Source organism: Leisingera caerulea DSM 24564, assembly GCF_000473325.1.
GTDB classification, from domain to species: domain Bacteria; phylum Pseudomonadota; class Alphaproteobacteria; order Rhodobacterales; family Rhodobacteraceae; genus Leisingera; species Leisingera caerulea.
On record NZ_KI421513.1, the window covers coordinates 363,217 to 586,124 of the forward strand.

General features: G+C 64.5%; 226 protein-coding genes (2 of these 226 only partly in view). 102 read left to right on the forward strand and 124 right to left on the reverse strand.

Going from position 1 to position 222,908, the window contains the following annotated elements:
* The 4 genes in view from CAER_RS27840 to CAER_RS0108925 are tightly spaced (at most 6 nt apart) and all read right to left on the reverse strand, a layout consistent with a single transcriptional unit that may run on beyond the window.
* Nucleotides 1–251, reverse strand: partial view of a glutathione S-transferase gene (locus tag CAER_RS27840; protein ID WP_036797188.1) — the beginning only. The gene continues 454 nt to the left of window position 1, outside the view; 251 of the gene's 705 nt are visible here — the first part of the coding sequence; its start codon is at nt 249–251; its stop codon lies beyond the left edge, outside the window.
* Between the two features lie 4 nt (nt 252–255).
* Nucleotides 256–1,710, reverse strand: coding sequence for an aldehyde dehydrogenase family protein (locus tag CAER_RS0108915; RefSeq protein WP_027235022.1), 1,455 nt, complete (start codon nt 1,708–1,710; stop codon nt 256–258).
* Nucleotides 1,711–1,716: 6 nt separating this feature from the next.
* Nucleotides 1,717–2,820: an aromatic ring-hydroxylating oxygenase subunit alpha gene (locus CAER_RS0108920; protein WP_027235023.1), complete on the reverse strand. Its 1,104-nt coding sequence runs from the start codon at nt 2,818–2,820 to the stop codon at nt 1,717–1,719.
* Nucleotides 2,817–3,704 (reverse strand): MurR/RpiR family transcriptional regulator, encoded by an 888-nt coding sequence (locus CAER_RS0108925; RefSeq protein ID WP_027235024.1) that lies wholly within the window; start codon nt 3,702–3,704, stop codon nt 2,817–2,819. Before CAER_RS0108925 ends, CAER_RS0108920 begins: the two co-directional genes overlap by 4 nt.
* A 70-nt stretch (nt 3,705–3,774) precedes the next feature.
* Between CAER_RS0108925 and CAER_RS0108930 the strand changes: the two genes are divergently transcribed.
* The 5 genes from CAER_RS0108930 to CAER_RS0108955 all read left to right on the forward strand — a co-directional run bounded on the left by CAER_RS0108930 (nt 3,775) and on the right by CAER_RS0108955 (nt 10,267).
* Entirely contained in the window at nt 3,775–6,234 is a 2,460-nt protein-coding gene (locus CAER_RS0108930; RefSeq protein ID WP_027235025.1) for an FAD-dependent oxidoreductase, read from the forward strand.
* Nucleotides 6,235–6,335: 101 nt separating this feature from the next.
* Nucleotides 6,336–7,226: an alcohol dehydrogenase catalytic domain-containing protein gene (locus CAER_RS30840; protein ID WP_245597345.1), complete on the forward strand. Its 891-nt coding sequence runs from the start codon at nt 6,336–6,338 to the stop codon at nt 7,224–7,226.
* The gene (locus CAER_RS0108945; RefSeq protein ID WP_027235028.1) at nt 7,223–7,828 is read left to right on the forward strand and encodes a dimethylsulfonioproprionate lyase family protein; all 606 of its coding nucleotides are present in this window, start codon (nt 7,223–7,225) and stop codon (nt 7,826–7,828) included. Before CAER_RS30840 ends, CAER_RS0108945 begins: the two co-directional genes overlap by 4 nt.
* The gene (locus CAER_RS0108950) at nt 7,825–8,928 is read left to right on the forward strand and encodes a mandelate racemase/muconate lactonizing enzyme family protein (RefSeq protein ID WP_027235029.1); all 1,104 of its coding nucleotides are present in this window, start codon (nt 7,825–7,827) and stop codon (nt 8,926–8,928) included. The genes CAER_RS0108945 and CAER_RS0108950 overlap by 4 nt, the downstream gene beginning before the upstream one ends.
* Before the next feature lie 64 nt (nt 8,929–8,992).
* The gene (locus tag CAER_RS0108955; RefSeq protein WP_027235030.1) at nt 8,993–10,267 is read left to right on the forward strand and encodes an aspartate aminotransferase family protein; all 1,275 of its coding nucleotides are present in this window, start codon (nt 8,993–8,995) and stop codon (nt 10,265–10,267) included.
* A 130-nt stretch (nt 10,268–10,397) separates the two neighbouring features.
* On the opposite strand, the gene CAER_RS0108960 is transcribed toward CAER_RS0108955, so the two are convergent.
* From CAER_RS0108960 to CAER_RS0108970, 3 genes are all read right to left on the reverse strand, one after another.
* Nucleotides 10,398–10,748: a RidA family protein gene (locus CAER_RS0108960; protein WP_027235031.1), complete on the reverse strand. Its 351-nt coding sequence runs from the start codon at nt 10,746–10,748 to the stop codon at nt 10,398–10,400.
* An 87-nt stretch (nt 10,749–10,835) separates the two neighbouring features.
* Nucleotides 10,836–11,180 carry a hypothetical protein gene (locus CAER_RS0108965; protein ID WP_027235032.1) on the reverse strand — a complete coding sequence of 115 codons (345 nt, stop codon included), beginning with the start codon at nt 11,178–11,180 and terminating at the stop codon, nt 10,836–10,838.
* A 95-nt stretch (nt 11,181–11,275) separates the two neighbouring features.
* The gene (locus CAER_RS0108970; RefSeq protein WP_027235033.1) at nt 11,276–12,148 is read right to left on the reverse strand and encodes a MurR/RpiR family transcriptional regulator; all 873 of its coding nucleotides are present in this window, start codon (nt 12,146–12,148) and stop codon (nt 11,276–11,278) included.
* Between the two features lie 153 nt (nt 12,149–12,301).
* Here CAER_RS0108970 and CAER_RS0108975 point away from each other — a divergent pair, with 153 nt between their 5' ends.
* The 8 genes from CAER_RS0108975 (at nt 12,302) to CAER_RS0109010 (ending at nt 21,119) form a co-directional block, all read left to right on the forward strand.
* Complete coding sequence (locus CAER_RS0108975; RefSeq protein WP_027235034.1) at nt 12,302–13,087, forward strand: N-formylglutamate amidohydrolase; 786 nt, start codon at nt 12,302–12,304, stop codon at nt 13,085–13,087.
* Nucleotides 13,080–13,676, forward strand: a complete 597-nt coding sequence (locus tag CAER_RS0108980; protein WP_027235035.1) for a TRAP transporter small permease subunit — start codon at nt 13,080–13,082, stop codon at nt 13,674–13,676. The genes CAER_RS0108975 and CAER_RS0108980 overlap by 8 nt, the downstream gene beginning before the upstream one ends.
* Nucleotides 13,676–15,178, forward strand: coding sequence for a TRAP transporter large permease (locus CAER_RS0108985; protein ID WP_027235036.1), 1,503 nt, complete (start codon nt 13,676–13,678; stop codon nt 15,176–15,178). The genes CAER_RS0108980 and CAER_RS0108985 overlap by 1 nt, the downstream gene beginning before the upstream one ends.
* Nucleotides 15,168–15,902 (forward strand): DUF4336 domain-containing protein, encoded by a 735-nt coding sequence (locus CAER_RS0108990; protein ID WP_036797192.1) that lies wholly within the window; start codon nt 15,168–15,170, stop codon nt 15,900–15,902. The genes CAER_RS0108985 and CAER_RS0108990 overlap by 11 nt, the downstream gene beginning before the upstream one ends.
* 27 nt (nt 15,903–15,929) lie before the next feature.
* Nucleotides 15,930–16,964 carry a TRAP transporter substrate-binding protein gene (locus tag CAER_RS0108995; protein ID WP_027235038.1) on the forward strand — a complete coding sequence of 345 codons (1,035 nt, stop codon included), beginning with the start codon at nt 15,930–15,932 and terminating at the stop codon, nt 16,962–16,964.
* Nucleotides 16,965–17,080: 116 nt separating this feature from the next.
* A complete protein-coding gene (locus CAER_RS0109000; RefSeq protein WP_027235039.1) occupies nt 17,081–18,433 on the forward strand; it encodes a glutamine synthetase family protein in 1,353 nt (450 codons plus the stop codon).
* Between the two features lie 92 nt (nt 18,434–18,525).
* On the forward strand, nt 18,526–19,908 hold the full coding sequence (locus tag CAER_RS0109005; protein WP_027235040.1) for an aldehyde dehydrogenase family protein: 1,383 nt from the start codon (nt 18,526–18,528) through the stop codon (nt 19,906–19,908).
* A gap of 65 nt (nt 19,909–19,973) precedes the next feature.
* Complete coding sequence (locus CAER_RS0109010) at nt 19,974–21,119, forward strand: iron-containing alcohol dehydrogenase (protein ID WP_027235041.1); 1,146 nt, start codon at nt 19,974–19,976, stop codon at nt 21,117–21,119.
* A 69-nt stretch (nt 21,120–21,188) separates the two neighbouring features.
* Here CAER_RS0109010 and CAER_RS0109015 read toward each other — a convergent pair whose 3' ends face one another.
* Both CAER_RS0109015 and CAER_RS0109020 read right to left on the reverse strand, forming a co-directional pair.
* Nucleotides 21,189–21,404: a hypothetical protein gene (locus tag CAER_RS0109015; protein WP_027235042.1), complete on the reverse strand. Its 216-nt coding sequence runs from the start codon at nt 21,402–21,404 to the stop codon at nt 21,189–21,191.
* Between the two features lie 147 nt (nt 21,405–21,551).
* Entirely contained in the window at nt 21,552–22,556 is a 1,005-nt protein-coding gene (locus CAER_RS0109020; protein ID WP_027235043.1) for a LacI family DNA-binding transcriptional regulator, read from the reverse strand.
* Nucleotides 22,557–22,699: 143 nt separating this feature from the next.
* Between CAER_RS0109020 and gap the strand changes: the two genes are divergently transcribed.
* On the forward strand, nt 22,700–23,728 hold the full coding sequence (gene gap, locus CAER_RS0109025) for a type I glyceraldehyde-3-phosphate dehydrogenase (RefSeq protein WP_027235044.1): 1,029 nt from the start codon (nt 22,700–22,702) through the stop codon (nt 23,726–23,728).
* A 238-nt stretch (nt 23,729–23,966) separates the two neighbouring features.
* The gene (locus tag CAER_RS0109030) at nt 23,967–25,037 is read left to right on the forward strand and encodes an Mrp/NBP35 family ATP-binding protein (RefSeq protein WP_027235045.1); all 1,071 of its coding nucleotides are present in this window, start codon (nt 23,967–23,969) and stop codon (nt 25,035–25,037) included.
* A gap of 282 nt (nt 25,038–25,319) precedes the next feature.
* On the opposite strand, the gene CAER_RS0109035 is transcribed toward CAER_RS0109030, so the two are convergent.
* The 5 genes from CAER_RS0109035 to phnC form a co-directional block, all read right to left on the reverse strand.
* Nucleotides 25,320–25,934, reverse strand: a complete 615-nt coding sequence (locus CAER_RS0109035; RefSeq protein WP_027235046.1) for an LbetaH domain-containing protein — start codon at nt 25,932–25,934, stop codon at nt 25,320–25,322.
* Nucleotides 25,935–25,966: 32 nt separating this feature from the next.
* Complete coding sequence (gene phnE, locus CAER_RS0109040) at nt 25,967–27,331, reverse strand: phosphonate ABC transporter, permease protein PhnE (RefSeq protein WP_027235047.1); 1,365 nt, start codon at nt 27,329–27,331, stop codon at nt 25,967–25,969.
* Complete coding sequence (gene phnE, locus CAER_RS0109045) at nt 27,328–28,197, reverse strand: phosphonate ABC transporter, permease protein PhnE (protein WP_027235048.1); 870 nt, start codon at nt 28,195–28,197, stop codon at nt 27,328–27,330. Before phnE (CAER_RS0109045) ends, phnE (CAER_RS0109040) begins: the two co-directional genes overlap by 4 nt.
* Nucleotides 28,198–28,296: 99 nt before the next feature.
* Nucleotides 28,297–29,199, reverse strand: a complete 903-nt coding sequence (gene phnD, locus CAER_RS0109050; RefSeq protein WP_027235049.1) for a phosphonate ABC transporter substrate-binding protein — start codon at nt 29,197–29,199, stop codon at nt 28,297–28,299.
* 65 nt (nt 29,200–29,264) lie between these two features.
* Complete coding sequence (gene phnC, locus CAER_RS0109055; RefSeq protein ID WP_027235050.1) at nt 29,265–30,083, reverse strand: phosphonate ABC transporter ATP-binding protein; 819 nt, start codon at nt 30,081–30,083, stop codon at nt 29,265–29,267.
* A 216-nt stretch (nt 30,084–30,299) separates the two neighbouring features.
* Between phnC and rpe the strand changes: the two genes are divergently transcribed.
* The gene (gene rpe, locus CAER_RS0109060; protein ID WP_027235051.1) at nt 30,300–30,989 is read left to right on the forward strand and encodes a ribulose-phosphate 3-epimerase; all 690 of its coding nucleotides are present in this window, start codon (nt 30,300–30,302) and stop codon (nt 30,987–30,989) included.
* A 183-nt stretch (nt 30,990–31,172) separates the two neighbouring features.
* On the opposite strand, the gene CAER_RS0109065 is transcribed toward rpe, so the two are convergent.
* The 6 genes from CAER_RS0109065 to CAER_RS0109090 form a co-directional block, all read right to left on the reverse strand.
* Nucleotides 31,173–33,263 (reverse strand): 3-hydroxyacyl-CoA dehydrogenase NAD-binding domain-containing protein, encoded by a 2,091-nt coding sequence (locus CAER_RS0109065; protein ID WP_027235052.1) that lies wholly within the window; start codon nt 33,261–33,263, stop codon nt 31,173–31,175.
* 238 nt (nt 33,264–33,501) lie between these two features.
* On the reverse strand, nt 33,502–34,734 hold the full coding sequence (locus CAER_RS0109070; protein WP_027235053.1) for a Tm-1-like ATP-binding domain-containing protein: 1,233 nt from the start codon (nt 34,732–34,734) through the stop codon (nt 33,502–33,504).
* Between the two features lie 104 nt (nt 34,735–34,838).
* The gene (locus CAER_RS27850) at nt 34,839–36,281 is read right to left on the reverse strand and encodes an aldehyde dehydrogenase family protein (RefSeq protein ID WP_051357763.1); all 1,443 of its coding nucleotides are present in this window, start codon (nt 36,279–36,281) and stop codon (nt 34,839–34,841) included.
* Nucleotides 36,188–37,807 carry a tripartite tricarboxylate transporter permease gene (locus CAER_RS0109080; RefSeq protein ID WP_027235054.1) on the reverse strand — a complete coding sequence of 540 codons (1,620 nt, stop codon included), beginning with the start codon at nt 37,805–37,807 and terminating at the stop codon, nt 36,188–36,190. The genes CAER_RS27850 and CAER_RS0109080 overlap by 94 nt, the downstream gene beginning before the upstream one ends.
* A 9-nt stretch (nt 37,808–37,816) precedes the next feature.
* Nucleotides 37,817–38,347, reverse strand: a complete 531-nt coding sequence (locus tag CAER_RS0109085; RefSeq protein WP_027235055.1) for a tripartite tricarboxylate transporter TctB family protein — start codon at nt 38,345–38,347, stop codon at nt 37,817–37,819.
* Between the two features lie 72 nt (nt 38,348–38,419).
* On the reverse strand, nt 38,420–39,367 hold the full coding sequence (locus tag CAER_RS0109090; RefSeq protein ID WP_027235056.1) for a tripartite tricarboxylate transporter substrate binding protein: 948 nt from the start codon (nt 39,365–39,367) through the stop codon (nt 38,420–38,422).
* Nucleotides 39,368–39,539: 172 nt separating this feature from the next.
* On the opposite strand from CAER_RS0109090, the gene CAER_RS0109095 reads away from it, so the two are divergent.
* Nucleotides 39,540–40,319 (forward strand): IclR family transcriptional regulator, encoded by a 780-nt coding sequence (locus tag CAER_RS0109095; protein ID WP_027235057.1) that lies wholly within the window; start codon nt 39,540–39,542, stop codon nt 40,317–40,319.
* 44 nt (nt 40,320–40,363) lie between these two features.
* Entirely contained in the window at nt 40,364–41,719 is a 1,356-nt protein-coding gene (locus CAER_RS0109100) for an aspartate aminotransferase family protein (RefSeq protein ID WP_027235058.1), read from the forward strand.
* A gap of 279 nt (nt 41,720–41,998) precedes the next feature.
* Here CAER_RS0109100 and CAER_RS0109105 read toward each other — a convergent pair whose 3' ends face one another.
* Nucleotides 41,999–43,288, reverse strand: coding sequence for a type I glutamate--ammonia ligase (locus CAER_RS0109105; RefSeq protein WP_027235059.1), 1,290 nt, complete (start codon nt 43,286–43,288; stop codon nt 41,999–42,001).
* 109 nt (nt 43,289–43,397) lie between these two features.
* On the reverse strand, nt 43,398–44,657 hold the full coding sequence (locus CAER_RS0109110; RefSeq protein ID WP_027235060.1) for a cytochrome P450: 1,260 nt from the start codon (nt 44,655–44,657) through the stop codon (nt 43,398–43,400).
* 81 nt (nt 44,658–44,738) lie between these two features.
* Here CAER_RS0109110 and CAER_RS0109115 point away from each other — a divergent pair, with 81 nt between their 5' ends.
* The gene (locus tag CAER_RS0109115) at nt 44,739–45,470 is read left to right on the forward strand and encodes a type 1 glutamine amidotransferase (protein WP_027235061.1); all 732 of its coding nucleotides are present in this window, start codon (nt 44,739–44,741) and stop codon (nt 45,468–45,470) included.
* Nucleotides 45,471–45,509: 39 nt separating this feature from the next.
* Here the strand turns inward: CAER_RS0109115 and CAER_RS0109120 are convergent, their stop codons facing one another.
* Together CAER_RS0109120 and CAER_RS0109125 are read right to left on the reverse strand one after the other, a co-directional pair.
* Entirely contained in the window at nt 45,510–46,160 is a 651-nt protein-coding gene (locus CAER_RS0109120; RefSeq protein WP_027235062.1) for a GntR family transcriptional regulator, read from the reverse strand.
* 130 nt (nt 46,161–46,290) lie between these two features.
* On the reverse strand, nt 46,291–47,916 hold the full coding sequence (locus tag CAER_RS0109125; protein ID WP_027235063.1) for a sulfatase-like hydrolase/transferase: 1,626 nt from the start codon (nt 47,914–47,916) through the stop codon (nt 46,291–46,293).
* Nucleotides 47,917–48,048: 132 nt separating this feature from the next.
* Between CAER_RS0109125 and CAER_RS0109130 the strand changes: the two genes are divergently transcribed.
* Nucleotides 48,049–48,597, forward strand: a complete 549-nt coding sequence (locus CAER_RS0109130) for a GNAT family N-acetyltransferase (protein WP_027235064.1) — start codon at nt 48,049–48,051, stop codon at nt 48,595–48,597.
* 131 nt (nt 48,598–48,728) lie between these two features.
* Here the strand turns inward: CAER_RS0109130 and CAER_RS0109135 are convergent, their stop codons facing one another.
* From CAER_RS0109135 to CAER_RS0109145, 3 genes are read right to left on the reverse strand one after another with little or no spacing between them, the layout of a single operon-like run.
* Complete coding sequence (locus CAER_RS0109135) at nt 48,729–50,705, reverse strand: acetyl-CoA carboxylase biotin carboxylase subunit (protein WP_027235065.1); 1,977 nt, start codon at nt 50,703–50,705, stop codon at nt 48,729–48,731.
* 10 nt (nt 50,706–50,715) lie between these two features.
* Nucleotides 50,716–52,332: an acyl-CoA carboxylase subunit beta gene (locus CAER_RS0109140; RefSeq protein WP_027235066.1), complete on the reverse strand. Its 1,617-nt coding sequence runs from the start codon at nt 52,330–52,332 to the stop codon at nt 50,716–50,718.
* Nucleotides 52,333–52,369: 37 nt separating this feature from the next.
* Nucleotides 52,370–54,154, reverse strand: a complete 1,785-nt coding sequence (locus CAER_RS0109145; protein WP_027235067.1) for an acyclic terpene utilization AtuA family protein — start codon at nt 54,152–54,154, stop codon at nt 52,370–52,372.
* 276 nt (nt 54,155–54,430) lie between these two features.
* Between CAER_RS0109145 and pcaF the strand changes: the two genes are divergently transcribed.
* The 21 genes from pcaF to CAER_RS0109255 all read left to right on the forward strand — a co-directional run bounded on the left by pcaF (nt 54,431) and on the right by CAER_RS0109255 (nt 72,343).
* Nucleotides 54,431–55,633 carry a 3-oxoadipyl-CoA thiolase gene (gene pcaF, locus CAER_RS0109150; RefSeq protein ID WP_027235068.1) on the forward strand — a complete coding sequence of 401 codons (1,203 nt, stop codon included), beginning with the start codon at nt 54,431–54,433 and terminating at the stop codon, nt 55,631–55,633.
* Nucleotides 55,634–55,655: 22 nt separating this feature from the next.
* Complete coding sequence (paaA, locus tag CAER_RS0109155) at nt 55,656–56,633, forward strand: 1,2-phenylacetyl-CoA epoxidase subunit PaaA (RefSeq protein WP_027235069.1); 978 nt, start codon at nt 55,656–55,658, stop codon at nt 56,631–56,633.
* A 63-nt stretch (nt 56,634–56,696) separates the two neighbouring features.
* Nucleotides 56,697–56,981, forward strand: a complete 285-nt coding sequence (gene paaB, locus CAER_RS0109160) for a 1,2-phenylacetyl-CoA epoxidase subunit PaaB (protein WP_008562338.1) — start codon at nt 56,697–56,699, stop codon at nt 56,979–56,981.
* On the forward strand, nt 56,981–57,742 hold the full coding sequence (gene paaC / locus CAER_RS0109165) for a 1,2-phenylacetyl-CoA epoxidase subunit PaaC (protein WP_027235070.1): 762 nt from the start codon (nt 56,981–56,983) through the stop codon (nt 57,740–57,742). The genes paaB and paaC overlap by 1 nt, the downstream gene beginning before the upstream one ends.
* Before the next feature lie 127 nt (nt 57,743–57,869).
* Nucleotides 57,870–58,343, forward strand: coding sequence for a 1,2-phenylacetyl-CoA epoxidase subunit PaaD (gene paaD / locus CAER_RS0109170; protein WP_027235071.1), 474 nt, complete (start codon nt 57,870–57,872; stop codon nt 58,341–58,343).
* Between the two features lie 10 nt (nt 58,344–58,353).
* Nucleotides 58,354–59,427: a 1,2-phenylacetyl-CoA epoxidase subunit PaaE gene (gene paaE / locus CAER_RS0109175; protein ID WP_027235072.1), complete on the forward strand. Its 1,074-nt coding sequence runs from the start codon at nt 58,354–58,356 to the stop codon at nt 59,425–59,427.
* A 49-nt stretch (nt 59,428–59,476) separates the two neighbouring features.
* Complete coding sequence (locus tag CAER_RS0109180; protein WP_027235073.1) at nt 59,477–60,238, forward strand: Phenylacetic acid catabolic protein; 762 nt, start codon at nt 59,477–59,479, stop codon at nt 60,236–60,238.
* Nucleotides 60,239–60,427: 189 nt separating this feature from the next.
* A complete protein-coding gene (locus tag CAER_RS0109185) occupies nt 60,428–60,922 on the forward strand; it encodes a VOC family protein (RefSeq protein WP_027235074.1) in 495 nt (164 codons plus the stop codon).
* Between the two features lie 222 nt (nt 60,923–61,144).
* Nucleotides 61,145–62,008, forward strand: coding sequence for a branched-chain amino acid aminotransferase (locus CAER_RS0109190; protein ID WP_027235075.1), 864 nt, complete (start codon nt 61,145–61,147; stop codon nt 62,006–62,008).
* 296 nt (nt 62,009–62,304) lie between these two features.
* Nucleotides 62,305–62,760, forward strand: a complete 456-nt coding sequence (locus CAER_RS0109195; protein WP_027235076.1) for a universal stress protein — start codon at nt 62,305–62,307, stop codon at nt 62,758–62,760.
* 21 nt (nt 62,761–62,781) lie between these two features.
* Nucleotides 62,782–63,381 carry a 2-hydroxychromene-2-carboxylate isomerase gene (locus CAER_RS0109200; RefSeq protein ID WP_084299633.1) on the forward strand — a complete coding sequence of 200 codons (600 nt, stop codon included), beginning with the start codon at nt 62,782–62,784 and terminating at the stop codon, nt 63,379–63,381.
* A gap of 69 nt (nt 63,382–63,450) precedes the next feature.
* Nucleotides 63,451–64,017: a NifU family protein gene (locus CAER_RS0109205; protein WP_027235078.1), complete on the forward strand. Its 567-nt coding sequence runs from the start codon at nt 63,451–63,453 to the stop codon at nt 64,015–64,017.
* Between the two features lie 21 nt (nt 64,018–64,038).
* The gene (gene tsaB / locus CAER_RS0109210) at nt 64,039–64,635 is read left to right on the forward strand and encodes a tRNA (adenosine(37)-N6)-threonylcarbamoyltransferase complex dimerization subunit type 1 TsaB (RefSeq protein ID WP_027235079.1); all 597 of its coding nucleotides are present in this window, start codon (nt 64,039–64,041) and stop codon (nt 64,633–64,635) included.
* On the forward strand, nt 64,628–65,053 hold the full coding sequence (locus CAER_RS0109215) for a GNAT family N-acetyltransferase (RefSeq protein WP_027235080.1): 426 nt from the start codon (nt 64,628–64,630) through the stop codon (nt 65,051–65,053). The genes tsaB and CAER_RS0109215 overlap by 8 nt, the downstream gene beginning before the upstream one ends.
* Before the next feature lie 155 nt (nt 65,054–65,208).
* Nucleotides 65,209–66,204, forward strand: coding sequence for a BMP family lipoprotein (locus tag CAER_RS0109220; protein ID WP_027235081.1), 996 nt, complete (start codon nt 65,209–65,211; stop codon nt 66,202–66,204).
* A gap of 17 nt (nt 66,205–66,221) precedes the next feature.
* Entirely contained in the window at nt 66,222–66,575 is a 354-nt protein-coding gene (locus CAER_RS0109225; RefSeq protein ID WP_027235082.1) for a nuclear transport factor 2 family protein, read from the forward strand.
* Nucleotides 66,572–68,101 carry an ABC transporter ATP-binding protein gene (locus CAER_RS0109230; protein ID WP_027235083.1) on the forward strand — a complete coding sequence of 510 codons (1,530 nt, stop codon included), beginning with the start codon at nt 66,572–66,574 and terminating at the stop codon, nt 68,099–68,101. The genes CAER_RS0109225 and CAER_RS0109230 overlap by 4 nt, the downstream gene beginning before the upstream one ends.
* Before the next feature lie 137 nt (nt 68,102–68,238).
* A complete protein-coding gene (locus tag CAER_RS0109240; protein ID WP_027235084.1) occupies nt 68,239–69,333 on the forward strand; it encodes an ABC transporter permease in 1,095 nt (364 codons plus the stop codon).
* Complete coding sequence (locus CAER_RS0109245; protein WP_027235085.1) at nt 69,333–70,298, forward strand: ABC transporter permease; 966 nt, start codon at nt 69,333–69,335, stop codon at nt 70,296–70,298. Before CAER_RS0109240 ends, CAER_RS0109245 begins: the two co-directional genes overlap by 1 nt.
* Nucleotides 70,299–70,631: 333 nt before the next feature.
* Nucleotides 70,632–71,555, forward strand: coding sequence for a sulfite exporter TauE/SafE family protein (locus CAER_RS0109250; protein WP_027235086.1), 924 nt, complete (start codon nt 70,632–70,634; stop codon nt 71,553–71,555).
* Nucleotides 71,556–71,557: 2 nt separating this feature from the next.
* Entirely contained in the window at nt 71,558–72,343 is a 786-nt protein-coding gene (locus tag CAER_RS0109255) for a TIGR02186 family protein (RefSeq protein ID WP_027235087.1), read from the forward strand.
* A 178-nt stretch (nt 72,344–72,521) separates the two neighbouring features.
* Here the strand turns inward: CAER_RS0109255 and CAER_RS0109260 are convergent, their stop codons facing one another.
* The 7 genes from CAER_RS0109260 to CAER_RS0109290 all read right to left on the reverse strand — a co-directional run bounded on the left by CAER_RS0109260 (nt 72,522) and on the right by CAER_RS0109290 (nt 80,652).
* Nucleotides 72,522–73,259, reverse strand: a complete 738-nt coding sequence (locus CAER_RS0109260; protein WP_027235088.1) for an SDR family oxidoreductase — start codon at nt 73,257–73,259, stop codon at nt 72,522–72,524.
* Entirely contained in the window at nt 73,256–74,794 is a 1,539-nt protein-coding gene (locus CAER_RS0109265) for an ATP-dependent DNA helicase (RefSeq protein WP_027235089.1), read from the reverse strand. Before CAER_RS0109265 ends, CAER_RS0109260 begins: the two co-directional genes overlap by 4 nt.
* A 63-nt stretch (nt 74,795–74,857) precedes the next feature.
* Nucleotides 74,858–75,499 carry an acyl-homoserine-lactone synthase gene (locus tag CAER_RS0109270; protein WP_027235090.1) on the reverse strand — a complete coding sequence of 214 codons (642 nt, stop codon included), beginning with the start codon at nt 75,497–75,499 and terminating at the stop codon, nt 74,858–74,860.
* Between the two features lie 94 nt (nt 75,500–75,593).
* Nucleotides 75,594–76,313 (reverse strand): helix-turn-helix transcriptional regulator, encoded by a 720-nt coding sequence (locus CAER_RS0109275; protein ID WP_027235091.1) that lies wholly within the window; start codon nt 76,311–76,313, stop codon nt 75,594–75,596.
* 371 nt (nt 76,314–76,684) lie between these two features.
* Complete coding sequence (gene ccrA, locus CAER_RS0109280; RefSeq protein WP_027235092.1) at nt 76,685–77,965, reverse strand: crotonyl-CoA carboxylase/reductase; 1,281 nt, start codon at nt 77,963–77,965, stop codon at nt 76,685–76,687.
* A 113-nt stretch (nt 77,966–78,078) separates the two neighbouring features.
* Nucleotides 78,079–79,509 carry a 1-acyl-sn-glycerol-3-phosphate acyltransferase gene (locus tag CAER_RS0109285; protein ID WP_027235093.1) on the reverse strand — a complete coding sequence of 477 codons (1,431 nt, stop codon included), beginning with the start codon at nt 79,507–79,509 and terminating at the stop codon, nt 78,079–78,081.
* 30 nt (nt 79,510–79,539) lie between these two features.
* Complete coding sequence (locus tag CAER_RS0109290; protein WP_027235094.1) at nt 79,540–80,652, reverse strand: acyltransferase family protein; 1,113 nt, start codon at nt 80,650–80,652, stop codon at nt 79,540–79,542.
* A 210-nt stretch (nt 80,653–80,862) separates the two neighbouring features.
* On the opposite strand from CAER_RS0109290, the gene CAER_RS0109295 reads away from it, so the two are divergent.
* The 3 genes from CAER_RS0109295 to deoD all read left to right on the forward strand — a co-directional run bounded on the left by CAER_RS0109295 (nt 80,863) and on the right by deoD (nt 83,991).
* Nucleotides 80,863–82,830 carry a protein meaA gene (locus CAER_RS0109295; RefSeq protein WP_027235095.1) on the forward strand — a complete coding sequence of 656 codons (1,968 nt, stop codon included), beginning with the start codon at nt 80,863–80,865 and terminating at the stop codon, nt 82,828–82,830.
* 120 nt (nt 82,831–82,950) lie between these two features.
* A complete protein-coding gene (locus tag CAER_RS0109300) occupies nt 82,951–83,268 on the forward strand; it encodes an H-NS histone family protein (RefSeq protein ID WP_027235096.1) in 318 nt (105 codons plus the stop codon).
* 18 nt (nt 83,269–83,286) lie between these two features.
* A complete protein-coding gene (gene deoD, locus CAER_RS0109305) occupies nt 83,287–83,991 on the forward strand; it encodes a purine-nucleoside phosphorylase (protein WP_027235097.1) in 705 nt (234 codons plus the stop codon).
* Between the two features lie 206 nt (nt 83,992–84,197).
* Here deoD and CAER_RS0109310 read toward each other — a convergent pair whose 3' ends face one another.
* The 15 genes from CAER_RS0109310 to CAER_RS0109380 all read right to left on the reverse strand — a co-directional run bounded on the left by CAER_RS0109310 (nt 84,198) and on the right by CAER_RS0109380 (nt 95,455).
* Nucleotides 84,198–85,055: an urea carboxylase-associated family protein gene (locus CAER_RS0109310; protein WP_027235098.1), complete on the reverse strand. Its 858-nt coding sequence runs from the start codon at nt 85,053–85,055 to the stop codon at nt 84,198–84,200.
* Between the two features lie 102 nt (nt 85,056–85,157).
* Nucleotides 85,158–86,327: a type III PLP-dependent enzyme gene (locus tag CAER_RS0109315; protein WP_409359724.1), complete on the reverse strand. Its 1,170-nt coding sequence runs from the start codon at nt 86,325–86,327 to the stop codon at nt 85,158–85,160.
* A 323-nt stretch (nt 86,328–86,650) separates the two neighbouring features.
* On the reverse strand, nt 86,651–86,845 hold the full coding sequence (locus CAER_RS0109320; protein WP_027235100.1) for a hypothetical protein: 195 nt from the start codon (nt 86,843–86,845) through the stop codon (nt 86,651–86,653).
* A 72-nt stretch (nt 86,846–86,917) separates the two neighbouring features.
* Entirely contained in the window at nt 86,918–87,103 is a 186-nt protein-coding gene (locus CAER_RS30135; protein WP_154667759.1) for a hypothetical protein, read from the reverse strand.
* Nucleotides 87,104–87,209: 106 nt separating this feature from the next.
* Nucleotides 87,210–87,920: a ZIP family metal transporter gene (locus CAER_RS0109330; RefSeq protein WP_027235101.1), complete on the reverse strand. Its 711-nt coding sequence runs from the start codon at nt 87,918–87,920 to the stop codon at nt 87,210–87,212.
* A gap of 45 nt (nt 87,921–87,965) precedes the next feature.
* Complete coding sequence (locus tag CAER_RS0109335) at nt 87,966–88,235, reverse strand: hypothetical protein (RefSeq protein ID WP_027235102.1); 270 nt, start codon at nt 88,233–88,235, stop codon at nt 87,966–87,968.
* Nucleotides 88,236–88,348: 113 nt separating this feature from the next.
* On the reverse strand, nt 88,349–89,128 hold the full coding sequence (locus CAER_RS0109340) for a succinate dehydrogenase iron-sulfur subunit (RefSeq protein ID WP_027235103.1): 780 nt from the start codon (nt 89,126–89,128) through the stop codon (nt 88,349–88,351).
* An 11-nt stretch (nt 89,129–89,139) separates the two neighbouring features.
* Nucleotides 89,140–90,945: a succinate dehydrogenase flavoprotein subunit gene (gene sdhA, locus CAER_RS0109345; RefSeq protein ID WP_027235104.1), complete on the reverse strand. Its 1,806-nt coding sequence runs from the start codon at nt 90,943–90,945 to the stop codon at nt 89,140–89,142.
* Nucleotides 90,946–90,964: 19 nt separating this feature from the next.
* The gene (sdhD, locus tag CAER_RS0109350) at nt 90,965–91,336 is read right to left on the reverse strand and encodes a succinate dehydrogenase, hydrophobic membrane anchor protein (protein ID WP_008554201.1); all 372 of its coding nucleotides are present in this window, start codon (nt 91,334–91,336) and stop codon (nt 90,965–90,967) included.
* A gap of 18 nt (nt 91,337–91,354) precedes the next feature.
* A complete protein-coding gene (sdhC, locus tag CAER_RS0109355; RefSeq protein WP_027235105.1) occupies nt 91,355–91,738 on the reverse strand; it encodes a succinate dehydrogenase, cytochrome b556 subunit in 384 nt (127 codons plus the stop codon).
* A 194-nt stretch (nt 91,739–91,932) separates the two neighbouring features.
* Nucleotides 91,933–92,634, reverse strand: coding sequence for a DUF1194 domain-containing protein (locus CAER_RS0109360; protein ID WP_027235106.1), 702 nt, complete (start codon nt 92,632–92,634; stop codon nt 91,933–91,935).
* Nucleotides 92,635–92,760: 126 nt separating this feature from the next.
* On the reverse strand, nt 92,761–93,792 hold the full coding sequence (locus CAER_RS0109365) for a MaoC family dehydratase (protein ID WP_027235107.1): 1,032 nt from the start codon (nt 93,790–93,792) through the stop codon (nt 92,761–92,763).
* Complete coding sequence (locus tag CAER_RS0109370) at nt 93,792–93,995, reverse strand: DUF1737 domain-containing protein (protein WP_027235108.1); 204 nt, start codon at nt 93,993–93,995, stop codon at nt 93,792–93,794. Before CAER_RS0109370 ends, CAER_RS0109365 begins: the two co-directional genes overlap by 1 nt.
* A 22-nt stretch (nt 93,996–94,017) precedes the next feature.
* The gene (locus CAER_RS0109375) at nt 94,018–94,566 is read right to left on the reverse strand and encodes an NnrU family protein (protein WP_027235109.1); all 549 of its coding nucleotides are present in this window, start codon (nt 94,564–94,566) and stop codon (nt 94,018–94,020) included.
* A gap of 34 nt (nt 94,567–94,600) precedes the next feature.
* A complete protein-coding gene (locus CAER_RS0109380) occupies nt 94,601–95,455 on the reverse strand; it encodes an HpcH/HpaI aldolase/citrate lyase family protein (protein ID WP_027235110.1) in 855 nt (284 codons plus the stop codon).
* Between the two features lie 349 nt (nt 95,456–95,804).
* On the opposite strand from CAER_RS0109380, the gene CAER_RS0109385 reads away from it, so the two are divergent.
* Entirely contained in the window at nt 95,805–96,119 is a 315-nt protein-coding gene (locus tag CAER_RS0109385) for a hypothetical protein (RefSeq protein WP_027235111.1), read from the forward strand.
* Between the two features lie 77 nt (nt 96,120–96,196).
* Here CAER_RS0109385 and CAER_RS0109390 read toward each other — a convergent pair whose 3' ends face one another.
* Complete coding sequence (locus CAER_RS0109390) at nt 96,197–96,952, reverse strand: sulfite exporter TauE/SafE family protein (RefSeq protein ID WP_027235112.1); 756 nt, start codon at nt 96,950–96,952, stop codon at nt 96,197–96,199.
* 158 nt (nt 96,953–97,110) lie between these two features.
* On the opposite strand from CAER_RS0109390, the gene mdh reads away from it, so the two are divergent.
* The 12 genes from mdh (at nt 97,111) to CAER_RS0109445 (ending at nt 109,815) form a co-directional block, all read left to right on the forward strand.
* Nucleotides 97,111–98,073, forward strand: coding sequence for a malate dehydrogenase (gene mdh, locus CAER_RS0109395; protein WP_027235113.1), 963 nt, complete (start codon nt 97,111–97,113; stop codon nt 98,071–98,073).
* A gap of 302 nt (nt 98,074–98,375) precedes the next feature.
* A complete protein-coding gene (gene sucC, locus CAER_RS0109400; RefSeq protein WP_027235114.1) occupies nt 98,376–99,569 on the forward strand; it encodes an ADP-forming succinate--CoA ligase subunit beta in 1,194 nt (397 codons plus the stop codon).
* A gap of 12 nt (nt 99,570–99,581) precedes the next feature.
* Nucleotides 99,582–100,409: a glycosyltransferase family 25 protein gene (locus CAER_RS27855; RefSeq protein WP_084299510.1), complete on the forward strand. Its 828-nt coding sequence runs from the start codon at nt 99,582–99,584 to the stop codon at nt 100,407–100,409.
* Nucleotides 100,410–100,422: 13 nt separating this feature from the next.
* The gene (gene sucD / locus CAER_RS0109410; protein ID WP_027235115.1) at nt 100,423–101,307 is read left to right on the forward strand and encodes a succinate--CoA ligase subunit alpha; all 885 of its coding nucleotides are present in this window, start codon (nt 100,423–100,425) and stop codon (nt 101,305–101,307) included.
* Between the two features lie 238 nt (nt 101,308–101,545).
* Nucleotides 101,546–104,497, forward strand: a complete 2,952-nt coding sequence (locus CAER_RS0109415; RefSeq protein WP_027235116.1) for a 2-oxoglutarate dehydrogenase E1 component — start codon at nt 101,546–101,548, stop codon at nt 104,495–104,497.
* Between the two features lie 12 nt (nt 104,498–104,509).
* Nucleotides 104,510–106,042, forward strand: a complete 1,533-nt coding sequence (gene odhB / locus CAER_RS0109420) for a 2-oxoglutarate dehydrogenase complex dihydrolipoyllysine-residue succinyltransferase (protein ID WP_027235117.1) — start codon at nt 104,510–104,512, stop codon at nt 106,040–106,042.
* A 157-nt stretch (nt 106,043–106,199) separates the two neighbouring features.
* A complete protein-coding gene (locus CAER_RS29710; RefSeq protein WP_129369869.1) occupies nt 106,200–106,499 on the forward strand; it encodes a hypothetical protein in 300 nt (99 codons plus the stop codon).
* Nucleotides 106,496–106,888: an MAPEG family protein gene (locus tag CAER_RS0109425; RefSeq protein WP_027235118.1), complete on the forward strand. Its 393-nt coding sequence runs from the start codon at nt 106,496–106,498 to the stop codon at nt 106,886–106,888. Before CAER_RS29710 ends, CAER_RS0109425 begins: the two co-directional genes overlap by 4 nt.
* Nucleotides 106,889–107,114: 226 nt before the next feature.
* Complete coding sequence (locus CAER_RS0109430; protein ID WP_027235119.1) at nt 107,115–107,384, forward strand: hypothetical protein; 270 nt, start codon at nt 107,115–107,117, stop codon at nt 107,382–107,384.
* Between the two features lie 68 nt (nt 107,385–107,452).
* On the forward strand, nt 107,453–108,844 hold the full coding sequence (lpdA, locus tag CAER_RS0109435; protein WP_027235120.1) for a dihydrolipoyl dehydrogenase: 1,392 nt from the start codon (nt 107,453–107,455) through the stop codon (nt 108,842–108,844).
* 53 nt (nt 108,845–108,897) lie between these two features.
* Entirely contained in the window at nt 108,898–109,428 is a 531-nt protein-coding gene (locus tag CAER_RS0109440; protein WP_036797201.1) for a hypothetical protein, read from the forward strand.
* A gap of 78 nt (nt 109,429–109,506) precedes the next feature.
* Nucleotides 109,507–109,815, forward strand: coding sequence for an EthD family reductase (locus CAER_RS0109445; protein WP_027235122.1), 309 nt, complete (start codon nt 109,507–109,509; stop codon nt 109,813–109,815).
* A 118-nt stretch (nt 109,816–109,933) separates the two neighbouring features.
* On the opposite strand, the gene CAER_RS0109450 is transcribed toward CAER_RS0109445, so the two are convergent.
* Genes CAER_RS0109450 through CAER_RS0109465 form a run of 4 tightly spaced genes read right to left on the reverse strand, consistent with a single transcriptional unit; the run spans nt 109,934 to nt 112,836 of the window.
* Nucleotides 109,934–110,539, reverse strand: coding sequence for a pyridoxamine 5'-phosphate oxidase family protein (locus CAER_RS0109450; RefSeq protein WP_027235123.1), 606 nt, complete (start codon nt 110,537–110,539; stop codon nt 109,934–109,936).
* Nucleotides 110,517–111,266: a lysophospholipid acyltransferase family protein gene (locus tag CAER_RS0109455; RefSeq protein WP_027235124.1), complete on the reverse strand. Its 750-nt coding sequence runs from the start codon at nt 111,264–111,266 to the stop codon at nt 110,517–110,519. Before CAER_RS0109455 ends, CAER_RS0109450 begins: the two co-directional genes overlap by 23 nt.
* A complete protein-coding gene (locus tag CAER_RS0109460; protein ID WP_027235125.1) occupies nt 111,263–112,162 on the reverse strand; it encodes a cell division protein FtsX in 900 nt (299 codons plus the stop codon). Before CAER_RS0109460 ends, CAER_RS0109455 begins: the two co-directional genes overlap by 4 nt.
* Nucleotides 112,159–112,836 carry a cell division ATP-binding protein FtsE gene (locus CAER_RS0109465; protein ID WP_027235126.1) on the reverse strand — a complete coding sequence of 226 codons (678 nt, stop codon included), beginning with the start codon at nt 112,834–112,836 and terminating at the stop codon, nt 112,159–112,161. Before CAER_RS0109465 ends, CAER_RS0109460 begins: the two co-directional genes overlap by 4 nt.
* A gap of 220 nt (nt 112,837–113,056) precedes the next feature.
* On the opposite strand from CAER_RS0109465, the gene CAER_RS0109470 reads away from it, so the two are divergent.
* Nucleotides 113,057–113,980 (forward strand): zinc-ribbon domain-containing protein, encoded by a 924-nt coding sequence (locus CAER_RS0109470; RefSeq protein ID WP_027235127.1) that lies wholly within the window; start codon nt 113,057–113,059, stop codon nt 113,978–113,980.
* 64 nt (nt 113,981–114,044) lie between these two features.
* On the opposite strand, the gene CAER_RS0109475 is transcribed toward CAER_RS0109470, so the two are convergent.
* From CAER_RS0109475 to argH, 5 genes are all read right to left on the reverse strand, one after another.
* Nucleotides 114,045–116,657, reverse strand: coding sequence for a TIGR02302 family protein (locus tag CAER_RS0109475; RefSeq protein ID WP_027235128.1), 2,613 nt, complete (start codon nt 116,655–116,657; stop codon nt 114,045–114,047).
* 48 nt (nt 116,658–116,705) lie between these two features.
* A complete protein-coding gene (gene lysA, locus CAER_RS0109480; RefSeq protein WP_027235129.1) occupies nt 116,706–117,971 on the reverse strand; it encodes a diaminopimelate decarboxylase in 1,266 nt (421 codons plus the stop codon).
* Nucleotides 117,972–118,586: 615 nt separating this feature from the next.
* A complete protein-coding gene (locus CAER_RS30140; protein ID WP_167332320.1) occupies nt 118,587–118,739 on the reverse strand; it encodes a hypothetical protein in 153 nt (50 codons plus the stop codon).
* 92 nt (nt 118,740–118,831) lie between these two features.
* Nucleotides 118,832–119,008 (reverse strand): hypothetical protein, encoded by a 177-nt coding sequence (locus tag CAER_RS30145; RefSeq protein WP_008558101.1) that lies wholly within the window; start codon nt 119,006–119,008, stop codon nt 118,832–118,834.
* Between the two features lie 36 nt (nt 119,009–119,044).
* On the reverse strand, nt 119,045–120,439 hold the full coding sequence (gene argH / locus CAER_RS0109495; RefSeq protein ID WP_027235130.1) for an argininosuccinate lyase: 1,395 nt from the start codon (nt 120,437–120,439) through the stop codon (nt 119,045–119,047).
* A 22-nt stretch (nt 120,440–120,461) separates the two neighbouring features.
* Between argH and CAER_RS0109500 the strand changes: the two genes are divergently transcribed.
* From CAER_RS0109500 to phbB, 8 genes are all read left to right on the forward strand, one after another.
* Nucleotides 120,462–121,049, forward strand: coding sequence for a TlpA disulfide reductase family protein (locus CAER_RS0109500; RefSeq protein WP_245597347.1), 588 nt, complete (start codon nt 120,462–120,464; stop codon nt 121,047–121,049).
* Nucleotides 121,050–121,114: 65 nt separating this feature from the next.
* On the forward strand, nt 121,115–121,471 hold the full coding sequence (locus CAER_RS0109505) for a hypothetical protein (RefSeq protein ID WP_027235132.1): 357 nt from the start codon (nt 121,115–121,117) through the stop codon (nt 121,469–121,471).
* A 94-nt stretch (nt 121,472–121,565) separates the two neighbouring features.
* Nucleotides 121,566–121,907, forward strand: a complete 342-nt coding sequence (locus CAER_RS0109510) for a hypothetical protein (protein ID WP_027235133.1) — start codon at nt 121,566–121,568, stop codon at nt 121,905–121,907.
* A gap of 123 nt (nt 121,908–122,030) precedes the next feature.
* On the forward strand, nt 122,031–122,429 hold the full coding sequence (locus CAER_RS0109515) for a hypothetical protein (RefSeq protein WP_027235134.1): 399 nt from the start codon (nt 122,031–122,033) through the stop codon (nt 122,427–122,429).
* Nucleotides 122,426–123,358: a sterol desaturase family protein gene (locus tag CAER_RS0109520; protein ID WP_027235135.1), complete on the forward strand. Its 933-nt coding sequence runs from the start codon at nt 122,426–122,428 to the stop codon at nt 123,356–123,358. Before CAER_RS0109515 ends, CAER_RS0109520 begins: the two co-directional genes overlap by 4 nt.
* 123 nt (nt 123,359–123,481) lie before the next feature.
* Nucleotides 123,482–124,321 (forward strand): EAL domain-containing protein, encoded by an 840-nt coding sequence (locus CAER_RS0109525; RefSeq protein ID WP_027235136.1) that lies wholly within the window; start codon nt 123,482–123,484, stop codon nt 124,319–124,321.
* 408 nt (nt 124,322–124,729) lie between these two features.
* Nucleotides 124,730–125,905, forward strand: coding sequence for an acetyl-CoA C-acetyltransferase (locus CAER_RS0109530; protein ID WP_027235137.1), 1,176 nt, complete (start codon nt 124,730–124,732; stop codon nt 125,903–125,905).
* A 212-nt stretch (nt 125,906–126,117) separates the two neighbouring features.
* Nucleotides 126,118–126,840, forward strand: a complete 723-nt coding sequence (phbB, locus tag CAER_RS0109535; protein ID WP_027235138.1) for an acetoacetyl-CoA reductase — start codon at nt 126,118–126,120, stop codon at nt 126,838–126,840.
* Between the two features lie 91 nt (nt 126,841–126,931).
* Here phbB and CAER_RS30150 read toward each other — a convergent pair whose 3' ends face one another.
* Nucleotides 126,932–127,081 (reverse strand): hypothetical protein, encoded by a 150-nt coding sequence (locus CAER_RS30150; protein WP_167332321.1) that lies wholly within the window; start codon nt 127,079–127,081, stop codon nt 126,932–126,934.
* Nucleotides 127,082–127,193: 112 nt separating this feature from the next.
* Between CAER_RS30150 and CAER_RS0109545 the strand changes: the two genes are divergently transcribed.
* Both CAER_RS0109545 and yddG read left to right on the forward strand, forming a co-directional pair.
* Nucleotides 127,194–128,132 carry a transcriptional regulator GcvA gene (locus CAER_RS0109545; protein WP_027235139.1) on the forward strand — a complete coding sequence of 313 codons (939 nt, stop codon included), beginning with the start codon at nt 127,194–127,196 and terminating at the stop codon, nt 128,130–128,132.
* A gap of 5 nt (nt 128,133–128,137) precedes the next feature.
* Nucleotides 128,138–129,004, forward strand: a complete 867-nt coding sequence (gene yddG / locus CAER_RS0109550) for an aromatic amino acid exporter YddG (protein WP_027235140.1) — start codon at nt 128,138–128,140, stop codon at nt 129,002–129,004.
* Nucleotides 129,005–129,102: 98 nt separating this feature from the next.
* Here the strand turns inward: yddG and CAER_RS29225 are convergent, their stop codons facing one another.
* The 3 genes from CAER_RS29225 to CAER_RS0109565 form a co-directional block, all read right to left on the reverse strand.
* On the reverse strand, nt 129,103–129,276 hold the full coding sequence (locus CAER_RS29225; RefSeq protein ID WP_008557220.1) for a YdcH family protein: 174 nt from the start codon (nt 129,274–129,276) through the stop codon (nt 129,103–129,105).
* A gap of 235 nt (nt 129,277–129,511) precedes the next feature.
* The gene (locus CAER_RS0109560; protein ID WP_027235141.1) at nt 129,512–130,279 is read right to left on the reverse strand and encodes a tRNA1(Val) (adenine(37)-N6)-methyltransferase; all 768 of its coding nucleotides are present in this window, start codon (nt 130,277–130,279) and stop codon (nt 129,512–129,514) included.
* On the reverse strand, nt 130,276–130,491 hold the full coding sequence (locus tag CAER_RS0109565) for a putative signal transducing protein (protein ID WP_027235142.1): 216 nt from the start codon (nt 130,489–130,491) through the stop codon (nt 130,276–130,278). The genes CAER_RS0109560 and CAER_RS0109565 overlap by 4 nt, the downstream gene beginning before the upstream one ends.
* A 57-nt stretch (nt 130,492–130,548) precedes the next feature.
* Between CAER_RS0109565 and CAER_RS0109570 the strand changes: the two genes are divergently transcribed.
* Nucleotides 130,549–131,547, forward strand: coding sequence for a polyprenyl synthetase family protein (locus CAER_RS0109570; RefSeq protein WP_027235143.1), 999 nt, complete (start codon nt 130,549–130,551; stop codon nt 131,545–131,547).
* Nucleotides 131,548–131,721: 174 nt separating this feature from the next.
* Here CAER_RS0109570 and CAER_RS0109575 read toward each other — a convergent pair whose 3' ends face one another.
* From CAER_RS0109575 to soxR, 4 genes are all read right to left on the reverse strand, one after another.
* Entirely contained in the window at nt 131,722–132,543 is an 822-nt protein-coding gene (locus tag CAER_RS0109575; protein WP_027235144.1) for a 4-(cytidine 5'-diphospho)-2-C-methyl-D-erythritol kinase, read from the reverse strand.
* Nucleotides 132,533–134,245, reverse strand: a complete 1,713-nt coding sequence (locus CAER_RS0109580) for a tetratricopeptide repeat protein (protein WP_027235145.1) — start codon at nt 134,243–134,245, stop codon at nt 132,533–132,535. The genes CAER_RS0109575 and CAER_RS0109580 overlap by 11 nt, the downstream gene beginning before the upstream one ends.
* A gap of 136 nt (nt 134,246–134,381) precedes the next feature.
* The gene (locus tag CAER_RS0109585) at nt 134,382–136,031 is read right to left on the reverse strand and encodes an electron transfer flavoprotein-ubiquinone oxidoreductase (RefSeq protein ID WP_027235146.1); all 1,650 of its coding nucleotides are present in this window, start codon (nt 136,029–136,031) and stop codon (nt 134,382–134,384) included.
* 160 nt (nt 136,032–136,191) lie between these two features.
* A complete protein-coding gene (gene soxR, locus CAER_RS0109590) occupies nt 136,192–136,671 on the reverse strand; it encodes a redox-sensitive transcriptional activator SoxR (protein ID WP_027235147.1) in 480 nt (159 codons plus the stop codon).
* A gap of 97 nt (nt 136,672–136,768) precedes the next feature.
* Here soxR and CAER_RS0109595 point away from each other — a divergent pair, with 97 nt between their 5' ends.
* From CAER_RS0109595 to CAER_RS0109610, 3 genes are all read left to right on the forward strand, one after another.
* Nucleotides 136,769–137,149: a VOC family protein gene (locus tag CAER_RS0109595; RefSeq protein ID WP_027235148.1), complete on the forward strand. Its 381-nt coding sequence runs from the start codon at nt 136,769–136,771 to the stop codon at nt 137,147–137,149.
* 250 nt (nt 137,150–137,399) lie between these two features.
* Nucleotides 137,400–137,870: a transcription elongation factor GreA gene (gene greA, locus CAER_RS0109605; protein ID WP_027235149.1), complete on the forward strand. Its 471-nt coding sequence runs from the start codon at nt 137,400–137,402 to the stop codon at nt 137,868–137,870.
* Nucleotides 137,871–137,891: 21 nt separating this feature from the next.
* A complete protein-coding gene (locus CAER_RS0109610; RefSeq protein ID WP_027235150.1) occupies nt 137,892–138,926 on the forward strand; it encodes a hypothetical protein in 1,035 nt (344 codons plus the stop codon).
* 154 nt (nt 138,927–139,080) lie between these two features.
* Here the strand turns inward: CAER_RS0109610 and CAER_RS0109615 are convergent, their stop codons facing one another.
* The 4 genes from CAER_RS0109615 to CAER_RS0109630 all read right to left on the reverse strand — a co-directional run bounded on the left by CAER_RS0109615 (nt 139,081) and on the right by CAER_RS0109630 (nt 143,338).
* Nucleotides 139,081–141,213 carry a molybdopterin-binding protein gene (locus CAER_RS0109615; protein WP_027235151.1) on the reverse strand — a complete coding sequence of 711 codons (2,133 nt, stop codon included), beginning with the start codon at nt 141,211–141,213 and terminating at the stop codon, nt 139,081–139,083.
* Nucleotides 141,210–141,701 carry a molybdopterin-guanine dinucleotide biosynthesis protein B gene (gene mobB, locus CAER_RS0109620; protein ID WP_027235152.1) on the reverse strand — a complete coding sequence of 164 codons (492 nt, stop codon included), beginning with the start codon at nt 141,699–141,701 and terminating at the stop codon, nt 141,210–141,212. The genes CAER_RS0109615 and mobB overlap by 4 nt, the downstream gene beginning before the upstream one ends.
* Nucleotides 141,698–142,339 carry a molybdenum cofactor guanylyltransferase MobA gene (mobA, locus tag CAER_RS0109625; protein WP_036797206.1) on the reverse strand — a complete coding sequence of 214 codons (642 nt, stop codon included), beginning with the start codon at nt 142,337–142,339 and terminating at the stop codon, nt 141,698–141,700. The genes mobB and mobA overlap by 4 nt, the downstream gene beginning before the upstream one ends.
* 126 nt (nt 142,340–142,465) lie before the next feature.
* On the reverse strand, nt 142,466–143,338 hold the full coding sequence (locus CAER_RS0109630; protein WP_036797208.1) for a formate dehydrogenase accessory sulfurtransferase FdhD: 873 nt from the start codon (nt 143,336–143,338) through the stop codon (nt 142,466–142,468).
* 64 nt (nt 143,339–143,402) lie between these two features.
* Here CAER_RS0109630 and CAER_RS0109635 point away from each other — a divergent pair, with 64 nt between their 5' ends.
* Nucleotides 143,403–144,131, forward strand: coding sequence for an AzlC family ABC transporter permease (locus tag CAER_RS0109635; protein WP_027235155.1), 729 nt, complete (start codon nt 143,403–143,405; stop codon nt 144,129–144,131).
* Entirely contained in the window at nt 144,128–144,457 is a 330-nt protein-coding gene (locus CAER_RS0109640; protein ID WP_027235156.1) for an AzlD domain-containing protein, read from the forward strand. Before CAER_RS0109635 ends, CAER_RS0109640 begins: the two co-directional genes overlap by 4 nt.
* Before the next feature lie 22 nt (nt 144,458–144,479).
* Here the strand turns inward: CAER_RS0109640 and CAER_RS0109645 are convergent, their stop codons facing one another.
* From CAER_RS0109645 to CAER_RS0109665, 5 genes are all read right to left on the reverse strand, one after another.
* Complete coding sequence (locus tag CAER_RS0109645) at nt 144,480–145,100, reverse strand: hypothetical protein (RefSeq protein WP_027235157.1); 621 nt, start codon at nt 145,098–145,100, stop codon at nt 144,480–144,482.
* A gap of 23 nt (nt 145,101–145,123) precedes the next feature.
* Complete coding sequence (locus tag CAER_RS0109650; RefSeq protein WP_027235158.1) at nt 145,124–145,258, reverse strand: aa3-type cytochrome c oxidase subunit IV; 135 nt, start codon at nt 145,256–145,258, stop codon at nt 145,124–145,126.
* 183 nt (nt 145,259–145,441) lie between these two features.
* On the reverse strand, nt 145,442–145,894 hold the full coding sequence (locus CAER_RS0109655) for a DUF6173 family protein (protein ID WP_027235159.1): 453 nt from the start codon (nt 145,892–145,894) through the stop codon (nt 145,442–145,444).
* A gap of 23 nt (nt 145,895–145,917) precedes the next feature.
* Entirely contained in the window at nt 145,918–146,985 is a 1,068-nt protein-coding gene (locus CAER_RS0109660; protein ID WP_051357765.1) for an MBL fold metallo-hydrolase, read from the reverse strand.
* The gene (locus CAER_RS0109665) at nt 146,969–148,672 is read right to left on the reverse strand and encodes an acyl-CoA dehydrogenase (RefSeq protein ID WP_027235161.1); all 1,704 of its coding nucleotides are present in this window, start codon (nt 148,670–148,672) and stop codon (nt 146,969–146,971) included. The genes CAER_RS0109660 and CAER_RS0109665 overlap by 17 nt, the downstream gene beginning before the upstream one ends.
* Before the next feature lie 141 nt (nt 148,673–148,813).
* Here CAER_RS0109665 and CAER_RS0109670 point away from each other — a divergent pair, with 141 nt between their 5' ends.
* Complete coding sequence (locus CAER_RS0109670; protein ID WP_027235162.1) at nt 148,814–149,764, forward strand: L-threonylcarbamoyladenylate synthase; 951 nt, start codon at nt 148,814–148,816, stop codon at nt 149,762–149,764.
* A gap of 133 nt (nt 149,765–149,897) precedes the next feature.
* Here the strand turns inward: CAER_RS0109670 and CAER_RS0109675 are convergent, their stop codons facing one another.
* The gene (locus CAER_RS0109675; protein ID WP_027235163.1) at nt 149,898–150,455 is read right to left on the reverse strand and encodes a YqgE/AlgH family protein; all 558 of its coding nucleotides are present in this window, start codon (nt 150,453–150,455) and stop codon (nt 149,898–149,900) included.
* 179 nt (nt 150,456–150,634) lie between these two features.
* On the opposite strand from CAER_RS0109675, the gene CAER_RS0109680 reads away from it, so the two are divergent.
* Together CAER_RS0109680 and CAER_RS0109685 are read left to right on the forward strand one after the other, a co-directional pair.
* Nucleotides 150,635–151,456 (forward strand): protein-disulfide reductase DsbD domain-containing protein, encoded by an 822-nt coding sequence (locus CAER_RS0109680; RefSeq protein WP_036797632.1) that lies wholly within the window; start codon nt 150,635–150,637, stop codon nt 151,454–151,456.
* Nucleotides 151,453–151,914 (forward strand): NUDIX hydrolase, encoded by a 462-nt coding sequence (locus CAER_RS0109685; RefSeq protein ID WP_027235165.1) that lies wholly within the window; start codon nt 151,453–151,455, stop codon nt 151,912–151,914. Before CAER_RS0109680 ends, CAER_RS0109685 begins: the two co-directional genes overlap by 4 nt.
* Here CAER_RS0109685 and CAER_RS0109690 read toward each other — a convergent pair.
* The 5 genes from CAER_RS0109690 to CAER_RS0109710 all read right to left on the reverse strand — a co-directional run bounded on the left by CAER_RS0109690 (nt 151,884) and on the right by CAER_RS0109710 (nt 158,917).
* Nucleotides 151,884–155,279 carry an efflux RND transporter permease subunit gene (locus tag CAER_RS0109690; protein ID WP_027235166.1) on the reverse strand — a complete coding sequence of 1,132 codons (3,396 nt, stop codon included), beginning with the start codon at nt 155,277–155,279 and terminating at the stop codon, nt 151,884–151,886. The two genes, CAER_RS0109685 and CAER_RS0109690, sit on opposite strands and share 31 nt — an antisense overlap.
* A 5-nt stretch (nt 155,280–155,284) precedes the next feature.
* Nucleotides 155,285–156,739, reverse strand: a complete 1,455-nt coding sequence (locus CAER_RS0109695) for an efflux RND transporter periplasmic adaptor subunit (protein WP_027235167.1) — start codon at nt 156,737–156,739, stop codon at nt 155,285–155,287.
* Between the two features lie 129 nt (nt 156,740–156,868).
* Nucleotides 156,869–157,411, reverse strand: coding sequence for a molybdenum cofactor biosynthesis protein B (gene moaB, locus CAER_RS0109700; protein ID WP_027235168.1), 543 nt, complete (start codon nt 157,409–157,411; stop codon nt 156,869–156,871).
* Between the two features lie 132 nt (nt 157,412–157,543).
* A complete protein-coding gene (locus CAER_RS0109705) occupies nt 157,544–158,143 on the reverse strand; it encodes a metallophosphoesterase family protein (RefSeq protein WP_027235169.1) in 600 nt (199 codons plus the stop codon).
* Between the two features lie 9 nt (nt 158,144–158,152).
* A complete protein-coding gene (locus CAER_RS0109710; RefSeq protein ID WP_027235170.1) occupies nt 158,153–158,917 on the reverse strand; it encodes a uracil-DNA glycosylase in 765 nt (254 codons plus the stop codon).
* Between the two features lie 187 nt (nt 158,918–159,104).
* On the opposite strand from CAER_RS0109710, the gene CAER_RS0109715 reads away from it, so the two are divergent.
* Genes CAER_RS0109715 through CAER_RS0109740 form a run of 6 tightly spaced genes read left to right on the forward strand, consistent with a single transcriptional unit; the run spans nt 159,105 to nt 163,158 of the window.
* Nucleotides 159,105–160,055 carry an aspartate carbamoyltransferase catalytic subunit gene (locus CAER_RS0109715; RefSeq protein WP_027235171.1) on the forward strand — a complete coding sequence of 317 codons (951 nt, stop codon included), beginning with the start codon at nt 159,105–159,107 and terminating at the stop codon, nt 160,053–160,055.
* 5 nt (nt 160,056–160,060) lie between these two features.
* Nucleotides 160,061–160,594, forward strand: coding sequence for a hypothetical protein (locus tag CAER_RS0109720; RefSeq protein ID WP_027235172.1), 534 nt, complete (start codon nt 160,061–160,063; stop codon nt 160,592–160,594).
* A complete protein-coding gene (locus tag CAER_RS0109725) occupies nt 160,594–160,977 on the forward strand; it encodes a hypothetical protein (protein WP_027235173.1) in 384 nt (127 codons plus the stop codon). The genes CAER_RS0109720 and CAER_RS0109725 overlap by 1 nt, the downstream gene beginning before the upstream one ends.
* Nucleotides 160,974–162,284: a dihydroorotase gene (pyrC, locus tag CAER_RS0109730; RefSeq protein ID WP_027235174.1), complete on the forward strand. Its 1,311-nt coding sequence runs from the start codon at nt 160,974–160,976 to the stop codon at nt 162,282–162,284. Before CAER_RS0109725 ends, pyrC begins: the two co-directional genes overlap by 4 nt.
* The gene (gene plsY, locus CAER_RS0109735; protein ID WP_027235175.1) at nt 162,284–162,889 is read left to right on the forward strand and encodes a glycerol-3-phosphate 1-O-acyltransferase PlsY; all 606 of its coding nucleotides are present in this window, start codon (nt 162,284–162,286) and stop codon (nt 162,887–162,889) included. Before pyrC ends, plsY begins: the two co-directional genes overlap by 1 nt.
* Nucleotides 162,886–163,158 carry a hypothetical protein gene (locus tag CAER_RS0109740; protein ID WP_027235176.1) on the forward strand — a complete coding sequence of 91 codons (273 nt, stop codon included), beginning with the start codon at nt 162,886–162,888 and terminating at the stop codon, nt 163,156–163,158. Before plsY ends, CAER_RS0109740 begins: the two co-directional genes overlap by 4 nt.
* Here the strand turns inward: CAER_RS0109740 and lfb1 are convergent.
* Nucleotides 163,148–163,501: an LIC10280 family protein gene (gene lfb1, locus CAER_RS0109745; protein WP_027235177.1), complete on the reverse strand. Its 354-nt coding sequence runs from the start codon at nt 163,499–163,501 to the stop codon at nt 163,148–163,150. The two genes, CAER_RS0109740 and lfb1, sit on opposite strands and share 11 nt — an antisense overlap.
* Nucleotides 163,502–163,741: 240 nt before the next feature.
* On the opposite strand from lfb1, the gene CAER_RS0109750 reads away from it, so the two are divergent.
* Together CAER_RS0109750 and CAER_RS28895 are read left to right on the forward strand one after the other, a co-directional pair.
* Nucleotides 163,742–164,218: a YHS domain-containing (seleno)protein gene (locus CAER_RS0109750; RefSeq protein ID WP_027235178.1), complete on the forward strand. Its 477-nt coding sequence runs from the start codon at nt 163,742–163,744 to the stop codon at nt 164,216–164,218.
* Between the two features lie 164 nt (nt 164,219–164,382).
* Nucleotides 164,383–165,255 carry a DUF805 domain-containing protein gene (locus tag CAER_RS28895; protein ID WP_051357767.1) on the forward strand — a complete coding sequence of 291 codons (873 nt, stop codon included), beginning with the start codon at nt 164,383–164,385 and terminating at the stop codon, nt 165,253–165,255.
* Between the two features lie 51 nt (nt 165,256–165,306).
* On the opposite strand, the gene CAER_RS0109760 is transcribed toward CAER_RS28895, so the two are convergent.
* From CAER_RS0109760 to CAER_RS0109775, 4 genes are all read right to left on the reverse strand, one after another.
* Nucleotides 165,307–166,677, reverse strand: a complete 1,371-nt coding sequence (locus CAER_RS0109760; protein ID WP_027235179.1) for a glutamate--cysteine ligase — start codon at nt 166,675–166,677, stop codon at nt 165,307–165,309.
* A gap of 65 nt (nt 166,678–166,742) precedes the next feature.
* Nucleotides 166,743–167,270, reverse strand: a complete 528-nt coding sequence (locus tag CAER_RS0109765) for a hypothetical protein (RefSeq protein WP_027235180.1) — start codon at nt 167,268–167,270, stop codon at nt 166,743–166,745.
* Complete coding sequence (locus tag CAER_RS0109770; protein ID WP_154667761.1) at nt 167,267–168,100, reverse strand: hypothetical protein; 834 nt, start codon at nt 168,098–168,100, stop codon at nt 167,267–167,269. The genes CAER_RS0109765 and CAER_RS0109770 overlap by 4 nt, the downstream gene beginning before the upstream one ends.
* Nucleotides 168,101–168,247: 147 nt before the next feature.
* Nucleotides 168,248–168,973 carry a 16S rRNA (uracil(1498)-N(3))-methyltransferase gene (locus CAER_RS0109775; protein WP_027235182.1) on the reverse strand — a complete coding sequence of 242 codons (726 nt, stop codon included), beginning with the start codon at nt 168,971–168,973 and terminating at the stop codon, nt 168,248–168,250.
* A gap of 12 nt (nt 168,974–168,985) precedes the next feature.
* Between CAER_RS0109775 and ubiA the strand changes: the two genes are divergently transcribed.
* From ubiA to CAER_RS0109790, 3 genes are read left to right on the forward strand one after another with little or no spacing between them, the layout of a single operon-like run.
* Entirely contained in the window at nt 168,986–169,948 is a 963-nt protein-coding gene (gene ubiA, locus CAER_RS0109780) for a 4-hydroxybenzoate octaprenyltransferase (protein ID WP_027235183.1), read from the forward strand.
* A 60-nt stretch (nt 169,949–170,008) separates the two neighbouring features.
* Nucleotides 170,009–171,916, forward strand: coding sequence for an OmpA family protein (locus CAER_RS0109785; RefSeq protein ID WP_027235184.1), 1,908 nt, complete (start codon nt 170,009–170,011; stop codon nt 171,914–171,916).
* Entirely contained in the window at nt 171,913–172,227 is a 315-nt protein-coding gene (locus CAER_RS0109790) for a hypothetical protein (protein ID WP_027235185.1), read from the forward strand. Before CAER_RS0109785 ends, CAER_RS0109790 begins: the two co-directional genes overlap by 4 nt.
* Nucleotides 172,228–172,534: 307 nt before the next feature.
* On the opposite strand, the gene CAER_RS0109795 is transcribed toward CAER_RS0109790, so the two are convergent.
* The 11 genes from CAER_RS0109795 to CAER_RS0109845 form a co-directional block, all read right to left on the reverse strand.
* Complete coding sequence (locus tag CAER_RS0109795; RefSeq protein ID WP_027235186.1) at nt 172,535–172,981, reverse strand: molybdenum cofactor biosynthesis protein MoaE; 447 nt, start codon at nt 172,979–172,981, stop codon at nt 172,535–172,537.
* Nucleotides 172,982–172,985: 4 nt separating this feature from the next.
* Nucleotides 172,986–173,231 (reverse strand): molybdopterin converting factor subunit 1, encoded by a 246-nt coding sequence (gene moaD, locus CAER_RS0109800; protein ID WP_027235187.1) that lies wholly within the window; start codon nt 173,229–173,231, stop codon nt 172,986–172,988.
* A complete protein-coding gene (pgsA, locus tag CAER_RS0109805; protein ID WP_027235188.1) occupies nt 173,231–173,902 on the reverse strand; it encodes a CDP-diacylglycerol--glycerol-3-phosphate 3-phosphatidyltransferase in 672 nt (223 codons plus the stop codon). Before pgsA ends, moaD begins: the two co-directional genes overlap by 1 nt.
* Before the next feature lie 137 nt (nt 173,903–174,039).
* Nucleotides 174,040–175,929, reverse strand: a complete 1,890-nt coding sequence (gene uvrC / locus CAER_RS0109810) for an excinuclease ABC subunit UvrC (RefSeq protein WP_036797638.1) — start codon at nt 175,927–175,929, stop codon at nt 174,040–174,042.
* Between the two features lie 311 nt (nt 175,930–176,240).
* Nucleotides 176,241–177,044, reverse strand: a complete 804-nt coding sequence (locus CAER_RS0109815; RefSeq protein ID WP_084299512.1) for an SDR family oxidoreductase — start codon at nt 177,042–177,044, stop codon at nt 176,241–176,243.
* 4 nt (nt 177,045–177,048) lie between these two features.
* Nucleotides 177,049–178,011: a calcium/sodium antiporter gene (locus CAER_RS0109820; protein ID WP_027235191.1), complete on the reverse strand. Its 963-nt coding sequence runs from the start codon at nt 178,009–178,011 to the stop codon at nt 177,049–177,051.
* On the reverse strand, nt 178,008–178,181 hold the full coding sequence (locus tag CAER_RS30155; protein ID WP_027235192.1) for a hypothetical protein: 174 nt from the start codon (nt 178,179–178,181) through the stop codon (nt 178,008–178,010). Before CAER_RS30155 ends, CAER_RS0109820 begins: the two co-directional genes overlap by 4 nt.
* 1 nt (nt 178,182) lies before the next feature.
* A complete protein-coding gene (locus CAER_RS0109830) occupies nt 178,183–178,980 on the reverse strand; it encodes a S49 family peptidase (protein WP_027235193.1) in 798 nt (265 codons plus the stop codon).
* Between the two features lie 331 nt (nt 178,981–179,311).
* On the reverse strand, nt 179,312–180,073 hold the full coding sequence (locus CAER_RS0109835) for an ABC transporter permease (protein ID WP_027235194.1): 762 nt from the start codon (nt 180,071–180,073) through the stop codon (nt 179,312–179,314).
* The gene (locus CAER_RS0109840) at nt 180,070–181,029 is read right to left on the reverse strand and encodes an ABC transporter ATP-binding protein (protein WP_027235195.1); all 960 of its coding nucleotides are present in this window, start codon (nt 181,027–181,029) and stop codon (nt 180,070–180,072) included. Before CAER_RS0109840 ends, CAER_RS0109835 begins: the two co-directional genes overlap by 4 nt.
* A 123-nt stretch (nt 181,030–181,152) precedes the next feature.
* Entirely contained in the window at nt 181,153–181,674 is a 522-nt protein-coding gene (locus CAER_RS0109845) for a CoxG family protein (RefSeq protein WP_027235196.1), read from the reverse strand.
* 190 nt (nt 181,675–181,864) lie between these two features.
* Here CAER_RS0109845 and CAER_RS0109850 point away from each other — a divergent pair, with 190 nt between their 5' ends.
* Nucleotides 181,865–182,539, forward strand: a complete 675-nt coding sequence (locus CAER_RS0109850; RefSeq protein WP_027235197.1) for an NAD(P)-dependent oxidoreductase — start codon at nt 181,865–181,867, stop codon at nt 182,537–182,539.
* 219 nt (nt 182,540–182,758) lie between these two features.
* On the opposite strand, the gene CAER_RS0109855 is transcribed toward CAER_RS0109850, so the two are convergent.
* Nucleotides 182,759–183,619, reverse strand: coding sequence for a crotonase/enoyl-CoA hydratase family protein (locus tag CAER_RS0109855; protein WP_027235198.1), 861 nt, complete (start codon nt 183,617–183,619; stop codon nt 182,759–182,761).
* A 91-nt stretch (nt 183,620–183,710) separates the two neighbouring features.
* The gene (gene pobA / locus CAER_RS0109860; RefSeq protein ID WP_027235199.1) at nt 183,711–184,892 is read right to left on the reverse strand and encodes a 4-hydroxybenzoate 3-monooxygenase; all 1,182 of its coding nucleotides are present in this window, start codon (nt 184,890–184,892) and stop codon (nt 183,711–183,713) included.
* Nucleotides 184,893–184,996: 104 nt separating this feature from the next.
* Here pobA and CAER_RS0109865 point away from each other — a divergent pair, with 104 nt between their 5' ends.
* Both CAER_RS0109865 and CAER_RS0109870 read left to right on the forward strand, forming a co-directional pair.
* Nucleotides 184,997–185,857: a helix-turn-helix domain-containing protein gene (locus tag CAER_RS0109865; RefSeq protein WP_036797640.1), complete on the forward strand. Its 861-nt coding sequence runs from the start codon at nt 184,997–184,999 to the stop codon at nt 185,855–185,857.
* A 46-nt stretch (nt 185,858–185,903) separates the two neighbouring features.
* Entirely contained in the window at nt 185,904–186,989 is a 1,086-nt protein-coding gene (locus tag CAER_RS0109870) for a CaiB/BaiF CoA transferase family protein (protein ID WP_027235201.1), read from the forward strand.
* A gap of 2 nt (nt 186,990–186,991) precedes the next feature.
* Here the strand turns inward: CAER_RS0109870 and CAER_RS30160 are convergent, their stop codons facing one another.
* Nucleotides 186,992–187,129, reverse strand: coding sequence for a hypothetical protein (locus tag CAER_RS30160; RefSeq protein WP_209320222.1), 138 nt, complete (start codon nt 187,127–187,129; stop codon nt 186,992–186,994).
* 114 nt (nt 187,130–187,243) lie between these two features.
* A complete protein-coding gene (gene hemE, locus CAER_RS0109880) occupies nt 187,244–188,278 on the reverse strand; it encodes a uroporphyrinogen decarboxylase (RefSeq protein ID WP_027235203.1) in 1,035 nt (344 codons plus the stop codon).
* Nucleotides 188,279–188,476: 198 nt separating this feature from the next.
* Here hemE and hemC point away from each other — a divergent pair, with 198 nt between their 5' ends.
* The gene (gene hemC / locus CAER_RS0109885) at nt 188,477–189,436 is read left to right on the forward strand and encodes a hydroxymethylbilane synthase (RefSeq protein ID WP_027235204.1); all 960 of its coding nucleotides are present in this window, start codon (nt 188,477–188,479) and stop codon (nt 189,434–189,436) included.
* A gap of 132 nt (nt 189,437–189,568) precedes the next feature.
* Here the strand turns inward: hemC and CAER_RS0109890 are convergent, their stop codons facing one another.
* The 5 genes from CAER_RS0109890 to clpS all read right to left on the reverse strand — a co-directional run bounded on the left by CAER_RS0109890 (nt 189,569) and on the right by clpS (nt 193,730).
* Nucleotides 189,569–190,390 carry a glycoside hydrolase family 25 protein gene (locus CAER_RS0109890; RefSeq protein WP_027235205.1) on the reverse strand — a complete coding sequence of 274 codons (822 nt, stop codon included), beginning with the start codon at nt 190,388–190,390 and terminating at the stop codon, nt 189,569–189,571.
* Nucleotides 190,391–190,566: 176 nt separating this feature from the next.
* Nucleotides 190,567–191,460 carry an oxygen-dependent coproporphyrinogen oxidase gene (hemF, locus tag CAER_RS0109895; protein WP_027235206.1) on the reverse strand — a complete coding sequence of 298 codons (894 nt, stop codon included), beginning with the start codon at nt 191,458–191,460 and terminating at the stop codon, nt 190,567–190,569.
* 15 nt (nt 191,461–191,475) lie between these two features.
* Nucleotides 191,476–192,279: an SDR family NAD(P)-dependent oxidoreductase gene (locus tag CAER_RS0109900; protein ID WP_027235207.1), complete on the reverse strand. Its 804-nt coding sequence runs from the start codon at nt 192,277–192,279 to the stop codon at nt 191,476–191,478.
* 83 nt (nt 192,280–192,362) lie between these two features.
* A complete protein-coding gene (locus CAER_RS0109905; protein ID WP_027235208.1) occupies nt 192,363–193,352 on the reverse strand; it encodes a class I SAM-dependent methyltransferase in 990 nt (329 codons plus the stop codon).
* Nucleotides 193,353–193,364: 12 nt separating this feature from the next.
* Entirely contained in the window at nt 193,365–193,730 is a 366-nt protein-coding gene (clpS, locus tag CAER_RS0109910) for an ATP-dependent Clp protease adapter ClpS (protein ID WP_245597348.1), read from the reverse strand.
* 64 nt (nt 193,731–193,794) lie between these two features.
* Here clpS and CAER_RS0109915 point away from each other — a divergent pair, with 64 nt between their 5' ends.
* From CAER_RS0109915 to CAER_RS0109925, 3 genes are all read left to right on the forward strand, one after another.
* Nucleotides 193,795–194,508 (forward strand): HAD family hydrolase, encoded by a 714-nt coding sequence (locus CAER_RS0109915; protein WP_027235210.1) that lies wholly within the window; start codon nt 193,795–193,797, stop codon nt 194,506–194,508.
* Between the two features lie 79 nt (nt 194,509–194,587).
* On the forward strand, nt 194,588–194,944 hold the full coding sequence (locus CAER_RS27870; protein WP_036797215.1) for a hypothetical protein: 357 nt from the start codon (nt 194,588–194,590) through the stop codon (nt 194,942–194,944).
* Nucleotides 194,945–195,175: 231 nt separating this feature from the next.
* Nucleotides 195,176–196,792: a D-alanyl-D-alanine carboxypeptidase family protein gene (locus tag CAER_RS0109925; RefSeq protein WP_027235211.1), complete on the forward strand. Its 1,617-nt coding sequence runs from the start codon at nt 195,176–195,178 to the stop codon at nt 196,790–196,792.
* Nucleotides 196,793–196,986: 194 nt separating this feature from the next.
* Here CAER_RS0109925 and ccoS read toward each other — a convergent pair whose 3' ends face one another.
* The 5 genes from ccoS to CAER_RS0109950 form a co-directional block, all read right to left on the reverse strand.
* A complete protein-coding gene (gene ccoS / locus CAER_RS0109930; protein WP_027235212.1) occupies nt 196,987–197,145 on the reverse strand; it encodes a cbb3-type cytochrome oxidase assembly protein CcoS in 159 nt (52 codons plus the stop codon).
* 30 nt (nt 197,146–197,175) lie between these two features.
* On the reverse strand, nt 197,176–199,353 hold the full coding sequence (locus CAER_RS0109935) for a heavy metal translocating P-type ATPase (RefSeq protein ID WP_027235213.1): 2,178 nt from the start codon (nt 199,351–199,353) through the stop codon (nt 197,176–197,178).
* A 5-nt stretch (nt 199,354–199,358) separates the two neighbouring features.
* Nucleotides 199,359–199,823: a FixH family protein gene (locus CAER_RS0109940; protein ID WP_027235214.1), complete on the reverse strand. Its 465-nt coding sequence runs from the start codon at nt 199,821–199,823 to the stop codon at nt 199,359–199,361.
* 3 nt (nt 199,824–199,826) lie between these two features.
* Entirely contained in the window at nt 199,827–201,389 is a 1,563-nt protein-coding gene (ccoG, locus tag CAER_RS0109945; protein ID WP_036797217.1) for a cytochrome c oxidase accessory protein CcoG, read from the reverse strand.
* Between the two features lie 231 nt (nt 201,390–201,620).
* Nucleotides 201,621–202,496, reverse strand: coding sequence for a LysR family transcriptional regulator (locus CAER_RS0109950; protein ID WP_027235216.1), 876 nt, complete (start codon nt 202,494–202,496; stop codon nt 201,621–201,623).
* Between the two features lie 98 nt (nt 202,497–202,594).
* On the opposite strand from CAER_RS0109950, the gene CAER_RS0109955 reads away from it, so the two are divergent.
* From CAER_RS0109955 to CAER_RS0109970, 3 genes are all read left to right on the forward strand, one after another.
* Nucleotides 202,595–202,795, forward strand: a complete 201-nt coding sequence (locus CAER_RS0109955; protein WP_027235217.1) for a hypothetical protein — start codon at nt 202,595–202,597, stop codon at nt 202,793–202,795.
* Between the two features lie 254 nt (nt 202,796–203,049).
* A complete protein-coding gene (locus tag CAER_RS0109960; RefSeq protein WP_027235218.1) occupies nt 203,050–203,799 on the forward strand; it encodes a DUF2270 domain-containing protein in 750 nt (249 codons plus the stop codon).
* 680 nt (nt 203,800–204,479) lie between these two features.
* On the forward strand, nt 204,480–206,981 hold the full coding sequence (locus CAER_RS0109970; RefSeq protein ID WP_027235219.1) for a Hint domain-containing protein: 2,502 nt from the start codon (nt 204,480–204,482) through the stop codon (nt 206,979–206,981).
* Between the two features lie 271 nt (nt 206,982–207,252).
* On the opposite strand, the gene ccoP is transcribed toward CAER_RS0109970, so the two are convergent.
* The 4 genes from ccoP to ccoN are packed head-to-tail and all read right to left on the reverse strand — an operon-like array spanning nt 207,253 to nt 210,720.
* On the reverse strand, nt 207,253–208,122 hold the full coding sequence (gene ccoP, locus CAER_RS0109975; protein ID WP_027235220.1) for a cytochrome-c oxidase, cbb3-type subunit III: 870 nt from the start codon (nt 208,120–208,122) through the stop codon (nt 207,253–207,255).
* Complete coding sequence (locus tag CAER_RS0109980) at nt 208,119–208,355, reverse strand: CcoQ/FixQ family Cbb3-type cytochrome c oxidase assembly chaperone (RefSeq protein WP_027235221.1); 237 nt, start codon at nt 208,353–208,355, stop codon at nt 208,119–208,121. The genes ccoP and CAER_RS0109980 overlap by 4 nt, the downstream gene beginning before the upstream one ends.
* A gap of 11 nt (nt 208,356–208,366) precedes the next feature.
* Nucleotides 208,367–209,095 carry a cytochrome-c oxidase, cbb3-type subunit II gene (ccoO, locus tag CAER_RS0109985; protein WP_027235222.1) on the reverse strand — a complete coding sequence of 243 codons (729 nt, stop codon included), beginning with the start codon at nt 209,093–209,095 and terminating at the stop codon, nt 208,367–208,369.
* A 14-nt stretch (nt 209,096–209,109) separates the two neighbouring features.
* On the reverse strand, nt 209,110–210,720 hold the full coding sequence (gene ccoN, locus CAER_RS0109990; RefSeq protein WP_027235223.1) for a cytochrome-c oxidase, cbb3-type subunit I: 1,611 nt from the start codon (nt 210,718–210,720) through the stop codon (nt 209,110–209,112).
* A 204-nt stretch (nt 210,721–210,924) separates the two neighbouring features.
* Here ccoN and CAER_RS0109995 point away from each other — a divergent pair, with 204 nt between their 5' ends.
* On the forward strand, nt 210,925–211,764 hold the full coding sequence (locus tag CAER_RS0109995; RefSeq protein WP_027235224.1) for a universal stress protein: 840 nt from the start codon (nt 210,925–210,927) through the stop codon (nt 211,762–211,764).
* Nucleotides 211,765–211,849: 85 nt separating this feature from the next.
* Here CAER_RS0109995 and CAER_RS0110000 read toward each other — a convergent pair whose 3' ends face one another.
* Together CAER_RS0110000 and fnrL are read right to left on the reverse strand one after the other, a co-directional pair.
* Nucleotides 211,850–212,107 (reverse strand): GlsB/YeaQ/YmgE family stress response membrane protein, encoded by a 258-nt coding sequence (locus tag CAER_RS0110000; RefSeq protein ID WP_027235225.1) that lies wholly within the window; start codon nt 212,105–212,107, stop codon nt 211,850–211,852.
* A 366-nt stretch (nt 212,108–212,473) separates the two neighbouring features.
* Nucleotides 212,474–213,214, reverse strand: a complete 741-nt coding sequence (fnrL, locus tag CAER_RS0110005) for a transcriptional regulator FnrL (RefSeq protein WP_027235226.1) — start codon at nt 213,212–213,214, stop codon at nt 212,474–212,476.
* A gap of 61 nt (nt 213,215–213,275) precedes the next feature.
* Here fnrL and hemN point away from each other — a divergent pair, with 61 nt between their 5' ends.
* A complete protein-coding gene (hemN, locus tag CAER_RS0110010) occupies nt 213,276–214,631 on the forward strand; it encodes an oxygen-independent coproporphyrinogen III oxidase (RefSeq protein WP_027235227.1) in 1,356 nt (451 codons plus the stop codon).
* Between the two features lie 281 nt (nt 214,632–214,912).
* On the opposite strand, the gene CAER_RS28900 is transcribed toward hemN, so the two are convergent.
* The 5 genes from CAER_RS28900 to CAER_RS0110035 all read right to left on the reverse strand — a co-directional run bounded on the left by CAER_RS28900 (nt 214,913) and on the right by CAER_RS0110035 (nt 221,534).
* Nucleotides 214,913–215,620 carry a helix-turn-helix transcriptional regulator gene (locus tag CAER_RS28900; RefSeq protein ID WP_161631086.1) on the reverse strand — a complete coding sequence of 236 codons (708 nt, stop codon included), beginning with the start codon at nt 215,618–215,620 and terminating at the stop codon, nt 214,913–214,915.
* 137 nt (nt 215,621–215,757) lie between these two features.
* Nucleotides 215,758–217,350, reverse strand: coding sequence for an ABC transporter ATP-binding protein (locus tag CAER_RS0110020; RefSeq protein WP_027235229.1), 1,593 nt, complete (start codon nt 217,348–217,350; stop codon nt 215,758–215,760).
* Between the two features lie 65 nt (nt 217,351–217,415).
* On the reverse strand, nt 217,416–218,522 hold the full coding sequence (locus CAER_RS0110025; RefSeq protein ID WP_027235230.1) for an ABC transporter permease: 1,107 nt from the start codon (nt 218,520–218,522) through the stop codon (nt 217,416–217,418).
* Nucleotides 218,523–218,525: 3 nt separating this feature from the next.
* On the reverse strand, nt 218,526–219,611 hold the full coding sequence (locus CAER_RS0110030; protein WP_027235231.1) for a microcin C ABC transporter permease YejB: 1,086 nt from the start codon (nt 219,609–219,611) through the stop codon (nt 218,526–218,528).
* Nucleotides 219,612–219,620: 9 nt separating this feature from the next.
* A complete protein-coding gene (locus CAER_RS0110035) occupies nt 219,621–221,534 on the reverse strand; it encodes an extracellular solute-binding protein (RefSeq protein WP_027235232.1) in 1,914 nt (637 codons plus the stop codon).
* 217 nt (nt 221,535–221,751) lie between these two features.
* Here CAER_RS0110035 and CAER_RS0110040 point away from each other — a divergent pair, with 217 nt between their 5' ends.
* Nucleotides 221,752–221,988 carry a DUF333 domain-containing protein gene (locus CAER_RS0110040; RefSeq protein WP_027235233.1) on the forward strand — a complete coding sequence of 79 codons (237 nt, stop codon included), beginning with the start codon at nt 221,752–221,754 and terminating at the stop codon, nt 221,986–221,988.
* Between the two features lie 84 nt (nt 221,989–222,072).
* On the opposite strand, the gene CAER_RS0110045 is transcribed toward CAER_RS0110040, so the two are convergent.
* Nucleotides 222,073–222,579: a c-type cytochrome gene (locus CAER_RS0110045; protein WP_027235234.1), complete on the reverse strand. Its 507-nt coding sequence runs from the start codon at nt 222,577–222,579 to the stop codon at nt 222,073–222,075.
* Nucleotides 222,580–222,697: 118 nt separating this feature from the next.
* Between CAER_RS0110045 and CAER_RS0110050 the strand changes: the two genes are divergently transcribed.
* Nucleotides 222,698–222,908, forward strand: the 5' end (the start) of a protein-coding gene (locus CAER_RS0110050; RefSeq protein ID WP_027235235.1) for a prephenate dehydratase. It continues 623 nt past the right edge of the window; the window shows 211 of its 834 coding nt (coding positions 1–211); its start codon is at nt 222,698–222,700; the stop codon falls past the right edge of the window.

Consider the following 222,908-nt stretch of genomic DNA (forward strand, 5'->3'; position numbering starts at 1 on the left):
AGCCCGCGCCCGCGGCCCAGAGACATGAGGATCGCGGGCATCTGGCTGAGCTGCGTGCCGGTCAGGGTGTCGATCAGCAGGGGCGGCGCCATGAAGGGCTGCGGCTGGTCCGCCGCATCCCGGTCTTTCAGCTCTGCCACTGCGTCAAACCCGGGCTCTTCCCACTGCTGCCCGGCATAGGCCAGCACGTAGCGGATGAAATGGCCCCGGAACGGGATCGGCCAGTAGAACAGCTGATAGCGCGCCGCCATTGCCTCAGCCCCCCAGCCTCATGGCGATGTTCTTGGTCTGAACATAGTTCCACAGCGCCTCGCGGCCCTTTTCGCGGCCGTAGCCGGATTTGCCGTAACCGCCGAACGGGGTCTCGACGCCGCCCGCGTACCATTCGTTCACGAAGACCTGGCCTGCACGGATCTGGCGGGCGCAGCGCGTGGCGCGGTCCAAATCGCGGGTGAAGACACCGCCGACCAGCCCGTATTCGGTGCTGTTGGCGATCTCGATGGCCTCGGTATCGGAGCGGAACTTGAGGACCGAGAGGACCGGGCCGAAGATCTCCTCGCTGGCGATGCTGTCGTTCGCGGTGATGCCGGACACAACGGTCGGGGCCAGGAAGGCACCCGAATTCCCAGCAGGCGCGCCGCCTGCGGCGATGGTGGCGCCGTCGGCCTGGGCCTGCTGGACGATGCCGAGGGCGCGGTCGCGCTGGGGCATGGAGACCATGGCGCCCATATTGGCGCCGAACTCCGGACGGTCGATGCCAGCCCCCACGCTGAGGCTTTGCGCCACGTTCACCGCGCGCTCGACCAGCTCGTCATGGCGGCTTTCGTGCACGATCACCCGGCTCATGGCGCTGCAGACCTGGCCCGCGTTGAAATAGATGCCCCAGCGGATGTCGTTCTCGAACGCTTCCAGGTCGGCGTCCTCATGCACGATGGCGGCGGATTTGCCACCGAGTTCCAGCACGCAAGGCACCACGTTCTGCGCCGCGGCGGTGGCGATGCGGATGCCGGTGGGCACCGAGCCCGTGAAGACAATCTGGTTGACCTGGGGATGGCCCGCCAGCGCCGCGCCGGCCTCGTGGCCATAGCCGCAGAGCACGTTGACCGCACCGGCGGGGAAACCGGCAGCCTCTGCCGCGCGGGCAAGCCAGATGTTGGTGAGCGGGGTCAGTTCAGGCGTCTTGATCACGCAGGCGTTGCCGGTAGCCAGCGCCGCCGACAGCGAGCGCGCGGTCATCTCCACCGGGTAATTCCAGGGGATGATTTGAGCGGAGACGCCCATCGGCTCATTCTCGGTCCAGTCGAAATAGCCGCCGCCCAGCGGGATCGAGCGGCCCTCTACCGTGCTGGCCTGGTTGCCGTAGTATTCGAAATAGAGCGCGGCGCCCTCGACCTCGATCCGCGACTCCCAAAGCGGCTTGCCCTGCTCCAGGGTCAGGACGCGGGCAATTTCGTCAATATGGTCGAGCAGGTATCGGCCCATGGCCTGCACCATGCGGCCGCGCGCAATCGGGCGCAGGGCCGAAAGATCGCCGGACAGATGCAGGCGGCGGGCGGCCTGCACGGCGCGGTCCACGTCTGCGGCATCGGCCAGCGCGTGGCGGGCCAGAAGCTCGCCATTCGCCGGGTTGGTGACATCAATCCACCCTGCCCCGCCGGGCACCCATTCGCCGGCGATGTAGTTCAGCCATTCGGCATCAAGCTGTGTCATAGTTTGTCAGGTCCCTGCTGCTGCGAGGTCGCGGTCAGCCGCTTCGCGCATCCACTTCTGAAGATGCAGGATGGAATGTTCCGAGTTCACTCCGCAAGAGGGGTCGACCACCAAGGGCCCGGGAACATAGCCACGGCTGCTCAGGCCGCGCTGCACGGATTCCACCAAATGAATGTCTTCCTCCACCGTGGTGGCCCGGTCCTGCACTGCCATCCGGCGCACGGTTTCATTGTCCTCGCCGCGGATCGAATACCAGCCGCGCCAGACCACCACACGGCCGGCATCCACCGCCCGCCAGTGATAGGTGTTTAGCAGGTTGCCGGGATAGACCTGGAAGGAGAACATCGGCCACAGGAACCAGCTGGAGTATCTCTCGTTGTTCTCAAAGCCTGAGTTGATGTCATAGGTCATCTGGTCCAGCGCATTGCACTCGGTGGTGTGGCGCAGGCAGAAACCCTGGGGCTGGATGTCGTAGGTTTCCGGCTTGATCACACCGGTGGCGAAGGTCGGATGGTTGAGGCTGCAGTGGTAGCATTCGGAGTAGTTTTCGACCGAGACCTTCCAGTTGCAGTTTTCCGGGATCTCCACCCATTCCAGCGGCTTCAGGTCACTCCAGTTGGGGACAAAGCTCTCCACCTCGCCACGCACACCCGGGAACCAGTCGTCCATCGGCTTGGCCTCGGGGTCGAGGTTCACGAAGATAAAGCCCAGGAAGACCTCGGTGCGGACCTCGGTCAGGCAGACCCTGGACTTGTCGAAGCCCTGCACCGATTTCAAGTTCGGCCCGGCGCGCAGCTGGCCGGTCAACTCGTAGGTCCAGGCGTGGTAGGGGCAGACCACAACCCGCGTGGTGCCCTCGCCCGAGACCAGCTGGTGAGCGCGGTGCTGGCAGACGTTATAGAAGGTGCGGATCTCGCCATCCCGCCCCTTGATGCTGAACAGGCTTTCACCCGCCATCTCAAAGGCGAAGTAGTCGCCGGGGTTTTCCAGCTGGCTGGCGTGGCCGGCAAACTGCCAGGTGCGGGCCAGCAGGCCCTTGCGCTCCGCCTCGAAGATGGCCGGATCGGTATAATACCGTGCCTCCAGCGAATGGGTCAGAGGGGCGTTCATTCAGGGTCCTCCGCATAAAGGCCCAACTGGTGCCTGCGCTTGTGAAATTTCTCCACCCGCTCGACGATCTCCTCGCTGGAGACTGCAATCACAAAGGAGAGCAGCGTTTCCAGCAGGGCAATGGTCGAGACGGATGACGGGAAGAATTGCGGCGTGTCGGCCGCGACGACAAATCCGTGGTCCGCATTCAGGATCACGGGGCTGGCGGGACTGTCGGAGATACCGACAACGGCAACCCCCTGTTCGCGCGCAATCCGGACCGCCTCGATCACTTCGGCCCGGTAGGGCTTGCAGGTCATGGCAATCAGCACGTCCTGGCCGTCCGCCCAGGCGAGGTCATCCACCGCTGTGGAGCCGGGCCGCGGGATCGCGTGGAACTGCTTCATGCCGGTGGAAGCAAGATAGGTGAAGTTGCGGGCGTTGGCGTTATTGACGCCAACGCCGAGTGTGAAGACCTGGCGGGAGTCCCAGATCGCATGGGCTGCAGCCTCCAGCGTTGCGGCGTTGATACCCGCAAACGTCTCTTCGACGTTGCGGATGGCGGCGGCGGCCATATCCGCATAAAGCCCACCCAGTTCACCGGACTTGCCGATGTCCTGCAGCCAGCGGGCCCGGTCGGGGAAAGACACCCCGCCCTTGCGAATCGCCTCGCGGAAGGGGGCGCGGAAATCCTCGTAGCCCTCGAACCCCACCTGCCGCGCCATGCGGACAAAAGTATTGGGCTTCACATTCGCCGCCTCGGCAATCTCGCGCACGGTGGAAACCCCGACATCGGCAGGGTTTTCCAGCACATAACGGGCCGCCTTCTGGGCCTCGGGGGTCAGCGCATCCCACTCCTCGGTGAGGCGCTCCAATACGGCTGTTGATACATTTGTGTCATTCATGATTGACGATGGTACAAATGTGGAATTAGCCTGTCGAGCAGAAAAGCGCATTGCAATCAGGAACGGCGAAATGGCTGAAAAAGAATTCCCGGCACAGGCCCGTGTGGTCATCGTGGGCGGCGGCGTGATGGGGGTGGGCCTGGCCTATCACCTGGCGCATGAGGGCTGGGGGTCCGAGGTTGTGCTGCTGGAAAAGGCGGAGCTGACCTCCGGTTCGACTTGGCACGCGGCGGGACAGATCACCCATTCCACCAGCTCCTTTGGCCTCGGCAAATGCGTGGATTACAACATCGGCCTCTACTCCGGGAAGCTGGAAAAAGAGACCGGCCAGGCGGTGACCTGGCATGGCTGCGGCTCGTTCCGGCTGGCCTACACAGAGGATGAGATGGACTGGCTGCGCCACACCCTGTCGGTTGGCCGCAGCCTGGGGTTCAACATTGAGCTGGTTGGGCCTGAGAAGGTCGCCGAACAGCACCCCTTCTATAACCTCGAAGGCGTTCTGGGCGCGCTTCACACCCCCGATGACGGCCACGTGGATCCCACCAACGTCACCATGGCGATGGCCGCAGGCGCCCGCCAGTTGGGCGCGCGCATCATCCGCCGCTGCCGCGCCACCAACATCACGCAAGGACCGGACGGCGAGTGGATCGTGGAGACGGAGAAAGGCACCATCCGCTGCGAGCATGTGGTGAATGCCGGCGGCACCTATGCCCGCCAGATGGGCGAATGGTCCGGGCTGCAATTGCCGATGACCTCGATGACCCACCACTATTTTGTGACCGAACCGGTGCCGGAGTTCGAAGCGCTGGACAAAGAACTGCCAGTCATCCGCGATGACAAAAAGGTCTCAGGCTACATCCGCATGGAACAGAAGCGCGGCCTGATCGGGATCTACGAGAAGGAGGCCTCAAACTCAGTCTGGCATGACCATTGCCCCTGGGAATACGAGAACTGGCTGTTCGACGCCGACTATGACCGGGTGATGCCTTGGCTGGAGGAAAGCCTGAACCGTATGCCGATCTTTGCGGACCTCGGCATCCAGCGCGAAGTGCACGGCGCGATCTCGCATCCGCCCGACGGCAACCCGCTGATTGGTCCGGCGCCGGGCGTCAAGAACTACTGGTGCTGCTGCGGCACCCAAATCGGCATCGGCTGGGGCCCGGGTCTGACCCGCGAGCTGGCGCGGTGGATGGTGCATGGCGCCGCCGACATTTCCATGCGCGAGTATGACCCGCGCCGGTTTGGCTCCTATGCCACCAAGGACTGGCAGGTGACCAAGGCGCATGAGGACTATAAGCTGCGCCACGAGATCCCTTTCCCGCATTTTAACCGACTGGAAGGCCGACCCGTAAAGCCGTCGCCGCTCTACGACCGGCTCAAGGAAAAAGGCGCGGTTTATGAGGAGGTCTATGGCCACGAGCGCCCGCGCTGGTTTGCCAGGAACGGGGTTGAAAAGCGCGATCACTATTCCTTCAAGCGCAACGTGGTGCATGACGTGGTCGGAGCTGAGGTGAAGGCCGTGCGCGAGGGCGTGGGCATCATGGATATCTCTGCCTTCACCAAGGTCCAGGTCTCGGGCCCCGGGGCTGCGGCGCTCTTGGACCGGCTGACCGCCAACCGGCTGCCGCAGAAGGCTGGCGGCATTGCCCTCACCCACATGCTGAACCGCCGTGGAAGGATCGAGCTGGAAACCACCGTGGTGAAGCTTGCAGAGGGCAGCTACTACCTGGTGTGCGCCGCCTTCTTTGAACAGCGGCTGCTGGACCACCTGAACCAGAACCTCGCGGGTGAAGCGGTGGAGATCACGACCCTCTCCACCGATTGGGCCGCGCTTGCTCTCAATGGCCCGAAAGCCCGTGAGCTTCTGGCCGCCTGCACCGATGCGGATCTGACAAACGTCGGCTTCAAATGGCTGACGGCGCAGCAGATCGAGGTCGCAGGCCACACTCTCTGGGCCTTGCGGATATCTTATGCGGGCGAGCTTGGCTGGGAACTGCACATCCCGCGGGGCAGCACCCTGGCGGTTTACGATGCGCTTTGGTCGGCAGGCGAAGCGCATGACATTGCCGACTACGGCTCCTTCGCAATGAACGCGATGCGGATGGAGAAGGGCTTCAAGGGCGCGGGCGAGCTGACCAACGAGGTGACCCTGGCCGAAGCGGACGTGCTGCGCTTTGCCAGCGCCGGCAAGGACTATCTGGGCAAGGGCAAGACGCTGAACGCGGACGCCCTGCCCTGGGTCTGCGCCTATCTGGAGATCGAACCGGACGGCGTCACCGACGGCCATGGCGGCGAGGCTGTTCTGCTGGAGGGCAAGGTCGTGGGCTCCACCGCGTCGGTCGCCTTTGGCCACACCGTCGGCAAGATCCTGGCCTTCGCCTATGTGAAACCGCACGCCAATGTGCCCGGCACAGAGATCGAGGTGGTGATCGCAGGCACGCCGCGCAAGGGCCGGATCCTAGGTGCACCCGCCTATGATCCCGAAAGCCTGCTGCCCCGCACCGACGCAGCCCTCGCCCCGGCGGAATAAGCAGAACCCGGCTCCCCCTTTCATCTTTCCAATAATACTCCGGGGGAGCCGAAGGCGGGGGCAGCACCCCCTCCCCCATAGCCAATAGGGACACGCGAAATATGACCCTCCCCGAAACCATGAAGGCGATGGTTCTGACCGGCCACGGCGATCTGGACAAATACGAAGAGCACGAGGACGGGCCGGTGCCGCAACCCGATCCGATGGAGGTGCTGATCAAGGCCGGCGCCTGCGGGTTGAACAACACCGGTGTGAACACCCGCTCCGGCTGGTATTCAAAGACCGTCGAGCACGCCGCAACCGGCGGCGCCCTTGAAGAAGCGGGCGCGGAAGACCCGGCCGGGGGCGGCCGCCCCCTCGTCTTCCCGCGGATTCAGGGTGCCGATGCCGTGGGCGAAGTTGTGGCTGCTGGCAAAGGCGCCGATCCTGCGCTTATAGGCAAGCGTGTCATGGCGGGCGGCTGGGTCCGCGACTGGGACGGCCCTGTAAACAAGGAAAAGGCCGGTTATTTCGGCTCCGAATGCGATGGCGGCTTTGCTGAATACACCAAGGCCGGCATGCACGGGGTGGCGGAGCTTGGTCCCGACCTGATCCTGCCGCGCGCACCGGAGAATCTGCGAGACGCACTTGGCGATGAGTCGGTGACCGTGGTGGCGGATGCGGTGGGCGGCCCCCCAATGGCCCAAGCTGATCGCCGTGCTGAAACGCGGCGGACGCTATACCTGCTCAACCGTGACCGCCGGGCCGATGGTGGAGCTGGACCGGCGCAAGCTCTATCTGCGCGACCTGACGTTCACCGGCTCCACCGGGACGCCGCATCGCACCTTCACCGGTGTGGTGTACTGCATCGAGAACGGGGAGATCAGACCAGCGTCGGCGGCGGTTTGCCCGCTGGAGCAACTGGAGGAAGCGCAAGCCGCTTTCATTGCCACGAAGCACACAGGCAACATCACCGTCGTCCCGTGACGCTCCCTGAGGTTTTCTTGCCATGACCCCTGCTGAACAATCTCTCGCCTTCGCCCGCGCCTACCATCAGCTGACTCTGCTGATCGCCGCCACCCCGCCGCTGATACAATTTGCCGGCTGGCCGATGGCGCTGCCCGCGGAAAAGCCGGCCCCCCGCAAGATACCCGCTGCCGATCTCCTGAAGTCCTGGGCTGACGGCCATACCGGCGTCACGCTCAGCCTGCGTGATGCAGTCCGCGGCATTACCGACTATGCCGACTGGCAGCAGACGTACACAGAGGAGGAAGTTGGTGCCGAATTCCTGTCGCGCTACGGCTACTTAGAGCTGGTCGGCCCATCCGGCCATTTCCAATCGAACGAGGTCCGCGCCTACGTCGCGTACTGGGGAGAGAACCTATATTACCCCTGGCATCAGCACGAAGCTGAGGAGCTTTATTACATTATCGCCGGCGAGGCTCTGTTTGAGGCCGAGGGCATGCCGCCGCAAACCCTGCGCGCCGGGGACACCCGCCTGCATACATCGAACCAGCCCCATGCCATGACCACCGCCGGCAGCCCGGTTCTGGCCCTTGTGCTTTGGCGCGGCGCAGGGCTGACCGGCCTTCCCCGGATGAGTGCTGAACCATGAAGATCACCCGGATTTCCCTGTGGCACGTGCCGCTGACCAGCCACACCGCCTATCACATGGCCGAGGGCAAGACCTGCAGCACGGTTGAAAGCGTTGTGCTGGCGCTGGACACCGATGCCGGGCTCACCGGCTGGGGCGAGGTCTGCCCGATCCCGCATTATCTGCCCGCCTATGCCCGCGGCGTGGCGCCTGCGGTCGAGGAGATGGCGCCCATGCTGCTGGGGGCCGATCCAGTGGGGCCGGAGGCGGTGATGGCCAAGCTCGACCACTGGCTGCAAGGGCACGCTTATGCCAAGTCCGCCATCGACATCGCCTTGTGGGACCTGACCGCACAGGCGGCGAACCTGCCGCTGCATGCATTGTTGGGCGGCCAGAGGCAGGCGGATATGCCGCTTTACCACTCGATCACCTGCGTCGCGCCGGAGGAGATGGCGCGCATTGCCCGTGACGCGCAGGAGACTGGCATCACCCAGTTTCAGGTAAAACTGGGTGCGGACCGCGACTGGCAGGCCGATGTTGCGCGGCTGCGGATGGTGCGGGGGGCGGTCGGGGACGGTCCGCTGGTCTATGGCGACTGGAACTGCGGTGCGACTTCGCTGGATGCCTCGCGCGTGGGCCGGGCCGTGGCGGATCTGGACATCATGCTGGAACAGCCCTGCGCCACCATCGCGGAGTGCGCCCGGGTGCGGGCGGCCTGCGGGCTGCCGATGAAACTGGATGAGAACGCGCATGACACGGCATCGCTGCTGGCGGGCCATGCGGCGGGCGTGATGGACGCGGTGGCCATCAAACTGTCGAAATTCGGCGGCTTGTCGGCCTCACGCCGGGCGCGCGATTTGTGCCTGCATCTGGGGGCCAGGATGTGCATCGAAGACACTTGGGGCTCTGACATCACAACCGCGGCGCTGCTGCATCTGGGCGCATCAACCGACCCGCTGCGCGTGCTCAATGTTTGCGATCTCGCCCATTACGTCAGCCCGAGGCTGGCGCCGGGTGGACCGGACAGAAAAAACGGCCGTATCGCGCCGCCCGAAGGCCCGGGGCTTGGCGTCCGGCCTGACCGGGAGGCCCTGGGGGCTCCCGCATCTGTGATCGTGTGATTTTTGACTTTCTGGTCAAAGCACTCCCTACAATGGGCAACCCGCCCGCAACAGGACAAGTGACATGGAAAAGATCCTCACCCAAGCTGAATGGATTGAACGCGCCCGCGCGGTGCTGCCTGCGGGCGGCTTTGGCAACTTTGATCCCGGTATTGTCATCCGCGAGGGCAAGGGCTCGCGCGTGTGGGACGAAGACGGCAAGGAATATATTGATTACCTGATCGGCTCCGGCCCGATGATGCTGGGCCACGGCCATCCTGAGGTGATGGAGGCGGTGCTGGAGCAACTGCCCAAGGGCATGACCTTCTTTGCCAGCAACGCCCGCGGGATTGAGCTGGCCGAGGAGATCTGCCGCGCTGTACCGTGCGGCGAGCAGCTGCGATATGTCTCTACCGGTGGCGAAGCGGACATGTATGCGATCCGGCTGGCGCGGGCGTTCACCGGCCGCACTAAGATCGTGAAGTTCGAGGGCGGCTATCACGGCATGTCGGCGGAGGCGCAGATGAGCCTGGCGCCCGCCAAGCGGGTTAACTTCCCGCAGGCGGTGCCGGACAGCGCAGGCATTCCGCCGTCGGTGGCGGCCGAGGTGCTGGTCGCGCCGTTCAACGACTTTGAGTACATCAAGCAGCTGATGGCAGAGCATGGGAATGAAATCGCAGCCATCATTGCCGAGCCGCTGCAGCGCATCGTGCCGCCGCTGCCGGGCTTCCTTGAGCTGTTGCGTGAACAGACGCAGAAACATGGCAGCCTGCTGATCTTTGACGAGGTGGTGACGGGCTTCCGTTTTTCCTATGGCGGCGCGCAGGAGCTGTATGGCGTGACCCCGGACCTGGCGACCCTGGGCAAGGTTATCGGCGGCGGCTTCCCTCTGGCGGCCATCGCGGGGCGCGCCGACGTCATGCGGCATTTCGACAAGGCACAGGTCGGGGCTGAGGGCTGGCTGATGCAGCTGGGCACGCTGTCAGGCAACCCGGTGGCCGCCGTCGCGGGCCTCAAAACAATGGAGGTGCTGCGCCGCGAGGGCGCTTATGACCAGCTCAACAGCACCGGCAAGCGGCTGATGCAGGCGACCAGTGCAGCACTGGAAGAAGCCGGAGTGCCGTTCCAGATCGTCGGCGAGCCGGCGCTGTTCGAAGTCGTGTTCACCGGCGCCAAGGTGCGGGACTACCGGGACACCCAGGCGGGCGATGCGGACCGCACCAGACGTTATAATGCGGTGCTGCGCGAGGAAGGCATCTTCAAATCGCCGGGCAAAACCTACCCGAGCCTGGCGCTGACGGAAGAGGACCTGCAGCAGACCGAGGCGGCAATCCGCAAGGCTGCGATGGCGCTGGACTGAATCACGCGCTGTTGCACGTGAATCGGGCTTTGGGCCGGACATGACGGTCACGTTCTGATCCTGCCCATCAAAGACCCTGGAAACGAAAAGGCGGGCCAATGGCCCGCCCCGCTTTGCCCCCTTGCAGGGCTCAGGCCTTGGCAGCGGTGACGATGAATTCGACCAGCAGATCCTCGCGCGCCAGCTTGGCCTCGCCGCAGGCGCGTGCCGGGGCGTGGCCTTCGGGCACCCAAGCGTCCCAGACCGCGTTCATCTCGGCAAAGTCTTTCATGTCGGCAAGCCAGATCACTGTTTGCAGGATGCGGGTCTTACCGCTGCCCGCCTCGGCCAGCAGCGCGTCGATTTTTGCGAGGCAGTCCTTGGTCTGCTGTTCAACACTTGCACCGGCGGTGCCGACCTGGCCGGCCAGGTAGATGGTATCGCCGTGGGTGACGATCTGGCTCATGCGCTGGCCGGTGTGGCTGCGGGTAATCTCGGACATTGGTGCCTCGCTCTTGAAAAGTCAGATAAATTCTCGGCCCTGCTTAGCGCCGCCCGGGCTGGGCAGCAAGGACGCGGCTGAGGCCGGTCACTGGGACAGCAGCCAGTCCCCGCCGGAGGGGCAGAACTTGCGGCGCACCTGTTTGGCGTCCTCGCTGTCCTTGAGAAAGGCCTGATGCTGCAGCAAAAGGCAGTCGCCCTCCTTGCCGGCCACGCGAACCACTCCTTGCGCGCCGCTGTCCGGGTTGTTCCACCGCGCCCTCTGGCCGCTGCCGCCCTCAGCCAGCAGCGCCTGCTCAGCCCGGCGCATGAGGTTGGTGTCCTGCGGCGTCAGCCCGGACTTGGCCAGAATACGGCTGAGCGGGTTGGCCGCGGCGGGGGCCGCAACAAGCGCTGCAACCATGGCGGCGGTGAAAATTCCTGAAATTCGCATGTGAACACTCCTGCCTGAAACGAACCGGCCCGGCGCCCAGTAAGGCGCAAGCCGCCGTCAAAGTCTATGGGCAGACCGGTTCAGGCCGGGCCGGATCAGGAAAACTTGCGAAACAGCCGGGTCATATCGAACAGCTCATCCAGGCGGTCGTAGCGGTCCTTGGTCTTGTCCCAGCTTTCCTCCTGGGTGGCGGCGATCATCGCCTCCAGCAGCATCATGGTGGCGATGTTGGAGTCCCAGGCGGAGGGAATTTCGACCCAGCAGTTGAAGGTGTGTTCGGCGACCGAGGCAATGGGGCTCGCCCATTGGTCGGTGATCAGGACGATCTTCACCCCGCGCTCAGAGGCCAGTTCCGCCAGCCGCTGCAGGTTGGTTTCATAGCGGCGCACATCGAACATCAGGAGCGTGTCGCCCTCCACCATGTCCAGAACGTAATGCGGCCAGGTGGCGGAGGAGGACGTCATATGGGTGACCCGCTGCCGGATCGCCTGAAAGTGGGTAAAGGCGTAATCCGCCAGCGCCCGGGTGATGCGGCCGCCGACCACGTAAAGCCGCCCCTCGGTGTTGGCAAGCTGATGCACGGCGGCGTCGAACTGGGCTGAGTCGATGTTGGAAAAGGTCTGCTGCAGGTTGTCGGTGACGGCCTGAGAAAATCTGTTCAGCAGGTGCCCCTCGGGTGCCTCGGACGCCCAGTTGTCGCGCCGTTTGGTGGGGCCGGAGACCTTGGCCTCCAGCTCTTTCAGCAGCGCCTGATGGAACTGCGGATAGCCCTTGAAGCCCAATTTCTGCACCATCCGGGCCACCGTCGGCGTGGACACCTCGGCATTGGCGGCCACGATGGTTATCGACGCCAAACCCGCCGCAGGATAGTTCTCCAGCAGCAAATTCGCGAACTTGCGCTCGGATTGGGTGAGCGAGGAATAATTCTCGCGGATCAGCTCGCGAACGGTGGCTGGCGGTTTGGACAACGGCGCTTCCCTGCGTTTGAACAGACACTTTCCTACCCGGATCCGGCCTGAAAAGAAAGTTTCAGGAATCTCTGTCCGAAACCGGTCATGAGAAGATATTGACACAAATATCTCTTCATGGAAACATTTTTCCAAATCGCAGGGAGGCGGCATATGCGAGAGAGCGATTCTCACGCTTTGGGGGAAGCAGTGGAGGTGGTGAACCGCGAGGGCGCCAGCCCGGTGCTGCTGCTGTGCGAGCATGCCTCCAGCAATATTCCTGCCCGCTATAACGGGCTGGGGCTGCGCGGCGAGGACCGGCTGAGCCATGCGGCCTGGGATCCGGGTGCGCGGGCGGTGGCCCTGTATATGGCCAAAGTGCTGGATGCGCCACTGGTGGCGAGCACGGTGTCGCGGCTGGTTTACGACTGCAACCGCCCGCCCGAGGCTGCCAGCGCCATGCCGGAGAAATCCGAACTGGTCGCGGTGCCGGGCAATTTCGGGCTGAGTGACGCGGAGCGCCAGGAACGCGTGGACACGGTCTATGTGCCGTTCTGCAAGACCGTCACGGAAGTGATCGAGGCACGCAAGGCTGCTGGCCTAGAAACAGTCCTGGTCACCATGCACAGTTTCACTCCGGTCTATTTCGGCAAGCCGCGGGACGTCGAAATCGGCATCCTGCACGATGATGACAGCCGCTTGGCGGACGCGATGCTGGCAGCGGCCCCTGCCCTGCCGCACCGCCTGGTGGAACGCAATGAGCCCTATGGACCGGCAGACGGCGTCACCCATTCGCTTAAGTTGCACGGGCTGGCGCACGGGCTGGCCAATGTGATGATCGAAATCCGCAACGACCTGGTGGCGACGCCGGATCAAGAAGAGGCCATGGCAGAAGAAATGCTGAAATTGCTGCGCCCTGCCCTGGCCGCGCTGACGGCTGAGGGAGGGCCTGATGCCTAGAATAATCCGGGCCTATGTCCGCGGCATCGACGCGATGAACCGCTTCATCGGCCGCTTTGCCATGTATCTGATCTTTGCCCTGATCGGGGTGCTGCTGTGGTCGTCTGTTTCCAAGACCTTTTTCAACCCGTCGCACTGGACGCTGGAGACCGCGCAGTTTGTAATGGTCGCCTATTACGTGCTGGGCGGCCCCTATTCGATCCAGCTGGGATCGAACGTGCGGATGGACCTTTTCTACGGGGCCTGGTCCACGAAGACCAAGGCGATGGTCGATGCCTTCACGGTGCTGTTTCTAATCACCTACCTGGTCATTCTGATGTACGGCGCGCTGAGCTCCACCGCCTATTCCCTGGGCTATTTCGGGCTGGAGCCGCTGGAGTTCTTTTGGGACCTGCTGAAGACGCTGCTGAGCGAGGGCCCCGCCGCCGCCGGCGAGAAGATTGGCTATCTGGAGCGCAGCTCCACCGCCTGGCGGCCGTTCCTGTGGCCCGTCAAAACCATCCTGTGCTTCGGCGTCTTTCTGATGCTGCTGCAATGCCTTGCCGAACTGTTCCGGGATATCGGACGCCTGCGCGGAGTTGAAATCTGATGTCCTACGAATGGATTGCGATCGTCATGTTTGCCGGCATGATGGTGATGCTGATGACCGGCCAGCGGGTGTTTGGCGCCATCGGCTTTGTCGGCGCGGTTGCGGGGATGCTCCTGTGGGGCACCGGCGGGGTGGAGATCCCGTTCTCTGCCGCGATGAAGCTGATGAAATGGTATCCGCTGCTGACGCTGCCGATGTTCATCTTCATGGGTTACGTGCTGTCGGAATCGAAAATCGCCGACGACCTCTACCGGATGTTCCACGTGTGGATGGGGCCGGTGAAGGGCGGGCTGGCCATCGGCACCATCGGGCTGATGGTGCTGATCTCGGCCATGAACGGTCTGTCGGTGGCGGGCATGGCCATTGGCGCGACCATCGCGCTGCCGGAACTGCTGCGCCGCGGCTATGACAAGATCCTGGTGACCGGCACCATTCAGGCAGGCTCTTCGCTGGGCATCCTGGTGCCGCCTTCGGTGGTGCTGGTGCTCTATGCGATGATCGCACGCCAGCCGGTGGGGCAGCTGTGGCTGGCGGGTGTGATCCCTGGCCTGCTGATGGCCACGATGTTCATCATCTACATCTATGTCCGCGCCCGGATGCAGCCGCACCTTGGCCCCGCCATGCATGACGAGGATCTGGCGGAATACGAGCAGGTGACAGACCACCCGCTGCGCCTGAACTACGTCGTTCTGGCCGCGCTGGTGCTGGTGCCGCTCTTGATCCTGACCGACGCAATGGAAGCCAAGCCTGCGCTTGGCGTGGCGCTGGCCTTGGGCGCGCTGTCCTTCCTGACCCGCAAGAACGCGCTGTTCTACAAAGACGTGTTCATGAAGGAGAAATACCGCCTTCTGTTCTCCGGTGTGCTGCCGCTGGCCATCTTTGCCGCGATGATGGTGCCCTTCGTGAACGGATGGACCTCTCTTGTGGAAAGCTCGGCCATCGGTGCCATGACCGCTTTCCTCGCCGCGGTGCTGAAGGGGCGGATGAACAAGGACGTGTTCGAAACCTCAGTGCGCTCCACCCTTGGCATCTCCTGCATGTTCATGTGGATCATCCTGGCCGCCCTGGCCTTTGGCGCGATCTTCGACGGGCTGGGTGCGGTCAAGGCGATTGAGGATCTGTTCACCACCAAACTGGGCCTTTCCCCTTGGATGATCCTGATCCTGATGCAGCTGAGCTTTATCATCATGGGCACCTTCCTGGATGACACTGCGATGCTGGTGATCGTGGCTCCGCTCTATGTGCCGCTGGTGGGGGCGCTTGGTTTTGACCTGATCTGGTACGGCGTGCTGTACACAATCACCACCCAGATCGCCTATATGACGCCGCCGTTCGGCTACAACCTGTTCCTGATGCGCGCGATGGCGCCGCCGGAGATCGGACTGAAGGACATCTATGTCTCGATCATCCCCTTTGCCGCGGTGATGGTGCTGGCGCTGGCCCTGATCATGATGTTCCCGCAAATCGCCCTGTGGCTGCCGGAGTATGTCTATGGACAATAAGACCATGCTGCAGGCGCTGGGGCCGGATATCTGGATCGTGGATGGCCCAGCCATCCAGTTCTACAAGATCCCCTTCCAGACCCGGATGACCGTCATCCGCCTGGCGAACGGCGATCTGTTCCTGCACTCGCCGATCCGGTACAGCAAACAGCTGGCGGCGGAGCTGCAGGCGCTGGGGCGTATCCGCCACCTGGTGTCACCTAACTGGATTCACTATGCCTATATCGCGGAGTGGGCCGCGGCCTGTCCGGAGGCCATCGCCTGGGCCTCGCCCAAGGTGCGCGAGCGGGCAATAAGCCAGGGTGTGCAGGTTCAGTTCGACCGCGACCTGCAGGACAGCGCGCCGCAGGACTGGGCGGCGGAGCTGGACCAGCTGATTGTGCATGGCAGCAGGGCGCATACCGAGGTGGTCTTCTTCCATAAGCGTTCCAAGGTGCTGGTGCTGACCGACCTGATCGAGAACATGCCCAGCAAGACGCTGCCGCTCTGGGTGCGGCCGCTGGCCTGGGCCGCGGGCATCCTGGCCCCGAACGGGAAGATGCCCATCGACATCTGGTTTTCCTTCGCAGGCAACCGGGACAAGCTGCGCAAAGCGCTGGCCCGGATGCTGGAGTGGAAACCCGAAACCGTCGTGCTCGCGCATGGCGACATCCTTCGTGAGAATGCACCGCAACGGCTCCGCGAAGGGTTCAGAAACCTGGCGCCCTGCGGGCACGGGCATTGATTTAAGTTCAACAGAGGAGAGGAAGACATGACAACTAGACGCAAGTTTTTGCAAAGCGCCGGTGTCGGCGCCATGGCGGCACCGCTGGCCACCCCGGCGCTGGCCCAATCCACCATCAAGTGGCGGATGCAAACGTATGCAGGTGCTGCGCTGGCCGAACACGTGGTTAAACCCGCCATCGACATGTTCAACAAGATCGCCGGCGACCGGATGCAGATCGAGCTTTACTATGCCGACCAGCTGGTCCCCACCGGCGAGCTGTTCCGCGCCATGCAGCGCGGCACCATCGACGCGGTGCAGTCGGATGATGACTCCATGGCCTCGCCCACCGAGGTGACCGTGTTCGGCGGCTACTTCCCCTTTGCCTCGCGCTACTCGCTGGACGTTCCGGTGTTGTTCAACCAGTACGGCCTGAATGAGATCTGGGACGCGGAATACTCCAAGGTCGGCGTCAAGCACATCTCGGCCGGTGCCTGGGACCCCTGCCACTTTGCCACCAAGGATCCGATCAACTCGCTGGCGGACCTGAAAGGCAAGCGCGTCTTCACCTTCCCGACTGCGGGCCGGTTCCTGAGCCAGTTCGGCGTGGTGCCGGTCACCCTGCCGTGGGAAGACATCGAGGTCGCAGTGCAGACCGGCGAGCTGGACGGTATTGCCTGGTCGGGGATCACCGAAGACTACACCGTCGGCTGGGCCGATGTGACCGACTACTTCCTGACCAACAACATCTCCGGCGCCTGGGCGGGCTCGTTCTTTGCCAACATGGGCCGCTGGGAAGAGCTGCCCGAGGACCTGCAGACCCTGTTCCGCGTCTGCTGCGACCAGTCGCATTATTACCGCCAGTGGTGGTACTGGGGCGGCGAAGCGTCGTTGCGCGTGAATGGCGACAAGATGAAGCTGACCACCATTCCGGACAACGAATGGCAGCAGGTCGAAGACGCGGCCGTGAAGTTCTGGGATGAGATCGCAGCCGAGTCCGAGACCAAGGCGAAGGTTGTCGAGATCTTCAAGAAGTATAACGCTGACATGCAGAAAGCCGGCCGCCCCTACCGCTACGGCTGAGGCACCGGTTGAAAAACGGGATTTGGCCTGCGCCGCAGCGGGCCAAATTCCTTACTCAAGGAATTTGCCAAAACTTTTGAGAAAAAGTTTTGCGCGCAACAGACAAAGGGCCGCTCATGCTCTCCTTCGACACTCTTAAAGACCAGGTTGCCGATGGCACCGTTGACACCGTTCTGGTCTGCCTTGTGGACATGCAGGGCCGCCTGATGGGCAAACGCTTCCACGCCAAGCATTTTGTGAACGGCGCCTGGGAGGAAACCCATTGCTGCAACTACCTGCTGGCCACCGACCTGGCGATGGCGACGCCGGACGGCTATGCCTCGACCTCCTGGGAGAGCGGCTATGGCGATTATGTGATGAAACCGGACCTGTCCACCCTGCGCCCGGTGCCCTGGCTGGACGGCACCGTGATGGTGCTGTGCGATGTGCTTGATCATCATACCCATGAGGAGGTTTCCCACTCCCCGCGCGCGATCCTGAAGAAACAGGTGAACCGGCTCAAGGCAATGGGCTATGACGCCATGTGCGCCACCGAGCTGGAATTCTTCATGTTCGAGCAGAGCTTTGACGAGATCCGCAAATCGGGCTTCCGCGATCTGTCGCCGATCTCCGGCTACAACGAGGATTACAGCATCCTGCAGACCACCCGCGAGGAGCATGTGATGCGCCCGATCCGCAACCACCTGTGGGATGCGGGCCTGCCGATCGAGAACTCCAAGGGTGAGGCGGAGACCGGCCAGGAAGAACTGAACATCAAATACGCCGCGGCGATGGACACGGCGGAATACCACACCATCGCAAAACACGCGGTGAAGGAAATTGCCGAGCAACAGGGCCACGCGGTGACTTTCCTGCCGAAGTGGAGCCACGACAAGGTCGGCTCCTCCAGCCATGTGCACCAGTCGCTGTGGCAGGACGGCAAGCCCGCGTTTTATGACGAGGGCGACGCGCTGGGCATGTCCGCCCTGATGAAGAACTACATGGCCGGATTGCTAAAATACGCGCCCGACTACACCGCCTTCATGGCGCCCTATATCAACAGCTACAAACGCTTCATGAAGGGCACCTTTGCGCCCACGCGGATTATCTGGTCAGTGGACAACCGCACCGCGGGCTACCGGCTGTGCGGTGACGGGACCAAGGCAATCCGGGTGGAGTGCCGCATCCCCGGCTCCGACATGAACCCCTATCTGGCGATAGCGGGCATGCTGGCGGCGGGTATTGCCGGCATCGAGGAAGGCCTGGAGCTGCAGGCCCCCACCAAGGGGGATGTCTACCAGGGCGACACCGGCATGATCCCGGCCACGCTGCGCGATGCTGCGGCGGCGCTGAAAGGCTCTGAGATGCTGCGCAATGCCCTTGGCGGCGATGTGGTGGACCACTACGTCCGCGCGGCGGAAGTGGAGATCGAGGATTTCGACCGGGTGGTTACCGATTACGAGATTGCGCGCGGGTTCGAGCGGGCGTGATCCGGTAATCGCCGGGGGCTGGCCCCCGGCCCCCGGAGTATTTTTGGAAAGATGAAGAGGGCTTTGCCCTTTCCTGAATGGAGTGAATGGCGATGGGCCAGACCCTGAAGTGTATCTCGCCGATTGACGGATCGGTTTTTGCGGAGCGCGAAGTGCTGTCGCGCGAAGACGCCTTTGCAGCAGCGGAACGCGCCCGGGCGGCGCAGGCCGCTTGGGCCGCACGGCCGCTGCAGGAGCGCATTGATCTGGTGATGGCGGGTGTGGCCGCTGTTGGTGCAATGAATGACGAGATCGTGCCGGAGCTGGCGCAGATGATGGGCCGTCCGGTACGCTATGGCGGCGAGTTCGGCGGCTTCAACGAGCGCGCCAGCCACATGGCAAAGATCGCGGAAGATTCGCTTGCAGACATCGAGGTCGGCGAGGACGCCACCTTCAAGCGCTACATCAAGCGCTTGCCCCATGGGGTGGTCTTCGTCGTGGCGCCCTGGAACTACCCCTATATGACCGCGATCAACACTGTGGCTCCGGCGCTGATTGCCGGCAACACCGTGGTGCTGAAGCACGCAACCCAGACCCTGCTGGTCGGGGAGCGGATGGCCAAGGCCTTCCACTCCGCGGGCGTGCCGGCGGACGTGTTCCAGAACGTGTTCCTGGACCACGGCACCACGTCTGAACTGATCGCGAACCGCGCCTTCGACTTCGTGAACTTCACCGGCTCGGTCGGTGGCGGCCAGGCGATGGAGCGGGCGGCTGCAGGAACATTCACCGGGGTCGGCACCGAGCTGGGCGGCAAGGACCCCGGCTATGTGATGGAGGACGCCGATCTGGATGCAGCGGTGGACACGCTGATCGACGGCGCCATGTTCAACTCCGGCCAGTGCTGCTGCGGCATCGAGCGGATTTATGTGCATGAGAGCCTGTATGATGCCTTCGTGGAGAAGGCCATTGCCATCGTCAAAGGCTACAAGCTGGGCAATCCGCTGGATCCGGAAACCACCATCGGCCCTATGGCCAATGTCCGCTTTGCAGAGGAGGTGCGCGGCCAGATTTCCGAGGCGGTCGAGGCCGGTGCCGTGGCACATATCGAGACCTTTGCCGAAGACGACCGCGGCGCGTATCTCACGCCGCAAATCCTGACCAATGTCACCCATGACATGCGGGTGATGCGCGAGGAAAGCTTCGGGCCTGTCGTGGGTATCATGAAGGTGTCTTCCGACGAGGAAGCCATCCGGCTGATGAATGACAGCGACTTCGGCCTGACCGCCTCGCTCTGGACTGCGGACGTGGAGCGGGCGCAAGCCGTGGGCGATCAAATCGAGACCGGCACCGTCTTCATGAACCGCGCCGACTATCTGGATCCGGGCCTGTGCTGGACCGGCTGCAAGGACACCGGGCGCGGCGGCGGTCTCTCGGTCATCGGCTACCACAATCTGACCCGTCCGAAGTCTTATCACCTGAAGAAGGTGACCGGCTGAGGGCGGCCCCGCCCGCCCCGGCGTCTCCTCCCCGGGGCGGGCCACTTGCATTAAAGGAACACGACATGTCTCTCGTTGGAAACTGGTCCTACCCGACCGCAATCAAATTCGGCGCAGGCCGGATCAAGGAACTGGCCGATGCCTGTGCGGCAGCCGGTATCAAGAAACCGCTGCTGGTCACCGACAAGGGGCTGGCCGATCTGCCGGTCACTCAAAGCACGCTCGACATCATGGAGTCCGCAGGCCTGGGGCGCGGCATGTTCTCGGACGTCGATCCGAACCCGAATGAAAAGAACCTGGACGCAGGCGTCGCCGCCTATAAGGCGGGCGGCCATGACGGGGTGATCGCATTCGGCGGCGGCTCCGGCCTGGACCTGGGCAAGATGGTCGCCTTTATGGCCGGGCAGACCCGGCCCGTCTGGGACTTTGAAGACATTGGCGACTGGTGGACCCGCGCCGATGCGGATGCCATCGCTCCGATCATTGCGGTGCCGACCACTGCAGGCACCGGATCTGAAGTGGGCCGCGCCTCGGTGATCACCGACTCAGTCACCCACCAGAAAAAAATCATCTTCCACCCGAAGGTGCTGCCCGCCGTGGTGATTTGCGACCCTGAACTCACCGTGGGGATGCCCAAGTTCATCACTGCGGGCACCGGGCTCGATGCCTTTGCCCATTGTGTCGAGGCCTTCAGCAGCCCCCATTACCACCCGATGTCCCAGGGCATCGCGCTGGAGGGCATGCGGCTGGTCAAGGACTACCTGCCGCGCGCCTATGCGGACGGCACCGATATCGAAGCCCGCGCGCAGATGATGTCGGCCGCGGCGATGGGCGCCACGGCCTTCCAGAAGGGCCTGGGGGCAATCCACGCGATGAGCCATCCGATCGGCGCGCATTTCAACACCCACCACGGCACCACCAACGCGGTCTGCATGCCTGCGGTGCTGGAGTTCAACGCGTCTGAAATTGCCGGCCGCTTCAACATGGCGGCAGCTTATCTGGGCATTGACGGCGGCTTCGACGGCTTCCGCAAGTTTGTGCAGGAACTGAACGACTCGCTTGGCATCCCGCGCGGCCTGTCGGATCTTGGCGTCACCGAGGCTGCGATCCCCGAGCTGGTTAAAGGCGCCATCATCGACCCCTCCTGCGGCGGCAACCCCATCGAGCTGACCGAGGACAACCTTGCCCAGCTTTTCAAAGCGGCAATGTAAGCAAAAGCCCTTTACCTGGCTTCAGCGCTCTCCGCCCGGCGGGGAGCGCTTATTCTTACCTGCACGGCATCAGCCGCTGACGTAGACCTTGTCCTTCGGGTAGTAGAAGATCTTCTGATTGTGCAGCCGGCCCAATAGCTCATGAATGCGGCGCAGGGTTTCCTCCTCGCTGCTGCCCGCCGCGGGAAGCGCCTCTGACAACGTGTCCCGGGTGGTCTGCAGGGCGGTTTCGATCAGCTCCATATCCGCGACGGACAGTTCGAACATGTCGTTGTACTGGGGCATCGGGGCTCCTTCTCGGGTTGGGTTGACTGAACGGGCTGATTACAGGCTGCCCCAAGGCGCGCCGCAAAGCCATCGAAAAGCGCCGCAAACGCCGCTGAGCAGCCCTTTCAGCAGAAACTGCCGCCTGTTTCAGCAGGCCAGTGACGGTCAGAGCGTCTCGCCCAGGCTGATCGCGGGGCACAGGCGGTCAAAAACCAGCCCCTCCGTGCCGCCGGCCTCACGCGATTGCAGGATGACGCGCGCCGCGCGCTCCCCGATCTCCCGGCGGCAAGCGTCCGTTGTGGCCAGTTGCTGCGGCAGCCCCTGCAGGATCTGCAGGTTGTTGAAACCGGCAAGCGCAATATCGCCCGGCACCGTCAGCCCGGCGGCCAGGCAGTGCATCAGCCCGCCAACGCTCATCACGTCGCTGGAAAAGTAGATGCAATCAAGGTCCGGGTTGCGCCCCAGCATCTGCGCCGTCAGCTGGCGCCCGGTCTGGATCGCGCTTTCGCCGGAGTAATGCTCAATATCGCCCAGCGTTACCCCTTGCGCGGCCAGCCCGTCGGTGAAGCCGTCAAAGCGTTTCCGGGCGCGGAAGTCCTGCGGCATCTTGGTGCCGATAAAACCGATCTTGCGGTAGCCGCGGGCCAGGATCTGCGACGCCATATCGCGCCCTGCCTGCAAATGCGAAATGCCGACGCAGTGGCGCACCGGATCACCGTCCACATCCATCACCTCGACCACCGGGCAGTCCGCCTGCTGCAGCATCCGCCGGGTGGCTTCGGTGTGTTCCAGCCCCGCAACGATCAGCCCGGAGGGCCGCCAGCTGAGCATTTCCCGGATAACGCTTTCCTCCTCCTCCAGGTCATAGCCGGAGATCCCGACCACCGGTTTCAGCGGGCTGTCCTTCAGCACCGCGGAAATCCCCGACAGAACCTCCGGAAAGACAAAGCTGTTGAGCGAGGGCACCACCACCGCCACCAGGTTGACCGATTGCGAGGACAGGGAGCCGGCAATCCGGTTCGGCACATAGCCATGGCTACGGGCGATTTCCTCGATCTTTGCCTTGGTCTTGGCAGAGACGTCCGGGGCCCCGCGCAGCGCGCGGGAGGCTGTCATTTCGCTGACCCCGGCCAGCCGGGCCACGTCCTTAAGAAGCAATTTCTTCGTCATACCGCCATGCTCCTGCAGATCGCGGGCCGCTGCAAGGGCAGCTCTGCCGCCGCGGGGGTTGATTTTCGTTTCCGTTATCGGTATCGGTATCGCAACCGTTATCGCTACCGGCTTTGATCCGGTGCCACAGCCGGAGATCAGAGATGACACTGAAGATTGCAATCAACGGATTCGGGCGGATTGGCCGCGGAGTGCTGCGGGCGCTGCTGGAAAGCGGCGAAAAGGACATTGAGGTGGTGGCCATCAACGACCTGTCGCCGCCGGAAACCCTGGTGCACCTGCTGAAATACGACAGCGTGCACGGGCGCCTGAAAACGCCGGTATTCCTGGCGGATGACCTGATCCGCGTGGGCCATCACAGCATCCGCCTCACCGCCATCCGCAACCCCGAAGAGCTTCCCTGGCAGGACGTGGACATCGCCTATGAATGCACCGGACTGTTCACCGCCCGCGACGATGCAGCGCGGCATCTTAAGAACGGCTCCAAGCGGGTGCTGATCTCCGCGCCGGGCAAGGACGCCGACCGCACGGTGGTTTTCGGCGTCAACCACATGGATCTGACGGCAGAGGATGTGATCGTCTCCAATGCCTCCTGCACCACCAACTGCCTGGCACCGCTGGCAAAGGTGCTGGATGAGGCGTTCGGGATCAAAACCGGCTACATGACCACCATCCACGCCTACACCGGCGACCAGCCGACCCACGACACCAGCCACAAGGATCTGTACCGCGCCCGCGCTGCTGCGCTGTCGATGATTCCCACGTCCACCGGCGCCGCCCGGGCGATCTCTGAGGTGCTGCCGCATCTGAAGGGGCGGCTGGAAGGCTCGGCCATCCGGGTGCCCACGGCGAATGTCTCTGTCGTGGACCTGAGTTTTGTGCCCGAGCGCCCCGCCAGCGCCGAGGCGGTTAATACCGCGGTAAAAGCGGCTGCCAGCAACGGGCTGGCGGGCATCCTGTCCTACGAGGACGATCCGCTGGTCTCCGTCGACTTCAACCACGATCCGCATTCCAGCTGCTTTGCCGCCGCGCAGACCGCGGTCACCGCCGAAGGGCTGGTGCGGGTGGTCAGCTGGTATGACAACGAATGGGGCTTCTCCAACCGCATGGTGGACACCGGCCGCCGCATCGGCGCCGTGATGGGCTCCGCCGGGATCGCTTTGGCCAGCTGACGGCGTCCTCCCGCCCGTCGTCCGGCCCCCAAGGGGCCTCCTCCCGTTGGGCCCGGCGCCGCGCTGATGCGCGGCGCCCTCGCGTTTGCCGCATGGCTTCGGGGCTTTCAGCAACGCCAGACCGCAAAAAGCTGACTCCAGGATGCGCTAAATCAAATTCGGGGCCGTGTACGGCTGGCATGACCTGCGGAATTGCGCCAGAACAGGCGCAAGACTTGACCAGAAGCAGGAGACCGGCGTGACCGTCACCCGTGAAACCGTCCTTGAGGCGCTCAAATCCATCACCGACCCCGTCAGCGGCAGCGACATCGTCAGCGCAGGCATCGCCCGCGCAGTGACCGTCGAGGGCAGCACCGTCCGCTTTGTGCTGGAGATTGATCCCGGCAAATCCGAGGCCTACGGCCCCGTGCGCGACAAGGCCGACGCCGCGGTGGCGGCGCTGCCGGGGGTGGAGAAGGTCTCGGCGATGCTGACCGCCCATTCGGAAAAGGCGCCGCCGGAGCTGAAACCCAAGAAAGCGGCCCAGCCGCAGCAGCAGGCGCCGCAAAAGGTGCCGGGCGTGGCGCGGATCCTGGCTGTGGCCTCTGGCAAGGGCGGCGTCGGCAAGTCCACCGTCTCGGCCAATATCGCCTGCGCGCTGGCAATGCAGGGGCGCAAGGTAGGGCTTCTGGATGCCGATGTTTACGGTCCCTCCCAGCCCAAGATGCTGGGTGTCAGCGGCCGGCCCGCCAGCCCCGATGGCAAGACCATTCTGCCGCTGCGCAACCATGGCGTCACCATGATGTCTATGGGCCTGATGACCGGCGAGGATCAGGCGGTGATCTGGCGCGGGCCGATGCTGATGGGGGCGTTGCAGCAGATGCTGTTGCAGGTGCAGTGGGGCGATCTGGACGTGCTGATCGTCGACCTGCCGCCGGGCACCGGCGACGTGCAGATGACGCTGGCGCAGAAGACCCGCGTGGACGGCGCCATCGTTGTCTCCACCCCGCAGGACGTGGCGCTGATCGACGCCCGCAAGGGCATCGACATGTTCCGCAAGATGAACGTGCCGGTGCTGGGCATGATCGAGAACATGTCGACCCACATCTGCTCCAACTGCGGGCATGAGGAGCACGTCTTCGGCCATGGCGGCGTCGCTCAGGAAGCGCAGAAATTGAACGTGCCGCTGCTGGGCGAGGTGCCGCTGCACCTGGACGTGCGCCTGGCAGGCGACAACGGCACGCCGATCGTGGCCGCCAAACCCGGCAGCGCTCAGGCCAAGGTCTTCCTGGACATCGCCACCCAGCTGGTCGACGCAGGCGCCGCGTAAACCTGCCCGCCCCGGGTCACGGGCCGCAAAACGGCGGCGCGCAGCGCCGTTCATCTTTGCGCCTTGGGTGGCTGCAATCACGATAGACATCGCGCTTCAGGGCAGAACGGGCCCTGAAGTGCCTACCGGCAGTGAGAACCGGAAACGGGATGACCCGGGAGATCATTCGAGGCTCGAACGGGCGGAGGCCTCTCCTTTCCCCGCCGCGCAGCGGCGCAACGCCCAACTGCGACGGGCATCCTTCGAATGCACAGGAACAGGTGGGAGCCGCCGCCCGCCGGATCAGGCGTATTTCTCCAGAAACTCCTCCGCCCGCAAATGGCGGAAGTCCGGCAGCGCCGCACGCAGGGCATCGTGGTCCCAGTCCCACCAGGCGAGATCCATCATCTGCTCAGCCGCGGCTTCGGTATAGCGGCGCCGGATTACGTGCGCGGTGTTGCCGCCGACGATGGTGTAAGGCGCCACGTCCTTGGTCACGATTGCCCCCGAGGCCACAACCGCCCCGTGGCCGACGGCCACCTCCGGCTTGATCATCGCGCCATGGCCGATCCATGTGTCGTGGCCGATACGGGCGGTGCGTCCGGCCCTGCGGCCAAACCAGTCCGCGTCGTCCCCTGCATCCTCCCAATAACTTGCGGAGCGGTAGAGGAAATGATGCTGCGACGCCCGTTCCATCGGGTGATCCGTGGCGCCAATGCGGACGAAACTTGCAATATTGGCGAACTTGCCGATCTGCGCATTGGCGATGTCGCAGGTCCGGTCGCAATAGCTGTAATCTCCGAACACCGAATTGGCGATACGGCTCCCCGCGCCGATCTCGGCATAGGCGCCGAAGGTGCTGCCGGTGATCTGGCAGTCCGGATGAATGAGCGGAGCTTCTGCTTTCAAACGGGTCATTCCATGTCCTTTCCCAGCGTCGCGCCCGCGGATCAGGGCAGCAGGAAGGATTTCCCCTTGCGCTCCTTGCGGCCGGCCCTGCCGCCCTCGCCCTTGATCAGGCGGCGGCGCAGCCAGCCGGAGAACCAGTCCATCAGCATCACCATCAGGATGATCAGGGTGATGTAATAGGCCACTTCCTCCCAGTCCTTCTGGGTGATGATCGCCTGGGTCAGCAGCAGCCCGATGCCGCCGCCGGTGATCGCGCCGATGATGGTGGCGGAGCGGGTGTTGGATTCCAGGAAGTAGAGCAGCTGGCTCAGCAGAACCGGGATGATCTGCGGGATCACTCCGAAACGGTAGCGCTGCAGCGGCTTGGCCCCGGTCGAAGCCACACCCTCGATCTGCTTCTGGTCGACGTTTTCCAGCGCCTCGGAGAAGATCTTGCCGAAGGTGCCGGTGTCTGTCACCAAGATCGCCAGCGCACCGGTCAGCGGGCCGGGACCGAACGCACGCGCCAGCACCACCGTCCAGATAAGCGAGTCGACGCCGCGTACGAAATCAAACAGGCGGCGCATGGCAAAGCGGACGCTGCGCAAGGGCATGAAGTTGCGCGTCGCGGCAAAGGCCAGCGGCAGCGCAATAATGCCCGCTCCAACGGTGCCGAGAAGCGCCATCAAAAGGGTTTCGGCAATCGCCCAAGCCACATCCTGGTGGCGCCACATCTTGTTGGTCCAAAACTCCTGGAAGATCGCGCCGGCCTCACCGGAGGCAGCACGCTGCAGCAGCTCCCCTGCCCCCATGCCGTGATAGGGGCTGTCCAGGGTGAAGAAGAACAGCTCCCACCCTGTGAAATAACGGAACACCTCGGCCCGGTTGCGGGTCACGGTCAGGCGGCCGGCATCTGTGGTGACGGCCAAACGGTTCTTGGAGACGCTGATCCACTCAGGCACAGCCCCCGGCGGCAGTTCTGCCTGCACACCTGCGCTGCGGCTCGGGGTGGCGCGCACAGTGCCATAGCCGTGGATGATGTATTCGATGGTTTCGGTCCCGAAGGTGACCGTATGGCCGTCCTCCAGGTCAATCACCGTGGTCCCGCCCAGGGCCACCCAGTCCGGTGCGGAGCCCGCGGGATAGGCGCCCTTGCGCTCCCCCTCGATGGCCACCGACACTTCACCGCTGCGGTTGTCGCGGGTGACATGGGTCTTGTAGCTGTAGCTGTCACTGACCAGGGTCTTGGCGTTGTCCAGGCTGGCACGCTCCCACAAGCCTGGCATGTCGAAGGCCACAAACACATAGGCCAGATAGGCCAGCACCGCGGCAGGCAATGCGAAATTCATCAGCCGCTTTTTCAGGAACAGCCGCGAGATGTCCGACTTCAGGTCAGCCGTTGTCAGGGTGGTGTCGAAAGTGGTCATGCCTTCGCTCCATGGGTCAGGCGGTCACGCAACAGGCCGGACAGCTGGTCAACGGCCACGATGGTGACAAACAGGAGGACGAAAATCGCAGCGGCCTCGTCATATCGCCCCTGCCCCCAGGACATGGCGTTCTTCAGCTCATAACCAATGCCGCCTGCGCCGACGAAGCCGAGGATGGCAGAAGCGCGGATGTTGATCTCAAACCGCAAGAGCGCGTAGCTGACGTAATTCGGGCCGACCTGCGGGATCACCCCAAGCCTCATCCGCTGCGCCCAGGTGGCGCCGACCGATGTAAGGCCTTCAACCGGCTTCAGCGAGGCGTTTTCGTTCACTTCGGAAAACAGCTTGCCCAGCGCGCCGGCAGTGTGAATGGCGATGGCGATCATGGCAGGCACCGGCCCGCCGCCCAGGACAAAGATCAGCACCAGTGCGATGACGATTTCCGGGATCGCCCGGCAGATGTCGCTGATGCGCCGGAACAGCGGGATCAGCGCGGGCCACGGCGCCATGCCGCGGGTCGCCAGCAGTGACAGCAGCGTGCCGAACACCGCGCCCGCCAGCGTCGAGGCGGCAGCAATGTTCAGCGTCTCCACCAGTGCCGGGAAGAAGTGCACCAGATGTCCGGGAAGCTCCACGGCCTTTTCTGCTGCCTCCGCCAGCACTTCGGAAGGGTAGTCGAAGATGCGGGTGAACCCGTCGGCAAAGGAACCGGCATTGCGCGCGTCCGCAGTACGGAACCCCGCCGCCATCAGCGCCACGAAGACCGCCAGAAGGATGCCGCCATAGAGCCGCTTGCGCTGGGTGTGGGCGGTGTAGTGCTGCCGGATGTCTTCAATGCCCGGCCGGACGGCTGTCAATTTTGCCATTTGGGAATCCTGGTCTTCAATGGATGGCCAGTACAGACGCCATCAAGGAAATTACGGGGCCCGGGCAAGCCCGGAACCCCGCAGAGCACAGTACTGAAATTACTGGGACTTCAGTTTGCGGGCTTCGATGATCACCTCATACGCATCATGGGTGATCGGATCGAAGCTCTTGGCCTCGCCGGCCGCCACGCCGTAGAAGCAGTCGCGGTCGATTTCGCTGAGGTTGTCCATCAGCGCGGTCATCTTGGCTTTGACGTCCGCCGGCAGGGCCTTGCGCAGAACCACCGGACCTTCCGGGATCGGGGCGGATTTCCAGATTTCCACCATGTCGTTCATATCGACCAGGCCAGCGTCAACCGCACGGCGCAGCGCGCCCGACTGGTAGCCGTCTTCCCATTCGCCGAGGCCATCGGCCCAGGTCACACCGCCGTCCACGTCGCCATTGGCAACCGCGACGATGGTCTGCTCATGGCCGCCTGTGAACTTCACTTCGCCGAAGTAGTCACCGGAGTCCATGCTGGCATTGATCTTGTTCGGGATTTCGATCGACGGGATCAGGTAGCCGGAAGTGGAGTTCGGGTCGCCAAACCCAAAGGTCTTGCCCTTCAGATCATCCAGTGAGGTGATGCCGCTGTCCTTGCGGGCAAAGCCGACCGAGTAGTAGCCATAGCCGCCGTCGGTGTTCACCTTGACCAGAACCGGCTCAACCGCTTCGGGATCGGACAGGTAGGTCTTGGCATAGCCCGACGCGCCCAGCCAGGCCATGTCGATGGTGCCGCCCAAAAGGCCCTGAATCACGCCGTTATAGTCTGCAGGCGCAAACAGCTTGGTTTCGACGCCCAGTTCTTTCTCCGTGTACTCACGCAGGCATTCGTTGTTGTTCAGACGGTCCTGAGCGTTCTCGCCGCCCAGGATGCCGATGCGGAATTCGGTAATCTCCTCTGCCGCAACGGGCGCGGTCAGCGCAGTGGTCGCCAGGGCGGCAGCAATCAGCTTTTTCATCTTTTGTCTCTCCGGTTGGTCTGCCCCGGGGAGCAGACCCCGGGTCGATGAAATCAGGTCAGGGGTTATTCGGCAGGAATGGCGGCGCGCAGGGCGTCCGCCTTCTCCAGTGTTTCGATTTCGGTTGAGGTGGCGGCCTCGGAGAAGGCCTCTCCGGCGCCGTAGATCTCGCGCGCCACACCGGTGGTCAGCTGCTCCGGCAGCCCGTCAAAAACGATGCGCCCATCGCGCATGCCGACCACCCGGTCGCAATAGCGGCGCGCAGTGTCCAGCGTGTGCAAGTTGGCAATGACGGTGCGCCCGTCCTCTTCGTGAATGCGGCGCAGCGCCTCCATCACGGTCTGGGCATTCATCGGGTCAAGCGAGGCAATCGGCTCATCCGCCAGGATGATCTTCGGGTCCTGCATCAGCGCCCGGGCAATCGCGACCCGCTGCTGCTGACCGCCCGACAGGGCCTCGGCCCGCTTGGCCGCATGTTCGGCGATGCCCAGGCGGTCCAGGATGTCGATTGCCGTGTGAATGTCGTCCATCGGGTAGAGGTTGAACAGCGTCGCCATCGCGTTGCGGCGGTTCAGTGTGCCATGCAGCACGTTGGAGACCACATCCATCCGCGGCACCAGGTTGAACTGCTGGAAGATCATCGCGCAGTCGGACTGCCAGGCACGCTTGTCCTTGCCCTTCAGCCAGGTGATGTCGCGCCCTTCAAACAGAATGCGGCCATCGCTTGCGTTTTCCAGACGGTTCAGCATCCGCAGCAGCGTGGATTTGCCCGCGCCGGAGCGGCCGATGATGCCGATCATGCAGGGCTTGTCGATGTCCAGCGAGGCCGCGTCCACCGCGGTTTTGTCGCCGAATTTCTTTGTCAGCTTGTCAATGCGCAGCACGGGTGGCGCTCCCTTCTCTTTGCGGGATTGCCTAAGGGCTTTGCTCAAATCCTATGTGTCACTGCCGTGAAAGTTTTGTAACGCCGCCTGCCGCAACCCCAGGCCGTTGCGCAACGCGAAACCGGCCTTGGCGGCATTCTGCCCCTGTCCAGACGGGGCTGCAGCGGCTATATGGCCTCCGACTCCTCATTTCCCTTTGCAAAAGGAAGCTGCCAGATGTCCTTTGACCGCAAGATCAAGATCGCGCCCTCCATCCTGTCTGCCGATTTCGCCAACTTCGGCCAGGAGATCCGGGCCATCGAAGCCCAGGGCGCCGACTGGGTGCATGTGGATGTGATGGACGGGCATTTCGTGCCCAACCTCACCTTTGGCCCGCAGGCGGTGAAGGCGTTCCGCCCGCATGTGAAGACGGTGATGGATGTGCATTTGATGATCGCGCCGGTCGATCCCTATATCGACGCCTACGCCGATGCCGGCGCTGACGTGCTGACCGCCCATTTCGAGGCGGGCCCGCACATCCACCGCACTCTGCAGGCCATTCGCGCGGCCGGCATGAAGGCAGGTGTGGCGCTGAACCCCGGCACTCCAGCGGAGGCGGTGGAGCACCTCCTGGACCTGACCGATCTGGTCTGCGTAATGACTGTGAACCCGGGCTTCGGCGGCCAGAAGTTCATCGACATGACCGCCAAGATCCGCCGCCTGCGGTCGATGATCGGCGACCGCCCTGTGCATATCGAGATCGACGGCGGCGTCGACCCAACCACCGCACCGCTGGTGGCCGAGGCCGGTGCGGACGTGCTGGTTGCAGGCTCTGCCGTGTTTAAGGGCGGCTCGGTCAACGCACCGGAGGTCTATGGCGAGAACATCCGCAAGATCCGTTCCGCCACCGAAGGCACCTGGGTCTGAAGCGCGGGGAACTCCCGCCAATCGCCAGGCGCATCAAAGATGCGCCGCTCTTGTTGGGCCAAGCGCCGCGCGTTCCGCGCGGCGCTTTTGCGTGATACGGCCAGCGGTTGCGCGTCCAGACCGGCAAAGCCGGGCCGCGCCCTGACGGCCCTCGACGGGCCGGAAGGGCGCCCGCCCGCCTGCTCAGCCGCCCTTGTTCAGTGAGTCGAAGGACTTGCTTTCTGCCACCAGCTGCTCCAGCAGCGGCGCGGGCTGCCAGAAGAAATCATCCTCTGCCGCATAAGACCGGATATCGGCCAGGATGCCGTCCAGTCCCTGCAGATCCGCCCATTTCAGCGGCCCGCCCCAGAACCGCGGGAAGCCATAACCGAACAGCATCACCATATCCACGTCCAGCGGACGGCGTGCGATGCCCTCGCCCACGACCTTGGCCGCCTCGTTGACCATGGCGCACATGTAGCGGCGCAGCACTTCGGCGTCCGAGAACTCCCGCGGGGTGACGCCCTGCTGCTCCTGATCCTTGGCAATCAGCTCCGCCACGTGCGGGTTCGGCACGCCGCCGCGCTTGCCTTCCTCGTATACGTAAAAGCCCTTGCCCGTCTTCTGGCCGAAATCGCCGCCCTCGCAGAGCATCTCATAGAAGCGGGGCACCCGTTCGCGCGGGTCGCGCGTGGGCGCGCGGCGCTTGCGGGCGGCCCAGTTGATGTCGAGCCCCGCCAGATCGCCCATGGCAAACGGCCCCATGGGGAAGCCGAAACCGGTCACAACCTTGTCCACCTGGTAGGGCGAGGCCCCGTCCAAAACCACATATTCCGCCGCCCTGCGGTAGGCGTTCATGATCCGGTTGCCAATGAACCCGTCACAGATGCCGGAGCGCACCGCGACCTTCTTCAGCCGCTTACCAAGCGCAAAGCCGGTGGCCAGCACTTCCGGTGCGGTTTTCTCAGCGACCACGACTTCCAAGAGCTTCATCACATGCGCGGGCGAGAAGAAATGCAGCCCGATCACGTCCTGCGGACGGGACGTCGCCGCGGCGATCTCATCCACGTCCAGGTAGGAGGTATTGGTCGCCAGCACCGCGCCCGGCTTGCAATGAGCATCCAGCTTGCCGAAAACCTCGCGCTTAACGCCCATGTCCTCGAACACCGCCTCGACCACCAGGTCCACCTCGGAAAGCGCGGCGTAATCCGTCGCCACCGTCAGCGCTTCGCCGGTCAGCTGATCATACTGCGCCGCGCTGATCTTGCCGCGTTTCAGGGCGCCTTTCAGGTTGCCCTCGATTCTGCCGCGCGCCGCTGCGACGGCCTCGTCCGTCATTTCGATCAGCACCACCGGCAGCCCCGCCAGCAGAGCCGCGGTGGCGATACCCGCCCCCATGGTGCCGCCGCCGATTACCCCCATCGAGGCAACGTCCCGCGGCGCAACGCCGTCCAATTCCGGCAGCTTGCTGACCGCGCGTTCGGAGAAAAAGGCGTGGATCAGCCCCTGCCGCTGATCGGAGTCCATCAGCTCCATGAACAGCTCACGCTCACGCTTCAGCCCGGCCTCAAAGCTCTCCGCCTCAGCCGCCGCCTGCACCGCGCGCACCGCCACAGCGGGCGACAACTGGCCGCGGCCCTTCTTCAGCGTGGCGTCATAGGCGGCATCGAAATCCACCGCTTCCGGCGCGGGCATTTCGCCCACGGCCCGGCGCGGCGCGCCCTGCTCCAGCAGCTCCTGCGCGTAGGCGAGGCCGATCTCGCGCGGCTCGCCCTCTTCGATCCGGTCGATGATCCCCTTCTCCAACGCCTCCGCCGCGCTGATGTGGCGGCCTGTGGTGATCATCTCCAGCGCCGCTTCAGTGCCGGCCACCCGCGGCAGCCGCTGGGTGCCGCCGGCGCCGGGCAAAATGCCCAGGTTCACTTCCGGCAGCCCCATCTTGGCCGAGGGCACCGCGATCCGGTAATGCGAGGCCAAGGCCACCTCCAGCCCGCCGCCCAGCGCGGTGCCGTGCATGGCAGAAACCACGATCAGCGGCGTGGCCTCAATCCGGCTGCACAGCCCGGGCAGCCAGGGCTCCTGCGGCGGTTTGCCGAATTCGCGGATGTCGGCACCGGCAAAATAGGTCTTCCCCTCGCCGTAGATCAGCACCGCCTTGGCACCGTCCTGCTCGGCGCGTTCGATCCCGGCCAGCAGCCCCTTGCGCACATCCACACCCAACGCGTTCACCGGCGGGTTCTGCGCCTTCAGAACGGCAATATCGCCCACGCGCTCATATGCAATGGCTTCACTCATCCGGTTTTCCTCTCTCCTGCGGGGGCAGATGATGCAGCCCGCGCCCCAACTGATTAGGCACGGCGCCCGTCTCCGCGCCAAGCCCCAAAATCCGCCGCACTCCGGCAGACCCCGCGTCACAAGACACCGGCCCGCAGCGGCTGTGCTGCCGGGATTACGTAACAGAATGCACGGCAAAATCAAACTTCTTGAAACACCTTATCCGCCGCCTGCGCCGCCGGACAATGGAACAGGCGGTTCAGCCGCCGTTCACAACGCCACTGGCGATCCAGGAATCGAAGATCTCCAATGCCTTGGCTGCAAACTCTGCGTCGTTGATATGGCAGTCCAGCTCATGGAGACTGGCGTTGCCAGGACAGCGGCGGCGCATTTCATCGCAAAAGGCCGCCAGCCCCGCAGCGTCGTGCAAAGGCGCGCCGGGCCGGTCCCACTCGTTGCAGCCGCCTGCCGGCAGCAGCACGGCCACCGGCGCCCGGGCAGCGGCCAGCTTGCCGCAGACCGCCTGCGCCACCTGCCGCCGCTCGGCCGCCTCCAGCACGGCAGAGGTGAGCAGCCGGTTATGGGCATGGGTCTCACGACCCTCAAGCTGCGCAGGCGTTCCTTGCCAGCCGACGAAATCCACCAGATCATAGCAGCCCGGCGCCACCAGCTGCGGTATGCCCGCACGGCCCGCATTGGTCATCCGGTCCGCCCCCGCGGACAACCCGCCGAACAGGTGGTTCGAGACCTCCTGCGGCGCGAAATCCATCACCGCGGCAAAGGCGCCCTCTGCCGCCAGGCTCTCAAACGCGCGGCCGCCCATGCCGGTGGCGTGAAACACGGCGACCTCAAAGCCGCGCGCCTCCAGCGCCGGCTTCAGCGTCACCATGTAGCGCAGCACGGTCTTTCCGAACGATGTCATACCGATCAGGGGCCTGTCCCGCCTAGGCGGCTCCACCGCCCGAGCCGCGCCCAGCACTGCGCCCGCGGCCTGGCTGAGCGACGCCTTGCAGATCGAGTTCAGCCCGTACAGACCGCCAGCCCACAGGATCATCTGCACATCCGCCGGGATCCGCTCCGGCGGCATCAGCGGCGAGAAGGCAACGGTGGAGACGATGTACTTCGGCACGCCAACGGGCAGCGCCGCACACATGTCGAGCGCCAGATCGGTGCCCATGGTGCCGCCCAGCACGATCACCCCGTCTATGCGCCCCGTCCGGTACAGATCCTGCGCCTTGGCTGCTGCGCCCCTGCCCATGATCTGCATGGCAGTGTTTTCATCACCCGTGCCGATCGCCTCCTGGATCGAGCTGCCACCGGCCTCGGCAACCTCATGCTTACTCACGTCCGCTGGCTGGCTGGGATCGCCCAGCACACTCACATCCATCGTCAGCACACTGCCGCCCTGCCCGCGGATCACCTGCGCCAGGTAGCCAAGCTCATCATCCTTGGTGTCATATGTCCCGGCAACCAGGATCGTTTTTCCCGTCATTTTCCGTCCTCCCCTCGGCCTGCGCTCTGCAGCGAAGCCGCCCCTTCATCTTTCCCCAAATACTCCCGCCGGAGGCTGCAGGTTTTGCCGCCGCAGAACCTGCATCACAGCTGGATCCACGCGGTTTTCAGGTCAGTGTATTTGTCCAGCGCATGCAGCGACTTGTCATGCCCGTTGCCGGACTGGCCGACACCGCCCAGCGGCACCGTATTGTCAGAGCCGCCATAGGTGTTCACATGCACCACCCCGGCGCGGATACCTGCGACCATCCGGTGCGCCCGGGACAGGTTCTCCGTCCAGACCCCGGCCGCCAGGCCATAGGATGTGGCATTGGCCAGGCTCAGCGCCTCCTCCTCGGTTTCGAATTTGGTGACCGCCAGCACCGGACCGAAGACCTCCCGCTGGAACAGCGCGTGATCCCGCGCCACGCGGGTGACGATTGCCGGCGCCATGTAGGTGCCGCCGGTCTCCTCCAGTATACGCTGCCCGCCGGTCACCACCTGCCCGCCCTCAGCCCGCGCCATGTCCATGAAGGAGAGGTTGCGGCGCAGCTGTTCTTCGGAGTTCACCGCGCCGATCCGGGTGCCCAGATCCAGCGGGTCACCTACCCGCAGCGCCTCAGCCTCGGCCCTCAGCATTTCAACAAATTCATCGTGGATCGACGCCTCGACCAGCAGCCGGGACCCGGCAATGCAGACCTGCCCGGAGTTACGGAAAATACCGGCGGCGGAGACCTTGGCCGCCTTGGCCAGATCCAGCGCATCCGCAAAGACGATGTTGGGAGACTTGCCGCCCAGCTCCAGATAGCAGCGCTTGAGGTTCGACCGCGCCGAAGCCTCCAGCAGCTTGCGGCCCGTCGCGCCGGAGCCAGTGAACGCCAGCACATCCACGCCGTTGGAGGCCGCCAGCGCCGCGCCGGTTACGGCGCCGGAGCCGGTCACCACATTCAGAACCCCGTCCGGCAGCCCGCACTCGGAGCAGATCTCCGCCAGCCGGAGCAAGGACAGCGAAGCGGTTTCCGCAGGCTTCAGTACCACCGAATTCCCCATCGCCAGTGCCGGCGCCAGCTTCCAGGCGCCGATCATCAGCGGGAAGTTCCAGGGCACGATAGCCCCGACGACACCCACCGGCATCCGGTGCACCAGCCCCAGAACATCCGGTGCCGTCGGCGCAACTTCTCCCGCCACCTTGTCCAGCGCCTCGGCGTAAAAGCGGAAGGTGCCCGCCGCCGACCCCGGCTCCGCCTTCAGCGCCATGCTGAACTCGGTGCCGTTGTCGCGCACACCCAGCACCGCCAGCTCCACCGCCTCGGCCTCAATCCGGTCCGCAATCCGGTGCAGAACTTTCTTCCGTGCGGCGGGGCTCTGTCCCGCCCAGCGGCGGTCCTCATAGGCCCGCCGCGCCGAAGCAACAGCGTTTTCGACATCGGTTGCAGAAGCGCCCGCCAGCGTCGTCAGAACAGATCCGTCAACCGGCGAAGCAACTTCGAGTGTCTGGCCCGTACCTTCTTGCCATGATCCTTCAAGAAAGAGTTTCTGCGGCGCCACATCAAGCTGCCGAAGCTTGTCGATGCGCTGTTGGTCTGCCATTCGGCCTCCTTCAGTTCCTTCCGGTCCTTCAGCACCCGCAGGATGTGGACCGCCAGAACGATGATGATGATGCAAAACAGGATGAACGCCACCGGGCGGTCAATGAAATCAAAGGGCTCCTTCACCCGCGCCATGGCCGCACGCAGCTTCACCTCCATGATGCCGCCCAGAACCATGCCAAGAATGATCGGCACGGAAGGCAGCGACAGGCGCTTGAGGATGTAGCCGAGGATGCCAAACGCCGCCGCCATCACGCAGTCGGTGGCGGAGTTGCGCAGGGAATAAACCCCGACAAAGCTCAGCGTCAGGATGCAAACGCCCAGGAACCGGTTGGGGATGCGCACCACCTGGATCAGCGATTTGGTCGCAAAGAGCAGGAAGGCAAGGACCAGGATATTCAGCACCAGCAGCGCGAGGTAGAGCGCGACGACAAAGTCCATATCGTTCTGAAACAGCCCCGGCCCCGGCACCACGTTGTGCACGTAGAACACCGACAGCATCATCGCCGTCAGCGCCTCGCCCGGGATACCCAGCGCCAGCAGCGGCACCATGGCAGCGGCAGGCACGGCGTTATTAGCGGTCTCTGCCGCGATCAGCCCCTCAGAAGACCCATTGCCAAAATCCTGCGGCCGTTTCGAGGTTTTCTGCGCATAGGTGTAGGACATGAACTGCGCGGTGAACTCGCCCACGCCCGGGATCATGCCCATCAGCACGCCGAAGGTGGCGGAGACACCGGCCACACGCGGATGGCGCGCCAGCTCGCGCAGGCCCTGGAACATGCCGCCGCGCAGGCGGGTCATCCGGACCTTTTCATCTTCGTCGGTCAGCAGCACGAAGGCCTGCGAGATCGCAAACAACCCCAGCACCACCACGATCAGGTTGATGCCGCCGCCCAGGAAGTCCTGCCCGAAGGTGTAGCGCTGGGTGTATTTCACCGGCTCCAGCCCGATGGTCTGCAGAAAGATCCCGAAACAGGCCAGCGTCCCCGCAATCAGCGCCTGGCCGCGATGAGCCACCACCACCAGGATGAGGCCCAGCAACGCCGCCATAAAGATCTCGCGGGAGCCGAACATCGGCGCGATCTTGGCCAGGACCGGCGCGAACAGGATCAGGCAGATGACCGAGAAGATTCCGCCGAAGAAACTGGAAGAATAAGCAAGGCTCAAAGCCCGGCGCGGCTCTCCCCTGGCAGTCATCGGGTAGCCGTCATAAGTCGTCAGCGCGTTGACCGCAGTACCTGGTGTGTTGATCAGGATCGCCGGAATCGAGCCGCCGTACATGGAGGACCCGTAGATGCCCAGCAGCACGGTCAGCCCGACAATCGGATCCATCGAGAAGGTTGCAGGCAGCAGGATCGCAATTGCCACCGCCGGACCGACGCCGGGGATCGCCCCGATCAGCACGCCCCCGACCGACCCCGCCAGCAGCGCCAGCGCCACGTCCCAGCGCATCAGGATGTCTATTGCAGAAAGGATCAGGTCCATGGCGGGCGCTCAGAGATAAAGAATGAAGAAGCTGCGGAGCGGGCCCGGCAGATACTCATAGATGAGTGCCCCGGGGATCTTGACCGACAGGAAGGTCTTGAACACCACCACCACAACCACGGCAAAGGCAGCGCTGGTCCACAGCATGAAGGGGCTGCGGTAGCCCATCCGCCAGCTCAAAAGCGGCACGAACACCAGTGTCACGGGCAGATAGCCGATGATCGGCACCAGAAGCACATAGCCCATGAACCAGCCGGCGAATTCCAGCACCTGCCCCCAGCGCTTGACCTCCCACAGGTCATAGCGGCTGACACGCCGCCAAGGCAGTTTGTACAGATGCAGGCCGCCCAGCATCACCATGCCGCCGATGGCGACGGCAGGCCAGAACCGGGGCTGGGCAAACAGCTTGGTTTTCTTGACCCAGGCGGTCTGCTCCGTGATCAGCACCAGCAGCAGCAAAGCCGCCCCCACCACAGCCAAGGCAAAAACCAGCTGGCCGCGCCGCGGCCCGGCAAAACGGCGTTCACGTTCCGAAGGCATCTGAGAGGCTCTTTGTCCGCGCGAGTGAAAGAGCACCGGGACCGTGCATGGCCCCGATGCTGTGGGGGAGGATTATTCCGAAAGCAGGCTGCTGATGCGGGCCATGGTATCTATGTCGTTGGCAACACGGGCCGCACTGTCTTCGGCACCCTGCCAGTAGACCAGCGCACCGGTCTCTTTGGCGACATTCTGGGCGCGTTCGCTCATCACGGCCTTTTCAGCCACCGCGATGATCTTGTCGCGGACGTCCTGCGGGGTGTCCTTGGTAACGAACAGCCCATTCCACAGGGCGATGTTCAGGCTCTCGTCCAACTCGCCAATGGTGGGCGCATCGGGAACCAGCGGGATGCGTTCATCCGTGATAGAGACCAGCACCTTGATCTGATCCAGGCAGGGCATCACCAGCTGCAGCGTGGTGTTGATCACATCCGCATCGCCGGAGGCCAGCGTGTTGCAGTCCAGCGCGTCAAAGGCGGCATCGGAGCCCCACTCGAAACCGGCGTTCTTGGCATAGGCCTTGGTCACCTGCGTCGGCGTCAGCACATCGCCGAAATGGCCCAGCGCAACGTCGTTTTCCTTGGCATAGGCCGCCAGCTCTTCCATTGAGCTGTAAGGCGCTTCGCCAGAGGTCGCGATTACAAAAGGATAGGTCAGGAAGATGCCCAGAGGATCGAACTTGGCCGGCGTCAGCGGCGGAATGTCGATCTGATGCCCCATCACCGGCACTCCGATCACGAAGGAGCCGATGGTGTAGCCATCCGCCGGCGCGTTGGCGACCTCAATCGCGCCCGGGAACGGCCCGCCGCCGCCGCCCGGCTTGTTCACCACGGCCGTGGCAACGCCGTATTCGTTCTGGAAGTCCTCCGCGATCATCCGCGTCAGCACGTCCTCCAGATCACCCGGCGGCCATGGCACGATGAAGTTCACAGGCTTTTCCGGATATTCGGCCTGCGCCGCTGCAGCGCTCAGCCCCAGCGCCGCCGCTGCAGCCGCCCCTTTCATGAGGGTTTTGAGTTTCATAGCTTTCCTCCCAGTTTACTCACCAACTTTTCAATTGGTTCATTATGCGAACCATTGGTTTGAATTTAGATTGACAGCCCGCCCTGTTATCTGTCAACAAAATTGCATCACGGGTGCGTCTTTTTCAGGAAAGACTCACTGCCACGACCAGACGGGGAGCACGGGCAAGCGCATGGGAACGGTATCCAAAGCCTTGTCATTATTGACGCATTTCAATCACGGCCGGACCGGAATCGGGCTCAGCGACCTCACACGCCTGTCGGGTATGAACAAGGCAACCGTCTACCGGCTGATGGGCGAGCTGCAGGAATCAGGTTTTGTCGAACAGACAGATGGCGACCGCATGTACCGGCTGGGCCCGCAGGTTCTGCGGCTGGCTGCCCTGCGCGAGGCCGCGGTGCCGATCCTTTCTGTGTCCCGCCGGGTGCTGCGCGACCTGAGCGATGAAACCGGTGAAACCACCCATCTGTCGCTGCTGCAAGGCAGCCAGCTGAACTCGCTGTCGCATGCCTATTCGCCCCGCCACGCCACCAAGGTGATGATGGAAGACGCCGAAGTGCTGACGTTCCATGGCACCAGCTCCGGCTTGGCGGTCCTGGCCTACGCCGATCCCGGCTTTGTGGAGGACGTGCTGGCACAGCCGCTGACAATCCACACACCCGAAACCATTACCGACCCGCGGGAAATCCGCGCCCAATTGGCGGAGGTGCGGGCCACCGGCATGGCCCAGTCCATCGGCGGTTTCGAGGCCGATGTTCATTCCCACGCGGTGCCAGTCTTTGGCCCGGACCGCCAGGTGATCGGTGCGCTGGCGGTCGCCGCGCCGGTCTCGCGCATGACGGCGGAGCAGAAACAGCTGATCCTGGCGGCCCTGCGCCGCGCGGGCGCCAGCCTCACCCATCGCATCGGCGGCTCTGCCCCCGCGGACTACCCGCAGGACGCTGCCGTCTGACCCCTTCACCGGCCCCAACCGGGCCGTATCCAGGAGCTGCCCCCATGAAAGACTCCAACTTTCTGAAAGAACACAACGCCAAATCCCTCTGGCACCCGATGGCGCATCCCGGCGACAGCCTGGCCAACCCGCCCGCGATCATAACCTCCGCCCAGGGTGTCAAAATCACTGATGTGGACGGGCATGAGGTCGTCGATGCGGTCGGGGGCTTGTGGAACGTGAACCTCGGCTTCTCCTGCCAGCCGGTGAAGGACGCCATCGCCGCGCAGCTGGACGTGCTGCCCTACTACTCCACCTTTCGCGGCACCACCAACGACCAGGTGATCCAGCTGGCCGAGGAACTGCGCAAGTTCTTTGCACCCGACGGGCTCACCCGCGCGTTCTTCACCTCCGGCGGCTCGGATTCGGTGGAAACCGCCCTGCGCCTTGCCCGCCAGTACCACAAGATCCGCGGCGAGGAAGGCCGCACCAAGTTCCTGAGCCTAAAAAAAGGCTACCACGGCACCCACATGGGCGGCGCGTCCGTAAATGGCAACGCCAACTTCCGCACCCAGTACGAACCGCTGCTGCCCGGCTGCCACCACATCCCGGCGCCCTACACCTACCGCAACCCGTTCAACGAAACCGGCCCGGAGCGGCTGGCCCAGCTCTGCCTGCAAGCGCTGGAGGACGAGATCGCCTTCCAGGGCGCAGGCACCATCGCTGCCTTCATCATGGAGCCGGTCCTGGGCGCAGGCGGGGTGATTCCGCCGCACAAGAGCTTCATGCCCGGGGTGCGCGAGATCTGCTCCAAACACGGCATCCTGCTGATCGCGGACGAGGTGATCACCGCCTTCGGCCGCACCGGATCCTGGAGCGGCTCTCGCCATTGGGGCGTGCAGCCCGACATGATGGCCACAGCTAAGGCGATCACCAATGGCTATTTCCCTTTCGGCGCGGTGATGATCGCCGACCATATGACTGAAACTTTCGAGAAGGACACTACCGGCAAAGCGGCCATCGGCCACGGCTACACCTATTCCGGCCACCCGGTCGGCGCGGCGGCGGCTCTGGCCTGCCTTGCCGAAACCCAGCGCCTGAACGTGCCGGAGAATGCCGCCGCCCGCGGCGCCCAGATCCACCGGGGCCTGCTGGCCCTGCAAGAGAAATACGAGCTGATCGGCGATGTGCGCGGCGGCCACGGGCTGATGTGCGCGCTGGAACTGGTGTCCGACCGTGCCACCAAGGCCGCGGTGGATAAGAAGACCATCGGCAAGCTGCAAAAGGTGGTCTATGAGGCCGGCGCCATGGTGCGGGTCTCCGGCCCCAACATCATCCTGTCGCCGCCGCTTGTGCTGAGCGACGGGGAGGCGGCCACCATCCTCTCCGCCCTGGACGCGGGCTTTGCGGCGGTGAGCTGACACAGGCCTCGGACGCACCCGCGCCCGGGCCGTCAGGTCCGGGCGCCACCAGATGCCATTGCGGGCCCGAAGCAGACGCTTCGGGCCCGCGGCCTCAGTGGCGCCGCTGTCGCGGCGCGGTGGCGGTATGCGGAGCCCGGCGCAGCTGCCGCAGCCGCGCCGGGCACGAAGCCTGATTAGGCCGCACGCGACCGGCCATAGCCACATGCTGCCCTCGCTGAGACGGCCTCACCGGCCGGCAGCTTCCAGGCTACGGTCACGTTTCCCTCCTGCGGTCACTCAAATGAAATGCACGTAGAAATCGCGCATGCCGTCCCCTTCCAGGTCACGGGTCTTGCGCACTTCCTTGCGTTTCATAAAGACGTGGTTGGCAACCAGCTCTTTCCCGACGGCCTCCGTCAGCGGGGCGTCCCGCTCCAGGTCATTCATTGCCCCCTTCAGGTCCACTGCCGTGCCCTCGCGCGCATCGGTGCGGTCGAAGCCATCACCGGTCTCCATCGGCGGCAGCTGGTAGCTGTTCTCGACCCCCAGCCGCGCCGCCTGCAGCACCGCCGCCACCGCCGTATAGGGATTGGCCGAGGCATCCGCCGTCCGGTGCTCCAGCCGCGCCTTGGCACCGCCTTCGGAGCTGATCCGCGTTGTCACATTGCGGTGGTCGCCGCCCCAGTTCCGCCAATAGCCCGACAGTGTCCCCGGCTGCAGCCGCATATAGCTGTTGGCGGTGGGCGCAATCAGCCCCGCCAGCCCCTTGTGGTGATGCAAGAGCCCCGCCAGACAGCCGCGCGCCAGATCATTCATATGCTCCGGCCCGCCCCGCGGGCCCGCAGACAGCGCATTGCCGCCCGCCTCGTCCAGGAAGGAGAAGTTGAGGTGCATCCCGGAGCCTCCGGCCTCGGCCACCGGTTTCGGCATGAAGGTCAGCACGATCCCGTATTCCAGCGCCACCTCCCGCGCCATCAGGCGGAACAGCACGATGTCATCCACCGCCTTCACCGCATCGTCAAAGGTCAGCGTGTATTCGAACTGCGGGCTGTCGAACTCGGCGGTGATCATGTCGAGCGAGAAGCCCATATCGTCCGCCATCGCCCAGATCCGGTCGTTGAACCGCAAGGGATCGGCAGAGGGGCCGGTGCCATACACCACCCCGCCCGGCGCATCGTAGGGCATCAGCCGCCCGCGGTCGTCCGCTTGCAGGGCAAAGGCTTCCAGCTCGATCCCGACCTTCGGCGTCAGCCCGTGCCTTTGCCAGTCCGCAACCGCCCGCTTCAGCGCCCGGCGCGGGCACAGTGCCAGCGGCTCGCCCTCATCATCGTACAGGTCTCCCAGCACAACCTTGGTCGAGGCATGCCAGCTGTCGCGGATGTCGTCATGCAGCCATCTCAGCTCCATGTCGGGCAAGCCCTGTTTCACCATCGAACCCGGCGCATCCAGCAGGTCCTTGTCGTAATGCGTGCCGAAAACCGACCGGCAGAACCGGGTTGAGTCATCACCTATCTTGGAGTTGGGCAGGTATTTCCCCCGCATGATGCTGAGGTGGTCGCAGAACATCGCACGCAAGCGGGTCTTCATGGCTCCAGGTCCTTCCCTGCTGGACAGTCTTCGGCAGCGTTTCCCGTGCCTTGGTGTTTAACATATTTAGCGGTTTTCTCAGAGTCTTTCCGGTCAGACGCCCCGGCCGCTACGCCCTCTCCACCCTGACCGGCAGCGCCTTGATGCCGCCGACAAAGTTCGAGCGCAGGAACTTATGCGGACCTGCCGCCTCAATATGGCGGATGCGCTTGGCAAGCTCCTGGAACAGCACCGTGACCTCCAGCCGTGCCAGCCACATGCCAAGGCAGACGTGAGGCCCGAACTGGCCGAACGACAGGTGCCGGTTCGGGCTGCGGTGCAGATTCACGTGAAATGGATCGTCGAACTGCGTCTCGTCCCGGTTGGCCGAGACAAACCAGTACAGCACCTTGTCGCCCGCGCGGATGGTCTTGCCGTGCATCTCGTGATCCCGCGTCGCGGTCCGGCGGAAATAGAGCGCAGGCGTCGCCCAGCGGATGATCTCATCCGCCGCGGTATCCCAGACCGCGCCGCCCGCCTGCATCTGCGCCAGCAACTCCGGCTGATGGCACATCGCCTGGATCCCGGCTGCAATTGAATAGCGCGTGGTGTCATTGCCCGCCGCCACCAGCAGGCAGAAGAAATTCCGGAACTCGGTCTCGGTGATGACCGATCCATCCTTAGCCGGCTCCAGGATCAGGTTCAGCACGCCCGAGGTATCGCCTTTGCGCGCCTTCTCCTCCATCAGTTCCTTGGCATAGACATACAGCTCCGCTCCGGCTGGCGAGTTGAAGGGCATCATCCGGAACTCATCCGTCTGCATCTTATCAAGCACATGGGATGTGAAATCCGGGTCCGTATTGGCTATCAGCGCGTCGCCCTTTTCCACCAGCCAGGGCAGATCCGCCTCCGGCAGGCCAACAACCCGGCCCAGCATCCGCATCGGCAGCTGGCGGGCGATCTCCTTGGTGGCGTCAAACTCCCCCTTGGCCAGCGCTTGATCCAGAATATCAGCGCAGAGGTCCCGGATGTCCTGCTCATACTGCGCCATGGTGGTCTTGGAAAACGCCTTCAGCAGTTTCATCCGCACCTTGGAATGCTCCGGCGGATCGGTCTCCTGAAAGGTGCGCCGCGCCAGATATTCCTCGTAAGACTGATCCTCCATCCGGATCCCGCGGGCAGAGGAGAACACCTCGGTGTTCTTGTTCATCACCGTGATGTCTTCATAGCGGGTCACCGACCAGAAGTTCTTGCCGCCCGCGTATTCGGTCCAGTGCAGCGGATCCTCCCGCCGCAGCCGGGCAAAGGTGTTGTGCGGCGCGCCGTTTGCAAACGCGTCATGGCTGCTCAGATCCGCGTGGCCGTCATCCGTCGGGGTCCAAACTGTCATGGCGGGCTTTCCTATCCTGCTGGCTCAATGTATATTAATGGTAGTCATAAATATGTAAAACGAAAACTTGCGAGCCGTCTCATGCACTTGGCCATTCTGATGACCAACACCGACGAAAGTGATTTCGCTCAGAGGCACCCGAAGGACGGTGAGAAATTCACTGATCTGATCCGGATGGCGCGGCCGGACTGGCGCACATCGGTGTTTGCCGTGAAGGACGGAAACTTTCCGCAGAACCTGTTTGAATTCGACGGTGCGATGATCACCGGCAGCCCGGCCTCCGCCCGCTCCGGCGCCGCTTGGGTTGCGGAGCTATTGGAGATGATCCGTGCCGCGCACGCCCGCCGCTTCCCGCTGTTCGGCGCCTGTTTCGGCCATCAGGCCATCGCGCTGGCGCTTGGCGGCAGCCTGGACAAGAATCCGGACGGCTGGGTCCACGGGCTGACCCGCAACCGGCTGCTGCACAGCCCGGATTGGGCCGCCGCCCTGCCGGATGAGGTAAGGCTTTACGGCTCCCATTGCGAATGCGTGTGCAGCCTGCCGCCCGGCGCAGTGCCTCTGGCCGAAAGCAACGGCGTGAACGCCGGGTTCACTCTGGGCCGGCACATTCTCACTACCCAGCACCACCCGGAGATGACCCATGATTTCATCATCGCGCTAAGCGAAGAAATGCGCGAAGACCTTGGTCCGTCTGTTTTCGCCCGGGCCTTGGACAGCCTGGCAGAGAGATCCGATCAGCAAGTCTTTGCAGAAACCCTTGCACGCTTCTTCGAACAGGCCGCGCCTCCTGCCACTGCCGCTTCTTCTTTGTAAAATTACTCGCGCCGCAAGCACGGGGCCGCATGGCCCCGTTCAGCCCAGCGCCGCCAGCAGGTCCATCACCGTGACCTGGTCGAACTGCACGTGCGCGGTCATGGCCGCTTCTGCGCCTTCCCGGTCGCGGGCAAATATCAGAGCAGCAATCTCGCGGTGCTCCTTGGCAGATTGCGCAATGGCGCCAGGATAGCGATAGCGCGCCCGGTAATAGGCCATCAGTTTGCGCGCGTTGGTCTTGATCATCTCGACCAGGAACGGATTGCCGGAGCCCTCTGCCACACAGGCATGAAAGCGCAGGTTCAACTGGTAGTACCCCGCCGGATCGTCATCGCCCTTTTCCGCCGCGTGATTTTCGCAAGCGGCCACTGCCGCCTCCAGCTCAATCGCCTGCGCCGGGGACAGGCGCCGCGCCGCCAGCGCTGCCGCCTGCCCTTCCAGCCGGGCGTGCACCTCCAGAATAGCCAGGAATTCTTCCAGCGTCGGCTTGAATAGCACCGCCCCCTTGCGCGGCAGCCGTCTGATCAGCCCGACCGCTTCCAGCTGGATAAACGCCTCCCGGACCGGCGTGCGGGAAACGCCATGACGCTCCACCAGCTCGCTTTCCTCAAGCGGAGCACCAGGCACCAGGCGGCCCGCTTCGATATCCTGAAGGATCGCGTTCAGAACCTGTTCCGTCTGACCAGCCATTGCTCCGCCTGTCTTACCTGCCCGGACACCCTAATTTCCCGCCCGCCGCATGGCAACGCGGGTTCGGGGCTCTGCCCCCGCCCTCGCGGGCTCCCCCGGAGTATTTGCGCAAAGGTGAATAGGCGGGCGGTTATCGCGGCACCGGTCCGCGGTACTTCTCTGTCAGCACGGGGGCCACCTCATCCGCTTCATAAACCCCAAGCAGGATACCCTTGCGCCCCGACTTGCCGCGGCGCGCCTTGATCTGCGCATCCGACAGGGTGATCCGCTGCGACATCCGCAGCCCCCACTCCAGCAGCCGGTCATACATCAGATCAATGATCTCCTGATGCGCGCTGCCCTTGGCCAGGTCCGCCAGCTCCTCCGGGTCATTCTCCATGTCGAACAGCATCGGCCGCAGCCCGCCCTCGGCATGCATGAATTTCCAGCGCTTGTCCGTCACCATGAACAGGCGCGCGTCCTTCGGCTCCAGCCCCAGCTTTTCACACAGCGGCATGGTGGAGTAGTCGAACTCGGCAATCGCATAATCCCGCCAGTCCGGGTTTTCGCCGCGCAGGAAGGGTATCAGCGAGCGCCCCTCCAGAATATGCGGCGCAGGCTCGCCGCCCGCGACCTCCAGGAAAGTCGGCAAGAGGTCGATTGCCTCCACCAGCTCATCGCACGTGGCGCCGCGCGTGGCATCAGCCTCTGCGCGCGGGTCATAGATGATCAGCGGCACCTTGATCGAAGGTTCGTGGAACAGGTTCTTTTCCCCCAGCCAGTGATCGCCCAGGTAATCGCCATGGTCCGAGGTCACCACAATCATGGTATCCTGCATCCGGCCGGTTTCCTCCAGCCAGGCGAACAGCCGCCCCATCTGGTCATCGGCCTGCTTGATCAGCCCCATATAGGCCGGGATCACCTTCTGGCGCACCTCATCGCGGCTGAAGGTCTTGCCGATCTGGTTGTTCATCATGCCATCGAAGACGGGATGCGCATCCTCGCGCTCAACCTCCGAACGCACCACCGGCAGCACATGCTCCGGCCCGTACATATCGTGGTAGGGCGCTGGAACGATATAGGGCCAATGCGGTTTGATATAGCTGAGGTGCGCGCACCAGGGGCCTTCGGCCTGCTGGATGAACTCCATCGCCTGCGTGGTCAGCCAGGGGGTTTCACTGTCTTCTTCGGCGATATTAGCAGGCTTGTCCGCATTGACCATGAACCAGCCGGAGGCGATGTCATTGCCTTCAATGCCGGCATTGGCAAAGTCGTTCCACGGGTTTTCTCCCGGGTAGCCCTTCTCCTTCAGGTATTCATTGTAGGGACTGCGCTTGCTGTCATAGAACCCGTCCGGTCCTTCCGCCCACAGCCCGTCATCGCGGACCCAGGGGTCGAACCCGCATTCCGACTGGCGCACACCGATCACGCTGTCCGGCGCCAGTCCCAGCCGCTGCAGCCCCTCGGCGTCCGCCACCATATGCGTCTTGCCGATCAGGTGGCATCCCATCCCCGCCTTGCGCAGATGATCCCCCATGGTCCACTCCCCCACCCGCAAAGGGTAGCTGTTGAACTGCACCCCATGGCTGGAGGGGTAGCGCCCGGTATAGCTCGACATCCGCGAAGAGCCGCAGGTGGGGGATTGCACATAAGCGCGGGTAAAGCGCACGCCCTTGGCAGCCAGCGCATCAATATGCGGCGTCTGCAGATGCGGATGGCCCGCGCAGCTCAGATAGTCGAACCGCAGCTGGTCGAACATGATGTAGAGAATGTTCATCGGCGCCTCCCGCACAGTGCTGCTGCATCATTAAACAAGTGAAGCAAACTTGACGAGGGTATTTCCTTGACCACCGGGTCCGGGCCGCGGAACAGTAGGGCTCTTTCGTGAACCTGATTTCAGCTTGCAGTTATGCCCCGGACTTCCGCCTCAATCACCCTGCGCCCCGCCGCCGCGGAGGACTGCGCCAGCCTCGCCGCCCTCTCCATCGAGGTCTGGCTGACCACATACCTGCGCGAGGGCATCAGCCAGGCTTTCGCGGACTATGTTCTGAGGCACTACACCCCGGACCGCTTTGCTGCGGCATTGTCGAGTGACGGGGAATGCCTGCTCGTCTCGCAGAACGGCGACGGAATCGACGGCTATATCCGCTTGGCCCATAACCGCCCAAGCCCGGCAGGCGGTGCCTCCCGCACCGAAATATCGACACTCTATGTCCGTCCCTGCGCCCAGGGCACGCACATCGGCGCCAGCCTGCTCAGGGCCGGCCTGGAGGCCGGCGCAAGCCGCGGCTGGGAGGCCCCCTGGCTTGCCGCCAATTCAGAGAACAAACGCGCTATTGCCTTCTATCTCAGGCACGGTTTCGAACGCGCCGGCCTTACGTGGTTTCAGCTTCAGGACGGCAATTACCCTAACGATGTTCTGCAATACCGCGGTGCGTGGCAGGCCGCAAAGACCTGAAACCGGCCGCTCCCGCCCGTCGTCAGCCTGTCTGGCAAAAGACCTCCTCCCGTTGGGCGCGGCGCCGGGCCCAACGGGAGCGGGGGCATTTTCAATGCACCTGCGACGGGCGGGAGCGTCTTGGAGCCTGGTCAGGCGCCGTCAATTTCCTGCGGTGAGACTTCCAGCAGAAGCTGGCCCGCTTGAACCTGCACACCGGGCCGCACTGCAACCGATGCGACGATGCCCGCCGCCCCCGCCCGGACTTCGTGCTGCATCTTCATAGCCTCCACAACCGCAAGCCGGCTGCCCGCGGCGACCCTGTCCCCTTCGGCCACGCAGACCTCCTTCAGCACGCCGTGCATCGGCGCAACAACCTGCCCGGCTTGCCCAGCGGGTGCTGCACCGGCTGACGCCCGCTGGCGGGTCAGAGTGAATATCCGCGCGGCGGCCGCCACCTGCAGCGTATCGCCCGCCAGGCGCCAGGACTTGAGGTCCGCCCGCACGCCATCAACCCGCAGGCCGCCGCCTTCCTCCGCCACGCTGTGCTGCCGCTCCCCGCAGGTCACGCGCAACTGGCCCGGTTCCTCACAGACCTGCAGGCTACAGGTTTCCCCGTTGCGCTCCAGGCGCAGGAAAGAACGCAGGATTCCCTGGCCCGACCAGCCCAGCAGTTCCGGCGCCACGCCCCCCGCCGCAGCGGCGCAGCGCTGCTGCTCCGCGCGGTGGATCAGGGCTGCAGCCACAGCCATCTCACGGGAGGCCAAAGGCGCCTCCAGCCCGTTCGGGAAATGGCGGGCAATGAAATCGGTGGCGGCATCCGCTGCGGCAAACTCCGGATGCAAGAGCACTTCCAGCAGGAAGTCGCGATTGCACGCAAGGCCGAACAGCACGCAGTCCTGCAGCGCTGCCACCAGCCGCTGCCGCGCCTCCTCCCGCGTGCGGCCATGCGCAATCAGCTTGGCCAGCAGCGGGTCATAGAAGGCAGAGACCTCCTGCCCCGCTGCGATCCCGTCATCCACCCGGATGCCAGCGTTGCTCGGCGGTTGCCACTCCGCGATCCGCCCGGCCTGCGGCAGAAAACCCTGCTCCGCATCCTCCGCATAAAGCCGCACCTCGATGGCGTGGCCCTCCAGCCGCACGTCGTCCTGCGCCAGCCCCAAAGGCTCGCCCCGCGCCACCCGGATCTGCATCTCCACCAGGTCCAGCCCGGTGACCATCTCCGTCACCGGATGCTCCACCTGCAGCCGGGTGTTCATCTCCAGGAAATAAAACACCCCGTCCTGATCCAGCAGAAACTCGACCGTGCCCGCCCCCTGGTAGCCGATGGCCTGCGCCGCCTTGACTGCCGCTGCCCCCATCCGGGCGCGCAAGGCTGCGTCCACGGCCGGGCTTGGCGCCTCCTCCACCACCTTCTGATGGCGGCGCTGGATGGAGCAATCGCGCTCCCCCAGATGGATTACAGTGCCATCAGCATCGCCGAAAACCTGCACCTCCACATGGCGCGGCCGCGTCAGGGCTTTTTCCAGGATCACCTCATCGGAACCGAAAGCCGCCAGCGCCTCGCTGCGGGCCAGCTGCAGGGCAGCGCTGAAATCCGCAGGCCGCTGCACCAGCCGCATCCCCTTGCCGCCGCCGCCCGCGGCTGCCTTGATCATCACCGGAAAGCCGATCCGGTCCGCTTCCGCCGCCAGCACATCGACTGCCTGATCCGCGCCTTCATTCCCGGGTATGCAAGGAACCCCCGCCGCAATCATCTTGCACTTGGCCGCGGCCTTGTTGCCCATCAGCGCAATCGCCTCCGCAGAAGGGCCAATGAAAACCAGCCCGGCAGCCGCACAGGCGCGGGCAAATTCTGCATTTTCCGACAGGAAACCATAGCCCGGGTGAACAGCCCCGGCCCCCGCCTCCCTGGCCGCCGCGATGATCTTGTCTATCGACAGGTAGCTGTCCGCCACCGGGCCTTCGCCGATGCGGATGGAGGCATCGGCAAATGCGGCATGAGGGCTGGCGGCATCCGCATCGGTGTAAACCGCAACGCACGCCAGCCCCATCGCCCGTGCCGTGCGCATCACCCGCAGCGCAATTTCGCCGCGGTTGGCCACCAGGATCGTGTCGAAACTGCTCATCCCGCCTCCTTCAGATCCGCGCCACGCCAAAGCTGTTGGGGTTCAGCTGCCGCGCCCGCGCTTCCTGGCAGGTCTGCAGGCAAAAGCCGATCACCCGCCTGGTGTCGCGCGGGTCGATCATCCCCATGTCCAGCACCCGTCCCGAGGTATAGAAGGCGTCAGACTGCCCGCCGAAATGCGCGGTGATCTTCGCGCGCTGCGCCGCCAGCCGCGCCTCGTCCGCCTCCACGCCCTTGCGCTCCGCCGTGCGCCGGGCGACCTGTTCCATCGTCAGCGCCGCCTGTTCGCCGCCCATCACTCCGGTCATCGCATTGGGCCAGGTGAACAGGAAATCCGCGCCAAAGGCATAGCCGCACATGCCGTAGTTTCCTGCCCCAAAACTGGCACCGGTGTAGAGGGCGACCTTCGGCACCCGCAAATTTGTCACCGCCTGGATCATTTTGGCACCGTGCTTGATCATGCCCGCCCGCTCTGATGCGGTGCCGACCATGTAACCGGTGGTATTGTTCAGAAAGACCACCGGCGTGCCGGCCTGGTCCATCGCCTGCAGGAAATGCGTGACCTTGGCGGCCCCGTCCGGGTCCAAGGGGCCATTATTGCCGAGAAGGCCAACAGGCTGCCCCATGATCCGCGCCTGCAGGCAAAGCGTGGCCGGCCCGTAGCCCGGCTTGAACTCCCGCAGCTGCGAGCCATCGGCAATCCGCGCCGCCACCTCGCGCATGTCATAGGGCTTGCGGTAGTCCACCGGCACCACGCCCGCAATCTGATCAGGCGGCAGCACTGGTTCAGCGTAATCCGGCAGCGCCGGCGCGCAAGGCTGCCAGCCCAGCCCGGCCACCACCTCCCGGGCGATTTCAATGCCATGGGCATCATCCTCGGCCAGATACTCCACCAGCCCGGTGGCAGCGGCATGCATTTCAGCACCGCCAAGGTCCGCGTCCTGCGCCACCTCGCCGGTCGCCGCCTGCACCAGCGCGGCGCCCGCCAGCATCGCCATGCCGTTGCCCTTGACCCCGATAACATAATCCGACAGCCCCGGCTGATAAGCGCCGCCCGCAGTCGACGCTCCGTGCAGCACCGTGATCACCGGAATGCCCGCCGCCGACAGCCGCGCCAACCCCGCAAACATTCCGCCGCCATGCGCCCAAAGCTCCACCGTGTAGCGCATCAGGTCGGCGCCGGCGCTTTCCACCAGGTGGATGAAGGGCAGCTTCTGCCGCTCGGTGATGTCAATCGCGCCCAGCGCCTTGTCCACCGACTTCTGCGTCATCGCGCCGGCATTGATCCCGGCATCATCGGCAAAGACCATCGCCCGCACGCCCTCGACATACCCGATCCCCAGGATGATCGAGGCGCCGGGGACTGAGGTCTCCGGATCCGGGTCATCCACCAGATAGGAGGCCATGTTGTACAGCTCCAGGAACGGCAGCCCCGGATCCAATAGCGCCGAGACCCGCTCCCGCGGCGACAGCTGCCCGCGTTTGTCAAAAACCGGGCGGCGTTCTTCGGATCTCGCCGCCGCGCGGGCCTCCAGATCGCGCATCCGCTTGACCAGCGCCAGCATATCTTCGCGGTTTCGGGCGAAGGTTTCGCTGTCGGGGCTGATTTTGGTCTGGAATTCACTCATGAACTGCTTTCCCAATTTGCCTTCCGCCCTGCGCACATCATACCGCGGCCTCCAGCAAGTCCGCATCCACCCGCACCGGCGCCGCCAGCAGCAATTGCGCATAGCCCTTGGCCTGGGGATCATTACGCAAGGAAGACGTGCCGCCGCCGCCCAGCGCACCCAGCAGCAGGATATTCATCGCGGCGCTGCCGGGCAGATAGAAGCGCTCCATCCGCCCGTCCCAGAAGTGCCCGAACACCCGGCGCATATGGGGCTCGTCCAGCGCCTCCCAGATCCAGGGCATCAGTTCCGGCCTGCGCGCGATCACCCCGATATTGGCGATGTCGCCCTTGTCGCCGCTGCGCGCCCAGGCCAGGCGGATCAGCGGCACCTCCGCCATCCGCTTGGCCTGCGGCACTGGCGGCGGTGCGGGCGGTTCCACCGCCCTCAGCGGGACAGCCGCGGTCGGCGGCACCGCACAGCTGCCTGCCGCATCCCGCACTGCCACGGGCACCTGCGCCTTGGGCAGCAGGCAGGAAAACAGCGCCAGCACCGGCGAAGGCTTGGGCCGGGCACCCGCAAACCCGCTGAGTCCCGGCGGCGCCGACAGGCCCAGCCCCACCGCCTCCTTCAGGAATACCCCTACCCCGCGGGCATCAGGGTGGCGCACCGCAATCTTGGCCGCCACCTCCCGCGCGGGCTCGCTCTGCCGCAGCCCGCCGAACTGGCTTTCGCTGCCGATAAGCTCAATGCTCACATCGCTGAAATCCGGCAGCTTTGCCGCCTGCAGCACATCCCGCGACCGGGCCAGCGCCGCCTTGGCAAAGGCCCGCGCCTTGGCCTCGGCATCAAGGCCGTAGAAGGTGAAGTAATGGCCGCTGCGGAAACCGTCCTGCCAGGTGATGCAGGTCTTATACGCATCCGGCACCCCGCGCCCCCGGGCACCGGCCACCCGCACCCGGTCCGGCCCGGTCTCTGTCGCCGTGACGGCGGAAAAATCGCACACCGCGTCCGGCAGCACATAGGCCTGCGGGTCGCCGGTCTCATAGAGCAGCTGCTCCGCCACCGTCCCGCGCGATACAAGGCCGCCGGTGCCTGCAGGCTTGGTCACCTCAAAGGAGCCATCCTCGCGGATCTCCGCAATGGGGTAGCCGATCGCGGCCATATCCTCCGCCGCCTGCCAGTCGGTGAAATTGCCGCCGGTCGCCTGCGGCCCGCATTCAAGGATATGGCCCGCCAGGCTGCCGCCTGCCAGCCGGTCCAGGTCCGCCGCCCCCCAGCCGAAGTGATGAATGCAAGCCCCTAGCGTCACCGCGCTGTCCACGCAGCGCCCGGTCACCACAATGTCCGCGCCACGGTCCAGGGCCGCGGCAATGGGAAAGGCCCCCAGATAGGCGTTGACGCTGGCAATCTTCTCCAGCGGCGGAAACGGCGCGCCGGTGAACATATCCTCCGGCGCAGCCTCCGCCAGCTCCGCGGCCCGCCCGAGCAGGTCGTCGCCAGCAACAACCGCCACCTGCAAGTCCAAACCCTTGGCTTCGACCTCTTGCCGCAGGGCCGCGGCGCAGGCCTGCGGGTTCACGCCGCCCGCGTTGGAGACGACTCGCACCCCCTGCCGCGCGATCTCCGCAAGGTTCGGGGCCATTGCCGCCGTTACGAAATCGGTTGCATACCCTGCCTGCGGATCCTTTGCCCGCGCCCGCGCCAGCACCGCCATGGTGATCTCGGCCAAGTAGTCATAGACGAGGAAATCCAAGCCTCCCGCCGCCAGCAGCTGCGGCGTGGCCAGGGCGACCTCCCCCCAGAACCCGGCAGCGCCGCCGATGCGCAGAACCTGTGGCATTGCTCCTCCCTTTGGCCGTCATCCGCTCACAGCATACACGGATTTGCCCGCAAGCGGCGGCTCCTTGCTGCCAGCCTGGCCGCCAAGGCCTTGGCTTCGCAACAATAACCCCGCGTTCACTGCGGCGGAGGCTGCGCCTGGCCTCACGGACGCGTTACAAAATTTCCAAAGGTGAAAGTTTCAGGTTACATTTCACTTGCCGCGAATCATCTTCCGGCGTAATACCGACCCAACGGTCGGCTTATCCCGCCGCCGCCACAGGAGACGCGAACACCCATGGATGCTTTCATCTGCGATGCCACCCGCACCCCGATCGGCCGCTACGGCGGCGCGCTGAGCCAGGTGCGTACCGATGATCTTGCCGCCCTGCCGATTGCCGCGCTTGCCGCGCGCAACCCGGACGTGGACTGGGGCTCCCTCGACGATGTGATTTTCGGCGATGCCAACCAGGCCGGTGAAAGCAACCGCAACGTGGCCCGCATGGCGGCGCTGCTGGCGGGCCTGCCCACCTCTGTGCCCGGCACCACGATCAACCGGCTCTGCGCCTCCGGCATGGATGCGGTCGGCATGGCGTCCCGCGGGATCAAGGCGGGCGACTACGATATGGCCATCGCCGGCGGCGTAGAAAGCATGTCCCGCGCGCCCTTTGTGATGCCCAAGGCAACCTCTGCCTTCACCCGCGCCAATGCGGTCTATGACACCACCATCGGCTGGCGCTTCGTGAACAAGAAGATGCACGAGATGTACGGCACCGACTCGATGCCGCAGACCGCTGACAACGTGGCCGAGGACTACGGCGTCTCCCGCGAGGATCAGGATGCATTCGCCGCCCGCAGCCAGGCCCGCTGGGCCGCCGCGCATGGGGCCGGCATCTTCAAGGACGAAATCATCCCGGTCACCATCCCCCAGCGCAAGGGCGATGACATCGTGGTGGACACCGACGAACACCCCCGCCCCGGCACCTCGGCTGAGAAGCTGGCGGGCCTCAAGGGCGTCAACGGCCCGGACAAGACCGTGACCGCTGGCAATGCCTCCGGCGTCAATGACGGTGCCGCAGCAATCCTGATGGCGAATGAGGCGGCGGCCGCCAAGAACGGCCTGAAGCCGATGGCCCGCATCGTCGGCATGGCTGCCGCAGGCGTCGAGCCGCGCATCATGGGCATCGGCCCGGTGCCCGCCACCCGCAAGGTTCTGGCCCGCACCGGCCTCACCATCGACCAGATGGACGTGATCGAACTGAACGAGGCCTTCGCCAGCCAAGGCCTTGCGACACTGCGCGAGCTTGGCGTTGCCGACGATGCGCCCCATGTTAATCCCAACGGCGGTGCAATTGCACTGGGCCACCCGCTCGGCATGTCCGGCGCGCGGCTGGTGCTGACCGCCGCCTACCAATTGCAGCGCACCGGCGGGCGTTTTGCGCTCTGCACCATGTGCGTCGGCGTCGGACAGGGCACCGCCCTGATCCTGGAACGCGTGTAACGAAGATTAGGAGGTCCCAGACATGTATGCTCAGATGATCAAATCCGAGGCGACCCAGGACGATCCGGAGAAGCTGGCGGCCTTCCAGGCGCGCATCGACGCGGGCGAGAAGATCGAGCCCAAGGACTGGATGCCCGAAGGCTACCGCAAAACGCTGATCCGCCAGATCGGCCAGCACGCCCACTCCGAAATCGTCGGCCAGCTGCCCGAAGGCAACTGGATCACCCGCGCGCCGACGCTGGAGCGCAAGGCGATCCTGCTCGCCAAAGTGCAGGATGAGGCCGGTCATGGCCTGTACCTCTACTGCGCGGCAGAGACGCTGGGCGTCTCCCGCGACGAGATCACCGAGATGCTGCTGGACGGCCGCATGAAGTATTCGTCGATCTTCAACTACCCGACGCTGAACTGGGCCGACATCGGCGCGGTGGGCTGGCTGGTGGACGGTGCGGCGATCATGAACCAGGTGCCGCTGCAGCGGACCTCCTTCGGCCCCTACTCCCGCGCGATGATCCGCATCTGCAAGGAAGAAAGCTTCCACCAGCGCCAGGGCTATGACGCCATCCGCCAGATGGCCGAGGGCACCCCGGAGCAGAAGAAGATGGCCCAGGACGCGCTGAACCGCCTGTGGTACCCGTCGCTGATGATGTTCGGCCCGTCCGACAAGGACTCGGTCCACTCCGCCCAGTCGATGAAGTGGAAGATCAAGATGAACACCAACGACGAGTTGCGTCAGAAGTTTGTCGACCAGACCGTTCCGCAGGCCGAATACCTGGGCCTGACCATCCCCGATCCGGACCTGAAATGGAACGAGGAGCGCGGCCACTACGACTACACCGACCCGGACTGGAGCGAGTTCTTTGACGTGATCCAGGGCAATGGCCCCTGCAACGTGGACCGCCTCGCCGCCCGCAACAAGGCCTGGGACGACGGAGCCTGGGTCCGCGACGGCCTGCTTGCGCATTCCAGAAAGAAGGCCGCGCGCCAGCACGCCGCCGAGTAACCCCAAGAATTCCGGCGCTACGCCCTGACGCGCAGCGCTCCCTCAGCCAGGAGGATTTGAGACATGAAAAACGAATGGCCCCTCTGGGAAATCTTCATCCGCGGCCAGCACGGCATGAGCCACCGCCACGTCGGCTCCCTGCACGCGCCGGACGCCGAGATGGCGATCAAGAACGCCCGCGACGTTTATACCCGCCGCAACGAAGGCGTGTCGATCTGGGTGGTGGAAGCCAACCACATCTCCGCCTCCTCGCCCAGCGACAAGGGCCCGCTCTATGAGCCGTCCGAGTCGAAGGTCTACCGCCACCCGACCTTCTTCGACATCCCCGAAGAAGTGGGGGCGATGTAATGACCCGCGACGACGCATTCACCCAGTTCCTGCTGCGGATGGGGGACAACACCCTGATCCTCGGCCACCGGGTCAGCGAATGGTGCGGCCATGCGCCGGTGCTGGAAGAGGACATCGCGCTGGCCAACACCGCGCTGGACCTGATCGGCCAGACCCAGATGTGGCTTGGCCTCGCCGGTGAAGTGCAGGGCGAAGGCAAATCCGCTGACGATCTCGCCTTCCTGCGCGACGCCTGGGACTTCCGCAATGTTTTGTTGTGCGAGGTGCCGAACGGCGACTTCGGCCGCACCCTGATGCGCCAGTTCCTGTTCGACGCCTGGCATTCCATCCAGCTGGGCCGCCTGATGAAATCCTCGGACGAGCGGGTCGCCGCGATTGCCGAGAAGGCCTCGAAAGAAGTGGCCTATCACCTGGAGCGCTCCGCCGACACGGTGGTGGGCCTGGGTGACGGCACCGAGGAAAGCCACCGCCGGATGCAGGAGGCGCTGGACTATCTGTGGCCCTACGTGGGCGAGATGTTCCAGTCCGACGAGGCCGACGCCGAAATGGTGAAAGCGGGCATCGCCCCCGACCCGGCGTCCCTGCGCGAAGAGTACGACGCGCTGATCTCCCGCATCCTGGGCGACGCGACGCTGACCATTCCGGAGAGCCGCTTTGCCCACAAGGGCGGGCGCACCGGTGCGATGCATACCGAGCACCTGGGCCACCTGCTGACCCAGATGCAATGGCTGCAGCGCGCCTACCCGGGCGCCAAGTGGTAAGGCCGCGGCCAACGAACTGAGGGCATCGCCCGTCCCGGCGGGGCGGGCGGGAAACTCCTGCCCCGCGGGGGCGGGACGGGCGTTGCCCGGCGTATTGCCGGGCAGAACAGCCAATGAGGGTAACCGCATGAGCCAAGTGACAACTCAGCCAAGCATTGACCAGATCTGGGACTGGCTCGACGCCGTGCCCGATCCGGAAATCCCGGTGATTTCGCTGGTGGATCTGGGCATCATCCGCGACGTGGCCTGGGAGGGCGAAACCCTGGTGGTCACGGTCACCCCGACCTACTCCGGCTGCCCGGCCACATCAGTGATCGCTATGGACATCGAAACCGCCCTGCGCGGCCACGGCATCACCGATCTGAAGCTGAAGACCCAGATCTCCCCCGCCTGGACCACCGACTGGCTGTCTGACAAGGGCCGCGCCAAGCTGGAGGATTACGGCATCGCCCCGCCCCAGCCCGCGGGCGGTCCTGAAAAATGCCCGCACTGCGGCAGCAAACATGTCACCAAGGTCAGCCAGTTCGGCTCGACCCCCTGCAAGGCCCACTGGCGCTGCCAGGACTGCCTCGAACCTTTTGATTATTTCAAGTGCATCTGAGGAGACCCTGATGGCGCGCTTTCACGACCTTGAAGTCACCGATGTCCGCAAAACCATCCGCGATGCGGTGGTTGTCACCCTGAAGCCCGTGAACGGCGCGGCTGAGGAGTTTGATTTCACCCAAGGCCAATACCTGACCTTCCGCCGCGACTTCGACGGCGAGGAGCTGCGCCGCAGCTACTCGATCTGCGCAGGCAAGGACGAGGGCATCCTGCAGGTCGGCATCAAGCGCGTCGACGGCGGCGCGTTCTCGACCTGGGCCAACACCGAGCTGAAGACCGGCGACACCCTGCAGGCGATGGCGCCGATGGGCACCTTCTTCACCCCGCTCGAAGGCACTGCCGAAAAGCACTATCTGGGCTTTGCCGGCGGCTCCGGCATCACCCCGGTGCTGTCGATCCTCAAGACCACGCTGGCGGCGGAGCCCAAATCCTCCTTCACGCTGGTCTACGCCAACAAGGGCGTGAACACGATCATGTTCCGCGAGGAGCTGGAGGATCTGAAGAACCTCTACATGGGCCGGTTCAACGTGATCCATGTTCTGGAATCCGACGCGCAGGAAATCGACCTGTTCACCGGTCTGGTGACCGAAGAGAAATGCGCCCAGCTGTTTGAGCACTGGATCGACATCGAAAACGTGGACACCGCCTTTATCTGCGGTCCTGAGCCGATGATGCTGGGCATCGCCGCCGCGCTGCGCAGTGCGGGGCTTGAGGACAGCCAGATCAAGTTCGAACTGTTCGCCTCCGCCCAGCCGGGCCGCGCCAAGCGCAAGGCCGCCGCAACCGATGCCGCCAGCAGCGCCAACCAGACCAAGGCCGCGATCACCCTGGACGGCGCCACCCAGACCATCGAGATGGGCAAGGATATGACCCTTCTGGATGCGGCGCTGGAGAACGCCATGGACGCGCCCTACGCCTGCAAGGCCGGCGTCTGCTCCACCTGCCGCTGCAAGGTGCTGGAGGGCGAGGTCGAGATGGTCGCCAACCACGCGCTGGAGGATTACGAGGTCGAAAAGGGCTATGTGCTGTCCTGTCAGGCCTACCCGGTGACCGACAACGTCGTCGTGGACTACGATCAGTAAGGCAATTTCAAAAAACCGGGTAGCCCGGAGTTTTCAGGGAGGGCGTTTCATGTCCGAAGAGATGAGCATCACAAGCTATCTGGCCCAGGGCGGGGTTCTGACCAACCCGTCCAACGTGCCGCCGCGCTACCGCGCCGAGCTGATGAAGCTGATGGCAACCTTCGTCGACAGCGAACTGGCCGGAGCCGCGGGCTTTGCCGACATCATCAACGAAGGCCCCGGCATCAAGGCCCGCATCGCCGCGGCGCGGATCGTGCTGGAAAAGACCGACCACGCCGAGAAGGTGCTGCGGATCATGGGCGATTTCGGCGCTGACACCGAACGCTATGCCGACCATCACCCTTGGACCGCGCGGCTGGAGCGGGATGCCGACATCGGTCAGAGCCGCACCAAGCACGACATGCGTCTGGCGGTGTTCAACTACCCGCTGGAAGGCTGGGCGGATGCGGTGGTGATGAACCTGCTGATGGGCCGCGCGGTGGTGCTGCAGCTGGAGGAGCTTAGCCATGTCTCCTATCAGCCTCTGGCCGAAGCCTTCCGTGCCATCCTGCCGGTGGAGACCCGCCATGCGGAGCTGGCCGAAGAAGGGCTGATGGTGCTGGTCGAGGCCCAGGGCGCTGATAGCCTGCAGGAGCTGGTTGACTACTGGTGGCCGCGGGTCGCCGCGAGCTTTGGCCAGGAGGCCTCGGAGAAATTCGAAGGGATGAAGGCCATGGGCCTGCGCCGCACCCCGAATGCAGAGCTTAAGGCCCGCTGGCAGCAGGACGCCGGGGCCATTCTGGACAAGGCCGGCCTGAAACCGGCCGCCTGATCTTCACCCGCAGACCTCCCGCCCGGGCTGCAGCGCATCACAGATGCGCGGGCCCGGTTGGGCCCGGCGCGCCCGCCGCGCTGCGCCGCTGCCGCTGTGCAAATCCACAGGCACATGGTGCGTTGCCGCGGAATGGAAGCCGATCCGCTCAGCAGCCATATCTGCGGCACCAGACAGATGGAGGCTGCAATGAGCACCGGCACGGCAACACTTCCCGCAGGCACCGGCATCGGCCATGTGCACCTGAAAGTTTCGGACCTGGAACGTGCGATCCAGTTCTACAGCGGCGTCCTCGGCTTTGAGGTGACCCAGCGGCTGGGCAGCTCTGCCGCCTTCCTGTCGGCGGGCGGCTATCACCATCATATCGGCCTCAACACCTGGCAGTCGCGCGGCGGCCCTGCCCCGGCGCCTAATGCGACCGGCCTCTACCACACTGCCATCCTGCTGCCGGACCGCAAGAGCCTCGCCGCGGCGCTGCGGCGGGTGCTGGAGGCAGGCATCGCGCTGGAGGGCGCCGCCGATCACGGCGTCTCCGAGGCGATCTACCTGCGCGACCCGGACGGCAACGGGGTGGAGCTGTACCGCGACCGGCCGGAGGCGGAATGGCCGCGCGGGCCGGACGGAAGCCTCGCCATGGGCACAGAGGCCCTGGACCTGCAGGCTTTGCTCGCGGGGGTTGAGTAGGTCAGCCTTGCTGCCCGAATGTTTCGCGCGCGAAACAATTGGTCAGAATGCCTGACCCAACAGACGCAGCGTCAGAATGGGCGCAAGCACCGGACAGCCCATTGTAAAAAAACAATAAATAGGCCGGGCCGCAGTCTTCGCCAGGACACCTGCGGGCAATGTTAGGTCTGGACCTCTGACCTTTCCCTGCCTACCCTAGCGGCAAGCAGAGGGAGGGAAATCATGGCTGTAAGCGGCACAATCCGGACCTATTTCAACGGCAGCTGGCACGACGGCGACTTGGCGGTGATGCGGGCGGCGGATCATGCGATGTGGCTCGGATCCTCGGTGTTCGATGGCGCGCGTTTCTTCGACGGGGTGACCCCGGACCTGGATCTGCACTGTGCCCGCACCAATGCCTCGGCCGAGGCGCTGCTTATGACGCCCACCCATTCGGTTGAGCAGATGGCAGAGCTGATCCGCGAGGGGCTGGAAGGCTTTGCCCCGGGTTCCGCCGTCTATATCCGGCCGATGTACTGGGCCGCCGACGGCGACGCGACTCTGATTGCCCCTGACCCGGACAGCACCCGCTTTGCGGTCAGCCTGGAGGAAATCCCGATGGCGGCGCCTGAGGCCTCCGCTACGCTGACCCGCACCCGCTTCCGCCGTCCGGTGCTGGAAAACGCGGTGGTGAATGCCAAGGCCGGCTGCCTGTATCCCAACAACGCCCGGATGCTGCGGGAGGCGCGCAGCAAGGGGTTCACCAATGCGCTGGTGCTGGATGCCATGGGCAACGTTGCGGAAACCGCCACCACCAATGTCTTTATGGTGCGCGACGGCGAGGTCTTTACCCCGATCCCCAACGGCACCTTCCTGGCCGGCATCACCCGCGCCCGCCACATCGCGAACATGCGCGCCGATGGCATCAATGTGCATGAATGCGTGCTGGGCTATCAGGACTTTGAGGCGGCCGACGAGGTCTTCCTTTCCGGCAACATGAGCAAGGTGACACCGGTCACCGCTTTCGACGAATGCCAGTATCAAACCGGCCCCGTCGCCAAGCGGGTGCGCGAAATGTATTGGGATTGGGCCCGCAGCCAGACCTGACACAAGGCGCTGCGCCGCCTGGTACGGCTCCCGCCCGCTCCGGGCCTTTTTGCAAAAGGCCGCTGCACGGTTGGGCATGGCACCGTGCCTGCGCACGGTGCCGCGCCGCGCAATGCGCGGCGCCAGGCCCAAGGCCGCCAAGGGGGTTCCGGCGCAGCCGGTAGATCCTGCGGGCACGGGAGCGCTTCCCGCCCCGGCCTAGAGCCAGTTTCCTGAAACGGCTCAAAGGCTTTGGCTCTATTGCCTGATGCGCCCGCTTGCGTCATGATCCGCGGTGGAACAACGAGAGAGCGAAAATGCGCAAATTCCTTGTGGTACTGGATGACAGCCGCGAATGCCTGAACGCGATGCGGTTCGCCGCGATGCGGGCGGCGCATACCGGCGCCGGCGTCACTATCCTGTCGGTGATCCCGCCGGACGAGTTCAACCACTGGATCGGCGTCGGCGAAGTGATGCGGGAAGAGGCCCGCGAGCGGATCCATGCGCATTTCGAAGTCTTTGCCAAATGGATGCGCGACCGCCAGAACGTTGACCCGGAGCTGGTGATCCGCGAAGGCGAGCCGGTGCCGGAGATCCTTGATTACATCGAAGGCGATCCTGAAATCGGCGTGCTGGTGCTGGGTGCCGGAACCGGCCGCAAGGGGCCAGGCCCGCTGGTCACCCAGCTGACCAAGAACTCGGGCACCCTGCCGGTGCCAATCACCATAGTTCCCGGCGATCTGAGCAAAGAGAAGCTGGAAGCGATCACCTGAGCGCGGGAAATGGCAGAGGCGATGACCGGCAGGATCACATTCTGGTTCGAGTTTGCCTCCACCTATTCTTATCTCAGCGTGATGCGGATCGGCGCGCTCGCCGCCGCACGCGGGGTTGCTGTTGATTGGCAGCCCTTCCTGCTGGGGCCTGTGTTTGCAGCCCAGGGCTGGGACACCTCCCCGTTCAACATCTACCCCGCCAAGGGGCGTTACATGTGGCGCGACATGGAGCGGATTTGCGCCGCGCGCGGGCTGCCCTTCCGGCGCCCCGATCCGTTCCCGCAAAACGGACTAAAGGCGGCGCGTCTGGCAATTGCCGCCGCGGAGCAGGACCGCATCGAAGCTTTCACAAAAGCGGTGTTTCAGGCGCAGTTCGGCGACGGCGCGGATATTTCCAGCGACGCTGTCCTGCAGGGTTGCCTGTGCCAGGCGGGCCTTGACGAGGCGCTCAGGCTGCGCGCCCAGTCACCTGCCATCAAATCGGCGCTGCGGGCGCAGACCGACGCCGCGATCGCCGCAGGCATTTTCGGGGCGCCGAGCTTCGTCAGCGGCCCGGAGCTGTTCTGGGGCGACGACCGGCTGGAGCAAGCCCTGGAGCACGCCGCAGCCGCCCGAATTTAGAATAGTTCCAAATCTTGACTTGGCGGGCCGCAGGGCGCATATCGGGGGCACGCTTAACGGAGACCCGACATGTTCATTCAGACCGAATCCACGCCCAACCCGGCGACGCTGAAATTCCTGCCGGGCCAGACCGTTCTGGAAGTGGGCACCGCCGACTTCCCCAGCTCTGAGGCTGCGGGCAAATCGCCGCTGGCCTCCCGCATCTTTGCGGTTGAGGGCGTGACCGGCGTGTTCTTCGGCAATGATTTCGTGACCGTGACCAAGGCGGACGGAGTGGACTGGGACCACATCAAGCCCGCCATTCTGGGCGCAGTGATGGAGCATTACCAATCCGGCCAGCCGGTGATGGCGGACGGCTCTTCCGATCCGGCCTCAGGCCATGCTGAGCATTCCGGCGAAGACGCCGAAATCGTCAACCAGATCAAGGAACTGCTGGACAGCCGCGTGCGCCCGGCAGTGGCCCAGGACGGCGGCGACATCACCTTCCACGGCTTTGACCGCGGCGTCGTCTACCTGCACATGCAGGGTGCCTGCGCGGGCTGCCCGTCCTCGACCCTGACGCTGAAGATGGGCATTGAGAACCTCTTGCGCCACTACATCCCGGAAGTCACCGAGGTGCGCCCGGTTGCCGTCTGACCGGCTGCGAAAGGACAACGCATGACCTCCGAACCACTGGTTCTGGGATTTGACACATCGGCCGCGCATTGCGCGGCCGCTTTGCTGCGCGGGAACGTCCTGCTGGCGTCCCGCCTGGAAGAAATGACCCGCGGCCAGGCTGAACGGCTGATGCCGCTGCTGGAGGAGGTGCTGGCAGAGGGCGGCGCCGCGTGGGCCGACCTCGATGCCATTGGCGTCGGTGTCGGCCCCGGCAACTTCACCGGCATCCGCATTGCGGTTTCTGCTGCGCGCGGCCTTGCACTGGGGCTGGAGATTCCGGCCGTGGGCGTTGACGGGTTTGAATCCCGGGCTGCCGCAGGCACCCTGCCCGCGGTGCCCGCGCCGCGCGATCAGGTGTATGCCGCCCTGCCCGGGGAAGCGCCGCGTCTGATGCCGCGCCAGGAGGCAGAGGAGGCCGCCCGCGGCGCCGGGCTGGCGTTTACGCCCGAGGCAAGCCCCGCGGGGATCGCCGAGGCCATTGCCCGCATCACCGCCGGGCGGTTTGAAACCGTGACCGAACCGCCTGCCCCTTTATACCTGCGCTCTGCCGATGCCGCGCCGTCCAGCGATGTGCCGCCGGCACTGATTGATGGCTGACCCGCTGACACCCGAGGACTTGGCCGCCACCCACGCCGCGGCCTTCACTCAGTCGCGGCCCTGGTCAGCGGCGGAGTTTGCCTCCCTGCTGGACAGCCCGCTGACCTTTGCCACCGGCGATGCCCGCTGCTTTGCACTGGTGCGGGTGATCGCGGATGAGGCAGAGCTGCTGACCATCGCCACCAGCCCCGCCCATCAGCGCCAGGGCCTGGCCCGCGCCTGCATGGCGGACTGGGAATCAGCCGCCCGCGCGCGGGGCGCGGCGGAGGTGTTCCTGGAAGTGGCCGCGGACAATGCCCCTGCACAGGCGCTGTACAACGCCTGCGGATTCGCGGAATGCGGGCGCCGGGCCGGATATTACCGCCGGGAAGGGGCAAAACCGGCGGATGCGATCCTGATGAGAAAAGCTTTACGCTAGGCCAGTTGCGCGGATTTCGCACCAAATGGTCAAAAAGCGGTTGACCCTCTCCCTGCCCTGCAGGCTAAATTGCCGCACCCTCTAAGGCCTGAACGGGGCCGGGCAGCGGAAAAGCCCCGCTGCATCCAACAAAAATGACAGTGGGAGTTAACCTGATGACCCTGATGAAACCGCTGATGGGCGCAGCCGCGTCGCTGGCCCTGACCGCAGGTGCCGCGCTGGCCGAGCCTGCGCTGATCTTCGACTTGGGCGGCAAGTTCGACAAGAGCTTCAACGAAGCCGCCCACAACGGCGCCCAGCGCTGGGTCGAAGAGACCGGCGGCACCTACCGTGAGATCGAGCTGCAGTCCGAAGCCCAGCGCGAGCAGGCGCTGCGCCGCTTTGCCGAGGCCGGCGCCAACCCGATCGTGATGGTCGGCTTTGCCTTTGCCGACGCCCTGGGCCAGGTGGCAGCCGATTATCCGGACACCAAGTTCACCATCATCGACATGGTGGTTGAAGGCGACAACGTGCGCTCGGTTGTCTTTAACGAACACGAAGGCTCTTATCTGGTGGGCATGCTGGCCGCGATGGCGTCGGAATCGAACACCGTCGGCTTTATTGGCGGCATGGACATTCCGCTGATCCGCAAGTTCGCCTGCGGCTACGCCGAAGGCGTCAAGGCGGCCAACCCGGACGCCAAGGTGATTTCCAACATGACCGGCACCACCCCGGCAGCCTGGAACGACCCGGTGAAGGGCTCTGAGCTGACCAAGGCGCAGATCAGCCAGGGCGCTGACGTGGTCTATGCCGCGGCCGGCGGCACCGGCGTGGGCGTGCTGCAGACCGCGGCCGACGAAGGCATCCTGTCGATCGGCGTGGACAGCAACCAGAACCACCTGCACTCGGGCAAAGTGCTGACCTCGATGACCAAGAACGTCGGCAACGCCGTGTTCGAGGCGTTCACCGACGGCGCGGAGATGGAGACCGGCTTCTCTGTCATGGGCCTGGCCAATGGCGGTGTCGGCTATGCGATGGATGAGCACAACGCCGACCTGGTGACCGAAGAGATGAAGGCCGCGGTGGACGAAGCTGCTGCCAAGATCGCCTCGGGCGAGATCAAAGTGCATGACTACATGTCCGATGACAGCTGCCCGGTTCTGAGCTTCTAAAGAGAAAGCCCCAGGCCATGACGGATTCACTTCATACTCTGTTTGCGGCCTGGGGCGACCCAACCCCCGAAGGCCGTGCTGCAAAAACCGGCGCGGCTATCGGGCCCGAATTCTATTATTCCGATCCCAACACCCCCGCCCCCATCGAGGGCCGCGGCGCCTACCTGGACTATATCGCGCAGTTCAGCGCGAACATGCCGGGCGCCGAGGCCAAAGTGTTGGCCGTCACGGAACACCACGGGCACGCGCGTGCCACGGTGGATTTCCTTAAAGACGGCAACCGCATGATGCGCGGCCAGTATTTTGCCGATCTGCAAGACGGCAAGGTGGTGCGGCTGATCGGATTTACAGGCATGGGAGAGCCCGCTTGACTGCCCCCGCCATCGAACTCAAAGGCATTTCCAAGGCCTTTGGCCCGGTCCAGGCAAACAAGGACATCTCCATCCGCGTCGCCCCCGGCACCATTCACGGTATCATCGGTGAAAACGGTGCCGGCAAGTCGACGCTGATGTCGATCCTCTATGGCTTTTACAAGGCCGACAAAGGGGAGGTCTTCATCAACGGCAAGAAGACCGAGATCCCCGACAGCCAGGCGGCGATTGCCGCGGGCATCGGCATGGTGTTCCAGCATTTCAAACTGGTGGAAAATTTCACCGTGCTGGAAAACATCGTGCTGGGCGCCGAGGACAGCGGCATGCTGATGCCCTCGCTGCGCCGCGCCCGCAAGGAGCTGAAGGCGCTGGAGGAGGAATACGAGCTGTTCGTGGACCCCGACGCCCGTATCGACGAAATCGGCGTCGGCGCGCAGCAGCGGGTCGAGATCCTCAAGGCGCTCTACCGCAAGGCGGAAATCCTGATCCTTGACGAGCCGACCGGCGTGCTGACGCCGTCCGAGGCCGATCAGCTGTTCCGCATCCTGGACCGGCTGCGCACAGAGGGAAAGACCATCATCCTGATCACGCACAAGCTGCGGGAAGTGATGGAGTACACCGATACGGTTTCGGTGATGCGGCGCGGCCAGATGACCGCGACTGTCAAGACGTCTGAGACCAGCCCCGAGCACCTGGCTGAGCTGATGGTAGGCCGCAAGGTGCTGCTGCGCGTGGATAAGGTGCCCGCCCAGCCCGGTGCCCCGATCCTGGAGATCGAGAACCTGCGGGTGGTGGACAGCGCCGGCGTCGAGCGGATCAAGGGCATCGACCTGACCGTGCGCGCGGGCGAAATCGTCGGCATTGCCGGGGTGGCCGGCAACGGCCAGTCGGAACTGCTGGAAGTGCTGGGCGGCATGCGTCCGGGCACCGGCAGCATCAAGCTGCACGGCACGCCGCTGCCGCTGAACGGCCCCGGGTCGGATGCCAGGGCGCGCCGCGATGCCGGTATCGGCCATGTCCCGGAAGACCGCCAGCGGGAGGGCCTGATCATGGACTTCCACGCCTGGGAAAACGTGGCCTTCGGCTATCACCGCGATGCCGCTTATCAGAACGGCGTGCTGATAAACAACGCCGCCCTGCAGGCCGATACCGAGGCCAAGATGGAGAAATTCGACGTGCGCCCGCCGGATCCGTGGCTGGCGGCCAAGAACTTCTCCGGCGGCAACCAGCAGAAAATCGTGGTGGCGCGCGAGATTGAGCGCAACCCGGACCTGTTGCTGGTCGGCCAGCCGACCCGCGGCGTCGATATCGGCGCCATTGAATTCATTCACAAGCAGATCGTTGCGCTGCGCGATCAGGGCAAGGCGATCCTTCTGGTCTCGGTCGAGCTGGAAGAGATCCTGTCGCTTGCTGACCGGGTTGCAGTGATGTTTGACGGCATGATCATGGGCGAACGGCCCGCGCATCAGACCGATGAGAAAGAACTCGGCCTGCTGATGGCCGGTGTCGCGGGGGAGGCCGCGTGATGCAATACAAGATGACTTGCAACAAAGGCCTGCGCCTGTCCGCGGGCGGAAGCGAAGCGCCCGCCCATGGGGGCGGACGGGCGTCGGCCGGACCGCTGCGCGCTCCAGCCGTGACAGCCAAACCGGGGGCCGCGTAAATGGACAAGATGCCGAAATGGGCCGATGTGGTCCTGATTCCGCTGATCAGCCTGCTGCTGGCCGCAATCCTGTCGGCCCTGGTGATCCTCGGGATCGGCGAAGACCCGGTGGCCGCGGTCAAGCTGATGGTCGATGGCGCCCTGGGCTCCACCTATGGCTGGGGCTATACGCTCTATTACGCCACCAATTTCATGTTCACCGGCCTGGCGGTCGCGGTGGCCGCCCACGCGGGCCTGTTCAACATCGGCGGCGAGGGCCAGGCGATGCTGGGCGGGTTGGGCGTGGCGCTGGTCTGTCTGCTGATCCCTTGGCCGCATTGGACGCTTGCACTGGTATTTGCCGCCCTTGGCGCCGGGATCTTCGGTGCTGCCTGGGCCGCCATCCCCGCCTATCTGCAGGCCAAGCGCGGCAGCCATATCGTGATCACCACCATTATGTTCAACTTCATCGCCGCGGCGGTGCTGAACTATGTGCTTGTCAACGTTCTGCGCCCCGAAGGCTCGATGGACCCGGCCACCGAACGCTTCCCCGAGGCCGTTCACCTGCCCTCCCTGCATGAGCTGCTGGCCCCGATCGGCATTAACTTCTCCAAATCGGCCCCCGCCAATGTCAGCCTGCTGGTTGCCATGGGCGCCTGCCTGTTCGTCTGGCTGCTGATCTGGCGCACGCCGCTGGGCTATGAGATCCGCTCCCTGGGCAAATCCGAACCGGGCGCGCGTTATGCCGGCATCTCGTCGGTGCGCACCATCATGATCGCCATGCTGATCTCCGGCGCGCTGGCCGGGATGATGGCGGTCAACAACGTCATGGGCGAAGCGGAACGCCTGGTGCTGAACGCCACAGAAGGCGCCGGTTTCATCGGCATCGCGGTGGCGCTGATGGGGCGCAACCATCCGTTCGGCGTGTTCCTGGCAGCGATCCTGTTCGGTTTCCTCTACCAGGGCGGCGCGGAGCTGGCGCTTTGGACCTCGATCCCGCGCGAGCTGATCGTGGTGATCCAGGCCCTGGTGATCCTGTTCACCGGCGCGCTCGACAACATGGTGCGGATGCCGCTTGAGAAGATCTTCCTCGCGGTGCGGAGGGGGCAGAACTGATGGATTTCCTGACGATCATCCAGATTCTGGATTCCACTGTCCGCCTGGCCACGCCGCTGCTGCTGGCCTGCCTGGCCGGGCTCTACTCCGAGCGCGCGGGCATCTTTGACATCGGCCTGGAAGGCAAGATGCTGATGGCCGCCTTCTTCTCCGCCGCCGTCGCCGCCGTGACCGGCAACGTCTGGCTGGGGCTGCTGGCGGGCATCGCCTCTTCCCTGGTGCTGGCAGGGCTGCACGGGGTGGCGTCGATCACTTTCCGCGGCAACCAGCTGATTTCCGGCGTTGCGATCAACTTTCTGGCTGCGGGCATGACGGTGCTGATTGCCCAGGACTGGTTCCAGCAGGGCGGCCGCACCCCGTCGCTGTTCAGCGGCGGACGGTTCACACCGATCACCCTCCCCTTTGCCGACAGCCTGTCGGGCGTGCCGGTGCTGGGGCCGGTTTATTCCGAGCTGCTGTCGGGCCATTCAGTGCTGGTCTACCTCGCCTTCCTGGCGGTTCCGGCGACTTGGTGGATCCTGTTCCGCACCCGGTTCGGCCTGCGCCTGCGCGCAGTGGGCGAGAACCCGGCAGCGGTGGACACCGCAGGCGTTTCGGTGGTCGGCCTGCGCTACGGCGCAGTGATGATCTGCGGCCTGCTGTGCGGCATCGCCGGCGCCTATCTGGCCACGGCGCTGCAGGCGGGCTTCGTCAAGGACATGACCGCAGGCCGCGGCTTCATCGCCCTGGCGGCGCTGATCTTTGCCAAGTGGCGGCCCTGGCACGCAATGGGCGCCTGCCTGCTGTTCGGACTGCTGCAGGCCATCGCCCTGCGCTTCCAGAACATCGAACTGGGCGGCATCGTCATCCCGGTTCAGGCGATGGATGCGCTGCCTTATGTTCTGACGGTGGTGATCCTGGCCGGTTTCGTCGGCAAGGCGATCCCGCCCCGCGCCGGCGGCCAGCCCTACGTCAAGGAGCGCTAAGCTCCGCAAGAAACCCTTGGAATGCCCGGCCCCGCGCCGGGCGTCTCTTTTCCGGACTGATCCCAGCCAGTGTCTTTCCAGGCGCAAGGGCCGCGGCAGCAGCGGCGCGCAGGCGCCGTTCGCCCTTGGCGCGGTAAAGATACAACTTCCCTCGACCTGTCCCCGGGGTCTCCTCAGCGAAAAATCCCTTGCGCCGCCTGCGGGCGCGGGGCCCTGCCCGACCAGTGCAGAGCGGCCACAGTTGAGTCCAGTTTGATGCGTCAAATCAGTCCTGCACGCTGCACAGCGGCATAGATCATTGATTTTTGAACGGTCTGCGGTCTAACAAAGATCATGCAGATATACCTTCCCATAGCTGAGGTCTCGGTCAATGCCTTCCTTCTTCTGGGCCTCGGAGGAATGGTGGGTGTTCTCTCAGGCATGTTCGGAGTTGGCGGCGGCTTCCTGATGACGCCGCTTTTGTTCTTCATCGGCATCCCGCCCGCGGTGGCGGTGGCCACCGAAGCGAACCAGATTGTCGCCTCTTCCTTCTCCGGCGTGCTGGCGCATTTCCGAAGGCGCACGGTCGATATCAAGATGGGGCTGGTGCTGCAGGCCGGCGGCCTGCTGGGCGCGGCGCTTGGGGTGGTGGTGTTCAACTACCTCAAGGCGCTTGGCCAGGTCGATCTGCTGGTCAAGCTCTGCTATGTCGTCTTCCTGGGCGTCGTCGGCGGGCTTATGTTCATCGAAAGCCTGAACGCGATCCGCAAATCCAAGAAGGCAGGCGGTGCAGCGCCCGCCCCGCGCCGCCAGCGCGGCTGGGTGCATGCGCTGCCGTTCAAGATGCGCTTCCGCACCTCCGGCCTCTATATCTCGGTGATCCCGCCGATCCTGGTTGGCGTCGCGGTGGGTATCCTGGCAGCGATCATGGGGGTTGGCGGCGGCTTCATCATGGTGCCTGCGATGATCTATATCCTCGGCATGCCGACCAAGGTGGTTGTCGGAACCTCGCTGTTCCAGATCATCCTGGTCACCGGCTTTACCACCATGCTGCACGCCACCACCAACTATACCGTGGACATTGTGCTGGCGGTTCTCTTGCTTATCGGCGGCGTAGTCGGCGCCCAGATCGGCACCCGCATCGGCGTCTACCTCAAGGCCGAACAGCTCCGCATCCTGCTGGCGCTGATGGTCATCGCGGTCTGCGTCAAGCTGGGCCTCGACCTTTTGCTGCAACCCTCCGAGATTTTCTCGCTGGGTGAGCCCGGGGGGCACTGATCATGCGCAAGCTGCTCCTGTCCGCGCTGACCGCCGCCGCCCTGGCCCTGCTGCCGCACTCCGCAGCTAAAGCCGGCAAGGAAGAGGTCGTGCTCGGTCTCAGCCAGGACCGGGTGGCGATCACCGCCACCTTCGACGGGTCGGAAATCCTGGTGTTCGGGGCGGTGAAACGCGAAACCCCGATCCCGCAGGACGACCCGCTGGAAGTGGTGGTCGCCGTGTCCGGCCCGGCCCCCTCCGTCATGGTGCGGCGCAAGGAAAAGAAACTGGGGATCTGGGTCAACGTCGACAGCGTGCTGGTCGACTCCGCTCCGGCGTTCTATGCCGTGGCCACCAGCGCCCCCTTCGACCAGGTGCTGACCGACACCGAAGACCTGCGCTACCGGATTTCGATCAAGCGCGCGATCCGCTCGGTCGGCGCCGCCATGCATATCCGCGGCGCCCAGGCCTTTGCCGATGCGGTGGTGCGGATCCGCGAGAAGAACGGGCTTTATTCCCTGCGTGAAAACACGGTGGCCGTGGATGAGCAGACCCTCTTCCGCACTGCCATCGAAATGCCCGCGGATCTGACCGAAGGCAGCTATCTGACCCGGATCTTCCTGACCCGCGGCGGCGAGGTGGTGTCGAGCTATGAGACCACAATCGACGTGCGCAAGGTAGGGCTGGAGCGGTTCCTGTACTCGCTTTCGCGCGAGCAGCCGTTCCTTTACGGCCTGATGTCGCTGGCGATCGCCGTTGCCGCCGGCTGGGGCGCCTCCGCTGCCTTCAGCCTGCTCAGGAACCGCTAAGAGGGGCCGGCCCCTCTTGGCCTTGCGGCCAATTCACCCCGGAGTATTTGCTGCAAAGATGAAGCCTCTGCGGCCCGTATGCAGCAGCGCCGCCGCCGCAGGCCCGCTGCGCGCCAGCGCAGCGCCACGTCCAACGGGAGCGGCGCATCTGCGATGCGCCAGCGACGGGCGGGAGCGCTCAGCCGCGGCCGATATAGGGCATCTTGGTGGCCATCACCGTCATGAACTGCACATTGGCCTCCAGCGGCAGATTGGCCATGTGCAGCACGGATCTCGCCGCGTCCTCCACCGCAAATGTGTGCATCGGCTCTCCGTCCGGGTTGGCCTCAGCGTGGCGCTGGCTCAAATCCTCCACCATCGGGGTGCGGGTGTTGCCGAAGTCGATCTGGCCGCAGGCGATATCAAAGGGGCGGCCGTCCAGCGACAGGCTTTTGGTGAGGCCGGTGATTGCCGCCTTGGTGGCTGCATAAGGCGCTGAATGGGGCCGCGGCACATGCGCGGCAATGGAACCGTTGTTGATGATCCGCCCGCCCTGCGGCGACTGCTGCCGCATCTGGCGGAAGGCTGCGCGGGCTGCCAGGTACATGCCGGTGAGGTTCACGTTCACAGACGCGAACCAGTCGTCCAGCGGGATCTCGTCGATAGTGCCCGGCGGCGTAAAGATGCCCGCATTGTTGAACAGCACATCCAGCCGCCCGGCCGCCATGGCAAAGCTGTTCACCGCATGATCCACCGCTGCCGGATCCGAGACATCGGCGGGCAGCACCTGGGCGTTCGCAAAGCCCTGCGCTACCTCCTGCAGCTTCTCTGCCCGGCGCGCCACCAGGCCCACCTGCCAGCCCTCGGCCAGGAACAGCTCCGCCACGGCACGGCCGATGCCGGAGCTGGCGCCAGTGATCAGGATCGAATGGCTCATGCGGGGGTGTCCTCCTGTGCTTCGAGCGTGAGTGCGGCAGCAGGCATGGCTTTGAGATCGTCCACCGGCAACGGGCCAGTGGGCTTGGCGAGGCGGTTGCGGACGACCCAGATCAGCCGCTCCTGCGCGCGGGTGATGGCGACATAGGCCAGCCGCTTCCACAACGGTTGTCCCGCCTCAACCCGGCCCATGCGGGCGGCCGCGTAGATATCCGGGGCAAAGACCTGGGCGGTGTCCCATTGCGAGCCTTGCGCCTTGTGGATGGTCACTGCTGCACCGTGCAGGAAGGTCGCGCCCATGCGGGCCGCGTAGGGGATGAAGGGCTCTTCCTCGTCCGGTTTTTCGATCTTCACGATCGAGGCGGCAGAGACCTGCGGGTCCTCAGCCCCCATCACGTGCAGGCGGGAGAAGCCGGGTTTGCGGCCGGGGCCGAGAAAGATCACCTGCGCCCCTTTGATCAGCCCTCGGGCCTCCAGATCCAGGCGTTTCTTGCGGTGCTTCATCGGCAGTTCGATACCGTCGCAGATCAGCGGCTCGCCCGCGATCAGCTGATCCTCCGGCGCGCCATGCACAGCGCGGAAGGCGTTGATCAGCCGGATGCGGGTGTTGTTGCGCCAGACCAGCACCGGCGAGCGCGCCATCAGATCGACCTCCACCCGCTGCCCCCAAACCACACGGTCGTCGCGGCGGGCGGTGTCCTCCACCATCCGCTCGAAATCCTCGAACCCAAGCTGCGGGTCGGCCAGCGCATGGGCCAGGTCCAGGATCGGGTTGCCTGCCTCCTGCCGGTGGATGCGGTTCAGAACCAGCTGGCGCGGTTCCGGCAGGGTTTCGAACACCATGGAGCCGGACTGGTTCACCGGCGCCAGCTGTGCCGGGTCGCCGAACAGGATCAGGTTGGGAAAGATCTCCTTCAGATCCTCGAACTGGCGGTCGTCCAGCATCGACGCCTCGTCGATAAAGCCGATGTCGAGAGGATCCTCGCGCCGCTTCCAGCCGGTGATGAAATCCGAGCCGCGCAATCCCGCAGCCGCCAGCGCGCCGGGGATCGACTTGTTCTTCTCATAGAAGGCCGCAGCACGGGCCAGCGCCTCCTCGCTCAGGCCTTCGATGTCCGGCTGTTCCCCCTGCCCCGCCAGCCATTCGGCAATACGCTCATACTCCGGGTCATATACCGGGGTATAGAGGATGCGGTGGATGGTGGTGGCGGGCACGCCGCGCAGGCGCAGCACGCTGGCGGCCTTGTTGGTAGGTGCCAGGATCGCAAGCGTGCGGCGGTCGTCGCTCTTCTTGCGGCTTTCATAGTCGCCGGAGACGATCTCAACCCCGGCCTGTTCCAGCGCCTTGTACAGCTCAGCCAGCAGCAGCGTCTTGCCCGATCCGGCCTTGCCGATCACCGCCATCACCCCGGCATCGCCGCGGGGCGGGTGCAGCAGCCCGTCATCAAGATCCACCCCCGCGTTGCGCAGGAGTTCGGTCACGCTGTCATAAGCGGCGGCCTGGTCATCGGAGAACTGTACGGGCAGAGCTGTCATGGCGCGACCCTACAGCCGCGGCGCCGGGTCCGCCAGAGGATCCGGCCCCGGTTTGCGCAATGTTCAGGCGCTGAGCGCCACCGGGCCGGACGCGCCGGCACCGCCGAAGGAGCGGTCGAACCACAGCTGCGACAGCTCCGGCGGGATGCCCGCCTTGCGCGACACGCTGTGATAGGTGTCTTCGGCATATTCCCAGAAGCCCATGCAGATGGGATTGCGCCCCCCGCCCTGGGTGCCGGTGATTTCAGGCGCGAAGCCCAGGTTGCGGAACGCGCGGGCCGTGTGGCGGTAGAACACCCCCGTGTAATGGGGAACGTCGAAGTTGCGCATGATTTCCAGGCTGCCAAGCATCAGTCCTGCCGCGATCCTGCCCTGCGCCTTGCGCGACAGGCAGAACCGGGTGCATTCCCAGATCAGCGGGCTGCAGATGGGGACGCCGCCGCAGAGATCCAGGAAGATTTCATTCACCATCACCCGGCCGGTGGTCGGCAGAAACCGCATGGAGCCGCCGTGGCTGCCGTCGGGCATTTCCCAGATCATGTAGAGCGGGTCCAGTTCGTCGTACTGATCCCGCTCCTCGCCGTTGGCATTCACCTGCACATCCCAGCCAAGCCGCGTTTTGAACTGATCGGCCCGGTCCAGGAACATTGAATGAGCCAGGTCCGCATGGTTGTGAAGATCGTGGCCGTATACGTAGCGCAGCATGGTGTATTCCCCTTTTGGTAGAAAATCAGGGGAAGGATACGACCATTAGGATCGGCGTCGGAGAAAATTTACACCTTAAGAGGTAGCGATACCGTTAAACCACAATCAAACCGAGACTTACGGCCCGGGCAATGGCATGTGTGGTGTTGATCGCGCCCAGTTTGAAGCGGGCGCTTTCGATATAGACCCGCAGGGTATGCTCTGAGATGGCCAGGGTTTGAGCCACTTGTGCCCGGCTGTAGCCGATCGCCAGAAGCGTGAGCGCGTCAACTTCCCGCGGCGACAGCGGCTGCGCTTGTTCTGCACTGCGGGAGGGTTCCAGCTCCAGCACTTTGCGGTTGAAATAATGCGCCACCAGAATGAAATCGCGGTTGTATTTCGCGATCAGCTTTTCCCAGGCGGCGTCGTCGCAATTGTGGCTGAGCGTGAAGAGCGCGAACTGGCCGTTCGGCCCCCTGATGGGAATGGCATAGCCCTGATTGCCCACGCCATGCTCCCGCGCGTCTTTCAGGAACTCGCGGGCCGGTTTGGGGTTCCAGTCCAGACGCTTCCAGTCCACCGGGTGAAAGCGCTGGTAGCAGCCCACCACAACCGGATCGACCCGCGAGTAGGCCTTGTCCAGATAGCGTTCTGTCCAGGCCTTGGAATAGGTGCCGAAATAATAGTGGTTTCCGGCGGTTTCGACCCAGAGGTACATTGCATGATCGACGCCGAACACCTCGCAGACCTGCTCAACGATCAGCTGAAGGCCTTCCAAGGTTTCAGTGGCGTCAAGCGCCTCCAGAATGCGGTCGAGTTCTGCTTTGTATGCCATGAATTACGTGCTGCTGCCCTTTAGGTCCGGCCCCGTTCTGAGGGAGGCCCGTAGCAGAATGTGCTGCCGCGGGGCTGGCCGGTCGTTCCTGTTCTTTTGCAGTGGGGAGCTCCTGGAGGTCAATGCGAAGGTTCCGCTTTCGTTCATTTTGAGTGAACAGTTGTGCGATGCTCAAAAAAAACGCCGCAAAAACCGGAGCGTAGAGAGTCACCTTTTTTGCCGGCGCCTCTCGCCTCCCCTGAAATAGCGAGACCTCAGCAGGCAACCGACTGAAATCCTTCGCTGAAACATGTCATATATTAAAAAGCCCGCGAACCAAGGATATGATTCGCGGGCTTGTCGCAAGTTTGAAAACGCCTCAGGCTGCCGGATCAGGCCTCCAGCACGTCCTGCAGGGTGCGCAGGCCGGTTTTCGGCGCCTGCACCAGCACCGACATGTTGCCGGGCAGATGCTCGTTGCGCAGCATCTTCATGTGCGCTTCCGGCAGGTCGTTCCAGGTGAAGACCTCGGACATGCAGGGGTCCAGGCGGCGCTCCACCATCAGCTTGTTGGCGGAGGCAGCCTGCTTCAGATGGGCGAAGTGCGAGCCCTGCAGGCGCTTCTGGTGCATCCACATGTAGCGGACGTCAAAGGTCAGGTTATAGCCGGTGGTGCCGGCGCAGATTACGACCATGCCGCCCTTTTTCACAACGAAAGTGGAGACCGGGAAGGTTGCTTCGCCCGGGTGCTCGAACACCATGTCGACGTTCACGCCCTTGCCGGTGATGTCCCAGATCGCCTTGCCGAACTTGCGCGCCTCTTTGAACCACTCGGCATATTCCGGGGTGTTGACCGTGGGCAGCTGGCCCCAGCAGTTGAAGTCCTTGCGGTTCAGAACGCCCTTGGCGCCCAGACCCATGACAAAGTCGCGCTTGCTTTCGTCGGAGATCACGCCGATGGCGTTGGCGCCGGCGGTGTTGATCAGCTGGATCGCATAGGAGCCGAGGCCGCCCGAGGCGCCCCAGACCAGCACGTTCTGGCCCGGCTTCAGGTCGTGCGGCTCATGGCCGAACAGCATCCGGTAGGCGGTGGCGAGCGTCAGCGTGTAGCAGGCGCTTTCCTCCCAGGTCAGGTGCTTGGGGCGCGGCATCAGCTGCTGGGCCTGCACGTTGGTGAACTGGGCAAACGATCCGTCCGGGGTTTCATAGCCCCAGATGCGCTGGCTGGGCGAATACATCGGGTCGCCGCCGTTGCATTCCTCGTCGTCGCCATCGTCCTGGTTGCAGTGGATGACCACCTCGTCGCCGACTTTCCAGCGGGTGACCTTGGAGCCAACCGCCCAGACGATGCCCGAGGCATCGGAGCCGGCAATGTGATACGGCGCCTTGTGGCCGTCAAACGGCGAGATCGGCTTGCCCAGGGAGGCCCAGACGCCGTTGTAGTTGACGCCGGCTGCCATAACCAGGACCAGCACCTCGTGGCTGTCCAGCTCCGGCACGTCGACAACCTCCTGCACCATCGCGGTATCGGGGTTGCCGTGACGCTCCTTGCGGATCGCCCATGCGTACATCTTCTTGGGCACATAGCCCATCGGGGGAATTTCCCCCATTTCATAGAGATCCTTTTCGGGCGCCTCGTACGACATGACGTCAGTCTGGGTATCCAATGCCATGATGGCCTCCTTTGTATCCTGTCCTTTTGCCGCGGTGCAGAATCGCAGCGGTTATCTGAGGGATAGGATTGGCAGAGTAATATTGCAACCACTTTTGCGGCGTTTGGGTAATTTTATGACCTTGCGGATGCAGCATTGAGGTTAGCAGGTGCAGAAAGATCACGGTCCCCGTCCGGCTGCGCGCCGTCTTGGGGCAGCAGGTGGCGGATGGAATTGGCATAGAACGCCAGCAGATCGCGGCGGTCTTCGACCGGGGCAAACCGGCCCTCGGATTCGGCGACCAGCCCGCGCCGCAGCAGCTGCCGCAGGCCGGTCCCGGCTGCATAGGACAGATTCTCCCGCGGCATATGGACATGCGCCAGCGGCATCGCCGCGATCAGATCCTCCAGCCGGTGCTCCAGGGCGGCCCGGCTGAGGGCGCCGTGCCGCAGAAGCAGGGCGGCGATCAGCGGCACCGGCAGCACTGGAACAATGGCGCTGATCCGTTGCATCAGCTCCCGCGCCAGCGGCTTGGTGATGTCGCCCTCGCGCCCGGCCCCGAACCCGGCCAGACTGAGCGGGCGGCCGAAATTCACCCCGGCATAGCCGGAGCGGTGATAGCGCCCGGTCATCCACAGCCACAGCTGCCGCAAGAGCCGCAGCGCCACGAGCCCGATGCGGGCGCGGAACCGGCGCTCGCCCGCCTTGGCGGCAGAGGTCAGGATCCGGTCCTCCAGCACCCGGTCATAGTTCAGCGCCACTGGCACAAAGACCACGTCGCGCCCGTCCGGATCATAGCCCTCGACGATGTATTTCAGCAGCCCCAGCCTGGGCGGGGCCAATGCGCCGTCCAGGCTCAGGCCGCCCTCGGGGAACATCGCCTGGGTGGAGCCGCCGCGGGTGGCGAGGCGCACATAGGCGGCCAGCACCTTGCGGTAGAGATCATTGCGTGAGCGGCGGCGGATGAAATAGGCGCCCATCGCCCGGATCAGACGGCTGAGCGGCCAGACCCGCGCCCACTCCCCCACCGCATAAGACAGTGCCGAACGTTCTGCCGCCAGATAGGTGACCAGCACGTAATCCATGTTGGAGCGGTGGTTCATTACGAAAACCACGGTGGACTTGGGGTCGATGGCGCGCAGCGCCTCCTCATCCTGATGTCCCAGCCGCACCCGGTACACCGCGTTGGACAGGAGACGTGCCGCGCGGATGGCGAGGCCGAAATAGGCGAAGGCAGAGAACCCGGGCACGATCTCGCGCGCGTAGCGGCGCACCTGCTCAGACGCCACATTTTCCGGGATGCCTTCCGCTGCCGCGTGATCCGCCGCCGCCTGCGCCACCTGCGGATCGTGGATCAGCCGCTGGATCATGTCATGGCGGCGGGCCAGCTTGAACGGCTCGATCGGGCGCTCCAGCCGCTGGTTCAGCCGCGCCACCGCGCGCTCCAGCCGCCGCCGGAAGAACCAGCGCACCGAGGGAAACAGGAAATGCGACGCGAACGTCACCGCGGCGAAAGCCACGATCAGCACAAAAAGCCACAGCGGCAGTTCCACGGTCTGCGTCATCCCGCAAAGCCTTGCCCAAGCCTGCCCGGTTTACAAGCCTTTTGCCGCGGCTTCCGGCCCTGGTGCAAGCTGCATCTCCCCGCCGCGGTCAGCGCGGCGCTCAAGAAAGGACCGGACGGCCTGCTGCGCCGGCAGTTCGACCAATTGGTGAACAGCGTTCGACAGCAGCAAAATACCCCCCAGAACCAGGCCCGCGGCCAGCACATAGACCGCGCCTGACAGCCCCGCCGGCAGCAAGGACAGCAGGGTCACGCCGATGTAATTGTGCAGCAGATAAACCGGATAGCTGATCACTCCCAGCCCCGCCAGCGGCCGCCACGCCAGCAGCCTGGCCGCCCCCATGCGCAGGGCGCACGCAGCAACCGCCAGGAAGATCAGCGCCAGGAATGCCGTTTCCCAGCCGTCTTCGGCGCGGTAAATTGCGACCGAGAAACTCCAGAAGATCAGCGCCGCCTGCCGCTTGCCGCGCGCCCCGGTAAAAACCGCGGCAAAGGTGATGCCCGCCGCGAACAGATGCGCATAGGCCAGAAAAAGTGTCTCGATCAGCACCTGCGGCACCAGCCCCGGGACCGCGAACTGGACCGCTGCAAACAGGGACTGCATCAGCAGCAGCACCAATGGCGCCACCGCCGCAAAGCGTCCGGCGGGCGCCAGCCAGCAAATCACCGCCGCCAGCAAGTAGAAGCGGACTTCAATGGCGAGGGTCCAATACACCACATCGACATAGCCATCGAACCCGAAGGCGCTGTGCCAGAAGCGCTGCGACGTGAAGGTCCAGGAGGCGGCAAAGCCGCTCAGCCCGCCCTGCACCTCCCGGCTGAAGCCGCTGTCAAAGTTGTGCACAAAGGCAAAGGTCAGGATGGAGCAAACCGCCATCGCCGACCAAAGCCGCACCAGACGCTTCAGTGCAAACTGCCACGGCCCGGGCTGGCCGGCTAGCGACAGCGTGATGACAAAGCCGGAAATCACGAAAAACAGCGCGACACCCAAATCGCCGTATTTCGCCAAGGGCAGCAGCCCCGCGCCATAGGGATAGTGCTGAGGGTAGGCCTGAAAGTAGTGGTACAGCACAACCGCCAGAACGGCGACGGCGCGCAGACCGTCTATCTCGGCAAGGCGCCGCCCGGTTAAAGAGTTCTTCAAAACAAAATTCTTCTAAAAATAGATTCAACTTAAAGGACTTTAGTCCGCATTCAGCTCCACCTCAACCGCGCGCTTGCTGATGGTTAACCGCGGAAACGGGTGTCGGCGCGGCAAATGCCGCAACGCAGCGAATTGACACAGGTTGAAAATTGCAGTTTACATCAGCGTGGCGAAATAAAATTACCGACACTCTGACTCGCGAGGCCCGACATGCCGCAGATGCAAAAAGACCGCCCCTGGCTGATCCGCACCTACGCCGGCCACTCCACGGCCAAGGCGTCCAACGCGCTTTACCGCGCCAACCTGGCCAAGGGGCAGACCGGCCTCAGCGTCGCCTTCGACCTGCCGACCCAGACCGGTTATGACAGCGACCACGTGCTGGCGCGCGGCGAAGTGGGCAAGGTCGGCGTACCGGTCTGCCACCTGGGCGACATGCGGGCGCTGTTCGACCAGATCCCGCTGGAGCAGATGAACACCTCGATGACCATCAACGCCACAGCGCCCTGGCTGCTGGCGCTGTATATCGCGGTGGCCGAGGAACAGGGCGCAGATGTCTCCAAGCTGCAAGGCACGGTTCAGAACGACCTGATCAAGGAGTACCTGAGCCGCGGCACCTATGTCTGCCCGCCCAAGCCGAGCCTCAAGATGATCGCGGATGTGGCGGAGTACTGCTATACCAACGTGCCCAAATGGAACCCGATGAACGTGTGTTCCTACCACCTGCAGGAGGCCGGCGCGACGCCGGAGCAGGAGCTGGCCTTTGCCCTGGCGACCGCGCAGGCGGTGCTGGATGAGCTGAAACCGCGCATCGCGCCGGAGGACTTCCCGGCGATGGTCGGGCGCATCTCCTTCTTCGTGAACGCGGGCATCCGGTTCGTCACCGAGATGTGCAAGATGCGCGCCTTTGTTGACCTGTGGGACGAGATCTGCCGCGACCGCTATGGCGTGGAGGATCCCAAGTTCCGCCGCTTCCGCTATGGCGTGCAGGTGAACTCGCTGGGCCTGACAGAACAGCAGCCTGAGAACAATGTCTACCGCATCCTGATCGAGATGCTTGCGGTGACGCTGTCGAAAAAGGCCCGCGCCCGCGCGGTGCAGCTGCCGGCCTGGAACGAAGCGCTTGGCCTGCCCCGACCCTGGGACCAGCAGTGGTCAATGCGGATGCAGCAGATCCTGGCCTATGAAACCGACCTGTTGGAATACGGCGACCTGTTCGACGGCAACCCGGCGGTCGATGCCAAGGTCGAAGAGCTGAAGGAAGGCGCCCGCGCCGAGCTGGCGAACCTGGAATCCATGGGCGGCGCGGTGGCCTCGATCGAATACATGAAGGGCCGGCTGGTCGATTCCAACGCCGAACGCCTGAACCGGATCGAGAAGAACGAGACCGTGGTGGTCGGCGTCAACAAATGGACCGAGGGCGAGCCCTCGCCGCTGCAGACCGAGGACGGCGGCATCATGGTGGTCGACCCGGCAGTAGAGCAGGAGCAGATCGAACGGCTGAACGCCTGGCGCGGCGAGCGTGACAATGACGCAGTGCAATCGGCCCTGGCCGCGCTGCGCGCCGCGGCGCAAAGCGGCGCGAATGTTATGGAGCCGTCAATTGCTGCCGCCAAGGCCGGCGTCACCACCGGCGAATGGGCCGAGGAAATGCGCAAGGTCTACGGCACCTACCGCGGCCCGACCGGCGTGTCGGCCTCTGTGTCGAACAAGACCGAGGGGCTGGACGACCTGCGCGATGCGGTGAACGCGGTCAGCGACGTGCTGGGCCGCCGCATCAAGTTCGTGGTCGGCAAGCCGGGCCTGGACGGCCATTCCAACGGTGCCGAACAGATCGCCTTCCGCGCCCGCGACTGCGGCATGGACATCACCTATGACGGCATCCGCATGACACCGGCGGAACTGGTGGAAGCGGCGCAAAATGATGATGCCCATGTGGTGGGCCTGTCGATCCTGTCGGGCAGCCATTTGCCGCTGGTCGAGGAAATGATGCAGCGCATGCGCGACGCCGGCCTGGACCATGTGCCGGTGATTGTCGGCGGCATTATCCCGGACGAGGACGCGCAAAAGCTGAAATCAATGGGTGTCGCTCGCGTATATACGCCCAAGGATTTCGAACTCAATTCAATTATGAGCGACATTGTCGACCTGGCAAGGCCACCGGAAATTGCAGTGAATTGACTTTTTACCGGCAGTTTTCTGCGAACCGATAAAAAAGATGCTGAAATGCGTCTGGTATTCAGTCCATAAGGAATGACATACCGGTTTTTCCGGTATGTCATTTTATATATGGAGTTCAGAATGACCTTCGACCTTTCGGCAATGAGCAGAAAAGAGCTTCTGCAGCTTCAAAGCGATGTTGATAAAGCCCTGCAGGAAGCAGAACTGCGCGAACGCCAGGAAGCCCTGAAAGCCGCCGAGGAGGCTGCCGCAAAATACGGTTTCTCGCTGGATGAGATCGCGACTGCGTCGCGCCAGGGCGTAAAGAAAACCAAGGCCGCTCCGAAATACCGGAACCCGGAAAACCCCGAAGAAACCTGGACCGGCCGGGGCCGCAAACCGCATTGGGTCCATGCCGCGCTGACCGCCGGCAAGGATATTTCCGATCTGGAAATCTGAGCTGGCTGGAGCTGAGCGATGACCATTCATATCGGCGCCGCCAAGGGCGACATGGCAGAAACCGTTCTGATGCCCGGCGACCCCTACCGGGCCAAATGGGCGGCTGAGACCTTTCTGAAAGATGCCAAGCTGGTCAATGAGGTGCGCGGCATGCTGGGCTACACCGGCACGTGGAACGGCCACCGGGTGAGCATTCAGGGCAGCGGTATGGGGATGCCCTCGCTGTCGATCTATGCCAACGAGCTGATCCGGGACTATGGCGCCAAGACGCTGATCCGCATCGGCTCTTGCGGTGGCATGCAGGACAAGGTCAAGCTCCGGGACGTGATCCTGGCAATGACGGCCACAACCCTCAACAGCCCGTCCAGCGGTATCTTCCGGGAGCTGAACTTTGCCCCCTGCGCCGACTGGGGCCTGTTGCAGGCGGCGGCCCAGGCGGCTGCCAAGCGCGGCGCGGGAACCCATATCGGCGGCATCTACTCCTCGGATGTGTTCTATGACGAACGCCCGGACCTGAACGAGCAGATGGTGCGCCATGGCATTCTTGGCGTGGAGATGGAAGCGGCAGAGCTGTACACGCTAGCGGCCCGCCACGGCTGCCGGGCGCTGGCAGTGCTGACCGTGTCCGATCACCTGGGCACCGGCGAGGCGCTGCCCTCTGATCAGCGCGAGCGCAGCTTTGGCGATATGGTGGAAATTGCACTTGAGGCCGCGTTCGGCTGAAAGTTTTCATTTTGATAATCAGTAAGGGCAGCGGCTTTCGCCCTGCCCTTTTTTACGGCCTGAAAGACCTGGCTTCATTTTCTGCACGTGGAAAACACGTGCCTAATGGTGTTTTCGGTCACGGCAATTAATCATCTTGCCTGCTTCCATGAAGATATTGCGCCAATTTTGTCCTCTTGCCGGAAAGCTAAGCCAATATTGCCGGCTCAGCCAAGGCCGTGGCTGCGGTCATACCCATTTCGCGGCGGGCTTTTCCAATCGCCTAGCGCGCCATTGGCCGGCGCAAAGATTTCGACCAGCAGCGGATAGCAGGCCGCCGTATCGCTGGAATGCTCAGCCGAACAATCCCCGCCCGGGCAGGCGCTGAGCGCCCCCAGCAAGTCGATCTCGGCAAAGAACTCCAGGTAATCACCGGGCCGCACCGGGCTTGCCTTCATGAAATACTGGCCGGTATCGCGGGTAAAACCGGTGCACATAAAGACATTCAGCACGTCATGCACATGCGGTTCCGCCTCCTCCGGCGGCAGCCCCAGGTGACCGGCCAGCGCCCTGGTCAGGTTGGAATGGCAGCAATGGTGGTACTGGCTGCCCGCCAGCAGGTTGCCGGTGTAGGGGTCGCAGCGGGTGCCGATCACGTCATGCACCGCCCCGCCGTACTGGTCGATCCCGTACCAGCCCAGTGTGTCCTCAGTGATGGTCGCCATCGGGCGCAGATGCGGAAAGCTGGTCCACATCCGCTCTCCCTTGGTAAGATGGGTGCCGTGCAGGGCGCGGGTCTTGCCCGAGTAGAACCGCTCGCTAAGGTCGGCCCTGTTCCACAGGTTCAAATCGCCCACCTGCGGCCCCTCCACCGAGGTGATCCTGAAGAAATGCCCGGCGGGCACCTCGAAACAGGCGGCATCGCGGGGCTGCACCAGCACCTCCCCGGTTTTCACCGCCCCTTGCCGCGCCTGCCGGTACAGCGGCAGATCCGGAACCGGCAGAGTGTCATTGGGGTAGCAGATCACCGGCTTGACCGCGCGGCGGGCGTCCGCGTCGGCGGGGGCTTCGGGGGGGATTGTCATGGGGCAAACCTTCTTGTGCGTTTGTCCCATCAAGACGGCAACGCCGCAGGGTTTCAAGCCCTGCGGCGGGCCGTACAGATCACAAGCGCCGGAGGGCGGAGGTCAGATCACCACCACGTCCAGCGGCGGGAAGCCGTTGAAGCCGACCGAGGCATAGGTCGAAGTATAGGCGCCGCAGGAGTGGATCACCACGCGGTCGCCCGCTTTCAGGCCCAGCGGCAGCTGCACCAGCTGCTTTTCATACAGCACATCAGCGCTGTCGCAGGAGGGGCCGGCCAGCACGCAGGGGCCGGTCGGTTCGTGGTCGCGGCTGGTGGAGATCCGGTAGCGGATCGCCTCATCCATGGTTTCAGCCAGGCCGGAGAATTTGCCGATGTCCAGATAGACCCAGCGGAACATGTCATCGGCATGCTTGCGGGAGACCAGCAGCACCTCGGCCGCAATTGCGCCGGCTTCGGCCACCAGGCCGCGGCCCGGCTCCGCCATCACTTCGGCAGCATCGGGGAAGCGGGCATTGACCTGCTCCATCACCGCGCGGGCATAGTCCTCGGCGCCCATCACTTCGGCCTTGTAAGAAGCCGGGAAGCCGCCGCCGATGTTCACCAGCTTCAGGTCATGGCCGGCCGCGCGGCCCGCGGTCCAGACCTCTGCCACCTGATCCAGCACCGGCGCCCACATCAGCGGATCGCGGGTCTGCGAGCCCACGTGGAACGACAGGCCGTGCACGCTGAGGCCAAGCCCGGCGGCGGTGTCCATCAGGCTCAGCGCCATGGCCGCCGACGATCCGAACTTGCGGCTGAGCGGCCAATCGGCGCCCGAGGCCTCGACGATCACCCGCAGGCAAACATGCGCGCCCGGTGCGAATTCGGCTAGCTTTTCCAGCTCTTCCTGGGCGTCGGCGGCAAAATGGGTGATGCCGATGCTATGGGCAAAGGCAATGTCCGAGGGGCGTTTGATGGTGTTGCCGAAGGTGATCTGCTCAGCCCGCGCGCCGGCCGCCAGGCACATCTCGATCTCGGCGCGGCTGGCCGCGTCAAAGTTGGAACCAAGGCGGACCAGGGTTTCCAGCACTTCCGGCGCCGGGTTTGCCTTGACGGCATAGTGGATGCGCGCCCGGCCCAGGCCGCGGTCCAGCGCCTGATACTGGCGGGCCACCGCCTGGCTGTCGACAACCAGGGTCGGCCGGTCGAAGCGGGATTGCGCAATGTACTGCAGGTGACGGGATACAGATACGGAATCGCGAGCAGTTTGCCCGGCTACGTGTACGTTCATGGTCATCTCCAAAAGACCCGGCCATATATGACCGCTCAGTTCTGTCAGAGACGTTACCGTCGCTACGTAACCTTAGGGGAGTAAAACCCCTTTCGACAGAGGCGCGTGCGTTGGCGTCTTGTCAGCCCATATCGGGCAAAGAGGTGAGTCTTTCAAGCATTATTTTTTGCGGGTCTGCCATGCACGGGCCGAGAGGCTCCCGCCTGCTCCGGCGCCTTATGAAAAGGCGTCTCGCCGTTGGGCCCTGCACAGAAGGCGTTCCGGCGCAGCCGGGGCGCCTGCGGGCGCGGGAGCTCATCGCTGCAGGCTGCAAAGTGCGGTTATCACGTGCGGCGCGGATCGCGGCAGATGCGCGGGGCGGCATCCCCCGGTTCCGCAGCGCCGCAATAGCTGCAGCGCCACTGGCCCTGGGCGCGCTGCTGGCGCCAGCGGCAGTTGCGGGTCAGGCTGGTGGCGTGGCGGCGCCACAGGAAATAGGCGAACACGCCCGCCATAAGGACAAGCAGCAGAACAGGCATTCCCCTGTCTACGCCGCAGCCGCCGCCGGCTCAACCGGAATGCCCCGCAAAGCGGTCACGCCGCGCCGCACCTCAGGCCGCCTGGTAGTATTCGACCACGCCATCCACAGCTTCGACCTCGGCCGCCGCGGGCAGCGGTTCCGGGGTGTAATAGGCAAACGCCTGCTCCAAGGCCTCCAGCGCGGCCTGACGGGCCTTATCCTTCGGGTCCTGCTGCAAATTCACCGGGTTCATCGGGTTGCCTCCATAGTCTGGCACGATCCTCCCTCAAGGGCCAAACTACCCCCTGCACGCCCGGGGTGCAGCCGCCGTTTCTGCAAAGGCGCCATGCACTTGCTGCATTGCAGCAGGCCAAGGGTCAGCATTACACCGTCAGCAGGTGCCCGGCCAGCCCCAGGGCAAAGCCTGCAACCGCGCCCAGTGCAGGCACGCTGCTGCGGTTTGAATGGGCCTTGGGCGCGATGTCCTGAAACAGCAGATAGAGAATGCCGCCCGCTGCAAAAACCATGATTGCCCCCAGCACCGCGTGCGCCTCTGCCAGCCAGACGAGCCCAGTCAGGGCGCAGACCGGCCCCAGCGCCGCCAGCCCCACGAAGGCCAGCAGCACGTGCCAGGCCGGGCTGTCACCGCTCCAGACCTCGCGGAAGGCGGCAAAGCCCTCCGGCAGGTTTTGCAGAAAGATCATCAGCGCCAGCAGCCAGGCGGTGGCGGCATCCGCCACCAGCATCGCCCCCAGCGCCATCGCCTCGGGCACGTAATCCAGCAGCATCGCCAGCAGAAGGGCGCCGCTGCCGCCGTGCTTTTGCAGCACGGTGTCGGCCAGGTAGAACACGCCTCCGCCCGCCGCAAACAACAGCACAGCAAGAACGGCTGGCAGCGCCTGCGCCCCCTCCGGCACCAGCACCAGCGCTACCGCAGAGGTGAGCGCACCGCCGCCAAAGGCTGCGATGGCGTGCAGCACCTCGTCGCGCAGGACCGGGTTTCGGATATGCTCGCACCAGGCAAGAAACCCGCCCAGCGGCATCGAAAGACCGGCCAGGCCGGCGAGAAGAATGGCGTAGAAATGCGGTTGCATTCCGGCACCTTAGGGCGGCTGCCGCCGCCGCTCAACCGATTTGGATCAGGTGTTGATACAGGAGGTCGCCTGTGCCGCCTGCGCCTCGGTCACGTTGACCCCCGGCTGGACCGTGCGCAGCACCGTTGTCCCTGCCCCATGGCCTAGAAACGCCGTGCGCACCCGGTATTGCCCGGTGATACCCGCGGCCGCGATACAGCCGGGGATCTTGGCATCCGTCGCTGCCAGCTGGCCTCCAATACGGTCGTGGTCGGTGGCTGTCATGCAGCCCGCCAGCACGCTCAGCGCGCCCGCGGCAAGTACCATCAGTTTCATGCCCGAATTCCAATGCCAGCTAAAGAACATGCCCCCGGTTTCGCAGGAAACCGGGGGCCATGCAAATTTCATCGTACGGGGCGGCGGATCCTTGCGGATCAGCCCTGCCGCGCTCAGACGGTGCGCTCGACCATCATCTTCTTGATATGCGCAATCGCCTTGGCCGGGTTCAGGCCCTTGGGGCAGGTCTTGGCGCAGTTCATGATGGTATGGCAGCGGTACAGCTTGAACGGATCTTCCAGCTGGTCAAGGCGTTCAGGCGTGGCCTCATCCCGGCTGTCGATGATCCAGCGGTAGGCGTGCAGCAGCGCGGCCGGCCCGAGGTAGCGGTCGCCGTTCCACCAGTAGCTCGGGCAGGACGTCGAGCAGCTGGCGCACATAACGCATTCATAGAGGCCATCGAGCTTCTTGCGGTCCTCGATGGACTGCTTCCACTCTTTCGCCGGGCGGTTGGTCTTGGTCTCCAGCCACGGCATGATCGAGGCGTGCTGGGCATAGAAATGCGTGAGGTCGGGAATGAGGTCCTTGACCACAGGCATATGCGGCAGCGGATAGATCGCCACATCGCCCTTGATCTCATCCATGCCATAGATACAGGCCAGCGTGTTGATGCCGTCGATGTTCATCGCACAGGACCCGCAGATCCCCTCGCGGCAGGAGCGGCGGAAGGTCAGGGTCGGGTCGATCTCATTCTTGATCTTGATCAGCGCGTCCAGGACCATCGGGCCGCAGCTGTCCATGTCGACGAAGTAGGTGTCGACCTGCGGGTTTTTGCCGTCATCCGGGTTCCAGCGGTAGATCTTGAACTTGCGCACATTGCTGGCGCCTTCCGGCTTGGGCCAGGTCTTGCCGGTGGTGATCTTGGAGTTCTTCGGGAGGCTGAGTTGAACCATGATCTGTCTCCTTAGAACGTCCGCGCCTTGGGCGCGATTTTCTTGAGGCTGATGCCGCCTTCATCCTCGGTGGTCAGCGGGTCGACCACCACCGGGCGGTAGGACAGATCAACCTTGTTGCCCTCCACGCGGGAGACGGTGTGGACACGCCAGTTCTCGTCGTCGCGGTCGGTGAAGTCCTCATGCGCATGCGCGCCGCGGCTTTCCTTGCGGGCTTCGGCGCCGATAATGGTGGCCAGCGCGTTCGGCATCAGGTTGGTCAGCTCCAGCGTCTCCATCAGGTCGGAGTTCCAGACCAGCGAGCGGTCGGTCACCTTCAGGTCATCGAGCTTGGCCGCAATCGCGGTCATCTTCTCGACGCCTTCCGCCATGGTCTTGGAGGTGCGGAACACGGCTGCGTCGGCCTGCATGCACTTCTGCATCTCCAGCCGCAGGTCAGCGGTCGGGATGCCGCCATTGGCATTGCGCAGGGTGTCGAAACGGTCGAATGCCATGTCGACAGAGGCCTGGTTCAGCACCGGGTTCGATGTCTCCGGATCAACAACCTTGCCCGCGCGGATGGCGGAGGCGCGGCCAAAGACCACCAGGTCAATGAGCGAGTTGGAGCCGAGACGATTGGCGCCATGCACCGAGGCACAGCCTGCCTCGCCCACGGCCATCAGGCCCGGGACTACCGCGGTCGGATCATCTTCGGTCGGGTTCAGAACCTCGCCCCAATAGTTGGTCGGAATACCGCCCATGTTGTAATGCACGGTGGGCAGAACCGGAATCGGCTCCTTGGTCACGTCCACGCCGGCAAAGATCTTTGCGCTTTCCGAAATGCCCGGCAGCCGCTCCGCCAGCGCCTCGGCCGGCAGGTGGGAGAGGTTCAGGTGGATATGGTCGCCCTCGGCGCCCACACCGCGGCCTTCGCGAATCTCCATGGTCATCGAGCGGCTGACATAGTCGCGCGGCGCCAGATCCTTGTACTGGGGCGCATAGCGCTCCATAAAGCGTTCGCCCTCGGAGTTGGTCAGGTAGCCGCCCTCGCCCCGCGCGCCCTCGGTGATCAGGCAGCCGGAGCCGTAGATGCCGGTCGGGTGGAACTGCACGAACTCCATGTCCTGCAGCGCCAGGCCAGCACGGGCCACCATGCCGCCGCCGTCGCCGGTGCAGGTATGCGCCGAGGTGGCGGAGAAATACGCACGGCCATAGCCGCCGGTCGCCAGCACCACCATCTTGGCGTTGAAGACATGCATGGTGCCGTCATCCAGCTTCCAGCAGACAACGCCCTGGCACTGCCCGTCGTCGGACATGATCAGGTCGATGGCGAAATACTCGATGTAGAACTCGGCGTTGTTCTTGAGGCTCTGGCCATAGAGCGTGTGCAGGATCGCGTGGCCGGTCCGGTCAGCCGCCGCACAGGTGCGCTGCACCGCGGGGCCTTCGCCGAACTCAGTCGTGTGGCCGCCGAACGGGCGCTGATAAATCTTGCCTTCCTCGGTGCGCGAGAACGGCACGCCGTAATGCTCCAGCTCGTAAACCGCCTTGGGCGCCTCGCGGGCGAGGTATTCCATCGCGTCGGTGTCACCCAGCCAGTCGGAGCCCTTGACGGTGTCATACATGTGCCACTGCCAGCTGTCCGGGCCCATGTTGCCCAGGGACGCGGCGATGCCGCCCTGCGCCGCCACGGTGTGGGAGCGGGTCGGGAACACTTTGGTCACACAGGCCGTGCGCAGCCCCTGCTCCGCCATGCCCAGCGTCGCGCGGAGGCCAGCCCCGCCGGCGCCAACCACGACCACGTCATATTCATGTGTTTCGTATTCGTAAGCAGCCATTGATGGAAACCTCGGAGCGTTACAGGGCCAGGCGGATCAGCGCATAGGCACTGGTCGCGGCGACGGCGTAGGACAGGCATTTGACCAGAATGATCGCCAGGCGGCCTTTCAGGCCATGGACATAGTCCTCGATCATGATCTGGGCGCCGGATTTGAAGTGCATCATGCCGACCCAGATTGTCAGCACGGCCACCAGTGCAGGAAACGGGCGGGAGTAATAGGCGGTGATCTCCTCGTAAGAGCCGCCCAGCGCAGAGCCGAAGGTGAAAACGAACAGCGGCACCAGGATCAGCAGCGCCACAGCGCTCACCTGCATCGACCAGTGGTGCGCGGTTCCGGATTTTGCAGCGCCCATGCCAACGGCGCGTTTGCGGTCAGTCAGATATCGCATCGCGTGTGTCCTTTGAGCTTAGACGATGATAATGGTGAGTACGGTCAGGACGGCAGAGCCGATCACCACGCCCCAGCCCAGCTTCTCGGCCTGCTCCAGCTCCAGCATATAGCCGTTGTCCCAGATCAGGTGCCGGATGCCGGCCAGCGTGTGATACCACAGGCCCAGCACCGACAGCGTCATCACCAGATCGCCGAACCAGCTGGTCAGCAGGCCGTTGGCGGTGGCAAAATAGTCGGCAGAGGTAGCGGCGGCCAGGAACCACCAGGCGATCAGCAGCGCCGAGACGATCAGCGCGTTGCCGGTGATCCGCGTCAGGATCGACGTCACAGAGGTCAGCTGCGGCCGGTAGACCTGCAAATGCGGCGAAAGCGGGCGGTTGCCCCGATTGACATCGGCCATGTTGGCTCCTTTTCAGGTTGGCTGACGACGTTTTAGCCGATTTTTACGGCGTGTCACCCAACCGAACGGTTAAAAACGGCAGGTTTCCGTGCTGTTGGCGCTAAAAGGCCACGTGTTGTGATCACAGCAAATATTTAGTGATCACAAAACCGCTCATTGAAAATCTTTTGCAGAATCAGAGCCCCTTCTGCAAATCACTGCAAAGCCGCCACCGCTTTGCCGCCCTGCTGCGGACCCAAGGCCGTCTGGCGCGCGACCTCCCGCACCAGTTTCTTGCGGATGCGCGACGGGTAATCGGCAAAGCTGGCGGCCGTGACCACAAAGGCCCCATCGCCGCGGATCACGTTCTCAAAAAAATAGGCGGTCAGGTCCGGCTCGCTCTGCTCAATCGCGATAGCGTTCACGGTCACGCCCAGGGCAGACAGCGCGCCATGCGCCTCGCGCGGCTCGACGCCTTCGTTGGAAAACCCGTCGCCGGAAATGTCGATCACCCTGCGCGTGCACTCCGCCACCTCGGTAAACTGCTCCACCGCCAGAAACAGTGCCTCGCCCACGGCAGTGGAGTAATTGCGCCAGGGCCGCGGTGCCTGTTCGATCCGCTGCGCCAGCGCCTCGACATCACTGAAACTGCGCACCTCAGCCCAGGGCAGCGTCACCTCCTGGCGTGATTGGCCGGACCATTGCAGCAGCAGCACCCGGGCGCGCGCCTTGACCAGCGCCTCAGAGACAACCCCGTCGCGCAGGCCGGCCGCCAAACCGTCCATCTGAATGCGGTATTCCTCGGCATCGACGGACCCGGAAACATCCACCGCAAGCACCAATGCCAGATCGCAGGCCGCTGCGCGCAGCGGCCAGAGGGAGAACATGGAGAAAACCAGAAGCTGCAAGACCCGCATGAAACCAGCTTAAGCGGCAACCGCGCTAAGGGTCATCACATTTCTGCCAGCTTCCCCTGTTCACCTGGCGGAAAATATCCTGGGGGTGAGCGCCAGCGGCGCGAGGGGGCAACGCCCCCTGCCCGGTCACTTCGGCATCAGGGCCCAGTAATCCAGATCCAGCAGCACATCCGGCAGGTACTTGCCGTCCTCGCCCTTCAGCTCGAACGGCGCGCCTCCCTTGGCGGCCACCAGCCGCAGCCGGATCGCGCCAACGCCCGGCGCCGCGGTGTCGGCCTTGTCCAGCACCTCAGACCAGGCCCGCACGGTCAGGCCCGACAGGCAGGGGTTGGCGTGCGCGCCGCCATTGAGGCCGACGATCATCTGCGCATTCGCCAGCCCGTTGAACGACAGCGTCCGCGCCATCGAGATCACATGGCCGCCATAAATCAGCCGGGTGCCATCGGGGCGCGCGGTCGTGTCGAAATGCACCTTGGCGGTGTTCTGCCACAGCCGGGTCGCCATCATGTGCTCGGCTTCCTCGATGGTGACGCCATCCACATGGTCGATGGTCTCGCCCACCTCATAGTCGCCCCAGCGATGCGGCTCGCCTGCCAGGGTGAAATCGTAATTGGAGAAATCCAGCCCCGCCGGGACCGCCAGCTGGTCTGCCGGGATCACCTTGTTCAGCTCCGGGATCACCGTCTCCGGTGCCGGGGCGTCCAGGTCGCGTTTGCGCACCATCACCCAGCGCACGTATTCCATCACGCATTCATCGCGCTGGTTCAGCCCGCGGGTGCGCACATAGACCACACCCGACTTGCCGTTGGAGTTCTGCTTGAGCCCGATCACCTCGGATTCAGAGCGCAGCGTGTCGCCGGGGTACACCGGCAGCAGCCAGCGCCCCTCGGCATAGCCGAGGTTCGCCAGCGCATTGAGGGATATGTCCGGCACCGTCTTGCCGAACACCACGTGGAAGGCCGCCAGATCATCCAGCGGCGCCGAGGGCAGACCAGAGGCCCGGGCAAACTCATCCGAAGAAAAAAGCGCATGACGCGCCGGATACAGCGCGTGGTACAGCGCCCGCTCCCCGCCCGACACCGTGCGGGGCACCGCGTGGCGGATCACTTCGCCGACGGTGTAGTCTTCGAAAAACCGGCCCGGATTGGTCTTGGCCATCAGTGTTCTCCCAGTTTGGTCTCAGGGGTGTAGGTTCCGTCCGCCTCTTTCACCACCGCCTGGCCGCAGCGCATGATCCCCTTGACGGGATCAAAGGCCTGGGTCGGGCTGCCATGCAGCTCCCAGCCCTTGTTCAGCGCATCGGTCACCTTGTGGCAGAAGGCAGAGGTGTCGTCCTCGGACAAAAATCGGTACAGTTTCATGGCTTCCTCTCCTGCTCAGGACCTATCCCGGAAACGGCGAAGGCCCGATCAGCCCGTGGACGTAGCCGATCACCGCCAGCAGCACAATCGAGGCCAGGAAGAACATCCCGTCCTTGGCGAGCGTGCCCTTGGGGCCAGGCTGCCAGTCCGGTTCGGAGCGGTTGATCACGATGACCTCAGCCACCGCCCAGGCCAGCAGGCCGCCGAACAGGATGATCGAGGCCAGATCGCCATTGACCAGCAGATGCGCCGCGGCCCACAGCTTGAAGCCCGCCAGCATCGGATGCCGCATGCCGTTCAGCAACGCGCCTTTCTTGGGTGCCGGGCTCATCATATAGATGGCGATCAGCACCAGCAGGTTGTTGATATGCACCATGAAGGACGGCGGCGCCCAGACATGGATGAATTCCGTGCCGCGGTAGCCCAGCACCATCAGCACAATGCCGGCAACCAGCACCAGCGCCACGGCGCCGCGCCCGGCATTGCCCATCGAAGCGCGCATATCCGGCGCCAGCCGTTTGAACAGGTGGCCGCCCCACCACAGCAGAAGTCCCAGGATCAAAAGCGCCATTTCAGCCCCTCTTAGATGTTAAACTTGTTAACACCTATGCGGAAAGCGCGGCGATTGCATCCGCTTTTGCAAGGATCTCACGCGCCGTCGCCACATGCAGGTTCTCGACTATCTTGCCGTCGACCACCGCAACACCCTGGCCTGCGGCCTGCGCCTCTTCAAATGCGGCAATCTGGCGGCGCGATGTTTCGATGTCCCGCTCGGTCGGGGCAAAGGCGGCATTGGCCGTCTCCACCTGCGCCGGGTGGATCAGGGTCTTGCCGTCAAAGCCCATGTCGCGGCCTTGGGCGCATTCGGCGGCCAGCCCTTCGGCGTCCTTGAAGGCATTGTAAACACCATCGACGATGACCAGCCCCTCGGCCTTGGCCGCCAGCAGGCACAGGCCCAGCCCTGCCATCATCGGCAGCCGGTCCGGGCGGTAGCGGGTCTGCAATTCCTTGGCCAGGTCATTGGTGCCCATCACCATGCCTTGCAGCTTGGGGTGCGCGGCGATGGCGGCGGCATTCAGCATCCCGCGCGGCGTCTCCATCATCGCCCACAGCGGGATGTCCCCGGTGATCTCTGCCAGCGCGTCCAGATCGGCAGGGGAGTTCACCTTGGGCAGCAGAATCGCGTCGCAATCCATCTTGGCCGCCGCGATGGCATCCTCGCGGCCCCATTCGGTGTCCAGCCCGTTGATCCGCACGATCTTCATCCGCGCACCAAACCCGCCCGCCTCCAGCGCCTGCGCCAGGGTCGCGCGGGCATTGGGTTTTTCATCGACCGACACCGCGTCTTCCAGATCAAAGATCACCGCGTCCACCGGCAGGGTCTTGGCCTTTTCCAGCGCGCGCGGCTTGGAACCGGGAATATATAAAACCGAACGGTAGGGGCGCGCGCGCGGGTCCATGCAAGCTCTCCAAAAGTTATTTTATTGCGTAAAGCGGTACAGATTCGATTGTATACTTTCAAGTACAATTCCGCCGCAGCGCAGCGTAACTTTGCCTGCAATTGCAGCAAGTCCTTGAAAATGCGCGTGCTTTAGCAGCGGCCTCAGGGTTAACCACTTATCAGCACCTGACAGGCACAATTTAAGGTACCACGGCACAGGATCCCCGCCGCCTCTTCAGGCCGCCCCTGCTGCCCGCAGGCATGGGGCCTGCAGCATCAACAGCGTCACACACCGGCCCGCTCAGGGATACGGGGGCTGCCGTCCGGCACCCTGCTCTGTCCGGCCGTTCCGGAAAGGGTAAAACGAGATGAAAAGGACAATATTTGCACTGCCGGCCACCCTGGCCGCCCTCACCCTGGCCGCGGCCCCCGCCGCCGCGCAAAGCCGCAACTGCGCGCCGCGCGACACGGTAGTGAAGCGCCTGGCCGAGAAATACGGCGAAAGCCGCCAGAGCATCGGCATGGGCCAGCAAGGCATGGTGATGGAGACCTTTGCGTCGGACGAAACCGGCAGCTGGACCATCACCGTGACAACCCCCAACGGCATGACCTGCCTGGTCGCCTCCGGCCAGTCCTATGAAGTGCTCGCAGAAGCACTGCCAAACACGGACAGCGACGTCTGAGCAGTTATTGAGGCAGGTTTCCAGGCTGCGGCGACAGCGGCCGGGGACGCCACGGCGGGCTGCGCCTGAAGGGGGCTTCAGGCCAGCCCGTCCCAGATCAGCTTGGTGCCGGTCACCACAAGCAGCACATAGGTCAGCGCAAAGAACCAGCGCTCCGGGATGCTGTGATGCAGCTTCACCCCCAGCCAGGCGCCGAGCAGGGCAAAGGGCGCCAGCATCAGATCAAGCATCAGCGTTTCACGTGTGAACAGCCCCAGCCCGGCATAAGGCACCGCCTTGGCAATGTTGATCGCCCAGAAAATCAGCACCGTGCTGGCCTGGTATTCGGTCTTCCGCAACCTCAGGCTGAGAAGATAGACCGCCGCTGGCGGCCCGCCCGCATGGCTGACAAAACTGGTGAACCCCACCGCCAGCCCGGCGGCAAGGCCCGCAAGGCGCGACAGCGGCCGCGCCGCAACGGCCCGCAGGCCCAGCCGGGCGCGCAGCTGCCACAGCACGAACCCCACCGCCACCGCGCCGATCAGCACCCGCATCGCATCGGCGTCCACTGAGGTGTAAAGCCACGCCCCCAGCGCCACCCCCGGCAGCCCGCCTGCGATCAGCAGCAGCGCCGCGCCCAGGTTCCAGCGCCCCCAATAGGGTTTAAGCGTGGCAACGTCGATCAGCATCAGCAGCGGCAGCATCAGCGCCAGCGCCATACCCGGCTCCAGCACCAGCGCCAGAATCGCCGCCGAGGCAAAGGCGGCGCCGGACCCGAAACCGCCCTTGGAGACGCCCGCAAAAACGACCGCAGGAATGGCAAAAACGAAAAACATCGCATCAAATGCCGCCATAGCCCGCCCCTGAAAGCCCTGAATTAAAGACCGTTTAGCGGTATCACTTCGGCATACGCAAGTATACCGCACCCTATGCCGCAGCGCAGAACCCTTGCACGGCCCGGGTTTACGCCGTAGGCATCAGGAAATTTCAACCGGACCGGAGACATTTACCAATGGCACGACCCAAAATCGCCCTCATCGGCGCAGGTCAGATCGGCGGCACCCTCGCGCACCTCGCAGCCCTCAAGGAACTGGGCGACGTTGTTCTCTTTGACATCGCCGAAGGCATCCCCGAAGGCAAGGCGCTGGACATTGCAGAATCCGGTCCGTCCGAGGGCTTCGACGCGTCCCTCAAGGGCACCCAGTCCTATGAGGACATCGCAGGCGCCGACGTCTGCATCGTCACCGCCGGCGTGCCGCGCAAGCCGGGCATGAGCCGCGACGACCTGCTGGGCATCAACCTGAAGGTGATGAAATCCGTGGGCGAAGGCATCCGCGACCACGCGCCGGACGCTTTTGTCATCTGCATCACCAACCCGCTGGACGCGATGGTCTGGGCGCTGCGCGAGTTTTCCGGCCTGCCCCACAACAAGGTCTGCGGCATGGCCGGCGTGCTGGACTCCGCACGCTTCCGCCACTTCCTGGCCGAGGAATTCGGCGTCTCCATGAAAGACGTCACCGCATTCGTGCTGGGCGGCCATGGCGACACCATGGTGCCGTCCGTGCGCTACTCCACCGTGGCCGGCATCCCGCTGCCCGACCTGGTCAAGATGGGCTGGACCACCCAGGACAAGCTCGACGCCATCGTGCAGCGCACCCGTGACGGCGGCGCCGAGATTGTCGGCCTGCTGAAAACCGGCTCCGCCTTCTATGCGCCGGCGACCTCCGCCATTGAAATGGCCGAGGCCTATCTGAAAGACCAGAAGCGCGTGCTGCCCTGCGCCGCCTATTGCACCGGCGAAATCGGCGTCAGCGACATGTACGTGGGCGTGCCCACCGTGATCGGCGCCGGCGGCATCGAGAAGATCGTCGACATCCAGCTGACCGAAGAAGAACAGACCATGTTCGACAACTCGGTCAACGCCGTGAAGGGCCTGGTTGAGGCCTGCAAGGGCATCGACAGCTCGCTGGCCTAAGCGCCGCACCTTGCCGCTATTCAAAGGGCCCGCGTCTGGCGGGCCCTTTTCTTTTGCCGCAGCGTCCCGGTCCGGCGGCTGACGCTTTTGGCCCATGATGCGGCGGCGGCGGCCTTCCGGCCAAGGCTCGAATCACCGCCGTTAAGCCTCCGGTAAATTGTGATCACACCCCCAAAACCTGTGATCACAAAACCTGAAAATCTTCACCATTTCCCCGTCTCCCGTCAAATAAGCCTTTAACACTTGGCTTTAACACGGCCTATTGAACAGCAGACAATTGCAGCCAGACGGGACAGTTTCAGATGAACATCCACGAATATCAGGCCAAAGCCCTTCTTCGCAGCTACGGCGCGCCGGTGTCCGACGGACGCGTGGTGCTGCGGGCCGAGGAAGCCAAAACCGCCGCCGGTGAGCTCGACGGACCGCTGTGGGTCGTGAAGGCACAGATCCACGCAGGCGGCCGTGGCAAAGGCTCCTTTAAAGAAGCGGATGCCGGCGAAAAGGGCGGCGTGCGCCTGACCAAATCGGTGGAGGAAGCTGCCGAAGAAGCCAAGAAGATGCTGGGACGCACCCTGGTCACCCATCAGACCGGCCCGGCGGGCAAGCAGGTGAACCGCATCTACATCGAAGCCGGCTCCGGCATCAAGCGTGAGCTGTACCTGGCCCTGCTGGTGGACCGCCAGACTTCGCGCATCTCCTTTGTCTGCTCCACCGAGGGCGGCATGGACATCGAGGAAGTGGCCGCCGCCACCCCGGAAAAGATCCTGTCCTTCTCCGTTGATCCGGCCACCGGCTACCAGGCCTACCACGGCCGCCGCATCGCGTTCTCGCTGGGCCTTGAAGGCCAGCAGGTCAAGCAGTGCGTCAAGCTGATGGGCCAGCTCTACAAAGCCTTCGTCGAGAAGGACATGGAGATGCTGGAAATCAACCCGCTGATCGTCAGCGACGACGGCAACCTCAAGGTGCTGGACGCCAAGGTCGGCTTTGACGGCAACGCGGTCTACCGCCACGCCGACGTGGCAGAGCTGCGCGACACCACCGAGGAAGACCCGAAAGAACTGGAAGCTTCCAAATACGACCTGAACTACATTGCGCTGGACGGTGAGATCGGCTGCATGGTGAACGGTGCAGGTTTGGCGATGGCCACCATGGACATCATCAAGCTCTACGGCGCGGAGCCTGCCAACTTCCTCGACGTCGGCGGCGGCGCCACCAAGGAGAAGGTGACCGAGGCGTTCAAGATCATCACCTCCGACGAAAACGTCAAAGGCATCCTGGTCAACATCTTCGGCGGCATTATGCGCTGCGACGTTATCGCCGAGGGCGTGGTCGCCGCAGTGAAGGAAGTCGGCCTGAAGGTGCCGCTGGTGGTCCGTCTTGAGGGCACCAACGTCGAGAAGGGCAAGGAGATCATCAACACCTCCGGCCTCGACGTGATCGCTGCGGACGACCTGAAAGACGGCGCCGAGAAGATCGTGAAGGCAGTTAAGGGCTAAGGGCCTGATCCGGTGAAGGCGGCTGTCTACCTCATAGGCTTGCGGCAGGCTACAGGCCGGGCGGCGCTGATGCAGCGGGAGCTGGATCAGGCCGGGCTTGCGGCCACGCGGGTTGACGCGGTGGACAGCACTGCCGTCAGCCGCGAGGAGATGCTCAAGCAGTGCGCACCTGAGGGCAACTGGGGCTATTTCCAGACCAAGGACATGGCCTGCACCCTGAGCCATGCCAAGGCCTGGGAGGCCTTCCTGGCGTCAGACGCCGATGTGGCGCTGATCCTGGAGGATGACGTCTTCCTGTCACCCGACACCGGCGCCTGGCTGGCGGACCTTTCCTGGTGGCCTGCGGATGCCGGCATCGTCAAGTTCGAGCGCTGGCGCAGCCGCAAGCTGCAGGTGGCGCTTGGCAAGGGCGGCGCCACCCATCTGGGCCGCGAGGTGCGCCAGCTGCTGTCCCGCCACGCCGGCGGTGCGGCCTATGTGATCTCCCGGCAAGCGGCGCAACACCTGCTGGACAGCCGCCCGTTCTGCATCACGCTGGACAACCTGCTGTTCAACTTTGACGCCTCAACGGCTGCGCGCGGCATCAAGGTCTACCAGATCCAGCCGGCGCTTGCTGAACAAGGCAACGACGCGCCGGACGAACACGCCATCGGACCAGCGCGCCACCGGCCCAAGGGCTGGCCGCTGTTCCGCCAGAAATTCCGCCGCGGGATTTATGAATTCCGCGGCGGCTTCCGAATACTTCCCAGTGTGGTCTTGGGGCGGGCCACTCTCGAAAAAATCCGCTTCGACGGCCGTTCTCTGGCCACCCCGCAGACCCAACACACTCATACCGCTTGAAGGAACCAAAAACATGGCAGTCCTCATCGACGAAAACACCAAGGTCATCTGTCAGGGCTTCACCGGCTCGCAGGGCACTTTCCACTCCGAACAGGCCATCGCCTACGGCACCAAGATGGTCGGCGGCGTGACCCCCGGCAAGGGCGGCCAGACCCACCTGAACCTGCCGGTCTTCAACTCCGTGCATGAAGCCAAGGCGAAAACCGAAGCCAACGCCTCTGTCATCTACGTGCCGCCGCCGTTTGCCGCGGATTCGATCCTGGAAGCCATCGACGCCGAAATGGAAGTGATCGTGGCGATCACCGAAGGCATCCCGGTGCTGGACATGATGAAGGTGAAACGCGCCCTGGAAAACTCCAAGTCGGTTCTGATCGGCCCCAACTGCCCCGGCGTGATCACCCCGGACGCCTGCAAGATTGGCATCATGCCCGGCCACATCCACAAGCGCGGCACCGTCGGCGTTGTGTCCCGCTCCGGCACCTTGACCTATGAGGCGGTGAAGCAGACCACCGATGTGGGCCTGGGCCAGTCGACCTGCGTGGGCATCGGCGGCGACCCGATCAAGGGCACCGAGCATATCGACGTGCTGGAGTGGTTCCTGGCCGATGACGAGACCGAGAGCATCATCATGATCGGTGAAATCGGCGGCTCCGCCGAGGAAGAGGCCGCGCAGTTCCTGGCCGATGAGGCCAAGAAGGGCCGCAAGAAGCCGGTTGCAGGCTTTATCGCCGGCCGCACCGCCCCTCCGGGCCGCCGCATGGGCCACGCGGGCGCAATTGTCGCCGGCGGCAAGGGCGGCGCCGAGGACAAGATCGAAGCGATGAAATCCGCAGGCATCGTGGTCGCCGAAAGCCCGGCGGGCTTGGGCGAAGCGGTTCTGAAAGCGATCGGCAAGTAATGCCCGTGTCCGCTTTGCATACCTCAAAGCGGAAAATGCCCGGCGGTCTTCGCCGGGCATACCCTACTCCCAAGGCAGCTCTTTCTTTGAGGGACCTCGCCGCCAAGACGGTTTGCCATACCGGATTGGCCGCAAGGTTCTGCGGCACATTCATCCATTTGAAACTCCTGCGCACCACCCTGCCGGGAGTGGCCTAAGGCCAGAACAAATACGGTCCCAACCCGCAAGAGGCACCAAAATGACCGATCAAAGCCCCAACGACCTCTTCCGCGCCTCCTCCTTCATGCAGGGGCACAATGCGGAGTATCTGGAGCAGCTTTATGCCCAATACGCCAATGACCCGAACGCGGTGGATGCCGCCTGGGCCGAGTTTTTCCGCCAGATGGGCGATGCCGAACTTGACGTGAAGGCCGAGGCCACCGGCCCCTCCTGGGCGCGGAATGACTGGCCGCCGATGCCCGCCGATGACCTGACCGGCGCGCTGACCGGCGACTGGCCCGCCCCGGTTGAGGCCAAGGCAGCCGGCAAGAAGATCCGCGACAAGGCCGCTGCCAAGGGCGTTAAGCTGACGGACGATCAGGTGCAGCGCGCAGTGCTGGACTCGATCCGCGCCCTGATGCTGATCCGCGCCTACCGGATCCGCGGCCATCTGGCCGCCGACCTCGACCCGCTGGGCATGCGCGCCGCCACCCCGCACCCGGAGCTGGACCCCAAGACCTATGGCTTCACCGATGCCGACATGGACCGCCCCGTGTTCATCGACAATGTGCTGGGCCTGCAGGTCGCGACCATGCGCCAGATCGTGGAGATCGTGAAGCGCACCTACTGCGGCACCTTTGCGCTGCAATACATGCACATCTCCGACCCCGAGCAGTCCGCCTGGCTGAAGGAGCGGATCGAGGGCTACGACAAGGAAATCCGCTTCACCCGCGAAGGCCGCAAGGCGATCCTCAACAAGATGGTCGAGGCCGAGGGCTTCGAGAAGTTCCTGCACGTCAAATACACCGGCACCAAGCGGTTCGGCCTCGATGGCGGCGAAAGCCTGATCCCGGCGATGGAGCAGATCATCAAGCGCGGCGGCGCGCTGGGGGTCAAGGACATCGTGATCGGCATGCCGCACCGCGGCCGCCTCAACATCCTCGCCAATGTGATGCAGAAGCCCTACCGGGCGATCTTCAACGAATTCCAGGGCGGCAGCTTCAAACCCGAAGACGTGGATGGCTCCGGCGACGTGAAATACCACCTCGGCGCCTCCTCCGACCGGGAATTCGACGGCAACAGCGTGCACCTTTCCCTGACCGCCAACCCCTCCCACCTGGAGGCGGTGAACCCGGTGGTGCTGGGCAAGGTCCGCGCCAAGCAGGACCAGCTGGGCGACAGCGACCGCACCGAGGTGCTGCCGATCCTGCTGCACGGCGATGCCGCCTTTGCCGGCCAGGGCGTTGTTGCGGAATGCTTCGCGCTCTCCGGCCTGCGCGGCCACCGCACCGGCGGCACCATGCACATCGTGGTGAACAACCAGATCGGCTTCACCACCGCGCCGCATTTCTCGCGCTCCTCCCCCTACCCCACCGACAACGCACTGGTGGTTGAGGCGCCGATCTTCCACGTCAACGGCGATGACCCGGAGGCGGTGGTCCACGCCGCTAAGGTGGCAACCGAATTCCGCCAGAAGTTCCACAAGGACGTGGTCATCGACATCTTCTGCTACCGCCGCTTCGGTCACAACGAAGGCGATGAGCCGATGTTCACCAACCCCTTGATGTACAAGAAGATCAAGGGCCACAAGACGACTCTGACTCTGTACACTGACCGGCTGGTCAAGGATGGCCTCATCCCCGAGGGCGAGATCGAGGACATGAAGGCCGCCTTCCAGGCGCATCTGAACGAAGAGTTCGAGACCGGCAAGGACTACAAGCCCAACAAGGCCGACTGGCTGGACGGGCGCTGGTCGCATCTGGACAAAAAAGATGCCGACTATCAGCGCGGCCGCACCGCCATCGCGCCAGAGACCATGGCGGAGATCGGCAAAGCGCTGAGCCAAGTGCCGGACGGCTTCCCGCTGCACCGCACCGTTGGCCGCTTTCTGGATGCCCGCGGCAAAATGTTCGAAGCCGGCAAGGGCTTTGACTGGGCCACCGGCGAAGCGCTGGCCTTCGGCTCGCTGCTGCTGGAAGGCTACCCGGTGCGCCTGGCGGGCCAGGACGCCACCCGCGGCACCTTCTCGCAGCGCCATTCCGGCATCGTCAACCAGGAGACCGAGGAGCGCTACTACCCGCTCAACAACATCCGCGCGGGCCAGTCCCAGTACGAGGTGATCGACTCGGCGCTGAGCGAATACGCGGTGCTGGGGTTTGAGTACGGCTACTCGCTGGCCGAACCCAATGCGCTGACGCTGTGGGAGGCCCAGTTCGGCGACTTCGCCAACGGCGCCCAGATCATGTTCGACCAGTTCATCTCTTCGGGCGAGAGCAAATGGCTGCGGATGTCGGGCCTTGTCTGCCTGCTGCCGCACGGGTTCGAGGGCCAGGGGCCGGAGCACTCCTCCGCCCGCCTGGAACGCTTCCTGCAGATGTGCGGCCAGGACAATTGGATCGTGGCCAACTGCACGACGCCCGCGAACTACTTCCACATCCTGCGCCGTCAGCTGCACCGCACCTTCCGCAAGCCGCTGATCATGATGACCCCGAAATCGCTGCTGCGCCACAAGCTGGCGGTCAGCAACGCCGAGGACTTCACCACCGGCTCCAGCTTCCACCGGGTGCTGTGGGATGACGCCCAGAAGGGCAACTCAGACACCCAGCTGGCCGCCGACGACAAAATCAAGCGCGTCGTCATGTGCTCGGGCAAGGTCTATTACGACCTGCTGGAGGAACGCGACGCCCGCGGCATCGACGACGTCTATCTGATGCGGATTGAGCAGTTCTACCCGTTCCCCGCGATCTCCATGGTGAAGGAGCTGGAGCGCTTCAAGCAGGCGGAAATGGTCTGGTGCCAGGAAGAGCCCAAGAACCAGGGCGCCTGGACCTTTATCGAACCCAACATCGAATGGGTGCTGACCCGGATCGGCGCCAAGCACACCCGGCCGCTTTATGCCGGCCGCGCCACTTCGGCCTCGCCCGCAACCGGCCTGGCCAGCGAACACAAAGCCCAACAAGCAGCCCTCGTGAACGAAGCGCTGAGCATCTGAGGATAAAGAGACATGACAACCGAAGTCCGCGTACCCACCCTGGGCGAATCCGTGACCGAGGCCACCGTGGCCACCTGGTTCAAGAAACCCGGCGACAGCGTCAATGCCGATGAAATGCTCTGCGAGCTGGAAACCGACAAGGTGACGGTTGAGGTGCCCTCGCCCGCGGCAGGCACCCTGGGCGAGATCGTGGCCGGCGAAGGCGAAACCGTCGGCGTCGACGCGCTGCTGGCCACCCTGACCGAGGCCAACGGCACCGCCGCAGCCCCGGCCGCTTCTGACAGCAAATCTTCGGCAGCACCGGCTCCGTCCGATGCGTCCTCCGGCGGCGACGGCGCCCCGGTGCCGGTCATGGTCCCCGCGCTTGGCGAGTCGGTGTCCGAGGCGACCGTTTCCTCCTGGTTCAAGAAGGTGGGCGACAGCGTCGCGCAGGACGAGATGCTGTGCGAGCTGGAAACCGACAAAGTGTCCGTCGAAGTGCCCGCGGCCGCGGCCGGCGTGCTGACCGAAATCCTGGCCGAAGAAGGCGCGACCGTTAACGCGGGCGGCAAGCTGGCGGTCATGTCGGCGGGAGACGCCGCCGCTGCGGGCGGCACCGATGCCGGACCCGCCGCAGATGCTGCCCGCGGCACTGGCACCGGGCCGGGCGCTGGCGTCAAAAACGCCCCCTCGGCGGAGAAGGCAATGGCAGAAGCCGGCATCGACGCCAGCCAGGTCAAGGGAACCGGGCGCGACGGGCGCATCATGAAGGAAGACGTCGCGGCTGCCCTGGCCGCTGCCAAATCCGCACCTGCATCCGCCCCGGCCCCCGCCCAGGTGCGCGGCCCGGTCACAGCCGACGATGCGGCACGCGAGGAGCGGGTGAAGATGACCCGCCTGCGCCAGACCATCGCCAAGCGCCTGAAGGACGCCCAGAACACCGCCGCGATCCTGACCACCTACAACGAGGTGGACATGACCGAGGTGATGGCGCTGCGCAATCAGTACAAGGACCAGTTCGAGAAGAAGCACGGCGTGCGCCTGGGCTTCATGTCGTTCTTCACCAAGGCCTGCTGCCACGCGCTGAAGGAAGTGCCTGAGGTCAACGCCGAGATCGACGGCACCGACATCGTCTACAAGAACTTCGTGCACATGGGCGTTGCCGCGGGCACCCCGCAGGGCCTGGTGGTGCCGGTGATCCGCGACGCCGACCGGATGTCCTTTGCCGAGATCGAAAAGGCGATCTCCGAGAAGGGCAAGCGCGCCCGTGACGGCAAGCTGTCGATGGCGGAAATGCAGGGCGGCACCTTCACCATCTCCAACGGCGGCGTCTACGGCTCGCTGATGTCCTCGCCGATCCTGAACCCGCCGCAGTCCGGCATCCTGGGCATGCACAAGATCCAGGACCGCCCGATGGTGGTGAACGGCGAAATCAAGATCCGCCCGATGATGTACCTCGCGCTGTCATATGACCACCGCATCGTCGACGGCAAAGGCGCCGTGACCTTCCTGGTCCGCGTCAAGGAAGCGCTGGAAGACCCGCGCCGCCTGCTGATGGATCTGTAATCCATTGAGGGGAAAGCCTAGCCAGCCCTACAAAATCAGCGCGCCCAAAATTGGTGAAAGACCCAGCTATTGGGCGCGCTGGTGCGGGATAAAGTGCCCCGATTGCGGGCGCATTCAGTCAACGCTGGCTATGATGCGGACCAACCCTTGGAGGGGTGTGAACAAGACCGATTTTCACCTTTGCGGAACCTGCGGCACACACCTCTTTCTGACCGGAAAATCCCGCCATTGGAGTTTCTTCCTAGTAGTCGTACCCATATTTTTCTCTGTAATGGTGCTCACCTCAATCGCATTTAACTGGTTGGGTTGGGTGACAGCTGAGGGGCCGAACAAAGGCGAACCAACATTTGGTGCCGGGCTTTTGATGGGAATAGCTATTTTCAGCATCATAAGTGCTGTCAATGGACGCCGGGAAGAAGTCAAGAGTGTCAAACTTGAATGCAGTTCAACCCAATGACCCTCCCGCTCTGGGGCCTTGTCTGCCTCTCGATCCTCGCCCTGATCCACGTGAGCTGCGACAGCTTCCTGCTGAAGCTATCCGTCGGCAACGCATGGACCGCAGGCCCGCGCGACACCACCGTCAGCCGCGGCGCGCTGGCGGGCCGGGCGCAGCGGGCCTTCACCAACTTTCTGGAAACCGCCCCGGTCTTCATCAGCTTGGCGCTGGTGGCGGAACTGGCGAGTCTGCACAGCGCGCTGATCTCCGCCGGGATCTACACCTATCTTGGGGGCCGCGCCCTCTACCTGCCTGCCTACCTCAGCGGCTTGCCCTATCTGCGCACCGCCATCTGGCTCATCGCCACCAGCGGCTTAGCCGCGATGCTCGCGGGGGTGCTCCTCGCATGAGCTTTCACCTTTACAAAAATACTCCGGGGGGTGAGGCCCGTCTTGGAAACCGCCTGGGGGGCGGTTTCAGGGCCGAACGGGGCGGAGCCCCACTGCGCATGGGCCGGGGGCAGCGCCCCCATTCGGAAGGTAATGCCTCAAGCCCCCCGTCAGTTGAGTGGAATCAAAGCGCTCCCCGCCCCATCCGGTGCATCCTGCTTCCAGAACGGAAAAAGGAGTAACACCGATGGCAACTCATGTTCTCTGGCAGGCCGATGTGGCCGATTTCAACGCCTGGCTGACCGTGTTCCGGCAGGACAAGCGCAACCGGCAGGCCTCTGGCATCACCGACATGAACGTCTGGAGCGATCCGGACCGCAAGAACCACGCTGTGGCGCTGTTCGCCATCAACGACCTGGAAAAGGCACGCGCCTTCTTCGGCTCGGAGGAACTTGCCATGCACCTTGAACGCGACGGGGTCACCAATATCTCGATCAAGATGTTGACCCCGGTCTGATCATAAAACAACTATCCCCTAGCTTGTTCCGGCAAACGGAACCGGGGAGAAAAGAGGAAAACCGACCCATGTCCCAATATGACGTCATCGTAATCGGCGCCGGCCCCGGCGGCTATGTCTGCGCCATCCGCTGCGCCCAGCTGGGACTGAAGACAGCTGTTGTCGAGGGCCGCGAGACCCTCGGCGGCACCTGCCTGAACGTGGGCTGCATCCCCTCCAAGGCGCTGCTGCACTCGACCCATCTGCTGCATGAGGCAGAGCACAACTTTGCCCATATGGGCCTCAAGGGCAAAAGCCCCTCGGTCGATTGGGACCAGATGAAGGCCTACAAGGATGAGGTGATCGGCCAGAACACCGGCGGCATCGAGTTTCTGTTCAAGAAGAACAAGATCGACTGGATCAAGGGCTGGGCCTCGATCCCGGCGGCCGGCAAGGTGCAGGTCGGCGACGACGTGCATGAGGCCAAGAACATCGTGATCGCCTCTGGCTCGGTGCCTGCCTCCATTCCGGGCGTCGAGATCGACGAGAAGATCGTGGTCTCCTCCACCGGCGCGCTGGAGCTGCCGAAGATCCCCAAGAAACTGGCGGTGATCGGCGCCGGCGTGATCGGGCTGGAGCTTGGCTCTGTATACGCCCGTCTCGGCTCCGAGGTGACCGTGGTGGAATACATGGACGCGGTCTGCCCCGGCATGGACAAAGACGTGCAGCGTTCCTTCAAGCGGATCCTGGAGAAGCAGGGCCTCAAAATCATCCTGGGCGCCGCGGTGCAGGGGGTGGAAACCTCCAAGACCAAGGCCAAGGTCAAGTACCAGCCCAAGAAGGGCGGCGATGAGGAGACGCTGGACGCCGATGTGGTGCTGGTGGCCACCGGCCGCAAACCCTATGCCGAAGGGCTGGGGCTGGACGATCTTGGCATCAAGATGACCAAGCGCGGCCAGATTGCCACCGACAACCACTGGGCCACCAACATCAAGGGCATCTATGCCATCGGCGACGTGATCGAAGGCCCGATGCTGGCGCACAAGGCCGAGGATGAGGGCATGGCGGTCGCCGAGGTGATCGCGGGCAAGCACGGCCACGTGAACTATGGCGTCATTCCGGGCGTCGTCTACACCACGCCGGAAGTGGCCACAGTGGGCGCGACCGAGGACGAACTGAAGGCCGAGGGCAAGAAGATCAAGGTCGGCAAGTTCATGTTCATGGGCAACGCCCGCGCCAAGGCCGTGCACCAGGCCGAGGGCGGCTTCGTCAAGATCATCGCTGACAAGGAAACCGACCGCATCCTGGGCGCCGCGATCATCGGCCCCGCGGCCGGCGACCTGATCCATGAGCTGTGCGTGGCGATGGAGTTCGGCGCCTCTGCCGAAGATGTGGCGCTGACCTGCCACGCGCACCCGACCTACTCCGAAGCGGTCCGCGAAGCGGCGCTGGCCTGCGGTGACGGGCCGATCCACAGCTAATTGTTACAGCCCGGCCCCCTAAAATGGGGCCGGGTCCATTTCAGGACTATTGCTTGAAACTCAAGATTTTACTGCCAATATGCGCAGCAGGTCTCGCAGCGGGCTTGCTCCTTTCCAGGGTGATGCTCGGCGAGCCCAACCGCGTTGAACGCACTGTTCAGCTTTTTACACAAGCCTGTGTTCCCTACTACTTGGGTGGACTGGATACCCCGCCTGCAGACCTGGGTCTGATCAAGACGGATATGTTTCCGCAGGAGAGGCGGTGGGCAGATCCAGTTTCCGCGAGCTTCCTTGTCTTGGGTGAACACTCCTGCACCATATCGACGAACGCTCCGAATGCTCTCACACAAGCCGAAGGCGACGTGCTGGCCTCCGGCATCGAACAGGTCGTAGCCTCTGAATTCCCGGAACTGGCATTCGACCCCAAAGCAACATTGGGCGACGATGTACTGTTTCGAGCATGGATGAAGGGGCAAGTGGCCTCGCCTCAGCGCTGGGGAGTATCTGTTTACGTATTTCCGGACCGGGGCGAGCGCTCGGGGAGTTTGGTCAGCCTTATGATCCCTCGCTCAAGCCAGAAATAGACGCCAAAATACCTTTGGCATTTGACGCCAAACCCCGCTCTACTGCCCCGAAGTGTATAAGCCGCAGGAGACACCTTCATGCCCGTCACGTTGCAAGTCATCTACCCCGTCACAGAGGGAACCAATTTCGACCACGCCTATTATGCGGACACTCATATGAAGATCGTGGACCAGCACATGGGGCCGCATATCAAGACGATCATTGTCACCAAGGGACTGGCAGGCGGGCCGGACAAACCGGCACCGTTTTATGCCATTGCAACGATGACATTTTCCGATCAGGCCGCCATGGACGCCGCGATGAAGGCCGCAGGGCCCGCGCTGGAGGACATTCCGAATTTCACCGATGTGAAGCCGCAGATGCTGATTGGCGAGGTCATCAGCTGACCGGACAGCTCCCAGGCAGCGCAACGGGCAGCCAGGGGGCGCAGCCTCGCTGGCTGCAAAATTCTTCATAGTATTTTGCCAAGGACGTTCGAACGTCCCTCAGCGCCCCGCCGCCTGCTCACCACATGGTTTCGGCGGCGCGGGCGTTCCAGCTCTTGTCGTATCCGGCGCCGCCTTCCTCACCTGCTGTCTGCTCGGCCAGGATGTCGCCCATAGTCGGCAGGCCGGCGCTTTCGTCGGCGCCGCTCCAGGTGCCCGCCCGCAGCATCGCGCGGGCGCATTGGGAATAGATCTCGCCAATCGAAATCACGATCACCGTGGCCGGCAGCTTGCCCTTCTTTTCAAAGCGCGCGCGCAGATCCGGGTCGGCGGTCAGCCGGGCGGTGCCGTTGACACGCACCACGTTGTTCGATCCCGGTACCAGGAACATCAGCGACACCCGCCCGTCCCGCACGATATTGCGCAAGCTGTCCAGCCGGTTGTTGCCGCGCCAGTCGGGCAGCGCCAGGGTGCCCGGGTCCAGCTCCTGCACGACCGGGCCGTCATCGCCGCGCGGGCTGTCGTCGGTGCCTTCCGGGCCGACGGTCGCCAGCATGCACAGTTTTGAGGCCATAATCCACTTGCGGTACAGCGGCGTCATCTGCCGCGCCACCTTACGTAAAGAAGGCGCTCCCGGTTCCCCGTAAAGCGCCTCCAGTTCTTCAATGCTGCTGAGGTATTGCATCTGGTTCAAATCCCGCTTCTCTCATCAATTCGTCCGACCGGCGCTCCACCCGGTTTTCGAGCTGCGCCATAAATTCGTCGCGGTTCATTCCCGGCAGCATCGGCTCCAGGAACTCCACCACCGCCAGGCCCGGTTTACGGTAAATGCCGGTGCGCGGCCAGAACACGCCCACATTGGTGGCGGCCGGGACGCAGGGCTGGCTCAGGCCCTCGTACAGCACCGCGGTGCCGATCTTGTAGGGCTTGCGGGCGCCGGGCGCCACGCGGGTGCCTTGGGAGTAGATGATCAGCTGGCCCGGCTCACGGCTTTGCAGAGCCACGTCCTTGACCATCTTGGCAATCGCCGCGCCGCGCTTGCCGCGGTTGACCGGCACGCAGCCCAGGCGTTTGGCATAAACCCCGATCACCGGCGTCCACATCAGCTCGCGCTTCATGATGAACCGGGCAGAGGGCACCGCGTTGAAGATGATCAGGATGTCCAGGAAACTCTGATGCTTGGCCGCCACGATCACCTCGCCGGACGGAACCACGCCGCGCACCTCGGAGCGGATGCCAACCATCCAGCGCGCGGTCCACAGCACCCAGCGGGCGAAAGACTTGCAGGCCAAGCGCGCGCCCTTGGGCGAGACCGCGGCCCAGGGTGCAAACACCACCCCCAGCACCAGCATCGCCAGGTACATCTGCACCAGAAAGACTGCCGAGCGCAGCCATTGGACCGGGTTCTTCAAGACAGCTCTCCCAAACGTTTGGTGGCGGCGCGGGTGGTGGCAGCAAAGGCGACCAGCGCGCCCAGCGGCGGGATCAGGAGCGGCACCAGCCAGCCCCAGCCCTGAAATCCGAGGCCGGTCAGGAAACCGCCCTCATCCGAGGCTTCCGGCATCAGCCAGACCCCGATCATGCCCAGCACCACACCCGCCGCGGCGCCGGTCAGCGCCCGCAGGGTGAAGCGGCGGATAAAGGCCTGTGCGATATAGCTGTCCAGCGCCCCGACCAGGCGCAGCACCTCGATCACCTGGGCGTTGGCCGCCAGCGCCGCATTGGCCGCCAGGGTGATCATCGCCGCGGTGGCGCCGCCGATCAGCAGGATCGACACCCACGCCAGGCGGCGCAGCGAACGTGCCGCATCCACCAGCGGCTCGCGCCAGCGGGTGTGATCGTCCAGCACCGCACCGGGCACCTCGGCCTGCAACCGCAGCCGCAGCCCCTGGGCGTCATAGCCGGGATCATCCGCGGTCACCTCGATCAGCTGCGGCAGCGGCAGGCTGCCCGCAGGCAGGCTGGAACCGAACCAGGGCGCCAGCAGCGCCGCCTGCTCCTCGCCCGTCAGCGCCCGCGCGGTTGCCACGCCGGGGGTCTGGCGCAGGATCTCCAGCGCGGCGTCGGTCTGCGCCGCGCGCTGCTCTGCCGGGGCGTTGATGCGCAGCGTCGCTGCACGCGCCAGCTCCGACGCCCAGCGGTCCGCCAGGCGGCCGGAGGCCAGGGACAGTGCCAGGGCAAACACCGCCAGGAACGCCATCGCGCCCGCCACAAACAGCGTCAGCTGTGCGGTAAAGCCGGTGGGCGGCACCACCCGGTTGGCCTGAGTGTCGCCCAGCACCAGCTTGCGCAGCTTGCCATCGGTCATAGGTCCGCCCCCGCAAGCTGCAATTGCCGGTTGGAAATCCGCAGCACTCGCGCCTGCACCTGGTTCTTGGCGGCGCGGATCAGCGACAGGTCATGGGTGGCGACCAGGATCGTCTTGCCCATCCGGTTCAGCTCCACCAAGAGCTGCAGCAGCCGCTGCGACATTTCCCAATCAACGTTGCCCGTCGGCTCATCAGCGATGATCACATCGGGCGACAGGATCACCGAGCGCGCCAGCGCCGCCCGCTGGCGCTCGCCGCCCGACAGCTCCGGCGGCAGCGCATGGGCGCGCTCGCTGAGACCGACCCAATTCAACAGCTCGCGCAGGTTGGCCTCCTCGTGGTTCAGTTCGCGGCCCGACACCAGCAGCGGCAGCGCGATATTCTCCATCACCGGCAGATGGTCCAAGAACCGGCAGTCCTGATGCACCACGCCGACGCGGCGGCGCAGATAGGCCATCTGGTCGCGGTCCAGCCCGTGCACATCCATGTTGAAGGCGCGCACCCGGCCCGAGGTCGGTGTCAGCGCGCCGTAGCAGAGTTTCAGCAGCGTGGTTTTACCTGCGCCGGACGGCCCGGTCAGGAAGTGGAAGGAGCCCGGCGCCAGCTGAACCGACACGGCATCCAGCAGCTCGCCGCCGCCGTAATTGTAGCCCACATTTTCCAGCTCGATCACTGCCGCCCCCTGAATGCGCCCCAATTCAGCGCCCCGGTATTTTGCTCCGGTGTTTTGCCCCAAGGGGCCGGATGTTTCAATGGGGGCTCTGTTGCCGTGAAGCCAAGGGCGGGGGCATCGCGCGGATTGTCTCTTTCGCCGGGGCACGCGGCCTCATATAATCCGTTGAAAAACAACCCGCCCGCCTGCAAGGCGGCGGGATGGTGCCGAGGAGAGCATGATGCGCCTGACCTGCCCGAATTGCGCAGCCGAGTACGAAGTGCCGGAGGATGTGATCCCTGCCGAGGGGCGGGATGTGCAATGTTCCAACTGCGGCCAGACCTGGTTCCAGGCGGCCGCCGGGGAAACCGCGGCAGCTCCCCTGGCAGATGACGCCCCCGCCCCGGCTGAGGCAGCGGAGGAGCCGGAACAGGACGCCGCGGACAGCGCCCCGCAGCAGGCCCCCGAGGACGCCGCCGAAAATGCCGCGGAACCTGCCCCAGAGCGCGGCGGCATCGAAGAGGAGGCCGCAGACTTTTTCGCAAACAGCCGCCAGGACGGTCCGGGCGGCTTTGCGCAGGACGCCGCAGAGGACATTCCGCAGCAGCAGGCCGAACTGCAGCCGCAGCGGGCACGCGGCCTGGATCCTGCCCTGACGGATATCCTGCGCGAGGAGGCGGAGCGCGAAGCCTCGCTGCGGGCGGCGGAAAGCCAAAGCCTGGAGACCCAGCCCGACCTGGGGCTGGAGGAGGCCACCGCCCCCGAAGACGAGGCCGCCCGCCGCAGCCGCCAGGCGCGCGACCGGATGGCCCGGATGCGCGGCGAGGACCCGCGCCAGCTGGCCGCCGCCGAGAGCGGCTCCCGCAAGGAGCTGCTGCCGGACATCGAAGAGATCAACTCCACTCTGCGCTCTGGCGGCAGCGCGGCGCCTGCCCCTCAGGCCGCTGCGGAAGCGCCGCCGGTGCGGCGCAAGAACAATTTTGCCCGCGGCTTTTCGCTCTCGCTGATTGCAGCGCTGGCGATGGTGATGATCTATGACAATGCGGCGCTGATTGCTGAAAAGGTGCCGCTGGCAGAGTCCGCCCTCAGCAGCTATGTCAGCTGGGTGGATCAGATGCGGCTGTGGCTGGATGCGCAGGCGAAAACGCTGATCAGCGCGCAGTAACGCGCTTCGCGTCCTTTCCGGACTTTCAGGCTGACAGAGCGTCCGGGGCGCTGGCTGCTGGCGCTCAGAACCGGTCCAGCAGCCGCTGCAGATAGCTGCGTTCGCGCTCGCTGCGTTCACGCTCGCCGGCCCGGCGGCGGATATCCTCCAGCAAATCCCAGGCCCGGCGGTAGGCATTGCCCTCGCCGACCTTGCCGCCGTCATTCACCGAACCGTTGCTGCGGCCCAGCGGGTCCAGCCGTTCGCCCTGCGCCGTGGCCGATGGCTGGCCCTGGCCGTTGCGCTGGCCGTCATCACGCTGCGCCAGCGCCTCGCCCAAGCTGCGCATCCCTTCGCGCAGCGCCTCCATGGCATCCGACTGGCGGTCGATAGCCTCGGCGTTGTCGCCGCCGCGCAAGGCATCCTCGGCCCCTTCCATGGCGCGGCCTGCGCGGTCCAGCGCCTCACGCGCCGCTTCGCCCGCCTCGCCGCTCAGATAAGGCAGCCCGTCGCGCTGCTGCTGCAGCTGCTGGCGCAGGGCCTGCTGGCGGTCCGCCAGAGAGCCGCCCTGCCCCGGCTGTTCGCGGCCATTGCCGCCCTGTCCGCCCTGTCCATCCGGGTTGCGGCTGTCGGCCCCTTCGCCGCCTTCGCCTGCGCCGCTGTCGCCGCCCTGGCCGCCCTGATGGCTCTGGCCGCGGCCCAGACCGCCGTCGCGGCCCTCATTGCCCTGGCTCTCGCCGCTGCGGGCGCCGGGGTTGAACTGTTCCTGCAGGTCGCGGAACGCCTGGTCCGACAGCCCCTGCTGCTCGCGCAGGGTCTCCGCCAGCCCCTCCATCGCCTCGCGGCCCTCGTCACCCTGTCCCTGGCCCTGCTGCGAGCGGGTCATCCGCATATTTTCCATCATCTGCTGGAACTCGCGCAGCGCCTGTTCGGCCTCGGCCATGCGGCCCTGCTCCATCAGCTCCTGGATGCGGTCCATCATCGCCTGCAGGTCATCCTGGCTGAGCGTCATCATGTCCTCGGGCATGTCGCCCGGATCCATCATCTCGCCCTCTGCCTCGGCCATCCGGCTCAGCTGGCGCAGATAATCCTGGGTTGCCTCGCGCAGTTCCTGCATCAGGCGGGCGATCTCCTGCTCGCTGGCACCGTCGCGCATCGCCTGGCTCAGCCGCTCCTGCGCCCGCCGCATCCGCTCCAGCGCATCGCCCACGTCGCCCTCCTCCAGCTGGATCGCCAGATCCCACAGCGCGGCGGCAATCTCCTCCTGCCGCGGTTCAGCGACGGAGCCGCTCACGGTGTAGCTTTCCAGCCGCCGCAGAATGGTGCGCAGCCGCAGATAGTCGCCATAGTCGCGGAACAGCCCGTCCGGGCGGTGCGACAGGGTGCGCAGGATCTGCGCCACTCGCGGCGCGTTGGCGCGCGCCCACAACAGGTCGCGGCGCTGTTCGATCACCGCCGCCGCCAGCGGGTCGAAGAAGCGGCGGGTGACCATATCCGCACCAAAGCCCGCCGCCGCGGCAGACTGGCCGGCTTCGTCCATTGCGGAGAAGGTGAAGACAACCGGCATATTGGCCCAGGGGTGACGGGCGAAATCCTCGATCAGCTTTTCAGTGAATTCCTCGCGGGATCCGGAAAGCGGCAGCGGCAGGTCCAGCACCAGCGCCTCGCGCGGGTCGGGATCAGCGGCCAGCCCGTGCTGCCGCTCCACCGCGGCCAGATCCAGGGTGACCCGCACCTGCCCGCCGGCGACGCCGTAATCATCCCGGGCGCTGAACGCCAGCGAGGTGTAACCGTCGTTTTCCAGCTCCGGCTGGCCCGCCACCGCGATGCCTGGAGGATGGTCCGGGATCACCTCCACCTGCCAGCTGCGCCCACCGCTGCCTTCGATGGCAAAGCCGCCGTTGCGGGTCACGTCAAAGGCCACTGCACCTTCGGGCGCCGACGGCTGATCCCCGGCAGGGCCCGAGACACTCTCCGACAGGGTCAGCGCTCCGACCTCGCCATAAAAGCGCAGGGTGACACGGCTGCCCTCCGGCAGTTTCAGCGCCCCTTCAGGCTGGTCGTTCAGATAGAGCACCGGCAGGCGGGTATAGGCGGGCGGCTCTGCCCAGCCCTCCCAGGCGGGGCCGCTCAGCGCAGCCGGTCCGCCGGTGCCCAGATCCTTGACCGAGGCCACCTGCCAGATCGAGCCGAACAACAGCGCAACCGCCATAAACAGCCCCGCGACATAGCGCAGCGCATAGGGGTCGGCGGAGGCGACGTTCAGATCAGGCGCGGGGGCGCGGGCATGGGCCGCGGCCTCGGCCATCCGGCGCTGGTGCGCCTGCCACAGGGCGATGGAAGCGGCATCTTCCGCGCCGATGGCCTGGGTGTCCAGCAAGGCGCTGACGGGGCGGCCGGGCAAAGTTTGGTCCAGCCGCTCCAGCGCCGCCTCCCGGGACGGCCAGCGGAACCGCCAGGCGCCCCAGCCAACGGCCGTTGCGGCGGCAAGCACTGCCGCAAGGGCGCTGATCCAGACCACGGTGTCCGGCAGCAGCTGGTGCAGCCCCAGCATCAGCGCCGCCAGCGCCGCCATCAGCACCGAGGCCAGCGGCCAGAAGGCGCGCATGGCGCGTTCGGCCACGAGTCCCGCCCGCGTCAGAGCCACAGGCCAGCGCAGGCGTTTCAGGACAGGATCGGCACGTCTGTCAAAGGGCATTCGGGCCTCGTTTCAGGATGGCCCGCGCCGGATCGCGCCCGGATCGCTTCAGAGCCACTCCGGGATGGTATCGCGGTTTATCATCTCTTCATAGTCCGGGCGCCGGCGAATAACCGCGAATTGATCCCCATGGACAAGCACTTCGGGGATCAGCGGGCGGGAGTTGTACTCGCTCGCCATCACTGCGCCATAGGCACCCGCACTGCGGAAGGCGACCAGATCGCCCGCCGCCAGGGGCGGCAGGCCGCGCTGCTTGGCAAAGGTATCGCCGGTCTCGCAGACCGGGCCGACGATGTCATAGGTCTGGCTCTCGGTGCCCGCCGCAGGCTCACTGACCGGGATGATGTCGTGGTGCGCCTCATACATCGCCGGGCGGATCAGGTCGTTCATCGCCGCATCCAGGATCAGGAAATCGCGCCCCTCGCCCGATTTCACATAGATCACCTTGCTGACCAGCTGGCCCGCGTTGCCCGCGATCAGCCGCCCCGGCTCAATCTCGATCTCGCAGCCGAGGTGGCCGAGGGTTTCCTTGACCATTTGGCCGTATTCCACCGGCAAGGGCGGCGCGCTGTTGGAGCGCTCGTAGGGGATGCCAAGACCGCCGCCCAGATCCAAGCGGCGGATGTTGTGGCCCTCGGCGCGCAGGGTTTCCGTCAGCTCCGCCACCTTCTGGTAGGCCAGCCGGAAGGGGTCCAGATCGGTCAGCTGGGAGCCGATGTGGACGTCGATCCCCACCACCTCCAGCCCCGGCAGGGCGGCGGCGCGGGCATAGACCTCCTTGGCGCGGGCAATCGGGATGCCGAATTTGTTCTCGGATTTGCCGGTGGCGATCTTGGCGTGGGTCTTGGCGTCTACGTCCGGGTTCACCCGGATGGTGATCGGGGCCTTGGTGCCCAGTTCCTGCGCCACCGCGCTGATCACCTCCATCTCCGGCTCGGATTCCACGTTGAACTGGCGGATACCGCCGGTCAAAGCCACGCGGATTTCCTCTGCCGTCTTGCCGACGCCGGAAAAGACGATCCTGTCGCCGGGAACGCCCGCAGCCTTGGCGCGCAGGTATTCGCCCTGGCTGACCACATCCATGCCTGCGCCCGCCTGTGCCAGCGTCTTCAGGATCGCCTGATTGCTTGCCGCCTTCATCGCAAAGCAGACCAGGTGATCGGTGCCCTCCAGCGCCTCGTCGAACAGGCGGAAATGGCGCAGCAGGGTCGCGGTGGAATAGACATAGAACGGAGTGCCCACCGCCGCGGCGATCTCGGAGATGGGAACGTCTTCGGCGAAAAGCGCGCCGTCGCGGTAGAGAAAATGGTCCATAACCCCGCGTTTAGGGCAAAACGGGCAGATGGATCAAATGATTCCGCCCGCGGGCGACCAGCGGAAACAAAGACGCTCTCCCGCCCGCCGCAGACGCATCAAAGATGCGCCCGCGCCCGTTGGGCCCGGCGCCGCGCTGGCGCGCGGCGGACCGTTTCACCTTCCGCCCGTTTCGCTCCTGGCTTGCGGCTGCGTTCAAGTACTTGGGAAAGATGAAAACACCGGGCCTGCGCCTTCATCTTTCCCAAAACACTCACTGCGCAACAGCAGCGGCGAGCGCAACGCCGGGGGTGTTGCGCTTCAGGCGCACGCCCCTGTCACAGCACCTTAAGCCCAGTTTGGCATAGTACCCCCTGATCGCGGTCACTGCCGGGCCTGACACCCCCGGCACCATGGAACAGGGCCCCTTGGCACGGGCACGCACAAACGACGTTTCGCGTGCGGGAGAAATCCTCCCGTCCCGCCTCCGCCCTTTGGCGGCGCCGCCATTCCTTACCGCTGACAGCTGCTGACACGGCAGCACATCAGGACAGGCAGAACAGCAACGCAGCAGAGAGCAACCGCCCGGGCCGGCTGGCCGGACGGTGAAAACCCATGCTGCTGAAAACCGTCTTCCTAGAAAGTATGAGACACCCCGACCCGCGCCGAGCCGGACACCTTCACACCGGGTTTGGCGGTGTCGTGCTGTTGCGGCCGGTTCGCTGCCGGCGCCCCGGTCTCGCAGGCTGCAAGTCCAAGCACTGCCAGAAACAAGACAACAGATTTCATCGCAATATCCTCAAACGGAAACCGCCCCGGCATCGCAGCGGGACGGTCAACAGATGGCGGCTGAACGGCAGCGCATCAAGGGCGCGGGGCCGCTAAAAGCCCAGGTAAACGCTGACCGGCCCCTTGTGCAGCCCGACCGCGCCGCCGACATGGACGCCGCTGTCACCGACGCCAACGCCGGCATTCAGCGTCGGTTGCACCGGCTCGCCGTCGACGCCGCAGGCGGCCAGCACCGCCAGCCCGATCAAGGCAAAGATCACATTGCGCATTGTCTGACTCCTTGCAGCAGCCCCGCCCGGACGGCCTCAGCCGTCCAGAACCTCTTTCCATCGGGCGATCTGCGCGCGCACCTGGGCGGGTGCGGTCCCGCCATAAGACATGCGCGAGTTTACCGAGTTTTCGACGCCAAGCACAGTGAAGATGTCGTCGGTGATCCCGTCATGCACGCCCTGCATATCCGCAAGCGAAAGATCCGGCAGGTCGCAGCCGCGGCTTTCGGCCATGGCGACCAGGGTGCCGGTCACATGGTGGGCATCGCGGAACGGCACCTTCAGCACCCGCACCAGCCAGTCGGCCAGATCGGTGGCGGTGGAGAAGCCCGAGCCCGCAGCCGCCGCCAGCGACTCGCGGTTTCCGGTCATGTCCTTGACCATGCCTTCCATCGCCGCCAGCGCCAGCATCCAGTTGTCGGCGGCATCAAAGACTTGTTCCTTGTCTTCCTGCATGTCCTTGGAATAGGCCAGCGGCAGCCCTTTCATCACCATCATCAGCGCGGTGTTGGCGCCAAAGATCCGGCCCACCTTGGCGCGGATCAGCTCTGCCGCGTCGGGGTTCTTCTTCTGCGGCATGATCGACGAGCCGGTGGAGAAGCGGTCGCTGAGGGTGACAAAACGGAACTGGGCAGAGGACCAGATCACCAGCTCCTCAGCAAAGCGGCTGAGGTGCACGGCGCTGATCGAGGCGCAGGAGAGAAACTCCAGCGCGAAATCGCGGTCGGAAACCGCGTCCAGCGAGTTGGCTGCCGGGCGGTCGAAACCCAGCGCCTTGGCCGTCATCTCCCGGTCGATCGGGAAGGAGGTGCCCGCCAGCGCCGCCGCGCCCAGCGGCGATTCGTTCATCCGGGCACGCGCATCGCGCACGCGGGACAGATCGCGGCCGAACATCTCCACATAGGCCATCATGTGGTGGCCCCAAGTCACCGGCTGCGCGGTCTGCAGGTGGGTGAAGCCCGGCATTACCCAATCGGCGCCCGCCTCAGCCTGCGACAGAAGCGCGCGGATCAGCGCCAAGAGGCCGCTTTCGGCTGCGTCCAGCTGGTCGCGCACCCACAGTTTGAAATCGGTCGCCACCTGGTCATTGCGGCTGCGGCCCGTGTGCAGGCGGCCCGCAGGCTCGCCGATGATTTCCTTCAGGCGGGCCTCCACGTTCATGTGGATGTCTTCCAGTGCTGTGGAAAACTGGAAGGTTCCGCCCTCGATCTCTGACAAAACGGTGAGCAGCCCTTCCCGAATGGCCTCGGCATCATTATCCGTAATGACGCCTGTGGCGGCCAACATCGCCGCATGGGCCCTGGAGCCGGCAATGTCCTGCGCCGCCATCCGCTTGTCGAACCCGATCGAGGCGTTGATTGCCTCCATGATCGCGTCCGGGCCAGCGGCAAAGCGGCCGCCCCACATCTGGTTCGAGGATTGATCTGTCATGGTGTGGAACCCCGGAGATAATATGCGTCTGTTTCGTCAGCTTTCCCTTTATATGGCCCTCGCCTTGGGTGCAAATGCCGCGGCTGCGGCGGATCAGGCGCAGTTGGAGGCCCTGCGCGACGGCTCGATGAAGAAGCTGGTCGTGCATGCCGAGCCGCGCGATGTGTCCGCCGCCGCGTTCGACCTGGCCGACGGCGCAGGCACCGCGACCCTGGCCGACTATCAGGGCAAGATCGTGCTCTTGAACTTCTGGGCCACCTGGTGCGCCCCCTGCCGCAAGGAGATGCCGCAGCTGGAAGAGCTGCAGCAGGAATTCGGCGGCGAGGATTTTCAGGTGCTGACCATCGCCACGGGACGCAACTCGCCCGCGGGCATACAAAAGTTCTTTGACGAGAACGGCATCAACAGCCTGCCCCGCCACCAGGACCCGAAACAGGCGCTGGCCCGCGAAATGGCGGTGATCGGCCTGCCGATCACGGTGCTCCTGGGCCGCGATGGCAAGGAGGTTGCGCGGCTGCTGGGCGATGCCGAGTGGAACTCGGACAGCGCCAAGCAGATCATCGCGGCAATGATAGGCGAAGACACTGCAGCCGCCTCAGCCGCGGATTGAATAAAACGGGCTGATCTGACACATTCTCCCGGTGTTCTGTTAACAAGTATACCGGGAGGGATCTCATGAAATTCCTGCGTTTGACAGCCTGTGCCCTGGCGCTCAGCGTGATAGCCGCCGCACCAGCCGGCGCCGGAGCCATCAAGAAAGAAAAGGATTTCATGGCCGCTGTCGCCGGCAAGAAACTTGTAGCTGGCGATCATTGGGTCATCGCCAGCGCAGACGGAAAACTGACCGGTGTTTCCCCCAGGGGGGAGAAAATCGTGGGCGCCTGGGTTTGGAACCGGCGCTTCTTCTGCCGCAACGTCTATATCGATCAAAAGCAGCTGCCCGAAAATTGCTTATCCGTTTCAGTGGACGGCAGCAGGGTGACCTTCACCCGCGACAAGGGCAAAGGCAGGTCAATCACCTATTCCTTCTGACCTGGAAGCCGCTACCTGACCCGGCAAAAATTCGCACTATTTCACTCTTGAGGGACGTCCCGATAAGGCGCCCGCGTGTAGGGTGGAGAGTGAAATGAAACCTGTTGTGTTACTGATCGGCAAGCTGCCGAATGTCATTGGCAATGTTGCAGAGCAGCTTGACCATCTTCCGATTCAATGGCTGGGCGCGCACGACCAGCCCGAAGTGGTGCGCCAGCTGGAAACCGAGCCGCGCATTGAATGCGTTATCATGGGCGCCGGGCTGGATGACCAGACCCGCGGCGACCTGATCGGCATCATCGCCGCCCTCAGGCCGGACGTCTGCATCCACCTCAAGGACCGCAGCTCCGGGCCGGAGGGGCTGGTGCCCTTTGTCGAGCGCGTGGTGCAGATGCAAGTGCTGGCGCCGCGCCAGAGCACGGTGGCGGCGGTGTAGACCACAGGGCCATTGGCCCGCAGCCCGCCTGCGCTCCGCCCCCGGGAGCGGCGGCGGCGCTTGACCCCACGCCACCTTTGACAGGCTTCCGGCGGGCCGCCAGTCTGCCCGCGGGAGGACGCGATGCCGCTGGAACTGCTGCTGGCCCTGGTTGCGGGCGGAATAACCGCTATTGCCGTGCTGCTGCATGTGACCGGGCGGTCGCGGCAGGCGGTTCTGACGGCTGAAAGCAGCCGCGCCGCCTGGCTGCGCCAGTATCCTCAGGACAGGGTCCAAAACGTGCTTCCCGCCGCCAGCGGCCATGCTGCGCTGATTGCCGCGGACAGCGGTCCGGGCCTGGTCTGGGCGTTCGGCGCAGATTCCGTGGCGCGGCACTTGGGCGGCGCTGCCATCGCCGAATCTGCCGGGGGTTTGCGCATCAGTTTCAAAGACTTCAGCGCACCTGGCGTGTCCGTCGCCCTGACGCGGGCAGAACGCGCCCGGTGGCAGGCGGTGATTGCGTCCGGCGGGGAGACAGCATGAGCGGCGACCTCACCTATCCCGACGCGACCCAGCTGGCGGTGCCGTTTTTCATTGCCGCCATCCTGGCCGAATTCCTGTGGATCGCCCTGAGGAAACGCGGCGGCCGGTACGAGACCCGCGATGCAGTCACCTCCTTGATCATGGGCGCGGGCAGCGTCGCCGAGGGGCTGCTTCTGGGCTTTATCGCCTGGGGCTTCTTGATGACGCTGTGGCAGATCACGCCGCTGGACATGGGCACCTCGCTGTGGGCGGTGGTGGCGTGCTTTGTGCTGGATGACCTGCGTTATTACTGGGTGCACCGTTTTGGCCACCGCATCCGATGGGTCTGGGCGTCGCACGTGAACCACCATTCCAGCCAGCACTACAACCTCACTACCGCGCTGCGGCAGACCTGGACCGGGACCTTCACCTTTATGATGGTGGTGAAGGCGCCGATGGTTCTTCTGGGGTTCCACCCGGCGCTGGTGCTGTTTTGCGGCGGGTTGAACCTGATCTATCAGTTCTGGATCCATACCGAGGCGATTGACCGCCTGCCGCGCTGGTTCGAGGCGGTGATGAACACCCCCAGCCATCACCGTGCCCATCACGGCAGGAACCCGCGCTATCTGGATTGCAACTATGCCGGCGTCTTCATCATCTGGGACAAGCTGTTCGGCACCTTCGTACCGGAACAGGACCACGACCGGCCTGATTTCGGCCTGGTGCACAACATTGCCACCTTCAACCCGCTGCGCGTGGCCTTTCATGAATGGATCGGCATTTTCAAGGACATGGCCCAGCCCGGGCTGACCTGGAAACAGCGGCTGCTCTATGCCTTTGCGCCGCCCGGCTACAGCCACGACGGCAGCCGCGAGACCTCTGCCGGGATCAAAGCCGCCCATCTGAAGCGCCACCCCGAAGATACAGGCACGCCGGGCTTTGGCGGCTGAGGCCAGCCGGGGCAGGCGGATCCGTCAAATTTGAACTTTAATCCCGGCTCAACCCTTTTGCGCGACGCTGCCCGGAGCATCATATTGTGTCACATCATTGCCGGAACAGGGCCGCAGCAGCACATGAACAGACGAAACGCGATGGCAGATCTGCCCGAGGGCTCCGAAAACCCGCTGAGCGCGGCAGTGGCCGGCCGCGACCGGTCCACGCTGGATATGGTTGCCGAAGCGGTTAAGCACGGCCAGACCGTATTGGCCTATCAGCCCGTCATGCAGGCCATGGCGCCGCATGGCGTCGCCTTTTACGAAGGCTATATCCGGGTGCTGGACCCGACCGGCCGGGTGATTCCCGCCCGGGAATTCATGCATGTGGTCGAGGACAAAGAAATCGGCCGCGAGATGGACTGCCTGGCGCTGCAGCACGGCCTGCAGGTGCTGGAGAAGTTCCCGCAGATCCGCCTGTCCATCAACATGTCCGCCCGTTCCATCGGCTATCAGCGCTGGACCCAGGTGCTGCAGCGGTGTCTGAAAGGCGATGCCACGCTGGGCGAACGCCTGGTGCTGGAACTCACCGAGGCTTCGGTCATGGCCGCGCCGGAGCTTGTGCTGGATTTCATGGGCCGGATGCAGCAGCACGGGATTTCCTTCGCGCTCGACAATTTCGGCGCTGGCACAACGGCGATCGGCCATTTCCGCCAGTTCTTCTTTGACGCGGTCAAGATCGACGGCCAGTTCGTCCGCGGCATTCACGCCAGCCATGACAATCAGTCGGTTGTGCGGGCCCTGATCGGCATTGCCAAGCAGTTCGACATGTTCATCGTCGCCGAGTCGGTGGAAAACCAGGAAGACGCGGCCTTTCTGGTGGAAAACGGGGTGGATTGCCTGCAGGGCTACCTGTACGGCGCGCCGTCGGTGTCGCCGCCCTGGATCGAAGACATGAAGCAGCGCCAGCAAGCCGGATAGGGGCTGGGTTTTCCGCAGCACCCGCCCCCCCCTGCAAGCCGGAGGCGCCTTGCGGCGCCTGCCGCCGGTACCGCCGCCGCCCGCTGACGCGGGCACTGCCCCCTGCCCCGTCCTCTACAGCCTTGTCTTTGCAGCGGCTTTCAAAGCCGCCCCCTGCCCCGTCCCGGCGCCTGCGTCCGCTGCCCTGCAGCACCCCGTGCCAGTACTGACGGAAATCCTGCGGCGGAGGACGTTTCTGGCGGTTGACTCTTGCGCGCCGGCTGGGACACCCTGTCAATTGCTGCACGTGCAGCAATAGATTATGCCGGTACCCGGAGGATACGGGAAAGATTGTTGCGCAGCCGCGGCTCGAACGGTTGCGCGGCGCTTTTCCGGTAGACCAAAATGATGGCAGAGGACCAGAAATCAATGACCAATGTTGTAATCGCATCGGCCGCGCGCACCGCCGTCGGCTCCTTTGGCGGCGCGTTCGCCAATACCCCTGCCCATGATCTGGGCGCCGCGGTGCTGGAAGCCGTGGTGGAGCGGGCCGGTGTCGACAAATCCGAAGTGTCGGAAACCATTCTGGGCCAGGTGCTGACCGCCGCCCAGGGCCAGAACCCGGCCCGCCAGGCGCACATCAATGCGGGCCTGCCCAAGGAAAGCGCCGCCTGGGGCATCAACCAGGTCTGCGGCTCCGGCCTGCGCGCCGTTGCGCTGGGTGCGCAGCACATCCAGCTGGGCGATGCTTCCATCGTTGCCGCCGGCGGCCAGGAGAACATGACCCTGTCCCCCCATGCCGCGCATTTGCGTGCGGGCCACAAAATGGGCGACATGAAATACATCGACACGATGATCCGCGACGGCCTGTGGGATGCGTTCAACGGCTACCACATGGGCCAGACCGCCGAGAACGTTGCCGAGCAGTGGCAGATCTCCCGCGACATGCAGGATGAATTTGCCGTCGCCTCGCAGAACAAGGCGGAAGCGGCACAGAAAGCGGGCAAGTTCGCGGACGAGATCGCGGCCTTCACCGTCAAACACCGCAAGGGCGAGACCGTGGTGGACCAGGATGAATACATCCGCCACGGCGCCACTATGGAAGCGATGCAGAAGCTGCGCCCGGCCTTCACCAAGGACGGGTCTGTCACCGCGGCCAACGCCTCTGGCCTGAACGACGGCGCCGCCGCCACCCTGCTGATGAGCGCCGATGAGGCCGAGCGCCGCGGCATCGAGCCCCTGGCTCGCATCGCGTCTTATGCAACCGCCGGCCTGGACCCGTCGATCATGGGCGTCGGCCCGGTCTATGCCTCCCGCAAGGCGCTGGAAAAGGCCGGCTGGTCGGTCAACGACCTGGATCTGGTCGAAGCCAACGAAGCCTTTGCCGCCCAGGCCTGCGCAGTGAACAGGGACATGGGCTGGGATCCGTCGATCGTGAACGTGAACGGCGGCGCCATCGCCATCGGCCACCCGATCGGCGCGTCGGGCTGCCGGGTGCTGAACACCCTCTTGTTCGAAATGAAGCGCCGCGGCGCCAAGAAAGGCCTGGCCACGCTGTGCATCGGCGGCGGCATGGGCGTTGCTATGTGCGTGGAGCGCCCATAATACCGGCAACTGACCGTAAAATGAGGAGGACGCCCCCGCGGCGTCCTTTTTCTTTTACAATCCTGGCCTATACTGCACCTGCAAAAAAGCTCACGCGGCGGGTGCGACAATTTTTACGCGGCACCGCAGAAAATACCCGCGCAATAATGTTGCTCTCCCAGTGTGAAAACTGTAGCAAGATTACCAAGTGACCAATACTGGAGGATTCTCGAATGGCACGTACTGCACTCGTCACAGGCGGCTCCCGCGGCATCGGCGCAGCAATTTCCCAGGCGCTGAAGGCGCAGGGCTGCAACGTTGCGGCAACCTATGCCGGCAATGACGAAGCCGCGGCGAAATTCACCGACGAGACCGGCATCAAGACCTATAAGTGGAATGTTGGCAGCTACGAGGAAAGCGCCGCCGGCATCGCCAAGGTCGAAGAGGAAATGGGCCCGATCGACATCGTTGTGGCCAATGCCGGCATCACCCGCGACGCGCCGTTCCACAAGATGACGCCGCAGCAGTGGCAGGAGGTGATCGACACCAACCTGACCGGCGTGTTCAACACCGTGCACCCGATCTGGCCCGGCATGCGCGAGCGCAAGTTCGGCCGCGTCATCGTGATCTCCTCGATCAACGGTCAGAAAGGCCAGTTCGCGCAGGTGAACTATGCCGCGACCAAGGCAGGCGACCTGGGCATCGTGAAATCGCTGGCCCAGGAAGGCGCCCGCGCCGGCATCACTGCCAACGCGGTCTGCCCCGGCTATATCGCCACCGAGATGGTGATGGCAGTGCCGGAGAAGGTGCGCGAATCGATCATCTCCCAGATCCCGGCCGGCCGCCTGGGCGAGCCGGAAGAGATCGCCCGCTGCGTGGCCTTCCTGGCGTCTGACGAGTCGGGCTTCATCAACGGCTCGACCATCTCTGCCAACGGTGCGCAGTTCTTCGTCTAAGCTGTTTCTTCAGCAGTAACGGCAAGGGCCGGTCCAGATGGACCGGCCCTTTTCCTATCCCGTAAGTGCCTATTCTCGAATCAGAGCGCGCTCAGGCCCAGCGGGAAACCTTGGGGCGGAGGGCTGGCACCGGCCTCTTGCTGAGCAACCACGTCCAGGCCAGCTTAAGCACTTGGCCGCGTTCGGCGTGGGCGCGGGCCATCGCGGACTTCACGGCGGCATCAGCAGAATATTCCAGCATTTCAGGCCTCCTTTCGGATCAGTATCCTTTACCTGCACCTAATATGAGGACCCAACGTAAAACGCACAAACGAGACTTTGCAGACGTTCAGTTAAGGTATACTTATCTGAGCATGACTGACCGCCTGCCTCCCCTTACCGCTTTGCGCGCCTTTGACGCTGCTGCCCGCCACATGTCCTTTGCCAAGGCGGCGGAAGAGCTGAACGTGACCCCTGCCGCGCTGTCCTTTCAGATCAAATCGCTGGAGGAGCATCTGGGCCAGCCGCTGTTCCGGCGCCTGAACCGGGCGGTGGAGCTGACCGAGGCGGGCGAGACGCTGGCCCCCGGCGCCGATGAAGGCTTCCGCATCCTGGGACAGGCCTGGCAAACCACCCGGCGGCTGCTGGATGAAACCACGCTGACGGTGACGGCAGGGCCTGCGCTGACAGCGAAATGGCTGGCGCCGCGGCTGTTCGAATTTGCCCGCACCCACCCGGAGATCGAACTGCGGCTGTCCGCCTCGCTCAAGGTGGTGGATCTGCGCCGCGGCGATGTCGATGTGGCGATCCGCTTTGGTGTCTCGGACGACGTGGGGCTGGCGTCCTACGGCACCCGGCCCGACTGGCTGACGCCCGTTATGACGCCGGAGCTGTTCGAGCAGTTCCCGACCCCGGAAGCACTGCGCGATGCGCCGCTGATCTTTGACGATTCCCTCAGCATCGTTGCGCCAGGCTGCGACTGGCCGACCTGGCTGCGCGCGGCGGGTGTCGGTTTTACCCCCGGAAGCGGCACCCATTTTTCGGCCCCCGATCATGCCATCGACGCGGCCTGTGCCGGACTGGGCGTGGCGCTGGGGCGTCGGCCGCTGATCATCAAGGACGTGCGGGAGGGGCGGCTGGTTGCCCCCTTCAAACTGGCGATCCAGACAGAGGCGCGGTTCCGGTTCCTGTGCCTGCCGGAAGCCAAGGACCGGCCGCAGATTGCGGCTTTCCGCGATTGGTACTTTGCAGAGATCGAGAAAACCGCACATATGTGGGACGACTTTGAAATCGTGCCCGTGAAGGACCTTTGACATCCATGACCCGCACCCGCGCGACCGCCATTGGCTTTATCGCTGTTCTGCTTTGGGCGCTGCTTGCGCTGCTGACCGTCGGGTCGGAGCCAGCGCCGCCACTGCTGCTGAATGCGCTGTGTTTCACCATCGGCGGCACTCTGGGGATGATTTGGACCGTGGCGGCGGGCAAGCTGGCACAGCTGCGCCATGTGCCGTGGCGGGTATACGTTTTCGGCACGCTGGGGCTGTTTGGCTATCACGCGCTGTATTTCTCCGCCCTGCGGCTGGCCCCGGCGGCAGAGGCCGGGCTGATCGCATACCTGTGGCCCTTGCTGATCGTGCTGTTCTCCGGCCTGCTGCCCGGCGAGAGGCTGAAGGCGGGGCATCTGATCGGTGCTGTGCTGGGGTTTGCCGGGGCGGCCACCATTATTTCCGGCGGCGGCGGCGGGTTTGAGGCGCAGTACCTGCCGGGCTACGGGCTGGCGCTGCTGTGCGCGCTGACCTGGTCCGGCTATTCGGTGCTGTCGCGGCTGGTGGGCGGGGCGCCGACCAGTTCGGTTGCGGTGTTCTGCCTGGCCACTGCCGCGGCCTCCTGGGGCTTGCATTTCGCACTGGAGGAAACCGTTTGGCCCGCGGGCACGCTGGGCTGGGTGTCTACCCTGCTACTGGGCCTCGGGCCCGTCGGGCTGGCGTTTTATGTGTGGGACATCGGCGTCAAGCAGGGAGATATCCAGATGCTTGGCACCAGTTCTTATGCGGCCCCCCTGCTGTCGACACTGATCCTGGTGCTGGCGGGGATTGCCGCGGCCTCCTGGGGGCTGGCACTGGCGGCGGCGCTGATCACGGGCGGGGCGCTGATTGCTGCCCGGGCCAGCACCGGCGCCGCATAGCGGCCGCCCGAACAAGAGGCCTCCCAAATAAAAAAGAGGGCCGCCGCACCGGGCTGGCCCTCCCCATCGTCTGCCGGGCTAGGCCCCGGCAAGAACCCTCAGACCGCTTCGGCGGTCAGGCGCTCAATCTCTTCCTTCAGTTTGAGCTTTTGTTTCTTCATCGCTGCAATTTGCAGCCCGTCGGTACTGGGCGACCGTTGGGCCTGTTCCACTTCCATGCTCAGGTGCTCGTGCTTCTTCTTAAGTTCGGTCAGATGCGAGCTGAGGCTCATGGCAACCCTCCTTCTTTGAGCTAGATGTGTAAGACATAAAGAGTGGAGCATAAGTTCCCGCATCTGTCACGCTGCAGCCGCAGTATTTTTGTCATGAAATTTTCATATCGGCTATGCGCCGCGCATTTTGCCGCAGGCGGCGGCGCATTCTAGCAGAAACCGGCTGGGTTGGATTCGCTAAAGGTTGAAACCGGCCGGCCCCGCTCCTAAGTTTGCGCCGCTGGAAAACCGCGCCTCAGGCGGGCCAGGGCAACGCTGCGCCATCGCGCAGAATGGCGCGTATTTCCGGCCGGTAGCTTTCGCCGTCGCGTTCGTGCCGGTCGCCTTCATGCAGAATCAGCGGCGCATGCAGACGGAAGCCTGCCCGCCCGCCCTTGCGCGCGCGCAGGATCACCAATTCCGCCGCGCGGCCCTGGCGCGGGGCCAGCGGCAGCACCTCCAGCGACCCCAGAACACCATCGCAAGCCGCCAGCATATCGGGCAGCCGGTCGGCGCGCTGGATCATGTGCAGGCGGCCCTTGGCCGCAAGACGGCGGGCGGCGGCGGCAATCCAGTCCGCCAGCGGCGTGCCCTCTCCTAAGGCGACCTTGCGGCCCGCGTCGCGCGCCTGACTGTGCGCGCCTGCTTTGTAATAGGGCGGATTGGCGATGACGTGATGAAACTGGCGCTGCTTCAGCGCCTCTGGCAGGGCGGACAGGTCGGCCTCATGGACATCAATAGCCTGGCCGTTGGCGGCAGCATTGCGGCGGGCGAGGTCCGCGTAAGGCGCCTGCAGCTCGACCCCCGCCAGGGCCAGCCCCGGCACCCGCGCCCCAAGGCACAGCAGCGCCTGGCCGGCACCGCAGCCCAGCTCCAGCACCGCTTCCCCTGCCCGCGAAGGTACCGCCGCCGCCAGCAGAACCGGGTCCACCCCGGCGCGGTAGCCGCGTGCGGGCTGCCACAGCTGCACCCTGCCGTCGAGAAAGCCGTTGCGGGTCAGCTCATCTTCGCGGAAGCCGCTCATCGTCCCAGCGGGATTTCATTGTCGCGCATCACCACCAGCGCGTCGTCGTAATCATCGGCGCGAACCATCAGACGGCGCGGGAAAATTCCGATCCCGCCTTCCAGGACGCTCATATTTACGTCCATTTGAAAGCAGTCTATATCCTCACCCTCAAGAAGGGCGGAGGCAAAGGCGATGATCGTCGGATCGGTGCTGCGCAAAAGCTCTTTCATGGATTTGGATCTAAGGGCAAGGCCTGCGCCTTGTCGAGCCTTGCGAGCGGGAAAGTGATGGACCAAGTGATGACCCGGAAGCCGCATGAGATGCTGGCCGCCACGCTGAGCCAGGAGCTGGAGGCGGTGAATGTGCTGATCCGCACCCGGATGGCCTCCGAACACGCCCCGCGCATCCCCGAGGTGACCGCGCATCTGGTCGAAGCGGGGGGCAAGCGGCTGCGGCCGATGCTGACGCTGGCGGCGGCGCGGATGTGCGGCTACGAGGGCGACCACCACGTGAAACTGGCCGCCACAGTAGAGTTCATCCACACCGCCACCCTGCTGCATGACGATGTGGTGGACGAAAGCGCCCAGCGGCGCGGGCGGCCCACCGCGAACCTGCTGTGGGACAACAAGAGCTCTGTCCTGGTGGGCGACTACCTGTTTGCCCGCAGCTTCCAGCTGATGGTCGAGACGGAGAGCCTGCGGGTGCTGGACATCCTGGCCAATGCCTCGGCGACCATTGCCGAGGGCGAGGTGCTGCAGATGACCGCAGCGTCGAACCTGAAGACCGATGAGGGCATCTATCTGCAGGTGGTGCGCGGCAAGACCGCGGCGCTGTTCTCGGCCGCGACCGAGGTGGGCGGGGTGATTGCCGGGGCTTCGGAGGCGCAGGTGAAGGCGCTGTTTGAATATGGTGACGCGCTGGGGATTGCGTTCCAGATTGCCGATGACCTGCTGGATTACCAGGGCGACAGCAAGGCGACCGGCAAGAACGTGGGCGACGACTTCCGCGAGCGCAAGCTGACGCTGCCGGTGATCAAGGCGGTGGCGCAGGCGACGGCTGAGGAGCGCGCCTTCTGGACCCGCACGATTGAAAAAGGCAAGCAGCAGGATGGCGACCTGGAAGAGGCGCTGGCGCTGATGGCGAAATACGGCACGCTAGAGGCCACGCGGCAGGATGCGCTGGCCTGGGCAGGCAAGGCGCGCGCGGCGCTGGAGGTGCTGCCCGATCACGAGATCCGCACCATGCTCAGCGATCTGGCCGATTACGTGGTGGCGCGGCTGAACTGACCGTGGGAAGGGGGCGCTGCCCCCTCGGCCTGACGGCCTCACCCCAGGAGTATTTTCACAAAGGTGAAGGGGCGCGTCGCGCCGGGCGCAAGCCCGGCGCCAGGCCCAACGGCGGGCAAGCATCTTTGATGCGCTGTCCCGCGGGCGGGAGATCCCTGTTTGCGGGGCTGCGGATCAGGTCAACGTGACGGCGCTGCACCACCAACCGGGATGCTCTGCCCCAACCTCATAGGCCGCCATGTGGGCGGCCTTTTTCGTGGGGTAGAGCGCAAAACAGGTGGCGCCTGACCCCGACATGCGGGCGAGCAAAGCCTGGCGGGAGCTGCGCAGATCTGAAAGGACCCGCCCGATGTCCGGCGCGGCGGTGATCGCCGGGGCTTCCAGATCGTTGCGCTGTTCTGCGAGCCAGGCAGCGCAATCCCCGGCGGAGGTGAAGGAAGGAATGCCCTCCGGCATCGGCGGGTTGTCGCGCGCGGCCAGCGCGGAGAAGACCGTGCCTGTCGGCACATGCACGCCCGGATTGACCAGCAGCGCGTTCAGCTCCGGCAGTTCGGCCGGCGTGACCTGCTCGCCGATGCCCTGCATCCGGGACGCGCGGGCCGCCATGCAGACCGGCACATCGGCGCCAAGCGACAGTGGCAGGTCTTGGGGGATGCCGGCGCCCTGCCCGGCCAGCGCGCGCAGGACAGCGGCGGCGTCGGAGGAGCCGCCGCCGATGCCGGCGCCATGGGGCAATTGCTTGTCCAGGCTGATGCGCCCGGTCCAGCCCGCCCCGGAGGCGGCCTTCCAAACCAGGTTGCGCTGATCCGCGGGCACCCCGTCCGCAAACAGGCCGTAGACCTCCAGCGCCATCTCCGGGCCGGGCTCCAGCAGCAGCCGGTCGCCGGTGTCCGCAAATACCACCAGGGAATCCAGCAGGTGATAGCCGTCGTCCCGGCGGCCGGTCACATGCAGGGTCAGGTTGATCTTGGCGGGCGCAAAGACCTCAGCCGCCATTGGCGACCTTCAGGGGTTTCGCGCCCTCTTCGGCCAGCACCGCGTCCAGGCCGATGTCCAGCTTGCGGCGGATGCGATCGGGGTCCGCCTCGCCGTCAGTGTCTTCCGGGTCGATGAAGGAGAGTGCGCGCTTCCACTGGAACTCCGCCTCACGCGCACGGCCCACGGCCCAGTACACGTCGCCCAAGTGGTCATTAACCACCGGATCCACCGGCATCAGCTCCACCGCGCGCTCCATATGCGCCACCGCCTCGTCAAAGCGGCCCATGCGGTACAGCACCCAGCCAAGAGAATCGACGATATAGCCGGAATCCGGCCGCGCCGCGACGGCGCGCTCGATCATGCTCAGCGCCTCATCCAGCTTGCTGCTCTTCTCCACCAGCGAATAGCCCAGGTAGTTCAGCACCTGCGGCCGGTCCGGCTCCAGCGCCAGGGAGGCGCGGAAGTCCGCTTCGGCCTGCTCCCACTGGTTCAGCCGCTCATGGCAGATGCCGCGGGCGTAAAGCAGGAACCAGCGGCTGCCGGAGTCCTCCGGCGAGTTGGCCAAAGCCTTGTCATAGGCCCGGGCTGCCGCGGCATAGTCCTCCTGCTGGCGCAGGAGGTCGCCGAGGCTGACATACACGCCGGGCTGGTCCGGAAATTCACGTGTCAGCTGTTCCAGCACTTCGATCGCCGCATCCGGCTTGGCGGCGCGGCGCAGCGCCTCGGCGCGGCCCAGCTCGGCGGCGTGGTAATCCGGATGGCTGCGCGGCACCTGCTTGTAGGTCGCCACCGACAGCTCATAGCGGCCCAGCTGGTCCAGCAGGCTGGCGCTGAGCAGGATGGCGTCCACATGGTCCGGGCGCAGCGAGGCCGCCATGCGGGCGTACATCAGCACGTAGTCATTGGCAGTATCGCCGTTCAGCGCCGCCCCCAGGGTAAAGAAGACCTCGGCAATCCCCTCGCGCGGGCCAGGTGCAATGGTATAAGCAAGGGTTTCACCGTCCTGCAGCTGCGCATCCAGCACTTCCAGCCCTGGGTCGAGGCGGCTGCCAAAGGCTGCCTGCAGCGTCTCGCGGGCTTCCTCGTTGCGGCCCAGCTGCGACAGGATCTGGACCCGCGCCACCGCGGCACGGCGGCTGAGGCTGGCCAAGCGTCCGTCCTCGGCGGCAAAAAGCTCCTCCGCACCGCCGTAATCGCCGGCAGAGGCCAGCGCCAGCGCCCGGTGATAGAGCACAAACGGCTTCAGGCTGCTGTCCTTGGCCATCCGGTCAAACGTCTTGAGCGCGCTGGACACCGAGCCGGTGCCGATATGCGCCCAGCCTTCCAGCAGCCCGTCGACCAGCGGGTGGATCGCCTCCCGTTCAAGATCGCGGTCCAGCAGCGCTTGGAAATTCCCGTCGGCCGCATGGCCGCCGGCAATAACGATACTGGCCACCTGGCTGCGCGCGCCAGTCTGGCGCAGGCGTTCGGCGACCGGCACGGCGAGTTCCGCCTTGCCCATGGCGAGCTGGGCGAAGACCACGTTTTCCATCAGCAGCGGGTTCTGCGGGTCACGTGCCAGCGCCTGGGTGTAATACAGCGCCGCAGCGGCAAAATCGCTGTCATAGGTCGCGGCGCGTCCGGCCAGGTAGGATCCGGCCAGCCCCTCTGCCTGCACGGCGGGGGCGGCGGCGGCCATCAGGGCCGCACAGGTCAAGCTGCGAAGAATGGATACGGGCACGCGGGGACCCCCTTACGATTTACTGCTCTTGCTCTTCTAAGAAAGGGTAGTGCGGCGCCCGTCAACACGCAATGGGGCGGCCCAAGGGCCGCCCCATAAAATCCGGCGAAAGCGCGCCGAAAATTTAAACTTCCCGTTACATGTTGGGGTAGTTCGGGCCGTCACCGCCCTGGGGGGTGGTCCAGGTGATGTTCTGGGACGGGTCCTTGATGTCGCAGGTCTTGCAGTGGACGCAGTTTTGGAAGTTGATCACGAACTCCGGCTGGCCGTCTTTTTCCACCACTTCGTAGACACCGGCCGGGCAATAGCGCTGCGCCGGTTCGGCGAATTTCGGCAGGTTGACCCGGACCGGGGTGTCTTCATTACCCAGGCGCAGATGGCAGGGCTGGCTTTCCTCGTGGTTGGTCATCGAGAAGCTGACGTTGGTCAGGCGGTCGAAGGACAGCACGCCATCGGGCTTGGGATAGTCGATGGGCTTGTGCTTGGAGGCTTCCTCGGTCGCCTCGGCGTCGTTCTTGCCGTGGCCAAGGGTGCCGAAGAAGGAGAAGCCCAGCAGGTTGTTGGTCCACATGTCCAGGCCGCCCAGTGCCAGCGAGGCGGTGAGGCCCCACTTGGACCACATCGGCTTGACGTTGCGGACCATCTTGAGGTCCTTGCCGATGGCGCCGTCGCGCACGTCGGTTTCATAAGCCGCCAGCTCGTCGCCGGACCGCTCTGCCTTGATCGCCTCGTAAGCGGCTTCGGCCGCGGCTTTGCCCGACAGCATCGCATTGTGGTTGCCCTTAATGCGCGGCACGTTGACCATGCCCGCGGAGCAGCCCAAGAGCGCCACGCCCGGCGCCACCAGTTTCGGCATCGACTGCCAGCCGCCCTCGGTAATCGCACGGGCGCCGTAGGCCACGCGCTTGCCGCCCTTCAGCAGCTCAGCCACCACCGGGTGGTGCTTGAAGCGCTGGAATTCCATGTAGGGGAACAGGTGCGGGTTCTTGTAGTTCAGGTGCACCACGAAGCCCACGTAAACCTGGTTGTTGTCCAGGTGGTAGATGAACGACCCGCCGCCAGCGTTGGAACCCAGCGGCCAGCCCATGGTGTGGGTGACGGTGCCTTCCTTGTGCTTAGCCGGGTCGATCTCCCAGATCTCTTTCATGCCGACGCCGTATTTCTGCGGCTCCTTGCCGTCAGACAGGCCGAACTTGGCGATCACTTCCTTGGACAGCGAACCGCGCACGCCTTCGCCCAGGAAGACGTATTTGCCGTGCAGCTCCATGCCGGGTTCATAGGCCGGGCCGGGGGTGCCGTCGGGGTTCTTGCCGAATTCGCCGGCAACCACGCCCTTCACTTCGCCTTTATCGCCATAGACCAGTTCCGAGCACGCCATGCCCGGGAAGATCTCGACGCCCATTTCCTCGGCCTGCTCTGCCATCCAGCGGCAGACGTTGCCCATGGAGACGATGTAGTTGCCGTGGTTATTCATCAGCGGCGGCATCGGGAAGTTGGGGATGCGGACATGGCCGGCTTCGCCCAGCATGTAGAAGTTGTCTTCCTTGACTTCCACATTCAGCGGCGCGCCTTTTTCCTTCCAGTCGGGGATCAGCGCGTTCAGGCCGCAGGGGTCCAGCACCGCGCCCGACAGGATGTGCGCGCCCACTTCGGAGCCCTTTTCCAGGACCACGACCTGCAGGTCGGCGTCCAGCTGTTTCAGGCGGATGGCCGCGGACAGACCGGCAGGGCCGGCCCCGACGATCACCACGTCGTATTCCATCGCTTCGCGTTCAATCTCGGCCATCTGCGGCGCTCCTTGGCTTTCTATTCGCTACCGGCCCCACCGGGCGCAATTTTGTGTCGCGGCTGCTTAGCGGTTGCCAGCCCTGCTGGTCAATCCAAACTCTGCGTCAGGCCCCTGTAAAACAGGCAACTGAGACAATAAGTGCGTCCATTTTCGTCACTCAAGCTCCATTTTCCGCCTCAGCCTCTGTCTCGGGCCGGTCTCCCATCAGGTAACGGGGTCCCTGCCCCTTCTGTGCCGCCCGGTCTTCGGGGTTGTAAAGTTTGCAATTCGGAAGCGACAGGCAGCCGCAGCCTATGCAGCTGTCCAAATTGTCGCGCAATTTCACCAGGGTTTCGATTCGCTGGTCCAGGTGGCTGCGGAAGGTGTCCGAAATGCGCGCCCAGTCCGCTTTGGTGGGGGTGCGGCTGCCCGGCAGGCTTTTGAGGAAGCCGCGGATTTCCGGCAGGGAAAAACCGAACTGCTGGGCGATCATGACAAAGCTGAGCCGACGGATGTCGGCCCGGTGAAACCGCCGCTGGCCGCCTGCATTGCGCCAGGGTTCCACCAGGCCTTGCGCCTCGTAGTAGCGGATGGCGGACACCGCAAGACCGGTGCGCTCGGCCAGGTACCCGATGGAAATGCCGGCGGATGCGGGCATGGCAAACTCCCTGAAGAAATTTCTTGAGCTAAAGTTAGGTTTAGGAATTACGGTGAGTCGCATCAACAGGTTTGCTCAGGCAAAAAGGAGAATTCCGATGAGCGCAGTACTGGAACATGCAAATGTCACCGTCGTGGACCCCCATGGCACAGCAGCCTGGATGGAAAAGGTATTCGGCTGGCATGTGCGCTGGCAGGGCGAGGCCAAGAATGGCGGCTACTCCGTGCATGTGGGCGAGGAGACCAGCTATCTGGCGCTCTACACCCCGCGCACCCCGGCCGGCAAAGCGCCCGAAAGCTATGGCATCGTGGGCGGGCTGAACCACTTGGCGGTGATCGTCGATGATCTGGACGCCACCGAGGCCGCCGTGAAGGCGGCCGGGTTCACGCCGATGAACCACGGCGACTATGAACCGGGCCGCCGGTTCTATTTCCACGATGAAAACGGCATCGAATACGAGGCGGTGCAATATGATTGACATCCTCTGGCAAGCGGGGCTTCCCCGGCTGCCCGCGCATGGCGTTTTCTTGCGCATTCCTGTGGAAAAGCCGGCCAAAGCACGCGGTTAGGCGGATTTGCACGCCGGCAGCCCCCGCGCCCACTTGAAATCGGGCACAGGATTGGGTCAGGTATTCGTCAACCGGACCGGACGCCCCGCGGCTTATGCTGCGGGGCTCCGGCTTTCGTAGTGACAAGAACAAAACAATAGAGCGACCTGGACCAACCACATGGAAAAGATCCCGATGACCCCGGCGGGTCACGCCGCGCTGGAAAGCGAACTGAAGAACCTGAAATCCGTCGAACGCCCGGCCATCATCCAGGCGATCGCCGAAGCGCGCGAGCTGGGCGACCTGTCGGAAAACGCCGAATACCACTCGGCACGCGAAAAACAGTCCTTCATCGAGGGCCGCATCAAAGAGCTGGAAGGCATCCTGTCGCTGGCCGATGTGATCAACCCGGCCAAGCTGAACGGTGCGATCAAGTTCGGCGCCAAGGTGACCGTGGTTGACGAGGACACCGACGAGGAAAAGACCTGGCAGATCGTCGGCGAGCATGAGGCCAACATCGAAGCTGGCCTGCTGAATATCAAATCGCCCATCGCGCGCGCCCTGATCGGCAAGGACGAAGGCGACAGTGTCGAAGTTCGCACGCCCGGCGGCGAACGCTCCTATGAGATTCTCAAGATCGTCTATTCCTGATCTGCAAGGCGGTGAATGGCCATGACAGGCTCCAGCAACAGCCCGGGCTCCAGCCCGACCTCCGCAGGCGGACGTCCGCTGCGCAGCCTTGAGGCGCCCGCGGGCAACGGGCTGGGCGGGGCCGAGCTGGTGGCCATCGGGCTGGGGGCGCTGTGGCTGCTAGCGGCAGTTGCGTTCTACGTCTTTGCTCCGGAAGGCGCGGGCCTGTCGCAATGGACCGATCTGATCACCGGCTTGCTGGCGGTGGTGCTGCCGCTGGCGATGCTGTGGGTTGCGGCCTCTGCCGCGCGCTCGGCCCGGGTGATGCGGGAGGAAAGCGAACAGCTGCAGGCCGCCATCGACGGGCTGCGGCAGACCTATCTGGCCCAGGCCCAGCAGCATGCCGCGGTGGCGGAGCCGTCGATGGCCAAGCGGCTGGAGGAAATCGCCGAGGCGACCCGCAAGACTGAGACCGCGCTGGCCACCTTCCACACCAGCCGCCGCGCCAATCCGGTGCGCCCGGCAATCCCCGCCGAGGCCGCCGAGATGACCGCCGCCGGGCAAGGCTCGCTGGCGCTTGGCACCCAGGCCGAGGACACCGCGCCGCCGCTGCCCGCGGAACAGTTCATCCGCGCCCTGAACTTCCCGGAAACCGCCGAGGATGAAGACGGCTTTGCCGCCCTGCGCGCGGCGCTGCGCGACCGCAAGGCGGCGCAGGTGATCCAGGCGGCGCAGGATGTGCTGACGCTGCTCAGCCAGGACGGCATCTACATGGATGACTTGCGGCCGGACATGGCCCGCCCCGAGATCTGGCGCCAGTTCGGCCAGGGCGCCCGCGGCCGCGCGGTGGCGGCGCTTGGCGGCGTGCGCGACCGCACCTCGCTGGCGCTGACCGCGGCACGGATGAAGCAGGACCCGATCTTCCGCGACGCCGCGCATCATTTCCTGCGCCGGTTCGACCAGATGTTTGCGGAATTTGAAACGGACGCGACCGATGGCGAGATTTCCGCGCTCGGCAACACCCGCACCGCGCGCGCCTTCATGCTGCTGGGCCGGGTGGCCGGGACTTTCGACTGACGGAGCAGCCCCGACGGGCCTTTGCCTCCGGCAATCGGTTTATTCAGTTCAGAAAAAAGCCGCGGGCGGCAGCGCGCCGTGCGCCAGCGCGGCGCCCGGCCCAACGGCGGGCAAGCATCAGTGATGCGCCAGGCTGCGGGCGGGAGTGCTCCGCTTACATCGAAAAGCTGCCGTAAGGGATGAAGCGGACCGGATCGCCGGGTTTGATGTCTGCGGCGCCATCGCCGAGTTCCACCAGCCCTTCGGCCCAGCTCAGCCCGCTGATACGACCGGAACCTTCGGACTTGAACACTTCCGCCTTGCCGTCCCGCATCCGCGCCCGCAGGTATTCGCGGCGGCCCGGTTTCTTGCGCTTCTCAAAGGCGGCGGGGACCTCGAATGCCTGCGGCGCCTGCCAGCCTGCGCCTGCCATCAGACCCATGGCGGGGCGGGCAAAGATCAGCGTGCAGACAAGTGCCGCCACCGGATTGCCCGGCAGTCCGAAGACCGGCGTGCCCTGCCACATACCCAGCGCCAGCGGGCGGCCCGGCTTCAGCGCAATGCGCCATTCCTGCATGGCACCTGCTTCACGCAGCAGCGCCGACATGTGATCCTCGTCCCCGGCAGAGGCGCCGCCCGAGGTCAGGATCACATCCGTTTGCGCCGCAGCGCCATCAAGATGCGCGCGCAGCGCGGCACGGTCGTCTGCAGCTCTACCAAGATCCACCGGCACAAAACCCAGCTGCCGGATCAGCGCCAGCAGCATAGGCCGGTTGGCATCGAAAATCTGCCCCTTGCCTGCGGCCTCCCCGGGTTCGACCAGTTCATCGCCAGTGGAGAGCACGCCCACCCGCAGCGGCAGCCGCACTGTAAGCTCCGCCAGCCCGGTGGCCGAGGCCAGCGCCAGATCGGCAGGCGTGATAACCCGGCCTGCGGGCAGGATAACTTCGCCTGCGGAAACGTCCTCGCCTGCCTTGCGGGTGTTCGCGCCCTGTTTCAGCGGGCCGTTGAAGGCAATCCGGGTCCCGTCGGTGTTGACGTCTTCCTCCAGGATCACCGTATCGACGCCGTCGGGCAGCGCGGCGCCGGTCAGCACCCGGATGGCACTGCCGGGTGGCACCGCACCGGCATAGGGAACACCGGCTGCGGCACGACCGTCCACCAGAGGCAGCACATGCGGCCCCTCTGCCCGGCCACCTGCAAACCCATAGCCATCCACCGCCGTGTTCGGCAGCGGCGGGTTAGAGCGTTTGGCCACCGCATCCTCTGCCAGCACCCGGCCCAGAGCATCCGCCAGCGGGACCGTCTCAATCCCGGTGACCGGTCCCAGTCTGTCCCTAAGCAAGGCCAGCGCGTCATCCACCGGAGTCCAGTCGACACCCGCAGGCAAGGCAAAACAGTCGTTGCTGAGCGGCGGCGGTGCCAGCCCGCCCGGCTCATCCAGGGCCAGCGCGTTCAAGCGGTCATCGTGTCCCGTGCCCAAAATCCAAGCCTCCTCTTGCGCTTCCTCAGGCACTGCGGCCAGCATTTCTGACAGCTCCTCCGCGGGCAGGCGGCTGAGCGCTTGCGACAACAGCCGCATCTGCACCCGGTCGCGGATTTCTTCCGGGCCGGCAAGAGCCATGGCGGCCTTTACCGCGGATTCGATCAATCCTGGCCAAACTTCTGCAAACACAATTTGCGCAGCAGCAACCTTATCGAACGGCCAGACCGCTGCCTCGTGCCGGCGCCGCAGCCGTTGCAGAACCGGCAGCCCCATCAGGACCTGGCTGCCAACGGTCGGATTGAAGAACAGCTGGAAACAGGAGGAGGCCGCCTTGGCCGCCAGATCCGCACTGCGCCGTTCCGCCACGTCCTCATAGTTTATCCCGGCCTTGCGGTAAGGAATGTCCGGCCAACGCGTCTGATCCGGCTTGCCCCAGAACGGGCCGGCGCCGGCAAACAGCCGGTTCATTTCCGAGGCCACCTCAAACCGGTTGTTGCTGCCGTCATCAGAGTCTTCAATACGCTCTTCCAGCCACTGCCACAGGGCAAATGGATCGTCCGACCCGGTGACCCGGCGCGCAAATCCGCGCGGATAGCCAAATGGAAAGTCGAACACCGCCAGCACCCGCCGCCCCGCGGCTTGCTCTTGCTCCAGAAAGCTGCTGATCCAGGCCTCCGCCTCCTGCCGGCTGCGGCAGTAAATTTGCACTTCCGCGGTGCCGCCGCGCGCCACGCCCAGCCAGATTGCGTCCTTGCTTGGCCGCTGGGGCTTGCGCTTGGCGGCGGACCAGTCGACGGCCAGAACGGTGTCAAAGGGGGTCACAGGTCCAGTTCCGCCTGGATGAAATCCGCAATCGCCGCTGTGCCGTCCAGATCGAACACCGGGCGGTCCAGCTCCAGCGCGGTGTCGCTGGCAACGGCCCGGATGCTGGGATCCTGCGGAGCGATCAGATCCGTGCCTGCTGCCTGCCGGTACGCTTCGATCTTGGGGTGGGGATCGCGCTTGTAGCCTTCCACCAGCACCAGATCCACGGGATTGAGGCGGGCCAGAAGGTCTGCCAGCGGCGGCTCAGCCGCGCCGCGCAGTTCCTGCATAATTGCCACGCGGCCTGCAGAAGCCAGCACCACCTCGGACGCGCCGGCCTGGCGGTGGCGAAAGCTGTCGGTGCCGGGCTGGTCCACGTCCGTTGCGTGGTGGGCGTGTTTGATGGTTGAGACAGTGAAGCCGCGGGCACAGAACTCCGCCACCAACCGCTCCATCAGCCCGGTCTTGCCGTTGTTCTTCCAGCCGGTGACGCCATAGATCTTCATTTCAAGAGCGCCTCGGCCTTGGCCAGATCCTCAGGCGTGTTGATGTTAAAGAAGGGATCAAAAGGATCAGCCTCAAACAGCGCCTCGCGGCCATTATGCTGGTCGGTCCAGAGCACCACTTTGCGCAAGCCACCCTGCAGTGCGGCGCGCAGGTCTTCGCGCAGAGCGACGGGCCAAAGGCCGAAGGCCGGGTGCCGGTTCACTTTGCTCCGCCCGCCGGATTTCAGCGCTTCATCGCCGGTGCGCGGAGTGGTGGCGAGGACCAGCGGCTGATCCATGCCTTCGGCTGCTGCGGTCAGCCGGGCCACTAGGTCCTGCGGAAAGAAGGGCGTGTCGGCGGCGGCGGTGACGATGGTATCCGCGCCCTGCTCTGCCGCCCAATCAAGGCCTGCCAGTACGCCTGCCAGCGGACCAGCAAAGCCTTCAATCGAGTCGGCAATGACCGGCAGGCCCAGATCAGCGAACCGGTCAGGGTCGCCATTGGCGTTGAGCGCCAGGCCCGCAACCTGCGGTGCCAGCCGGTCAATCACGCGGGAGAGGAGGCTCTGGCCGCCGACCTCAAGCCGCCCCTTGTCGCCGCCGCCCATCCGGGTCGCAAGGCCGCCTGCGAGGATTACGCCGAGAGGAGCGCTAGACATGATATCCCTCCAAATCCTTCTGTTCCGCCCGGCAGCACGCCGGGAAGCGCCCGTCCGCCCCCATGGGCGGGCGCTTCGCTTCCGCCCGCGGACGGGCACCGCCCTTAGCGTTCAATACTCCAGCCATTATCCAGCACTCTTCCGCCGGTGCTTCTTGTCTTCCGCCGGCGCGTCCTTGGGATCCATGTCGCGCACCAGCCGTTCCTCGCCCGAGAGGCAGATGAACCGCTGGCCGCGCATCCGGCCGATCAGGGTAAGGCCGACCTCGCGCGCAATCTCCACGCCCCAAGCGGTGAAGCCTGAACGGGACGCCAGCACCGGGATGCCCATCATCGCGGTTTTGATCACCATCTCGGAGGTCAGCCGCCCGGTGGTATAGAGGATCTTGTCTGCGGCCCCGGCCTGCTCTGACAGCATCCAGCCGGCGATCTTGTCCACCGCGTTGTGGCGGCCCACGTCCTCCATGTAGACTAGCGGGCGGTCCTGATGGCAAAGCACGGTGCCGTGGATGGCGCCGGCCTCCAAGTACAGCGAGGGCGTGCGGTTGATCTTGTGGGCCAGCGCATAGAGCCAGGAGGTGCGGACCTCGGCCTCGGGCAGGCGCACGTCCTCCAGTCCCTCCATCATGTCGCCAAAAACGGTGCCGACCGCGCAGCCGGAGGTGCGGGTCTTCTTCTTCAGCTTTTCCTCGTGACTGGTTTCCACCGCGGTGCGCACCACCACGGTTTCCAGATCCTCGTCATAATCGACACGGGTGACTTCATCCTCGTCACGCAGCATCCGCTGATTGCGCAAAAAGCCAAGCGCCAGGTATTCCGGGTAGTCGCCGATGGTCATCGCGGTGACAATTTCCTGCGAATTCAGGAAGATGGTCAGCGGGCGCTCCTCCACCACAGCAATCTCGCTGGCCTCGCCATTCTGGTCGACACCGGTGACCGCGCGTGTCAGCCGCGGGTCGGAGACACCGGGGGCGATCAGATATTCTGCCGTGATATCCATACTCACCAATTGCTTTCCTTCTGCGTCCGGCTTAGGCCGGTTCAACGCAATCTAGGACGCGCAGATGGCAATCACCACCACCAAATCGGCCTTCTGGAAGGGGTTTCGCGACAGCGCGCCCTTTCTCTTCATGGCCTCGCCCTTCGGCTTTCTGTTCGGGGTGCTGGCGGCAGAGGCCGGGCTGATCGTTCCGGAGGCCTTTGCGTTTTCGCTGACGGTCTTTGCTGGCGCCGCCCAATTCACCGCGCTGCAGCTGATGCAGGAGAATGCGCCGCTGATCATCATCCTGATCTCGGCGCTGGCGGTGAACCTGCGGATGGCGATGTATTCAGCTTCGCTGACGCCGTACCTGGGCGGCGCACCGATGTGGCAGCGGGCGATAGCGGCCTATTTCATCGTCGATCAATCCTATGCGCTGTCGATCGTGCAGTTCGAGACCGAACCGGACATGCCTCTGCCGCAGCGGGTGGCGTACTTCTTTGGCACCAATGCGATCATCACCCCGGCCTGGGTGATCGCCACCGCGCTTGGCGCGCTGGTCGGCACCCGCATTCCCGAGAGCTGGGGCGTGGATTTCGTGCTGCCGCTGGCGTTTCTGGCGATGATCGGGCCGATGCTGCGTACGCCTGCGCATGTGGCGGCCTGTTTCGTGGCTGTGGCCACCTCGCTGCCGGCGGCTGCCCTGCCTTATAACCTGGGTCTGATCGTGGCCGGCATTGCGGGCATGGTGGCAGGCGCCCAGGCAGAGTTGTGGCTGGCGCGGAAGAACGCCAAGACGGAGGGCGCGAAATGAGCAGTATTCCGGCACCGCTTTTGTGGGTAGTGATCATCGGACTGGCGCTTGGCAGCTACGCCTTGCGGTTTGCCTTTATCGGCTTCATGGGCGGGCGCGCGATCCCGGAGTGGCTGATGCGGCATCTGCGCTATACGGCGGTCGCGGTCATTCCGGCGCTGGTGGCGCCGCTGGTGGTCTGGCCGGCCCCGTCCGGGGGAGAACCCAGCCTGATGCATTTTGCCGCCGCGGCCGCGACCTTTGCCGCGGGCTACCTGACCAGAAACGTGCTGATTGGCCTGGGCACCGGCGGGCTGTCGCTGCTGCTGTTGTATCTTGCCGCCTAGCGCTGCGCGCCAGGGAAAGCGATCACTCTGAAGCGGCGCTGAGCGCGGCGTCGCTTTTGGCGAGGCCCGCCTGCAAATCGCCACTGTCGTTTTCGTAATAGCGCTCTGTCACCACACCCGGCAGCTGGCCGAACTGCTCTGCCAGTTTTTCCGGGTAGAAGGTGCGGTCCAGGCTTTCGAACCCCGGGACCTGCTGCAGGATGCCAATGGTCGCCTGAGCACAGAAAGCACCCGGCACCCGGCCGTTGCTTTTAGCAAGCTGGTAGGCTTTCTGCGCCTGTTGCGGAGTGACCTCGATACGCTGAACAACGACGTGATAGGTGCTGCGGGCGTGGGCGCCGCGGTATGCCTTCTCCACAGCGGGTGTGATGCCGTGGATGACATCGTCCCGCTCCGGCACCACGGAGGCATAAAACGAGCCTGCGGGATCAAAAATCACCCGCTCGGACGCATTGATCATCAGCGACGTGTGGCCGCCCCGCCCGGTGCGGTTGTTGATCATCGTGTACAGGGTCAGCGCAGGCGGTCCGGGGTGGCGGTAGGCCACCCGGGCCAGGGTTTCAGCATCCGCGTTGGGCTGCTGCGGCGCAGCGCAACCCGCAAGCGCGGCCAGGACCGCGCCAAGGCAGAGCAGATTGCGCATCAAGGAAATCCCCGTTCAGAAAATCAGGACGCGAAAATCGCCAGGAAAATGGCAAAGATGACCAGCGCGATGCTGAAGCGGGTCACAAAGGTCAGGAAGCCGGAATAGGTCTTTTCCTGAACGGTGGTGTCCATGGTGCCGTGCTGATGTTCAGCCATGTGAGTTTTCCCTCAATTCACGTGCATTTTTCCGGTGATTACTGGATTTGCGCCGCTCTGTCACCACGTCAATCGGGCGCATCTGACAGAAATGAGGCGCGAAAGCTGCTGCCGCAGCGGCAATCCGGGCCGCTGCTGCGCTGCGTCCTGGTCCGGCGCCGAATCGGCCCCGGGGCGCGGGCCTCAATCCTGCTGCAGGTCGGACGCCAGGCGGAAGCCGATCCGGTTGGCGGGCGCCTCCTGGCGCGCCTTGGGCACCGCGCGCAGCATCACGTTCAGCTGGCTGACATGCTGCACCAGCTGGGTTCTGGAGCCGCTGCCCTCGCTGCCGTAGAAGGTGATGATGTCGGGATCGAAATAGCCCATGCCCTCGATCCGCAGCACCCCGGCATTGCCGCCGGCGAAGCCCATCGCCACCTCGTGTTCGGCATCCAGCTGTTTCTCGAAGTTCTGGATATACAGGATCAGGCGCTCATAGGCCCAGCGCGCCGGGCTTTTGGCGGCGTCCGGTTTCTGCAGCTTTTCCGGCACCTCGGTCAGCCCGGCACAGGCATCCGGGTCAGAGTGGACCTCATGCACGCACGGCAGCACCGCGGCTTCCGCAGCTTCGGCGCTGGTTGAAATCTCGTCGGTCATGGTTCCCCCTTGTCCGGGGTGCGTCACCCCTTGCGCTGATAGAGCCAGGCGCCGTCTTCGCGCTCCCAGCGCGTCACCTGGCCGGTGTGGTACAGATGATTTACATGGGCCACTGCCTCGACCAGTGCAAGCCCGTACTCGCCTTCGCCGATTGTGCGCTTGAACAGGGGGGCAAAGCAATCGGCGGCGGTGCGCGGCTCTGACAAGTGGTCCATCAGCCGGTCCAGCGCGCCGTGGTGATTGCCGATCAGCTGCTGCATCCGGAGCGGCAGGCGGGTGAACGGCAGCTTGTGGCCGCCCAAGGCCAGGTGATCCGGGCGCGCCAGCTTCGACAGCCGCTCGCAGGCCTCCAGCCACTCCCCCAGCGGATCGGCCATCGGCTCTGTCGCGTAGACGCCGATATTGGGGCTGATGGTCGACAGGATCTGATCGCCGGTGATCACCAGGTTGTCATCGCGGCTCCAGAAGGTTGCGTGCTCCGGCGCGTGGCCGTTGCCGGTGTGCACGTCCCAGTCGCGCCCGCCCATGCGGATCACGTCACCCTGCTTGATCCGGGTGAAGCCCAGCGGCATCGGATGCACTGTGTCGGCAAAGTTGAAGGGCCGGTCATTGACCCGCTTTTCATAAATCTCCTGCGCCATGCCCGCGCTGCGGTAATAGGCCAGGGTTTCTTCCGGCCAGACCTCCTGCACGTCCAGCGTCAGCATCCGGGCAAACAGCCAAGCGGTGCGGGTGGTGACCAGCTCAGCGCCGTGCTGGCTCTGGAACCAGCCGGCCAGGCCGATGTGATCGGGGTGGTGGTGGGTGCCCACAACGCGCCGCACCGGCTTGCCCTGCAAGGGGCCTGCCATCAGGCTGTCCCAGATCGCCCGGCTTTTGCGGGTGTTGAAGCCGGTGTCGATCACCGTCCAGCCGTCGCCGTCATCCAGCGCGTAGATGTTGACGTGGTCCAGCTTCATTGGCAGCGGCTGGCGCATCCACAAGACGCCGTCGGCCACCTCGATCGCTTCGCCCTGCGCAGGCGGCTCCTGCCACGGGGTGCGGGGCGAAACGTCGGGAATATCGGTCACGGCTTCAGCCTGCCAGCTCATCAAGGCTGAGAGCGAAGGTGCCCCCTGCCCCGGCCTGCGCATGCGCCAGAAGCGAGGCATGTTCCGGCAGCATCCGGGTGATGTAGAAACGCGCCAGCTTTTCGCGCGGGCCGCCCTGATCCGCCATCGCCGCGGCCAGGTGGTAATGGCCGCCCAGCACCCGGGCAAAGGCGCGCAGATACGGCACGGCGCCGGCAAAGCGGTCCTGCATGTCGTCTTGCGCAACCAGCCACTCGGTGGCCTCGCGCAGGGATTCGCAGGCCTGCCACACGGATTCGGCCATGTTCGGATGGGTCGCCCGGGCGCGTTCCGCCCGCTCCTCGATCTCGTCGATAAGGGCAAAGGCGGTCTCGCCGCCGTCCATCATCTTGCGCGCTACCAGGTCCATCGACTGGATGCCGTTGGTGCCTTCGTAGATCGCCGTCACCCGCACATCGCGGTAGTATTGCGCGGCGCCGGATTCCTCGATGAAGCCCATGCCGCCATGCACCTGCACCCCGATTTCTGAGATCCGGATGCCGGTGTCGGTGCCAAAGGCCTTGGCAATCGGCGTCAGGAAGGCCGCGCGGGCCGCCCAGTCTTTCTCGCCCGTCGCGGTCTGCATGTCGATCGCCTGGGCACAGGCCAGCAGGATTGCGCGGGAGGCAAAAAGATCCGCCTTCATCTCCATCAGCATCCGCCGCACGTCGGCATGATCCACGATGGAGCCGCTGGCGGTCTTGCCCTGCTTGCGTTCCAGCGCATACGCCAGCGCGTGCTGATAGGCGCCCTCTCCGGCGCCGACGCCCTGCCCGCCCACGCCGAGACGGGCGTTGTTCATCATGGTGAACATGGCTGCCATGCCGCCGTGCTCCTCGCCAACCAGCCAGCCGGTGGCGCCGTCATACTGCATCACGCAGGTGGGAGAGCCGTGCAGGCCCATTTTGTGCTCCAGGCTGACGACCTTCAGGTCGTTGGCCTTGCCAGGTTTGCCATCAGCGTCCGGCAGGAATTTCGGCACCAGGAACAGCGAGATGCCCTTGGTGCCCGGCACCCCGTCCGGCAGCCGCGCCAGCACAAGGTGGCAGACGTTTTCGCAGAAATCATTGTCGCCCCAGGAGATGAAGATCTTCTGGCCGGTGACCGCATAGGTGCCATCGCCGTTCGGCTCCGCCTTGGAGCTGAGCGCGCCCACGTCGGAACCGGCCTGCGGTTCGGTCAGGTTCATGGTGCCCGACCACTCGCCTGAAATCAGCTTGGGCAGGTACAGCTCTTTGATCGCGTCCGAGGCGTGGTGCTCCAGCGCCTCGATCTGGCCCTGGCTCATCAGCGGCGCCAGCTGCAGCGACAGGCAGGCACCTGCCATCATCTCGTTGACCGCGGTGGCAACCGTCAGCGGCAGCGCCATGCCGCCGTATTCCTCCGGCGCGCTCATGCCGATCCAGCCGCCCTCGGAGATGGCTTTGAACCCGTCAGCAAACCCGGGAGAGGTCCGCAGCACGCCGTTCTCCAGGTAGGCAGGTGTCAGGTCGCCGTTGCGCTGCAGGGGCGCCAGCACCTCGTCGCACATCTTGCCCGCCTCGTTGAGGATGGCGCTGACCACGTCCGAGGGGGCCTCGGCAAAGCGGTCTGTGGCGGAAACATCTCCATAGCCGACAACATTGTTCAGCAGAAACTCGTACTCGGAAACGGGGGCACGGAAGGTCATTGGCGTCCTTTGACAGTCTTTCGGGGGCGTCCTGGCGCGGGCAGTCTTGGCTTCCCGGCACGGGCCTATTATGGTCAGTGGCTTGACCGATTACCTAATCGGACGCCTGTTTCAATCAACCAAAACGCCGCGTCACCCGGAATGCCCCAGCAAAGCACCGAAATCCTTGCCGCAACGGAAGCGGGCATTGCCCGCGCCGCGCAGCTTTTGCGGGAGGGCAAGCTGGTCTCGTTCCCGACCGAAACGGTCTACGGGCTTGGCGCCGACGCGCGCCAGGGCGAAGCGGTGGCAGCGATCTATGAGGCGAAGGGGCGGCCGTCCTTCAACCCGCTGATTGCGCATGTGCATTCGGCGGAGGCCGCGCAGCGCTATGTGGTGTGGACCGAAACGGCAGAGACGCTGGCGCAGGCGTTCTGGCCAGGCCCGCTGACGCTGGTGCTGCCGCTGTGCAAGGGCCACGGGATTTCGCCGCTCGTGACGGCCGGTCTGGACACCCTGGGCGTGCGGGTTCCTGCGCACCCGGCCGGTCAGGCGCTGCTCAGGGCGCTGGACGGACCGGTGGCGGCCCCCTCTGCCAACCCTTCCGGCAAGATCAGCCCGACCACTGCCGCGCATGTGAAAGCCGGGCTGGACGGGCGCATCGCCGCCATTCTGGACGATGGCGCCTGCGGGGTCGGGCTGGAGTCGACGATTATCGGCCTGGCAGGGCCGGAGCCGGTTCTGCTGCGCCCCGGCGGCCTGGCGGCAGAGGAGATCGAGGCGGTGCTGGGCCAAAAGCTGGCGGTGCGCAATGTGCACGACCCGCTGACCGCGCCCGGCCAGCTGCTGTCGCACTACGCCCCCGGCGCACCTGTGCGGCTGAACGCTTCGGGCCCCGCAGAGGGTGAACTCTACCTCGGCTTCGGGCCCGGCGCGTGCGACCTGAACCTGTCAGAGCGCGGCGACCTGGCTGAGGCAGCGGCCAATCTCTTTGGCCACCTGCACAAGCTGGACGCGCTCGGCAAGCCGATCGCCGTGGCGCCGATCCCGGAGCGCGGGCTGGGCGAAGCCATCAACGACCGCCTCCGCCGCGCCTCCGCACCGCGGGATTGAGCGGCAGGGTCCAGCAGCCGGCCTGCAGTAATTCAAAAAACCTCCCCGCCCCTTTGAACCCCATCAATAATGACCGGAAAAGGGCGGGAGCGCTCCTCTGCCCGGGACACAGCGGCCTCTCCAGCCGCCCGTGTCAGGCGTGGCCTGCGCTGGCCGAAAGCGTAAGCGGATCGACGCCCAGTGTCTTCAGCGCAGCTTCCCATTTGCTGTCATCGGCAAGGCCAAAGACCAGCTCGGGGCTCGCCTCTGCGGTCAGCCAGCCGTTCATCGCAATCTCCGATTCCAGCTGGCCCGGCCCCCAGCCGGCATAACCCAGCAGCACCAGCAGGTCCTTCGGACCTTCGCCGCTGGCGATATCCTCCAGGATGTCCAGCGTCGCGGTCATCGAAAAGCCGCCCGGAACCTTCAGCGAGCTGACATCCGATTCGTAATCCGGCGTGTGCAGCACGAAGCCGCGCTGGGTCTCCACCGGGCCGCCAAAGCGCACCGGCAAAGCCGCCGCAGCACTGCCTTCGCCGCCCATGTCCAGCTGCTCCAGCAAATCGCCCAGCGCCACGCCGTCGGCGGGCTTGTTGACGATGAGCCCCATCGCCCCCTCCTCGCCGTGCGAGCACAGGAATACCACCGCGTGCTCGAACCGGGGGTCGCCAATTCCAGGCATTGCAATCAAGAGCTTGCCAGTCAGATCCATGAATTTCCGTCTTTCTGCTGCCTCCCCCCACCATGACGCGCAGCCGCCCTGCACGCAAGGGGCGCAAATGCGCCGGGCGGTGAAGCCTCCGGCAAATTTGCCGCAAACACAGGGCGATGAGCGGCAAATGACCGGAACGTGACTTGGCAAACCGCGTTGCCGGGCGCATGTATCTGTGCATGAGGAAGACTTTGACCAAAGCTGCGGCCTGCGCGGCGTCTCTGCTTGCCCTGGCAGCCGGGACACCAGCCCTGTCCGGCGCCGCCGAAGGCGACATCGTGGAAATCGAAGTGCTGGACGGCGGCCTGACCCCGCGCGGCACCTACATGGGCGCACTGCGGGTCAAGCTGCAGCCCGGCTGGAAGACCTACTGGCGTGCGCCCGGCGATGCCGGCATCCCGCCCAGCTTCTCCTGGCGCGGTGCGCGCAATGTGGGGGCGCTGTCGATCACCTGGCCTGCTCCCGAAGTGTTCCTGACCTCCGGCTACCGCACCATCGGCTATCATGACCAACTGGTGCTGCCGGTGGAAATCACCCCAAGGACGGCCGGAAAGCCGGTGCGGCTGAAGGGACGGATGCAGCTGGGTGTCTGTAAAGATGTTTGCGTGCCCGCCGAGCTGAGCTTTGACCATCAGCTGGACAGCGATGCGGGCCGCAACCCGGCGATTGCCGCGGCGCTCGCGAGCCGCCCCTGGTCAGCCAAGGAGGCCGGCGTGCGCCATGCGGCTTGCAGCCTGCGCCCCTCTGAATACGGCATGAAGGTCACCGCCCGCATTTCGATGCCCCCGGCCGGAGGCGAAGAGGTCGCGGTGATCGAACCCGGCGCGCCCAATCTTTATGCCGGAGAGACCACCACCCGGCGCGAGGGCGGTCTGCTGGTTGCGGAAACCGAGTTTCTGCCCGCCGATGGCAGCGCCTATGCCATCGACCGCTCGCAGCTGCGGATCACCGTGCTGGGGCAGAACCACTCCGTCGACATTCAGGGCTGCAGCGCCGGATGAGCTCAACCGACAGCCCGCAGCGCCCGGTGCTTGGCACTATTGCCGTGGTCTGCCGCCATTTCGGCGGCCAGGACCAGGTGATCCTGGTGCAGCGCGGCAAGGAGCCGAACGCGGGCTGGTGGGGCTTTCCCGGCGGCCATGTGGAGATGGGCGAAACCGCCCTGCAAGCCGCCGCGCGCGAGCTGATGGAGGAAACCGGCGTGTCCGCCCGGCCGCTGGAATATCTCACCAATGTGGATGTCCTTGTCCGCGCTGAGGCGGGCGCGGTGCAGCGGCAGTACCTGCTGACCGTTGTCCTGTGCGAGCACGCCAGCGGCGAACCGTTGCCGGATGACGATGCCGAACAGGCCGAATGGATCCCCATCGCAGAGATCGAGAGCCGCGGCCTGCAGCTGCTGGATCAGGTGGGCGAGGTCGCCCGGCTGGCTCAGGCCCGCTGGCGGGCGCTAAACCGGTAAACCGCGCCGCCGGCCAAATAGGCCAGCAGCGCCAGCACCAGCGCCCCGGCGACACAGGCCAGCAGCCCGGCCCGCACCGGCTCCATTGCCGCCAGCACAGGCACTGTCCGCAGCAGCGGATGCAGCGCGCCGGTGGCCATCGCCCAGCCCAGCGTCAGCACCAGCCAAACAAGCTGCGCCAGCGCGGTGCCCAGCACCAGCCAGCGCAAACGCCCTGCCCCGTGCCGCAGGGCCCGGCGCAGGGCTGCCATTGGCCGCGACAAGTCGCTCTGCATCGCCACCAGGGCCGGCACCACCAGCAGCACTAGGAACATGCCAAAGCCCAAGCCGTAGACCAAGGTGATCACCGTCGGCTTGAGGAATTGCGCCTGCTGCGCGCGTTCGAACAACAGCGGCGCCAGTCCCAGAACCGTGGTCATTGTGGTCAGCATCACCGGCCGCAACCGGTCCGCCGCCGCGTCGATAATCGAGGGAATCAGACCGCGGTCCTCGGCATACTGGTCGATGGTTGTCACCAGCACGATGGAATCGTTGATGATGATCCCGGTCATCCCCAAGAGGCCCACCACCGTGAACATGCTGAGCGGCACCTCCCACATGTAGTGGCCCCAGATGGTGCCAACCAGGCCAAAGGGAATGATCGCCATCACCACCAGGGGCCGGGTCCAGCTGGCAAAGATCCAGGCCAGCACCAGGTAGATCCCGGTCAGGCACAGGATCAGGCCGGTGCCCGCCTCCTGCAGGAAGGTCTGCTCCTGCTCCGCCAGTCCCGAAAGGCGCCATTCGACCTGTCGCTTGCTGGCGATCGCCGGCAGGATCTCCTCCTCCAGCGCCTGCATCACCGCTTCGGCGCGGGCCGGATCATCCTCGGAGATATCTCCGGTCACGCTGATCACCCGGATGCCGTTTTCGCGGCGCACGGTGGAGAACCCGGTGCGCTGCGTGACCGAGACGATATCGGCCAGCGGCACATAAATCCCGCTGGGCGCCCGCATCAGGGTGCGCTCCAGGAAATCGGCGGTCAGCTCATTCCGCGGCAGCTCAACCCGGATCGACGCGCTGCGCGGCCCGTCGGGATAAGTAGCCGCCTCAATACCGTTAAGCCGCGCCCGGAGCGCCCGGCCCAGGCTGCCAATAGTGAAATTCAGCGCCTGGCCGTGCGGGGTGAGGTCCAGGATCACCTCCTCCTTGTCGTAGGCCAGGTTATCCTCAACCGCGGACACCTCGGGGAAGCGCAGCAGCGCGGTTTTCAGATCCTCGGAGGCGGCCTTGAGCGTCTGCACGCTGGCGCCCGCGAATTGCACGTCCAGCGCATCGCCGCCCGGGCCGGAGCGCCAGCTGCGGAAGGAAACCGTCTCCGCCATCGGGTGGCGGGCCACCCGTTCCTGCAGTTCCGCCACAAAGGCAAAGCTGGAATAGGGGCGCAGGTCGGCATCTATAAGCTCAATCGAGATGCCGCCCAGCAGATCCGCTTCCTTGCCTTCCACACCGGCCAGTCCGCGGCCCGCATTGCCGCCCGTCTCTGCCATCACAAAATCCAGCGGGTTGCGGCCATAGCGTTCGTCGTATTCGGCGCCCAGCGCCTCTGTTGCGCGCTGCATCTCCCGCATCATCGCAAGGGTATCGGCGCGGGTGGCGCCCTCCGCCATGGCGAAATTGCCGGTGACGGAGCCCCGCTCCGGCGCGTTGAAGAAGCGCCATTGCACATCGCCGTTGATGAACAGCGCCGCCTGGCTGGCCAGGATCGCCAATGCCCCGGCCAGCACCGCATATCGTGCGGTGACGATCAGCCCCATCAGCGGCCGGAACGCGTGGTCGCGCAGCCAGCGGAAGCCGCGGTTCACCATCCGGTTGGGCCAGTCGTACCAGTGCCGCGCCTGCGCATGGGTCAGCGCATGGGCCAAGTGGTTGGGCAGGATCAGGAAGCATTCCACCAGCGAGGCCGCCAGCACCGCGATCACGGTAAAGGGTATATCGCGGATCAGCTCGCCGAACCGCCCGCCCACCAGCGTCAGGCCAAAGAAGGCAATGATTGTGGTCAGCGTTGCCGCAAAGACCGGCATCGCCATCCGCCGGGCGGCATTCTCGGCGGCCTGCACGGGGTTTTCGCCGAGCCGCCGCACCCGGAAGTCGGCGTGTTCCCCCACAACGATGGCGTCATCCACGACAATGCCCAGGGTGATGATCAGGCCGAACAGGCTGACCATATTGAGGGTGATACCGGCGGCATACATCAGCGCCACCGCGGCGAACATCGAGGCCGGAATGCCCACCGCCACCCAGAACGCAATGCGGGTGTTGAGGAACAGGAACAAGAGGCACAGCACCAACGCAAGCCCCATCAGCCCGTTGTCAACCAGCATATTCAGGCGGTCGGTGATGTGTTCGGCGCGGGTGCGGATCAGCTGCGCCGTCACCCCCTGCGGCAGGCTTGCCTGCATTTCCGCGACCACCTCCTGCACCTGGCGCTGCAGGCGGATGGCATTGCCCTGGTCGGAGCGGTCGACCCGGATCGACATCGCCGGGTGTTCCCCGACGAAGTATGATCGGTTGCGGTCCACCCCCTCCACCCGCACCGCGGCCACATCATCAATGGTGAGGACGGAGCCGTCGGGATTGGTGCGCAGGACGATGGCTTCCAGCTCATCCGGCTGGCGTTTCTCGCTGCCGGTGCGCACCCGGGCATTGGCGCCGGTCACGTCGCCGGCGGGATCCGCGTCGACCTCGGCGGCGATGGCCTCGGCAATCTCGCGCATGGTGATGTCATGGGTGATCAGCTTGGCGGTCGGCACCTCGACGATGGTTTCCGGTGCAGCCACCCCGCGGATTGTGGTGCGGGTGACGCCGGCTTCGAACAGCCGGGCGACCAATTCATCAGCAAACAGGCCCAGCTGCCCGGGCCCCACCGGCCCCGTTATCACCACATCGGTCACCCGGTCGCGCCAGGCGCCGCGCCGCACTTCCGGCTCCTCCGCCTCTTCCGGCAGGCTGGTGATGCCGTCCACGGCGCTCTGCACATCATCGGCAGCCTGTCCCATGTCGGAGCCGGGTTCGAACTCCAGCGTCAGCGTTGCCATCCCTTCGCGCGATGTGGAGTAGGTTTCCTCCACCCCGTCCACCGCCAGCAGAACCGGCTCCAGGACCTGCACAATTGCATTGTCCACGTCCTCCGGCCCGGCGCCCTCCCACTCGACGGAGACGGTGACGCGCTCAACGATCACATCGGGAAAGAACTGGGCCCGCATGTTGGGCATCGCAGCGGCCCCAAGCACCAGCATGATCACCAGCAGCAGATTTGCCGCAGTGCGGTGGCGGGTGAAATAGCTGAACAGCCCGCGGGCCGGCCGGGGGAGTTTGCGGACCATGGCCCTCAGCCTCCCATACGGGATTCTATGCGGGAGACCAGCTGCGCCGGTACTCTTGCCTCAGCCAGCTGCTGCAGCATCTCGGCCTTCATCTCGGACGGCATTGCACTGCTGCCCTCGACAAAGGCCACCAGCCGGGCGCGGCGCTCGTCGCTCAACTCGATCAGCTCCGGCAGGGCCTGGACCCCGGCGTCCCGGCGCAACGGGCGCACCTTGATGCCAGCGCCCAGAAGCGGCGTGCGGCCGGTGACGATCTCACGGCCCTCCAGCCCGGCACCGCGGATCAGCACGTCATCGCCCTGGCGGCGCACCAGCTCAACCGGCAGCGCCTGCAGCCGGTTGTCCTCACCCAGCACCAGAACAGAGCCATCGGCTCCCAGCGCCGAGGCGGGCACGCGGGCCACTGCGGCGACCTCGGGCTCTGACACCTTGACGGTGACGAAATCCCCAGGCTCGAAACCTGGCGCGGTTTCCAGGCGCGCATAGACCAGCCGCCCGGTCTGCCCGTCGCCCGCCGCGCCGCTGGCGCGGGAAATGCGTCCGGACGCGCTCAGCCCCGCCCCGTCGGCATCCAGCGTCACCCGCACCGGTGCTCGCAGCAAGTGCCCCTCTGCGTCCAGCAGCCGGGCGTATTGCGCAGTCGAAACCCTGAACGCTACTTCCAGCAGATCCGGATCGACCAGATCCGCGATTTTTTCATTGGCCGATACCAGCCGCCCCTGTACCAGGCTCACCGCCTGCAGGGTACCGTCGAAACGGGCTTTGATCGTTGTGTCGTCGAGATCCCGCTGCGCCTCGTCCAGCGCAATCTGCGCCCGCGCCACCCGTGTGGCGGCCTGATCGGCCCGTGCCTCCGCCTGACTCACCGCCTGACGGCGCGAGATCACCGCCTGGCGCGCCTGCACCGCTGCCAGCTCGGCTGTTTCCACCGCCGCCGCTGTGCCGACACCGCGGCCCGCCAGATCCACCTGCCGCTGAAACGCGCGCTCGCGCAGCTGCGCCTGGTCCTGCGTGGCCTGCAGCTCATCCTGCGCCAGGACCAGCGCCCGGCCCGCATCGCGCTCCTCGGCGCGGGCGTCCATCATGTCCGCTTCGGCCCGGTCCAGCGCCGACTGCGCATCCGCCGGGTCAATCTGCACCAGCACTTCGCCCGCGCGGACGGTTCCGCCTTCCTCAAAATCCTCGGACAGCTGCACGACCCGGCCGCCAACGGCCGTCCGAAGCTCCAGCGTGCGGCGGCTCTCCACACGGCCAAAGGCCGTCAGTTCCGGCGCCACCGTCTGCAGATCCGCCGTCACCACATTGACCGCAAATATCCGCTCGCGCGCCGGGGGCGCTTTCTTCTCCGCGTTCAGCTGCGCCTCGATTGCACTGAAAATCATATGCCCGGCATAAAGCAGCAGTGCCGCCGTGACCGCCACCAGGAAAACCCCTGTCACACTCTGACGCAAAAAGCGCATGTTTCTCCCTTCCGGTGGCGGCAGCTGCCGGGACCACGCACGCGGTCTGCCAAAGCGTAAAATGCCTTGTGCCCGGTTGGAAATATATGATTTTCCGCACGGGTTTGCGAGGTTACACGCCGCGGCCGCTCACTTCCGGCGCAGATGTTCCTCCAATCTGGGCATGATTTCCACGAAATTGCAGGGCCGGTGGCGGTAATCGAGCTGTTTTGACAGGATTTCATCCCAGCCGTCCTTACAGGCGCCGGGGCTGCCGGGCAGCGCAAACAGATAGGTGCCGCCCGCGACCCCGCCAGTGGCGCGCGACTGCACCGCGCTGGTGCCGATCTTTTGCATTGAGACCAGAGTGAAGACGGTGCCGAAGGCCTCGATCTCCTTTTCATAGACGTCCCGGTGCGCCTCCACCGTCACGTCCCGGCCCGTCAGGCCGGTGCCGCCGGTCGAGACCACCACATCCACCTCCGGGTCCGCCACCCAGGCGCGCAGCTGCTCGGCAATCTCCGCCCGCTCATCCGGCAGGATTTTGCGGGCGGCCAGCACGTGGCCCGCCTCGCCCAGCCGGTCCACCAGCACCTGGCCCGAGCGGTCGTCCTCCAGCTTGCGGGTATCCGATACCGTCAGCACCGCGATGCGGACCGGGATGAAGTCCATGTTTTCGTCAATCCGGGACATTTCCAGTCGCGTCCTCTCCATAATGGCCGGTCGTACCGCCAGCCCTGCAACAATTCCGGCCCGGAGCCGCCCCTGGCATCCGGTTCAGCGCCGGGGCCGCCGGGACACACGCCGGCAAGGCCGCAACGGCGCTCATGGCTCCACCTCGAACCAGCTTACCCCGGGGCCCAGATTGGCCACCTGCGTCCTGCCTAGGCTGCCGCGGAAGCCCCAGCAATCATGCACATGGCCGCAGAGCAGGAGCTGCGGCTGGATCCGCTCTGCCGCCGCCCTAACTGCAGTGGAGCCGACAGACATCCCGCCGGAGGTGACATCGCCCAGACCCTTTGGAGGTGAATGGCAGATCAGGATATCCGCACGGCCGCAGGCCGCCAGCATCGCCGCCGCCTGCACCTCGCTGAGGTCACAGGACCAGCTGCCGAAGGGCGTTTCCGGCACGCCGTATCCCAGCCCGAACAGGCGCAGGCCTTCGACCTCCACGCCTTCACCATGCAGCACCGTGGTATCCGGGAAGCCTGCGGCACGCAGTTCTTCCGCGCTTTCGCCATTACCGGGCACCGCCACCATCGGCGCCTTCAGACCCGCCAGCATTGCAACTGCCCGGTCCATCCCCTGCCGGCAATTGCAGAAATCGCCGGCGCCGATCACCAGATCCGCTTCGGCGCTGGCCGCCACGATATCCGCCGCGTGGGGGGCTGAAAGGTGCAGGTCGGAGAACGCCAGAATTTTCATGAAACGACCTCAGGATAAACTGGCCAGCCGCGCCTTCAGCTCCAGCAGGTCAGCCCAGGCCAGCCGCTTCTGCGACGGCTGGCGCAGCAGATAGGCGGGGTGGAACATCGGGATCACCGGCTTGGTCCAGGCCTGGTCCCACTTGCCGCGCAGCCGGGTGATGCCGCGCTTGCCCAGCACCGCCTGGCAGCTGATATTGCCCATAAGCACCAGAATATCCGGCTCCGCCAACGCCACATGCCGCTCCAGAAAAGGCGTCAGCATGGCGATCTCGGCGGGCAGCGGATCGCGGTTCTGCGGCGGCCGCCAGGGCAGCACATTGGTAATATAAACACTCTCGGCGCGACTGAGCCCGATCGCCTCCAGCATCTTGTCCAGAAGCTGCCCGGCGCGGCCCACAAACGGCTTGCCCTGCAGATCCTCCTCCCGGCCCGGCGCCTCGCCGATGATCATCACCCGCGCGCCCGGCTGCCCGTCCGAGAACACCAGATTGCGCGCGCCCCGCTTCAGGTCGCAATGGTCGAAGGCTTCCAGCGCATCGCGCAAACCCGGCAGCGATGCAGCTGCTTTGGCGGCCTTCTGCGCCACCTCGACCGGATCCACCTCTTTGGGCTTGGGCGGCGGCGCCGGCGCGGCGCCCGGCTTGGGCTTGGGCGGGGCCTGCTCCAGCGCGTAGCGGTCGACCGGCGCGTCGCACAGCGCTTCGGTGGCGCCAAGCTCCGCCTGCCACTCCAACAGCGCCCGGGCGCTCCAGTAATCCAATGCCGATTCCATGCGCCCAAGCTACTCCGCCCAGCCGGCAAGCGGAACACCTGCGCCCAAAGTATTATTCGGGCCAACCTCTTCTTCTTTGCCGAAAATACTCAGGGGAGCGCGAGGGGCCGGCCCCTCGCCTGCTCTGCCTTGCCGCAACCGCGCACGCCGCCTATAAGAACCGGCAAATCAAGCGGAGCCGCCCCTTATGTCCTTCGAACACCGCCACCTGCTTGGCATCGAACCGCTGAAGCCGCATGAGATCACCGCGATCCTCGATCTGGCCGACGACTATGTGGCGCTGAACCGCCGCCCCGAGAAGCACTCCGACGTGCTGGCCGGCCTCACTCAGATCAACATGTTCTTCGAAAATTCGACCCGCACGCAGGCCTCGTTCGAGCTGGCGGGCAAGCGGCTGGGCGCCGATGTGATGAACATGGCGATGCAGGCTTCGTCGATCAAAAAGGGCGAGACCCTGATCGACACCGCGATGACGCTGAATGCAATGCATCCGGACCTGCTGGTGGTGCGCCACCCGCATTCCGGCGCGGTGGATTTGCTAGCCCAGAAGGTAAACTGCGCGGTGCTGAACGCGGGCGACGGCAAGCATGAACACCCGACCCAGGCCTTGCTGGACGCGCTGACCATCCGCCGCTCCAAGGGCCGCCTGCACCGGCTGAACATCGCCATCTGCGGTGACATCGCCCATTCACGCGTCGCCCGCTCAAACTTGATCCTGCTGGGCAAGATGGAAAACCGCATCCGCCTGATCGGCCCGCCGACGCTGGTGCCCGGCCAGTTCGCCGAGTTTGGCGCCGAGATTTATGACGACATGCGCGAGGGACTGAAGGACGTCGATGTCGTCATGATGCTGCGCCTTCAGAAGGAGCGTATGGACGGCGGCTTCATCCCGTCGGAGCGCGAGTATTACCATCGCTACGGGCTGGACGCTGAGAAACTGGCGCTGGCCAAGCCCGACGCCATCGTCATGCACCCCGGCCCGATGAACCGCGGAGTGGAAATCGACGGCACGCTGGCCGACGACATCAACCGCTCGGTCATTCAGGAGCAGGTCGAGATGGGCGTCGCGGTGCGGATGGCGGCGATGGACCTGCTGGCGCGAAACCTGCGCGCTGAGCGTCAGGCCAAGGCCGGATGAGCGGCATGGACGGTGTGATCCATATCCCGGCAGGCGAGCGTGGTGTGATCCGGCTGTTTGCGCTCGGCATGCGGCCCGAGCAGGCGGCCTTCCTGAAGGAGCCCGGCGCGCTGGCTCAGGTGCTGGGGATCGAGACGCTCGACATGGAGCAGGTGGAAATCTTCCCGGTCTCCGATCTGGAGGACATCGGCCTGACCGGCTACCTGACCGAAGGCTGCGGCGTGCCGCGCGCGCAGGTTGAGGAAGACCGGGAGCTGTTGCAGGCGCAGGAGGGCCATGTGCTGCTGATCCGCTCCCGCGCCTTTGACGGCAAGGAGACGCGGCTGACTCCGGCGGATCAGATCCGACTGATCGGCACCTATGGCGAACGTCAGACCAACTGGAGCGCGCCGCCCGAAACGGCCGAGAGCGCCAAGCCCTATTCCGCACCGAAACTACCGCCGCGCGCGGCGCGGTCCCAGTCCCGCCGCATCGGGGCTGTTCTGTTCACCGTGGTCATGCTGCTGATTGCGCTGCTGGTCTGGGTGCTTGTGACCTGATGGCAGCACGCGAATTCAAACCCGACCGCGGCGCCTATATCCGCGCCCACGCCTGGATGGCGGCCATCGGCATGGGCGGCGCCATGGCGGTGCTGTGGATCATGGGCAGCCCGCACATCTGGACCGGCGCCATCGGCGGTCTTGCGGCCGTCGCCCTGCGCGGCTGGTACATGGCCAGCGAGGAACTGGCGGTGGTCTGGACCTTGACCCGGGAAGCTCTCTCCGGCCCCGCAGGGCGTTCGGTTCCGGTCACGCAAATCGAGGCTGTCAAAACCATGGGCAGCTATGTGCAGGTGGTCACTAAGGACGGCGACAAGCACTTGATCAAATACCAGGCCGACCCGGCCGTGACCCTCAACGCAATTGAAAGAGCCAAGGCATGAGCACTCTCTTCACCAACGCCCGCCTGATCGACCCGGAGCATGGCAGCGACGCACCGGGCATGGTTCTGGTGCAGAACGGGCGGATCGCGGCGGTCGAAAAGAATGGCGCCGATGCCGCGTCGCTGCTGAGCGCCCGTAACATCAGCCAGGACGGCGTGGCCCAGGTGGACTGCGGCGGCAAATGCCTGGCGCCGGGGATCGTCGACATCGGCGTCAAAGTCTGCGAGCCGGGCGAGCGGCACAAGGAAAGCTATAAATCCGCGGGGCTGGCGGCTGCCGCTGGCGGCGTCACCACGATCGTGACCCGCCCGGACACCACGCCCGCGATTGACAGCCCGGAAACGCTGGAATTTGTCACCCGCCGCGCCCAGGCCGACACGCCGGTGAACGTGCTGCCGATGGCGGCGCTGACCAAGGGGCGCGAAGGCCGCGAAATGACCGAGATCGGCTTCCTGATGGATGCCGGCGCCGTGGCCTTTTGTGATTGCGACCACGTGGTGCAGAACACCAAGGTGTTTCAGCGCGCGCTGACCTATGCGCGGTCCTGCGGCGCCCTGGTCATCGCCCACCCGCAAGAGCCGGGGCTCAGCAAAGGCGCGGCCGCCACCAGCGGCAAGTTCGCCGCGCTCTATGGCCTGCCCTCGGTCTCGCCGATGGCAGAGCGGATGGGGCTGGACCGAGACATTGCGCTGCTGGAAATGACCGGCGCGAAATACCACGCCGACCAGATCACCACAGCCCGGGCCCTGCCCGCGCTGGAGCGCGCCAAGAACAACGGGCTCGACATCACCGCGGGTACCTCGGTGCATCATCTGACGCTGAACGAGCTGGACGTGGCAGGCTACCGCAGCTTCTTCAAGGTGAAGCCGCCGCTGCGCTCCGAGGACGACCGGCTGGCGGTGGTGGAGGCCGTGCGGACCGGGCTGATCGACATCATCAGCTCCATGCACACGCCGCAGGATGAGGAAAGCAAACGCTTGCCCTTTGAGGAGGCCGCGGCCGGCGCAGTGGCGCTGGAGACGCTGCTGCCTGCGGCGCTGCGGCTGTACCATGCGGAACTGCTGGACCTGCCAACCCTGTTCCGCGCCATGTCGCTGAACCCGGCGAAACGGCTGGGGCTGGAGAGCGGCCGCCTCGCCGAGGGCGCGCCTGCGGATCTGGTGCTGTTCGACCCGGATGTGCCCTTTGTGCTGGACCGTTTCAAACTGCGCTCGAAGTCGCAGAACACGCCTTACGACGGCCAGCGGATGCAGGGCCGGGTCGAGGCCACTTACGTGGCCGGTGAGCCCGTTTACCGGAGGGATTGATGCCAGTACTTGAAAGCTCTGCCGCCGTTCTGATCCTGTGGGCGGTAATTGGCTACGGCCTCGGTTCCGTGCCGTTCGGGCTGGTTGTGACCAGGGCCTTCGGCCTTGGCAACCTGCGCCAGATCGGGTCGGGCAATATCGGCACCACCAACGTGCTGCGCACCGGCAGCAAGGCCGCCGCGGCACTGACGCTGCTCCTGGATGGCGGCAAGGGCGCGGCGGCTGTGCTGCTGGCCCGTTTTCTGGCCGCCGAGGATGCGGCGCAGATGGCGGGTCTGATGGCCTTCCTCGGGCACTGCTTCCCGGTCTGGCTGGGGTTTAAGGGCGGCAAGGGCGTGGCCACATTCCTGGGCCTGCTGCTGGCACTGGCCTGGCCTGTCGGCATCGCCTGCTGCCTGACCTGGCTGGCGGCGGCGGCGGCCAGCCGCATTTCCTCGATGGCTGCGCTGGTCTCAGCCCTGGCGGCGCCGGTCTGGGCGTTCGGCCTGGGATATCAGCCGGTTATTGCCCTGTCAGTACTGCTGGCGGCAATTGTCCTTGTCCGCCATTCGGCGAATATCGCCCGGCTGCGGGCGGGCACTGAACCCCGGATCGGGCAAAAGTGACCGGCACGGAGCTGCAAGCCTTTCTTGCAGCTTTTGACGCGCTGCCGGCTGGCGCCTTCACCGGTCTTGCCAATGGCCGTAAATACGCAGTCATCCGCCAGGATCTGGCCGCGGGCAAGGCGCAGAAGCTGGTGGCGCACGAACTGGGCGGCAGCGATTACATCAGCCTCAACCTCTACCGGCTGGCCTCAGGCGCGCGGCTGAAGCCCTGCGAGATGCCTGCAGAGGCGGTAATCCGCTTCGTTCTTGATCTGAAAGTTATGGAATAAGACGCTCCAGCGCCCGGCCGTTGGACCAGGTGCCATGTAGCTCGCCGCTGGGCATCCGCACATAGACCACCGGATAGGTGTCGCCCCAGTTCACCCAAACCACATCGCCATTGCGGGTGCCGCTGCCGGTATAGGCTTGGGAGCCGACCTGCCATTGCATCTCGACCACACCGCCGTTGTCGCGGATCTGCACGGTGCCGGAATAGCTGCTGCCGTCCGGGTTGCGGCCCTCGGCGCTGTAGCTGCCGGTGATGCCTTGCGCGCTGACCGGCACTGCCGCTGCTATCAGGATCGCGGCCAGCCCGCCGATCAGCGGGCGGCGGGCGGGGAATGGGTATGTCATGGTTGCCTCCGGGTTGCCTGCCCCTACCCTGCCCGCCGTATCGCGGCCTGTCACCCGTTCTGCGCAGGAATGCACATCCCGCTGCCGCCCGGTGCACAGTCAAATTGAGTTGTTTTGAACGTGATCGCCCGGCTCTCCACATCGGTGCCGTGACCCGCAGCATTTAGCGGAGCACATGGTGAAACACCGGCCGGGCAAGCATTTGGAGACGCCGCGGCCAGGATTTGAAAGGACGGGACCATGAACAAAGTAAAAGCACTGATCAGCGGTGTGGCACTGTCGGTTGCGATGGCCACCTCAGCCCTGGCGGCGGGGGTCGAGATCAACGCATCCTCCACCGGTCTGGCGCTGCAGGGCTATGACCCGGTGGCCTATTTCACGGTCGGGGAGCCGACTCCGGGCAACTGGAAAATCACCGCCATGCACAACGATGCGCTGTACCGCTTTGCCTCCGAAGAGAACAAAGCCGAATTTGAAAAGAACCCCGAAGCCTACCTGCCGGAATACGGCGGCTACTGCGCCTTTGGTGCGGCCATGGGCTTCAAGTTCGATGGCGACCCGACCCTGTGGAAGATCGTCGACGACAAACTGTATTTGAACTTGGCAAAAGATATTCAGACCCGCTGGGAAGGCGACATTCCCGGGTTTATCGACAAAGCCGACGCCAATTGGGACGGCATCGCCGACAAGGATCCGGCGGAACTGCAGGCTCAGTAGGGCTCAAGCCACCACTCACAGGCGAGCAGCCGGCGGCAGGACACCCTGCCGCCGGTTTTTCTTTGGCCGTCTGCGGATGATACCACGGGCCTGCCCTGCCCGGGTCCCAATTCCGCCGCAGTTGCCGCGCAACTCCAGGGAGATTATTTCACAGCAGGTTTCCAATGATTTCCCGCATTTCATCCGCCTATGAAAACTTTGCTTTCAAGTTTCTCGACTTTGATGGCCGCGCCACCCGTTTCGAGTACTGGTGCGTAATCCCCCTGATCTGGCTGTTCATTTTCCTGATGCTGCCTGGCGATGCCGCCGAGATCTGGGGGCACCTTCTGCAGCGTGACGTGCCGCCCCTGAACCCCTTCCACTATGGTTCGCTCGCGTTGTTCCTGTTCACCTTTGTCCCGCGCCTGTCGCTGACCGTGCGCAGGCTGCATGATGCCGGGCGCAGCGGAAAATGGGCCAAGCTGCCGTTCACTGCGGTCTCGCTGGGGCTGGTGTTGAGCGTTGGCCTGCTGACAGCAATTCCGATGAGTGATCCAAGCGGCCTTGGCCCCGGTCTGATGGTTGCCGGGGCGGTGACGGCCTCCCTGTCCGGCAGCTTCTGGGAGGCGCTGTTCAATCTTGCAGCTATCGCCAATTCACTGGACTGGGACGCCATTCTGACCACACTGCTGGGCGTTGCCGCGCAGGCCGATCCAGGCGGCGTGCTCGATCAGACCGGCGCACTGACAGCGCACGATCCCCTCCTCGGGTTTCAATTTCTGTTCCAGTTTACGTTAATCGCGCTGGGGCCGTTCATCGCGCTGTTGCTGCATCTCTATTTCATGCTGCTGCCCTCGCAGCGCGGCGAGAACGCCCACGGCACCAGCCCGCTGCCATCCCGCACGCGCAGGTCACGCGGCCGCCCAGAGAATGCGTACGCGGGCTATGCCTATCTGACCAAGCGCACGGAGGAAGAGGAAAGGCAGCTGCACGCCGCCCGCAAGGCGCAGGTCCGGGAGCTGTATCAGCGCCGGGTGCTGGGCAAGCCGGACAGCTGAGCGCAGCTCTGAAAAGCGAAAGGCCGCGTCGTGAACGCGGCCCTTGCAGTCTTAGTAAGCGAATTCGCTGTAAATGCGGCTGAGGTCCCCGTCCCAGGCGCCGTGGTAACGCTCCAACAGCTCATCTGCCGGGACTTTGCCGGTTTCAAGGCTGTCCTTCAGCGCATTGAGGAAATGGGTCTCATCCGGCACAAGGCCGCCTGCGCCTGGCTTGTGACGCGCCTTGAGGCCGCTTTCCGAAATCGCCACCACTTCCCGTGCCAGCTCATGCATTCTGATGCCGTTCACCTTGGCCTGCAGCCCCTGTTCGGAAGCCGCCACGCGCAGCTCTTCGCGGGTCTCGTCGTCCCAGCCCTTGACCAGATCCCAGGCCGCGTCCAGCGCGCTTTGGTCATAGGTGAGGCCGACCCAGAAGGCGGGCAGCGCGCAGAGGCGGCGCCAGGGGCCGCCGTCGGCGCCGCGCATCTCGATGAACTTCTTGATACGGGCCTCGGGGAAAATGGTGGTCAGATGGTCGGCCCAGTCGCTGAGCGTCGGGGTTTCGCCCGGCAGCGCGGGCAGCTCGCCCTTCAGGAAGTCGCGGAAGGACATGCCCAGCGCGTTGATATATTCACCATTCCGGTAGACGAAGTACATCGGTACATCGAGCGCATATTGCACCCAGGCTTCAAACCCGAAGCCTTCCTCGAACACAAATGGCAGCATGCCGGTGCGGTCGGCATCCAGCGAGCGCCAGACGCGGGAGCGCCAGGATTTGTGGCCGTTCGGCTTGCCATCCAGGAAGGGGGAATTGGCAAACAGCGCGGTGGCGACGGGCTGCAGCGCCAGGGCCACCCGCAGCTTCTGCACCATGTCGGCCTCGGAGGAGAAGTCGAGGTTCACCTGAACGGTGCAGGTGCGGCGCATCATGGTGGTGCCCATGGTGCCGACGTCCTGCATGTAGCCGTCCATCAGCTTGTAGCGGCCCTTGGGCATCAGCGGCATGTCTTCGTGTTTCCAGACAGGCGCTGCGCCCAGGCCGATGAAGCCGACGCCGATCTTGTCGGCGATGTCCTTGACGTCGCGCAGGTGGGCATTCACCTCGTCGCAGGTCTCGTGGATGGTTTCCAGCGGTGCGCCGGACAGTTCCAGCTGGCCGCCCGGCTCCAGGCTGATATTGGCGCCGCCTTTTGTCAGGCCGATCAGGTTGCCGCTCTCAATCAGCGGCGCCCAGCCGTGACCATCGCGCAGACCTTCCAGCACCGCCTGGATCGACCGCTCGCCGGCATAGGGAAGCGGTTTCAGCGTATCCTTGCAGTAACCGAATTTCTCGTGCTCGGTGCCAATGCGCCAGGCTTCCTTGGGCTTGCAGCCGTCGGCAAGATACTCGGCAAGCTGCTCATGACGTTCGATCGGCCCGCCGCCGGACTGGGGAATGGACATGCCTGGCACTCCGTCCTGTTAAGTCTGTGTTGAAGGGTCAGTCGTGGGCGGAATCGCCGCCAGTGTCAATGCAGGCGCAGATGTTCGGGCCGGCTGGAATTGCGCTCCCAGATCACGACCTGGTGAGCCCCCTTGCGGCGCAGCTCAGTCAGCATGCGCTCGGTTTTGAGGCCCGGCAGCGCGGCAAAGACGTCAAACAGCGCCTCATAGCCTTCGGCGTTCACCGGGATCGCCAGCGGCGGCTGGCCGGGCTGCTCCAGCAGCCAGTGCGGCGGCTTGCAGGAGTGATCCAGCGCCAGCCGCTCCAGCTCGGAGGCGGCGACGGCACCGCCGGTCAGCGGCCCGAAATAGGCAATCTGCCCCTCATCCACCTGCACCACGCCTGGCCCGCCGGTGCCGCGCCGGAAGCGCATCCGCTGGGCGCCGATCACGGCGGTCACCAGACCGGTGGCGACAAGGGCCCAGCCGGTGATGGCCGTGAACCCGGCCGAGGAAAACGCCCATTTCAGCCCGATCAGAAACATCAGTACCGCGGCCAGGACTTCGCGCCATTGCCACAGGGCAGTGCGGGCTTCGGGGCGGATGAAACTCATGACTTGATCCTTCTACCCTGCCGAACATCGTCGAGATAAGCTTGGATACGGCGGTGTCTCAGCTTCATGCGCCGCACGCGTTTCGTATTTTTGGCATACATTCTGAGAAGTGTCAGTCCGATGAAGAAAACCAGAAATGAATCGCTCTCTGCTTCGAAATCGGTGTCCTGGGCCAGAAACTGCTTCATCTCTTCACTGTCCAAACCGTAAAGCAGCGGACCATCTATGCCCGCGCTCTGAAAGTCTTTGGATACCAGGAAAATGGCTGTTTGGCGGGACCGGAAGAAGGTGCCTCTGCGATGAATGTCGATCGCAGCTACCCCGCCATCCGGGCGCAGGATCAGGTTACGCGGGGCAAAATCGGGGTGCCCGGGCGTCCGCGCCGCTGGCTGGTCCCCGATTAGCTCCAGCAACCGCAGCAGTTCCTTGCCCAGCTCCGTCAGCAGTGCTGCGTCAGGGTGCGGGGCGCAGGTATCGAGAATGGCGTTTATTTCTTCTGCAAACCGGTTCGCAGGCAGGGCGGCCCGGACGACTTTGCCCTGGCTCGCCCAGCTTTGCCAGGCACAGCACTGCCGCAGAATCTGCGGCCGGTTTGCAGCGGGCTGTTTGAGCAGCTTGTTCACCGGTGCGCCGGATTCGAAGCTCACCACCACAAGGCCCAGCTTGCCGGAAGTGGCGAAACACCTGTTTGCAGAGAATTCCGGGTGCGCGCCAAGGCGTTCAAAGCGGCGGAGCGCTTGCACGGTGCCGCCGACATAGCCGCGCCGGGTGCCGGGGTCCCAGAATTTCTTTATCACCACTGGTTCCCTGCCGCGGTAGCCGCGGAACACCGAAGACTCTTCTGAGACTTTCAAAGCACTCTCCAGCTTGACGCCGCCCCCCGGCCATTTCAGCTGTGTCTGGAGCTGCACACGCTCCATCTGGCGGGCAGCGCTGTCTGGACGGGCAAAAAACTGCATTCGCTCAAAACGGCCCAATTACCAGTCCCCCAGCGCTTGCTGCCACAGGGTCATGGCCGCCACCGCTGCGGTATCTGCGCGCAGAATACGGGGGCCAAGGCTGACCACATGGGATTGCGGCAGCGCGTGCAGGCGCTTGCGCTCAGCCTCCGAAAAACCGCCCTCGGGTCCGATCAGGATGGCCCAGGGCGCGCCCTTCTGCGTCTCCGCGGCCAGTTGCAGCGCATTGCCCACCTCAGCCTCGTCGCAGAACATCAGCTGGCGCTCCTGCGGCCATTGGTCCAGCAGGCGGGAGAGTTTTTGCAAATCCGCCACTTCCGGCACATAGGTGCCGCCGCATTGTTCCGCCGCCTCGACCGCATGGGCCTGCAGCCGGTCCTGGCGGATACGCTCCGAGTTGGTGAACTCGGTCTGCACCGGCAGGATGCGCGCAGCACCCATCTCCGCGGCCTTTTCAACGATGAAATCGGTGCGCGCCTTCTTGATCGGGGCAAACAACAGCCACAGGTCCGGCGGCAGCTGCAAGGGCCTGGTCTGCTCCTGGCAGACCAGCGTGCCTCCGCGCTTGCCGGCCTCTGCAACTTTGGCCAGGAACTCGCCGTCCTTGCCGTTGAACAGCGCCACAGGGGCGCCAACGGTCAGCCGCATGACCCCGAACAGGTAATGCGCCTGATCCCGGTCCAAAGGAACCGTTTGCCCTGCCCCCAAGGGGTGCTCTACATACAGTCTGATTTTTGCACTCATGGGGTCCTACATATGCAAGGCCAGAAGCCAGCGCCAGAGGGTCAGGTCGCGGATGCGGTCACCGGAAACTGGGTCGACACTCATGCGCCGGAATGGACGCGGCCCTATCTGCGGCTCTCCCGTGCTGACCGGCCGATTGGTACCTGGCTGTTGCTGATCCCCTGCTGGTGGGGGCTGGCGCTGGCAGTCCTGGCGGATCAAAGCCCGCACTGGCAGGATCTGTGGATCGCCATCGGCTGCGCCGCCGGCGCCTGGCTGATGCGCGGCGCGGGCTGCACCTGGAACGATATCACCGACCGCAACTTCGACGGCCAGGTCGAGCGCACGCGCTCGCGCCCCATTCCGTCGGGCCAGGTGACGGTCAAGGGCGCGCTGGTCTGGATGGGGCTGCAGTGCCTCTTGGGGCTGATGATTCTGCTGACTTTCAACCAGGCGGCCATCGCCATGGGCGTCCTGTCGCTGCTGCCGGTCGCGGTCTATCCCTTTGCCAAGCGGTTCACTTGGTGGCCGCAAGTGTTTCTGGGCCTCGCCTTCAATTGGGGCGCCATGCTGGCCTGGGTGGCGCACACCGGCTCTCTCAGCTGGCCGCCGGTGCTGCTGTATCTGGCCGGCATCGCCTGGACTCTCTTTTATGACACCATCTATGCCCATCAGGACACCGAGGACGACGCTCTGATCGGGGTGAAATCCACCGCCCGGCTGTTCGGGACACAAACGCCGATGTGGCTGCGCCGTTTCATCGTGGCCTTTGTCTGCCTGATGGCAGTGGCGGTGATCGGCGCGATGCTGGAGAGCGCTTCTGTGCTGGCGCTGGTGCTCGCGCTGGCCGCGCCTTGGGCGATGGGCTGGCACATGACTTGGCAGCTGCGCGCCTTTGACGCGGAAAATAATGCTCGGCTGCTGCAGCTGTTCCGGCTCAACCGCGATACCGGCCTGATTCCGCTGATCTTCTTTGTCCTGGCCATGTTCGTGTGATTGAACAGCAGCCCCGTGCGGGGTAAGAGCCTGTAACGCAAACTGGGAATGTGCCGCCATATGCGCTTGTCTAAGCTGATGATCCCGGGCCTGGCCTTTGCCGCCGCAGCCGGGCTGAGCCTTGTTGCCGCCGGCTTTGCCGTGACCGCAGTGGAACGGAGCACCGAAAGCGGGGTGCGCCAGGCACTGGACGGCGGCGGCTATACCTGGGCCGAGGTGACGGCGGACGGGCTGCAGGTGCTGCTGGAAGGCACCGCACCCGATGAGGCCACCCGGTTTTCGGTCAAATCGCTGGTGGGCACAGTTGTCGACGCGGCCCGGATTGTGGACGGGATGGAAGTGCCCCCTGCCGATGGCCTGGCGCCGCCGCGGTTCTCGGCGGAAATCCTGCGCAATGACGGCGGCATTTCCATTATCGGACTGATCCCCGCAGGCTCCGGTCGCGCCGCGCTGGTCCAAGAGCTGGAGGGCCTGGCCGGGCCGGAAAACGTGGCCGACTTCCTGGAAACCGCGAAGTACGGCATTCCCGAAGGGTGGCCGGAGGCAATGGATTTTGCGGTGGAGGCGCTGAAACTGCTGCCGCGCGCCAAGATTTCTGTTGAGGCAGGGGAGGTCTCGGTGACCGCCATCTCCGGCAGCGAGGAAGCCAAGGCGCAACTGGAAGAGCAACTGGGCCGAAGTGCGCCGCCGGGATTGCGGCTGGCGCTGGACATCGCCGCGCCGCGGCCGGTGATCACGCCGTTCACCCTGCGCTTCCTGCTGGACGGCAACAGCGCGGAGTTCGACGCCTGCTCCGCCGAAAGCGAGGACAGCCGCGACCGCATTCTGGCCGCCGCCCGCAAGGCCGGGCTGCAGGGCGAGGCGGACTGCGTGATCGGCATGGGCGTGCCCTCGCCCAACTGGGCCCGCGCGGCAGAGCTGAGCATTGCCGGCCTGGCGGAACTGGGCGGCGGCTCTGTCACCATCGCCAATGCCGATATCACGCTGGTGGCGGCAGAAGGCACACCGGACGCGCGCTTTGATCACGTGGTGGGCGAGCTGGAAGGCGCCCTGCCCCGCGTCTTTGCTTTGCACGCGGTGCTGCCGGTGCCAGAGGCGCAGAATGCCGGCGGCGTGCCGGAATTCACCGCCACCCTCAGCCCCGAGGGCCAGGTGCAGCTGCGCGGACGCCTGTCCGATGCCGCACTGCGCAAGGTTGCGGACAGCTACGCCAAGGCACGCTTCGGCTCCGGCAACGTCCACACCGCTGCGCGGGTGGCCGCCAACCTGCCCGCAGATTGGCCGGTGCGGGTGCTGGCGGGTCTGGAAGCACTGTCCTATCTGCAGCGCGGCGCGGTCACGGTGACTCCCGGGAACGTGGAGCTGCGCGGCATGAGCTACCGCAAGGACGCGCCGGCGGAGATCGCCCGCTTCCTGTCAGCCAAGCTGGGCGAGGCCGAGACCTATGGGCTCGACATCACCTACGAGAAGCCGCCGGAACCCAAGGACAAGCCATTGCCGCCGGAACTGTGCGAGGCGCAGCTGGCCAGCGCGCAGAGCGAAGGCAAGATCACATTCGAGCCCGGCTCTGCCACGATTGCGGCGGACAGCGCCGGAACCATGGACCGGATCGCCGAAATCCTGGGCCGCTGCGGCCCGGTGCGGCTGGAGATCCAGGGCCACACCGACAGCCAGGGCCGAGAAGCGATGAACCAGAACCTCAGCCAGGCGCGGGCCCAATCGGTGCTGAACGAGCTGCGGGCGCGGCGGGTGGTGACCTCGACCTTTGCTGCCAAAGGCTATGGCGAAAGCACCCCGATTGCCGATAACGGCACCGAGGAGGGCCGCGAGGCCAACCGCCGCATCGAATTCAAGCTGATCCGCCCGGCTGCTTCGGCGGAAAGCCCTGGAGGCAGCACCGGTGAAGACCGCACCGGCGAAGAGGCCGCCGACGGCTCAGAGGACGCACAGGAGACTACAGAGCAATGAACAGGACCGAGTTCATCATCACCACCGCGATCATCCTGTTTGCGGCCTTTGCCCTGGGCTGGTTCGCCAACTGGCTGGTGCACCGGTTTACCCGGGTCAGGCAAAGCGATGTAGCCGACCTCGACCGGATGAGTCAGGAGCTGCACGAGGCGGAGGAAACCCGCGACCAGGCGATCACCTATCTGCAGCAGCGCGAGGCGGAGCTGACCAACCAGCTGACCCAGACCGAAGCCGAATTGCGCGCCGCGATGGACGGTCTGCGCGAGGCCCGCCGCGAGGCGGAAGAGCTGCGCGGCCAGATCCCGCACTGAGCGGTCGAACGGGGCACTCCCGCGCCTGCAGGCCGCGCTGACGCGCGGCGTTGGCCGCTTCGCACCGCCGGCGGGTCAAGGAGGCCGCAGGCGCCGCGATGCGCGCTTGTCCCTGACGCGCCATTCTTCAATCAAACTTGGAACAGGCCTGGATAGGCAGACCTGACCGTTCAGGCCCTCTCTGCAGAATGAAAACGCCGCGCGTCAGCGCGGCGCCGGGCCCAACAGACGGAGATCATCTGTGAGGATCGCACAGCTGGAGGGAGCCCCCCCGACACGGTTGCGCAGGTTGCACCGGATACGCGGATCACCAGCGCTTCAAGGCGTCTTCGTCGGCGTCCTTGGCGGCCACCCAGTCCGAGCCGCCGCTGGCCAGGATTTCCTTCTTCCAGAACGGAGCACGGGATTTCAGGTAGTCCATCAGGTACTCCGCCGCCTCAAACGCATCCTTGCGGTGGCGGGCGGCGGTGGCGACCATCATGATGCGCTCACCCGGGGCCAGGCGGCCGTGGCGGTGGATCACCAGCGCATCCGCCAGCGACCAGCGTTTCACAGCTTCTTCAGCGATGGCTGCCAGCGCCTTCTCGGTCATGCCCGGGTAATGCTCGATCTCCATCGCAGCAAGCCCCCCCTGATCGGCATCGCGGACAACGCCGGTGAAAGTCACCACCGCGCCCGCGCCCTCCACACCCGCGGCGAAGGCATCGCTTTCGGCCCCCAGCTCAAACGGCGCTTTCTGGACGGAAATCCGCATCGCGTCAGCCCCCGGTCATCGGCGGAAAAAAGGCCACCTCGCGCACCCCTGCCAGGGGCGCATCGAAATCCGACAATTCCTGGTCCAGCGCCACCCGCAAGGCAGAGAGGTCAGCAAAGGCAGCAGCATAACGCTCTTCCCGCGCGCGCAGTTCCTCGACCAGATCTGCCACCGTGGCGGCAGAGGTCTCCACCTGTTCGCGCGGCAGGCCGATGCGTTCGCGCACCCAAGCGAAATACAGAACGTCCATCAATGTGCCTCCTTCAGATGCGGCATTGCCTTGCGCAGGTAATCCAGCCCGGTGAGCGCGGTCAGCGCTGCCGCAATCCATAGCAGCCACAGCCCGATGCGGCCGGTCCAGAACACCCCGGCCTCCTTCCATCGCAGCCCGAACAGGTCTTCAAGCTCGCCGGCAATGATCTGGCTGTAGATCTGATCATCCATGCCAAAGGACGACATCACCAGGTAATGCTCGAAGATGCCTTGCGAGAACAGCGTGGCGATGGCGAGCATCTGAGCGGTCGTCTTCCACTTGGCCAGCTTGGTGACCTTGAGCGTGCCGGCGGTGTCGCCAAGGTATTCGCGCAAACCCGAGACGAACACCTCGCGGAACAGAATCACCGTGGCGGGCAGCACCAGCCAAGGGGTCCAGTGCTCAGCCGAGTAGCCGACCAGGATCATCAGCGCGATAACCACCATCGCCTTGTCGGCGATAGGGTCCAGCATCGCGCCCATCTTGGTCTCCTGCTTCCAGGCCCGGGCCAGGTAGCCGTCAAACCAGTCTGTCACCGCGGCGGTGATGAACAAAAGCAGAGCGAACCAGTCCGCATATGGCCGCGAAAAGTAGAGGAACATCACCGCTAGGCCGGGCGCAGCGATGAGCCGCAGCAGGGTGAGGATATTTGGCAGGTTCCATTTCATGCGGGCACATTATCCGGCTGGCTGGCGCGTGGGAAGCGGATGGCAGACAAAAATCCGCCCCGCGGGGCCGGATGCCTCCGGCGGGGATATTTTTGGCCAGATGAACAAGGGAAGGTTCCGGTTTTCAAGGGCTTATCTCAACTGCTGGCATGGAAGTGGTCGTAGATGCGTTCGGCCAGCGCCTCGGAGATGCCCTCCACCGCCTTGAGGTCAGCCAAGTTTGCGCGGCTTACCGCCTTGGCGCTGCCGAAATGGGCCAGCAGCGCACGCTTGCGGGAGGCGCCAACCCCGGGGACCTCGTCAAGCGGTGTGGCGCTGACGGCCTTGGCGCGTTTGGCGCGGTGGGTGCCGATGGCGAACCGGTGCGCCTCATCCCGCATCCGCTGGATGAAATAGAGCACCGGATCATTGCGCTGCAGAGCAAAGGCAGGCGCACCGGGGCGGTAGAATTCCTCCTTGCCGTGATCGCGGTCCACGCCTTTGGCGACACCCACCATCGGGATATCCTGCACGCCGTGCTGCTCCATGATTTCTGCCACGGCCGAGACTTGCCCGGCGCCGCCGTCGATCAGCAGGAGATCCGGCCACAGGCCCTTGCCGCGGTCCGGATCCTCTTTCAAGAGACGCGAGAAGCGGCGGTTCAGCACCTCTTTCATCATCCCGAAGTCATCGCCCGGCACCAGATCGTCGCCCTTGATGTTGAACTTGCGGTAGGAGTTTTTAATGAAGCCCTCCGGCCCCATTACGATCATGCCGCCCACCGCATTGGTGCCCTGAATGTGTGAGTTGTCGTAGACCTCGATCCTGTGCGGCGGGCCCTCCAGGCCAAAGGCCTCGGCCAGGCCGCGCAGCAGCTTTGCCTGGGTCGCGCTTTCAGCCATGCGGCGGGCCAGGCTTTCGCGGGCGTTACGCACGGCAAAGGCCACCAGTTCGGTCTTCTCGCCGCGCTGGGGCACCAGCAGCTCGACCTTGCGGTCCGCTGTCTCGCTCAACGCCGCCTCCATCAGGTCGGCGTTCTCAATTGCGTCGGACAGGATCAGCTGCCGCGGCGGCTCCTTGTTGGCATAGAATTGGCCAAGGAAAGCCTCCATGATCTCAGCCGGGCTGTTGTCGGCATCCACCCGCGGATAGAAATCCTGGTTGCCCCAGTTCTGATTGGCGCGGATGAAAAAGACCTGCACGCAAGCCTGGCCGCCGTCCATATGCAGGCCGATCACATCGGCCTCTGCCACACCGCGCGGGTTGATGCCCTGCGAGGTCTGCACCTGGGTCAGCGCCTTGATCCGGTCGCGTAAGGCGGCGGCGCGCTCGAACTCCATCGCCTCGGAGGCGGCCATCATCTGTTCCGCCAGCTCCTCCTGGATTTTAGTGGAGCGCCCGGACAGGAAGCGTTCGGCATCGCGCACGCTGACAGCATAATCCTCTGCCGAAATCAGCCCGGTGCAGGGCGCAGTGCAGCGTTTGATCTGATATTGCAGGCAGGGGCGCGTGCGGGTCTCGAACATGGAATCCGAGCAATTGCGCAGAAGGAACGCCTTTTGCAGCTGGTTCAATGTCCTGTTCACCGCACCTGCGCTGGCAAAGGGGCCGAAGTAGCTGCCCTTTTGCTTGCGGGCGCCGCGGTGCTTCTTGATCTGGGGAAAGGCGTGATCCTTGGCGACCAGAATGTTCGGGAAGCTTTTGTCATCGCGCAAAAGCACGTTGTACTTGGGCTTCAGCTGCTTGATCAGATTCTGCTCCAAGAGCAGCGCCTCGGTCTCTGTCCGGGTGGTCAAGAACATCATCGAGGCGGTGAGCGCGATCATCCGCTCAATCCGCGGGCTGTTTCCGGGCCGGGTATAATTCGACACCCGCGCCTTTAGGTTGCGCGCCTTGCCGACATAGAGCACCCGGCTGTCCGCATCCAGCATCCGGTAAACCCCGGGTGATGCGTCCAGAGTCTTCACGTAATCCTGGATCACAGCATAGCCAGTTCTGGGCTTGCAGGCGGGCGAATCCGGAGGTGTTTCGGCAGGCTGGTCGTTCATGCGCACAGACATATGATTCCCCGCCCTTGGCTGCAATGTTTGCCTGTCCGGATCAAGAGCGGGAAAATCCACGGATCTTGTGGATAACTACGGAGATAAGTTTGGGCTATCCCGCGTTTTTCCTTATTTCCGGCTGGTTTCGGACGGATGCCTATAATTTAGGCACATTGTTAAGGTACTGATTTATTGGTTTATTTTTTACCCGGCCTGTCAAGGTTCTGAAACTAAAGGCACTTTTGTAACGCTTCCGTAACGGCATCTGTACCGGTGCAAAACTTGCGGCAATGAGGAATGATTTACCCCGGTTTGCGTCATTCCAGCCCGTCGCTGTCCGGGGTCTGCCAAGCCAGGTGCTGGCCGCCGTCGACGCAGATCATCTGGCCGGTCACCGCCTTTGCCTGCAGCAAATAGGCCAGCGCCGCGGTGATGTCCTCTTCTCCGGCGCCGCGCTGCAGAATCGTGGCCTGGCGCTGGCGGGCAAATTGCCCTGCGGTTTGCCGCGGCCCCTGCAGGGTCGGACCCGGGCCGATGGCATTGACGCGGATCTGCGGCGCCAATGCCTGGGCCGCGGTGCGGGTCAGCGTCCACAGAGCAGACTTGGCCAGGGTGTAGCTCATGAATTCAGGCGTCAGCTTGCGCACCCGCTGGTCGATCATGTTGACTGCCAGCCCCCAGGCGCGCGGCTCTCCGCCTGGGTCCTGCTCAAGCGGCACATCCTGCGCCGCCATGGCCTGCAGCAGAACGAAGGGGGCCCGCAGGTTGCTGTTCAGGTGGCGGTCCCAGCTGTCCCGTGTGGCACTGGCCAGCGTGTCGTGCTCGAACACAGAGGCGTTGTTGACCAGGCAGGTTACCGGCCCGCCCAATGCCGCCGCCGCCATGGACAGCAGCGCCTGGGCCTGCGCCTCGTCCAAAAGATCCGCCTGCAGCACTGCCGCCTGGCGGCCCAGAGCGCGGATTCCACCGGCAGTCTCCTCGGCATCCTGGGCGGAGGTTGCATAGTGGACGGCAACATCATAGCCGCGCGCCGCCAGCTCCAAAGCCATTGCCCGGCCCAGCCGCCTGCCCGCTCCTGTCACCAATGCCCGCATCTGCGCCTCCCCTGCTGCTGCCGGCATAGAATTAGAACAGGACGGACATATACGCCAGATAGAGCGCGCTGAGGATAATTCCCCAGATCCGCGTGATATCCTGTTTGAAGAACACAAAAGGGATCAGCAGCAGCGAGGCGGAGAGCATCACCCAAAGGTCGAATTGCAGGAACTCAGGGTCGACACTGATCGGGCCGACAAATGTGGCAATGCCAATGATGGCCAGCAGGTTGAACATATTGGAGCCGATCACGTTGCCCAGCGCCACATCCGCCTGACGGCGCAGTGCCGCCATCGTGGTGGTGGCCAGTTCCGGCAGCGAGGTGCCAACCGCCACAAGGGTCAGGCCGATCACGGTTTCGCTGATCCCGTAAAGACGCGCGATGATCGAGGCGTTGTCGACCAGCAGGTCGGCGCCCAGCGGCAGGCCGATCAGGCCCAGCAGCAGGTAAATGCCGACGCGCCAATACGGCATGTCCGGATCGGCTTCCTCGATCTCTTCCAGGTCTGTATCCGCGGCGCAGCCGTTGCCATTACCGTTGCGGCGGTGGTTGCGCGCGTCGCGGAAGGCCACGCCCAGCACCCCGGCCAGTGCGGTCAGCAGGATCAGGCCGGACCAAAAGGTGAAAGTGCCGCTGAAGGCCAGACCAATGAACAGCACCGAGGCGCCCAGCATGAAGACATAGTTCCTGCGCGTGCTGCATTCGCTGGTGTGCAGCGCCCGCAAAAGCGCGGGGATGCCAAGCACCAGCAGGATATTGGCGGTGTTGGACCCGACCACATTGCCCATCGCGATGCCGTCTGCATCCTCGTAGACCGCGTTAACTGCAATCAGCAGCTCCGGCGCTGAGGTGCCAAAGGCCACAATGGTCAGACTGACGATCAGCGCAGGCACCCCCAGCCGCAAGCTGAGGTTCACTGCGCCGCGCACCAGCGCGTCGCCCGCCAGCAGCAGAATCACCAAACCAAGCGCCGAATACAGCCATGGCATCATTTGCCACGATCCCCTTTTCTACAGGCGCACGGCCCCTTGCCGATCTTGAAGCGGCCGCAGGACGTGCAGCGCCTGGAATTGATTTGCTTCTGACCGGGAAACCGCAGCTTGCCGAACATCGCAAGCACCGCCATCACCGCCAGAAAGATTGCAACGATCTTGAACAGCACGTCAGAGCCCGAAACGCGCGTATTCGGCACGTTCCTCGATCCCGGCCAGCGCGTCCTGAGCCATCCGCATGCCGAACCGGCTCCAGAACGGCTTTTTCAGGCCGTAGCGGCGGAAGCGGACCTTCTCGCCATAACGCTCCTGCATCTTGGGTTTCAGGTGACCGATACCGTCGATCAGCCCCAGCTCTTCAGCCCGCCGCGCCAGCCAGATCTCTCCGGTGAACAGATTCTCGTCCGATTTCAGCTTGGCGCCGCGGCGTTCGGTGACATGGTCGATGAAATTTGCGTGGATGTCGTTCAGGATCACCTTGAGGCGCTGCACGTCCTCGGGGTTTTCCGGGCGGAACGGGTCCAGCATGGATTTGCTTTCGCCGGCGGTATAGACGCGGCGCTCCACGCCCTGACGGGCCAGCAGCACATGGGCGCCAAAGCCGGCGGAGATCACCCCGACCGAGCCCAGCACCGAGCTGGCGTCAGCCCATATCTCATCCGCAGCGGCCGCCAGCCAGTAGCCGCCCGAGGCCGCAACGTCCTCGACGAAGGCATAGACCGGGATATCCAGTTCCTCAGCCAGGCGGCGGATGCGGGCTCCGATCAGCGAGCTTTGCACCGGCGAGCCGCCGGGGGAGTTGATCTCCAGCGCGACCGCGGCAGGTTTGCCCTTGCGGAAGGCACGTTCCAGGATCGGGGTCAGCGCAGCATCGCTGAGCGAGCCGCGGCCGGGCATGCCGATGGCGCCATTCAGGCGCACCACCGCCACCAGCGGCTGTCTTTTCAGGAAAGGCAGGTGAAATCTCATGGCGCCGATGTAGAGGGCCGCCCGGGGTGAAACAAGGTGCGCCGCCCGGGGATTTACGATCAAACGCAAAAACCGCACGTCCGCAGGCATAAATGCAACGCAGGTCTGCGCATGGTTGATGCCCGCGGGAGACCTCCCGCCCGTCAGGACAGCAGCTTGCAGCTGCAGCCTTCCCGTTGGGCCGGGCGCCGCGCTGCCGCGCGGCGCAGCGCATGACGCCGGCCGCGAGCGCGGCACCCGGCACGCTCAGCGTGCCAGGCCCAACCGGTAGGGGCGCCCTCCGGGCGTCCGGATCGGGCGGGAGCCCTCCCCCGCCGGTCCGCGTGCCGTTTCAGGCGCGGATGCGCCAGCCGGTTTTGAAAATCCACCAGATCACCGCCATACAGGCGAGGGTAAAGCCGCCTATCGCGCAAAGGCTCAGCAGAACCGGCACATCCGCCTGACCGAAGAATGCCCAGCGGAAGCCCGACACCAGATAGACCACCGGGTTGAACAGCGTAATTGTCTGCCAGACCGGCGGCAGCATCGAAATCGAGTAGAAAGACCCGCCCAGGAACACCAGCGGCGTCACCACCAGCAGCGGCACCAGTTGCAGCTGCTCGAAATTGCCGGCCCAGATTCCGATGATGAACCCCATCAGCGAGAAGCTGAGGCAGGTCAGGACCAGGAAAGCAACCATTGCAACGGGGTGCTGCACCGAAAGATCCACGAACAGCGAGGCGGTGCACAGGATCACCACGCCGATGAACAGCGATTTGGTCGCCGCAGCCCCGGCGAAGCCTGCGACGACTTCCAGGAAGTTAATCGGCGCCGAGAGGATCTCATAGATGTTGCCGATGAACTTGGGGAAGTAGATCCCGAAGGAGGCGTTGGAAATGCTCTGGGTGATCACCGACAGCATCACCAGCCCCGGCACGATGAAGGCGCCGTATTCGACCCCGTCGACCTCTTGGATCCGGCTGCCTATGGCGCTGCCGAACACTACGAAATACAGCGAGGTGGACAGTACCGGCGAGATGAAGCTTTGCAGAAAGGTGCGCCAGAACCGCGCCATTTCCGCCTTGTAGATAGTGGCAACCGCGGTCCAATTCATGCTGCGTCTCCCGAAGCTGAGCCTTTTGACGCTGGCCCGCCGGAAACAAGACCGACAAAGATGTCCTCCAGGCTGGACTCCCGCGTCTGCACATCCGACAGCACCAGCCCGGCCTGCGCCACATCGTTCAGCAGCGTTGTGATGCCGGTCCGCTCCGCCCGCGTGTCATAGGTGTAAAGCAGCCCGCCGCCGCCGTTGACCAGTTGCAGATTATGCTGCGACAGCGCCTCCGGGACCTCCCTGACTGGTTCGGTCAGCTGCACCTCCAGCTGTTTCTGCCCCATCCGGGCCATCAGCCGGTCCTTCTCCTCGACCAGCAGCAGCTCGCCGCCGGTGATTACGCCCACCCGGTCGGCAATCGCCTCGGCTTCCTCTATGTAATGGGTGGTCAGGATGATGGTGACACCATCTGCCTTCAGCTCGCGGACAATCTCCCACATGTCCTTGCGCAGCTCGACGTCCACGCCGGCGGTGGGTTCATCCAGAAACAGGATGCGCGGCTCATGCGCCAGCGCCTTGGCGATCAGCACCCGCCGCTTCATGCCGCCCGAAAGATCCATGATGCGGCTGTCCCGTTTTTCCCAGAGCGACAGCTTGCGCAGAATGCTCCCGACCAGTTCTGAATTGGCGGATTTGCCGAACAGGCCGCGGGAGAATGTGACCGTGTCCAGCACCTTGGTGAAGGGCTCCAGGGTGATCTCCTGCGGCACCAGCCCGATCAGCGCCCTGGCCGCGCGGAACTGGGAAACGTTGTCGAAACCGCCCACGCTGACGCTGCCTGACGTCGCGGTTGTGATGCCGCAGATGGTTGAAATCAGGGTTGTTTTTCCCGCGCCATTGGGGCCAAGAAGGGCAAGGATTTCCCCCTCTTCAATGTCGAGCGAGACGCCTTTCAGCGCCTCGAAACCGCCATCGTAAATTTTGCGCAGATCGCGGATGGAGAGGATGGCCGTCATGATGCCTCCGGGCTGGTCTCAGATCCCGGCTACCCTAGCCGCGGCGTGCCGCATCTGCCAGCCCTGTGCCGCACATCGGGCCGCAGATTGGCCTGTGCGCCTGCGCAGTGCCCGGGGCCAGGCTCAGCTGCGGCCGGTCACCTTGCTGAACCATCCTTTCTTTTCGCCGTCCTCCGGTGCTTCGCCTTCGTCACCCGCCGCGCTCTCCGGTGCCAGATGCGCCTGCAGGTTGGCAAAAAACTGGTCCGCCATCTTCTTGGCAAAGCCGTCGATGATCCGGCTGCCCAGCTGCGCCAGCTTACCGCCGACCTTGGCTTCGACATCATAGGACAGCAGCGTGCCGGCTTCCGAAGGTTCCAGCGTTACGATGGCACCGCCCTTGGCAAAGCCGGCCGCCCCGCCCTTGCCCTCACCGCTGATGGTCAGCCTCTTGTTTTCAACCAGGTCCGATAGGGTGACCTGCCCCTTGAAGGTGGCTTTGACCGGGCCGACCTTCTGAGTGACAGTGGCTTCGAATCCGTCTTCCGGGGTACCGGTCACATCCTGCGCCCCCGGCACGCAGGCCTGCAGCACCTCAGGCGTCAGCAGCGCCGCATAGACGGTTGCGGGATCGGCGGCGATTTCCTTCTGGTCACTCATCTGCATGGCGGTACCTCCCTGGCGCTGAGATGCGGTCCCCCCAGACCTAGCCGCCCGGCCCTGCCCTGCCAAGCCTGGAGTGGCAGGACCACCTGCGACCGTTAACCAGAGTCCTGCTGCAGCGTTCCAAATTAATCTTGACGTCAAGATTTATAGACACTTATCTTGATGTCGAGATTACAGAAAGGACTCACCCATGAAGATCATTCTCTTTGGCGCAACCGGTGATGCAGGCAGCGCAGCCCTGAGGGCGGCGGTGGCGCGCGGCCATCAGGTGACGGCGGTGTCCCGGCAGCCGCAAGCGCTGTCTGTGCTCAGCCCCCTGGTCACCCCGCAGCCGCTGGATTTGCTCGCCGATCCGCAAGCCGCGGCAGTGGCTGCCCGGGGACACGACCTGGCGGTCAGCGCGCTGCGGCCGCCCGCGGGACGAGAAGCCGATCTGGTACCGCTGACACGGGCAGCGCTCGACGCCGCCCGGCTGGCAGGCATTCCGGTGCTGGTGACTGGCGGCGCCGCGACGCTGAAGCTGGCCGACGGCAGCGGCCACACCGTGCTGAGCGCGCCAGGGTTCCTCCCCGAAAGCGTCCGCCCGATTGCCGAGGCCTGCGCCGCGCAGGACGCGCTGCTGGAAGCGGAGACCGAAACGGAATGGACCTGCCTGCGCCCGCCCGCGCTGCTGACAGAGGGCCCGCAGACCGGCCGCTACCGGTTCGGCACCGATACGCTGGTCACGGATGCGGACGGCGTCTCCCAAATCTCTTTTGCCGATTTCGGCGCAGCCCTGCTGGATCTGGCGGAAAACCCGCGCGGCATCCGGCAACGGCTGACCGTCGCCTGGGGCGCTCCCGCCCCCGCCCTGGCGGCCGGCTGACGCCGAGCCTTGGACGGTGTTGGGCCGGGCAGCGCGCCTAGCGCGCTGCAGTTGCGCCGAAACGGTTTATGCAAATAGAATCCGCCCTCCAGAAGGGCGCCTGTAAGATAACGCGCCTTTGGAGCAGCACCGCGCCGCGCATCAGCGCGGCGCGGTGCCCAAGGCTTTGCCTTGCATCTTCGATGCATGGCGAAGGCGCGGGAGCCCCTCCTCCCGCAGTCAACGGTTGCGTCTGGGGAGGCTCTCGTTGGCGGTCCAGTCGTAAGTGCCCTGATCCCGCTCCTGCACCGCTTGCTTCCAGCCCGCCTCTTCCGCCCTGGCCTTGAAGTTCAGCCCTTCCGGCGAGTGCCGGGTGATGCCGTCAAAGATCGTCGCCAGCCGCTGGGTCTGCATCAACCCGGTCTGCTCAATCGCCTGGTTGATCACAAGTTTCTGCATTGCCAGCTGATTGACCGGCACCGTCGCCATCCGCGCAGCCATCTCCTCGACCGCATCGTCCAGCTGCGCCGCAGGCACAGCCTTCAGAACCAGCCCCATCTCCGCCGCCTCCTTGCCGCTGATCCGGTCGCCGGTGAACAGCATCCGCTTGGCCCGCTCCGCGCCCAGCCGGTAGACCCACATCGCCGTCGTCGGACAGCCCCAGACGCGCGCGGGCATGTAGCCGATCTCCGCATCCTCCGCCATGATCGTCAAGTCCGCGCACAGGGCAATATCCGACCCGCCCGCAACCGCAAAGCCATGAACCTTGCAGATCACCGGCTTGGCCGCCCGCCACAGGGACATGAACGCCTGAGTGTTCTCCCACATAAAGCGGTAGTCTTTGATGGGGTCCCAAGGCATCGGCTGGGTTACCTCGCCGCTGCCGTTGCCCTCGGCGTAATAGGTCAGATCATAGCCCGCGCAGAACCCTTTGCCCGCGCCGGACAGGACCATCACATGCACCTGCGGGTCCGCGTCCGCCTGCGCCACCGCTGCGGCCAGATCCCGCGGCATCTCGTCATTGATGGCATTCATCACGTCAGGCCGGTTCAGCGTGATCCGCGCGATCCGGCCGTCTCTCTCATACAGTACCGTGGACATGGGCTCCTCCTCCGCTGCGCAAAGGAGACCACAGGCAGCGTCCCCCGCATAGACGGGCCGACGCAGCGTTAGATTGCCTGGCTGCTGATGCCTAGTACGGCAGCCCGACGTAATTCTCCGCCAGCGACGCCTGCGCCGCATCCGATGAGAACAGATAGTCCAAATCCGCCCGCTGCAGCCGCAGGTCGGTCTCGCTGCCCTCCGGCGCGCGGTGCAGCAGATTGGTCATCCACCAGCTGAAGCGCTCCGCCTTCCAGACCCGCGCCAGCGCCTTTTCCGAATAGCCGTCAAGCCCCGCGCTGTCGCCTTTCAGATAATGATCCAGGAACCCGTGGTAGAGATAATGGATGTCCGAAGCCGCCAGGTTCAGCCCCTTGGCGCCGGTGGGCGGCACGATGTGGGCTGCGTCCCCCGCCAGGAACAGGTTGCCATAGCGCATCGGCTCCGCCACGAAGCTGCGCAAGGGGGCGATGGATTTCTCGATCGACGGGCCGGTCTGCAGGCCTGCCGCGACCTTCTCCGGCAGACGGCGCTTCAGCTCTTGCCAGAAGGCCGCATCGCTCCAGTCCTCCACCCGGTCGGTTAGCGGCACCTGGATGTAATAGCGGCTCAGCACCCGGCTGCGCAGCGAGCACAGGGCAAAGCCGCGTTCATGGCGGGCGTAGATCAGCTCTTCCGCCACCGGCGGCGTTTCCGACAGAACCCCAAGCCAGCCAAAGGGATAGACCTTCTCGTATTCCTTCAGAACATCTGACGGGATCGACTTGCGGCTGACCCCATGGAAGCCATCGGCGCCGACGATGAAGTCGCACTCGGCCCGCTGCGCCTCTCCATTCTGCTCCCAGGTCACAAAGGGATGCACGTCCCTCAGCGCATGAGGCTGCACGTTCTGCGCCTCGTGGATCACCGTCCCGCCCATTGCATCCCGCGCCTCATAGAGGTCGCGGGTCACTTCGGTCTGGCCGTAAACCATCACCGTGTCGCCGCCGGTGTGCTTTGCCAGGTCGATCCGGTCCAGCTGGCCCTGATGGGCGATATGGAAGCCTTCGTGGATCTCGCCCTCCCGGTCCATCCGCGCACCGCAGCCCGCCTCCCGCATCAGATTGACGAAACCATGCTCCAGCACGCCTGCCCGGATGCGGCCCAGCACGTGCTCCCGCGTGTGCTTTTCCAGCACGATGGAGCTGATCCCCTTGCGGTGCAAAAGCTGCGACAGCAGCAGCCCCGAAGGCCCGCCGCCGATGATGACAACCTGCGTCTGATGCGTGGACATGCGCGTTCCCCATGATTGCTCGGTGTATTCGTGCACGGGAATTATGCGCCGCATGCCAAGTTTTGCGAATGGACCAAGCGCGCCAGTTCTTGTATATTTCGCACATGTCACAGTCAGCCCGCATCGACAGCTACAACCTGTTTGGCGAAACCGCCGAACTGGCCGATGTTCTGCATGTGGAGACTATTCGCGCCAGATCAGAGCTGCACGATTGGGAATTGCGGCCCCACCGGCACGCCAGGCTGCATCAGCTTCTGGTACTGATCAGTGGGGACGGAGCGGCGGATCTTGACGGAAACAGACATAGCCTCCCCCCGCCCTGCCTGATCAACGTGCCCCGCGGCGTGGTGCATGGTTTCCGGTTTGGCAGCGGCACCGGCGGCTGGGTGATCACCCTGACCTCCGACCTGCTGGACCAGAACCTGACACCGGGCGAAGGGGTGCGCGCGCCGCTGGATCTGCCCGCTGTTCTGCCGCTGCCCCAAGGGATGCAGGATCTGGCGGAAAGACTGTTCCATGAATACCGCGCCAAGGCATTCGGACGGGCACAGATGCTGCGCGGACTGGCGCTCAGCCTCACAGCCTTGGCAGCCCGTACCGTGGCTGCAGGGCAGGACACCGGCGTACAGTCGCAGGGCAGCACGCTGTATGCCCGGTTCGAAGCGCTGGTCGAGCGCGACTTCCGCCTGCGCCGCCCGCTGGCGGAGTACGCAGATGAGCTGGCAGTATCACCGACCCATCTGAACCGGATCGCCCATCAGGCCACCGGCCAGCCGGCCTCGGCGCTGGTCAATGCGCGGGTGCTGCGGGAGGCGCGGCGGCTGCTGATCTACACCAATCTGACCGCGGCGCAGATCGCCTATGAGCTGGGCTTCAACGACCCGGCCCATTTCAGCCGCGTCTTTGCCAAAGGCACGGGAATGCCGCCACGGAAATTCCGCCAGCAGCTTGCCGGAAGCGGCTGAGACGGAGCAGACTGCCAGTGGCAGGACATTGCAAGGAAAGCGCCGCATGCTGCAAGGGATCCGCATTCTAGAAGTCGAGGGCCTGGGGCCAGGCCCATTTGCCGCGATGACACTGGCTGACCTCGGGGCGGAGGTGATCTGCGTGCACCGCCCGTACACCGGGCGTACACCAGGGATGCCGGAAAACTCGCTGTTGGACCGGGGCAAGCGGTCGGTCACGCTGGACCTTAAGGACCCGGAGGACGCCGAAACCTTCCTGAAACTTGCCAAAACCGCACATGGGCTGATCGAAGGGTTCCGCCCCGGCGTTATGGAGCGGCTTGGGCTGGGGCCCGAAGACTGCCACGCGGTGAACCCAGGCCTGGTCTATGGCCGGATGACCGGCTGGGGGCAGGACAGCCCGCTGGCCCATGCGGCGGGGCATGACCTCAATTACATCTCGCTGTCGGGCGCCCTGTGGTACGCCTCCGCCCCAGGCGATACGCCGCTGACGCCCGCAACACTGGTCGGTGATATCGGCGGCGGCGCGATGTATCTGGTTGCCGGCATGCTGGCGGGCATTCTGAAGGCCGGGACCACCGGCGAGGGATGTGTGGTGGATGCGGCGATCTATGACGGCTCGGCCCATATGATGAACCTGCTGATGAGCATCCGCCAGGCCGGAAACTTTGGCGTCACACGTGGAGCAAACCTGCTCGACGGGCCGCACTGGAGCCGCGCTTACGCCTGCGCCGATGGCGGCTATGTCTCTGTGCAATGTCTGGAGCCGAAGTTCTATGCGCTGTTTTTGGAGAAACTGGGGCTGGCGGAAGACGCGGAATTTCAGCGGCAGTTTGAAAAAACCAAGTGGCCCGCCCTGACCGGCCGCCTTGCCGGGATTTTTGCCAGCCAGCCGCGTGATCACTGGGCGGCGCTGTTCGAGGCATCGGACGCTTGCGTCGCCCCGGTGCTAAACCCGGAGGAGGCTTTGGCGCATGCGATGAACGCGCGCGGCACATGGGTTGAAGATCAAGGCGTGCTGCAAGCCGCCCCTGCCCCGCGGTTTTCCGGCCAACCCGACTGGCAGCCGCCGGAAATCCCGCATCGCGGCCAGCACACAAGGGAAATCCTGGCGGAACTGGGCCGGAAATAGGGTCAGTCTTCTTTCTTGGCCTTGTCGGCGGCAGCTTTCATCCGCTTAAGCAGATCGCTTTTGTCCGCTTGTTTGCCAAAGGGGTTTTTCTTGGTGCCCTTGGCGTTGTGTTCGGCGTGACGTGGCTTATTCTTGCCCATCTTGGGTACTCCAGATTTACCGTAATCCACCGTTATGTCCTCATTCGCGGCGCTTTCTACTGCGCTGATGCCTGAAACCGCCACCCGGCACAAGGCCGGGCGGCGCACAGCAGGTCAGCTGCCCCTGACCGTGTCGATCATCAGTTGCACATTGTCCGGGTCCGCATCCGGGGTGATGCCGTGGCCCAGGTTGAAGATATGCGGGCCATTCCTGAAGGCTTCGACGATGCGGCGCGTGTCGTCCACCAGATCCTGCCCGCCGGTCACCATGTGGCGCGAGGCCAGGTTGCCCTGCACGCAGCCGTCCACCTGCACATTAGCGGCAGCCCATTCCGGATCCACCGAGTTGTCCAGCGCCACACAATCCACGCCGGTTGCCTTGGCAAATCCCACATAATTTTCGCCAGCCTCCCGCGGGAAACCGATCACGGGGGTGCCCGGGTGCCGTTCTTTCAGCGCCTGGGTAATCTGGCGGCAGGGCTCAAGCGCGTATTTCTGGAACGCCTCGCCCTTGAGCGACCCGGCCCAGCTGTCGAAGATCTTGACGACTTCGGCGCCAGCCTCAATCTGTTTGGACAGGTAATCAATGGTCGCCTCGGTGATCCGCGCCAAGAGAGCCTCGAACAGGGCGGTGTTTTCCTCGCGCAGCGCGTGCGCGGGCCCCTGGTCCGGAGTGCCGCGGCCCGCGATCATATAGGTTGCAACGGTCCAGGGCGCGCCGGCAAAACCGATCAGCGTGGTTTCCGCGGGCAGTTCGCGCGACAGGATGCGGACGGTTTCATAGATCGGGTTCAGCGTCTCGTGGATATCGGACGCCGGGCCCAGCTTGGCAAAATCCGCCTCGGTGGTGATGGTCGACAGCCGCGGGCCTTCGCCGGTCACGAACCACAGGTCGGCGCCCAGCGCCTGCGGCACCAAGAGGATATCGGCAAACAGGATTGCTGCGTCAAAGCCATAGCGGCGGATCGGCTGCAGCGTCACCTCGGCGGCCAGATCGGAGTTGTAGCAAAGCGACAGGAAATCCCCGGCCTCGGCCCGCGTGGCGCGGTATTCCGGCAGGTAGCGGCCCGCCTGGCGCATCATCCAGATCGGGGGCACATCCTGTTTTTCACCCGCCAATGCGCGCAGCAGCTTCTTTTGTCCGGCCATGATTTTCCTCGCTATCATTCGCCCACGTAGGTCGCCCTCTGAGGTCACGCCTGCGAGGGCGAATGTCAAGGGCAGGGGCGATCTGCCGCGCCGGGGCTTTGCGCGCCTTGTCCTATATCAAAGCCTGTGCGCGGCGCCCGTGGAACATGCGCAAAAACCGGTTTCCACCGGCACGCAATCTGATTTATGGCTTCTTCCATGACACTGACCCTGCCCTCCCCCGCTTCGCCCCTGAAAATCGGCACCCGCGGATCGCCGCTGGCGCTGGCCCAGGCGTATGAAACCCGTTCCCGCCTCGCCGCTGCCTTCGACCTGCCGCCCGAGGCGTTCGAGATCGTGGTGATCAAAACCACCGGCGACAATCAGGCGCTGATCGCGGCGGACAAGCCGCTGAAGGAATTGGGCGGCAAGGGGCTGTTCACCAAGGAGATCGAAGAGGACCTGCTGTCGGGCGCCATCGATATCGCGGTGCATTCAATGAAGGACATGCCGGTCGCGCAGCCGGAAGGGCTGGCGCTGGACACCTATCTGCCGCGGGAAGACGTGCGCGATGCCTTCATCTCGCCGTCTCTGACGTCGCTGCACGATCTGGCGGAGGGCGCGGTCGTCGGCACCTCTTCCCTGCGCCGCCGGGCGCAGCTCTTGAACCGCCGCCCGGACCTGAACGTGGTGGAGTTCCGCGGCAACGTGCAAACCCGCCTGCGCAAGCTGTCCGAGGGCGTGGCGGACTGCACTTTCCTGGCGATGGCGGGCCTGAACCGGCTGGCGATGTCCGATGTGCCCGCCAATCCGATCGAGACCAGCGACATGCTGCCCGCGGTGGCCCAGGGCGCAATCGGCATCGAGCGACGCGCAGATGACAACCGCGCGGCGGAGATGCTGGCGGCGATCCATGACCATGAGACCGGTTTGCGGCTGGCGGCGGAACGCGCATTTCTGGCGGCGTTGGACGGTTCCTGCGAGACCCCGATCGCCGGTCTTGCGGAGCTGAATGGCACCACCCTGCGCCTGCGCGGCGAGGTGCTGCGCCCGGACGGGTCCGAGGCGATCAGAGATGATCAGTCGTGCCCGGTCGAAGACGGTGCGGAACTGGGCCGGGAGATGGCGGCCAAGCTGCTGGGGAAGGCCGGCGAGGGCTTCTTTGACTGGAAGGCCTAAGCGAGGCTCTGCCTCCCGCTCCGGGATATTTGGGGCCAGATGAATAGAGGATCCCATCTTCATCTGGCTGGAAATATCCTGGGGGTGAGCGCCCGTGGCGCGAGGGGGGCAAAGCCCCCTTTTTCTTCTCTGCTAGATCGGCCCGGACCACCTGAGCCAGCTTTCCGGGCTGCCGCGGAAAGTGTTGAGGTCGACGTCGCCCGCCACCCCCGGCACTTGGCCCGTGCCGGAATACTGCCAGAAACTCCAGTTCCTGCCCGGGTAGACCTTCTGCGGGTGGCCCGCGACGGAGCGCAGCCAGAACTCGGTGCCGCTCAGCCGTCCGATGCCGGTGTCACGGTAGAAATCCACTGTTGTGTAGACTACCGGGCGCTTGCCGTAGTGGCGTTCCAGGATGTTCAGGAACTTGCGCGCCTCGGCCCGCACCGTGGCGCCGTCAGGCCGCGTGCGGCAGGTGCGGGAGCGGTGGTTCCACTCCATGTCCAGCACCGGCGGCAGGGCATTCGGATCCTTTGGCACATTGCGGATGAACCAGCGCGCCTGTTCGGCTGCCGGGCGGCAGAAGTAGTAATAGTGATAGGCGCCGCGTTTGAGGCCCGCCGCACGCGCCCCACGCCAGTTGTCGCGGAACTTGGCGTCGGTGTGATCACCGCCCTCGGTTGCCTTGACGTAGGCAAAGGAGACGCCGGAGCGGCGCACCTTGCGCCAGTCGATGTCGCCCTGATAGCGCGAGACGTCGATGCCGTGCACCGGGTAGGACCAGGGCTTGCGCCCCTCCCAGTCATGCGGATCGCGGTCGCCGAACCTCGGATAGGTGGAGAGCCCTGCCAGACGGGCATTGGCAGGTTCGGTGCGGGTCACCTCCGGTGCGCTGACGCCCCTTTCGGGCGGCCTGCCGCAGCCTGATGCCAGTGCCAATGCCAATGCCATTACTCCCAGAACCAGTCTGCGCATGTGATGTGCTCCCTGCCTCGCCTCGTGAATAACTGCTCTTTTCTTTTCCTGTTGTTTTTCACCTTAGCGCAGGCAGGCGCAAAGTCGCGCGCCCGGGAAGGTTGTCAGCAGAAATCCGCCAAAAAAACGCGCCGCGTCAGGAGCGGCGCGCTGGCAGTGTCACATGTGCGGCGGGTTCAGACCCACTTCGCCAGGGGCGGCAGGCTCATCAGCACCGCGTTGGCGTCGTGGCCGGTTTCCAACCCGAACTTGGTGCCGCGGTCATAGACCAGATTGTATTCGGCATAGAGGCCGCGGTGGATCAGCTGGGCGTCCTTGTCGGCTTCATCGAAGTCCTGCACGCGGCGCTTTTCGACCAGCGGCACGAAGGCCGGCAGAAAGGCGCGGCCGATGTCCTGAGTCAGCGCAAAATCCGCGGCCCAGCCGCCGGAATTCTGGTCGTCCATGAAGATGCCGCCGACGCCGCGGGCGCGCTTGCGGTGGGGGATATAAAAATACTCATCCGCCCAGACCTTGAGCCGCGGGTATTGGTCCTCGCCGTGCGGATCCAGGTGCTGTTTTTGGGTGGCATGGAAATGCGCGGTGTCCTCATCGTATTCAATGCAAGGATTGAGGTCCGAGCCGCCGCCGAACCACCAGGCATGCGGGGTCCAGAACATGCGGGTGTTCATGTGCACGGCCGGCACATGCGGGTTGCGCATATGAGCGACCAGCGAGATACCGGAGGCCCAAAATCGCGGATCATCCTTCATGCCCGGAATGCCCTTGCGCGCCGCCATTGCGGCTTGCGCGCGTTCACCCAGGGTGCCGTAGACCTCGGAGATGTTGACGCCGACCTTCTCGAACACCCGGCCGCCGCGCATTACGCTCATCAAGCCGCCGCCCGCGTCGGAGCCATCGTCCGAGGTGCGTTTGGTTTCGGTTATCTCGAACCGTCCAGGCTCCATATCCGAAAACGGGCCTTCGCTGTGGCTGTCCTCAAGCGCCTCAAAGGCTGCAACGATCTGGTCGCGCAGCTCCCGGAACCAGGCGGCGGCCTGGGCTTTTTCTTCTTTCATCTCAGCTGTCATGCGAAGTCTTTCCAGTCAGTGCATCGGTGCGGACACCGGGTCCAGCAGGGTGCGGCCGCCGTCAAGTGTCACCACTTGCCCGGTCATGAACCCGGAGGCATCCGAAGCCAGATACTGCGCGGTTTCGGTCAGCTCGGTCGGCGAAGCGACCCGGCCCAGAGGCGTGTGCGCCTCGATATCCTGACGGAAACTGCGGTTTTCCTTGAGCGTGTCCCGCATCGACGCGCTCATCACCGACCCGAAAGCGATGGAGTTCACCCGGATCCGGTGCGGTGCCAGCGCAACGGCCAGCGAGCGGGTCGCCTGGTCCAGCGCGGCAGAGGCGACCGAATAGGCCATCAGCTCCGGATGGGTGCGGCGCGCGGCGATTGAGGACAGGTTGATGATGCTGCCAAGCGGGCCGTCGCCCTCGCGCTCCTCGCCCTGTTTGATCATGCGCCGGGCCACCTGCTGCGACAGACGCACCGCCGGCAGCAAGCTTTGGTTCAGCAGCTTCTCCAGGGTTTCGTCCTGCGCATCCAGCGCATCGGTTGCCACCACCTGGCGGGCGCCGTTGACCAGGATGTCGATGTCATCGAAGGCGTCGATGGTGGCCGACAGCAGGTTGGCGATGGTCAGCCGCTCCCGCAGGTCGCCCGCGAAATAGCGGATGTTGCTTTCGTCGGCCTGCTCGCCCAGCTCGGCAACCAGCTGCGCCTCCTGCGTGTCGGCAAACATGACATTGGCGCCGGCATCGGCGAATTGCTTGCCGATCGCCAGGCCGATGCCGCTGGCGGCGCCGGTCACGATGGCAGTCTTGCCGGAAATGGAAAAGGACATGCGAGGTCACTCCCTGGGCCGTTTGGCAGGCACGTTAGACCGCCCCTGCCGGTTTGGAAACCGGCATTGCGCCCGGCGCGCGGTTACTTGCGGCCGCGCCTCGGTTTGGCCGCATGCAGGATCTTGAAGCGGTTATCGCCGCCTTCTTCGCGCACCTGGGCAAAGCGTTCTGCCAGTACGGTCTCATACGGCAGATGGCGGTTGGCCACCATCCACAGGCTGCCATTGGACGCCAGCACCGAGGCCGCGGCGGCGATGAAGGCATGCCCCAGCGACGGCTCCGCTGCGCGGCCGGTGTGGAACGGCGGGTTCATCACCACGGTGTTTACCGGGCCCGGCGCCTTCCAGCTGCGGGCATCGGCCCAGTGAAACTGCGTCCGCGGGTCCGCTGCATTCAGACGGGCGCAGGCCAGCGCGGCATGGTCCGCCTCAACCAAGTGAAGTTCCTCGACGCCCTCGTGTTTCAGCACCTGCGCCGAGAGGTAGCCCCAGCCTCCGCCCAGGTCGGCCACGCAGCGGCCCAGTTTCTTGGGCAGCGCCGCCGCCAGCAGGCGGGAGGCCGGGTCGATGCCGTCCGCGGAAAACACTCCGGGTGCGGTGATGAAGCCCTCAACCTGCTGCGGCCCTTCGGGCAGCCATTCGGACAGATCGGTGCCGCCTTCGATCCAGAACACCTTGCCATGTGCTTTGGACACAGGCGCCGAAGGCTCGCAGCGCTTGCGCAGATCCTTCAGGATCGAATCAATGCCTTCCGTCTTGGCGCCGTCGATCAGCACCTGGCCTTCTGTGGCCGCGGCGGCCTGCGCCACCAGCATCCGCGCCAGCGCCTTGGCCCGCGGCAGGAAGACCACGGCGGCAGCAAACGCGGCGCCCGCCTCAGGTGCCGGGACGCAGTTGTACCCCTGTCCGGCGAAATGATCGTGGTCGGGGCGGAACGGCTGCACGACCAGCAACTGCTCCTTGGGCAACGCCGACAGGTCGTGTTCGGCGCGCGGGAGGAACACGGCGATGCGGCCCTCGGACGGCACAGCAAAGCCGCCCGATTGGGCGGCCAGGGACAGGCGTACAGACATATAAGGGCCTCTTCAGTCTTCTTTTTCCATCGTGCACTGCAGCGGATGCTGGTGGCGGCGGGCGAAATCCATCACTTGCCCCACCTTGGTCTCAGCCACCTCATGGCTGAAAACGCCAACCACCGCCACGCCTTTTTTATGCACCGTCAGCATGATCTCAAACGCCTGCGCGTGGGTCATGCCAAAGAACCTCTCCAGCACCATCACCACGAATTCCATCGGGGTGTAGTCGTCATTCAGCAGCAGCACTTTGTAGCGCGGCGGACGCTTGGTTTTCGGGCGCGTCTTGGTCAGGACGCCAGCGTCCGTGTCGTCGTCTGAATGATCCGTCATCATGATGGGCTGCAGCGGCATAAGCAATTTGATCCAGTGATGCATGGAATTTCCTGTGTCGCTTATATAGCCTCTTAGCTGTTCAGGAAAAGAGACTGAGACCCGCAGATTGACACGTAATTTGACAACAATCGGCTTTGATGCCGACGATACCCTTTGGCACAACGAACGGTTCTTCCGCGTGACGCAAGACAGATTCGCCGAATTGCTGATGGATCACACACCGGACGACATCGGCCCCGGCCAGCTGGAGCGGCGGCTGCTGAACGCCGAGAAACGCAATCTGGGGCGCTATGGCTACGGGGTGAAAGGCTTTACCCTGTCGATGATTGAAACCGCAATAGACGTGACAGAGGAACGGGTGCCAGGCTCAGTGATCAAGGAGCTGATCACCGCCGGGCAGATGATGCTGTCCTACCCGATCGAGCTGCTGCCCCATGCGCGCGAGGCGGTGGAGGCGGTGGCGGGCCGCTACAAAGTGGTGCTGATCACCAAGGGCGATCTGCTGGACCAGGAGCGCAAGCTGGCGCAATCCGGCCTGGGCGAGCTGTTTGACGGGGTTGAGGTGGTCTCGGAAAAGACGCCGGAAGTCTATCTGGATATCTTTGCCCGCCACGGCGATGGCGCCGCGCGGGCTATGATGGTCGGCAACTCGATGCGCTCGGACGTGGTGCCGGTGATCGAGGCCGGCGGCTGGGGCACCTATGTGCCGCACGGGCTGGTCTGGGAGGTGGAGCACGCCGAAGCGCCGGAGCACAGCCCGCGCTATACCGAGATTGCCGATCTCGGCGGGCTGGCGGATCTGGTGGAGGGCCTCGGCTGACCGCCCCGCCCGGCGGGTGCTGGACGTCCCCGCCGGAGGCCGCTATCCCTTTGCCAAACCGCAAGGGAGACCCGGGGACATGCCGCACGCCGAGCTGAAATACTCCAGCGATCTGGAGATCGACGCGCCGTCCATCCTCACCGCAATCGAGGCAGTTATCCTGGAGCACGACGCCAGTGCCGGTGCTTGCAAGGGGCGGGCTTATCCAACGGATCAGTTCCACCATACGCATATCGCCATCAGCGTCGCCCTGCTCAGCAAGCCGCACCGGGGCGAGTCGTTTTCCAGGGCGCTGCTGGCGGATCTCGAATCCCGTATCAAGGCGCAGCTGTGCCAGCCTTGCGAATTTTCGCTCGGCCTCAGCTACTCCACGCCCTTTTATTTAACGCATTTTCACCCCGGCTTAGGCCCGTGCTGCCCCCGCAGACCGCTATAATGGCCGCCCCGGGCCGCTTCAGACCGCCTGTTTGCAAGTTTTTTTAGTAACCCTTTATTAGCACATCCTGCATCTAGCGGCCCGGCAGGCTCAGCCCACTAGATGCCGGCACTGCTTAACGGCTGCGCCGGACTTGCCCGTTTCGCCGCTGTTTATTCCTCGTAAACCCTGTGTTACGCTTTTTCCAACAGGCAGAAACGTCAGCCGGACAACCGGCGGCACGAGGCAAACATGGCAGTGATCACGCAGGCTGGACCGGCGCAAGGTCGGCATTTCTCAACCCGTCTCTTGTGGGCAGCGGCGGGTTTCCTTCTGGCAATTCTGGTACTGGGGCTGGCGCCCCAGCGGGCTCAGGCAGCGCCATATGCGGCGATGGTTATCGACGCCAGGACCGGCGAGGTGCTGCATTCGCGCAATGCCGACACCCGGCTGCATCCGGCCTCGCTGACCAAGATGATGACGCTCTACATCGCCTTTGAGGCGGTGCGGAACGGCGAGATCACCCTGGACACCAAGGTCAAAATCAGCCGCAATGCCGCGGCGGAGCCGCCCTCGAAACTGGGGCTGAGATCCGGGCAGCGAATTGCATTCCGCTATCTGATCCGGGCGGCAGCGGTGAAATCCGCCAATGACGCCGCCACCGCCATCGGCGAGACGCTGTCGGGCTCCGAGGCCGCCTTTACCCGCCGGATGAACCGCACCGCCAAGGCGCTGGGGATGACCCGCACCACCTTCAAGAACGCTCATGGCTTGACCGCCAGCGGGCACCTGTCGACCGCCAGCGACATGACCACGCTGGGGCGGCATCTGCTGTATGACTATCCGGAGTATTACAACCTGTTCTCGCGCCGCTCGACCCATGCGGGCATCCGCGAGGTTCCCAACACCAACCGCCGCCTGCTGGCCGCCTATCGCGGCGCCGACGGGATCAAAACCGGCTACACACGCGCGGCGGGCTTTAACCTGGTGGCCTCGGCCAAGCGCGGCAATGAACGGATCATCGCGACCGTCTTCGGCGGCAAGTCCTCCACTTCGCGCAATGCCAAGGTGGCGGAACTGCTGGACCTCGGCTTCCGCCGGGCGCCCTCGCGCGCAGCGCTGCGCAAGCCGCAGCGGCCGGCCTATCAAGGTGCCGGCAATGTGGTGATTGCCGACGCCGGCAACGGCCCCTCGCACGGGGTTGCGGGTAAGACCATCCGGGTGAGCGGCCAGGTGCAGACCAGCCTGCGCCCCAAGACCCGCCCGGGTGCCAGCGAGTCGCCGGTGCTGGTGGCGGCGCTGGAGGAGGCACTGCAGACTCCGCCCGCAGAAGCCGCGGCTGCCGAATCGGAAACCGCCGGCGAGCAGATCGAAAACCTGCAGTCCGTCAGTGCGGAAGGCGCCCTGACCCGGGATGCAGTGCGCGAGAGCATCGCCGTGGCCCTGGCCGAAGCGGAGGCCGAACCGAAGCCCGCGGCCTTGGACACAACCGCCGCCGCGACAGTCATCGCTGCCGTGCAGAAGATGCCCTTTACCGGCCTCCGGCCCGTTGCCCGCCCGGCCAGCCTGGCGCTGGCAGAGGCCTCGCAGGCGCCGGAACCGGTTGTTGTCACCCGCCTGTCCACTTCCGGCGGGCGCTACTGGGGCATCAACGTCGGTCTTTATACCAGCCGCTACCAGGCAGAGAAGGTGCTGTTGCGTACCGCGATGTCGGAGCTGGAGACGCTGGACGGCTCCTTGCGCAAGGTGGCCAAGACCCGCCGCGGGTTCGAGGCGAACTTCCTTGGCATGAGCCAGGAGCAGGCGGAACTGGCCTGCCGCCGCCTGAACGCCCGTAACGTGACCTGCAACCCGATCGGCCCATCCTGACCGGCACAGCTTCAGACCAGCAGCAAAGAGGCGCCCGCACGGCGCCTTTTTTTATGCCTTGCACCTCCTGGAAGCGAACAGCGTCTCCCGCCCGTCGTCAGGCTTTTCCGGCGAAAAGCCCAACGCAGCCAAGGAGCTCTGGTCTCAGCCAGGGCACCTGCGGGGGCGGGAGTTTTTGGAATGCTGCAACCCGCTCAGGGCTTGGGCTTGTCGTCCCACTCGTCGCTCAGGATGCGGCGGGCGTCGCCTTCGGGGTCGTCATACTGGTTGCTGCGCACTGTGTAGATGAAGGCCGCCAGCCCCACCGCGCCGAGGATCAGAGAAATCGGGATCAGGTAGGTAAGGACGCTCATGGGATCAGTTCCGTGATTGCAGGCGCGCCCTCAGCGCAAACGCAGCGCGTTGAGGGAGACTGTAATAGACGAGGTAGACATCGCCAGCGCCGCAATCAAGGGCGTGGCCAGGCCGGCAACCGCCAGAGGCACCGCGATGACATTGTAGAGCGTGGCAATGCGGAAGTTCTCGCGGATCCGGCGGGTCGCCTTCTGCGCCACACCGCAAGCCTCGGCGATCGGGCTCAGGTCCTGGCCCAAGAGCACGATGTCGGACGCCACCCGCGCCGCATCCAGCGCCGAGGCCGGGGAGAGCGACACGTGCGCCGCGGCCAGCGCCGCGGTATCGTTGAGGCCGTCACCGACCATCAGCACCTTCTTACCCTCATCCGCCAGCATCTGCACCCGGGCGGACTTGTCCGCGGGCAGCGCCTCTGCCACCCATTTGGCGATGCCCAGGCGGCCAGCCAGATCCTCGACCGCACCGGTGGTGTCGCCGGAGATCAGCAGCACGTCCTTGCCCGCCTCCTTCAGCGCCTGCACAGCCTCCGCCGCGCCGGGGCGCAGCGCGTCGGTGAACAGGAAAGATTTGGCCGCCCCTGCCCCACTGTCGAGCCAGGCGGCCGTCTGGCTGCCCTGCTTGGCGCCGACCCAGGCCGCGCGGCCCAGCCGGACGCGGGCGCCGCGGTACAGGCCCTCGGCACCATAGCCCGGAACCTCGGTGATGTCCTGCACGCTGGCCGGCTTGACCCCGGCCTCCCGCGCCGCGCGGCTCAGAGCCACCGACAGGGGGTGGGAGGAGCCTTCGGCCAGCGCCAGCGCAATCTCCAGATCCGCGCGGGCGTGTTCGCCCAGATTGGTGACTTCCGGAGTGCCTGCAGTCAGCGTTCCGGTCTTGTCGAACACAACGGTGTCAACCTCTGCCAGCCGCTCCAGCGCAGTGGCGTGTTTGATCAGCATGCCCTTCTTGAACAGCCGGCCTGAGGCGGCGGTGGTGACAGCAGGCACCGCAAGGCCCAGCGCGCAAGGGCAAGTGATGATCAGCACCGCAGCCGCAATGTTCAGTGCTGTGCGGATGTCGAAGGTGTAGAGATACCAGCCCGCAAAGGCGAGCGCCGACAGGATGTGCACGCCGGGCGCATAGAGCTTGGCCGCGCTGTCTGCCAGAGAGGTGTAGCGGGAGCGGCCCGACTCGGCGATCGCGACCAGATCGGTCATGCGGTGCAGCGAGGTGTCCTCGCCCACCGCCGTGGCCCGGATCGTCAGCGGACCGGTCAGGTTCACTTCTCCAGCTGAAACCGCCAGGTCCGGTGCGGCAAACACCGGCAGCGTCTCCCCGGTCAGCAGCGAGCGGTCCAGTTCCGACTGGCCTTCTACGATTTCGCCATCCACCGGCATCCGCCCGCCGGGACGCACCAGGATCAGGTCGCCAATGGCCAGATCAGCCACCGGCACCTCATATTCATCGCCGTCCAGCAGGCGGACCGCGCGGGGCACCTCCAGTGCTGCCAGTTCCTCAGCCGCAGAGCGCGCCACCGCGCGGGTGCGATAGTCCAGATAGCGGCCCGCCAGCAGGAAGAAGGTCAGGGTCAGGGCAGCGTCGAAATAGGCGTGCTCGCCGGACAGAAAGGTCTCCCACAGCGAGGTCACCAGCGCCAGCACCAGCGCCAGCACGATCGGCACATCCATGTTGAGCCGCCGGACCCGCAGCGCGCTCCAGGCATTGGCAAAGAACGGCTGTGCCGAGAATATGATCGCCGGAAAGGTGATCGCGGCAGAGATCCAGTGGAACATGTCCCGCGTCGCGTCCGAGGCGCCGGACCAGACCGACACAGACAGCAGCATCACGTTCATCGAGGCAAAGCCCGCCACCGCCAGCCGCATCAGCAGATCGCGGCCCGCCTTGTCGTTCTGAGTGGCGGCCAGCGCCGCCAGATCCAGCTCATGCGCCTCATATCCGATGCGCTCCAGCACCGAGATCAGGTCGGCGGCGCGCACGTCCGGATCCGCCTCGATCAGGGCGCGCTTCAGGGTCAGGTTCACCCGCGCCGAATGAACTCCGGGATGGGCGTTCAACTCCCGCTCCACCGCCGAGATGCAGGCCTGGCAGTGAATGCCCGGCAGCGACAGCGCCAGCCGCGCCTCAGTTGGGGCCTGGTCTGCACTGTCGTGCGGGGCGGCAATACAGGCCGGGCAGGCCGCGAGCGAGGGGCGGAGCTGGGCGGTCATGGCGGTCAGCCTTTCACATGCAGAATCACGCGCTGGGTGAATTCGGTGCCGTTTTTGGACCGCGCCACCATGCGGATGTTCCAGTTCCCCGGGCCCAGATCGGCAGGTGCCACATAAGCCTGGCCATCAAAGGCGAACTCCGGCTGCTGGTCGTCCTGCACATGGGTCGCCCGGCCCAGGGTGGCGCTCAGCTTGGCCACCTCCACCGGGTTGCCATCGGCGTCGGTGATCTCCAGCTTGACCGTATCACCCTGCGAGGAGGCATAGACCGACCAGCCCAGCGCCTCCTGTGCAGACCGGCGCTGGTCGAATTCCTGGCTGGCGACATAGGAGTTCTTCACCTCCAGCCCCGGAAAAGTCTTCACCGCGTTCACAGCCAAGGCGATGTTTACCCCGATAATCACCGCAAAGGCGCCGCCGAACAGCATCAATGCATGCTTTCCGGTGAATTCCCGTTCGCGCTTGGCCATGGTTCAGTTCCCCTTGCCGTTAAAGGTGGTGTCCTTGTGGGCGCGTTCCCCGTTTATCAGATCCTCGACCCAGATGCGAACCGGGGTGGCGTCCGTCTGCGCGGGCGCGGACCCCTTGGCTGCGACAATATAAACCCGCTGCAGCAGCGCGGTATCCGCAGGCACGTTCACCGAGTGATAGACCGTGCCTTCCAGCTGCAGCCGCATCGCCGGATCGCCCTTGATCGACAGTTTGAACACCCGGTCCTCGCCATGCTTGTTGCGCAGGCGCACGTCATAGGTGTTGCGGATCGACCCGTCCGACAGCGTCACATAGGTCGGGTTGCGTTCCGGTGCCACGGTGAGTTCGATGTCGGAGCGGATGAACAAGGCAAACAGCAGCCCCAGACCGACCAGCGACCACAGGCTGGTGTACATGATGGTGCGCGGGCGCAGGATGTGCTTCCAGATGTTCTTGGGCGGCTTGCCCGCGCGCTCCTGCGTCTCGTCCGACAGCGCCATATAGTCGATCAGGCCGCGCGGCTTGCCGATCTTGGCCATCACGTCGTCGCAAGCGTCGATGCACAGCGCGCAGGTGATGCATTCCATCTGCTGGCCGTCGCGGATGTCGATCCCCATCGGGCAGACGTTGACGCAAGCCATGCAGTCGATGCAGTCGCCGGGCCCGGCGGCCTCGGCTGCGCCGGTTGCCGCGGTGGGGTCCGCATCCGGAGAAAGCCCCGGATACGGGGTGCCGGCGTAAGCCGCCTGGCCGGGGCCCGCCGCCTGCGCTGCCTGTTCTGCCGCTTCCGCCTCAGCCTTGCTGCGGCGGCGGACGTTGCCCTTGCCCCGAGGCTCGCCCCGCCATTCGCGGTAGCCAACGGTCAGCGTGTCCTCATCCATCATCGCCGCCTGAATGCGTGGCCAGGGGCAGGCGTAGATGCAGATCTGCTCGCGCGCAAAACCGCCGAACAGGAAGGTGGTCGCTGTCAGCACCAGCATGGTTGTATAGGCAACCGGATGCGCGTTCAGCGTCACCAGATCATAGGCCAGCGTCGGCGCATCGGCGAAATAGAACACCCAGGCACCGCCGGTGGCCAGCCCGATCAGGAACCAGGCTACCCATTTGGTCACCCGCAGGCGGGCCTTGCGGAAATCCATCTTCTTTTGCCGGTGCAGACGCAAACGGGCGTTTCGGTCGCCCTCGATCCATCGCTCCACCAGGATGAACAGATCGGTCCAGACGGTCTGCGGGCAGGCATAGCCGCACCAGACCCGGCCCAAGGCGGAGGTGAACAGGAACAGCCCCAGTCCCGCCATGATCAGCAGGCCCGCGACGAAGTAGAATTCGTGCGGCCAGATCTCGATCCAGAAAAAGTAGAACCGGCGGTTCGCCAGATCCAGCAGCACCGCCTGATCCGGCAAAGAGGGCCCGCGGTCCCAGCGAATCCAGGGGGTCAGGTAGTAGATCCCCAGCGTCACCGCCATGATGTACCACTTCAGATTTCGGAAGGGTCCGGAGACGCGCCGGGGAAAAATCGGTTCCCTGGCGGCATACAGGCTCGGGGCTGGGTTGGAATCGCTCACGGACTCTCTCCGTCTTGTGGCTGTCTGGCGCCCTTGTCACAGATGCAAAGTGCCAGAACTTTGACGTGGATCAAAAAGCGCATCACACAATCATGTTTTCGCGCCCGGCACAGCGCCTTGTGAAGGCAAAAGGCCACCTATGCCTGCGTGCGGCGCCCCGCCAGAGGCAAGTTGCCGCAGCGCAGCAGCTGCGGCAGTTTGCAGCCGCTTTCCGGTGGTGAAACGATGGCCTCAGAGCGCCTGCCGCTGCCGCCTGAGCCAAGCGATGAACTTGCGTGCCTCCGGGCGCAGAACGCCCGGGCGGGTGGCGATGTGGTAGCCGCGGCCCTCGCCTTCGGTGAACAGCGCCAGCAGACGGCCCTCTGCCAGATCCTCCTCGACAAAGGCACGGACGCTGACCGCGACCCCCTGCCCCGCTTTCACCGCCTGCATCAGCAGGTTCCCCGGCAGCCGGGTGCGCGGGCCGCGCAGGCCTTGGCTGACACCGCGCGACTGCAGCCAGTGGCTGGCCTCCGAGGTGCCCAGCTCCTCCAGCCAGGGCAGGTCCAGCAGATCCTCCGGCGCGCTGACCTGCCGCCCGTCCAGCAATCCGGGGGCAGCGATAACTACCATCGGCGAGGCCAGCAGCTTTTCCGTTTCAAGCCCCTGCCAGTTGCCATCTCCATAGCGCAGCGCAATGTCGATGCCGCCGGGCTTCAGCTCGACAAGGCCGCCCGTGGGGTCCAGCACCAGGTCAATGCCGGGATTGTCCGCCTGGAACCCCGGCAGCCGCGGCATCAGCCAATGCGCGGCAAACATCGGCGTGCAGGTGACATGCAGCGGCCGGGCGGCACCAGCCTGAGCGATCTCCTTCACAGCCGCCTGGATCGCGCCGAAGCCCAGTTGCAATGCCCGCGCCAGATGCGCGCCTTCTGCGGTCAGCGCCAGCGCCCGCCCGCTGCGGTCCAGCAACGCCGCGCCCAGATGCGCCTCCAGCGCCCTCAGCTGCTGACTTATGGCAGCGTGGCTGACATTCAGCGCCGCACCCGCTTGGACCACGCTCCCCGTTTCGGCGAAGGCCGTAAAAGCCCGCAGCGCGGCCAGCGGCGGCATATGCAACCAATCCATATGTAATTTCACCTTACACGATGTGATTTTTCTTAAGTCGCAGGAATCGCCCGTTCGCGCAAGCATCGGAGACAGACAGCAAGATAGGAGGCTGACCCATGCTGACCGATATCTGCGCCCGCTCGATGCTGACCGCGACGCGGCAGGACTGTGTGAAGCTGCGCGAATTTCCCGCTGCCAAAACGCTGCCCCGCGCCTACGAGGCGCCGCCACGCGGCAAGGGGCTGCTGAACCGGCTGGTTGTTTGGCTGCGACGCCGCCCGACCAAGACGCGCTGCATACACCCGCGGAATATTTGAGGGTTTGATCCAAGGGAGAGAAAGAAAAAGCGCCGGTTTTCCAGGAAACGCGCGAACAGATCGGAAAACCGGCGCATGACCCGTTCGGCCTGCACGTCGGCCTTGCGGGATTTCTTGCTGCGCTGGAGGGGATGTCTGCCAGGCAGCAATGTCTTTCACCTGCGTGTGTAGCGCGGTTCGCAGCGGTGCGGTTTGACACGGATCAAACAGGCGTAAAAATTTGCCCGCTTGCCGCAAAAAACTACCCTCATTCCATGGCCAAGGGAGAGAACGGACAGGCAGACGCCGGGAATCGCGCACCTCTGTCGGCGGCCGAGGTCGGCGCATTGGCGCATTTGTACCGCGGCGAGGTCTATCGCAGCGTGATGTGGCGCACCCGGCTGGACATCACCACCAACTGGGCGGTGGTGACGCTTGGGGTTGCGCTGTCGATCTCCTATTCCTCGCCCGAAGCCTCGCCGCTGCCGCTGATCCTGGTCGGCATCCTGATCATTTTCTTCCTGATGCTGGAGGCGCGGCGATACCGGTTTTACAACGTGTTCCGCGCCCGCGCGCGCTGGCTGGAGAAGCATTTCTACGCGCCGATGCTGCATGACGGCGACCTTCATCTGGAGGAAAACTGGCAGAAGGTGCTGGCACAGGATTACAACCGGCCGGACTATCATATCAACCTGCTGCAATCGATCGGGCGCCGGATCAAGCGTAACTACCTGTGGGTGCTGCTGATCCAATCGCTGGCCTATGCCGGCAAGATCGCGGTGCACCCCCGGCCCATCGTGTCCTTTGATCAGGCGCTGGAGCGGGCCGAGATCGGCCCGCTGCCGGGCAGCGTGGTGATCGCAGCGGGTGTTCTATATGTCGTGAGCTGGAGCTGCATTGCCATCTGGAGCAGCCTTTACGACCAGCAGGGTCTAGGCATCCGCCCGCCGGCTGCGGGGCGCAAGCCCAAAACCCTGGCCGATTCGGCGGCGGCTCAGGCCGCCGGCCAAAGCCACCGGAGATAAGCCGCACAGCCTGCCGGCAGCATGGCACCCGCGCGCCGCGACACCCGCAGCCCAGTCCAGGCCAGTGCCAGAAAGCCAAACGCCACCAGCACCATACCGGATAGTCACAGCCCGCCCAGAAGCGGCGGCCAGAAACCGAACACGTGAGACTTTTCCGGAATGCACCCTTGGCTTCCGCAAGCGACGTGCAGTCATTGCCGGTATGCCGCCCCGGCCCTGTCCACTGCACCAGGAATTCAGCAGGCGCCACGCGCGAACGTGCGTTGCGGCGGCGCCGGTTTCAAATGGCCGCGGCGCTCAGTGTTATTGCCGCGCCGACTTGTTCCAGGCCGCAGTGCTGCACGCTGATTGTCAAGGTCCGGTGCCGGAAGCTGGCATCTGCAGGTGCAGGATGGCCCGCAGGCGGCCTGCCGTACGCAGGCGGAAGGCCGTGTACAACAGCCATTAACCGGGCGCGCGTTCCAGCTGCGGCCGCTCACCGGCGGCGCTGCACAGGCGCAGCGGCTTCCGGACTTGAACGCCGGCGCTGACACGCGGGGCCGGGCGGAATTTACGTTTCCTTATCAGCGATCGTGTATCGGTTCTTGGCATCACGCCTCTCCCATTGGCCGTGCAACCGCCGAAAAATTGTTACTTGCGCGTGCTGCAGCCCGCGCCGGATAGAAAGTCAGATAAAGCTCATGGCAATACTGGATTGGGTAAAGGACCTTATCGCCAGCAAGAAAGGCACGGCAGGCGACGACCTGGTGGATGGGACCACCGGCGACGACACCATTGACGCCGGCGATGGCCAGGACACCGTCGCCGGTGAAGAAGGCCACGACATCATCGATTCCGGCGCGGGCGATGACATCGTTTACGGGGATATGGGCGACGGGTTCGAACAGGGGCTGGACGCCTCGCCGCTGGTGCTGGACATCAACAACATCCAAACGGTTTCGCACGACGGCTACACCGGATCTGAGGGTGATTACGCCGTCTTCAGCGATATCGCTGTTCTGGAAGACGGCACCAGTGTCTGGGGCAGACTTGTGCTGGTCGAAAAGTCCAACGATTACATGTCGGTGCAATTCGGGTACGAGGCTGGCGCGGAAATCCTGCTGAACGGCGATTCTCCCGGGGATCGGGCCACGTTCAGGCTGGAGTTTTTCGATCCCGCCACTGGTGAGCCGGTCTATCTGAACTCAACCGCTACCTTCAACGACGTGGATGACAACAGCACCTATGGCGATGCCGAGGCCGTCATCATCGACGGCAACAGCTTCACCAGCTTCGGGGTGGCCGAGAACACGTCGCTTGGCACTGCAATCGACGGCAGCATGGTCACGGCCACCGGGTCGGAGTTGAATGACTACACGGATCAGGACGCCTGGTTCTCCGCCGGGTTCGAAGACCGGTCCTCGATCGAGTTCACGCTGCAGACGCGCGACGGCCTGGCTGGTTTCACACTGTCCGGCGATGTGATCGAAGACGCTGTTGTCACGCCCATCGAACAAGGCAACGACACCGTTCTGGCGGGGGATGGCAACGATGTGGTCTACGGCCAGGGGGGTAACGACGTCCTGTCCGGCGAAGCCGGCAATGACAGCATGGAGGGCGGCGACGGTGACGACGTGCTGGACGGCGGCGCCGGCGCCGATACGCTGATTGGCGGGGACGGCGGCGACACGCTCTCGGGCGGGGATGGCGACGACTACATCGAAGGCGGCGCCGGCAATGACAGCCTGACCACAGGCCTTGGCAATGACACGCTGATCGGCGGCGAGGGCGACGACACCCTCAGGAACTCTGCCGGGGACGACAGCCTGGTCGGCGGTGTTGGCAATGACAGCATCGTCGCGACCGATGGCAACGACACGCTGGAAGGCGGTGACGGCGACGACACCATGTACGGCGGCAACCACGACGACCTGCTGGTTGGCGGCGCGGGCGCTGACCTGATGTATGGCGAAGCCGATGCCGACACATTCAAGATGTCGGACGGGTTCGGCAATGATACGCTGGAAGGCGGGGAGGCGGGGAACGACTACGACACCGTCAACCTGTCCGATGTCACCACCGGCGTGACCGTTACCTATACCGGGGATGAGGCCGGCACGATCACCGACGGCACCGACACGATCACCTTTTCTGAGATCGAGTTGCTGAACCTGACGGATCAGGGCGACATCGTGGATGCCTCAGCTGACAGTGCCGGGGTGGCGATCGACGCCGGCAAGGGGGACGACACTGTCACAATGGGTGCCGGCGACGACCTGATTACAGGCGGCGAAGGCTATGACCAGCTGATCTTGACCGGCGGGGGCGGCACCGACACCGTCAGCGATTTCAGTGTCGGCGACGACGACGCCGACGGCTTTTACAACGACCAGCTGGATGTGTCCGGGCTGACCGGCGGCACCGGCCCCGGCGGCGCTGTCCGCGCCTGGGACGTCTCCGTCACCGACGATGGCTTCGGCAATGCGCTGCTGACCTTCCCCACAGGCGAGAAGCTGGTTCTGCAGGGGGTTGCGCCAGCGCAGCTCTCGACTGCGCCGCAGCTTTATTCCGCGGGCATCCCCTGCTTCACGCCCAATGTGCTGCTGGCCACACGGCGCGGTGCAGTGCCTGCCGGGCAGATCCGGGTGGGCGACATGCTGCAGACCGCCGACAATGGGTTTCAGCCAGTCATCTGGACCGGCAAGCGCACGCTCAGCCCGGCGGAACTGGCGCTGCGCCCTCATCTGCAACCCTATTGCGTCCGCCCTGGCGGCCTGCTGCGCCCGGAGCGGCCGATGCTGCTGTCCCCCCAGCACCGCCTGCTGACGGGGCCTCAGGCGTTTGACCGGGACACACCCTTCGGTGAAAGCTTCCTGTCCGCGAAACTGCTGGCGGAGATCGACCGCAGCTGCACCCTGCAGCCGGTTGCAAACAGCCCGGTCACTTATGTGCATCTGATGACGGAGCGGCACGAGGTGATCTTTGCCGAAGGCATCGCAACGGAAACCTTCTGGCCCGGCCCCGAGGCGATGCGCGGGTTGTGCGCTGCAGACAAACGGGAGCTGTTCGATCTGTTCCCCGAACTGGCGGCGGTACACGGCCTGACAGGCGAACAGGGCCGGGAACAGGTGCGCGGTGTCTATGGCGGCCTTGCCCGCCTCCCGCTTAAGCGGCGCGACCTGAAGGATCTGCGGGCCGCCTGATCCAAAGCCTTCCGGAGTGCTTCGCACCCTGCCGGGGCCGGAGCACTCTGCCTGGGCCAGAGCGCTGCGCCGCGCCCGGCCCTTTTGCCCCCTGCCCCGCTCGCTGACCCTGCCCCGGTTACCAATGATGCCGGCGCCTGCATGATGACCGCCTCTGCGATGGTCCAGCGCGGCTGCTGCGCGGCTTTTCCTTGCAAACAGTCCTTCCGAAAAAGGAAAAGGGCCGCCCGCTGGGCAGCCCTTCCCCTGTTCTGCTGAAATCCTGTCCGGCTTATTCACCGCCGCCCAGCTGGTGCACATAGGCCGACACGGCGCGGATCTGCGCTTCGGTCAGGCGGGTGTTCCAGGCCGGCATCACGCCATAGCGCGAGTTGGTCACGGTCTCGGTCAGGGTGGCGTAGTCGCCGCCATAAAGCCAGATCGCGTCGGCCAAGTTCGGCGCGCCTTGCGAGCGATCACCGGTGCCGTCTTCCATGTGGCAGGAGGCGCAGTTGTCGGCAAAGACAACCGACCCGGCCTCAACCTTGGAGGCGTCCTGCGGCTCGCCCGACAGCGACATCACGTAGTTGACCACCTGGCTGATCTCTTCTTTCTCAAGAAGCTCATCCCGGCCGAAGGCAGGCATCTCGGAATAACGCGCGTCGTCGCTGTCCTCGTTGCGGATGCCGTGGGTGATGGTGGCGTGGATGTCCTCCACCGAACCGCCCCAGAGCCAGTCGTCATCCAAGAGGTTCGGATAGCCCTTGGCACCTGCAGCACCGGAGCCGTGGCACTGCGCGCACCAGGTCTTGAACACGGCGGAGCCAGCCGAGACAGCATAGGTGTTCAGCTCCGTGTCGCCCGCGATGGCAACCAGCTCAGCCGCTTCCAGCTTGGCGTTGACCGGAGCGTTGGCCTCCTCGACTGCGGTGATCTCCGCCGCCACGTCGCCGCGGGTCGACCAGCCCAGGATGCCTGCAGTGGCCGAGTTGACCAGCGGCCAAGCCGGATAAGCGATGGTGTAGAGAACACCCCAGATGATGGTGGCGTAGAAAGTCCACAGCCACCAGCGCGGCATTGGGTTGTCGAATTCCTCGATCCCGTCCCACTCGTGGCCGGTGGTTTTCGGATCGCCCTCGAACTTTTGCGATTTCTTGCTCATGCCCTCGCCTCCTTAGTCGCGGCGGGTTTGTCGCCCCGGCGGGGCGCAGCTGCATCACTGCCCTTGCCGGGCGCAGGTGCATCAACGTGGCGGAACGGGATGTTTGCGGTATCCTCGTAGGCCTTGGTGCTGCCCGGGCGGAACGCCCAGACAATTATGCCGATGAAGACGGTGAACAGGAACAGCAGCATCCAGCTGTCTGCAAATTCCCGCAGGAGCGTATAGAGTTCCATCCTATCCTCCTTTACCGGCTTGCATCCGGGGTGAAGGTCGAGAAGTCGACCAGCGTGCCCAGCATCTGCAGATAGGCGATCAGCGCATCGGCTTCCGAGACTCCCGGCTGACCATCGAAGTTGCGCACGTTGACCTTTTCGCCATAGCGCTCCAGCAGCCCGTCATAGTCGCTGTCCGGATCCGCCTGGGCGCGGAAATCGGCCTGTGCGGTCTCGATCATGTCCTCGCTGTAGGGGGTGCCCAGCAGCGCGTTGGTGGCCATGATGTCGCCGATGTATTTGCCGTCGATCTTCTTCTCTTCGAGGAAGCCGTATTTCGGCATCACCGATTCCGGCACCACCGCCTGCGGGTCGCGCAGGTGGTCGACGTGCCACTCATCCGAGTAACGGCCGCCCACCCGGGCCAGGTCCGGCCCGGTCCGCTTGGAGCCCCACTGGAACGGGCGGTCGTACATCGACTCCGCCGCCAGCGAGTAGTGGCCGTAGCGTTCGACCTCGTCGCGCATCGGACGGATCATCTGGCTGTGGCAGACATAGCAGCCTTCCCGGATATAGACCTCGCGGCCCGCCAGTTCGAGCGGGGTGTAGGGACGCATGCCCTCCACCTCCTCGATGGTGTTTTCCAGGTAGAACAGCGGTGCGATCTGCACCAGTCCGCCGATGGTCACGACCAGGAAACTGCAGATCAGCAGGAGGGTCGCGTTGGTCTCGAGGATCTTGTGTTTGTCGAGAATTGCCATTGCTCCGGCCCTCCTTATTCAGCCGGGACCTGAACCGACAGGCTGGCCTCTTTGGCCGGGGCCCGGCGGACGGTCATCCACAGGTTGTAGCACATGATGATGGACCCCGCGAGGAACATGACCCCGCCCAGACCGCGCACCACATACATCGGGAACTTCGCTGCCACGGTGTCGGCAAAGGAGTTCACCAGGAAGCCGTTAGCGTCCACTTCGCGCCACATCAGGCCTTCCATAATACCGGTCACCCACATTGACGCGGCATAGAGAACGATGCCGATGGTGGCGAGCCAGAAGTGCCAGGACACCAGGCTGAGCGAGTACAGGCGCTCACGCTTCCAAAGCACCGGCACCAGGTAGTACAGCGCGCCAAAGGTGATCATGCCGTTCCAGCCGAGCGCACCGGAGTGCACGTGGCCAATGGTCCAGTCGGTGTAGTGCGACAGCGAGTTCACCGCGCGGATCGACATCATCGGGCCCTCAAAGGTGGACATGCCGTAGAAGCCGACGGAGATCACCATCATCCGGATCACCGGGTCGGTGCGCAGCTTGTCCCAGGCGCCCGAGAGCGTCATCAGGCCGTTGATCATGCCGCCCCACGAGGGCATCCACAGGATCACCGAGAACACCATGCCCAGGGTCGAGGCCCAGTCAGGCAGCGCGGTGTAGTGCAGGTGGTGCGGACCGGCCCAGATGTACAGGAAGATCAGCGCCCAGAAGTGGATGATCGACAGCTTGTAAGAGAAGACGGGACGTTCGGCCTGCTTCGGAATGAAGTAGTACATCATGCCCAGGAAGCCCGCGGTCAGGAAGAAGCCCACAGCGTTGTGGCCGTACCACCACTGCACCATGGCATCCTGCACGCCCGGCCAGACGATCACGGACTTGGAGCCCCAGATCGACACCGGAATGGTCGCGTTGTTGACCAGGTGCAGCATGGCCACGGTGACGATGAAGGACAGGTAGAACCAGTTCGCCACGTAGATGTGCGGCTCCTTGCGCTTGATGATGGTTCCCAGGAACACGGCCAGATAGGCGACCCAGACGATGGTCAGCCACAGATCAACGTACCATTCCGGCTCCGCGTATTCTTTGGACTGGGTGCCGCCCAGCAGGTAGCCGGTTGCCGCCAGCACGATGAACAGCTGGTAGCCCCAGAACACGAACCACGCGAGGTTGCCGCCCCACAGACGCGCCGCGGAGGTCCGCTGCACCACATAGAAGGAGGTTGCGATCAGCGCGTTGCCGCCAAATGCAAAAATCACTGCAGAAGTGTGCAGCGGGCGCAGGCGGCCGAAATTGGCAAACCCTTGCGCCCAATCGAAATTCAGCGCCGGAAAGGCCAGCTGGAACGCAATGAAGGTCCCGGCCAGAAACCCGACCACGCCCCAGAAGGCGGTTGCAATTGCACCAGCGCGCACAACGCTGTCGAAATACTCATTTTCCACACCTGCAACGGCCTTTTTCGGCTCATTGGTGTGGCGCAAAGTATAGAGGAACAGGCCGCCAGCCACGATCATCACGATGACCGCATGCACCTGGTAAGCCAGATCCCGCGCGTAATTGGTACCGATCATCGCAAACAGCGTGACCAGACCAAGCGCTATCAGCTTGATATAGTTAGACATCTTGCGTCCCTTTGCCGTGCCCCCGCGAATCCTGCGGATACGGGGACGTTAATAGACCGCGCTCTTCTTGCAAAACGCGCCTCCCTCCTGCCTTGATCTGCATCAAGACACTTCCGGGCAACATGTGACACTTCTTCCCGTGCAGTGAAAATCCCCGCGCCGGGGCCATGGGGGCCCGCGGCGCAGACCCCGCCGGGAGGTGTCATGTCCTACAAGTCCTTGCTTACTGTCCTTACGGCTGCGGAAACCGCAGCGGCGCCTCTGGCGCAAATTGCGGCCTTGGCAGAAGAATTCGGCGCCCATGCCGATGCTCTCTGCCTTGGTGTCGACCGCACCCAGACGGGCTATTACTACGCAGGCGCCAATGCGATGGTGCTGCAGGAAACCCTGGCCCGCGCGCAGGAAGAGGCCGAAGCGGTCCAGGCCGGTGCCGAGGAGGCGCTGCAGCGGGCAGGCGTGCCCTTTGCCACCGACAGCGGTGTCGCCCAAATCGCCGACCTTGGCCGCCATGTGGCGCGCCACGCGCGGTTCTCCGACCTGGTGGTGCTGGGCAAGCCCTACGGCAAGGACAAGCGCGCCGAGGCTGAGCCGATTGTCGAATCGGCCCTGTTCGAGGGCCGCGCGCCGGTGCTGGTGGTGCCGGACAAGGGCGAGCCCCTGCGTCGGCCCAAGACCGTTCTGGTAGCCTGGAACGAAAGCATCGAGGCGATGACCGCGATCCGCAGGTCGCTGCCCTTCCTGACCGGTGCCGATCTGGTGCGCATTGCGGTGATCGACCCGCCGCAGCACGGGCCGGAGCGCTCCGATCCGGGCGGCATGCTGGCGCAGATGCTGTCCCGCCACGGGGTTACCTGCGAAATCGACGTGCTCAGCAAGACGCTGACCCGGGTGTCCGACATCCTGAATCGCCACGCGGCGGATACCGCCACCGACCTGATCGTGATGGGGGCTTACGGCCATTCCCGCTTTCGCGAGGCTATCCTCGGCGGAGCCACCCGCAACATGCTGGAGCAGGCAACGGTCCCGGTGCTGATGGCGCATTGAAGCCCGGGCCTGGCCGGCCGTCCGTCCGCAAAGAAAATTAAGGCGCCCCTGCAGGGCGCCTTTTGCGGTCCGGGCCGCCAGCGGCCTAACCCGCCTTGCGGATGAGACCGATCAGGAACAGCAGGATAACCGCCCCGATCGTGGCGTGGATCAGCGACCAGAAGAAGCCGCCCCCTGCCGCAAAGCCCAGCGCCGGAAAGATCATCCCGGCCAGAAACGCGCCGACCACGCCGACGATGATATTGCCCAAAAGGCCAAATCCGCGCCCCTGCATGATCTTGCCCGACAGCCATCCGGCCAAGGCTCCGATGATCAGCATCCCGATCAGGCTTCCAAACTGCATTACTGCCTCCGCTTTTTGATACCGCCAGTAGACCACACTCTTTTTACCGGGTCACGCCCGGGCTTCAGTGCGCCCTTCAAAGAAATTTCCGCCAAACCGCCCCGTGGCTCTCCCGCCCGTCGTCCGCCCTTCCAGGCGGATGGGCTTCCTCCCGTTGGGCATGGCACCGCTGCGCGGTGCCATGCCCAAGGCCGTCAGCGGGTCCGGCGCAGCCGGGCACGCGCGGGCGCGGGAGCTCCTCGCCTGCCCTCTTGCGTCAAACGGATTTGGTCACGCGGGATTGGCCGCAGCGCAGGCCCGCGCAGGCGGGTCGCCCATAACCGGGGGCACGTGAAGCAGGGAATGACCAGACTGCCGCCTGTGCGCTTAGCCCAAGAAGCCGCCGTCGCTGTCGTCACCGGCCTCTTCCATCAGGCGGCGCATGTCGGGCACGGTCACATGCCGTTTGCCCTCCAGCTGGATGATGCCGTCCTTCTTGAGCGCCGAGATCTGGCGGCTCACGGTTTCCAGTGTCAGGCCCAGGTAATCAGCCATCGCCTCGCGGGTCAGCGGCAGATCGAATACCATCCGGTTGGTGGCACCGCCAGGCGTCAGCGTGGCATCGCGGCGGGCGATGATGGCCAGCAGGCTCGCGATCTTTTCGCGAGCGGTCTTGCGGCCGAGGACCAGCATCCATTCGCGCGCCGCGTCCAGCTCGTCCAGCGTCATCTCCAGCAGCCGGTGGGCGATATGCGGGGTGCGCTCCATCAGTTCTTCGAAGGGCTTCTTGCGGAAGCAGCACATCACCACATCGGTGGTCGCCGCCACATCATAGGCCGCGCCTTCGCGGCCAGGGCGGCCGACGAAATCGCTGGGCAGCAGCAGCCCCACCATCTGGGTGCGGCCATCCTCCATCGTCTGGGTCAGAGAGGCGATGCCGGAAACCACCGAGCCCACGAAATTCATCACGTCGCCCGACCAGATGATCGGCTGCCCCGCTTCATAGGTGCGGTAGTATTTGATGGCGTCCAGCTCCTCCAGCTCATCCGCATTGCAGCGTGCGCAGACGGCACGGTGGCGGATCGGGCAGTCCCCGCATCTGGACTGTGACAGGATAGGAGCGTTCATTTGGGGGTCCGGTTGATCTGGGTCAAGGCTTGGGCTCGCACGTTCCCTTAACGGTAATGGAATGGATCAGAAAGCTCAATTGGCCAAACTCGGTTTGTTTGACGCCAGAGTGCCGCGCTATACCAGTTACCCGACGGCGCCGCACTTTGGCAAAGCAACCGATTCCGCACAATTTTCCAGTTGGACATCCAGCATTCGCGCGGGCAGCAGCATCTCTTTGTATGTGCATGTGCCGTTCTGCCGCAGATTGTGCTGGTTCTGCGCCTGCCGCACCCAAGGCACCCAATCGGACGCACCGGTGGCGGCCTATGTTGAGGTTCTGAAGGCGGAAATCGCCCTGCTCCGCCAGCAGTTGCCCGGCGGCATCACCCTGTCGCGCCTGCACTGGGGCGGCGGCACCCCCACGCTGCTGAGCGCAGAGCAGATCCGGGACTTGGCCGCAGCGGTCACCGAAGCGTTTCCGCTGGCGCCTTATGCGGAGTTCTCGGTGGAGATCGACCCGAACGAGGTCGGCGACCGGCGCCTGGATGCGCTTGCCGAGGCGGGCATGAACCGCGCCTCTGTCGGGGTGCAGGATTTCGACAGCACCATTCAGCAGGCAATTGGCCGGATCCAGAGTTTCGAGACCACAAAGCAGGCCATCGATATGCTGCGGTCGCACGGGATCAGCAGCCTGAATGCCGATATCCTGTTCGGACTGCCGTATCAAACGCCGGAGCGGATGACCGAAAGCGTTCAGAAGCTGCTGTCGCTTACGCCGGACCGGGTGGCCGTCTACGGCTATGCCCATGTGCCCTGGATGGCCGGGCGGCAAAGCATGATCCGCTCCGACACGCTGCCGACGCCGGAAGCCCGGCTGGAGCTGTTTGAAACCGCGCGCCAGTTGTTTCTGTGGGATGGCTACCGGGAAATCGGCATTGACCATTTCTCGCGGCCCGAGGACGGGCTGGCCATTGCCCAGCGCAGCGGCCGGCTGCGGCGCAATTTTCAGGGCTATACCGACGATCCCTCGGCCGTGCTGATAGGCATCGGCGCCTCGGCCATTTCGCGGTTTCCGCAAGGTTATGCGCAGAACGCTCCCGGCACCTCGGATTACATCCGGTCCATCCGCGCAGGCAAGTTTGCCACCGCCCGCGGTCACGCCTTCCAGGGCGAGGATCTGCTGCGGGCGCGGCTGATCGAAGCGCTGATGTGCGATTTCCGGATTTGCCGCCGGGAGATCCTGTCCCGGTTCGACGTGTCCCCTGCCCGTCTCGACACCCTGCTGCGCGGCACCGCGGAGGCGTTTCCCGGCATGCTGGATCTGTCGTCTGCGGGTCTTGCCATCAAGCCGGAGGCCCGGCCCCTGACCCGGATGATCGCCCGCAGCCTTGATGCATATGAGCTGAGCAAAGCAGGGCACAGCCCGGCGATCTGATCCCCCGGCCAGCGGCGGCCATATCGGTATCGATAGCTGGCGCAGGCCCATTTCTGATTGCATAATTTGTTAGCGCTTTGGGGTTCCCCATCGCTGCACAGGCACAGGCCTTTCCTTTCTGCGTCTGCGCACGTTGTTCCTCCCGGAGCGCTGCGGGGCTGCAGCTGCAGCACACCGAAACGGGGTCTTCTCCCCCCCGACCTGGTACTCGGGCAAGAGACGGCGCCGCGATTTGAGCACCCAACCATTTGAGAAAGGCCGGGATGCCAATCCCGGCCTTTTCAAAAGTCCAGCAAGCCAGCCCTGACGGCAATTGCCAGCGCCTCCTCGCGTGTCTTTGCGCCAAGTTTGCGGCGTGCAGACAACAGCGTCTTGCGGACGGTCACCTCGGCGACTCCCAGCTCGTGCGCAATGCGGGTGTTCAGGTAACCGGCGGCCAGCAAAGCCAGCATCTGTTTTTCCCGGCCGGACAACACTTTCCCCGGCTCCTGATCCGGGAAATCGAGATACTCCTCGCCTTGGCCCGGCACGCAGATAAACGCAGCGACAGCTGTCCCCGCCTGCCGGATCTTCTCAAACTGCTCTGCCGTGAACTCCGACGCCTTTTCGCCCGCACAGAACACCACTGTCTTGCTGGTGCCCGGACAGGATCCTGCAAACCGCATCGCATATGCCAACGTGTAACCCATATCCCAGGCCGTCCAATTGAAGTCCAAATGCCGGCGGCTTGGCGCTGTCGCGCGCTCCAAGGTGCCCGTTACGTGCAAGGACGGGTAAAACGGCAGAGCAATCCCGGCAACGAACTGGTCCACTTCGTAGAATTTCTGCTGTGCGTATTCGGACAGGAATTCCCGGGTCATGCTGCTTCTCATCCAAAGAAGCTTGCGGGTTTTAATCTCAATTTCCGCCACGTTCAGGGCGATAGCTCCCAGCGAAGCCATCACCTCATTTGCAATACGCCACCGGTCAGCGCTGGTCCGTGCCGACATGAATCTTTCGTAAAGATCCATTCCCCCTTTTTGCATGGCAATATTTTCGCATAATTTTATGCTATTTAAAACTGATTAAATCTTATGCACTTTATGCGCGCAGCGTTGGCAGGATTTATGTCCGCAACCTCAAGAGGTTATCCCGCTGCAGCCAAAAGCCTTCTGGTATAGTCCTGCTGCGGACTGCGGAATAACGCATCAGCGGGCCCTGCTTCGACCACGTCGCCCTGATTCATCACCAGCACGTTGTGCGACATTGCCCGCACCACATTCAGATCGTGGCTGATGAACAGGTAGGCCAGCCCGTAACGCGCCTGCAGATCCCTCAGCAGCTCGACGATCTGCACCTGCACCGTCATGTCCAGTGCCGAGGTCGGCTCGTCCAGCACCACCAGCTTGGGCCGCAGCACCATGGCGCGGGCAATGGCGATGCGCTGGCGCTGGCCGCCGGAGAACTCATGCGGGTAACGGTCCATTGCAGCGGGGTCCAGCCCCACCTCGCGCATGACCTCGGCCACCAGTTCGCGGGTATCGCGGTGCTGGTCCACCTTGTGGATCGCCAGCCCCTCCGCGATGATCTGGGCGCAGGTCATCCGCGGGCTGAGCGAGCCGAAAGGGTCCTGGAACACGATCTGCATGTCCTTGCGCAGTTTGCGCAGGTCGCGGGTCGACCATTTGCGCAGGTCCTGGCCCTGAAAGCTGACCGCGCCTTCCGACGCAATCAGCCGCATGATCGCCAGTGCCAGCGTTGTCTTGCCGGAGCCGCTTTCACCCACAATGCCCAGCGTTTCGCCCGCCTTGACAGAGACCGTCACCGGGTTCACCGCCTTCACATGGCCCACGGTACGCTTCAGCAGCCCCCGCTGGATCGGGAACCAAACCTTGAGATCACGAGTGGCAACCAGCTCCCGGGCGCCTTGCGGCACCGGCGGCGGGGTGCCGGAGGGTTCTGCCGCCAGCAGTTTCTGCGTATAGGGATGCTGCGGATTGGCAAAGATGTCCGCTGCCGGGCCTTCCTCGACAATCACGCCGTCTTTCATCACGCAGACCCGATCGGCGATGCGGCGCACGATGCCAAGGTCATGGGTGATGAACAAAAGCCCCATGCCCTCGCTTTCCTTTAGCTCCGCCAGGAGGTCGAGGATCTGCGCCTGGATGGTCACGTCCAGCGCCGTTGTGGGCTCATCCGCGATCAGGATGTCGGGCTTGTTGGCCAGCGCCATAGCGATCATCACCCGCTGGCGCTGCCCGCCTGACAGCTGATGCGGATATGCGCTGAGCCGGCTTTCCGCATCGCGGATGCCGACCTTCTCCATCAGCTCCAGAATGCGCGCCCGCGCCGCCTTGCCGGTCAGCCCCTGGTGCAGCGCCAGCGACTCCTCCAACTGGCGCTCGATCGTGTGCAGCGGATTGAGCGAGGTCATCGGCTCCTGGAAGATGAAGCTGATGTCATTGCCGCGCACCTGCATCAGGTGCTTTTCGCTGGCGCCGACCATTTCGGTGCCGTCGTAGGTGACAGAGCCCTCGACCATCGCGCTGTCGCCCAGCAGCGACACTGTGGAAAGCGCCGAGACCGATTTGCCGGAGCCGGATTCGCCCACCAGCGCCACGGTCTCGCCGCGGCCGACGGAGAAGGAGACGCCGCGCACGGCCTGGGTGATCTTGCCGTCCTGACGGAAGGAGACGCGGAGGTTTTTGACTTCAAGGAGGTGAGCGCTCGAATTACCCATTTAGTCTGCGCCTCCGATAGCCCGATTGCCGCCCGGGTCGCTTGCGGCCCTAGTGTTCTGCATGATCATGAAAACGTCTTTCTGGGATCGAAGGCATCACGCACGCCCTCGAAGATGAACACCAGCAGCGACAGCATGATGGCGAAGGTGAAGAAGGCGGTGAAGGCGAGCCAGGGGGCCTCCAGGTTCTGCTTGGCCTGAAGGGTCAGCTCACCCAAGCTGGGCGCCGAGGACGGCAGGCCGAAGCCGAGGAAATCCAGTCCCGCCAGCGCCGAGATGGTGCCGGTCACGATGAAGGGCAGCATGGTCAGCGTCGCCACCATCGCATTCGGCAGCATGTGGCGGAACATGATGGTCATGTTGCCAACCCCCAGCGCCTTGGCGGCGCGGACATACTCCAGATTGCGGGCACGCAGAAACTCAGCTCTGACCACTCCCACCAGCGCGGTCCAGCCGAACAGAACCATCAGGAACACCAGGAGCCAGAAACTGCGTCCCAGGATCGCAAACATGATGATGATCACATAGAGCGTCGGCGTGGAGCTCCAGATCTCGATGATGCGCTGGAACACCAGGTCCAGCCAGCCGCCGAAATAGCCCTGCACCGCGCCCGCCAGGATGCCCAGCACCGTCGCGGCGCCGGTCACGATCAGGGTGAACAGGATCGACAGGCGGAAACCGTGGATCACCCGCGCCAGCACGTCGCGCTTGGTGTCATCAGTGCCCAGGAGGTTCTGGCCGTTGGGCGGCAGCGGCGCGGCACCCGGGCGGTCCACGGTGGTGTTGAAGCTGTAGGGGATCGGCGGCCAAAGGGTCCAGCCCTCCTTGAAGCCGTCCGCGGCAAAGGTGCCTGCGGAGATCTCCTCCAGGATCGCCTCAGGCTCGTCAAAGCAATCCTCGATCCCGCCGGAGCGGATCAGGCATTCCACCTCAGGGTCGCTGTAAATCGCCTCCGTCCGGAAGTCGCCGCCGAACTGGGTCTCCGGGTAGAACTTGAACACCGGCGTGTAGAGCTCGCCGCGATAGCTCACCAGGATCGGCTTGTCGTTGGCGATGAACTCGGCAAACAGCGACAGTGTGAACAGCACGGAGAAGATGATCAGCGACCAGAAGGCGCGCTTGTTCTTGCGGAAGTTGTTCCAGCGGCGCTGGTTCAAGGGGGAGAGTGCCATGGCTCAGCCCTCCCGCTTTTCAAAGTCGATTCGCGGATCCACCAGCACGTACATCAGGTCGGAAATGATGCCGACCACCAGGCTCATCAGGCCGAAGATGAACAATGTGCCGAAAATCACCGGGTAATCACGCGCCACCGCGGCCTCAAACCCCAGCCTGCCGAGGCCGTCCAGCGAGAAGATCGTTTCGATAATAAGCGAGCCGGAAAAGAAAATGCCGATAAACACCGACGGAAAGCCCGCGATCACGATCAGCATCGCGTTGCGGAACACGTGGCCATACAGAACCCGGTTCTCGCTCAACCCCTTGGCACGGGCCGTCATCACATAGTGTTTCTTGATCTCATCGAGGAAAGAGTTTTTGGTCAGCAGCGTCAGCGTCGCAAAGGCGCCGATGGTCGAGGCCAGAACCGGCAGCGCGATATGCCAGAAGTAGTCGCCGATCTTGCCCAAGAGGCTTAGCTCATGCCAATTGTCCGAGGTCAGCCCGCGCAGCGGGAATATCTGCCAGTAGGAGCCGCCGGCGAACAGCACCAGCAGCATGATGGCGAACAGGAAGGACGGGATCGCATAGGCGGCGATGATCACGCCGCTGGTCCAGGTATCAAACCGCGAGCCATCGCCCAGCGCCTTGCGAATACCCATCGGGATCGAGATCAGATAGGCGATCACGGTCGACCACAGGCCCAGCGAAATCGACACCGGCATCTTCTCCAGCACCAGGTCTGTTACCTCGATCTTGCGGAAATAGCTCTCGCCGAAGTCGAACTGAACATAGTTCCAAAGCATCGTCAGAAACCGCTCCAGCGGCGGCTTGTCCAGGCCGAACTGCTGTTCCAGCTCCTTGATCAGCTCCGGCGGCAGGCCCTGGCGGCCCGCGTAGTTTTCATTGGCGCTGATCGCCTCGGTGCCGGTGTCACCGCCGCCGCCGGCAAAACCCTCGAACACGTCGCCACCGCCTTCCAGCTGAGCGATGATCTGTTCAACGGGGCCGCCGGGCACAAACTGCACCAGGGCAAAGTTCACCAGCAGGATGCCGAACAGGGTCGGGATCACCAGAAGCAGGCGTCGGAAGATATAGGCTGCCATGTCTGTGTCTTACCGCAGTGCGCCGGCGGCTTTGAGCTCCGCCTCGCGGGACGCATCAATCCACCACAGGTCCAGCAGGCCGGTGTCATACGGCGGCAGGTTTTCCGGATGGCGGTACATGTCCCAATAGGCAATCCAGTTCACGTCCAGATACCAGGTTGGCACCATGAACCGCTTGGCGCGCAGCACCCGGTCCAGCGCACGGGCGTTGGCGCGCAGCTCTTCCTGGGTCTTCGCGTTAACAACATTGCCAATCAGTGCATCCACCGCCGGATCGGCCAGGCCAGCCGGGTTAAAAACGGAATACTCATGCGCCTCTGAGCCGAAATACTGATACAGTCCGGTCGAAGGCTCCAGCGACATCGGATAGGCATGGGAGATCATGTCGAACTCCTTTTCCCGGCGGCGGCTGGTGTACTGGGCGTAATCGACCCGGTTCAGCACCGCATCCACCCCCATGGTGCGCAGGTTGCTGATATAGGGCTGCACGATGCGCTCGATCGTCGGGCTGTCGGCAAGGAATTCGACCTTGAGCACCTCGCCATCGGCATTGCGGCGCACCCCGTCGTCACCGACGGCCCAGCCAGCCTCATCCAGCAACTTCATCGCCCGGCGCAGGTTCTTGCGGTCGCCGGGGCGCGAGGCCTTGGAGCTATGCGCCATCACCGGCTCCGAGATCAGTATGGACGGGTCGATCTGATCGCCCAACGCTTCCAAAACCTCTTTCTCGCGGCCCTCGGGCAGGCCTTTTGCCTCAAGCGGCGAGTCCTGCCAGAAGGAGGAACGGTGGCGGAACAGGCCGTATTGCAGGCTCTCGTTGGTCCATTCGAAATTGAACGCCAGCTGCAGCGCCTCGCGCACGCGGATGTCCTGGAACTTGGGCTTCAACAGGTTCATCACAAAGCCATTGGCGGCAGGCACATTGCCGTCCGGGACTTCACCCTTGATCACTTGGCCTTTATCCACGGCGGCAAAGTCATAGGCCGTGGCCCAGCTCTTGGAGTTGTTCTCGGGGCGCAGGGTATAAACCCCCGCCTTGAACCCCTCCATCGCGGCAATTGCATCGCCGAAATACTCCACCCGGATGCTGTCGTAGTTGTGGCGGCCCGCGTTCACGTTCAGATCCGCGCCCCAGTAATCCGGGTTGCGCTTGTAGACGATCCGCTGGTTCACCTCTGCGCTTTCCAGCATGTAGGGGCCGGAGCCAATGCCCGGATCCAGCCGTGGCTCATCCAGACGGCGGTTTTCCGGATCGGCTTCGAACCAGGCCTTGGAGAACACCGGCGTTCCGCCCACCTGGGTGATCATCGCCCGGCGCGGAAAGTCAGGGCTGAAATAGAACTTAACCTGGTGCGGACCCAATGCCTCAGCCTTGGGAATGCGCTTGCGCACGGCCTCGGCATAAGACTTCAGCCCCTGGTCCAGCAGGATGTTGTGGGAGAACACCACATCGTCAGCGGTGACCGGGGTGCCGTCCGAAAACGTCGCCTCCGGCCGCAAGTTGAAAATCACCCAATCCTGGCTCTCGGGGTACTCCAGGCTCTCGGCGATCAGCCCGTAGTAGGAGCCGGGCTCATCATAGGATTCCACCAGCAGGCTTTCAAAATGGTCCGACGACAGCGCCCCTGCCCGCCCCTTGCGGGTGAAGGGGTTCATGCTGTCGAAGGTGCCGACGGCAGAGATCGACAGCTCGCCGCCCTTGGGCGCGTCCGGGTTCACATAGTCGAAATGGGCAAAGCCTTCCGGGTATTTCAGCTCACCGAATTCGGCAAAGCCGTGGCTCTTGATGATGGTCTCTTCCGCCTTGGCCAGCGTCGCCGCCGCCAGTGCCAGAATTAAACCCAAGGCCAGCGCCGCCGCGGCCTGCAGCGGGTTCGACCTGTCCTTCACGCGCACGCGTGCCGCAGCTCGAGCGGTTTTCATCTGCCATGACCTCCTTTGCCCGGAACTTCGGCCCGGATTTCCGCCCTCAAGCTAATGTCCGGGGCCGGTAACATTCAAGTTGAGATTGGGTGATATCCCCCGTTCATTGGGCGCAAAGCAGCCGAAAACCGCGCCTTGGCAAGGCTGCGCTTGCGCGCAATAAAATTGCCTGCCAGCCTCAGATCACGATTGCGTTATAAAACGAGGGAGTCTGCCGATGCTGAAGTCAATGAAATTTGCCGCTCTTGCGATTGCCGGCGCCGCCGCGCTCAGTGCCTGCGCCCAGCAGGAAGAGGAAGTGGTCTACACCAGCCCGGAAGAGGCCTTTTGCGTGCAGACCGGCGGCCAGTACGTGCTGCGCAGCGGCAAGGCCGGCACCATCGGCGTCTGCATCCTGCCCGACGGCCAGGAGCGCGATGCGCTGGCCTATTACCGGGAAAACAACCCGGCCTGAGCGGGCCCGCACCCATGAGGCCATAAAAAAGCCGCTGCACATCGCAGCGGCTTTTTCATTGGATAGCTGGGACAGCGGTCCGGATCAGTCGTCCAGGCTGTCCAGATATGCAATGAGGTTCACCCGGTCCTTCTGCTTTTTCAGGCCGGAGAACGACATGGAGGTGCCGGAGGCATAGGCCGACGGCTTGGCCAGGAAGGCGTCCAGCTCTTCCGGGGTCCAGCTGCCGGGCAGGCCGGCCAGAGCGCCGGAATAGCCAAAGTCCGGAACGGCGGCGATTTCGCGGCCGACAACACCGTACAGATACGGGCCGGTGGCGTTGGCGCCATCTGCCAGCTTGTGGCAAGCGGAGCATTTCTTGAACACCTTGGCGCCTTTGGCGGCATCAGCGGAGGCCAGCAGCTCTTCGAAGCTGACTTCCGGCTCGTCGCTGCCCGCATCCTCGGCGGTGGCAACTTCGATCACATAGGAAGCCTCACCGTGGCTGTCCATGTGATACAGTACTTCTGCGCCCCATTTGCCCAGAAGGAATACCAGGAACGCGCCGCAGACGCCTGCGGTCGCTTTGGTGAGGGTCATCGTGTCAAACATGATCGCGAGTCCATTTAGCTGTCTGCAGGGGTGTCTAAGGCTTCCCCTCCCAAGTGGCAAGGTATAGACAGCGCGACGAAACGCCCAAATGTTGAAGTTTTGCACCGGAAACACACCCATGACCCGCAAGATCGCCATTCAGGGGGAGCTGGGCTCCTACAGCCACGAGGCCTGCCGCAACGCCCGCCACGACATGGAGGTGCTGCCCTGCCGCACCTTCGAGGACGCCATTGCAGCAGTGAAAAGCGGTGAAGCCGATCAGGCGATGCTGCCGGTGGAAAACTCCACCTACGGGCGGGTGGCCGACATTCACCGGCTGCTGCCGCACA

Bases quoted from the DNA above. Each gene is read 5' to 3' on its own strand.
- CAER_RS0109475 (WP_027235128.1), bottom strand. From the start codon at position 116,657: ATGCCCTTTGACAGACGTGCCGATCCTGTCCTGAAACGCCTGCGCTGG.
- CAER_RS30160 (WP_209320222.1), bottom strand. From the start codon at position 187,129: ATGGGCAAGAATAAGCCACGTCACGCCGAACACAACGCCAAGGGCACC.
- uvrC (WP_036797638.1), bottom strand. From the start codon at position 175,929: ATGAACGACCAGCCTGCCGAAACACCTCCGGATTCGCCCGCCTGCAAG.
- CAER_RS0108980 (WP_027235035.1), top strand. From the start codon at position 13,080: ATGCCTAGAATAATCCGGGCCTATGTCCGCGGCATCGACGCGATGAAC.
- ccoO (WP_027235222.1), bottom strand. From the start codon at position 209,095: ATGGCAATTCTCGACAAACACAAGATCCTCGAGACCAACGCGACCCTC.
- CAER_RS0109360 (WP_027235106.1), bottom strand. From the start codon at position 92,634: ATGCGGGTCTTGCAGCTTCTGGTTTTCTCCATGTTCTCCCTCTGGCCG.
- CAER_RS0108915 (WP_027235022.1), bottom strand. From the start codon at position 1,710: ATGACACAGCTTGATGCCGAATGGCTGAACTACATCGCCGGCGAATGG.
- lfb1 (WP_027235177.1), bottom strand. From the start codon at position 163,501: ATGACATACCCATTCCCCGCCCGCCGCCCGCTGATCGGCGGGCTGGCC.
- CAER_RS0109070 (WP_027235053.1), bottom strand. From the start codon at position 34,734: ATGACGGGAAAAACGATCCTGGTTGCCGGGACATATGACACCAAGGAT.
- ubiA (WP_027235183.1), top strand. From the start codon at position 168,986: ATGCAAGGCCAGAAGCCAGCGCCAGAGGGTCAGGTCGCGGATGCGGTC.
- CAER_RS0109105 (WP_027235059.1), bottom strand. From the start codon at position 43,288: ATGAAGACCCGCTTGCGTGCGATGTTCTGCGACCACCTCAGCATCATG.
- CAER_RS0109840 (WP_027235195.1), bottom strand. From the start codon at position 181,029: ATGACGGCCATCCTCTCCATCCGCGATCTGCGCAAAATTTACGATGGC.
- CAER_RS0109020 (WP_027235043.1), bottom strand. From the start codon at position 22,556: ATGACGAAGAAATTGCTTCTTAAGGACGTGGCCCGGCTGGCCGGGGTC.
- CAER_RS0109865 (WP_036797640.1), top strand. From the start codon at position 184,997: ATGTCACAGTCAGCCCGCATCGACAGCTACAACCTGTTTGGCGAAACC.
- CAER_RS0109120 (WP_027235062.1), bottom strand. From the start codon at position 46,160: ATGGCTGGTCAGACGGAACAGGTTCTGAACGCGATCCTTCAGGATATC.
- CAER_RS30840 (WP_245597345.1), top strand. From the start codon at position 6,336: ATGACCCTCCCCGAAACCATGAAGGCGATGGTTCTGACCGGCCACGGC.
- CAER_RS0109585 (WP_027235146.1), bottom strand. From the start codon at position 136,031: ATGGCCGAGATTGAACGCGAAGCGATGGAATACGACGTGGTGATCGTC.
- CAER_RS0109310 (WP_027235098.1), bottom strand. From the start codon at position 85,055: ATGACAATCCCCCCCGAAGCCCCCGCCGACGCGGACGCCCGCCGCGCG.
- CAER_RS0109470 (WP_027235127.1), top strand. From the start codon at position 113,057: ATGCGCCTGACCTGCCCGAATTGCGCAGCCGAGTACGAAGTGCCGGAG.
- CAER_RS0109785 (WP_027235184.1), top strand. From the start codon at position 170,009: ATGCGCTTGTCTAAGCTGATGATCCCGGGCCTGGCCTTTGCCGCCGCA.
- CAER_RS0109680 (WP_036797632.1), top strand. From the start codon at position 150,635: ATGAGGAAGACTTTGACCAAAGCTGCGGCCTGCGCGGCGTCTCTGCTT.
- CAER_RS0109330 (WP_027235101.1), bottom strand. From the start codon at position 87,920: ATGCAACCGCATTTCTACGCCATTCTTCTCGCCGGCCTGGCCGGTCTT.
- CAER_RS0109300 (WP_027235096.1), top strand. From the start codon at position 82,951: ATGACCTTCGACCTTTCGGCAATGAGCAGAAAAGAGCTTCTGCAGCTT.
- CAER_RS0109335 (WP_027235102.1), bottom strand. From the start codon at position 88,235: ATGAAACTGATGGTACTTGCCGCGGGCGCGCTGAGCGTGCTGGCGGGC.
- CAER_RS0109525 (WP_027235136.1), top strand. From the start codon at position 123,482: ATGAACAGACGAAACGCGATGGCAGATCTGCCCGAGGGCTCCGAAAAC.
- sucD (WP_027235115.1), top strand. From the start codon at position 100,423: ATGGCAGTCCTCATCGACGAAAACACCAAGGTCATCTGTCAGGGCTTC.
- CAER_RS0109365 (WP_027235107.1), bottom strand. From the start codon at position 93,792: ATGGCCAAGACCAATCCGGGCCGGTTTTTCGAAGACTACACCGTCGGC.
- CAER_RS28900 (WP_161631086.1), bottom strand. From the start codon at position 215,620: ATGTCGGCACGGACCAGCGCTGACCGGTGGCGTATTGCAAATGAGGTG.
- CAER_RS0108995 (WP_027235038.1), top strand. From the start codon at position 15,930: ATGACAACTAGACGCAAGTTTTTGCAAAGCGCCGGTGTCGGCGCCATG.
- CAER_RS0109720 (WP_027235172.1), top strand. From the start codon at position 160,061: ATGGACGGTGTGATCCATATCCCGGCAGGCGAGCGTGGTGTGATCCGG.
- CAER_RS0109675 (WP_027235163.1), bottom strand. From the start codon at position 150,455: ATGGATCTGACTGGCAAGCTCTTGATTGCAATGCCTGGAATTGGCGAC.
- paaD (WP_027235071.1), top strand. From the start codon at position 57,870: ATGAGCCAAGTGACAACTCAGCCAAGCATTGACCAGATCTGGGACTGG.
- argH (WP_027235130.1), bottom strand. From the start codon at position 120,439: ATGACAGATCAATCCTCGAACCAGATGTGGGGCGGCCGCTTTGCCGCT.
- CAER_RS0109460 (WP_027235125.1), bottom strand. From the start codon at position 112,162: ATGACCGATGGCAAGCTGCGCAAGCTGGTGCTGGGCGACACTCAGGCC.
- deoD (WP_027235097.1), top strand. From the start codon at position 83,287: ATGACCATTCATATCGGCGCCGCCAAGGGCGACATGGCAGAAACCGTT.
- CAER_RS0109955 (WP_027235217.1), top strand. From the start codon at position 202,595: ATGCTGACCGATATCTGCGCCCGCTCGATGCTGACCGCGACGCGGCAG.
- CAER_RS0109850 (WP_027235197.1), top strand. From the start codon at position 181,865: ATGAAGATCATTCTCTTTGGCGCAACCGGTGATGCAGGCAGCGCAGCC.
- CAER_RS0110030 (WP_027235231.1), bottom strand. From the start codon at position 219,611: ATGGCAGCCTATATCTTCCGACGCCTGCTTCTGGTGATCCCGACCCTG.
- CAER_RS0109870 (WP_027235201.1), top strand. From the start codon at position 185,904: ATGCTGCAAGGGATCCGCATTCTAGAAGTCGAGGGCCTGGGGCCAGGC.
- CAER_RS0109980 (WP_027235221.1), bottom strand. From the start codon at position 208,355: ATGGAACTCTATACGCTCCTGCGGGAATTTGCAGACAGCTGGATGCTG.
- CAER_RS0109010 (WP_027235041.1), top strand. From the start codon at position 19,974: ATGTCTCTCGTTGGAAACTGGTCCTACCCGACCGCAATCAAATTCGGC.
- lysA (WP_027235129.1), bottom strand. From the start codon at position 117,971: ATGGACCATTTTCTCTACCGCGACGGCGCGCTTTTCGCCGAAGACGTT.
- CAER_RS0109125 (WP_027235063.1), bottom strand. From the start codon at position 47,916: ATGAACATTCTCTACATCATGTTCGACCAGCTGCGGTTCGACTATCTG.
- CAER_RS0109935 (WP_027235213.1), bottom strand. From the start codon at position 199,353: ATGACCGCCCAGCTCCGCCCCTCGCTCGCGGCCTGCCCGGCCTGTATT.
- CAER_RS0109260 (WP_027235088.1), bottom strand. From the start codon at position 73,259: ATGAGCCATTCGATCCTGATCACTGGCGCCAGCTCCGGCATCGGCCGT.
- CAER_RS0109215 (WP_027235080.1), top strand. From the start codon at position 64,628: ATGGCTGACCCGCTGACACCCGAGGACTTGGCCGCCACCCACGCCGCG.
- CAER_RS0109380 (WP_027235110.1), bottom strand. From the start codon at position 95,455: ATGGACCCGCGCGCGCGCCCCTACCGTTCGGTTTTATATATTCCCGGT.
- CAER_RS0109110 (WP_027235060.1), bottom strand. From the start codon at position 44,657: ATGACAGTTTGGACCCCGACGGATGACGGCCACGCGGATCTGAGCAGC.
- CAER_RS0109505 (WP_027235132.1), top strand. From the start codon at position 121,115: ATGAAATTCCTGCGTTTGACAGCCTGTGCCCTGGCGCTCAGCGTGATA.
- CAER_RS0109035 (WP_027235046.1), bottom strand. From the start codon at position 25,934: ATGACCCGTTTGAAAGCAGAAGCTCCGCTCATTCATCCGGACTGCCAG.
- CAER_RS0109115 (WP_027235061.1), top strand. From the start codon at position 44,739: ATGCACTTGGCCATTCTGATGACCAACACCGACGAAAGTGATTTCGCT.
- CAER_RS0109375 (WP_027235109.1), bottom strand. From the start codon at position 94,566: ATGGCGCTTTTGATCCTGGGACTTCTGCTGTGGTGGGGCGGCCACCTG.
- ccoP (WP_027235220.1), bottom strand. From the start codon at position 208,122: ATGAGCAAGAAATCGCAAAAGTTCGAGGGCGATCCGAAAACCACCGGC.
- CAER_RS0109190 (WP_027235075.1), top strand. From the start codon at position 61,145: ATGGCTGTAAGCGGCACAATCCGGACCTATTTCAACGGCAGCTGGCAC.
- CAER_RS0109640 (WP_027235156.1), top strand. From the start codon at position 144,128: ATGAGCAGTATTCCGGCACCGCTTTTGTGGGTAGTGATCATCGGACTG.
- CAER_RS30150 (WP_167332321.1), bottom strand. From the start codon at position 127,081: ATGCTGGAATATTCTGCTGATGCCGCCGTGAAGTCCGCGATGGCCCGC.
- CAER_RS0109085 (WP_027235055.1), bottom strand. From the start codon at position 38,347: ATGCCTTCGGAACGTGAACGCCGTTTTGCCGGGCCGCGGCGCGGCCAG.
- CAER_RS0109685 (WP_027235165.1), top strand. From the start codon at position 151,453: ATGAGCTCAACCGACAGCCCGCAGCGCCCGGTGCTTGGCACTATTGCC.
- CAER_RS0110045 (WP_027235234.1), bottom strand. From the start codon at position 222,579: ATGTTTGACACGATGACCCTCACCAAAGCGACCGCAGGCGTCTGCGGC.
- CAER_RS0109385 (WP_027235111.1), top strand. From the start codon at position 95,805: ATGAAAAGGACAATATTTGCACTGCCGGCCACCCTGGCCGCCCTCACC.
- CAER_RS0109775 (WP_027235182.1), bottom strand. From the start codon at position 168,973: ATGAGTGCAAAAATCAGACTGTATGTAGAGCACCCCTTGGGGGCAGGG.
- CAER_RS0109665 (WP_027235161.1), bottom strand. From the start codon at position 148,672: ATGACCTTCCGTGCCCCCGTTTCCGAGTACGAGTTTCTGCTGAACAAT.
- plsY (WP_027235175.1), top strand. From the start codon at position 162,284: ATGCCAGTACTTGAAAGCTCTGCCGCCGTTCTGATCCTGTGGGCGGTA.
- hemE (WP_027235203.1), bottom strand. From the start codon at position 188,278: ATGGCCGGACAAAAGAAGCTGCTGCGCGCATTGGCGGGTGAAAAACAG.
- CAER_RS0109245 (WP_027235085.1), top strand. From the start codon at position 69,333: ATGGATTTCCTGACGATCATCCAGATTCTGGATTCCACTGTCCGCCTG.
- moaD (WP_027235187.1), bottom strand. From the start codon at position 173,231: ATGGACGTTCTGTATTTCGCTTGGGTGCGCGAACGCATCGGCCTGCCG.
- CAER_RS0109645 (WP_027235157.1), bottom strand. From the start codon at position 145,100: ATGCGCAATCTGCTCTGCCTTGGCGCGGTCCTGGCCGCGCTTGCGGGT.
- CAER_RS0109390 (WP_027235112.1), bottom strand. From the start codon at position 96,952: ATGGCGGCATTTGATGCGATGTTTTTCGTTTTTGCCATTCCTGCGGTC.
- CAER_RS0109820 (WP_027235191.1), bottom strand. From the start codon at position 178,011: ATGATGCCATGGCTGTATTCGGCGCTTGGTTTGGTGATTCTGCTGCTG.
- CAER_RS0109180 (WP_027235073.1), top strand. From the start codon at position 59,477: ATGTCCGAAGAGATGAGCATCACAAGCTATCTGGCCCAGGGCGGGGTT.
- CAER_RS0109315 (WP_409359724.1), bottom strand. From the start codon at position 86,327: ATGAACGTACACGTAGCCGGGCAAACTGCTCGCGATTCCGTATCTGTA.
- CAER_RS0109705 (WP_027235169.1), bottom strand. From the start codon at position 158,143: ATGAAAATTCTGGCGTTCTCCGACCTGCACCTTTCAGCCCCCCACGCG.
- CAER_RS0109565 (WP_027235142.1), bottom strand. From the start codon at position 130,491: ATGAAAGAGCTTTTGCGCAGCACCGATCCGACGATCATCGCCTTTGCC.
- CAER_RS30140 (WP_167332320.1), bottom strand. From the start codon at position 118,739: ATGAAATCTGTTGTCTTGTTTCTGGCAGTGCTTGGACTTGCAGCCTGC.
- pobA (WP_027235199.1), bottom strand. From the start codon at position 184,892: ATGTCCACGCATCAGACGCAGGTTGTCATCATCGGCGGCGGGCCTTCG.
- CAER_RS29225 (WP_008557220.1), bottom strand. From the start codon at position 129,276: ATGAGCCTCAGCTCGCATCTGACCGAACTTAAGAAGAAGCACGAGCAC.
- pcaF (WP_027235068.1), top strand. From the start codon at position 54,431: ATGGATGCTTTCATCTGCGATGCCACCCGCACCCCGATCGGCCGCTAC.
- CAER_RS0109140 (WP_027235066.1), bottom strand. From the start codon at position 52,332: ATGAGTGAATTCCAGACCAAAATCAGCCCCGACAGCGAAACCTTCGCC.
- CAER_RS0109905 (WP_027235208.1), bottom strand. From the start codon at position 193,352: ATGTCTGTACGCCTGTCCCTGGCCGCCCAATCGGGCGGCTTTGCTGTG.
- CAER_RS0109715 (WP_027235171.1), top strand. From the start codon at position 159,105: ATGTCCTTCGAACACCGCCACCTGCTTGGCATCGAACCGCTGAAGCCG.
- CAER_RS0109220 (WP_027235081.1), top strand. From the start codon at position 65,209: ATGACCCTGATGAAACCGCTGATGGGCGCAGCCGCGTCGCTGGCCCTG.
- phnE (WP_027235048.1), bottom strand. From the start codon at position 28,197: ATGGCAAAATTGACAGCCGTCCGGCCGGGCATTGAAGACATCCGGCAG.
- CAER_RS0108990 (WP_036797192.1), top strand. From the start codon at position 15,168: ATGGACAATAAGACCATGCTGCAGGCGCTGGGGCCGGATATCTGGATC.
- ccoS (WP_027235212.1), bottom strand. From the start codon at position 197,145: ATGAGCGTCCTTACCTACCTGATCCCGATTTCTCTGATCCTCGGCGCG.
- CAER_RS0109430 (WP_027235119.1), top strand. From the start codon at position 107,115: ATGGCAACTCATGTTCTCTGGCAGGCCGATGTGGCCGATTTCAACGCC.
- CAER_RS0110035 (WP_027235232.1), bottom strand. From the start codon at position 221,534: ATGAAAACCGCTCGAGCTGCGGCACGCGTGCGCGTGAAGGACAGGTCG.
- CAER_RS0109250 (WP_027235086.1), top strand. From the start codon at position 70,632: ATGCAGATATACCTTCCCATAGCTGAGGTCTCGGTCAATGCCTTCCTT.
- CAER_RS0109900 (WP_027235207.1), bottom strand. From the start codon at position 192,279: ATGTCCTTTTCCATTTCCGGCAAGACTGCCATCGTGACCGGCGCCGCC.
- CAER_RS0109275 (WP_027235091.1), bottom strand. From the start codon at position 76,313: ATGGCATACAAAGCAGAACTCGACCGCATTCTGGAGGCGCTTGACGCC.
- pyrC (WP_027235174.1), top strand. From the start codon at position 160,974: ATGAGCACTCTCTTCACCAACGCCCGCCTGATCGACCCGGAGCATGGC.
- CAER_RS0109790 (WP_027235185.1), top strand. From the start codon at position 171,913: ATGAACAGGACCGAGTTCATCATCACCACCGCGATCATCCTGTTTGCG.
- sdhA (WP_027235104.1), bottom strand. From the start codon at position 90,945: ATGGCTGCTTACGAATACGAAACACATGAATATGACGTGGTCGTGGTT.
- fnrL (WP_027235226.1), bottom strand. From the start codon at position 213,214: ATGAACGCTCCTATCCTGTCACAGTCCAGATGCGGGGACTGCCCGATC.
- hemF (WP_027235206.1), bottom strand. From the start codon at position 191,460: ATGACAGCTGAGATGAAAGAAGAAAAAGCCCAGGCCGCCGCCTGGTTC.
- gap (WP_027235044.1), top strand. From the start codon at position 22,700: ATGACACTGAAGATTGCAATCAACGGATTCGGGCGGATTGGCCGCGGA.
- CAER_RS0108925 (WP_027235024.1), bottom strand. From the start codon at position 3,704: ATGAATGACACAAATGTATCAACAGCCGTATTGGAGCGCCTCACCGAG.
- CAER_RS0109080 (WP_027235054.1), bottom strand. From the start codon at position 37,807: ATGGACCTGATCCTTTCTGCAATAGACATCCTGATGCGCTGGGACGTG.
- phbB (WP_027235138.1), top strand. From the start codon at position 126,118: ATGGCACGTACTGCACTCGTCACAGGCGGCTCCCGCGGCATCGGCGCA.
- CAER_RS0108920 (WP_027235023.1), bottom strand. From the start codon at position 2,820: ATGAACGCCCCTCTGACCCATTCGCTGGAGGCACGGTATTATACCGAT.
- CAER_RS0109520 (WP_027235135.1), top strand. From the start codon at position 122,426: ATGAGCGGCGACCTCACCTATCCCGACGCGACCCAGCTGGCGGTGCCG.
- CAER_RS0109090 (WP_027235056.1), bottom strand. From the start codon at position 39,367: ATGAAACTCAAAACCCTCATGAAAGGGGCGGCTGCAGCGGCGGCGCTG.
- odhB (WP_027235117.1), top strand. From the start codon at position 104,510: ATGACAACCGAAGTCCGCGTACCCACCCTGGGCGAATCCGTGACCGAG.
- CAER_RS0109295 (WP_027235095.1), top strand. From the start codon at position 80,863: ATGCCGCAGATGCAAAAAGACCGCCCCTGGCTGATCCGCACCTACGCC.
- CAER_RS0109205 (WP_027235078.1), top strand. From the start codon at position 63,451: ATGTTCATTCAGACCGAATCCACGCCCAACCCGGCGACGCTGAAATTC.
- CAER_RS0108950 (WP_027235029.1), top strand. From the start codon at position 7,825: ATGAAGATCACCCGGATTTCCCTGTGGCACGTGCCGCTGACCAGCCAC.
- CAER_RS0108975 (WP_027235034.1), top strand. From the start codon at position 12,302: ATGCGAGAGAGCGATTCTCACGCTTTGGGGGAAGCAGTGGAGGTGGTG.
- moaB (WP_027235168.1), bottom strand. From the start codon at position 157,411: ATGTCCCGGATTGACGAAAACATGGACTTCATCCCGGTCCGCATCGCG.
- mobA (WP_036797206.1), bottom strand. From the start codon at position 142,339: ATGTCTAGCGCTCCTCTCGGCGTAATCCTCGCAGGCGGCCTTGCGACC.
- CAER_RS0110040 (WP_027235233.1), top strand. From the start codon at position 221,752: ATGCTGAAGTCAATGAAATTTGCCGCTCTTGCGATTGCCGGCGCCGCC.
- CAER_RS0109240 (WP_027235084.1), top strand. From the start codon at position 68,239: ATGGACAAGATGCCGAAATGGGCCGATGTGGTCCTGATTCCGCTGATC.
- CAER_RS0109960 (WP_027235218.1), top strand. From the start codon at position 203,050: ATGGCCAAGGGAGAGAACGGACAGGCAGACGCCGGGAATCGCGCACCT.
- lpdA (WP_027235120.1), top strand. From the start codon at position 107,453: ATGTCCCAATATGACGTCATCGTAATCGGCGCCGGCCCCGGCGGCTAT.
- CAER_RS0109575 (WP_027235144.1), bottom strand. From the start codon at position 132,543: ATGGCGGCTGAGGTCTTTGCGCCCGCCAAGATCAACCTGACCCTGCAT.
- CAER_RS0109695 (WP_027235167.1), bottom strand. From the start codon at position 156,739: ATGCGCTTTTTGCGTCAGAGTGTGACAGGGGTTTTCCTGGTGGCGGTC.
- CAER_RS0109185 (WP_027235074.1), top strand. From the start codon at position 60,428: ATGAGCACCGGCACGGCAACACTTCCCGCAGGCACCGGCATCGGCCAT.
- CAER_RS0109655 (WP_027235159.1), bottom strand. From the start codon at position 145,894: ATGACCGACGAGATTTCAACCAGCGCCGAAGCTGCGGAAGCCGCGGTG.
- CAER_RS0109845 (WP_027235196.1), bottom strand. From the start codon at position 181,674: ATGCAGATGAGTGACCAGAAGGAAATCGCCGCCGATCCCGCAACCGTC.
- CAER_RS0109670 (WP_027235162.1), top strand. From the start codon at position 148,814: ATGCCCCAGCAAAGCACCGAAATCCTTGCCGCAACGGAAGCGGGCATT.
- ccrA (WP_027235092.1), bottom strand. From the start codon at position 77,965: ATGGCATTGGATACCCAGACTGACGTCATGTCGTACGAGGCGCCCGAA.
- CAER_RS0109725 (WP_027235173.1), top strand. From the start codon at position 160,594: ATGGCAGCACGCGAATTCAAACCCGACCGCGGCGCCTATATCCGCGCC.
- CAER_RS0109795 (WP_027235186.1), bottom strand. From the start codon at position 172,981: ATGCGGATTTCCGTCCAGAAAGCGCCGTTTGAGCTGGGGGCCGAAAGC.
- CAER_RS0109320 (WP_027235100.1), bottom strand. From the start codon at position 86,845: ATGCCTGTTCTGCTGCTTGTCCTTATGGCGGGCGTGTTCGCCTATTTC.
- ccoN (WP_027235223.1), bottom strand. From the start codon at position 210,720: ATGTCTAACTATATCAAGCTGATAGCGCTTGGTCTGGTCACGCTGTTT.
- CAER_RS0109760 (WP_027235179.1), bottom strand. From the start codon at position 166,677: ATGTCCATTCCCCAGTCCGGCGGCGGGCCGATCGAACGTCATGAGCAG.
- CAER_RS0110025 (WP_027235230.1), bottom strand. From the start codon at position 218,522: ATGGCACTCTCCCCCTTGAACCAGCGCCGCTGGAACAACTTCCGCAAG.
- pgsA (WP_027235188.1), bottom strand. From the start codon at position 173,902: ATGAAATGGAACCTGCCAAATATCCTCACCCTGCTGCGGCTCATCGCT.
- CAER_RS0109650 (WP_027235158.1), bottom strand. From the start codon at position 145,258: ATGGCTGAACATCAGCACGGCACCATGGACACCACCGTTCAGGAAAAG.
- greA (WP_027235149.1), top strand. From the start codon at position 137,400: ATGGAAAAGATCCCGATGACCCCGGCGGGTCACGCCGCGCTGGAAAGC.
- clpS (WP_245597348.1), bottom strand. From the start codon at position 193,730: ATGCATCACTGGATCAAATTGCTTATGCCGCTGCAGCCCATCATGATG.
- CAER_RS0109255 (WP_027235087.1), top strand. From the start codon at position 71,558: ATGCGCAAGCTGCTCCTGTCCGCGCTGACCGCCGCCGCCCTGGCCCTG.
- CAER_RS0109265 (WP_027235089.1), bottom strand. From the start codon at position 74,794: ATGACAGCTCTGCCCGTACAGTTCTCCGATGACCAGGCCGCCGCTTAT.
- CAER_RS0109340 (WP_027235103.1), bottom strand. From the start codon at position 89,128: ATGGTTCAACTCAGCCTCCCGAAGAACTCCAAGATCACCACCGGCAAG.
- CAER_RS0109015 (WP_027235042.1), bottom strand. From the start codon at position 21,404: ATGCCCCAGTACAACGACATGTTCGAACTGTCCGTCGCGGATATGGAG.
- CAER_RS0108985 (WP_027235036.1), top strand. From the start codon at position 13,676: ATGTCCTACGAATGGATTGCGATCGTCATGTTTGCCGGCATGATGGTG.
- CAER_RS0108965 (WP_027235032.1), bottom strand. From the start codon at position 11,180: ATGCGAATTTCAGGAATTTTCACCGCCGCCATGGTTGCAGCGCTTGTT.
- CAER_RS0109660 (WP_051357765.1), bottom strand. From the start codon at position 146,985: ATGAGCTGGCAGGCTGAAGCCGTGACCGATATTCCCGACGTTTCGCCC.
- CAER_RS0109830 (WP_027235193.1), bottom strand. From the start codon at position 178,980: ATGAGATTTCACCTGCCTTTCCTGAAAAGACAGCCGCTGGTGGCGGTG.
- CAER_RS0109145 (WP_027235067.1), bottom strand. From the start codon at position 54,154: ATGCCACAGGTTCTGCGCATCGGCGGCGCTGCCGGGTTCTGGGGGGAG.
- CAER_RS0109530 (WP_027235137.1), top strand. From the start codon at position 124,730: ATGACCAATGTTGTAATCGCATCGGCCGCGCGCACCGCCGTCGGCTCC.
- CAER_RS0110000 (WP_027235225.1), bottom strand. From the start codon at position 212,107: ATGCAGTTTGGAAGCCTGATCGGGATGCTGATCATCGGAGCCTTGGCC.
- CAER_RS0109225 (WP_027235082.1), top strand. From the start codon at position 66,222: ATGACGGATTCACTTCATACTCTGTTTGCGGCCTGGGGCGACCCAACC.
- CAER_RS0109195 (WP_027235076.1), top strand. From the start codon at position 62,305: ATGCGCAAATTCCTTGTGGTACTGGATGACAGCCGCGAATGCCTGAAC.
- mdh (WP_027235113.1), top strand. From the start codon at position 97,111: ATGGCACGACCCAAAATCGCCCTCATCGGCGCAGGTCAGATCGGCGGC.
- CAER_RS0109610 (WP_027235150.1), top strand. From the start codon at position 137,892: ATGACAGGCTCCAGCAACAGCCCGGGCTCCAGCCCGACCTCCGCAGGC.
- CAER_RS0109200 (WP_084299633.1), top strand. From the start codon at position 62,782: ATGACCGGCAGGATCACATTCTGGTTCGAGTTTGCCTCCACCTATTCT.
- CAER_RS0109765 (WP_027235180.1), bottom strand. From the start codon at position 167,270: ATGAGTTTCATCCGCCCCGAAGCCCGCACTGCCCTGTGGCAATGGCGC.
- CAER_RS0109940 (WP_027235214.1), bottom strand. From the start codon at position 199,823: ATGGCCAAGCGCGAACGGGAATTCACCGGAAAGCATGCATTGATGCTG.
- CAER_RS0109710 (WP_027235170.1), bottom strand. From the start codon at position 158,917: ATGGAATCGGCATTGGATTACTGGAGCGCCCGGGCGCTGTTGGAGTGG.
- CAER_RS0109925 (WP_027235211.1), top strand. From the start codon at position 195,176: ATGGCAGTGATCACGCAGGCTGGACCGGCGCAAGGTCGGCATTTCTCA.
- sdhC (WP_027235105.1), bottom strand. From the start codon at position 91,738: ATGGCCGATGTCAATCGGGGCAACCGCCCGCTTTCGCCGCATTTGCAG.
- CAER_RS0109065 (WP_027235052.1), bottom strand. From the start codon at position 33,263: ATGAGTGAAGCCATTGCATATGAGCGCGTGGGCGATATTGCCGTTCTG.
- CAER_RS0109135 (WP_027235065.1), bottom strand. From the start codon at position 50,705: ATGAGCAGTTTCGACACGATCCTGGTGGCCAACCGCGGCGAAATTGCG.
- CAER_RS28895 (WP_051357767.1), top strand. From the start codon at position 164,383: ATGATTTCCCGCATTTCATCCGCCTATGAAAACTTTGCTTTCAAGTTT.
- paaB (WP_008562338.1), top strand. From the start codon at position 56,697: ATGAAAAACGAATGGCCCCTCTGGGAAATCTTCATCCGCGGCCAGCAC.
- CAER_RS0109095 (WP_027235057.1), top strand. From the start codon at position 39,540: ATGGGAACGGTATCCAAAGCCTTGTCATTATTGACGCATTTCAATCAC.
- CAER_RS0109855 (WP_027235198.1), bottom strand. From the start codon at position 183,619: ATGTCCACGGTACTGTATGAGAGAGACGGCCGGATCGCGCGGATCACG.
- CAER_RS0108930 (WP_027235025.1), top strand. From the start codon at position 3,775: ATGGCTGAAAAAGAATTCCCGGCACAGGCCCGTGTGGTCATCGTGGGC.
- tsaB (WP_027235079.1), top strand. From the start codon at position 64,039: ATGACCTCCGAACCACTGGTTCTGGGATTTGACACATCGGCCGCGCAT.
- CAER_RS0109415 (WP_027235116.1), top strand. From the start codon at position 101,546: ATGACCGATCAAAGCCCCAACGACCTCTTCCGCGCCTCCTCCTTCATG.
- CAER_RS0109970 (WP_027235219.1), top strand. From the start codon at position 204,480: ATGGCAATACTGGATTGGGTAAAGGACCTTATCGCCAGCAAGAAAGGC.
- mobB (WP_027235152.1), bottom strand. From the start codon at position 141,701: ATGAAGATCTATGGCGTCACCGGCTGGAAGAACAACGGCAAGACCGGG.
- CAER_RS0109100 (WP_027235058.1), top strand. From the start codon at position 40,364: ATGAAAGACTCCAACTTTCTGAAAGAACACAACGCCAAATCCCTCTGG.
- CAER_RS30145 (WP_008558101.1), bottom strand. From the start codon at position 119,008: ATGCGCAATGTGATCTTTGCCTTGATCGGGCTGGCGGTGCTGGCCGCC.
- CAER_RS0109750 (WP_027235178.1), top strand. From the start codon at position 163,742: ATGAACAAAGTAAAAGCACTGATCAGCGGTGTGGCACTGTCGGTTGCG.
- hemN (WP_027235227.1), top strand. From the start codon at position 213,276: ATGGATCAGAAAGCTCAATTGGCCAAACTCGGTTTGTTTGACGCCAGA.
- CAER_RS0109890 (WP_027235205.1), bottom strand. From the start codon at position 190,390: ATGCGCAGACTGGTTCTGGGAGTAATGGCATTGGCATTGGCACTGGCA.
- CAER_RS0109595 (WP_027235148.1), top strand. From the start codon at position 136,769: ATGAGCGCAGTACTGGAACATGCAAATGTCACCGTCGTGGACCCCCAT.
- phnD (WP_027235049.1), bottom strand. From the start codon at position 29,199: ATGAAAAAGCTGATTGCTGCCGCCCTGGCGACCACTGCGCTGACCGCG.
- CAER_RS0109635 (WP_027235155.1), top strand. From the start codon at position 143,403: ATGGCAATCACCACCACCAAATCGGCCTTCTGGAAGGGGTTTCGCGAC.
- CAER_RS0109570 (WP_027235143.1), top strand. From the start codon at position 130,549: ATGGACCAAGTGATGACCCGGAAGCCGCATGAGATGCTGGCCGCCACG.
- CAER_RS0109000 (WP_027235039.1), top strand. From the start codon at position 17,081: ATGCTCTCCTTCGACACTCTTAAAGACCAGGTTGCCGATGGCACCGTT.
- CAER_RS0109815 (WP_084299512.1), bottom strand. From the start codon at position 177,044: ATGCCGGCAGCAGCAGGGGAGGCGCAGATGCGGGCATTGGTGACAGGA.
- CAER_RS0109425 (WP_027235118.1), top strand. From the start codon at position 106,496: ATGACCCTCCCGCTCTGGGGCCTTGTCTGCCTCTCGATCCTCGCCCTG.
- CAER_RS0110020 (WP_027235229.1), bottom strand. From the start codon at position 217,350: ATGGGTAATTCGAGCGCTCACCTCCTTGAAGTCAAAAACCTCCGCGTC.
- CAER_RS27870 (WP_036797215.1), top strand. From the start codon at position 194,588: ATGCCGCACGCCGAGCTGAAATACTCCAGCGATCTGGAGATCGACGCG.
- CAER_RS0108955 (WP_027235030.1), top strand. From the start codon at position 8,993: ATGGAAAAGATCCTCACCCAAGCTGAATGGATTGAACGCGCCCGCGCG.
- sucC (WP_027235114.1), top strand. From the start codon at position 98,376: ATGAACATCCACGAATATCAGGCCAAAGCCCTTCTTCGCAGCTACGGC.
- hemC (WP_027235204.1), top strand. From the start codon at position 188,477: ATGACACTGACCCTGCCCTCCCCCGCTTCGCCCCTGAAAATCGGCACC.
- CAER_RS0109510 (WP_027235133.1), top strand. From the start codon at position 121,566: ATGAAACCTGTTGTGTTACTGATCGGCAAGCTGCCGAATGTCATTGGC.
- CAER_RS0109690 (WP_027235166.1), bottom strand. From the start codon at position 155,279: ATGGTCCGCAAACTCCCCCGGCCGGCCCGCGGGCTGTTCAGCTATTTC.
- CAER_RS0109445 (WP_027235122.1), top strand. From the start codon at position 109,507: ATGCCCGTCACGTTGCAAGTCATCTACCCCGTCACAGAGGGAACCAAT.
- paaA (WP_027235069.1), top strand. From the start codon at position 55,656: ATGTATGCTCAGATGATCAAATCCGAGGCGACCCAGGACGATCCGGAG.
- CAER_RS0108945 (WP_027235028.1), top strand. From the start codon at position 7,223: ATGACCCCTGCTGAACAATCTCTCGCCTTCGCCCGCGCCTACCATCAG.
- CAER_RS0109515 (WP_027235134.1), top strand. From the start codon at position 122,031: ATGCCGCTGGAACTGCTGCTGGCCCTGGTTGCGGGCGGAATAACCGCT.
- CAER_RS0109630 (WP_036797208.1), bottom strand. From the start codon at position 143,338: ATGGATATCACGGCAGAATATCTGATCGCCCCCGGTGTCTCCGACCCG.
- CAER_RS0109005 (WP_027235040.1), top strand. From the start codon at position 18,526: ATGGGCCAGACCCTGAAGTGTATCTCGCCGATTGACGGATCGGTTTTT.
- CAER_RS0109450 (WP_027235123.1), bottom strand. From the start codon at position 110,539: ATGCAATACCTCAGCAGCATTGAAGAACTGGAGGCGCTTTACGGGGAA.
- CAER_RS0109285 (WP_027235093.1), bottom strand. From the start codon at position 79,509: ATGACGCAGACCGTGGAACTGCCGCTGTGGCTTTTTGTGCTGATCGTG.
- paaE (WP_027235072.1), top strand. From the start codon at position 58,354: ATGGCGCGCTTTCACGACCTTGAAGTCACCGATGTCCGCAAAACCATC.
- CAER_RS0109545 (WP_027235139.1), top strand. From the start codon at position 127,194: ATGACTGACCGCCTGCCTCCCCTTACCGCTTTGCGCGCCTTTGACGCT.
- soxR (WP_027235147.1), bottom strand. From the start codon at position 136,671: ATGCCCGCATCCGCCGGCATTTCCATCGGGTACCTGGCCGAGCGCACC.
- CAER_RS0109500 (WP_245597347.1), top strand. From the start codon at position 120,462: ATGCGTCTGTTTCGTCAGCTTTCCCTTTATATGGCCCTCGCCTTGGGT.
- CAER_RS0109370 (WP_027235108.1), bottom strand. From the start codon at position 93,995: ATGAAACTGTACCGATTTTTGTCCGAGGACGACACCTCTGCCTTCTGC.
- CAER_RS0109270 (WP_027235090.1), bottom strand. From the start codon at position 75,499: ATGCTGCGCTACGTATACGGCCACGATCTTCACAACCATGCGGACCTG.
- paaC (WP_027235070.1), top strand. From the start codon at position 56,981: ATGACCCGCGACGACGCATTCACCCAGTTCCTGCTGCGGATGGGGGAC.
- CAER_RS0109950 (WP_027235216.1), bottom strand. From the start codon at position 202,496: ATGGATTGGTTGCATATGCCGCCGCTGGCCGCGCTGCGGGCTTTTACG.
- CAER_RS0109995 (WP_027235224.1), top strand. From the start codon at position 210,925: ATGTCCTACAAGTCCTTGCTTACTGTCCTTACGGCTGCGGAAACCGCA.
- rpe (WP_027235051.1), top strand. From the start codon at position 30,300: ATGTCCTTTGACCGCAAGATCAAGATCGCGCCCTCCATCCTGTCTGCC.
- sdhD (WP_008554201.1), bottom strand. From the start codon at position 91,336: ATGCGATATCTGACTGACCGCAAACGCGCCGTTGGCATGGGCGCTGCA.
- CAER_RS0109560 (WP_027235141.1), bottom strand. From the start codon at position 130,279: ATGAGCGGCTTCCGCGAAGATGAGCTGACCCGCAACGGCTTTCTCGAC.
- phnE (WP_027235047.1), bottom strand. From the start codon at position 27,331: ATGACCACTTTCGACACCACCCTGACAACGGCTGACCTGAAGTCGGAC.
- CAER_RS0109130 (WP_027235064.1), top strand. From the start codon at position 48,049: ATGCCCCGGACTTCCGCCTCAATCACCCTGCGCCCCGCCGCCGCGGAG.
- CAER_RS0109835 (WP_027235194.1), bottom strand. From the start codon at position 180,073: ATGAATTGGACCGCGGTTGCCACTATCTACAAGGCGGAAATGGCGCGG.
- yddG (WP_027235140.1), top strand. From the start codon at position 128,138: ATGACCCGCACCCGCGCGACCGCCATTGGCTTTATCGCTGTTCTGCTT.
- CAER_RS0108960 (WP_027235031.1), bottom strand. From the start codon at position 10,748: ATGTCCGAGATTACCCGCAGCCACACCGGCCAGCGCATGAGCCAGATC.